This window comes from Pseudomonas sp. 21LCFQ010, from assembly GCF_024129905.1.
In the GTDB taxonomy this organism is placed as follows: Bacteria; Pseudomonadota; Gammaproteobacteria; order Pseudomonadales; family Pseudomonadaceae; genus Aquipseudomonas.
In genome coordinates, this window is the sequence record NZ_JAMYDZ010000003.1 from 112,218 (window position 1) to 319,739 (window position 207,522).

Genomic DNA, 207,522 nt, shown 5'->3' on the forward strand with positions numbered 1-207,522 from the left:
GTTCGTTACCGGTGCGCAGAAGCATCATTGAACGGTCCGTTGCCGAAGTGACGCAGACGGCGGCGTCGATCCGGCGCAGAAACAGCTTTTGAGTCGTCGTGACAGGAACCCTTGCCCGTCCCCCGCAGTCGCATATTCACATCACTCAATGACTCTCCATTTCAGATCTGCATCCACCAAGGAGCCTGCATGCCTGTTGTCCCTGCAAGACTGCTTTGGGTGCCTCTGGCTGCGGCCTTGCTGTTGGCCGGTTGCGGCGAAAAGCCGCCCGAGCAGCCCAAGCTGCCGCGGGTCTATGTTCAGCAAGTGCAGGCCGAGAATTTCGCCGCCAGCGTGGCGCTGACCGGCGATATTCAGGCACGCATTCAGACACCGCTGTCGTTCCGGGTAGGCGGCAAGATCATCGAACGTTACGTCGATGTGGGCGCGCGGGTCAGCGCCCGTCAGGTGTTGGCCCGTCTCGACCCCAAGGATTTGCAGGTCAATGTCGATTCAGCCCAGGCTGCGGTGGTGGCCGAGCAGGCGCGGGTGACCCAGGCCAAGGCTGCGTTCTGGCGTCAGCAGCAGTTGCTGCCCAAAGGCTACACCAGCCAGAGCGAGTTCGATGCTGCCCAGGCGCAATTGCGTGGCAGTGAAAGCGCACTCAAGGCCGCTCAGGCGCAACTGGCCAACGCTCGTGAGCAACTGAGCTACACGGCATTGGTGGCTGATGCGCCAGGGGTGATCACTGCGCGGCAGGCCGAAGTGGGCCAGGTGGTGTCGGCCACCCAGCCAATTTTCGAGCTGGCCGGCGATGGTGAGCGCGACGCGGTGTTCAACGTTTATGAGTCGTTGTTCGTCGAGCCACCGGGCGATCAGCCGGTGCAGGTCAGCCTGCTCGATAACCCGCAGCTCAACGTCATGGGCAAGGTGCGCGAGGTGACGCCAGCGGTCTCGGCGCAGACCGGCACGTTGCAGGTGAAAATCGCGCTGCAGCCGCTGCCTGAGGGCATGAGCCTCGGTTCGGTAGTCAGTGTTGCGCTCAGCCCGCCGGCCCGGCCGCGGGTCGAGTTGCCCTGGGCGGCATTGACCAAGAATATCGGCCAGGACATTGGCCAGCCGGCGGTGTGGGTCGTCGATGAACAGGGCAAGGCGCACCTGCGCACGGTCAAGGTGGCGCGCTACCTGACCGGCAAGGTCATGATCGATGACGGTTTGCAGCCCGGTGAAAAGGTCGTGACCGCCGGCGGGCAATTGCTGCACCCGGATATCGAGGTGGAAATCGCCGAGCACAAAACCTCAGCCGCTGGAGCGCAGCCATGAAGCGCAGTGTCTTGATCCTGACCAGCGCCGTGCTGCTGGCCGCCTGTGGCAACGATGACCCACCGCCAGAACCGGTGCGGCCGGTGGTTTGGGTAAAGGCCCAGGCCGAGTCGCAGCAGGACTTCGGGCGCTTTGCCGGCAACATTCAAGCGCGTTATCAGAGTGTGCTGGGCTTCCGGGTACCGGGGCGCATCGCCCAGCGCGCGGTGGACGTCGGCGCCGAGGTCCGCAAGGGCCAGTTGCTGGCACGCCTGGACCCCACCGATCAACAGAACACCTTGCGTAACCGCGAGAGCGATCAGGCCAGGGTCGAGGCGCAGTTCATCAATGCCCAGGCCAATGCCCGCCGTCAGCAGACGCTGTTTGATCGTGGGGTCGGCGCCCAGGCGCAACTGGATATTGCCCTGACCGACCTCAAGACCAGTCGCTCGTCGCTGGACCAGGCCCGTGCGGCGGCGCAGCAGGCCCGCGATCAATTGAGCTACAGCGAACTGCGCACTGATCATGAGGCGGTGGTGACTGAGTGGAAAGTCGAAGCCGGGCAGGTGGTCAGCGCCGGCCAGGAGGTGGTCACCCTGGCCCGGCCGGATGTCAAGGAAGCGGTGATCGACCTGCCGGCCGAACTGCTCGATCAGTTGCCAGCGGACGTGCAGTTCAATGTCGCCAGCCAGCTTGATCCGAGTGTCAGCACCACGGCCAGCCTGCGTGAAGTCGAACCACAACCGGACGCCTCGACCCGTACCCGCCGGGCGCGCCTGACCCTGGCCGAACAGCCGGCGGCGTTGCGCCTGGGCACGGCGATCAGCGTCACCCTGAGCTCGGTGGTGGTCCCGCGTGTACGCCTGCCGCTCAATGCCTTGCAAGAACAGGCGGGCCAGAGCCGGGTATGGGTGGTCGATGCCGCCAGCCAGACCGTCAACCCCAGGCCGGTCACCGTCATCAGCCGCACCGCTGAGAGCTTTTTGCTGAGCGAGGGCGTCAAGCCCGGCGAACAGGTGGTAACCGCAGGTATCAACAGCCTCAAGCCGGGGCAGAACGTCAAAATTGATAAGGACAGCCCGCGATGAAAGGCGGTTTCAATCTCTCCGAGTGGGCCATCAAACATCAGTCGTTCGTCTGGTACCTGATGTTCGTCGGCCTGCTGATGGGCGTGTTCTCCTACATGAACCTGGGGCGTGAAGAAGACCCGTCGTTCACCATCAAGACCATGGTCATCCAGACCCGCTGGCCCGGTGCAACGGTGGATGAAACGCTCAATCAGGTGACCGATCGGATCGAGAAAAAACTCGAAGAGCTGGACTCGCTGGATTATGTGAAGAGCTACACCCGGCCGGGTGAGTCGACGATCATGGTGTTCCTGCGCGACACCACCAGTGCCGCAGCGATTCCAGAGATCTGGTATCAGGTGCGCAAAAAGGTCGATGACATTCGCGGCGAGTTTCCGCAGGGCTTGCAAGGGCCGGTGTTCAATGACGAGTTCGGTGATGTCTACGGCTCGATCTACGCCTTTACCGCCGATGGGTTCAGCATGCGTCAGCTGCGCGATTACGTGGAGCAAGTGCGCGCCGAGATTCGTGAGGTCGACGGGCTGGGCAAGGTCGAGATGATCGGCCAGCAGGACGAAGTGATTTATCTGAATTTCTCGACCCGCAAGCTCGCTGCGCTGGGGCTGGATCAGCGCCAGGTGATACAGAGCCTGCAGTCACAGAACGCGGTCACCCCGGCCGGGGTAATCGAAGCCGGTCCCGAGCGGATCTCGGTGCGCACCTCCGGCCAGTTTGCCTCGGAGAAAGACCTGGCGGCGGTCAATCTGCGCCTTAACGATCGTTTCTACCGGCTCAGCGATATTGCTGATATCGAGCGCGGGTTTACCGACCCGCCTGCGCCGCTGTTTCGTTACAACGGCCAGCCGGCCATCGGCCTGGCGATTGCGATGAAAGATGGCGGCAATATCCAGCAATTTGGTCAGGCCCTGCATGCGCGGATGGATCAGGCCACCGCCAACCTGCCGGTGGGGGTCGGGGTGCATAAGGTCTCCGATCAGGCCGAGGTGGTGGACAAGGCGGTGGGCGGCTTTACCAGTGCGCTGTTCGAGGCGGTGATCATCGTCATGGTAGTCAGCTTCGTCAGCCTCGGCATTCGTGCAGGTCTGGTGGTGGCCTGCTCGATCCCGCTGGTGCTGGCCATGGTCTTCGTGTTCATGGAGTACAGCGGCATCACCATGCAGCGCATTTCGCTCGGTGCCCTGATCATCGCCCTGGGCCTGTTGGTGGACGATGCGATGATCACCGTGGAAATGATGGTCACCCGTCTGGAGCAAGGCAAAAGCAAGGAGGAGGCAGCGACCTATGCCTATACCTCGACAGCCTTTCCAATGCTCACCGGCACGCTGGTCACTGTGGCCGGATTCGTGCCGATTGGCCTGAACAACAGTTCCGCCGGCGAGTACACCTTTACCCTGTTTGCAGTCATCGCCGTGGCCATGCTGGTGTCCTGGATCGTCGCGGTGCTGTTCGCGCCGGTGATCGGTGTGCACATTCTCAGCAGCAAGGTGAAAAAGGGCAGTGAAGAGCCTGGGCGGATCGGCCGGGCGTTGAACGCCAGCATGCTGTGGTCGATGCGCCATCGCTGGCTGGCGATCGGCTTTACCATCCTGCTGTTTGCCCTGGCGCTGTTTTCCATGCGCTTTGTCCAGAACCAGTTCTTCCCGGCCTCGGACCGGCCGGAAATCCTCGTTGATCTGAACCTGCCGCAAAGTGCCTCGATCAATGAGACGCGCCAGGTGGTTGATCGCCTGGAAGCAACCCTCAAAGACGACCCGGACATCACCCGCTGGAGCACTTACATCGGCCAGGGCGCGCTGCGCTTCTATCTGCCGCTGGACCAGCAATTGCAAAACCCTTTCTATGCCCAGTTGGTGATTGTCAGCAAGGATCTGGAGGCTCGTGGTGCGTTGACCGAGCGCCTGCGTCAGCGCTTGCGTGAAGACTTCGTCGGCATCGGCTCGTTCGTCCAGCCGCTGGAAATGGGCCCGCCGGTGGGGCGGCCGTTGCAGTACCGGATCAGCGGCCCGGATATCGACAAGGTACGCCAGCATGCCATCGAGCTGGCGGCGTTGCTGGATAACAACAGTCATGTGGGTGAGGTGGTGTTCGACTGGAACGAACCGGGCAAGGTGCTGCGCATTGATATCAACCAGGACAAGGCGCGGCAGCTGGGCTTGTCGTCCGAGGACGTGGCGTCGGTGATGAACAGCGTGGTCAGCGGTTCGACCATCACGCAGGTGCGGGACGATATTTATCTGCTCAATGTGGTGGGGCGCGCCGAAGATGCCGAGCGCGGTAGCCCTGAAACTTTGCAGAACCTGCAGATCGTCACCCCGCAGGGCACCTCGATCCCGCTACTGGCCTTCGCCACGGTGGGCTATGAACTGGAGCAACCGTTGGTGTGGCGCCGCGACCGCAAACCGACCATCACGGTCAAAGGTGCCGTGCGTGACGAAATCCAGCCCACCGACCTGGTGGCCCAGTTGAAGCCCGAGATAGACAAATTCACCCAAGGCTTGCCCAGCGGCTATAAGGTCGCCACCGGCGGCACGGTTGAAGAGAGCAGCAAGGCGCAAGGGCCGATTGCTCAGGTGTTGCCGCTGATGCTGTTCCTGATGGCAACCTTCCTGATGATCCAGTTGCATAGCGTGCAGAAGATGTTTCTGGTCGCCAGCGTGGCGCCGCTGGGGCTGATTGGCGTGGTACTGGCGCTGGTCCCCACCGGCACGCCGTTGGGCTTTGTCGCGATCCTCGGGGTGCTGGCGCTAGTGGGTATCATCATCCGCAACTCGGTGATCCTGGTGACCCAGATCGATGCTTACGAACGCGCCGGCTACCTGCCCTGGGATGCCGTGGTCGAAGCGACCGAGCACCGCCGCCGTCCGATTCTACTGACGGCGGCAGCGGCCAGCCTGGGCATGATCCCGATTGCCCGTGAGGTGTTCTGGGGGCCGATGGCCTACGCCATGATCGGCGGAATCGTGGTGGCGACCCTGCTGACCCTGCTGTTTTTGCCGGCACTGTATGTAGCCTGGTACCGGATCAAGGAGCCGACTGAGGAGCAACGGCATCAGGCACCGGTGAGGGCGACTTGAGCGATGCCGTCGGCTCAGGCCGCCATGGCCGTTACCAAGCTGGCGCGAAAAGCCCCTTCCTTCAGGCGGGGGATGAAAGCGCCACCGCGAAGCGGTCATAGGGGTTAAGATCCATAAAACCGCCCCTATTCTGTGTTTCATGACTGAAATGAAAGCGACCAAAACCCTCAAGATTCGAGTGCGAGACAAGCATGCAGCGCAGCTGCGTGAAGCGTCTCGTGCTGTGAATTTTGTGTGGAACTACGTAAACGAGTTGAGCTGTCGCTCGATTCGTGAGCGTGGTCGTTTTCTGTCGGCGTTCGACATTCACAAGTACACCAACGGGGCCGGCAAAGACCTGGGACTGCACAGCCAATCGGTGCAGGCTGTTGCCGACGAATATGTCACACGGCGCAAGCAGTTCAAAAAGCGTCAGCTACGCTGGCGCTGCTCGGGCGGCGCTCGGCGCAGCCTCGGCTGGGTGCCTCTCAAGGCCGGCGCTGCTGTCTGGAAAAACGGCCAGGTCGTCTTCAACAAACAGCACTTCAAGGTCTGGGACAGCTACGGCCTGGCGGGCTTTAAATTCAGATCCGGTAGCTTCAACGAGGACAGCCGTGGACGTTGGTATTTCAACGTCGTGGTCGAGGTCGATCGCCAGTTATCGCCAGGCCAGGATGCAGTGGGGATCGACCTCGGACTGAAAACCACGGCCACCTGCAGCGACGGTGATCGCCTTGAAAGCGGCAGGTTCTACCGGGATCTGGAGAGCGCCCTGGGCACGGCCCAGAGCGCCGGCAAGAAAGCCCGTGTACGGGCGATTCACGCCAAAATTGCGAACCGCCGCAAGGACTCCCTGCATAAGTTCAGCAACGCGCTGGTCGCGCGTTGTGGCGTCATTGTGGTGGGCGATGTGAACTCACTGAAACTCGCGAAAACCAGGATGGCCAAGTCGGTGCTGGACGCCGGCTGGGGTCAATTGAAAACCATGCTGGAATACAAATGCGATCACGCAGGCACGGTTTTCAAGGTTGTTAGCGAGAGAAACACCACCCAAACCTGTTCGAGCTGCAAGCAATTGCCGGACTCGAGGCCCAGAGGTATCGCAGGGCTTGGAATAAGGGAATGGACTTGTTGTGGGTGCGGTGCCACCCACGACCGCGACGTCAACGCCGCAAAGAACATTCTCGCGCTCGGGCATGAGCGTCCAGTTGTGGGAATCCCCGCCCTTTAGGACGGGGAGGATGTCAAACAGGCTCGATCCACAGTTCAATCGCCGTAAGGTTCAGGGCCCTGCCGGGATTGAGGACTTCGTTGGAAAAGGTGATGGTCAGGTCGCCGTCCGCAGGTGAAAAACGCAGGGTGGAATCATGCTGCAGCGGGAACAGGACTTCGTTGTTGATGACGATGTCGACTTCTTCTTTGGTGCGGGCGTTTTCCACTTTCACCCTGAGGTAGGTACTGGGGGTTGGGTGGCTGGCCGAGGCCCAGAGTGCATAGTGGATGGTGAAGGGTTGGGCGGTGCCGATGACAACTGTCTGGCTGAGTGCTTCGCGGTTGTACAGTGGCAGAGAGTATTTACCGCCCTGCCAGTAAACCGGCAGCGATTGCGCATTGGTTTGCCAATACTCGGTTGAGGCCAGCCCGTCGTCGTCGGCGAAGTGGCTGTTTTTGATCAGGTTTACTTTATCGTTGGCGCACGGCGTCACCGCCTGGATGGTGGATACGGTCATTGTTTTTATCCTTGAATGATTCGGTGATGTGGCGAGTCGTAGCGGGCTTGGCTCAAGCGCTCAGGTACGTCGCCCAGAGTTTGAAGCCGGTGATATGTACCGCCGTCCTTTTGCCTTGGTCAGGCAGCGGGATCAGGTCGGAGAAAGTGATGCCCAGGTAACCGTCGTTCGAAACGATCGGCTGGACATCTTCATGACTGTACGTTTGCCACTCGGTATTGCGAACCATGGTGATATGGCTCGGGTGGTCAGACGCCGCATAGAAACCGGTGGTGATCGCCGCGCCGTCGTTACCTGAGTCGGCAATGAGTTTTGCAGTGAACTCCCACGTTACGGTGAAGGGCGCGTCTCGTCTTACCGGGATATTCTGTTGCAAGTGGTCGCCGGTTTTCAGCAGTACGCTATACAGGCGGCCTTTGTAATTTGGCAGTTCAGGTGTTTGCGGGTAATAGGTGCTAAACCAGTGTTCGAAGTTCTGGTCGATAAAATAGCCATTCTGGATAAGGTCGTTCACGATCGTTCCCTTGATCGAAGTGTGCATGGATAAAGAGAGGGTCCTTCCTCTCTCGGTGTGCCTTGTCTTCAGGCATGAATGGACGTAATAGAACTTGAGCGCTTTTGTCAAAAGGTTTGACGATCAATTACCCACGTTACATGAATCAACCACGCCGCCACACACTGGCCAGCCAGGGCTGTTGGTCCCTGGGCAGCCCGGCTGGGCGGTAGTAGTGTTCGAGTTCGATAAAACCTGCGTCAATCAGCAGTGCCTGCCAGGCCGACAAGTCGTGATAAGACCCGTAGCGCGGACCGTTCCAGCCTTCCTGGTTCTGGCCACGGGGGTTGGAACTGAACAGCACGCCACCGGGCTTGAGTGTGGCGTGCAGTTGGCGCAGTACGCGGGGCAGTTCCTGACGTGGCACGTGGAAGAGCGAGGCGTTGGCGAAGATGCCGTCGAACCGGTTGGCGGGCAGGTCCAGCGCCAGGAAGTCCTGATGCCATACCTCGCAGCCTGTATCGGTGCGGGCCATTTCAGCAAAGCGCTGGCTGCCATCGAGCCCGGTCGGATGATGACCCAGGGCGCTAAACACCTTCAGGTCCCTGCCCGGGCCGCAACCGAAGTCGAGAATCTGCAAGGGCGCTGATGCATCGAGGTGGCGCAGCAGGGCCTCGATGTTCTGGCTGACGTCATGGTCACGGGTGCCCTCGCGAAAGCTCTCGGCTGATTGGTCATAGTGAGCCAGCGTGTTGCGGGTGATCTGTTGCAGGGTGCCGGAGTCGAGCTTCATCGATGGTATCCAGTGCGGGTATTCAAATTAATACGCTGGCGAGCCGTCACTCAAGCGTCCGGCCAGCATAGGGCACCCAGATTTCCCGTACGGGTGCCCACGACGAATTGTTGCCTACCCGGTCGATGATGCAATAAGTCGCTGGAAGTGTCTGCCCGCCACCGGCCTCGGAAATCAGCGCCGACGGCACCACAAACTCTACGGCGTCGCCGACTTCGTCAGGCTGCAACGGCGGCAGGTCCATGCGCAGGTCACCCCAGCTCAAGGTGATCTCGTCGTGCGGTGCCATGTTCGGATAAGGCTCGATGATCAACGGCAGGCCGTCGTGCAGGTGGCGGCTGTTGAGGCCGCGGCGCTCCACCGAGGCCGGCAGTGCCAGTGGCGCCAGCCCCTGGTTTTCCTCCTGGTCGATGTCCATCAGCGTGCCGCCCGGTGCGTCGAGCTTGACCCACACTTTGCGGCATACCGATGACATGGGTGAACCGCCGACTTTCATGACCCGATAACTGGCCCTGGCCTTGCCGTTGTGCAGGAAGCTTTCCGGGACACGCAGCGCCACAGGCTGGTCGAGATCCTGGCAGGTGAGAATCTTCGACGCGACGTAGCAGTCATTCCAGTACAGCTCGATCAGATCACCGGTGTCCATATCTGGATAAACCGGCACCTCGATCATCAGACTCGAGGCCTGGCGAATGCCAATGCCATGGCGGCAGGTATGGGGAATGTCCGGAGCGGGGAGTTTAGGCGCAGCCTTCGTGCAGTAGGTATGGCTCATATCCAGATACTCGTGTGTTCAAGTCATAAAGCCAGACAGTGGGTAATGAACGGCAAAGGCGAAGTGCGTTATTCGCCCGCGCTGGCTAATCGATATTCATTGGTTAAGTTGTCTTGAATAAAGGATGAATCCCGGCCGTTGATAATTGGCAGCTGGGTGAAAATTAGTGATTTCAGCTAATTGGCTTTATGGCTTGCTGTCAACAGTGGCTAACTTGCTAAATGCTGTTTTTTAAAGAATCAGAAAGATCCTACAAAAGGCGCGCAGGATTATTACTGGCAGATTCATTGGGGTCTGACCTGTTCAGGTAATACTAAGAAGCTGGCACTTTAGTCTGTAGGAGCCGCTTTAGCGGCGAAATCTCCGCGGCTAAAGCCAATACTGTCCACTTAGGTACTCTATGCCCCCGGTGGGAGCAGCCGGTCGGCGTTCCGGTTGCTCGTGAAGAGGCCAGCGCATTCGCAGAAGATGCTGTGACTTTACCGGCCTCTTCGCTACCAAGGTAGCTCCCACCGGGGACATGAAGCACTTAACTGAATAGTGTGGCGGTTAAAACGCAGGTGGGGGCAGGATCAAAAACGGCTGCGTTCAAGAAACTGCCGTGTCCGCTCCTGCTGCGGGTTGGCAAACAGTGCCTTGGCTTCGCCCTGTTCGACGATCACGCCCTTGTCGATGAAGATCACCCGGTTGGCAACATCCCGGGCAAAGCTCATCTCGTGGGTGACGATGACCATGGTGCGATTTTCTTCGGCCAGGGCGCGAATGGTGCTGAGCACCTCGCCGACCAGCTCCGGATCCAGCGCCGAGGTCGGTTCATCGAACAGGATCACCTGCGGCTCCATGGCCAACGCCCGGGCAATCGCTACCCGTTGCTGCTGACCGCCGGACAGCCGCTTGGGGTAGGCGTCTTCCTTGCCGCTCAGGCCAACCTTGGCCAGCAACTGACGGGCCAGGGCAATGGCTTTTTCTTTCGCCACTTTCTTGACCACCACCGGCCCTTCAATGATGTTCTCCAGCGCCGTGCGGTGCGGGAACAGGTTGAAGTTCTGGAACACGAAACCGACCTGTTGCCGCAACTGGCGGATCAGGCCTTGCTGCTGGCTCAACGGCCGGTTGCCATCGATACGGATAGCGCCGATCTGCAAGGAACCGCCCGAAGGCTCTTCGAGCAGATTCAGACAGCGCAGCAAGGTGGTCTTGCCCGAGCCGCTGGGGCCGATGATCGCCACCACCTCACCGGCCTCGATACGCAGATCAATGCCTTTGAGTACCTCATTGCCCTTGAACTGCTTGGTGAGCCCTTTTATTTCAATCATGGCTCAAGACTCCAGATCATGGCGGTTGACCCGGGCTTCCAGGCGGTTTTGCAGGTGTGAAAGCACAGTGGCCAGCACCCAGTAGATCAGCGCGGCGGCCAGGTACATGGTGAAGATCTCAAAGGTGCGGGCGGTAATCAGTTGCGCCTGGCGGAACAGCTCCGGCACCTGGATGGTGGCGGCCAGCGCGGTGTCCTTGACCAGTGAGATGAAACTGTTGCCCAGGGGCGGCAGAGCGGTACGCGCAGCCTGGGGCAGGATCGCCCGGCGCATGGTCTGCCAGCGGGTCATGCCGATACTGGCTGCCGCTTCCCATTGCCCGCGGTCCACGGCGCCGATCGCCGCACGCAGGATCTCACAGGCGTAGGCCGCCATGTTCAGCGAGAAACCGATCAGCGCGGCCGGCAGCGGGTCCAGTTCAACACCCAGTTGCGGCAGGCCGTAATAGATCATGAACAGCTGCACCAGCAGCGGCGTGCCGCGAAAGAACGACACGTAGACGCGGGCGATCCAGCTCACCGGCTTGATGCGCGACAGACGCATCAAGGCCAGTGCAAAGCCCAGTATCAGCCCGAAGAACATACCACCCAGGCTGAGCACGATCGTGTAATACGCGCCTTTGAGCAGAAAAGGCGCGGATTCGAGCGCGAGATTAAGGCTCTCTTCAATCATTTAGTCACGTCAGCCCCGAAGTATTTCTCGGACAGCTTGGCCAGGGTGCCGTCGGCGCGCAGCTTATCCAGCGCCTTGTCGATGGCTTCATGCAGCTCGGGCTCGCCTTTGCGCAGCGCGACACCGGCTTCCTGACGCGAGAAAGGCTCACCGGCGACTGCCAGGGTGTCTTTGGTCTTGGCGATCAGCTCCAGGGCTGCCAGGCGGTCGACCAGAATGGCGTCGATGCGGCCGACACGCAGGTCCTGGTATTTGGTCGGGTCATCGTCGTAGGTCTTGACCACGGCGCCCGGTACATTGCTCTTGAGCCACTGCTCGTAGTTGGTACCCAGGCCGACGCCGATCTTCTTGCCGACCAGATCCTGGGCGGTCTTGATGCTGCCTTGGTCCTTCTTCTGGGTCAGCGCCTGGATACCGGATACGGTGTAGGGCTTGGAGAAGTCGTATTTTTTCTTGCGCTCTTCCGAGATGGTCACCTGATTGACCACTACGTCCAGACGCTTGGACTCCAGCGCCGCGAGAATGCCATCCCACTTGGTTGGCTGGATCTTGGCCTTGACGCCCAACTCTTTGGCCAGCGCCTCGGAGAGCTCGACCTCGAAGCCGCTGAGCTTGCCGTTGTTATCCACAAAACTGAACGGTGGATAAGTGCCTTCCAGGCCCACGTTCAGGGTGCCGCTGTCCTTGATTTTCTGCAGTTGTTCGCCGGCCATGGCCTGGCTGGCCAGACCTGTGCCAAGCGCCAGGCTCAGGGCCGAGAGGAGGAGGGTACGGCGGAGAGTGGAAACGTTCATGCAAGCCCCTTGTTTGAATGCGATACAAGACAGGAATCAGACGGCCTCCTGGCTGCCGAAGTGCCGGAAAACACCAGGGTTTTGCGGCACTTCGGCAGTGGAGCATGTCTGTTGGAGCGCGACTATAAGAGGTGTGCCTTATAGTTAAAAATAATTAATTATTGGTTTGATATTCTTTTTTGTTTTTCACTGCCTGCGCCGCTCTGGCGCGCGGCATTCAGCTTGCGAACTGGTCAGCATAGGCAAACAGTGCCGGTGCGCCACCGGTATGCAGGAAGATGATCGGACCATCGTCGAAGCGCTGACGACCGATACCGTCAAGCAGGCCGGCCATAGCCTTGCCAGTGTAAACCGGATCCAGCAGCAGGCCTTCCTGGCTGGCGACCAGTTTAATCGCTGCCAGCGTGCCGGCATTGGGTTCGCCGTAACGAGGAGCGTAGTACTCATCCCACAAGTTGACCTTGAAACGCTCCGGCAAAGCCACGCCAAGCAGTTCGGCGGTGCGTTCAGCCAGCCCCTGAACCTTGGGCAATTGTGCCTCTTCGCTGCGTGACACCGTGACGCCAATCACCGGCAGGTCAGGATGGCTGTCAGCCAAAGCCAGGGCCAGGCCGCTGTGGGTGCCGGCACTGCCAGAGGCGGTGACGACCGCTGCGAAGGTCTCGCCGGTCTGTTCGATCTGCTCGGCCAATTCGAACCCGGCGCGTACATAACCCAGTGCACCCACCGGGCTGGAGCCACCGATAGGCACCAGATAGGGCTTTTTGCCGCTGGCATGCAGGCGCACCGCTAACGCTTGCAGCAGCTCATCGGCGTTGTCGAGGCTCTCTACCAGTTCGACCTTGGCATCGAACAGCTCCAGCAGCAGGCGATTGCCGTTCTTCAGGTAATTGGGGTCTTCGCTGCCGATAGGGTTTTCCAGCAGTGCGACGCAGCCCAGGCCCAGGCGGGCGGCGAGGGCAGCGGTCTGGCGGACATGGTTGGACTGGATGGCGCCGGCGGTGATCAGCGTGTCAGCACCCTTGGCCAGTGCATCGGCGGCCAGGTACTCAAGCTTGCGCACCTTGTTGCCGCCCAGAGCAAGGGTGGTGGTGTCGTCGCGCTTGATATAAAGGTCGCGGCCGACCCAGGCTGACAGGCGTTCGAGCTTTTCCAGAGGTGTCGGGGCGCCGATCAGGTCCAGGCGCTTGAAACGGTCGAGCTGTTTTTTGAGCATGGGGCTATGGGTATCCCTTTGGACATTCTTGAGGGCGTTCATGGCCCGGCGGTATGGCAAGATCAGTGACTATATGCAGACGATTCCTGCACGGCAACAGGCGTGCTCTTATGCCTTGGACGCTTATTTCCTACAGAAATTGATATTTTTTCAACTCTGGCATTTGCCGTAGAGTGGAAGGCGAGGCCGCTACCCAAGGGTGGCTGTCACCCGTGATCAGCAGGAGAGTTCAGCGTGAGCGAGATTCCAAAAGGGACTGCCGAGGGCCGCGTCAGTCACTGGCAGTTGCAGCACATCGTCGGTCAGTTGCGCGCGGCGCGGGATGACTGGCGCACCCGTAACCGGCGGGTCAGCGGTGAACATGGCGGTCGTGAACTGCCGTCGCGGGCGGCCATGGGTGAAATCCTCGAAGCCTTGGCCGGTGCACTGTTCCCGATGCGCCTGGGCCCGGTGGACCTGCGTGAAGAGAGCGAAGACTTCTACGTCGGTCATACCCTGGATGTGGCGTTGAATGCCTTGCTGGCGCAAACCCGCCTTGAACTGCGTTATGTGGCCCATCAGCAGGGGCGGAGCGTCGAGGGCATCGACCAGCAGGCACTGCAACTGATTCAGGACCTGGCCCTGGCCCTGCCGGGCATTCGTCGCCTGCTGGACACCGATGTGCTGGCGGCCTATCAGGGTGACCCGGCAGCGCGCAGCGTCGATGAAGTCTTGCTCTGCTATCCGGGTATTCTGGCGATTATCCACCATCGTCTGGCGCACCATCTGTACCGCGCCGGCTTGCCGTTGCTGGCGCGTATCAGTGCTGAAATTGCCCACTCGGCCACCGGCATTGATATCCACCCTGGTGCGCAGATTGGCCCGAGTTTCTTCATCGACCACGGCACCGGTGTGGTGATCGGTGAAACCGCGATTATCGGTGAGCGAGTGCGTATTTATCAGGCAGTGACCCTCGGCGCCAAGCGCTTCCCGGCCGACGAGAACGGTAACCTGCACAAAGGCGAATGCCGCCACCCGATTGTCGAGGACGACGTGGTGATCTACGCAGGCGCGACCATTCTGGGGCGCATCACCATCGGCAAGGGCTCGACCATCGGCGGTAACGTCTGGCTGACCCGCAGCGTCCCGGCCGGCAGCAACCTGACCCAGGCCAACCTGCTGCACAACGACGACGGCACCCAAAAGTAACGGTTTTATGGGGGCACGTAGGAGCTGCCGGGCGGCGATCCGCTTTAGCAGCGAAAAGCTTCGCGGATAAATCCGCTCCTACAAGATTGTTTGTTCTGCCCCGTCGTTACGGAACGATTGGTTTATTTCTCACGTCCTACCCCTGATCCGAGCGAAGTCCTACGGCAGCGATTGGTCATTTACTGGCCAATCGTGTTTAAATTGAACGTTCAGTCAATTTAGAACGGTGGTTCGCTGCCCGCTCACATCAGGAGGCCAACCCTTGCATTACCCTCGTCTTGTCCCTGTTTTACGGACTCTGGAGGCGCATCCAGTATGAATGTCTCCCACCCCGCCGCCAGCAGCCAGGTGCGCATGAATGCGCCGGTTTTCTATTTCGCGGCAAGCTTCATTCTGGTGTTCGGCATTGTCGTCATCAGCTTTCCCGAAGCCGCCGGCCAATGGCTGCTTGCAGCGCAGAACTGGGCGGCCAATACGGTCGGCTGGTACTACATGCTGGTCATGACGCTGTATCTGGTCTTCGTGGTGGTCACCGCCTTATCCGGCTACGGCCGGATCAAACTCGGTGCCGACCACGACGAACCCGAATTCAGCTACCTGTCCTGGGCCGGCATGCTGTTCGCCGCCGGGATCAGCATCACGCTGTTTTTCTTTTGCGTTTCCGAACCGCTCACCCACATGTTGCAGCCACCGCAAGGCGAAGCCGGTACCGCTGACGCGGCGCGCCAGGGCATGCAGTTGCTGTTTTTGCACTGGGGCCTGCATGGCTGGGGCGTGTTCGCCTTTGTCGGCATGGCACTGGCGTACTTCGCTTATCGGCACAACCTGCCGCTGGCCTTGCGCTCGGCGTTGTATCCGCTGATCGGCAAGCGCATCAACGGCCCGATCGGCTACGCCGTCGACGGCTTCGGCATCATCGCCACCATCTTCGGTCTGGGCGCCGACATGGGCTTTGGCGTGCTGCATCTGAACTCCGGTCTGGATTATCTGTTTGGCGTGGCCCATACCCATTGGGTTCAGGTCATGCTGATTAGCGCAATGATGGGCGCGGCCATTCTGGTCGCGGTGTCCGGGGTAGAGAAGGGCGTGCGGGTCATGTCCGACATCAACATGCTGCTGGCCTGCGCGCTGTTGCTGTTCGTGCTGTTCGCAGGCCCCACCCAGCACTTGCTCAATACCCTGGTGCAGAACGTCGGTGATTATCTGGGCGCCTTGCCGGTCAAGAGTTTCGACGTCTATGCCTACCAGCAGGCCGATGGCTGGCTGGGCGGCTGGACCGTGTTCTACTGGGCCTGGTGGATTGCCTGGGCGCCGTTCGTGGGTCTGTTCATCGCACGGATTTCCCGCGGCCGCACCATTCGTGAATTCGTCTTCGGCGTACTGTTCATCCCGTTGGGTTTCACCCTGGCGTGGATGTCGATCTTCGGTAACAGCGCGATCCATCAAGTGCTGGAATACGGCATGACTGCGCTGGGCCAGTCGGCCATCGACGACCCGTCGATGACCCTGTACCTGCTGCTGGAAACCTACCCCTGGAGCAAAACGGTGATCGCCGTGACGGTGTTCATCAGCTTCGTGTTCTTCGTCACCTCGGCAGACTCCGGCACTGTGGTGCTCTCTACCCTGTCGGCCAAAGGCGGCAGCGCCGACGAAGACGGCCCGAAGTGGCTGCGGGTGTTCTGGGGGGCGGCTACTGCGCTGATCACCAGCGGCCTGCTGTTTTCCGGCAGCATCGATGCGCTGAAATCGGCGGTGGTGCTCACCTCGTTGCCGTTCTCGCTGATTCTGTTGCTGATGATGTGGGGGCTGCATAAGGCCTTCTACCTGGAGTCGCAGCGTCAGTTGGCCCAGCTCTACTCGCTGGCCCCGGCTTCGGGCGCGCGCCGGGGCGGCTGGCGCCAACGCTTGAGCCAGGCGGTGCATTACCCGTCACGCGACGAGGTATACCGTTTTCTCGATCAGGTGGTACGACCGGCGATTGACGAGGTTACCGCTGTTTTCGTCGAAAAAGGCCTGAGCGTGACTCAGGTGCCCGACCCGGCCAATGACCTGGTGACGCTGGAAATCGGCCATGGCGAAGAGCGGCCGTTTATCTATCAGGTGCAGATGAAGGGTTTCTTTACGCCATCGTTCGCCCGTGGCGGGATGGGCTCCAAGCAACTCAATAACCGTCGCTACTACCGCGCCGAGGTGCACCTGAGCGAGGGCAGCCAGGATTACGATCTGGTGGGTTACACCAAAGAGCAGGTCATCAACGATGTGCTCGACCAGTACGAGCGGCATATGCAGTTCCTGCATCTGGTGCGCTAGCTTTTGAGCGTCTGGCCATGCCCTTGCTCCGGGGCATGGTCATGCTCAGCCATATGGACCTGATTGCAGGCGCCAGCAAAATATTGCTTGTGAGTTTTGTCCGCTGGTGGCAAATTCCCATCGCCAAAACCTTGGCGTCATCAAGGTGGCGCTTGTGCCGTTGCCTGGTAACGGCTACCAGCCGCTCTGCAGGCAGTCAGGCTGCCGATCCGACGAGCCGCAGGAACCGGATCGACAGAACCCGGTCCTAGTTACCCTGCAAATGAAAGTTTCATCTTCGATTTGTGGAAGAGGGCCGATTTGCGGGCCTCAACGCTGGCATGCGCAGGGACTTTTCTTTATCGTGTGCGCCCCGTAAAACTTGTTCGAGTATTCAGAATGTTGGAAGCGTCTCTCAGTCAGTTGGAACAACTTGTCAGTGATCTGGTTCAGCAGAACCAGCAACTGCAAGACACCAATACCCAACTGCGTACCGAACTGGCGCAGGCCAGGGAAGAAAACGACAGCCTGCAACTGAGCCTGCTGGAGCATGAAGAGAAGCAGGGCAGCACCGCTGCACGCATCCAGGCTCTGGTTGACCGCGCCACCAGCGCCAGTGCCGTGAACGCATGAGCCAAGACAACGGCGTGACCGTGCTCTCGATCCTGGGCAATGACTACTCGGTCAAGGCCCCGGCGGGAGAGGAGCAGACTCTGCTGCAGGCCGCCGCGATGCTCAATACCTCGCTGGCCGAGACCAAGCGTTCCTATCCGACGCTGATCGGCGACCGCTTGCTGGTATTGGCAGCCCTTAACCTGTGCTCCCGGCACATCCAGCTCGAAAAGCAGCACAAGGCCGAGCTTGCGCGCTATCAGGAACAGGTCGAGGCCACTGTGCACACGATTTCCCGGACGCTCGCGCAGAGCTGATCCGGGAGCGTGGCAGCAGGCTCAAGCAGCCTGCATCACCCGGCGGATGTCCGCCGCCAGTTGGCGAACGCGATCCTGCTCGGTGTCCCACGAGCACATGAAGCGTGCGCCGCCTTTGCCGATGAAGGTATAGAAGCGCCAGCCCAGGCCGGTCAGTGCGGCAATCGCCGGCTCAGAGAGCTGCAGGAATACGCCGTTGGCCTGCACCGGAAACATCAGTTCGACCCCAGGTACATCCTTGACCAGTTCCGCCAGTAACTGCGCGCACTGGTTCGCGTGCGCGGCGTGGCGCAACCAGGCGTCGTTTTCCAGCAGCCCGACCCACGGCGCCGACAGATAGCGCATTTTCGACGCCAGTTGCCCCGCCTGCTTGCAACGGTAGTCAAAGTCTTCTGCCAGCTCGCGGTTGAAAAACAGAATCGCCTCACCGACCGCCATGCCGTTTTTGGTGCCGCCAAAACACAGCACATCCACGCCTGCTTTCCAGGTCAGCTCCGCCGGCGTGCAGCCCAGATGCGCGCAGGCGTTGGAGAAGCGTGCGCCATCCATATGCAGGTGCAGGTTGAGTTCTTTGCAGGTGGCGCTGATCGCCTTGAGCTCTTCGGGTTGATAGACCGTGCCGATTTCCGTGGCCTGGGTAATGGTCACCACGCGTGGCTTGGGGTAGTGGATATCCTGGCGCTTGAGGGCGATCTCGCGGATGGCCTCAGGGGTCAGCTTGCCCGCGGTAGTCGGGGCGACCAGCAATTTCGAGCCATTGGAGAAAAACTCCGGTGCGCCGCATTCGTCTGTTTCAACGTGGGCGGTTTCCGAACAGATCACGCTGTGGTAACTCTGGCACAGTGCCGAGAGCGCCAGGGAGTTGGCTGCGGTGCCGTTGAAGGCGAAGAACACTTCGCAGTCGGTTTCGAACAGACGGCGGAAACCATCGGCGGCGCGTGCCGTCCATTGATCGTCGCCATAAGCGCGTTGATGTCCCTGGTTCGCCTGTTCCATGGCTGCCCAGGCTTCAGGGCAGATACCGGAATAGTTGTCACTGGCGAACTGTTGGCTCTGGTCGGTCATGGCGGTTCCTTATTATGCGAAGGTGCCGTGTTGGCCTGCCTTTTGAGCGGGCCGGGCACCTGTTTTCATGGATGGTCATACAATAGGGTCTGTTGCCATTTCATCACAACCGCGCCGAGGTCTGTTTTATCGGCCTGCATAGGCATTCACCCTGTTGGAATGCGTGCGACAAAACAGCCACGGCCCTGCGGGTTGCGCCCCAAATCGCGCCATGCTTCGTCGAAGGACTTGAAAAGGGAGCGACCATTTCCTGCGTCCTTCGCCTCGCCTGACACGATTTGGCGCTGCAACGCGGCCTGCGCTGAAACAACAACAGACCCTAGAGAGAGTCATGGATCTTTCCAACCCGCCATTTCTGCCCAAACGAGACCGCGCGCTGGATTTGCTCAAATGGCTGGCGATGTTGAGCATGTTGCTCGACCATTTGCGCTACGTGGGGCTGGCGCTGGATGTGCTTTACGTACCGGGGCGGCTGGCGTTTGCCTGGTTCTGCCTGGCCATTGCGGCCAATCTGGCGCGGCGCAGCGCCGCCGAAATCGGTCCGCGGGTGCGCTGGCGTTATTTGGGCTGGATGGTTGCCTTCAGCGCACTGTCCGAACTGCCGTACCGGCTGTTCATGCCCGACGCCCAGACCCTTAACGTCATGCCGACCCTGTTGCTGGGACTGTTGGTTGCCCAGGGCTGGCGCCAGCGTATGGTTGCGACCCGCTCGATGGCTTTCGCTGCTGTACTGCTGGGGGCGTTGTTGCAGCAACACCTGATGTTCGGCTTTGCCGGGGTGATGCTGCCGCTGGTGATGCTGATGGTCTTGCAGCGGCCCAAATGGCTGGCGCTGTTTCCGGCCGTACTGTGTGTGATCGCCAACGCCTGGCAAGACATGCTTGCCGGGATCGGCTGGGGTGATCCGGTATCGATCGGTGCCTTGCTGGTGTGCCTGTTGGCGCCATTGGCGGGGCTGGCCGTGCTGGGCAGCAAGCCCGGCTTCAAGGTCTGGCCGATGCGTCGTTGGGCCTATGCCATCTACCCGGCGCACTTTGTGCTGTTGTGGGGGATACGCCAGATACTTGAGTAAGGATCACGGTTAAAAACAATACTGCTCAGATAAGCACTGCATGCCTTTGTAGGAGCGACCTTGGTCGCGAAGAGGCCGGTAAAGTCACAGCAGATGTAGTGTTTTCACTGGCCTCTTCGCGAGCAGAGCTCGCTCCCACCGGGGCATACAGTACCTAAGTGGGCAGTACTGCTTTAAAAAGTCTCCGGGCTGCCATCGCTCAGCAGAAAATTCCCCGGCCCGCTGTTATCCAGCGTCGGGACTTGGGCTTCGTCTTTCAGGTCCACCCCCGACAACTGCCGCCGGCACGCCTCGCGCATCAGGTACATCAGGCGGAAGGCGGCCATGCCGTAGCTCAGGCCTTCGAGCCGGACATTGGAGATGCAGTTGCGGTACGCGTCGTTCAGGCCGACCTTAGGCCCCCAGGTGAAGTACAGCCCCAGGCTGTCCGGTGAGCTGAGCCCCGGTCGTTCGCCGATCAGAATCACGCTCATCTTCGCGCCCAGGCGTTGGCCCACTTCGTCGGCCACTGCGACCCGGCCCTGTTGCACCAGCGTGATGGGCGCCAGCGACCAGCCTTCCTCCCGCACTGTCTCCAACAGGCGTTCAAGAAATGGCAGGCTATGGCGTTGCACCGCCAGGGACGACAGGCCGTCGGCGATCACGATCGCCAGGTCATAGCCTGTGCCTTGTTGCGCCGCATATTCGTCCAGCGCGGCAGCCGACTCTTCGTTCAGGCGCCGCCCCAGGTCCGGGCGTTGCAGGTAGGTGTGGCGGTCGGCGGCGGCGCTGTGCACCAGCAGAGTTTCGAGCTGGCGTTGTTGCAGTTCGGCGTTCAGCCCGGCGTGATCGAAAGGCAGATGCACCGCGTCACGGGCCTGGGCGTGGGCGAACTGGAAGTCCAGTTGCGCGGCAGTGGGCAGGCTGGTGCCGGCCCGGCCCAGGGCAATGCGCGCCGGGGTCAACTGGCGCAGTTGCTGCCAGGGATTGGCAGTGGCGGGGGATTTATCAGACATGGCGACCTCTCAAGCCAGTTGTGCCAGGGCCTGGCGAAACGCTGGCGGCAGTTCGTCGCCCATGCGCAATTGCCCGCCTTGCTGCTGGAAGATGCCCATGCGCGCCAGCCAGGCCTCGAACTCCGGCGCGGCGTGCAGGCCCAGCACTTTGCGTGCATACAACGCATCGTGGAACGAGGTGGTCTGGTAGTTGAGCATCACGTCATCAGAGCCTGGAATCCCCATGATGAAGTTGATGCCCGCTGCGCCCAGCAGGGTCAGCAGCACGTCCATATCGTCCTGATCGGCCTCGGCATGGTTGGTGTAGCAGATGTCACAGCCCATGGGCACGCCCAGCAGCTTGCCGCAGAAGTGGTCTTCCAGCCCGGCGCGGATGATCTGCTTGCCGTTGTACAGGTACTCCGGGCCGATGAAGCCGACCACGGTGTTGACCAGAAACGGATTGAAATGCCGCGCCACACCATAGGCGCGGGTCTCGCAGGTCTGCTGGTCGACGCCGTGGTGGGCGTTGGCCGACAACGCACTGCCCTGGCCGGTTTCGAAGTACATCAGGTTGTTGCCCAGAGTGCCGCGCTTGAGGCTCAAGCCGGCCTCGTAGCCTTCCTGGAGAATCTTCAGGCTGACCCCGAAGCTGGCGTTGGCCGCTTCGGTGCCGGCGATGGACTGGAACACCAGGTCCAGCGGCGCGCCGCGCTCGATGGCGGCGATCGAGCTGGTGACGTGGGTCAGCACGCAAGACTGGGTGGGAATCTGGTAGCGCTGGATGATTGCGTCGAGCATCTCCAGCAAGGTGCAGATCGAGCTCATGCTGTCGGTGGCCGGGTTGATGCCAATCATGGCGTCGCCGTTGCCGTACAGCAGGCCGTCGACGATGCTCGCGGCAATACCGGCCGGATCGTCGGTGGGGTGGTTGGGCTGCAAGCGGGTGGACATCCGCCCGCGCAAACCCTGGGTGTTGCGAAAGCGGGTTTCGACACGGGTTTTTTGCGCGACCAGCACCAGGTCCTGGATGCGCATGATCTTCGACACCGCAGCGGCCATTTCCGGAGTCAGGCCCGGCGCCAGGGCTTTGAGGCTGGTTTCGTTAGCCTGTTCGCTGAGCAGCCAGTCGCGCAGCCCGCCAACGGTCAGATGGCTGACCGGGGCAAAGGCCAACGCGTCGTGGCTGTCGATGATCAGCCGGGTCACTTCGTCGCGCTCGTAAGGGATCACCACTTCCTGCAAGAAGTGCTTGAGTGGCACATCGGCCAGGGCCATCTGCGCTGCGGCGCGTTCGGCGTCATTCTGCGCCGCGACTTCAGCCAGATAGTCTCCGGAACGGGCCGGGCTGGCCTTGGCCAGCAGCTCGCGCAGGCTGTCGAAGTGCCAGGTCATGTGGGCGATGGTGTGGGTAAATCCGGCCATGAATCATTTCTCCTGTGGCGGCCGCTTTTCAGCGGCCGCTGCAAGGGGTTAACGCAGTGACTGTTCGGCCGCCTGAATCGCCGCGAACTCTTCTTCCGGGGTGCCTGACACCAGATGGTGGCGGCTGTACAGGGCGAAGTAGGCAATCAACAGAGCGTAGATGACGGCCGCGCCGATCACGACCCGTGGATCGACCAGAAAACCCGCCACCAGCGCCACTGCTGCCAGCACCAGAGCCACGCCCGAAGTCAGTATGCCGCCAGGGGTACGGTACGGCCGCGGCATGTCAGGACGGCGAACGCGCAAGGTGATGTGGGCGGCCATCATCAGTACATACGACAGCGTGGCGCCGAAAACCGCGACCAGAATCAGCAGGTCGCCCTGGCCGCTCAGCGACAGGCCAAAACCGATGATGCCCGGTACGATCAGGGCCATGACCGGCGCTTTGTTGCGGTTGGTCAGCGACAGCCCGCGTGGCAGGTAGCCTGCACGAGACAAGGCAAAGATCTGCCGCGAGTAGGCATAGATGATCGAGAAGAAGCTGGCGATCAGACCGGCCAGGCCGACCAGGTTGACGAACTGGCTCATCCAGGTCGAGCCGCCATAGACCTTGACCAGCGATTCGACCAGCGGGTTGCCGGAGGCCACCAGCGCCTGGGCGCCGGCTGCGCCAGGGCCGACCAGCAGGATCAACCCGGCGAAGGCCAGCAGCACCAGCATGGCGCCGATCAGGCCGCGCGGCAGATCACGCTTGGGATCCTTGGTTTCTTCGGCGGCCAGTGGCACCCCTTCTACCGCCAGGAAGAACCAGATGGCATAGGGCAGCGCGGCCCAGATACCGATATAGCCGAACGGCAGGAAGCTGCTCGCGCCCTTGGCCTCGGTGGCCGGAATGTCGAACAGGTTGGCGAGCTGGAAGTGCGGGACCATTGCGATGATGTACACCGCCAGGGCGATGGCCGCCACGGCGGTGATGGCGAACATCAGCTTCAGGGCTTCACCGGCACCGAGAATGTGAATGCCGATGAACACCACATAGAACACCAGGTAGATCACCCAGCCGCCGATGCCGAACAGCGACTCGCAATAAGCGCCGATAAAGCAGGCAATGGCGGCCGGGGCGATGGCGTACTCGATGAGGATTGCAGTGCCGGTCAGAAACCCGCCCCAAGGGCCGAATGCCGTGCGGGTAAAACCGTAGCCGCCACCGGCGGTGGGGATCATCGAGGACAACTCGGCCAGCGAGAAGCACATGCACAGGTACATGGTCGCCATCAGCAAGGTGGCGATGAACATACCGCCCCAGCCACCCTGGGCCAGGCCGAAGTTCCAGCCGGCATAGTCGCCGGAAATCACATAGGCAACGCCCAGGCCGATCAGCAGCACCCAGCCGGCAGCACCTTGTTTGAGCTGGCGGTTGGCGAAATAGTCGGCACTGACGGCTTCGGTTTCCACACCGCCGTGCGAGGGCGGTGTGGAGAGGGTTTCTTTGGACATGTCAGAACTCCTTCACGCACCCGCCGCCCGGCGGCGGGGCGTTGTCGTGTTGGGCTTGTGGCAGATCAAAAGAACCCCAGCGGGTTGATGTCGTAGCTGATCAGCAGGTTTTTGGTCTGCTGGTAGTGGTCGAGCATCATCTTGTGGGTTTCACGCCCGACCCCGGACTTTTTATAGCCGCCAAATGCAGCATGCGCCGGGTACAGGTGATAGCAGTTGGTCCACACGCGGCCGGCCTTGATGCCTCGGCCCATGCGGTAGGCGCGATTGATATCGCGGGTCCAGACCCCGGCGCCGAGACCGAACTCGGTGTCGTTGGCAAGCGCCAGGGCTTCGGCTTCGTCCTTGAAGGTGGTCACGCCGACCACCGGGCCGAAAATCTCTTCCTGGAACACGCGCATGCTGTTGCTGCCCTTGAGCAGGGTCGGCTGGATGTAATAACCGCTGGCCAGGTCACCCTCCAGCTTCTCGACCGCGCCGCCTGCGAGCAGCTCGGCACCTTCCTGTTGGGCGATGTCCAGATAGCCAAGGATCTTGTCGTACTGTTGCTGCGAGGCCTGGGCGCCGACCATGGTGTCGGTGTCCAGCGGGTTGCCGCGCTTGATGGCTTTGATCTTCTTCAGCACCTGTTCCATGAACGGTTCGAAGATCGACTCCTGCACCAGGGCGCGGGAAGGGCAGGTACAGACTTCACCCTGATTGAAGAACGCCAGCACCAGGCCTTCGGCGGCTTTCTCGATGAACGCAGGTTCTGCATTCATGATGTCTTCGAAGAAGATGTTCGGCGACTTGCCGCCCAGCTCCACGGTGCTCGGGATGATATTGGTGGCCGCGCATTTCATGATGTGCGAGCCCACCGGAGTCGAACCGGTGAAGGCGATCTTGGCGATGCGGGTGCTGGTGGCCAGGGCTTCGCCGGCTTCCCGGCCATAGCCCTGAACGATATTCAGCACTCCGGGCGGCAGCAGGTCACCGACCAGTTCGGCGAACACGGTGATCGACAACGGGGTTTGTTCGGCCGGTTTGAGCACCACGCAATTGCCTGCGGCCAACGCCGGGGCGAGTTTCCAGGCGGCCATCAGCAGCGGGAAGTTCCACGGGATGATCTGGCCGACCACGCCCAGCGGCTCATGGAAATGGTAGGCGGCGGTGTGCTCGTTGATTTCGGCGCTGCTGCCTTCCTGGGCGCGGATGCAGCCGGCGAAGTAGCGGAAGTGGTCAGCGGCCAGCGGCACATCGGCATTGAGGGTTTCGCGCACCGCCTTGCCGTTGTCCCAGGTCTCGGCCACGGCCAGTTGTTCAAGGTTGGCCTCGATGCGGTCGGCGATCTTGAGCAGGATCAGCGAGCGGTCCTGTACCGAGGTCTTGCCCCAGGCTTGGGCTGCGGCGTGGGCGGCATCCAGCGCCTTGTTGATATCGGCGCTGTCGGAGCGAGGAAACTCACCGATCAGCGAGGCGTCTACCGGGCTGGTGTTGCTGAAGTACTGGCCGCCCAATGGCGCGGTGAATTCACCACCAATGTAATTGGCATAGCGCGGCTTGAGCGTGATAACGGCGCCTGGTGTACCGGGTTTGGCGTAGATCATGCGAATTCTCCGATGCGGCTTTTTGTTGTTGTACGAACGGGCAGTTCAGACAGGTCTGGGCCAATCATGAGTCGCTTTCATGTTCTCGACTTGACCTTGAGCTTGGCTGGCTGTCGTCCAGGGTCAAGTTTTCAGGGTATGCGTCGGCGGTGTCGTGCAGAGTCAAATCGACTGCGCGGTTCGGGTGCGGTTGTTTCCGGATGACCCGTTTTGGGGCGTTCGTTTCTGCAAGTAACCCGAGAAAATCCTGAAAACGCCGATTTAGAGCGGTTTTAGCCGCGAACAGATGGCGGCGTGGTTCTTGCTTTCTGAAATGAATTGTCACGAAGGAGGCGATGATGGGATCTATCCTCAGCCAGCCCGATCATCCGGCAGCAATGACATTGCTCAGCGGCGGGCAGGGCAACGCCGGTGTGCTGGCTGCGGCCGCCAGCGGCTTGTGCAGCTTTATCGAAAAGCACGGCGGTGACCCGGATCGGATCCTCGGTATGTCGGGTATCGACCCTGAAGCACTGAGCCATCCAACCCTGAGCCTGGCGCTGCCCAATTATTGCCAGGTGCTCGAAGAGGCATCACGCCAGTCTGGCTGCGATAACTTCGGCCTGTACTACGGCCAGCAATTCAAACCCCAGGCGCTCGGGCTGCTGGGGTATATCGGGCTGTGCTCGGCTACGGTCGAGCAGGCGCTGATCAACTTTGCCCGGGCCTTTCCGCTGCACCAGCGCAACAGCCTGATTCGCCTGGTGGACGAGGGCGAGTGCTACCGCTTCGATTATCAAGTGCGCCACGGCGCGATTCTGTGCCGCCGCCAGGACGCCGAATTGACCTTGGGCATGGCGCTGAATCTGGTTCGCCATGTAATGGGCAATCAGTGGGCGCCGCGCGCTGTGCATTTCGAGCACCCGCGCCCGGAGCACTGGCACGAGCACTGTAAGGTGTTCGATGCGCCGGTGTACTTCGAGCAGCCTTGCAACTCGCTGGTAATCCCCAAGCGCGGCCTGCAGCGGGCCATGCCTCAGGGTGATCCGGTGTTGCTGCTGGTCATGCAGGACTCGCTTAACCAGCTCAGCCGCCTGAGCCTGCGCGGCGAGCTGGAGGTTGCCGACGACGTACGCGAGCGCGTTCGCCAGCAGTTGCTGACTGGTGAGCCGGTGCTCGATGATGTCGCCGAACAGATGGGCATGACCAGTTGGTCGCTGCAAAGGCGGCTGCGCGAACAGAATCTGAGCTTCTCGAGCGTTGTCGACACACTGCGCCGTGAACTGGCCACCCATTACCTGAGCCAGCATCAGTTGCCGATCTCCGACCTGGCGCCGCTGCTCGGTTATTCAGAAACCAGCGCCTTCTCCCGTGCTTTCCGTCGCTGGTTCGGCGTCAGCCCACGCCAATGGCGCCGCGATGGCCTGTAGGAGCGGCTTCAGCCGCGAAGGCTTCCCGGCTAAAGCGGATCGCCGCCCGGCCGCGCCTGCGGGCAATAACATCAGCCATCCCGACTTGCGCTGAGCCGATCCATCGGCCAGATAGCCATCGGCTACCGTTCATCGCCAGCAGATGGCCAGTTGTCATTGCTTAATATCGTCCTAATCTCTTATCGCTGATGCTCTGTTATGCCCGGTTTGCAGGCCCTCTGCGAACCGGCGGGTTATCCCATGGTCTGAATCGCACGATGAAAAGACCGGTGGATTGATCGTGTTTATCGATTCATCAGAGCAATTTTTTGCGCTTTTTTTCGATAGATAAATCGCTAGTCTGATCACACGTCTTACAGGGTATTAGGCAATGCAGCTACGTAACTCATCTTCTCGATACGGTCTGGTCAGCCGGGTGCTGCACTGGGGTGTGGCGCTGACGGTGTTCGGCCTGTTTGGCCTGGGGCTGTGGATGATGGGGCTGGATTACTACGACAGCTGGCGCAAGGCCGGGCCTGACCTGCACAAGAGCATCGGTCTGGTCCTGTTCGCCGCCATGCTGGTTCGGGTGATCTGGCGTTTTGTCAGCCCGCCGCCGCCACCACTGACCAGCTACAGTAGGTTGACCCGCATTGGCGCGGCGTTCGGCCATCTGTTTTTGTATGTCGCGTTGTTTGCGGTAATGACCGCCGGCTACCTGATCTCCACCGCCGACGGTGTGGGCATTCCGGTATTCGGCCTGTTTGAAGTACCAGCACTGATCAGCGGACTGCCGCAGCAGGCTGAAACGGCAGGACAGATCCACTTTTACCTGGCCTGGGCCATCGTGATCTTCGCGGTGCTTCATGGCCTGGCTGCTTTGAAACACCACTTCATTGATCGTGATGTGACCCTCAAGCGTATGCTGGGTCGTAATTGATAGTTCAACCAAAAAGGGAATACAGCATGTTGAAGAAGTCTCTCGCCGCTCTGGCCCTGGGTACCGCACTGTTCACCGCTGGCCAGGCCATGGCCGCTGATTACAAGATCGACAAGGAAGGCCAGCACGCCTTCGTCAACTTCAAGATCAGCCACCTGGGCTACAGCTACATCTACGGTACGTTCAAGGACTTCGATGGCGAGTTCAGTTTTGATGCTGCCAAGCCGGAAGCGAGCAAGATCTCGGTCGATCTGAAAACCGCCAGCCTGTTCACCAACCATGCCGAGCGTGACAAGCACATCCTCAGCAAGGATTTCCTGGATGCCGGCAAATACCCGGAAGCCAAGTTCGTTTCGACCAGCGTTAAATCCACTGGCGAGAAGACTGCTGACGTGACGGGCGACCTGACTCTGCACGGCGTCACCAAGCCGATCGTGATCAAGGCAACCTTCAACGGCGAAGGCAAGGATCCATGGGGCGGCTACCGCGCAGGCTTCAACGGCACCTCGACGCTGAACCTGAACGACTTCGGCATCAAAGGCCCAGGCCCGAGCTCTCAGACTCTGGATCTGGACATCACTGTTGAAGGTGTACAGAAGAAGTAATTCGTCGCGCCGCCAACACCATGGCTGCATCACGCAGCCATGGAGCGCAGACAAAAAAACGCCGACCCTGGGGTCGGCGTTTTTGCATCCGGCGCTCAGTCTTCGCGGTTGCGAGTCAGCAGCGCGGGTTTTTCACCGCGTGGGCGGCTTGGCAACTGATCGAGCATTTCTGGCGTCGGGAAGCGATCGATCTTCGACTCCTTGTGCATGATCTTGGGTTGTGGGGGCTGACGCTCCTGGGGACGCACGGCAGGCTCTTCGCGCAGTGGGCGACGATCACGGGACTGGCCGCGTGGCGCACCACTGCGTGCTGCACCGCCGCCAGTGCGCTTGCCCTGGCCTGAACCGCCATTGGCGTTGCGTGCACCGCCATTACTGCGCGGCTGAGCCGGGCCTTGACCCTGCGGGCGAGCAGCACCGTTGCTGGCACCCTGACCGGCCGGGCGACGGCCACGACCCTGGCCAGGTTTACCCTGGTAAGGGCTGACGTAGTCGGCGCGGTTGCCAAAGTTGTCTACATCGTCATCGAGAAACTCTTCCGGATCACGGTTGGCCGGCGGACGTGGCGGTGTGCTGGCGCGTTGTGGCTGTTGCTCACGGCCACCACCGTCACGGCCAGTGCCTTCGCGAGGCTTTTTCTCGCGTGGCTTGCGGGCCGGACGCTCACCGGCCGGCGCCGCTGCGCTGTCTTTGGCCTTGTCTTTCTCGCGGCCTTTGTCCTTGCCTTTGTCACGACGGCCGCCGCTGCCCTTCTCGGACTTCTCGCCGCCTTCGCCGCGAGCATTGCGCGGGTTACGTGGCTGGCGCGGCTCGCGCACTTCCGGCTTCTCGGCCTCTACGGCGTTGATGTCGAAACCTTGCAGGTCACCGTCAGGGATCTTCTGCCGGGTCATGCGCTCGATGCTCTTGAGCAGCTTCTCTTCGTCTGGCGCCACCAGCGAGATCGCCTCACCGGTGCGGCCCGCACGGCCGGTACGGCCGATACGGTGCACGTAGTCTTCGTCGACGTTGGGCAGTTCGAAGTTGACCACATGTGGCAACTGGTCGATGTCCAGGCCGCGGGCGGCGATATCGGTGGCAACCATGATCCGTACTTCGCCGGCCTTGAAGTCGGCCAGGGCTTTGGTACGGGCGTTCTGGCTCTTGTTGCCGTGAATTGGCACAGCGCTCAGACCGTGTTTGGTCAGGTACTCGGCCAGACGGTTGGCGCCGTGCTTGGTGCGGGTGAACACCAGCACCTGCTCCCAGGCACCCTGAGTGATCAGGTGGGCCAGCAGCGCACGCTTGTGGCTCGATGGCAGGCGGAAGACGCGCTGCTCGATGCGCTCGACCGTGGTGTTCGGCGGAGTGACTTCGATGCGCTCCGGGTCGTGCAGCAACTTGCCGGCCAGCGACACGATGTCATTGGAGAAGGTCGCCGAGAACAGCAGGTTCTGGCGCTTGGCCGGCAGACGGGCCAAGACCTTCTTGACGTCATGGACGAAGCCCATGTCGAGCATGCGGTCGGCTTCGTCGAGGACCAGGATTTCAACGTGGGACAGGTCGACGCTGCCTTGGCCGGCCAGGTCGAGCAGGCGGCCCGGGCAGGCGACCAGCACGTCAACGCCCTTGGCCAGGGCCTGGACCTGCGGGTTCATGCCTACGCCGCCGAAAATGCAGGCGCTGACGAACTTCAGGTCGCGGGCATACAGCTTGAAGCTGTCATGCACCTGGGCGGCCAGTTCGCGGGTCGGGGTCAGGACCAGTACGCGCGGCTGGCGCGGGCCATGACGCTGGGATTTGTCCGGATGACCGTTGGGGAACAGCCGCTCCAGGATCGGGAGGGCGAAACCACCGGTCTTACCAGTACCTGTCTGGGCGGCGACCATCAGATCGCGGCCTTGCAACACGGCGGGAATCGCCCGCTGTTGCACGGGAGTAGGCTGGGTATAGCCCGCCGCTTCGACAGCGCGGACTAGAGCCTCGGAGAGACCGAGGGAAGCAAAGGACATGAGAAATCCTGTTCTGGTTTGGAGCTTGTGCTCTGGAATGATCATGCCTGGCGGAATGGCGTTCAGGCTGCCTGAACCTGCAGCGTATGTGTGCTGTAGATTTTCAGGAGCTTGTCGGGACGCGATCCCGTCCGGTGCTGCGGGGTCAGAAATCCATCTCGTGACTGCATCGGCGCGATCGAGATGCCTATTGCAAGACCCAGCGTCCGGGCGTAAGCCTGGCGGGAAGGCCGGAGTATATCAGAATCGGTGTTCTGCACGGCTGTCCGGCTGTATGACGGTTTTTATCAGGAGAACGGCCCCGAAGCAATGCCTCAGGGCCATCAAAGGCTGTCGACGTTCCGAACGGTCGTCGCGCAGCGCTTTCAGCGAGGCAGCTTCAGATTGTTCCAGATCGCCAGACTCGGTTCTGCCTGATTCAGCGTGTAGAAGTGCAACCCAGGTGCGCCGCCCTGCAGCAGGCGTTCGCTCATCTCGGTCACGACCTGCTCGCCAAACGCCTGGATGCTCGCCGTATCGTCACTGTAGGCTTCCAGTTGCTTGCGGACCCAGCGCGGGATTTCCGCACCGCAGGCGTCCGAGAAGCGCGCCAGCTTGCTGTAGTTGGTGATCGGCATGATGCCGGGCACTACGGGAATATCCACACCCAGCTTCTGCACGCGCTCCATGAAGTAGAAGTAGCAGTCGGCACTGAAGAAATACTGAGTGATCGCGCTGTCGGCACCGGCCTTGACCTTGGTCACGAAGTGCGCGATGTCGTCGTCGAAGTTACGCGCTTGCGGGTGCATCTCCGGGTAGGCGGCGACTTCGATATGGAAGTGGTCGCCGGTTTCTTCACGAATGAAGCTCACCAGGTCGCTGGCGTAGCGCAGCTCACCGCTGGCCATGCCCATGCCCGAAGGCAGGTCACCGCGCAGGGCAACGATGCGTTTGACGCCGGCGTTCTTGTACTGCGTCAACAGCTCACGCAGTTCGGTCTTGGTGTCGCCGACGCACGACAGGTGCGGTGCGGCAGGAACTTTGACTTCGTTTTCGAGCTGCAGCACGGTATTGAGCGTGCGGTCACGGGTCGAACCGCCCGCACCGTAGGTGCAGGAGAAAAAGTCGGGATTGTAGGCTGCCAGTTGGTGGGCAACATTCAGCAGCTTTTCATGGCCAGCATCGGTCTTGGTCGGAAAGAACTCGAAGCTGTAGCGGCGTTCTTGGCTCATCTGGCCGGTCTCATATTGATGCGGACATATCCGCGATAACGCGCAGAAACTTGATCGCTGCCCCGGTAGGAGCGACCTTGGTCGCGAAGAGGCCATGCCAGGCACAACATATGTTGCGCCTGGTCGATTGCTTTCGCGAGCAAGCTCGCTCCTACAGGATTTTCACCACAGGGCAGACGTTGATCAGTAGCGGTAAGTGTCTGGCTTGAACGGGCCTTCGACGGTCACGCCGATGTAGTCGGCCTGAGTCTTGGTCAGTTTGGTCACTACGCCGCCGAAGCCACGGACCATTTCCAGGGCCACTTCTTCGTCGAGTTTTTTCGGCAGTACTTCAACGGTCAGACGCTGGGCTTTCTGCTCGGCCGACAGGTCGGCGTACTTCTGTTCGAACAGGAAGATCTGCGCCAGCACCTGGTTGGCGAACGAACCGTCCATGATGCGGCTCGGGTGACCGGTGGCGTTGCCCAGGTTCACCAGACGGCCTTCGGCCAGCAGGATCAGGTAGTCGTCGTTATGCGGGTCAAAGCTGCCCGGGCCGGTACGGTGGATCTTGTGTACCTGTGGCTTGACCTCTTCCCACGCCCAGTTCTTGCGGGTGAAAGCCGTGTCGATTTCGTTGTCGAAGTGACCGATGTTGCACACCACAGCACGCTTTTTCAGGGCCTTGAGCATGCCGGCGTCGCAGACGTTGACGTTGCCGGTGGTGGTCACGATCAGGTCGATCTTGCCCAGCAGGGCTTTGTCGACGCTGGCTTCGGTGCCGTCGTTTTCACCGTTGATGTACGGCGAAACCACTTCGAAACCGTCCATGCATGCCTGCATGGCGCAGATCGGGTCAACTTCGGTGACCTTGACGATCATGCCTTCCTGACGCAGCGACTGGGCCGAGCCCTTGCCCACGTCACCGTAGCCGATGACCAGCGCTTGCTTGCCCGACAGCAGGTGGTCGGTGCCGCGCTTGATGGCGTCGTTGAGGCTGTGACGGCAACCGTACTTGTTGTCGTTCTTGCTCTTGGTCACCGAGTCGTTGACGTTGATGGCCGGGATCTTCAGCTCGCCTTTGGCCAGCATCTCTTGCAGGCGGTGAACGCCGGTGGTGGTTTCTTCGGTAACGCCGTGGATGCGTTCGAGCATCTGCGGGTACTTCTTGTGCAGGATTTCGGTCAGGTCGCCGCCGTCGTCCAGAATCATGTTGGCGTCCCAAGGCTGACCGTCCTTGAGGATGGTCTGCTCGATGCACCACTCGTACTCTTCTTCGGTCTCGCCTTTCCAGGCGAACACAGGAATACCGGCAGCAGCGATGGCGGCAGCGGCCTGGTCCTGGGTCGAGAAGATGTTGCACGACGACCAGCGTACTTCGGCACCCAGGGCAACCAGGGTTTCGATCAGCACGGCAGTCTGAATGGTCATGTGGATGCAGCCGATGATTTTCGCGCCCTTGAGCGGTTGCTCACCGGCGTATTTGCGGCGCAGGCCCATCAGGGCAGGCATTTCCGATTCGGCAATGATGGTTTCGCGACGGCCCCAGGCGGCCAGGGAGAAGTCGGCAACCTTGTAGTCGTTGAAATCTGCGGGCGTGTTTGCAGCGCTCATTGAAGAGACTCCATTCCATAAAGTATGAATGGGCGCCGTTGTGCGTTCAGGTTTACACCTATAAAGCCCGCAGCCGGAGGCTGGCGAGCAACGCCCCATCCGAGCCTGACAGGGTAAACCTGCTGCAGCGCCCCTCGGACAGGTGGCGGGAACGGTATCAAGTGTTGATGACCGTTTGAAAACGGGTGGCAGTATAGCCGTGCTTGCGATGGTTCCCAAGGTTTTATATGCCATGATGGGGCCATCCATCGGCAGTCACTCAGGAGAGACCATGAACTTCCATACCCGCAAGTGGGTGAAACCCGAAGACCTCAACCCTAACGGCACGCTGTTTGGCGGCAGCCTGCTGCGCTGGATCGACGAAGAGGCCGCGATCTACGCCATCGTGCAACTGGGTAACCAGCGGGTGGTGACCAAGTACATCTCGGAGATCAACTTCGTCAGCGCCTCGCGCCAGGGCGACATCATCGAACTGGGGATTACCGCTACCGAGTTTGGCCGCACCTCGATCACCCTGCGTTGCCAGGTGCGTAACAAGATCACCCGCAAGAGCATCCTGACCGTCGAGAAGATGGTCTTCGTCAACCTCGGCGAAGACGGCCAGCCCGCGCCGCATGGCCGGACTGAAATCCGCTACATCAAGGACCAGTTCGACCAGCCGGAAGACGAATAAACCAGACCATACATCGGTTATGCAGCCAATCCAGTCGGCATAGTCATTTGGTCGATCATCGGTGGGAGCGACCTTGGTCGCGAAGGCTACCTGCCAGGCGCTGGATATGTTGCGCCTGGACAGGCTCTTTCGCGAGCGGGCTCGCTCCTACAGGCGGCGCAGCCACTCCAGGCCTTCGCTGGTATCGCCTTTGGGGCGGTACTCGCAGCCGATCCAGCCGGTATAGCCCAACTGGTCGATCACCTCGAACAGGTGCGCGTAGTTCAGCTCGCCCAGGTTCGGTTCGTGACGGTCCGGCACGCCGGCGATCTGGATGTGGCCGATCCCGGCAAAGTCGCGGCGCAGTTTGGCGGTCAGGTCGCCTTCGACGATCTGGCAGTGGTAGCAATCGAACTGCACCTTCAGATTGTCTGCACCGACCTGCTGCACGATGGCTTGCGCCTGATCCTGGCGATTGAGAAAGAAACCCGGCATGTCACGGGTGTTGATCGGTTCAATCAGCACCGTGATACCCAAGGGCTTTGCCTGGGCAGCGGCATAGGCCAGATTCTCCAGATACACCGCCTGATGCCTGGCGCGCAGCTCTTCGCTGGGCAGCAGACCGGCCATCACGTGGATGCGGTCATTGCCCAGCACTTGTGCATATTCCAGCGCCTTGGCGATACCGCCCCGGAATTCTTGTTCACGGCCCGGCAGGCTGGCGATGCCACGCTCGCCCGCCGCCCAGTCGCCCGGTGGGGCGTTGAACAGCGCCTGTACCAGAGCGTTGTCGTCAAGACGCTGCTTCAACTCCTGAGGGCTGTAGTCATACGGGAACAGATACTCGACCGCCGCAAAGCCGTCGGCGGCAGCGGCAGCGAAGCGGTCCAGGAAGTCATGCTGCGGGTACAGCATGCTGAGGTTGGCGGCGAAACGAGGCATATTAACTCCGGTCTTCAAAGCGTCAGACAAAAGGCCACAGCAGCAGGGTGAATACAAACCCCAAGGTGCCCAGCAGGGTGACCAGCACAGTCCAGGTACGCAAGCCGTCGGCCACGTTCAGGCCGGCCAGTTTGGTGAACATCCAGTACCCGGCGTCGTTGATGTGCGACATCGCCAGGCCGCCACCGCCCATGGCCAGGCACAGCAACGCGAGCTGGTTGGCCGACAGGTCCAGGGTGGCAATCAGCGGGCTGAGAATGCCTGCGGTGGTGACCAGCGCCACGGTGGTCGAACCCTGTACTGCACGCAGCAGCATGGTCAGGATAAAGCCCAGCGCCAGAACCGGCAGGCCGGTGTGACGCAGCGCTTCGGAAACGACCGCACCGATACCGGTGTCGACCAGCACCTTGCCGAACACGCCGCCAGCACCGGCGATCAGGATCACCATGGCCACGCCCGGCAGCGCCGAGCCGATCACATCAGAGACCTGCGAGCGGCTCCAGCCACGGCGCGAGCCGAGCAGCCAGGCACACAGCAGGGTGTCGATCAGCAGCGCCACCAGCGGCGCGCCGAGTACGGTCAGGATGTCGCGCAGGGTCGAACCGACCGGCAGCATGGTGGTGGCCAGGGTGCCGAGCAGAATCAGCACGATCGGCAGCAGGATCAGCGCGATGATCATCCCGAAACCCGGTGCCGGTGCGGCTGGCAGGCTCTTGGCCAGGCTACTGGCGCTGGCTTCGGCGCCGAACTCTTTGTCCTGCACCACTTCACGTACAGTGGAGTAGTCGTTGCGCGCCCAGGCTTGCAGATCGGCGTTGGTCACGTGCGGGCCGTAGACCTCGGCCCGGATGTCATCGGTCATCGGGTAGGTCTTGCGGGTCATGCGCCCGGCAATGAAGTAACCCACCGCGCAAACCACCGCCACCAGCGGAATACCCAGCAGCAATACCCGACCCAGATCGGCGCCCAGTTGGCTGGCAGCGGCAACAGCACCCGGATGCGGCGGCAGGAAGGCGTGCACCGCGAGCAATGCTGCGCACATCGGCAGGGCGAAGATCAGCAGCGGTTTGCGTGCGGTACGTGCCACGCCATAGGCCAGTGGCATGAGGATGATCACCCCGACCTCAAAGAACACCGGAATGCCAACGATGAAGCCCGCGACGGTCAGGGCCAGCGGTGTGCGCCGGTTGCCGAAGCGTTCGATCAGCGTTTTGGCCAGCGCCTCGGCACCGCCTGACAACTCAATGATGCGCCCGATCATTGCGCCCAGGGCGATGATGATCGCGATATGCCCCAGGGTCTTGCCCATGCCGCCCTCAATGGTGGCAACCAGATCGGCGGGCTTAACCCCGGCTACCAGCGCGACGATGATGCTGACCAGCATCAGGGCCACGAAGGGCTGGAGTTTGTACTTGAGGACCAGAAACAGCAGCAGTGCGATACCGGCACCGGCGATTAGCATCAGCATTAATGGAGTCATGCTTTCATCCTGTTTTTATTGTTGTCCGGCAGTGCCGGGGCTGGCAGGGCGCCGCAAGGCGGCGCCGGGATGTGGAACGGGGGTTACCACTTGGCGCCGAAGACCTGATGCAGCTCTTCGAGCGCCTGCTCCGGCAGTGGAGCGGGTTTGGGATTGCTCATCAGCCACAAACGGGCGGTCTCTTCGAGTTCTTCCAGGGCGTAGCAGGCCTTGGCTACCGAGCTTTCCCAGATCACCGGGCCGAGCCGTTCGAGCATCACGCCTCGCACGCTGTTGGCCAGTTGCGCGACGCGCTCGGCGACGATCGGCGAGCCGGGGCGCTGGTAGCCGATCAGCGGAATATGGCCGACCTTCATCACCTGGTAGGGCGTCAGCGGCGGCAGAATGTCGTCTTCGTGCCACACCCCGGCCAGGGTCAACGCCACCAGATGGGTGGAGTGGGTATGCACCACGCCGCCGACCTCTGGATTGCGGTCATACACCTGGCGGTGCAGGGCCAGGGTCTTGGAAGGCTTGCTGCCGGAGACCCATTCACCGGCCAGGTTGACCTTGGCGATGTCGTCCGGCTGCATGCGGCCCAGGCAGGCATCAGTCGGGGTGATCAGCCAGCCGTCGTCGAGCCGGGCGCTGATATTGCCGGCGCTGCCGACGGTGTAGCCACGGCCATACAGCAGGCGGCCCACGTCGCAGATTTCTTCGCGCAGGGCTTTTTCATTGCTCATCAGACCGCTCCTGCCAATTGCTTGAGGGCTTTGGCGAAGAAGTCGCGGGCGCCGAAGTTGCCCGACTTGAGGGCCAGGGCCAGCGGCTGTTCACCGTCGCTGACTGTCGCCGGTACACCGGGGTCGATCTGGGCGCCGATTTTCAGCAGTTGCACGCCCAGCGCCTGAACCACCGAGCCGGAGGTCTCGCCGCCAGCGACCACAAAGCGTCGCACGCCCGCGTCGAACAGACCCTTGGCGATCTGCCCCAGCGCCTCCTCGACCATGGCACCGGCACGCTCGGCACCGAGTTTTTCCTGCACCGCTTTGACTTCGTCCGGGGTGCTGGTGGCGTAGATCAGTACGGTCTGGCCGGCGTCACGGGCAAAGGCCAGCGCCTGCTCGACCACCGGTTGACCGGCGGCCAGCGCCAGCGGGTCGATGCGCAGCGCCGGGCGACCGGCTTCCAGCCAGGCCAGCACCTGACCATTGGTGGCCAGCGAAGCGCTGCCGGCCAGTACCACTTCACCGCCTTCGATGGCGATGCTCTGGGCCGCGTCGATGTCGCGCAGCTTGCCGGCCTTGCGGAAGTTGCCCGGCAGGCCCAGCGCCAGGCCGGAACCGCCGGTCAGCAGCGGCAGGTCGGCGCAGGCTGCACCCAGGGTGTAGAGGTCGGCATCGGACACGGCATCGGCAATCGCCATGCTCACGCCCTCGGCGCGCAGCTCGGCAATGCGTGCACGCACCGCGTCGCTGCCCTTGGCCACGGTGTCATAGCGCAGCAGACCGACCTTGCCCTTGGTTTGTGCTTGCAGCACGCGCACCAGGTTGGCGTCGCCCATCGGTGTCAGCGGGTGATTCTGCATCCCCGACTCGCTGAGCAACTGGTCCTGGACAAACAGGTGGCCACGGAAAATGGTCCGGCCGTTTTCCGGAAACGCCGGGCAGGCGATGCTGAAGTCACCGCCCAGTCTGGCCAGCAGTGCTTCGCTGACCTGGCCGATGTTACCGGCGGCAGTGGAGTCGAAGGTCGAGCAGTATTTGAAGAAGATCTGCTCGCAGCCACGCTCGTGCAGCCACTCCAGCGCGGCGAGGGATTCATCCACCGCCTCGGCAGCCGGGGTGGTGCGCGACTTCAGCGCGATGACAATGGCGTCGGCATCAAGGCCGGCAGCCACTTCGGCGCTGGGGATGCCGATGCTCTGTACGGTGCGCATGCCGCCGCGTACCAGCATGTTGGCAAGGTCCGTGGCACCGGTGAAGTCATCAGCGATGCAACCGAGCAGCGGGCGGGAAGTAACCGTCATGATCATTGCTCCCCTTTGGCTTTTGGCAGTTCGATGCCCGGGAAAATTTTGATCACTGCCGAGTCGTCTTCACGGCCAAAGCCGGCACTGGAGGCCTGCATGAACATCTGGTGTGCGGTGGCCGACAGCGGCAGCGGGAATTTGCTGGTGCGGGCGGTATCCAGCACCAGGCCCAGGTCCTTGACGAAAATGTCCACCGCCGACAGCGGCGTGTAGTCAGCGTTGAGGATGTGCGGCACGCGGTTTTCGAACATCCACGAGTTGCCGGCGCTGTTGGTGATCACTTCGTACAGGGCATCGGCATCCACGCCTTCGCGCAGGCCCAGGGCCATGGCTTCGGCGCTGGCGGCGATATGCACACCGGCCAGCAACTGGTTGATGATCTTGACCTTCGAGCCCAGACCATGGACGTCACCAAGGCGGTAAACCTTGCCAGCCATGCCGGCCAGCACGGCTTCGGCCTTGGCGTAGGCGTAGGCCGGGGCGGAGGTCATCATGGTCATTTGCCCGGCAGCGGCCTTGGCGGCGCCACCGGAGATGGGCGCGTCGAGGTACAGCAGGCCCTGATCGGCCAGGCGCTGGCCCAGCTCGACGGCGAAGGTCGGGGCGACAGTGGCGCAACCGATCACCAGACTGCCGGGGCGCAGAGCAGCAACGGCACCGTTGTCACCGAACAGCACGGTTTCGGTCTGCTCGGCGTTGACCACCACGGTGATGATGATGTCGCAGGCGCCAGCCAGTGCAGCAGGCGAGGCGGCAGCGACACCTCCTTCGTTGGCAAAAGCCTGAACCACTTCACTGCGCACGTCACAGGCATGCACCTTGAAGCCATTGCGCAGCAGCGAGCGGGCAATGCCCAGACCCATGGCGCCCAGGCCGATCACACCGACATTCGATTGAGTCATTGCTGTCATCCTCGGTCGTCGCCGCTGCACATCACGAGCGCCTCTAAAAACGACCTGCGTTGCCATCGCTGCGTTGAAAACCGGCTCAAAATGCTCATTTACAATCCGTAAACTGCGCTTTCTCGCCGGTTTTCGCCTTGCGCTGGCTGCCTCGCCTACGTTTTTATAGATGCCCTCATGCCAACAGACGGCTTAATTGTTCTGAAATGTGAATCTGATAGTGGATCAGTGAGCTGATAATGTGAAGTATTTTTTCTATTTAACAAATGTTCACATTGTTGATCTGCGTCACACAGACAGCAAAAAGCCCCTGGGCAGGGGCTTTGGCATGTGAATGGTAGGAGCTGCTTTAGCAGCGAAACCCAAACCTGATTCGCCGCTAAAGCGGCTCCTACGCGGCGGGTAGGGTTACGCCGGGGTAGAGGCCAGCAGCAGCTCGATGCGCTGGTTGCGGATGCTTTCAGCGGCAGCCGGGGTCAGGGCGTCGTCTGTTATCACGCTGTCGAACTGTTCCAGCGCCGCGACTTTGTACATGCCGAAGGTGCCGTACTTGGAGCTGCTGGCGATCAGCACACTGCGCGAGGCCGACTGCATGGCGGCCTGTTTGACCTCGACCTTGAGCGCCGAAGGCGTGGTACTGCCACGCTGCAAATCCCAGGAACTGGTGGACATGAACGCGATGTCGGTCGCCAGCTGGCGCAGGGTCGCGGCGGCCAGGCCGCCGACGCTGGAGCGGTTGGGGTGGTCGAGCAGGCCGCCGGTGTGAATCACATCCACATGGTTGGCATCGGCCAGCGCATTGACGATGCCAAAGTCGTTGGTGACCACCGTCATTCCCGACAGCGCGGCAATGTGCGGGACGATTTCCAGCGTCGTGGTGCCGGCATCCAGATAAACCGTCATGTCCGGGTGCAGCAGCGCGGCGGCCAGGCGTGCCATCGCTTGCTTGTTCGGCAGTTCCACCACGGCCTTGGACTGGTGGCTGGGCTCGCTGTGCAACTGGCTGGCGATCCGCACGCCACCGGTGACCGAGTAGGCGCGGCCTTCCTGCTCCAGCAGGGCGATGTCACGGCGGATGGTCATGTGCGAGCAGTCGAACATGTCCATCAGTTGGTGCACGCTCAGCACCTGATGCTTGCGCAACTGACGCAGCATCTGCTCGCGGCGTTGATCGGGAATCATCGGTGCGCCGCCGGTCATGGCGGGTTTCTCTGGGGTGGACATCTCTGCTCCTGCAAGGCGACTTCCAGACATGCCGTCAAGTTTACGTGCAGCGCCGCGATGGGCAGAAAATTTTTTAACACAATCTGCTCATCCCGGACGCCGCCCGATCAATGGTTGGGGTGCGGCGCTGCGGCGTTTGAGTCAGCTACCTGCGGCTGACCGGTCACCGAACGCACCAGCCTGCCAATGGTCAGGCCCTGCAACAGGATCGACAGCAGCACCACGATGTAGGTGATGCTCAGCACGATGTCGCGTTCCGGCCCGAGCGGCAGCGCCAGTGCCAAGGCCACCGACACACCGCCACGCAGCCCGCCCCAGGTCAGGATGCGGATCGTGCCTTGCGGCACCTTGCGCCAGCGGCGCAGCAGCAAAATCGCCGGCGCCACGGTGATAAAGCGCGACAGCACAATAGCCACGGCCAACAGGCCGGCGGCCGCCAGGTGCAGCCAGGAGAACGGTAACAGCAACAGCTCCATGCCGATCAGCGCGAACAGCAGGGCATTGAGCATGTCGTCGAGCAACTCCCAGAAACCGTCCATATAGCGGCGGGTCATGTCGTTCATCGCCAGATTACGGCCCAGATTGCCGATGATCAGGCCGGCCACCACCATGGCAATCGGCGCCGATACGTGCAGTTCCGAAGCCAGCGCCGAACCGCCGATGACCAGTGCCAGGGTCAGCATTACCTCGATCTGGTACTGCTCGATGCTCTTGATCATCAGGTACACCGCGTAGCCAATCAGGCCGCCGTACAGCACCCCACCGATGGCCTCGTGGGCAAACAGGATGGCGGTCTCGGTCACGCTCGGGGTCTCGCCCAGTTGCGCGATGCCCAACAGCACGGTGAACACCACCACAGCGGTGCCGTCGTTGAACAGGCTTTCACCAACGATGGTGGTTTTCAGGGGTTTGGAGGCATTGGCGGTCCGTAGCACGCCGAGCACCGCGATCGGGTCGGTGGGCGAGATCAGCGCGCCGAACAACAGGCAATACAGGAAACTGACGTGCCAGCCGAACATCGCGAAAATCCACCAGGCCAGGCTGCCAATCACAAAGGTGGCGATCAGCACGCCGAAGGTCGCCAGCAGGCCGATGGGCCAGCGATAACTCTTCAGGTCTGCGAGGTTGACGTGCAAGGCGCCGGCGAACAGCAGAAACGACAGCATCCAGTTCATCAGCAGATCGCCAAAGTCGATCTGGCCGATCAACTGTTCCACGCGCTCTTCAAGGCCGGGAAAGCCCAACAGGCTCAGGCCTTGTAGCAGCAGGGAAAAGATCAGTGCCGTGACCATCACACCAATGGTGGGTGGCAGGCCGATGAAGCGGTAATTCACGTAAGTGAGCAGGGTGGTCAGGCAGATAAACGCAGCAGCAAGTTCAAGCATCCGTAGTTCCGTATTGGCAGATCCATATTCATTTCGTATCGAGGGTCTAGCGGCCCCGGCAAGTGTCGGCGCGAAGGCGATTGACCACCGGGAAGGGGTAATAGTGCACGGTTTGAGAAATTTTTTGCCACATTAGCTGCCTTGACTGTTGGCCTGTCTGTCATGCTGGGGGCTCTCTGAGCAAGGAGTAAAGCGCGTGTTGGCGACAGCTCTGGTACTGGTGGCGGCCGTGCTGCACGCGGTATGGAACACCCTCGTCAAGTTCAGTGCCGAGCGCTTGCTGGTGATCGCCAGCATGGACGGCGTGGCACTGCTGTGTGCATTACTGGCGGTCAGCTTCGTCAGCCCGCCGCCGGTGCAGGTCTGGCCCTGGCTGGTGGCTTCGGCGCTGTTCGAACTGCTGTATCGCGCGTTGCTGATCAAGGCTTACCGGGTGGGTGACCTGGGACTGGTGTATCCGCTGATGCGCGGACTCTCACCGCTGGTGGTGCTGGCCCTGACGCTGATCTCTGGTGGTGAGCAACTGAGTGTCCAGCAGATCATTGGCATTTTGCTGATTCCGTGCGGGATGGTCTGCCTGCTCTGGCAAGGTGGCGGCGGGGAGCGCTTGCCCTGGAGCTTGCTGCCGGTGGTCGGGCTGATTGGCCTGTGCATCGGCAGCTACACCTGGATCGACGGCCAGGCCCTCAAGCTGGGCGTGCCGGCGCTGGATTATCTGGTGTGGCTGACGCTGGTCAGTGCCTGGCCGTTTCCGGTGCTGGCAGCCTGTTACAAATATCAGGGGCTAATGACGTTCTGGCGCGAACAGTGGACACTCGGGCTGAGTGTCGGGCTTTGCGTGCTGCTGAGCTACGCCCTGGTGTTGTGGGCCATGCAACTGGGGTCGGTGGCGGAGGCGGCGGCCTTGCGCGAGGTCAGCGTATTGCTGGTGGTGTTGATGGGCATGCGTTACCTGAAAGAACCTTTTGGCCGGCCCCGGCTCTTAGCATGTGGTCTGGTGTTGCTCGGCATGCTGGTAATGAAGTTCAAATAAGGAATCAACTTATGACAGTCGCTTTTTGGTGTGTGTTGATCGCGATTCTCCTGCCGCTGATCTGCTCGGTTATTGCCAAGGCCAGCAGCGGCAAGTTTCGATCGGGTCATAACCGTGACCCCAGGGATTTTCTGGATCGGCTGGAAGGCTTGCCACGGCGTGCCCATGCCGCGCAACTGAACGGCTTCGAAGTGCTGCCGGGCTTTGCCGCCGCAGTGATCATTGCCCACATCGCCGGCAATGCACAGCTGGTGACCATCGATGTGCTGGCGGTGCTGTTCATCACCAGCCGCTTGCTGTTCATCATTTTCTATCTGGCCGACCTGGCGGTGCTGCGCTCGATCTCTTTCCTGGTTGGCCTGGGGCTGATCATCGGCCTGTTCGTCGCCTCGGCGGTGCCAGCGGCCTGACCGGCGGAGGCGGTGATCTGGCCCCTCTCGCGAAGAGGCCAGTAAGCTCACAGCATCTGCTGCGACTGTGCCTCCGTCTTCGTCGGCAAGCCAACTCTCATCAAACAAATTACAAATCGCTGATTTACAAGGCCCTCCCGTAGGAGCAGCTTTAGCTGCGAAGCCTTTCGCAGCTAAAGCTGCTCCTACGGGGTTGCGTGTTGGCTACGCGACAGCGCGGCGCCGAGGCGGCGGGCGATCTCCCACCGAATTTGTGTCGTGCCTAAGAAGCAGGTACGGCGCCGACTCGGTGGGAGTCGGCTCAGCCGACGAATGCGGTGGTTCATTAAGTAAACAGTGTCGGCTTCAGCCGCGAATGGACTGATATCGCCGTCTCTCAGTTCTGAGTCTGGACCTTGTCCAGTTCAGCCTGGGCATCGACCAGTTCTTTGCGTGACTCGGCCAGTTTGTCTTTGCGTTTGTTGATGCGCTCCGGGTCGCCCTTGGCCATGGCTTTGTTCAGGTCGGTCTGGCGGCGGCTGACTTCACGCTTGGCATCCAGCACCTTCTGTTCATGCTGCTTGAGCAAAGCGGTTTCGCTGCAGTTGGCGTTGACTTCGCTCAGCGCCTTTTCCAGCCCGGCCTGCTCACGTTTGTTGCCGTCAGCCTTGGCTTGCTGAATCTTGCCGTTGATTTCCTGGCTCTTGAGCAGGCAGCCCGACGCCGGTGGTGCCTGTTCCGCGGCCAGTACCGCTGGCGACCCCAAGGTGCACGCCAGCGCCAGGATCAATGGGGAAAACAGCTTCATGTGAACTCCTTGTGCAAGCCGGGCGCAGATAACAACCCGGCATCAAAATCCCGCAACACCCAAGGCGCTCAACTGACTGCGCAGCGCCTGAACCTGCGGGTCGAGAAAAAATGCCTGTAACTGTGCAGCACGTCCCGGTCCGATCCCGGCTTCGGCCTGCCATTGCTCCAGGCTACGCGCCGCCAGGGTCTGCCAGTCATCGGCCAGGCGGGCGTTACCGGTGGGCGGCAGGCCCAGTGCCTTGAGCCAGAGGCAGAACGGTTTGTCCCGGGCGCTCTGCAGATTGGCAAACAGTGTAGCGCCGCTACGCTCACCCAGGCCGGGCATCTTAACAAGCTCGGCGGCGTCAAGGGTCATCCAGTCGAGCAAACCGTCGAGCCGCCCGGCATTGAGCAGTTTGTCCCAGGTACCCGGTCCGACTCCCGGCAAGTTCAGCCCCTGCTTGCCAGACAGCCACACCAGCCGCGCCTTGAACTGGCTTTCGCAGCCGGGCGTGAGTTGCCAGCAACTGAGCGAGTGATAAGCCTGTGGGTCTGGTACATGCAGCGGCACGCGTTCGCTGTTGCGCAGCAGTACACCGTCGAAGCGCGGGATGGTCAGCCCGGCCAGGCTTAACGCCACCTGATCACCGGGGCGGATATCCAGCTTCTGCCAGCGTTGCAGCGAACCGACACTGACCGAACTTATGGTGCGGTCATCAAGGCGAATCGGCACCAGCTCCAGCATCGGCGTGATCCGCCCGCTGCGGCCGATGTTGAAGGTCACCTTGCGCACCTCGGCCAGCGCTTGCGCGTAGGGGTATTTCCACGCTGTTATCCAGTACGGCGCCTTGGCCTGCCAGCGCTCGGCCGGCGGGCGACTGCCCTGGCGCAGGACCACGCCGTCGGTGGCGAAGGGCAGCGGGTTGCGATACCAGAATTCGCGCCAGGCGCGGGCTTGTTCAATGCCTGCCAGCGGCTGGCTGTAATGGGCCATGTCGCTGAAGCCCAAGGCGGCCAGCTCATCCATGCGCGGCTGCAGTTGTTGCGGGCCGGTGGGCCAGTCCCAGACGAACAGGCCGATTTGCGCTGCCTGCTCGTCACTCAGATCATGCCGGGCCAAGGCACCGGCCACCTGGCTGCGGGCATTGAGGCTGCCGTCGGTGGCCTGCACATGGCCGTTCAGACGCCAGTACAACTCGCCTTGCAGCAGCAGGTCGCGTGGTTCGGGCAACTGACCGGGAATGGCTGCGATACGCCGCGCCTGGGTGGTCCAGTCCTGGCCTTGCTGGCCGTCGCCACGACTGATGGCCTGCACCAGACGTCCTTGCTCATAAACCAGCGTGACCGCCACGCCATCGACCTTGGGTTGAATCCACACGTCCTCGCGCCCGGCCAGCCAGCGGGCTACAGCCTTGTCATCAGCCAGCTTGCCCAGCCCGGTATGCGGCACCGGATGCAGCACCCGGCCACGTGCGGTGAGTAACGGGTCGTCGGCGGCACCGGCAGGCAGGTTGAAGCAACTGCGCAGTGTGGACAGACGTTGCCGGGCCTGGTCGTACAGCTCATCGGCAATCAGTGATACGCCTTGGCGATGGTAGCTGTCGTCCCACTGCAAGATCTGCTCCTGCAAGGCATGTACTTGCTGACGGGCCTTGGCCGGCTCCCAGTCCGGGCATTGCGCGGCCTGCAAGGTCGCACTGCCAGACAACAGCACAGCGGCAACCAGTAAACGAATTGTTGGCAACATCGAAGCCTCCTTGCTTGATAACGGTGCCCGACAGGCTAGCCAGACATCGCCATAGTCAGTGGCGCAGAGGGTCACAGGGTTTTGCCAGGCTTGAGCGGATGTATCGCGGCGGTACAGTCAACCCGGATAAAAGCCCTTGGCTGTGCCTTGAGCGGGCAGGGTGTGCATGCCAGATTGCAACTCGCTGCCCTGTCTTGCGGAGAATCCCATGGAGCTGTCCACCCTTGCCCTGTTCATCCCGGCCTGTTTCGCCCTGAACATGGCGCCCGGCCCCAACAACCTGTTGTCGGTCAGCAACGCCAGCCGCTACGGCTTCGCCCGCGCCTGCAGCGGCGGAGCAGGGCGCCTGCTGGCCTTCGCCATCATGATTGCCCTGGCGGCCGTCGGCTTGGCCGCTGTGCTGCACACCTCCGAATGGCTGTTCCACGCCATCAAAATCATCGGCGCAGGCTACCTGTTCTGGCTGGCCTTCCAGCTCTGGCGCGCCACCCCGCAAGCCGAAGGCATGGCCGCCGCCGACTCTCCGGGCCTCGCCCGGCTGGCGCGTCAGGAGTTTCTGGTCGCCATCGGCAACCCCAAAGCGATCTTGCTGTTTACCGCATTCCTGCCGCAGTTCGTCGACCAGTCCCGCGACGTGACCGCGCAATTTGCCGTGCTGGGCGCGTTGTTTCTGCTGCTCGAATGCGTGGCGATTGCCCTGTACGCCTGGATGGGCGTGCATGCGCGTCGGCTGTTTGCCAGGCCGTCGAGCAAGCAGATGTTCAATCGGGTGTGTTCGGGGTTGTTGGCCAGTGCGGCGACTGCGTTGCTGGTGGCACGGCGGGGGTGAGGTTTTCTTGGGGGAGAACAGGCCAGATCCCGTTCATCGTTTTTGGCGCTACACAATGCTTAACCCTGTCGGTACGCCTGAGGGGCACCTCTAAAAACTACCTGCGTTGCCATCGCAGCGTTAAAAACAGGCTCACAATGCTCATTTACAACTCGTAAACTCCGCTTGCTCGCCTGTTTTTGCCTTGCGCTGGCTGCCTCGCCTACGTTTTTAGAGATGCCCTACTGGCTCTCGCCAGTCAGCGCCTGGAAGGGCTGGAGCCCGATGCCTGGGTGATCCGCCAGTTGGGGTCCTTTGCCGAGGGCACGCTCGGCATCGAGGCCATTCTGGGGGAGTTCGGAGGCAAGATCGTGAATGGGCGGCTATTGCCGGGCGCTGGCAGCGAATAGAACGACACCGGCGCGGAGCCGGTGTCAGGTGAATACTGTATCTGTACTCTTGATTCAATTTTTCCCGCTGAGATTATCTCTCCACGGCGCAAGCAAGCCTTCCTGAAGAATTCGATCAATGACGCCATCCTCAATGCTACCAACATAAGTAGCATCCAATTGAAACTCAAAGGAAAGACTTGCTTTTTCAGATAAATCTCTAATAGCGTCAATCAGCTCTTCTACCTCCTCTAGATTCTTCGAGTCCACATCACTAGGAAGTATATTCGGCGGTAAAGCTGAATAAATTTCCAGCATCCCACCTACCACCTCCAAGCCATTATCGTCTATCTCATCAATCAGGCTTGGCGGTGCAATGCTCCATACCCTTGACGCGGCGAGTTTTTTCACAAGCTGCTGCACATCCGACCTAATTGATTGATCTAAATCCTGAGCCACATAGAAGATTAACTTCTGCTTCGCATGTTCTAGCGGCATGACATGCATCACTCAGCTCCTTTTTTCGGTGGGTATGCTGGAAGTGCTGATCTAGGGCCGCCTGGATTATATCTAAACCCTCCTGGCATATGCGCGTCTAAATGACGTGTATCAGGCAGCGGCACGGTAAGTGGTGAACCCTGGATATGATGCATAGGAATTCGTTCACCCTTTAGTCCTGCATCTTCCGGGAAAACCTTAATCCATGCATCGTCAACTTTCGGGGTGCGCCCTTTAGCAATAGAAGCCCGATTCTCAGCGCTTAATATTTGGCCATGCCCAAGATCGTCCCAGTTATCGCGTAACGCTCTCCAGTCAGCAGCATTTGTACGAACAACACCCGTCCGGGTCGTACCAGAAGACACAACAGGCGCGGCAGGCACGACTTCGCCTGCGCCTTTTGCCCCAACACTCCCTACTGGACTATTGGTCTTCTGCGCCTCGGCGATCTTCGCCTCTACCGCCTTCAGATTCGCTAACCTACCACCATCCTTTACCTCTAATCCACCTTCGCCTCTTACGACATGGAGGCCTTTTTCAGGGATCAGCACCTCGACGTTTCCGGTCTTGGTATTTACGAAAACCCTGGAACCCTCCGGTAAATTTGCTGGACGAGCAAGCATCGCGCCTGCTGAACTGTCCTCTTTGTACCAGGACGGAATTTCTATCTGGTCTACTGTCTTGCCTGCCGTCGTAACCGTCTCCACAAACGGCACATCCGGATCCCTGCCTGGCTTCCCGGCCTGAGCGAAGTTCTCGGTGACCTTCTCCAGCTTCACCGTGGTGGCAAGCTGTTCAAGCTTTTTGCCAGAGATGGGAATTCCGATGTCCGAAAGTGTTGCGGACTTGGTGGCTGCGCCGCCACCGCCGGTGGACACGTTACTATTGGGAACGCATGACTGTGTTGTTCATATCCTATCCGACAGAGCTACCAATACCACCGTGGCCCATAATCCACTTCGGCCTCTAAACCCAAGGCTGGAGCCGCATGAGGACATTCTGCACGTACGGATCTGTGCTGGACAGGTGAGTGCCATTCCTACTAGGACCGTTATAGTGGATACCTATCCTTCGGTTGTTTTTAGCCAGCCAATATCCACTCATTGATACCCCGCTGCCGATACTTTGGCCTACTAAACGGAACTTCAGCCAGGCGAGGCAACAATTTTACAAATATGAGCTCTTCATGCAGAACTATTCCGAAATCGCTATTTATATTACACATATCGCAGTGATAAGTTGGTTGGGTTGATCTTCCAGAGGGGCACTCCATCCAGTAATTTCAACGGCGCCATATTTTTCATCGGTATAGAACCATTCTTCCCCTTCATCAAACTCAAGATCAGAAAAAGGCAAAAGATCTGAAACAAAACTGCCTAATCCAGCGCCGGAGGGGAAAGTACCTTTGTATATTAATTTCTGTGCAGGTTCGCCCGGAAAGCTGAAGTCATAGGCTTTAATGGCATATATCTTCCAGTTTTTGAACATGACAGATAGCGCGGGAACTCCCTTTTTATTTTTGCTGACCATTTCGTCATGGAATAATGAAAAGGAGTAACCTCCATTTCCCTCTCTGTCTAAATCGTTAGAGTCCAGTCGAAGGATTGGCGACTTTTCGAATCTGTATGCGGATTCTCCGTCACCAATAGAATATTTTTCTAGAATGATGCTGAATGATTTGTAATCGGTATCTAGCTTTATTCCGGCGAGTGACTTGGAGGGCACAATTGGAGCGACCCATGATATAGAGAAATCTTCAGATAAATTCATTTCGGCATCCAGGTGTTATTGTAGGGATTAAATTTTACCACTTCCCCCCTTGGGATTTAAGTAGGTTGTATTCTTATCATGGATAGGCCGGTTTGGGCCCTCAAATGAGGGTCTGTACCCACTAGGGTCAACAGTTTTAACCTTGCTTCCGTCGGTGTACGTAATTTTTTAGTATTCACCAAGATGGTCTGATTTAGCGTTCTTGCCGATTGTTGATGGACTATGTTGAATCGTGCGTATGCCCGTTGCGCTATTTGTATCTTCAAATGTTTTAGCGTTGCCTGATGACTTCGATCTCGCGGCCACAGGTGTAACAGTAGCACCGTCCATGATAAACGACTGTTTAATATCATCTACTGATTTTCCCCAGATGCTATGAGGGCGGTCGACGATATGTATGCGGTAGTTCCGCACGTACGGATCTGTGCGGGGGATGGCAGGTGACTGCCATCCCTACCGCGACCCTAGAACTCGGCCTCGGGGATCAGTACAACGGTTTGAAGGTGTAATTGCTGAGAAGTTTACGTTGTTTTACAGAGCATGAGCTGAGACGACTCAGGAAGTAGGGAACCTCAGAGAAGGAGATGAATAACCCGGTAGCGCCGGGTTGGTTTGTGAGGTTTGGAACGCTATCTAAGAGACCAGTCGTGTATGGATATAAACTGAATGGTTTGTTCGGGGGTATGTTCTAGAGGTGCTCTGTAATCTGTGACAAAACTAATCCCAAGAATATCGTTATTGTTTCTTTTGATGAGGAATTCATCTTCGTCAGGGTTAAAGTCCAATTCAAATACTTTGGATAGGTTTAAAATGCTATCTCCTGGCTTAAGCCCAAAATAGCCCCCTCGATATCCTTTCCCTACAGCTACTCTATAAAGAGTCTTTCTGGTCTCAAAGTATAGAGAAACCAATTCATTCATGTAGCGGTAAGAGAGTACGTATTCTTCCTCGAAGCCAATTCTTCGTTCCACTAAGATCCATTCGTTATTACTAAGTAGAATATCTCGAATAGCCATGTCTGGACCATGTCGTTCTACAGGGCCGATCTTGGCCTCGATATCGGCAAGTGACTCGCCAATAGTAAACCCTGCAGCAGATATACCAGGAATCAGATCGGCGTTCAGATTAGGAATTAGCTGTTTCATGGTTTGCTCCCAAACTTTCCATTGTCCGCTCTCGTATCTTAGCCGATTTCCTTGAGTGTCGAAATACTGTTGGTGGCGCGTGATTGTTCCAGGATTAAAGTCAAGCGAAGGACTAATCACCCTAACCTCTGTGCCGTCGTTGCGTACAAGTGTGTGGTAGGTAAGAAGCATCACCATGAACGCCTCCGCATGGATGATATTCAATCTCTTTAATTGTCGGATGATCTTCAACTGTAAATACCTGAGCTTTACCTGAGCTGCCCGAGCGTGCAGGCTTCTGGCGGGCAGTCCTAATCCCCTAGCGCTGCAAGGCCACCATGGATCTCACCCAATAGCGCCTTGGCCCTTGCTGGCCTAAGAGTGGCAAGCGCACCTGTAAGATTGTCCCGGCTAAGCTGGTCATATTCAGATCCATCACGCTCTTGGCGCTATACAGCGCTCAGCCTTAGGGGCTCTCTGAAAAAGCCACCACCCCGAAATCTAACCCCAGTGAATACGAGGGTTTCAGGGCAGTAAATTCGCGAAATTAGGGCTTTTTCAAAATTTTCCTAAGTCGTTCTGTAATTGGCTCCAGCAGGGAGCTCCCTGCTGTCGATGAACATTGCGAAGTAGGATAAGGTTATTGATAGAGTCGACTGGATGTCCACTAGATTTTACTGATTGCTTCTGCATCATTGTGGTCTCCCAGTTGTTTCCTTCATGCAACGGTAATTCTATCGCCATTCAAGGACTCAAATACAGCCCCCATCACTCCTGCTGCCTCAAATCTACTTTTCACGTCTTCGCTCACTACAATTGCGCCCAAATATTTTTTAATTCTAAAAATATGGAAGGCCCCCACTTTTGACTCATCTATCGACAAGTTATAAAACGCGCGGTATTGACCTGCCATATCCGGCCGAACAGGATCGTCAACTGAAAACTTTGTGAAAGTTGAGGGCTCTTCGTCTACACAATCTAATTGTGTCTCTATGATCATTAAAAAATAATTGTTGGAAACCTGTTTTCCTTCAATTTCAACGGGCTCAAAGACTACGTTTTGATAAGGTTCATCAACTTCAGGTAAGCCTATGAGCGAGTTTTTCGCTTTCTCGCTCAGGACTGGAACACTCGCGTAGCCTGCTAGAGAGTAGTCGACTTCAATACCTTCGAATCTGATATCAAGCGTATATCTACCAGGCTCCATGAAATTTATTGGTGGATTACTAAAATTCCAATTGTCCACATGCCTCACATCGCCGAGAACCCATTTTTCGGAAATGGAAAGATTCTGGCGTAGTAAATAATATTTCATATCAATTCCTAGTAAGCCATTTGTTAATTTCACTGCCCACGATCACTGCTTCCTTCTTGATTCCATCAAGTGTTTTTGTGACAGCCATTTTATAGGCTGGTGTTCCCGGTACTAAGCCTTGAGTGGCCTGTTCCAAACTCCCATATACATACTGGTGATACTCTATGGGGTGCGGCCCTCAACGCTGTTTGTCAGATTGGTTTTCGACTTGCCGCTGATATGCGGAAAGTTTATCGAGGCACCCTCTAGGAATTGAATTTGCCTCTTTAATTTGAGGGGGAACTCGACTGAAGAATGCTGGGTTTTGTACTTTTTATTTTAATATGATTTTAGTTGGACACTAAAAGAGCCTCCTCAGTAAGAGCGCACCTCCCCCCTGTCCGCCAAAATCTAAAATATGGTCCTAGATCAACTTCAAATGTAAATAAGGGGCGCCCAATATACCATGCAAGATAATAGTCGGCAGCTAAGCCATACAGAGCTTCAAACAATGCATAGATCTCGTCTGAGTCAGAAATCATACTTGTTCTGATTGCATCCCCGGCCTCGTCAAACAACCAGTAATGGGGGATGTCTTGTTGAAGTGAATGCTCCAGATCTTGCTTGGTAACGAATAGGACTTTAGCCTCGTTGCAGATATCAAGTACTTCAGAGTTGCCAAGAGTTTTGCATATGTTTTTTTGTTCTTTGAGCCAGTCGTCACCTAGCTTGATAAGCTCATCATTAGTAGTTGTGCGTTTGGGTAGAAGATATAGAGATTCCTCTGTTGTAGCATAAGAAATAACATTCGCAGCCCTGTCGGCCAATTCCTCTGCATGTGGGAAGTAACTAAATATTTTTCGAAGCTCTTCGTTGCTGTGGTGCGCTTTTAATAGTCCTAAAAAATGGGATTTATCAAACATTGCGACACCTTCACAGAAAGCACTCCAATCCGATAATAAGTTTTTCACTCTTGTAGTCCTCTTGATTTTGGCAGAGTCGGTAATAGGTTAGGGGCTATCTTCCATCTGTCTCGAAGTGAAATGATATTTGTGTTGAAGTCGCTAAGTGATTTGCTCTTGTCAATAATTGATTTTAGTTCGTTGTGGAAAGTGCTGGAAGCATGGCTACCATGGCCTCCAGGCTTACCGTCGAGAGGACTGGTTCACTTCAGTTCAGACGTCTTGGTTCTAAAACTCTGAATTTCGTCCATAGGCACTCCCCATTTTTTGAAGTCAGGAGCCCTGCATACCATGCACCACTCATGCAATCCACCGGGTTGCCGTATCCTTGCTTCAATTGTGTTACGAGCAGCCTTGTTTTGCCACAAAACATCCAACTCTGAAGAAGTTAATTGATCAAACCAGCGATTGAACTCCCCCTCGAACACTCGGAACCTTGCCGTTAGGCAATAACTGATCCAAAGGTTGATGGTCTCAAGGCGCTGTAATGCTCCTTCTGGTCTAGCTCCCCACCCAATTACGTTCTTCCCAAATTGACTTTGTGTCATACCTTCAGGAATTGATGGCCGATCGAGTTTAGAAATTTCTGGGTTGGTTACTCCCTTGGGAGTATCACTTGAGGTCTCGGATCCTCTTGCACCACCACTCCCTGCCTCACCCCGCCCAGCCGGATCACAAGGCCCAGTGTTATGCACCCAGGTCTTCAGATCACCGACATAGAACGTATGCCCCACATCGACTGTCAGGTTATACGTCTTCCCTACCGGTGCGTAAAGCTCCAGAGACTCGACCTCGGACGAGGTGTTCTCGGTCGCGCCATCGGCCAGTGACTGCAGTCGGTCGCCAGTCTTGAGATCGCTGACCGGGATGAAATCTCGCCGAGCTGGTAAGTCGATCGGATGGCTCGGGGTAACCAGCAGGGTATCGCGCTTCTCGTTGCTGTGTTCATCCGCCTCTTTGAGGGGCAGGCGATAGATCGTCTGATCGTTACGAACGTGAGTGATGGTAATGGCGGCGGTGAACGGTTTGCCGCCTTATATATTTGGCTGTACGCAGCCGAAGATTAGGGTAAGCGCGCCCCAACCCCCATCCTGTAAAAGGTGAGGTTTGGGACGCGCTTAAGATTTTCAAATTAAGTTCAAGGTTTGCTGCAGATCAACGCTGCCAGCTCCTCTTTCAACCACTGCGCATGCTCATGAATAACATGCTCATAGTTCGAGTCAGAATGGTATTTATGCTGTGGCAAAGTCATCGTACCAGGAATCATCGACAGTGGAGCATCAGCAGGCCACTCCCAGATTGACCAAAACTCAGAAAGGTTTATTAATCCATACAGCGGTTCCGTGTCTAGGTTTGCTAGCAGTTTTTCCAATGCAGCCGCTCGCCATATTCTGCTGGCCCGCTGCATATCCACATTTTGAAAATCACATATTTTCTGCAACTGCGGGCACAGCTCAGATAAAGATAGATCACTAACGTTAGCCAAGCTAACAATCACGTCGAGCAAGGGGCTATCCCCAGCTAGCTTTTCAAGTTCAGCGTTCGCATAATTTTCTACATAAGATGTTGGCAGTTTTCCTAAAAGGCCAGGAATACTATCGACGCCCTGAAGCAAAACACCCCAGTCAGTCAAGGCATGTCTGGCAATTCGTTCAAAGACTTCTTGAATCATGGTTTCACCGGTATGCCGTTAACAGTTCCATTTGGTACAAACATTCTGTGCGTTACACCGCCCAACTTCGGGTCTACAATCCATTCAAATCTGCCCGCTACACCATTGTAGCTTCCTGATGCTTGGTAAAGCGACGCGTTGTTTTTGAGAGGGAATTTAGTCGCGCTGTTTGCATAGTTATCAACAATGTCCGGAAAACCGTGTGCTACCGGAGTCGATGGGAACTCCTGAGCGGCATAAGGACCCTTATAGGGCACCTCTAAAAACTACCTGCGTTGCCATCGCAGCGTTAAAAAACGGCTCAGAATGCTCATTTACAACCCGTAAACTCCGCTTCCTCGCCGTTTTTTGCCTTGCGCTGGCTGCCTCGCCTACGTTTTTAGAGGCACCCAACAGTATCACCCGACGCAAATTTCGTTGTCTACACGCGCAACGCCAGACGTGGCGCGGCCTGCGCGCCGGTCGGCCCAGCTGATTCGCGCTCGCTGAATAAAACCACCCCGACGTGGGTTTTCAGCCCGTCAAAATACGACCTGGACGACCTAAACCAACCAACGACAAAAGCCCCTGGCGGTTCGGTGGCGAAGCCGTCGGACAGCGGCAACAGACGGGAGGTTTTGCAGTAAGCAGATACAACAACACCGGCGCAGGGCCGGTGTTGAGGGTAAGCAGTGTTCAAGAGAACTCTATTTTGCAATCTGACAGAGGGATCGAGCGGCCATCGGAAATAACCAATTGATTACCTTTGATTTTGGCGAGTAACAGACCAAGGCCAATTGCCCCTGCCTCAATATCTTTTCTCCAACCGTCAAGATCACCATGATAGGAAATCGCGTAAAAAAGAGGCCCCGCGGGCGGGGTGACTTTGCACCCGCGATCATTTACCCCTCCACGAACAGCATTCGGAGGTTCAGAAAAGCACGTAATGTTATTAAATTGTTTTCGGAATTTGTTTTTCCCATCGTCCGAAAAATAAACAACTTGCTGCCCATCAACAGCCGTAACACCAGGTACATTTCGAGAGTTCGACTGCTCGATTTTCCCACCCAGAATTTTTTCTAACGTCTCCCGATCACTACTCATTTCACACCTCACTTTGTTATCGGGGTAATTACGAACTTAAAGTTTGTGACGCCTGCATCGGTAAACACCTTCGAATAGTAATTAGCTGGTTTTAGGCTGTTCGTATGGGTTGAGAAGTCTTGACTCACATTTAGCCTGACAACCCGAATACTTCCGTCTGGCGTTTTTACAAAATCATATGAGCCGGATGGAGTTATTCTGTTTTCGGTTTGAGTTTGTAACCAGTAGCGCCAAAAATCATCCTGTGCAAGTGTTCTTGCTGGTCGCTGTGCGATAGCAATGTCATTAGGGTGTAGGTTAACTGACGTGCCCCGCTCAGTAAGATTCGGAACACTCCCAGTTCCTTCTGCATCAACTGACTATCGACTACGGCCAATACTCAATCATATAGCCGCCCTTTAGTTCTTGTTGTAACGACTTCGCCAGTTGCATGCCTTCGGCTTTATGCCGAAGCTCTGCCTCAAGAGTGGGAAAAACAGAGTCGGGAGGGTAGTCGCTGTTGAAAGTCGCTTGGTACTCTTCGTCCCAACTCCTGATTTTCGCCATCAACTCTTGAGAGATGGGTAAATCCTCGATGTCAACGTGCCCCACTCTATCCGGATCTGGGCAAAATATTGGCCCGGCCAAATATTCACTTGTTAGTCTTAATCTAATCATAGCAATGGCTTCCAAAAACTTACCGGATTAGCTCGAACTACGAAACCGTTTGAGCCAACACCGACTGCAATATTTTGCTCAACACCATTGTGCGTAACACGATAAACATTAGCCGAACCATTGGTCCCGATAATGTCACCACGCTCAAGAGCGTTCATTACTATCGTTGGAATATCATTGCGCGAGATTCCCTTGTTGAGAAGGTCGACTTTGTGTTGTTTATAGATATGTTGCAATCCAGCAGCATCAGTACCCTTTTCCAACCAGACTGTTCGGCCATCTGGCAATCTACGGATATCAACCACATTTCCGGCGTGATCTTAGTTCCTCCAGACAAGCCCGAGATCAATTCGTCTCTCGTCAGATTCGAACCTGACACTCCTTTTTCACCAGTACCCCCTACTGAACTATCGGCCTTCTGCGCCTCGGCGATGTTCGCCTCAGCCGCCTTCAGATTAGCTAACCTACCACCATCCTTTACCTCTAATCCACCTTCGCCTGTTACACATGCAGGGTGCAACAGCAACTGAAAATACCGGCGCAAGAGTGCGCCGGATATCAGCCAAAGCAAAAACACCTGCTGATTAAGACTCTAGCAAAACCGAAAGTACTGCTTTAAAAATATGAGTTCCATCATCGACAGCTGATGATGCCTCATATATTGCTTCAGTCGCTGTCATAAGCGAATCCTCTCCACCAGCTAAGGACAGCGCCGATACAGCACGAGCTTGGCTAAACAGCTGAAGGCCTTCTCCATTTAAGTTTTGCCCTTCATCCAGATTGTCTTGCAAGTCAAAATACTTCTCATCTAACTGTGCAGCTAAAGCATCTAGCCCAGAAACCTGATCAGTCGCGAGTTTATTGCCTGATCGTAGCTGCCTAAGAGACTCGACAACAATAGGCACCTCTACTGGACAGGCCTGAAAAGCAAGTTCGCAAGCCACTTTTACAGCACTTCTTCGTCGCTCCTCACTGACTAACTTGAGCTTTTCTACAAGTTCTTTCTCAACCATTTCTAAACGCATAATCATTGTTTGGCCTTTGGCTGTGGTTTTAATGGCGTTGACACATTGGCCCCTGTCGGCTCAATTACGTTCTGACATGATGCACAGACAGGGCGTGTCGCACCGATATCAACAACTTTCAATCCGTTAGCGTTGGCATAGCTGACAATATCCGCTTCTGCGTGGCCAGTTCCAACAACTACCTTCTCGCCTTCTTGCAAACTCACTCCAGGACGGAGATAGCCCCGAGGTTCACTTGTACTGACTAGAACAGAGCGAACACCATTCGCATCCTCTACTACCGCAACACCCATAGTTATTCGGCCTTGAGAGTTCGCAGGTATTTGTGACTGAATTTCACTTACACGATTTTGGACGAGGTTTGATGGATTGTCATAGGCAAGACCTCGCTCTAAGGATGTACCTGCTTCTTTTGCCCCAACACTCCCTACTGAACTATTGGTCTTCTGCGCCTCGGCGATGTTCGCCTCTGCCGCCTTCAGATTCGCTAACCTACCACCATCCTTTACCTCTAATCCACCTTCGCCTCTTACGACATGGAGGCCTTTTTCAGGGATCAGTACCTCGACGTTTCCGGTCTTGGTATTTACGAAAACCCTGGAGCCCTCCGGTAAATTTGCTGGACGAGCAAGCATCGCGCCTGCTGAACTGTCCTCTTTGTACCAAGACGGAATTTCTATCTGGTCTACTGTCTTGCCTGCCGTCGTAACCGTCTCTATAAACGGCACGTCCGGATCCCTGCCTGGCTTCCCGGCCTGAGCGAAGTTCTCGGTGACCTTCTCCAGCTTCACCGTGGTGGCAAGCTGTTCAAGCTTTTTGCCAGAGATGAGAATTCCCATTTCCGAAAGTGTTGCGGACTTGGTGGCTGCGCCGCCACCGCCGGTGGACACGGTACTGATGACGACGGCAGTGACCTCGCCCATCATCTTGCCCAGCATCTCGGCATTTTCGTCGCCACCGTGCTCAAGGGCCTGGTCGATTTTTTCGAGTTTCTCCCTAAGTTGGGCGTGGATGTGTTGTTTCAGCCGATCCCTGACTTCCGGGGAGTCGACAAACGCGATCACGGCGTCGATATGCGCTTGCGGATCGCGCAGCATGCTCACGGCACTGTTGAGGGTGTCGACCCCTATACCGGCCATGCCATCCTTGAAGCCCTTGGCAATTCCTACCCCGGTCAGTACATCCTGATCGAGTGAGGTTTTCTCCCATTTCAGGAATACAGCTACTTTCTCCTGGGGCGTTTTAGCCTCGTTGTATTCCTTCTTGTATTGGATGACCTGTTGGGTCGCCAGCCAGTTGTTGTCCACGTTGGCGATGGCAGCGTTGGTGCTGGTAGCCGCTGCGGACGGATCAGTCATGGCCGCGATACCGGTGACCAGACTGGCGATCACATTGCGTTTGGCTTCGCGTGAGGCGTTGGACTCATCGGCACTGGTTTCGGAGAAGAAGGTCGTCAGGAAGCTGGAAGCCGCACCGCCCATCGCGCCTGCCGAGCAGCTTTGCCGGCTGGCGGCAGCGCCTGCACAGCCCAGCATGGCGTGCCAGGCGGCGTGTTCGGGACTGCCTTCTTTCAACCCCTTTTCGACCATCTTGCCGATGGCAGAAGAGCCTTCCTGCTGCACGTAGTTGACCAGCATGTTCTGCGCGAACTGGCTGGTGCCGCCCGTTACATTCGCGGAGGCCCCAGCAGTGAGCGCAACGGTGATCTGCCGATAAGTGCCGCCAGAGCCCCAGTCATTGTCGATTTGCCGAGCCTGTTCTTTCAGGCTGTTGTAATTGGCGATGTGGGTCTCTCGCTCCTTGTCGGAGAGGGTTGGGTTTTTCAGTGCTTCCAGTTCCTCGTCGGCCTGCTTGTTCTTGGCGTCGACTTCCCTGGCCCGCTCCTCCAGATAGATGCCGGTGTTTTGTATGAAGGTGCTGGTGATCGCGAAGTTGTTCTGAATTTCTTCAGCATCGAAGATCGGCTTGAGCTTGTTGCTGCCATCGCGTTCGCTGGACACATCGGTATTGATATCCGCGATGGTTGCGGCGGCGGTTTGCCCGGTTAGTGCTTGTTGGCCCGCCTCACTGGTGATGGTGACGTTGGCCCCGCTGATGCCACTGCGGGTGGTGCTGCGGGCATCACCGCTGGCAACCAGCGCTATCGGTGCGTTGGCGCTGACTCCCTCAATGTCCGCCGCTTTTCGACCGGGGGCACCGGCTTGCAAGGTGTTATCTGAGCCGCGGGCAATGACAGCGCCGGCGCCCCCGCTTAAACCGATACTGTTCGCGTCGTATTCAGCCTTGTTCTTGATATCGGTCCATGTAAGGGTTCCGGTGCTCAAACTATTGAGGTTTTGCTCCACCGCTTTATCGTTACTTGCTATAACGCCGCCAGTAAGCCCGGTATTGCCCTTGACCTCGATCTGGAAGCCACCATCGCCGGCTTTGATACCTGATTGCTCGGTAACACTGGCGTAGTCGCTCTGCATTTTCTGATGGTTGAAACCAGCACTGCCGCTGGCGGTAATGGCGTCACTGCCGGGGATGCCATAACAAAACGGTGGAATACAAATGCTGATCCCGACGCTGGCATCGGTCTGTTTGGATTTGTATTTACTGGTGTCCTGCAGGCTCTCGATATTCAGGTCACGGCCTACGTTGGCCTGAACCTGATTGGCCGTTACGACCGCGCCTTTGAGGTTGGTGTCGCGGCCACTGATCAGCGTCGCCTGGTTGCCGGCCTTGATGGAGGTGTTGGTCTGGGTGACGTCGTCGCCCTCGGATTTACCCTGGCCTTTGTTAGCGGCCAGATCCAGTGTGAAGCCGTTCTGTGTGCCGCCAACGGTAAAGCCGATGCCTACGCTCCAGCCGCTGTTGCCGTTGGAGCCATCCTGCCTGGCGGTATTCTGCGCGGAGAGCAGATTGATATCGCCATCGGCCTTCAGGTTGACGTTATTGCCGGCCTCAATGGAGCTGCCCACGACATTGATGTTGCTGTCCTGGCCTGCGCCTGTGGCACGAATATTTACGTCGCGCCCAGCGGCCAGACCGCTGGAAACGACATTCTGTCCAGACTGGCTGCTTTCGCTATGACTTTGTGTATTGCCCAGGCTGAGGCTGACCTTGAAACCGATGCCGTTTTGCGCAACATCCTGCACGGTGTCGTAAGCGCGTTTGGCGCTCATGGCGGTGTTCAGCGCTGCCAGACCCTGCATGCGAGGGTCATTGGTTGTGGTGTTGGATTCAGCGGCTTGTTGAAGATTTTTGGCAGCGTCCAGCAATGGCACGCGGATGCTGCCGCCAATCGCGGTTTTATACCAATGGCTGCACTTGCCGCTCCGGCAGTGAGGTAGGTTGGAACAGGCCGTTCTGCCCAGTGGCTAGGAGTTTTTGGGCAGGTTCGGCGACAGTTGGCTGTCGAGGCGGATGTAGAGCATCAGAGGCTGGTCGCGATCAATAATGCCACGACGATATCGCTGTTTATCGCGTTGCTGCACCAGTTCGTTGTATGCGCCCCATAAACCTCACCTTTTTATAGGGCTGTCTGTTGCTCGAGGCAGGAGTGGCGGTCTGCTTCAGCACTGCGGGTGGGCGCTGTGCTGAGCGGGATCAAAGAACCCTTTGTGCCAAAAATCAACATTGTTGGCTTGGGGCTAGTTCTTGGCCATTTACAAATACTGAAACCACACTACCTTCCCATCCATAAAAAATAATGCCTTTGTCGAAGTATTCCACTTCGAAGCTCCCATCAATTGCCCCTCCTTTACCTATGACATCAACCGAGACTCCGGGCTCAAGCCAATACTCTTCAGCCCAAGGTTCAACAATAAGTAGCATGGCTTCAGATGTCCCATTTTTGCAGTTGATTCTCATGATGTTCGTTAGTTCCAGTTGTCCAGAATTTTCTGCATTAGTTTAACGCGGTTTCTTGCAGTAAAATTATTAGCGTTCCTCGCAAACTCATTAGAATAAAAGTCTTTCCATTGGGTTGCCATCTCACGCGTCAATCCTTGCTTTTGCATTGACGCTACATCTGATGAGTTGATGGTCTCAAGGCGCTGTAATGCTCCTTCTGGTCTAGCTCCCCACCCAATTACGTTCTTCCCAAATTGACTTTGTGTCATACCTTCAGGAATTGATGGCCGATCGAGTTTAGAAATTTCTGGGTTGGTTACTCCCTTGGGAGTATCACTTGAGGTCTCGGATCCTCTTGCACCACCACTCCCTGCCTCACCCCGCCCAGCCGGATCACAAGGCCCAGTGTTATGCACCCAGGTCTTCAGATCACCGACATAGAACGTATGCCCCACATCGACTGTCAGGTTATACGTCTTCCCTACCGGTGCGTAAAGCTCCAGAGACTCGACCTCGGACGAGGTGTTCTCGGTCGCGCCATCGGCCAGTGACTGCAGTCGGTCGCCAGTCTTGAGGTCGCTGACCGGGATGAAATCTCGCTGAGCCGGAACATAGAACGGATGGCTCGGGGTGACCAGCAGGTGCTCGCGCTTCTCGTTGCCTTGTTCATCCGCGCCTTTCAGGGTCAGGCGGTAGATCGGCTGATCGTTACGAACGTGAGTGGCAGTGATGGCGGCGGCGAAGGGCTTGCCGCCTTTTTCCGGTTTGCTCCAGACGATATCGCCGATCCTGAGTGTCTCGATAGCGCGGTCGCCGTAGGGGGTCGAAACTTTGGTCCCGGCGGCGAAGCAGCAGGGGTCTCTGCGCTTTTCGTTGTTGGCAACGGTGTAGGTTCTGGAGTCGGCAGTTGAGGAAGCGTCTTTGCCTGTTTTCTTACCATTACGACCAGCGACCACGCCAGTCACGATGCCCGTCATCAACACGCCGCCGCCGATCAGAGAAAACTCGTCGGGGATGTCGTCGTGGAGTTCTTTATCTTCAATCAGATTTGCGATTTTCTTGCCCAGTAATTCGCTGGCCTGAGCCATCTCGGTCAAGATCTTTTTGCCTTCAGGCGTCTCCTCGATTGCCTTAAAGGCGATCATCTGGATCATACCTTTAGGGCCTTGGGCCAAGGTGATGGCTATCTGGACGGCTTCCAGCTCTGTAGGGTGTTCCGCCGCATAGCTGTTGATGGCCGCCATTGAGCGCAGGACATTCTGAGCTGCGGTGAGTTCTTCCTCTTCAGATGCATCTACATAGGTGCTGTCCAGCACGATCGGGGCCGAGTTTTTGAGGCTCTCGATTTCCTTCTGAAGGGCTTCGGTGGCTTTTTTGACCTCATGAAGCTCCACGCCAGCGATGAAGGCGAGCTCGCTCAATACCTTTTCCTGAAAGTCTGGGCTTTCCATGACCTTCGTTGCCTGGCTGCGACTCAAGCCCGCACGTAGCAGCGACTCAAAAGTCTGCTCGGCGAAGTCTGCCCCCTCTAGGGTGGTTGCACCTGAGTCCAACTTCCGGCCTAAGGCTTTCTCGATCCGGTTGATCGCCAGGTTTGCGTCACGAGTCGCCTGCTCGTAGTTCTGCTGAGCGGTTTCATCGTACGTTAGTAGCTGGTCGGACCAGTTTTCGACGGTGGTGAAAGGCGTTCTTGCAGCGTTGATGGACCGGCTTGAAGCGTAAACATCCGTGCGCTTTTCATCATCACGGGTGATCTCATACGCCTTATCGACATCCCGGTTCAGTCCGGTTGTGGAGTCGGCACCGGTCTGTGCATCATTGCGCACCACGATCTTGCCGCTACCCACGGTAGCGCGGACGCTTTGTTCACGGTCTCTTTCGTAGTTCCAGCCTTCGAGGTTCCAGCCGTCGGAGTCCTTGGAGCCCTTGCCTTCAACGGACGCATCCCGGGTGTCGGTGCCATAGGAACCACCCGCGTTCAGGTAAAAGCCGTGCTCTTTGTCTTTGCCGGCAATGTCGCTGAAGCCCAGAGTGCCGGTGTCGAGCTTGAGGTTGCCGTTATCGGCGGCAATCAGTGCGCCATCGAGCTGGGTATGCTTTTCGGTGCGTACATCGACGCTGTTTTTACCAGTAATCCGCGTCTGGTCTTGCACCCAGCGGGTCGAACCGTTGGTTCTGCCGTACCCCGCAGAACCACTCACTCCGGAACCAGGACCCAAGGTGACGGTGACGCTCACATCGTATTCCTTGCCTTCAGCCTTACCGGTGTCGATGGCCGATGAAACATTCAGATCGCGGCCCACGCGGCCAAGCACTTCATCACCGCGCAGGATGGCACCGTTGATGTTGGTGTCTTGGCCACTAGTGAATGACAGAAGATTGCCTGCATACAAATAGGCCGGTTGCTGGAGTTGGTTGTCTCGCTCCAGATTGCCGCGGCCAAGGTTGACGCTGGCGTAGACACCTACACCTTTCGAGCCGACGCTGAGGCCGACTTCGCCACCGCCACTTTTGCGGGTGTTCTGGCTGTCGAGATCATTACGCGCTGCACGAACATTCAGGTCATTCCCGGCGTGCAAATTGATGTTGCGATCGGCCGTAGCTTGAGTGCCAACCAGAGTCAAGTCGTTACGGGCCAGCAGGTTGATATCCCGGCCAACTTCAAGGACGGTAGCGGTTGAGCCACTTTGGCTGGCGTCGCTGCTGACCTGGCCGTTGCTGCCGCCAACGCCGAGTTTGAACCCGCCGCTGGTGCCGCCATGTACGCCACTCCAGCTCTGGCGCTCGCGGGTTTCCTGGCTGGAGCTGTTTTTCGCCACGTCCAGCATGACATCGCGACCGCTGACATTAATATCGCGACCAGCGCGCATTTGGCCGCCGAACACCTGCACATCGTTATTGGCCGACAGCGTTACGTCGTTGCCAGCGTCCAGAGTCGAACCTCGGCTGGTCTGTTCGATGCTCTGCTCGATGGTGCTCTGCGTGCTTTTGCCGAACTTGCCGTCGCCGGTCGGGCCGGACAGGAAATGGCTGACGCTGTCGATGGCGCGCAGGGTGCTGGAGGCCTTGCTGACGTTGTCTTCGCCTTGACCAGCTTTGTTCACGGCATCTTTGGTGCTTCCGAAATTATGGTTGGCCGTGGCGCTCAGACCATTGCGTTGCTGCTCGCGTTGTTGCTCGGTGAGCAGCGTTTCGGTGGCAGAATCGATACGGATGTTGCGCCCGGCCGTCAGGTCGATGTCATTGACGGCTAGCAGGTCCGAACCAACCTGATTGATGTCTTGTTTGGCGCGAATGCCCAGATCCTGACGAGCGCTGATCTGGCTGGCTGCGGCGGTCTGTTGTTCGACCCGATTTTTCTCGGCGTTGCGTTCGATACCGGCGAACAGCGTGACACCGTTGTCATCACCTGAAATGCCTATACCACTCTGGCGTTTTTTCTCCCAGTCGCTTTCGGCATGGCTGTTCTGTGCTGCCAGGATATTTACATCCCGGCCGGCATCTAGGTTCACATTTCCGCCAGCCTGGATGCGGCTGCCGACCACGTTGATGTCACGTTCAGCCTGCAAAGACGCATCACGTTCGGCAATTACCTGACTGCCAACGCTCGTGCTGCTTTTTGCCTCGCGCCCAGCCTGCTTGGCGGAGCTGATTGACAGAAAACCGCCCGAAACTGACAGGCCAGCCTTTTTCCGGTATTCCTCGCTACGGCTGTAAGCTTCGTCGTTAGCCGCAACCAGATTGATGTCGCCAGTTTTATCGACTAACCCAGATCTGAGTTCTACATCGTTATCTGCTTTGATTGCGCTGGCACGCAGACGAATATCCTTGCCTGAGGCGACGACCACGTCACCGTCGGCCCGAAGCTCACTGCCTACCTGGGTGGCGCTGGTTTGTAGTTCGCTCTTGCCACTTTTGGACAGTCCCATGAACCCGGACTTGCTCTTTTCGCTGTAAGCGCCGTGCTCTTCAACGCCCGACAACACCGCGACATCAGTGCTGGCGCCCATCATCAGATCGTTACCGGCCTTTAACTGGCTGCCGATGACTGTGACATTTTCTGCCCCGTTGATACCGATGCTGCCGTCATCGCCCTTGGTAACGTTGACCAATATGTCCTGACCGGCCTCTACGCGGGTCGCAACATTGGTGCTGGCGTAGCTTTCACGTTGTTCGCTGCTGCTGCGTCTGAACGAGCCTTTGCTTCGTTTGGAGAAAAACCGGGCTTCTTCGTCCAGAGCAGAGGTCAAAGAAATATCCTGAGCGGCATCAAGGGTGACGTTGCCTTGGGCTTTGAGCTTGCTGGCGACCACCTCAAGGTTGTTGCCTGCATCGAGTGACAGATTCCCCTCGGCTTGCAGATCGCTGGCTTGTTGCTTGATCGTGCGGTTCTCTTCCGAGACCTTCTTGCTGCGTGAAATGTATTCGTTCTGATTGGCTGCCGCCTGAACACGGATGTCCTGGCCGGCGCTCAGTGCGAGGTTGCCCTGGGTGTTCACCTGGCTGGCGGTGATATCCAGGTTGCGCTCAGCATTTATCGAGCTGTTTTTTGTAGCGCTAAGCTGCGCGCCATTTTGTGTGATGGTGCTGTTGACCTGATTGGGTCCATTGGCACGGCGAGTTTGTGTTTCAACCGCCGCGATGTTCACATCCTGCCCGGCCTCCAGGCGCACGCCGCCCTGTGCCTGCATCACCCCGCCGATGTTGTTGATGTTCTTGCCGGCCTTGGCCTGCAGGTCGCCGGCCGATTCGATGCGGGCCGGGTTGTCGGCGAAGTCTTCGCGCCATACAGAGGCGCCCATGGCGCTCTGATGACGGGTGACGCTGCGTTCGTTGCTGACGCTGCCGTCTTTGGCCAGCAGGCTGACGTCGTGGCCGCTGATCACGCCGCCGGCGTGGTTGATCAGGTTGTTATCGGCCTCCAGAGCCAGGCGTTGTTCGGTCTGGATCAGGCCGCTGTTGAGCAGGGTGTTGCCTGCCTTGGCGCTGAGGTTGTTGCGGCTGAGCAGGGTGCCGACGTTGTTGAGGTTGTTGCCGGCGATCAGTTGCAGGTCGTTGCCCTGGATCAGCGCGCCGTTGGCGGCCAGGCGGTTGTCGGCCTGGGCCAGGTACAGCACGGGCACCAGCACGCGCTGGCCTTGTACCTGCTGTTCTTCCATCCAGACGATGTCGTGGGTGAGGGCCGCGACCTGTTCGCCGGTCAGCGACACGCCAACGCTGAGCTTGAGCGCGTCGCGGCTGGCCAGGGCGTTGTCCATCAGGTATTTGAAGGTGGCTTCGTCGCTGGTCAGGCCGGCCAGGTAACGCTGGCCGGTGCGCGAGACCACGGCTTGCTGGACCAGCCGCTGCTCGTAGTAGCCGTCGCCAAGGCGTTTCCATTGGGTGTCGGGGTTGTAGCCGAGGTTGTCGAGCAGGTAGCTGGAGCTGAGGAACTGACGCATGTCGGTCAGTGCCGGGTTGGTCTCGATCAGGTACGGGTGGCTACCGGCGCCGGTGGTGTTGAGCAGGGCGCCGCCGCTGGCCTCGTCAGCCAGCTGGAACAGGCCGTTCTGGCCGCTGGGCAGGCTGAAGCCGGGCAGGGTGGTGGGGTTGATCTGCTGCTGGGCCAGGTCCGGCGACAGCTGGCTGTCGAGGCGGATGGCGGTGGCGTGGGCGGTGCCCGGCGCGTCGATGTTGGTCCGCTCGCCGCCACTGACGTAGGTGAAGCCGCGCTGCACGGCGCGGTTGTCGAAGTTGTTGCCAGTCTCGATGGAGACGTTGCCGCCGGCCTGGATCAGCGCCGCAAAGCTCTGCTGGTCAGGCGTCTGGCGGTTGATGGTGCGCAGCTCGGTGACTTCCCGTTCAGTGCTGGCGATGAAGTTGCTCATCGCCGCTTCAAGGCCGCCCAGATCGTTGGCGTTGTAACGCGCACCGCCCTGTGAATAGCGCTGGGTAAAGTCGTCAGCCAAGGCATACCAGCCGCCCGGGCTGCGGGTGCGCTCGGAGATGAAGGTACGGCTGGTGTGGGTGGTGCTGGGCACTACGCCGATGTTGCTGAAGTTGTTGCTGAAGTTGGCGGTCAGCGCACCGCTGCTGGCCAGGGTGCTGCTGCTGTTGAGGAAATCCGTACCGCGCAGGGTGATATCGCCGCCGGCAGTGATGCTGGAGGCCTCGCTGAAGGCTGTGACTTCAAGCTTTTCCAGTTGCTGGATATTCCAGACGTGGTGTTCCTTGCCGCCGCTGCAGTCCAGGTTGCCGGTGCCGGCGGTGGTGCAGGCGATTTCGTTGATTTGCGCGCTGTAGATCCCGGCGTCGTTGACGGTCAGTAGGTCGCGGATGTTCTGGATCGAGCGGGCGGCCAGCAGCATGTCGCCGTCGCTGGTCAGGGTGCCGGAGCGGTTGATGATGCTGTTGGCGTTGGCGCCTGCGGCATCGGCGCTGATCTGCAGGTCGCCCAGGCTGTAGAGGTGGCCGCGCTGGTTGGTGAAATCGTTGACCAGCAGGCGCATGTCGCCAGCGCTGGTGATGATGCCCCGGTTGAGCACGCTCGGCGCGCTGAGCTCCAGCGTGCCGAGGCTGGTCAGCCGGCCGGCCCCCGTGTAGCTGCCGCTCAGGGAGAGGGTCAGGTCGCCGTCGGCACCGATCAGGCCGTTGTTGGTCCAGTTCTGGCCCCGCCCGGTAAAGCGCTTGGCAGCAATCAGCCGGCCGCCTTCAGTCTGGGTCAGGGTGGCGATGTCCAGGTCCAGATTGGCGGCCTGCACGTTGCTGCTGTTGGTCCAGCGCTCGCCGCTCAGGCTCAGAGTGCCGTTGCTCGACACGCGACCACCGGCGTCTTGCAACAGAGGCAGCCCCAGGCCCAGGCGGCCGCTGCCGGCGTGGGCGATGACGCCCTCGTTATTGGTCAGCCGGCCGAGGCTGAAGTCCATGTGCTGATTGGCGCTTTGCAAGCGGCCGCGGCTGTTGTCCAGCGTGCCGCTGATGTTCAGTTCGGTGGTGCCGGTGCTGCCCAGTGCGCCGATCTGGCCTTGGCTATTGTCCAGGCGGGCGGCGCCCAGCGTCAGGCTGGCGCTGCTTTCGATCACGCCGTAGCTGTTGAGCAGGGCGCCGGTCAGGCCGAAGTCCAACTGGTTACCAGCGATTTCGCCGTTGCGGTTGTCCAGACCGCTGCCGCGCAGTTGCAGCCGTCCTTTGCTGAACAGGATGCCGTTCTGGTTATCGATGTTTTTCGCGTCGATCGACAGGCTGTTGGCGGTGATCACGCCCTTGTTGCGGTTATCCACCTGGGCGGCCATCAGGCTCAGCAAGCCCTGGCTGCTGAGCCGGCCATTGCGGTTGTCGATCTGGGCGTTGCCGCTGATCAGCAGGTCGCCGCCGCTGACCACCTTGGCGTTGCTGTTGGTCAGTTGCTGGAGCAGTTCCAGGTTCACACCGCCGCTACCGACCAGGGTGCCGTTGCTGTTGTCGAAACGGCCGGCCTTGACGGTCACGGTTTCGCGGGCAGACACCATGCCGCCGAGGTTGTCGAGGTTCTGCACGTGCAGGTTCAGTGCGCCGCCGCTGGTGACCTGGCCGTCGCTGCGGTTGGTCAGCCGGTCGTTCTGCACCGTCACCGACTTGATGGCGCTCAGGGTGCCATTGCCGTTGTCCAGGGCGCCGCCCTTGACGGTCAGGCTGTTGTCGCTGAGCAGCTTGCCGTCCTGGTTGTCCAGTTGCCCGGCGCTGACGTTCAGGCTGTCCTGGCTAAGCAGCTGACCTTTGCGGTTGTCGAGGCGCGCATCGACGTTGGCGGTCAGGTCGCGGCTGGCGGTGACGCTGCCCTGGTTGGTCATGTTGCGTGCGGCCACCCGCACATCGCCGGTCTTGTTGCGGCTGTTGTCGGCGTTGACCCCGGCTTCTACCCGGCCACTGTTGTTCAACTGGTCAGCCTGCAGGCTCACGACCTGCCCGGCGGCGATGCTCTTGCGGTTGGTCAGGGTCTTGTCGGCATTGAGCTGTACTTGCCCCTCGGCATACATCGGCGCGCTGACGTCGATGTCGCGAGCCTTGGCGACGATGTTGCCGCTGGCGGCAGACTGGGCCATGGTCAACTGGCCGTTGGCGTCGATCTGGATATCGCCACCACTGGCGGCCAGGTCCCCGGCCAGCTTCACGCCTACCCCGGCTTCGGTGCCGACCAGTTTTACGGCACCGGCATACATGCCGCCCAGCGCCGAGCTGTCGATGGCCAGTTCCGGTTTGCTGCTGCCGTCATCGGCCAGCGGCGTGGCCGCCAGCGTTTGTGCGTCGACGTCGTTGCGCCCGGTGATCACGTTGAGTTTGTTGGCGTGCAGCTGGGCGTTGATTCTGGCGCTGCGGGTGATGATGTCGAACTGCTCGACATTGCTGGCATTCAGGCCCGCACCTTCGATCGCCACGCTGCCGCCCTGCACATTGAAGCGCTGCAACTGGCCGTTGGCGTCGAGTACGGGTTTGCCGGTGCTCAGCGTGGCTTGCGGGGTGTTGATGAAGCCGCAGCCATTGCAGGTGATGCCGTGCGGGTTGGCGACGATGACCTTGGCTGCCTGCCCGGCGACTTCGGTGTAGCCCTTGAGCTGGCTGGGGTTGGCGCCGGTTACTTCGTTGAGAATGACCCCGGCGGCCTGGCCCTGCAGGTTCGGGTTGCCCTGGATGATGCCGCCCAGTTGGGTGGCCTGGGCGGTGTCGGTGGCGTTGTTGAGAATCAGCCCCTGAGCATCGACGTTGTACTGCTGGTACTGGTTGTGCGACAGGCCGCTGGCGTTGGGCGCGGCAATGTTGACCACCGGCACGCCGTTGCCGGCCTGGCCGACCTGGGTGTTGGGGTTGCTGGCGACCACGCCTTGGGCCTGGACCAGGATCGGTTGCCAGAACAGGGCATTGGCCAGCACCAGCGCCAGGGCGCGTTGCAGGGCGCTGTGACGACGCTCGGTGTTTTGCTGGGCAATAGAAGGCTTGTCCGCCAGGCGGGCCGGAGCATTGACATCCATGTGGATACCTCGTTGAAGCGTCGTCGTTTAAAGGAAAAAATCGATCCGGAAATACACCGGGCTTTCGCGCTCAATCACCGAGGGGCGTTCCAGCGAGTGGGCGAAAGTCACCGAGGTCGCCACGTTGCGGCCGCGGGCAAAGAGCTCGAACGAGTGGCCGGACAACCGCCCGTGCTGCGCGCCGTTGTAGCGGTCATTGCTGATCACGCCCTGGTCGTAGCCGATGGCCGCGCCATATTCACTGAACGCCGGGCGCAGCCAGTCGAGGCCGACCGGGCGGGTCAGGCGCAGCTCGTTGCGCCAGTAGCCGCCGCTGTCGCCTGACAGGTATTGGTCCTTGAAACCGCGCACCGAAGACACCCCGCCCAGGCTCAAACGCTGCGGGCTGTACAGTGCATCCTCGCTGTGTTGGCCGGTGGCCAGGCTGCTGAAGGTCAGCCGCTCGCCCCATAGCTGGAAGGGGTACAGGTAACTGACGGTACCGGTGTACTTGCGGTAGCGGGCGGTGGGGATGCCGGGGCCTGGACGATTGCCGTTCGGGTCATGGTTACCTTGTGCATCCAGGGCGCCGATGCCCTGTTGCATGCCCAGGTCGAGGTTGACGAACGAGCCGCCGACCCGCCGGCCATGGGTGATGCCGAACTGGGCCTCGGTGATGCGATTGCTGCTGGTGCCGAGCTTTTCATCGTTGACGTAGTTGTTGGTGCGCAGGTGCGACAGGCCGGTATTGATCGAGGTCTTGCTCAGCGCATCGCGGTGGATCACCCGCTCGGCGCGCAACTGGTGGCTCTGGCTGTCGCCGCTTTGCTTGAAGTCAAAGGTGCTGGCTTGCCCCAGCGCCCGGTAGTCGCTTTCGCTGTAGTAGTAACTGAAGTTCCACCAGCCCCACGGCACCTCGTAGCCCAGCAGGAAGTTCTTCGAGGTTTTGCGATGGTCGCTCAGCGCGTCATGGCCGCCGCGCAGGCGCAACTGGTCGGCCAGCCCCAGCGGGCTGTCCCACTCAAGACCGGTGCTCCATTGCTGTTCGCCGGTGCTGCGCTGGCCGTCGTTATGCCGCGACAGGCTGGCGCGCCAGGGTTTGTCTGGCGTGTTGTCGACCAGCACGTTACTGCCGCCAATGGCCTGGCCGGGTGTCAGGCGGGTTTGCACCCGCCGCGACGGCAGGCGGTTGAACTGGTCGACCATCTGCTCGATGTCGCGCAGGTTAAGCACCTCGCCGGGCTTGCCGGGGAAAGTCATGGCCAGTTCACGTTCGGAGACTTTGCCCGGCCCCTCGCTGCCAAGGCTCTCCAGCTTGCCCTCGACCACCAGCACGTGCAGTACGCCCTGAGATAGGTCCTGTTGCGGCAGGTAGGCGCGGGTGGTGACCATGCCCTTGTTCAGGTAGTGGTCGGTGATGGCCTTGAGCACTTCGTTGAGCTGCGGCACGCCCAGGCATTTGCCGACCCAGGGGCTGACCAGTTTTTTGCGCTCGGCTTCGGACAGTGACTCTGCGCCCTTTAGCTCGATGCGCTGGATATCGAAGCAACGTTGTTCGGTCGCGGCCGATGGCGCGCTCGGCTCGGCCTGTTGGCCGGGCAGGGTCTTGAGTTCTTCGAGGCGACGGCGCTGTTCTTCCAGCAGGCGGTCCTGGCGGTCGCGAATCAGGTCCTGCTCACCGGGTGTCGGCAGGCCCGCAGCGTGGGCGGGTAATTGGGAGGCGAGGCCAAACACCAGGGTGCACGAGGCCATCCATGTCCGGGAGAAGACTGGCATAAGCGTTCCATCGTTGATGCCGGGGTCTGGTCTGGGCGACCCCGAGGGAAGGGCGGTACGCCCTGAGGATGTCGATCAGTGTTACGAATGTTTCATGGTGTGTATCGACGCCCATACAGACAGGCTACAACTCAGAAAATTCCCACAGGTGCGCCGATTTTGTGACGCAGGTCACTCGATTTTTTTCAGGCGCCGGTTTTATGACGGGCGCAAAAAAGCCCCGGACACCGAGGGTGCCGGGGCTTTGGCTAATACCGGTCGGTATTACAGGCCGGCAGCGGCGCGCAGGGCGGCGGCGCGGTCGGTTTTTTCCCAGGTGAAGGCGGTGAAGGTGTCTTCGCCGACCGTCATTTCGAACGGGTTGCGACCGAAGTGGCCGTAGGCTGCGGTCTGCTTGTACATCGGGTGCAGCAGGTCGAGCATGGTAGTGATCGCGTATGGACGCAGGTCGAAGTGCTCGCGCACCAGCTGGATGATCTTGTCGTCCGACAGCTTGCCGGTGCCGAAGGTGTTCAGCGAGATCGAGGTTGGCTGGGCCACGCCGATGGCGTAGGAAACCTGGATTTCGCAGCGGTCGGCAAGGCCCGCAGCCACGATGTTCTTGGCCACGTAACGACCGGCGTAGGCCGCCGAGCGGTCAACCTTCGATGGGTCCTTGCCGGAGAATGCGCCACCGCCGTGACGGGCCATGCCGCCATAGCTGTCGACGATGATCTTGCGGCCGGTCAGGCCGCAGTCGCCCACCGGGCCACCGATGATGAAGTTGCCGGTCGGGTTGATATGGAACTGGGTGTCTTTGTGCAGCAGGTGCGCCGGGATGGCGTGCTTGACGATCAGCTCCATCACGCCTTCACGCAGGTCTTTGTACGACACTTCCGGGTTGTGCTGGGTCGACAGCACGATAGCGTCGACGCCGACCACTTTGCCGTCTTCGTAGCGGCAGGTGACCTGCGACTTGGCGTCCGGACGCAGCCATGGCAGCAGGCCGGATTTACGCGCTTCGGCCTGGCGCTGGACCAGTTGGTGGGAGAAGGTGATCGGTGCTGGCATCAGCACGTCGGTTTCGTTGCTGGCGTAGCCGAACATCAGGCCCTGATCGCCCGCACCCTGGTCTTCAGGCTTGCTGCGGTCAACGCCCTGGGCGATGTCTACCGACTGCTTGCCGATGATGTTCATCACGCCGCAGGTAGCGCCGTCGAAGCCGACGTCGGAGCTGTTGTAGCCGATGTCGAGAATCACGTTACGGACGATGTCTTCCAGGTCGACCCAGGCCGAGGTGGTGACTTCGCCGGCGATGATTGCCACGCCGGTCTTGACCAGGGTTTCGACCGCGACACGGGCGAATTTGTCTTCCGCGATGATGGCATCCAGAACCGCATCGGAAATCTGGTCGGCGATCTTGTCCGGATGTCCTTCGGAGACGGACTCGGAGGTGAAAATTGAGTATTCGCTCATGTCTACGGGTTTCCTGAAGTAAATCGAGGGTAAGTGTCACCAGCCGGCCGCTGAAATTGGCGTACCTGGATCTGGAAACCATTGCGTAAGCCCACGTAGAGGCTCTGTTCGGGGACTAGCCCGGCAGCGACGGCCCAGCGGGCCAGGTCATCCTGTTCAAAGCCCAGCCAGAGATCGCCACAGGCCTCCCTGGCCCAGCTCTGGTCGTGGCTGCATAAATCCGTCACCAGCAGGCTACCGCCGGGTTGCAAGTGCTCTGCCAGTTGCCCAAGAGCATCGGCAGGCGCTGCGAAATGATGAAGCACCATGTTCAGAACGACGCAATCGACCTGTACTTTAGCGTCGTTCAGTGCATCGGCCAGGCGCAATTCCACGTTGTCCAGGCCCTGGCGCTCACACAGTTTGCGGGCCAGTTCGAGCATGGCCGGGCTGTTGTCCATGGCCGTGACATGGGCAAAACGCTGGGCCAGGTCGGGCAGAAAACTGCCATCACCGGGGCCGACCTCAAGCACCTTGGCCTGCGGCGCGAACACCAGTTTGTCGAGCAACGCCAGCAGGCTGTCGCGGTACTGCGCAAGACCTGCGATCAGGTCTTGCTGGGCATTGAACTTGTCGGCAACCCGGGCAAAAAAGTCCTGGCTGGCTGCGGCGCGTTGCTGGTGCACCGCGTCGATTCGCGCCTTGACCTCGACCGGCAACGCCAGGGCATCGACTTCATCGAGCAGCGCCGCATGCAGGCGTCCGCCGGTCAGCCCGCTATGGGGCAGGGCGCGGCGGTAGAAAATGGCGTTGCCTTCGCGGCGCGTGGCAACCAGACCGGCCTGGGCCAGCACCTTGAGGTGGTGGCTCATGCCGGACTGACCGGTGGCGAAGATCTGCGCCAGTTCCAGCACCCCGAACGAGTCGTTGGCCAGGGCACGCAGCACATTAAGCCGCAACGGGTCGCCGCCAGCCTTGCACAAGGCAGACAGTTCGTCGCAATCATCATGGCGTACTGCTGGCGCGGGTAGATTCATAGGTTCGCAGTCTAGTCACGCTCTGAATAAGCTGCAAGATCAATATCAAAAAGTTTTGATATTGCCCGCGATGTCAGTAAACCGGCGTCGCCAACCCGCCGCTGCGGTCTATCCTTGAGCCGGTTAAAGGCCAACAAAGCCTGCATGGCAGGAAAAAAGCGCTCAGGTGACTATCTTTCATTGCCCCCAGCCAGAGGCTGAGGGAAAATGGACGCCTTTTTCTGCTCCCAATTCTTTACTTCCCAGGAGATCAGCGATGCCTAGCCGTCGTGAGCGTGCCAATGCCATTCGTGCCCTGAGCATGGATGCCGTGCAAAAAGCCAACAGCGGCCACCCAGGTGCCCCCATGGGTATGGCGGATATCGCCGAAGTCCTTTGGCGCGATTATCTGAAGCACAACCCGGCCAACCCGTCGTTCGCCGACCGCGACCGCTTCGTGCTGTCCAACGGCCATGGTTCGATGCTGATCTACTCGCTGCTGCACCTGACCGGCTACGACCTGTCCATCGACGACCTGAAGAACTTCCGCCAACTGCACAGCCGCACCCCGGGTCACCCCGAGTATGGCTACACCCCTGGCGTCGAGACCACCACTGGCCCGCTGGGTCAGGGTTTCGCCAACGCAGTGGGCTTCGCAATCGCGGAAAAAACCCTGGCGGCGCAGTTCAACCGCCCAGGTCATGAAATCGTCAACCACAACACCTATGTGTTCATGGGCGATGGCTGCATGATGGAAGGCATTTCCCACGAAGTCGCTTCCCTGGCCGGCACCCTGGGCCTGGGCAAGCTGATCGCCTTCTATGACGACAACGGCATCTCCATCGACGGTGAAGTCGAAGGCTGGTTCACCGATGACACGCCAAAGCGCTTCGAGTCCTACAACTGGCAGGTGATCCGCAATGTCGACGGGCATGACGCCGACGAGATCAAAACCGCCATCGACACCGCGCGCAAGAGCCCGCTGCCGACCCTGATCTGCTGCAAGACCACTATCGGCTTCGGTTCGCCGAACAAGGCCGGCAAGGAAGAATCCCACGGCGCGCCACTGGGCGCCGACGAGATCGCCCTGACCCGCGCTGCGCTGAAGTGGAACCACGGTCCGTTCGAAGTGCCGGCCGACATCTACAGCGAGTGGAACGCCAAGGAAAAAGGCCTGGCCGCCGAGGCCGAGTGGGACCAGCGCTTTGCTGCTTACTCCGCTGCCTTCCCTGAGCTGGCCAACGAGTTCGTACGCCGGGTCAGCGGTCAACTGCCAGCCGACTTCGCCGAAAAATCCGCAGCGTACGTGGCTGAAGTCAACGCCAAGGGCGAAACCATCGCCAGCCGTAAAGCCAGCCAGAACGCGCTGGGCGCTTTCGGTCCGCTGCTGCCTGAGTTCCTTGGCGGTTCGGCTGACCTGGCCGGTTCCAACCTGACCATCTGGAAAGGCTGCAAGAGCATCAGCGGTGAAGACGCCAACGGCAACTACCTGCACTACGGTGTGCGTGAGTTCGGCCAGGCGGCCATCATGAACGGTATCGCCCTGCATGGCGGCTTCGTGCCTTACGGTGCGACCTTCCTGATCTTCATGGAATACGCTCGTAACGCCGTGCGCATGGCGGCGCTGATGAAGAAGCGGGTCATTCATGTCTTCACCCACGACTCCATCGGCCTGGGCGAAGACGGCCCGACTCACCAGCCGGTCGAGCAACTGACCAGCCTGCGTACCACGCCAAACCTCGACACCTGGCGCCCGGCCGATGCCGTGGAATCGGCAGTGGCCTGGAAGTACGCCATCGAGCGCAACGACGGCCCATCGGCGCTGGTGTTCTCGCGCCAGAACCTGCCACACCAGAGCCGTGATGCCGAGCAACTGGCCAATATCGCCCGTGGCGGTTACGTGCTGCGCGACAGCGTTGGCGAACCCGAGCTGATCCTGATCGCCACCGGTTCCGAAGTCGGTCTGGCCGTGCAGGCGTTTGATGCGCTGAGCGCCAAAGGTCGCAAGGTGCGTGTGGTCTCGCTGCCAAGCACCAACGTGTTCGATGCCCAGGACGCGGCTTACAAGCAGTCGGTACTGCCGGTTCAGGTCGGCGCGCGAATCGCTATCGAAGCTGCCCATGCAGACTTCTGGTACAAGTACGTCGGCCTGGAAGGCCGTGTGATCGGTATGACCACCTTCGGTGAGTCGGCCCCGGCCGCAGCGTTGTTCGAAGAGTTCGGCTTCACCTTGGAGAACATCCTGGGCACCGCCGAAGAACTGCTCGAAGACTGATAGCCCTGCAATGTGGGAGCGAGCGGGCGGCGATCCGTCTTGCTCACGAATCCGGCTTGCCAGGCGATAAACATGTATCGCCTGGCCCGGCCCTTTCGCGACCAGGGTCGCTCCTACCGAAATGTGAGCCACCATGCCTCAACCCCGTGTGTACAAGGTTGCCCTGAACGGCTATGGCCGTATCGGTCGCTGCGTTTTGCGTGCGCTCTGCGAGCGTGGCGCCAGCGCCGGGTTCGAGGTGGTGGCGATCAACGATCTGGCCGACATGGCCAGTCTCGAATACCTGACCCGCTTCGACTCTACCCATGGCCGCTTCCCCGGCCATGTGCGGGTCGAGGGGGACTATCTGCATATCGATGATCACCGCATCCGCGTGCTGCGCAGCCCGACGCCCGAAGGCATCGACTGGGCCAGCCTGGGCGCGGACCTGGTGCTCGAATGCTCGGGTGTCTACAACACTCGCGAAGATGGCCAGCGCTTTCTGGCGGCCGGTGCGCCGTCGGTGCTGTTCTCGCAGCCGATGGCCAGTGAGGCCGACGTCGATGCCACGATTGTCTATGGCATCAATCAGCAGACGCTGACGGGCCGCGAGTTGCTGGTCTCGGCGGCATCGTGTACCACCAACTGCAGCGTGCCTTTGCTGCGCCTGCTCGATCAAGCGCTGGGGCTGGAATACATCACCATCACCACCATCCATTCGGCGATGAACGACCAGCCGGTGATCGACGCCTATCACCACGAGGATTTGCGTCGTACGCGCTCGGCATTTCAGTCGATCATTCCGGTGTCGACGGGCCTTGCGCGAGGCATTGAACGCCTGCTTCCGGAACTTGCGGGCCGAATTCAGGCCAAAGCAGTTCGCGTACCGACGGTCAATGTCTCGTGCCTGGACATCACCTTGCAGGTGGCACGCGACACCGATGCCGCCGAAATCAATCGCATCCTGCGCGAGGCTGCCAGCAGCGGCCCGCTCAAAGGCTTGCTGGCGTATACCGAATTGCCGCATGCCAGCTGCGATTTCAATCATGACCCCCATTCGGCGATTGTCGATGCGAGTCAGACCCGCGTGTCCGGCCCCCGGCTGGTCAACCTGCTGGCCTGGTTCGATAACGAATGGGGCTTTGCCAACCGTATGCTCGACGTCGCAGGTCATTTGCTGCGCGTTGCAGACCCACAACAGTAAAGACAGGAACGCCTCATGACCGTGCTGAAGATGACCGACCTTGACCTGCAAGGTAAGCGTGTACTGATTCGCGAAGACCTCAACGTGCCGATCAAGGACGGTGCCGTCAGCAGCGACGCACGCATTCTGGCGTCCCTGCCGACCATTCGTCTGGCGCTGGAAAAAGGCGCAGCGGTCATGGTTTGCTCGCACCTGGGCCGTCCGGTCGAAGGTGAGTTCTCGGCTGAAAACAGCCTCAAGCCGGTGGCCGACTACCTGAGCAAGGCGCTGGGCCGCGAAGTCGCGCTGGTGGCCGACTACCTCGACGGTGTTGAAGTCAAAGCCGGTGACGTGGTGCTGTTCGAAAACGTGCGCTTCAACAAGGGCGAGAAAAAGAACGCTGACGAGCTGGCGCAGAAATACGCCGCGCTGTGCGATGTGTTCGTAATGGACGCGTTCGGTACTGCGCACCGCGCCGAGGGCTCGACCCACGGCGTGGCCAAGTTCGCCAAGGTTGCGGCGGCGGGCCCGTTGCTGGCGGCCGAGCTGGAAGCACTGGGCAAGGCGCTGGGTGCGCCGGCCAAGCCGATGGCAGCCATTGTCGCTGGCTCCAAGGTGTCGACCAAGCTCGACGTGCTCAACAGCCTGAGCGGCATCTGCGACCAGTTGATCGTCGGTGGCGGCATCGCCAACACCTTCCTCGCGGCGGCCGGTCATAAGGTCGGCAAGTCGCTGTACGAGCCGGACCTGCTCGACACCGCCCGTGCCATCGCCGCCAAGGTCAGCGTCCCGCTGCCGGTCGACGTGGTCGTCGCCAAGGCCTTTGCCGAAGACGCAGAAGCCACTGTCAAGCTGATCGCTGACGTTGCCGATGACGACATGATTCTGGACATCGGCCCGCAAACAGCCGAGCAGTTCGCCCAATTGTTGAAATCTTCCCGGACTATCCTGTGGAACGGCCCGGTGGGCGTGTTCGAGTTCGACCAGTTCGGCAATGGCACCAAAGTGCTGGCCAAGGCGATTGCCGAGAGCCCGGCGTTTTCCATCGCAGGCGGCGGTGACACGCTGGCGGCGATCGACAAATACGCAGTGGGCGAGCAGATTTCCTATATTTCCACCGGCGGTGGCGCGTTCCTGGAGTTCGTCGAAGGCAAAGTCTTGCCTGCGGTCGAAGTGCTGGAGCAGCGCGCCAAGGCGCAATAAGCCGAGCGGCTTGAGGATGTGGCAAATGGTCAGGGCGATGCCGGTGTTGCTGATCGTGGGGGTGCTGGCCGGGTGTGCCGGCAGCCCTGCGGCTGAGGATGCCAGGGAAGAGCAGCAAGCGGCGTTGCAGTTGAGCTGCTATCAGACTGCCTGGCAGGCCGAGACCATCCAGGTCGTCTACAAACGTGGCGGCCAGGAGGTGTGGGACCGGTATGACCCCACGCCGCAGGTCGGCAACGTCGCCTGTCGCTGATTGAGCAAGGCGCTTTCTGGCAACATCCCTGCGATATGGCGGTCATTTACAGGGTGGATCTTTCCAGAAAGGAGTTTCGCCATGAAGATCGTTGCTGTGATGTTGCTCAGTTGCATGATGCTTGCCGGTTGTAGCGGCTCCGGTAGCCGCTCCAAGGCCTGCGAGGTGTTCAGCCCCGCTTCTGTGGAGGTTCCGACCACAGAAAACAGCCAGCGGGTCGAAGCACGGGTCACCGGTGAGCCGGCTGACGATGGTAAACACGAACAACACTGCCCTTGACCTTATACGCGCCAGGGCAGTCCAGGAGAATTGATGAAAGGCCTGATTGCCCTTGCGGCGCTGGCGGTATTGAGCGGTTGCTCCAGCTTCAAGTCTGCCGCACCGGCAGACCCTTGGACCCGTTGGGTCTGTGACAGCAAGGCCGAGGTCACCTGGCGCTACGCTGACGCTGCCCGCAAGGCGGTGGATGTGCGCCTGAACCAGAGCGAGCAGGTGTTTCATCTGCAGGCCGAGCCCGGTGCCGCCGGTGAACTGTTTGGCAACGGCGTACTGTCGTTTGCCAGAAACGGTGATGAAGGCCTGGTGTACTGGTCTGCCACCAACGATTTGATCGGTCGCGGCTGCAAGGCCCGATGAGCGGTAGATAGCCCGCAGCCGATGTACCACGCGCAGTTGGGCACCTCTAAAAACGTAGGCGAGGCAGCCAGCGCAAGGCGAAAACCGGCGAGAAAGCGCAGTTTACGAGTTGTAAATGAGCATTTTGAGCCGGTTTTCAACGCAGCGATGGCAACGCAGGTAGTTTTTAGAGCTGTCCAGATTGCGCATTACTTGAACAGCAGCCGCCACTGGGGCAGGCTTGCACGATTAACGACCCGACCGGGAGAGAAACAGACAATGGCACTTATCAGCATGCGCCAGATGTTGGACCACGCCGCCGAATTCGGCTATGGCGTCCCAGCTTTCAACGTAAACAACCTGGAACAGATGCGCGCCATTATGGAAGCGGCCGACAAGACCGACTCCCCAGTGATCGTTCAGGCCTCGGCCGGTGCCCGCAAATACGCCGGTGCCCCGTTCCTGCGTCACCTGATCCTCGCGGCGATCGAAGAATTCCCGCACATCCCGGTGGTCATGCACCAGGACCACGGCACCAGCCCTGACATCTGCCAGCGCTCGATCCAGCTGGGCTTCAGCTCGGTGATGATGGACGGCTCGCTGATGGAAGACGGCAAGACCCCGGCCAGCTATGACTACAACGTTGAAGTGACCCGTCGCGTCGTCGCCTTCGCCCACGCCTGCGGCGTGTCGGTAGAGGGTGAGCTGGGCGTGCTGGGCTCGCTGGAAACCGGCATGGCCGGCGAAGAAGACGGCGTTGGCGCTGAAGGCGTGCTGGACCACAGCCAGATGCTGACCGACCCGGAAGAAGCGGCTGACTTCGTCAAGCGCACCAACGTCGACGCCCTGGCCATTGCCATCGGCACCAGCCACGGCGCCTACAAGTTTACCAAGCCGCCTACCGGCGACATCCTGGCCATCGAGCAGATCAAGGCTATCCACAAGCGCATCCCCAACACCCACCTGGTGATGCACGGTTCGTCGTCTGTTCCGCAAGAATGGCTGAAAATCATCAACGAGTACGGCGGCGACATCAAAGAGACCTACGGCGTACCGGTTGAAGAAATCGTCGAAGGCATCAAGCACGGCGTACGCAAGGTCAACATCGACACCGACCTGCGTCTGGCCTCCACCGGTGCCATCCGCGAATTCATGGCCAAGAACCCGGCCGAGTTCGACCCACGCAAATACCTGGCCAAGACCGTTGTGGCCATGCGTGATGTCTGTATCGCCCGTTACGAAGCGTTCGGCACTGCCGGCAACGCCTCGAAGATCAAGCCGGTCTCCCTGGACCGCATGTTCGAGCGCTACGCCAAAGGCGAGCTGGACGCCCGGATCAACTGAGTGTTGATTCGCTGAACAGAAAACCCGCAGCGATGCGGGTTTTTTTGTGGTCGGTCAGTAGGAATAATACCTATCACTCAAGACCGGCTTAGTCCTGTGGGAGGCAGCTCTGCTGGCGAATACAGAGGTACATCTACAACAGATGTGCCGGTTTTACTGGCCCTTTCGGGGTGGTCCGGCACCCCGGCTAGCCCCCTCCCACCGGGACCGAGTTGAGCCGGATAATCGCTTGACTGATCAGCATTACCCCTACAGGTGGTGGGTGATCCGTCAGGCCTTCTTCAACAGCGCCGCACAGGCTGTTTTGTAAGCCTCGTGCTGGTATTTGTTGAGGCTGCCCGGCAGTTCAATGGCGTGTTTCTTGTGTTGGGCGGTGATGGTCTGCGGTGACAGCAGGGTCACCTCGCAGTCGGCCAGCAACTGCAATACCGTCTCGATCTTGAAGGTGGTCGGGCCACCGGCGAATTCGCCCTTTTTGCTGCGTTTCTTGATGGCAATATGGCTGATGCCGTTTTCCCGTACGAAAGCGGCAATCCGGGTAGCGAAGTCTTTGACGTTGAGCGACTCGTCGTCATCTTCCAGCGCCAGCTTGCGTGTCGCCAATGGCAGGTGGCTGAGGGTCGCGTTCTGACCGGTGGCCAGGGCGAAGATGGCTTCGCTGCCCTTGATTTCTACACCGCAAATGATCATGAAATTCCCTGTGCCCTGCATGACAAATACACAGGGTAGCGCATTGGTCACCTCTAACCACCACCCGGGTTGCCAGCACTCACGTTTTCAGACGCAGCCACTGGCCGGCTTATTCCTGCACCAGTGACTCGATGTATTCCGAACGTTCGTCGCTCATCCGCGCAATACAGTCGTTTTCGCTGATTTTGTACGCCTTGCTGCCCGCCGCCGACGGGAACACTTCCACGGCGCAATCGGCATCACGCAGTTTTTCCCAGGCCTGCTGGGCGCTTTTGAGCTTGTTGGTGAAGTCGTTGTACTGGGTTTTGTTGGCGACAAATTGCGACTGCACCCGGTTGAGCAGGTTCTGGAAGTTTTCCTTGAGCAGCTCCTCGGCAGTGGTGCGGCTGTAGATGGAGCATTCCAGGGTCTGGTTGTCGCTGTCGACCCCGTCGCACGGGGTCGAATCGGAATCTTGTGCAGCATAGGCATTACCGGCTATGGCGGCTGTCAGGGCCAGCCCCAGGAAAAAGGTTTTCATCGATTCACTCCGAGCCATTAATGCTCAGGATTCTGGCTCAAGCGCATGACAAAGAACAGGTTTGGCTGGCGCCTCTGCGCAGATGAGGGACGCTTTGTCGCAGCTTGACGCTTTCGGCAATTCCCCTGTCGTTTTTACATCCGGCTCCCCTGAGCCTCAGGCATATGCTGGCCCCATAACGCGCCGACAACCGATTCGGTGCGCAAGAGTCTTATAAAGGGGACCGCCTGATGAGCCCAGCAGAACTTCACGCCGACAGCATCGTTATTGACGGTCTGATCATCGCCAAGTGGAATCGCGAGCTGTTTGAAGACATGCGCAAAGGCGGTCTGACCATGGCCAACTGTACCGTGTCGGTGTGGGAAGGCTTTCAGGCGACTGTCAACAGCATCACCTCCAGCATGAAACTGATGCGCGAAAACAGCGATCTGGTCATGCCGGTCAACACCACCGCCGACATCTACAAGGCCAAGGAGCTGGGCAAAACCGGCATCCTGTTCGGCTTTCAGAACGCCCATGCCTATGAAGACCAGATCGGCTATGTCGAGATCTTCAAAAAGCTCGGGGTTGGCATCGTGCAGATGTGCTACAACACCCAGAACCTGGTGGGCACCGGTTGTTATGAGCGCGACGGCGGCCTGTCGGGCTTCGGTCGCGAGATCGTTGCCGAGATGAACCGTGTCGGCGTCATGTGCGACCTGTCCCACGTGGGCTCCAAGACCAGCGAGGAAGTCATCCTCGAATCCAAGAAGCCGGTCTGCTATTCCCACTGCCTGCCTTCAGGCCTGAAAGAGCACCCGCGCAACAAGTCCGATGAAGAACTCAAATTCATCGCCGATCACGGCGGTTTCGTGGGCGTCACCATGTTTGCGCCGTTCCTGGCCAAAGGCATCGACTCGACCATCGACGATTACGCCGAAGCCATCGAATACACCATGAACATCGTTGGCGAAGACGCCATCGGCATCGGCACCGACTTCACCCAGGGCCATGGCAAGGAATTCTTCGAATACCTGACCCATGACAAGGGCTACGCCCGTCGCTTGACCAACTTCGGCAAGATCATCAACCCGCTGGGCATCCGCACCGTGGGCGAGTTCCCGAACCTGACCGAGACGCTGCTCAAGCGCGGCCATTCCGAGCAGGTGGTACGCAAGATCATGGGCGAGAACTGGGTGCGCGTCCTCAAGGATGTCTGGGGCGAGTAACGCCGCTAGCCACACCCCGCTCAATTCCGGCAAGCCTGAAGGCTTGCCCAATCACAAGAATTTTTCTGGAGTTAAGTTTCCATGGCCAAAATCGCCCCGCAATTGCCAATCGAAGTCGACAGCGAAACCGGCGTCTGGACGTCCGACGCCCTGCCGATGCTGTACGTACCTCGTCATTTCTTCGTCAACAACCACATCGGCATCGAAGAAGTGCTGGGCGCCGAAGCTTATGCCGAAGTGCTCTACAAGGCCGGCTACAAGTCTGCCTGGCACTGGTGCGAGAAAGAAGCCGAGTGCCATGGTCTGGAAGGCGTTGCGGTCTACGAGCACTACATGAAGCGTCTGTCGCAGCGTGGCTGGGGCCTGTTCAAGATTCAGGACATCGACCTGGACAAAGGCACCGCCAGTATCACGCTTGAGCACTCGGCGTTCGTGTACGTGTACGGCAAGGTCGGTCGCAAGGTCGACTACATGTTCACCGGCTGGTTCGCTGGCGCCATGGATCAGATCCTGGCTGCCCGTGGCAGCTCGATCCGCACCGTGGCCGAGCAGGTCTACGGAGGCTCCGAAGAGGGCCACGATGACGGTCTGTTTGTCGTCAAACCACTTTAAATAGCGCCGTCAGAAAACAGCGCGAGTGAAGCTCTGGCAAGGCGTGGCCGGCAAGTCTGGCTACGCAACAAGCGACCGAGCGCAGCAGCCTGTTTTCGCCTTGAGGAGTTTTGGAAATGGCTTTTGAAGCGATGTTCCAGCCGATTCAGATCGGCAAACTGACCATCCGTAACCGTGTTCTGAGTACTGCACACGCAGAGGTGTATGCCACCGACGGCGGTATGACCACTGAGCGTTACGTGAAGTATTACGAAGAGAAAGCCAAGGGCGGTATCGGCCTGGCGATCTGTGGCGGTTCGTCTGTGGTGGCTATTGATAGCCCGCAGAGCTGGTGGAAGTCGGTCAACCTGGCGACTGACCGGATCATTCCGCATTTCCAGAACCTCGCTGACGCCATGCACAAGCATGGCGCCAAGATCATGATCCAGATTACCCACATGGGTCGTCGTTCCCGTTGGGACGGTGATCACTGGCCGACCCTGATGTCGCCGTCGGGTATCCGCGAGCCGGTGCACCGTGCGACCTGCAAGACCATCGAGCCGGAAGAAATCTGGCGGATCATCGGTAACTACGCCCAGGCTGCGCGCCGGGCCAAAGAAGGCGGCCTCGATGGCGTCGAACTGTCGGCGGTGCACCAGCACATGATCGACCAGTTCTGGAGCCCGCGGGTCAACAAGCGTACTGACGAGTGGGGCGGCAGCTTCGAAAACCGCATGCGCTTCGGCATGGAAGTGCTTAAAGCCGTACGTGCCGAAGTCGGCCGTGACTTCTGCGTGGGCATGCGTATCTGTGGTGATGAATTCCACCCCGATGGCCTGTCGCATGACGACATGAAGCAGATCGCCAAGTATTACGACGATACCGGCCTGCTGGACTTCTTCGGCGTGATCGGCTCGGGTTGTGACACTCACAACACCCTGGCCAACGTCATTCCGAACATGAGTTATCCACCGGAGCCGTTCCTGCACCTGGCCGCCGGCATCAAGGAAGTGGTCAAGGCGCCGGTGCTGCACGCGCAAAACATCAAGGACCCGAACCAGGCCACGCGCATTCTGGAAGGCGGTTACGTCGACATGGTCGGCATGACCCGTGCACACATCGCCGACCCGCACCTGATCGCCAAGATCAAGATGGGCCAGGTCGACCAGATCAAGCAGTGCGTTGGTGCCAACTACTGCATCGACCGTCAGTATCAGGGCCTGGATGTACTGTGCATCCAGAACGCCGCGACGTCCCGTGAGTACATGGGCGTGCCGCACATCATCGAGAAGTCCGCCGGGCCGAAACGCAAGGTGGTCATCGTCGGCGCCGGCCCGGCCGGTATGGAAGCGGCGCGGGTGTCTGCCGAGCGCGGCCACGACGTGACCCTGTTCGAGAAAAAAGACGCGATTGGCGGCCAGATCACCACGGCCTCCAAGGCGCCGCAACGTGACCAGATCGCCGGTATCACCCGTTGGTATCAGCTGGAGCTGGCGCGTCTGAAAGTTGACCTGCGGCTGGGCACTGCGGCCGATGCCGCGACCATCATGGACCTGCGCCCGGACATCGTGGTGCTGGCCGTCGGCGGCCATCCATTCATGGAGCAGAACGAACACTGGGGCGCGGCTGAGGGCCTGGTGGTCAGCAGCTGGGATGTGCTGGACGGCAAGGTTGCACCGGGCAAGAACGTGCTGGTCTACGACACCATCTGTGAATTCACCGGTATGTCGGTGGCCGACTTCCTGGCCGACAAGGGCTCGCAGGTCGAGATTGTCACCGACGATATCAAGCCGGGCGTCGCGATGGGCGGTACGACCTTCCCGACCTACTACCGCAGCATGTATCCGAAAGAAGTCATCATGACTGGCGACATGATGCTGGAGAAAGTCTACCGCGAAGGCGACAAGCTGATTGCCGTGCTGGAGAACGAGTACACCGGTGCCAAGGAAGAGCGGGTCGTCGACCAGGTGGTGGTGGAAAACGGCGTGCGTCCTGACGAAGAGATCTACTACGCGCTGAAGGAAGGATCGCGCAACAAGGGCCAGATCGACATCGAAGCCCTGTTCGCCATCGCTCCCCAGCCAGAGTTGAGCCAGCCGGGCGACGGTTACCTGCTGTACCGGATCGGCGACTGCGTGGCGCAGCGTAACACCCATGCGGCGATCTACGACGGTCTTCGACTCTGCAAAGACTTCTGACAGCCATGGTGTAGGAGCGGCTTCAGCCGCGAATGCGGGCGCTGCATTGGTGACGCCTGGCAAATTTTCGCGGCTCAAGCCGCTCCTACGCACTTCGCTGCGTTTCGATGAGTTCGCCAGGAGCCATCATGCTGAATACTATTCTCCCCATCCTGCTGTTTGCCGCCCTGGGCCTTGCGGTCCTGGGCGCCTTGCGGCGGGTCAAAATGTGGCGTAACGGCCGGGCCTCGAAAGTCGATCTGGTCGGCGGCCTGTTCGCCATGCCCAAACGCTACATGGTCGACTTGCACCATGTGGTCGCCCGCGACAAATACATCGCCAACACTCACGTTGCCACTGCCGGTGGTGCAGTGGCTTCGATCGTGCTGGCGATTCTGGTGCATGGTTTTGGCCTGCATAACAAGATTCTCGGTTACGCGCTGCTACTGATGACGGCGGTGATGTTCGTCGGCGCAATCTTCGTCTTCCGTCGTCGCCTGAACCCGCCTTCACGCCTCTCCAAAGGCCCGTGGATGCGCCTGCCCAAGAGCCTGCTGGCGTTCTCGGCGAGCTTCTTCCTGCTCACCCTGCCGGTGGCAGGCATCCTGCCGGCCGACTTTGGTGGCTGGCTGCTGGCCGGGGTTCTGGCCCTGGGCGTGCTGTGGGGTGTGAGTGAGCTGTTCTTCGGCATGACCTGGGGCGGGCCGATGAAGCACGCCTTCGCCGGTGCTCTGCACTTGGCTTGGCACCGCCGCGCCGAGCGTTTCGGTGGCGGTCGCTCCACAGGTTTGAAACCGCTGGATCTGGAAGACCCGCAAGCGCCACTGGGCGTCGAAAAGCCCAAAGACTTCACCTGGAACCAACTGCTGGGTTTCGATGCCTGCGTGCAGTGCGGCAAGTGCGAGGCGATGTGCCCTGCATTTGCTGCCGGCCAGCCACTGAACCCCAAGAAACTGATCCAGGACATGGTCGTCGGCCTGGCCGGCGGCAGCGATGCCAAATTTGCCGGTAGCCCTTACCCTGGCAAACCGGTCGGTGAGCACAGCGGTAATCCGCACCAGCCGATCGTCAATGGTCTGGTGGACGCCGAAACGCTGTGGTCGTGCACCACCTGCCGTGCGTGCGTCGAAGAATGCCCGATGATGATCGAGCACGTCGACGCCATCGTCGACATGCGTCGTCACCTGACGCTGGAAAAGGGCGCGACCCCGAACAAGGGCGCCGAGGTACTCGACAACCTGATCGCGACCGATAACCCGGGTGGTTTCAACCCTGGTGGTCGTCTGAACTGGGCGGCGGACCTCAACCTCAACCTGCTCAGCGACAAGAAGTCGGCCGATGTGCTGTTCTGGGTCGGTGACGGTGCCTTCGACATGCGTAACCAGCGCACCCTGCGGGCCTTCGTCAAGGTCCTCAAGGCTGCTGGCGTGGACTTCGCGGTGCTGGGGCTGGAAGAGCGTGACAGCGGTGACGTGGCCCGTCGTCTGGGGGATGAAGCAACGTTCCAGAGCCTGGCCAAACGCAATATCCAGACCCTGTCGCGCTACAAGTTTGCCCGTATCGTGACCTGCGACCCGCACAGCTTCCATGTGTTGAAAAACGAATACGGCGCCTTTGGTGGCGAGTATCAGGTCCAGCATCACAGCACCTTCATTGCCGAACTGGTCCAGGCCGGCGCGCTGAACCTCGACCAGCACAAAGGTGGCAGCGTGACGTATCACGACCCTTGCTACCTGGGCCGCTACAACGGCGAGTACCAGGCACCGCGTGATGTACTGCGGGCGCTGGGCATCGAGGTCAAGGAAATGGAACGCTCGGGCTTCCGTTCACGTTGCTGCGGCGGTGGCGGCGGTGCGCCGATCACTGACATCCCGGGCAAGCAGCGGATTCCTGACATGCGCATGCAAGACATCCGCGAGACGGGCGCTGAAGTGGTGGCGGTGGGCTGCCCACAATGTACCGCGATGCTCGAAGGCGTGGTCGAGCCACGGCCGTTGATCAAGGACATTGCCGAGCTGGTGGCTGACGCGCTGCTCGAAAACGACGCTGCTGCCCCGGCCCGTCAGGCAGCCCCGGCCAAACGTGAACCTGCGGAGGTGCACTGATGAGCGACATTATCCGCCGCGACCCGCGCGCCGAGTGGATCGCCCGTAACCGCCTGCACCCGCTGCACGCGGCCATGCAGCCGGTCCAGGATCGCTGGATGGGCCCCCACGGGCTGATCCGCAAGAACGTGCACGGCATCGGCTTCATCGGCCCCAACGGCATCAAACGGATTGACCGCACCGGTGCCCAGCAGGGCGGTTCGGCCAAGCGCAGCGCTGCCGTGGAAGTCCAACTGCCGTTGCATGTCGTTGCCGCGCCAGCGTTCTACATCACCGTGGTGCCGGACATGGTCGGTGGCCGCCTGAGCAGCCACGACCGTGACCTGCTGGGGCTGGCTCGCCAGTTGGCCGGTCAGGACGGTGCGGTACTGGCCGTGGTGTTTGGTGAGCACAAGGAAAGCGCATTCGACACCGCTGGCGTGGACCGCCTGCTGGTCATCGAAGGCGACGCTTTTGCAGGGTACTCGCCAGAGCAACGGGTCCAGGGCCTGCGGGCTGTGGATAACCAGTTCGACCCACGTCACTGGCTGCTGCCTGACAGCCGCACCGGTGGTGGTGAACTGGGCCGGCGCTTTGCTGCAAGCCTGGGCGAGCGCCCGGCCACGCGGGTCTGGCAGATCAAGGACGGGCAGTGCAGCGGGCGCGCCGGTGCTGGCCGCGAAGATCTGGTGCGGCCACTGGCGCGGCTGATTCTGGCTGCCGCCGAATGTGCCGACCCGGTCAGCGAAACCCGTCACGAAGCGACCCCGGTGCAGTTGTCCACAGAGGTGGTACGCAGCCTGGCACGTATCGAAGACCTGGGTTCGGTGGCGGTCGACCCCGGCGCCATTCCGATGGCCGAGTCGGAGTTCATCTTCTCCGGCGGCAACGGGGTACAGGACTGGGAGCTGTTCCACAAAACTGCCGCTGTGCTGGGCGCCACCGAAGGCGCGTCGCGGGTGGCTGTGGATAACGGCTTCATGGCCCGCGACCGTCAGGTCGGTGCAACCGGTACCTGGGTCACTGCACGGGTCTACGTGGCGGTGGGTATCTCCGGAGCGATCCAGCATTTGCAGGGTATTGGCGCTTGCGACAAGGTCGTGGCGATCAACATGGACCCTGGCTGCGACATGATCAAGCGTGCCGACCTGTCGGTAATTGGCGACAGCACCGAAGTGTTCAAAGCCCTCATCGAGGCCGTCGAAGCCTGGCGCAACGGAGGTAAACGCGATGCAGCCTAAGCCTGTGAATAACCCGGTGCTGCAGGTGCTGAGCCTGGTCTCGGTGGGTTCGCACCCGACTTCCGGGCGCGCCCGACGTGCCGAGCAAGACGCCCGGGCAGTCGAGCTGGGCCTCAAGCTGGTTGGGGATAACTTGCAGTTGCTGCACGCCGGTAACCCCGAAGAACCTGCGCTGCGTGCCTATCTGGGCATGGGCCTGGATGAAATACAGATTCTTGAACAACCGGCCGGCGCCGATGCGCTGCCGGCCCTGACGGAATATATCCGCGACTGCAATGTACAGATCGTGCTGACCGGCACGCAGGCTGAAACCGGCGAAGGGTCGGGCATGCTGCCGTTCCTGTTGGCCGAACGGCTGGGCTGGCCGCTGGTGGTGGGCCTGGCTGAGGTCGAGTCACTGGACAACGGCGTGGCCATCGTCCTGCAAGCCCTGCCACGTGGTCAGCGGCGGCGCCTGAAAGTGCGCCTGCCGTTTCTCGCCACTGTGGATAACGCCGGCCCCACGCCACGCCAGACGGCCTTCGGGCCGGCGCGTCGCGGTGTACTGGGTGTGGAGCAGGTTGAGGTGGTCAGCGATGAGGTACTCGGCAGCGACAGCCTGCAACCGGCCAAACCACGGCCCAAGCGCTTGAAAGTGATCAAGGCCAAGAGCGGCGCCGACCGCATGAAGGCGGCGACCGCCAAGGCCAGCGGTGGCGGCGGTAAAGTACTCAAAGGCGTCAGCGCCCAGGAAGGCGCCGAGGCGATTCTCAAGCTTCTGGTGGAGGAGGGGGTGCTGCGTTAAGCCCCGTTTTATCCACCGCACAGGTTGTCCTCTTTCGCGGCTAAAGCTGTTCTTGCACAGGACCGGAGATCCAGGTGCAAGGAGGGCTTTAGCCGCGAATCTTTTTATCCCCAGGCAGTATAAATATCCTGACCTGAGCGGCCCTGTAGGAGCAGCTTTAGCTGCGAAGACCACACTCCAGCTGCGAAGACCGCATTCCGGGCGCTGCCCCCCCGCTTACGCACAATCTCTGTGCGCGGGCCTGTGAATAAGTTGTTCGCTACTGCCTGAGATGCCCGGTTTTAAAGGTGTGTAGAGTTTTGTTCGATTTTTGAACAGTGGAGGCTTTGATTCTTCAGATGTCCCAGTGTGGATAAAACCCAAGGAGAGGCCAGCTTGCCTACAGTTGCCCACAATCTCTGTTAGCGCCTCTGTGGACAAGTTGTTTGCTCAACCTTGAAGGCCATGTAAATAAAGGGTTGCGGGCAGTTGTTCAGTAAATGATCAGGTGCTTTGGGGCAGGCTTGCGAAATACTGCCACCCCATGGATAGCGGGTGCCGGTGGGTTTTCCACAGCTGAGGCATATCAAAACCGATAGTTGCCCCCAAAGTCTGTTGGTCTCTCTGTGGATAAGATGTTCGAGAACCTTCAGGTGCCTTATGTGGCGGGCCTTGTGGCAAGTAGATCAAAAAATGATCACTTCGTTTCGGGAGCCTGCCCAATGGCTAAGCTACGGATTTCTGTCTGGTTTTGCCGCTCGATCTCAGGCTTGTCCACTTTTACTGTGGGTTGTGCGGTGGATAAGTTGTTTGTGGATAGTCAGGGCTGCCGTAGCTACGGGCTGCAGTAGAGGTTGGTCATTTTTTGAGCATGCGTGCCACGCTTGCAATGGGGGGGCGTTCTATCCACAACCCACAAAAAAGCCCGCCTCCGGTTACAGAGGCGGGCTTGTCAGGCCAGGCGCTGGTCAGTTGCTCTGGATCTTCACTTCTTTCAGGTAAGGCGCAGGCTCGGCACCCAGGTTGGCCAGCATGCGGGCGCTGTACCAGTCGATGAAGTTGACCACGCCGAACTCGTAGGTTTTGGAGTACGGGCCTGGCTGGTAGGCGATAGAGTTGATGCCGCGCTGGTTCTCTTCGGCCAGGCGACGGTCCTGGTCGTTGGTGGCGTCCCAGACTTCGCGCAGGCGTGCCACGTCGTAGTCGACACCTTCCACAGCGTCCTTGTGCACCAGCCACTTGGTGGTGACCATGGTTTCCTGAGCGCTGATCGGCCACACGGTGAAGACGATGATGTGATCGCCCATGCAGTGGTTCCAGGAGTGCGGCAGGTGCAGGATGCGCATCGAGCCCAGGTCAGGGTTCTGGATGCGGCCCATCAGCTTCTTGCTGCCTTGCTTGCCGTCCATGGTCATGGACACGGTGCCCTTGAGCAGCGGCATGCGCACGATACGGTTACGCAGGCCGAAACCGGCGTGCAGGTAAGGGATCTTCTCGGCTTCCCACTTGGCAGCGGACTCTGCCACGTGGTCCTTGAATTCCTGGCTGGCGCGCGGGTCGTTGGTGTCATCCCATTCCAGCAGGGTGTTGAGCAGTTCAGGGTGCGAGCCGCTGCAGTGGTAGCACTCGCGGTTATTTTCCAGAACCAGCTTCCAGTTGGCTTTTTCCATCAAGGTGGTCTGCACCGCCACCTTGGTGTTTTCCATGTCGTACGGTTCCATGTAGTGGTGCAGTGTGGCCAGGAACTCGTCGATGGCTGGCGGGTTTTCTGCCAGGCTGATGAAGATGTAGCCGCCGGCGGTTTTGACCTTGATCGGCTTGAGGCTGAATTTCTTCATGTCGAAGTCATCGCCCATCTCGCTGCCAGCGTACAGCAGGCGACCGTCCAGCTCGTAGGTCCACTGGTGGTAAGGGCAGACCAGCTTGGCGACCTTGCCTTTTTCACCGGTGCACAGGCGCGAGCCACGGTGACGGCAGACGTTGAAGAACGCATTGATGGTGTCGTCAGGACCGCGCACGACCAGCACCGGGTTTTTACCGACCTGCAGGGTCAGGTAGTTGCCCTTTTTCGGAATCTCGCAGGTCATGCCGGCGATCAGCCATTCCTTCTGGAAGATCTCCTGCATGTCGATTTCGAACAGGCGCTCATCGTTGTAGAACGGTTGCGGCAGAGAATAGGTGCGTTCGCGGGTCTGCAGCATCTCGGCAGTTGCCTTGCGTGCGGCTTCAAGCGGGTCGCCCAGGCTCAGGTTTGCAGTGACGTCCATCGTGTGGTTCCTCATGACCGCCTCGGGCGGCCGCGAAAATAATGTGGCTAATACGGTTCTTGTTGGCACGCAGGGCGGGTTTTTCAGGCGCCCGTTTTGGTTCGTTTTGGCTTACGAGCATCGCGTAACGATTTAGCGGCGAGTGTGGAGATACACGAGGCTTGATCCTTATCCATGCACGACATGGCCGAATCCGTTCCCGACTGGCAACTCCATGCCCTATGGGGCTGGTCGCGGTAAGTACGTCAATGTCGCTGATAGGTAAATGGCCGGACGGGGGCTTGAGCAGAATCCGTTCCATAAGAAGGCCGACAGTCGGCCGTGGAGATCGAGCATGTCCCAAAACTTCCTTAACCCGGTCAACACCCAGACATGGGCCAACGGTCGTCACCTTGTGCGCGTCGTCAAGGTCATTCAGGAAACCTGGGATGTCCGTACGTTCTGCTTCATGGCCGACCAGCCGATCATGTTCTTTTTCAAGCCGGGGCAGTTCGTCACGCTTGAGCTGGAGATCGAAGGCCAGCCGGTGATGCGCTCGTACACCATCTCCAGTGCCCCCTCAGTGCCTTACAGCTTCTCGATTACCGTCAAGCGCGTGCCTGGCGGCAAGGTCTCCAACTTCCTGCATGACACACTGCATGAAGGCCAGGAATTGGCGGTGCATGGCCCGGTCGGGCTGTTCAACGCCATCGATTTCCCGAACCCCAAGATTCTTTACCTCAGCGGCGGTGTAGGGATCACCCCGGTCATGTCCATGGCGCGCTGGTACTACGACACCAACGCCAACGTCGACATGGTGTTCGTGCACAGCGCCCGCTCGCCGAAAGACATTATCTATCACCGTGAGCTGGAACACATGGCGGCGCGGATCGAGAACTTCGACCTGCACCTGATCTGTGAAAAATATGGCCTGGGCGAGCCATGGGCCGGCTATCGCGGCTACCTGAACATCAAAATGCTGGAAATGATGGCGCCGGACTTCCGCGACCGCGAGGTGTTCTGCTGCGGCCCGACGCCGTACATGAGTGCGGTCAAGCGCATGCTGCAGGACAATGGCTTCAACATGGCCCAGTACCATGAGGAGTCGTTTGGTGCGACGCCGCCCGAAGCCAAGGCCGACGCGGTCGAAAACGCCGAGCACGCGGCTGAAGCGGCTGATGTGGACACCGCTGACCTGCATCAGGTGGAGTTCACCGACACCGGCAAGAGCATTCGTATTGCACCGGGCGAAACCGTGCACGCGGCGGCTTCCAAGCTGGGCCTGATGATCCCCAAAGCCTGCGGCATGGGCATCTGCGGAACCTGCAAGGTCATGAAGCTTAGCGGCGAAGTGGAGATGGAGCACAACGGCGGCATCACCGAAGATGACGAAGCCGAAGGTTACATCCTGTCGTGCTGCAGCATTCCGAAAACCGACGTGCGCATCGAATACTGATTGCGCCTTGCGCGCAGGCCGACGTAGGAGCGGCTTCAGCCGCGAAAGCCGCGATGCTCTTCGCGGCTAAAGCCAATACTGTAATGAGATGGTCAGCCCAATTCTGAGCCCCCCGAAATCTACACTCTCGGGGGGGCTCACTTTAATTGTGGAGATTGATCATGGATACCGTTGTGGCCTTGCTAGGCATCGATATTGGTAAGCGAAATTTCCATCTTGTGGGCCAAAATGCGTCTGGGCACCAAGTGCTACGCAAGCAGTTCAATCGCACCAGATTGCTGCAGTTTGTGGCCAAGCTCGCCCCTTGCACAGTGGCGATGGAGTCCTGCGGCGGCTCACATTGGCTAGCTCGGAAGATCGCTTTGTTGGGGCATCAGGTGAAGTTGATCGCGCCACAACATGTGAAGCCCTACGTCACTGGCAACAAGAATGACTTTATTGATGCCGAGGCAATTTGTGAGTCCGCTTCAAGGCCCCGGACGCACTACGTTTCAGTCAAGACAGTCGAACAGCAGATTCTTTCAGTGCGTCATCGTCTACGGGAGGCGCTGGTAGGCCAGCGCACCGAGACTACCAACCGGATTCACGCCTTTCTGTTGGAGTTCGGGATCGCTCTACCGGCCACCAAGGCGGCACTCACCACTCTGCCTGAGCTGCTTGACGACTCCAGCCATGATTTGCCTCTACAGTTCCGACGCATGATGGAGCAGTTGCTGGCAGAAATCCGTCGGCTGAACACCGAGATCAAGGCGATTGATCTGGAGATCAAGCAAGAGCTGGCGCGAGATGACGCTGGCACTCGACTGCAAACCATTCCGGGTATTGGCCCTGTTATCGCCAGCGCGGTACTGGCCGAGGTCGGCGACGCCTCTGGTTTCAAGAGTTCTCGGGACTTTGCAGCGTCGCTGGGCCTGGTTCCGAGACAGTTTTCCACTGGTGGGAAAACCGTACTGTTGAATATCAGCAAGCGCGGCAACAAGTATCTACGCACGCTGCTGGTACAAGGCTCGCGATCGGTACTCATGAGGATCAACCAGCGAGATGATGAGTTGGGGAGCTGGGCAAGAGAGCTGCTTACGCGAAAACACCCCAACAAGGTGGTGTGCGCGCTGGCGAATAAGCTGGCACGCATCGTATGGGCCGTGCTTGCACGAGGCGCAAGCTACAACGCTGTACTGAATTAACTGAAATAGACCGGCTTTTGCGACGCTATCGATGATGACGATAAACAGCTCATGGCCTGACCGAGAACCTGGTAAGTGAACAAGTCATCAAGACTGATACTGTTTTAAGGACGGTTGGGTGGCGACTACTCATCAAGGGCCGGACAGTCTGACTGTCCAGAATGAGCCCGGATACATTGGCGCAAGCATGTTTTACCGTTAATCGATTGTGGTTGCAGGAGATGGGCTGACCATACATTCACTTAAGTGCTTGATGCCCCAGTGGGAGCGACCTTGGTCTGGGCGGCACTCCGACGAAGAGGCCAGTAAACACACTACATCTGCTGTGAATGTGCTGCCGTCTTCGCTAGCAAGCTAGCTCCCACAAAGGTATGCAGCGCCTAATTGAACAGCACTGCGGCTAAAGCCGCTCTCATCAAACAAATTACAAATCGCTGATTTACAAGGCCCTCCCGTAGGAGCAGCTTTAGCTGCGAAGCCTTTCGCAGCTAAAGCTGCTCCTACGGGGTTGCGTGTTCGCCACCCGGCAGCACGGCTCAGGCCAAGCCACCATTGGCGCGCAATACCTGCCCATTGACCCATCCCGAGTCCGGCCCGGCCAGAAAGGCCACCACACTGGCGATATCCTCTGGCTGGCCGAGCCGTTGCAGCGGCGGCAGGCTGGCGAAATGCTGAATCTGTTCCTCTGTCTTGCCGGCCAGAAACAGCTCGGTAGCCACCGGGCCGGGAGCGACGCTGTTGACCGTAATGTTGCGTCCGCGCAGCTCCTTGGCAAACACTGGCGTCATGGCTTCCACGGCAGCCTTGCTGGCGTTGTAGATGGCGTAACCCGGCAGGTTCAGGGCCAGAGCGGTGGTCGAGAAATTGATGATCCGTCCACCGTCGTTCAGGCGCTTGCTGGCTTCACGCAGGGTGTTGAACACGCCACGGGTATTGATGGCGAAGGTCTGTTCAAACAGTTCGTCACTGGTTTCGGCCAAGGCCATCGTCTTGAGGATACCGGCATTGTTGATCAGCACATCGACCTTGCCCAAATGGTGTTCAGTGGCGTCGAACAACCGCCGCACATCGCTGACGCTGGACACATCGGCCTTGATCGCGATGGCGTCACGGCCTTCGCCGATCAGTTGTTCCACCAGGGTATCGGCTTCATCGGCGCTGCTGGCGTAGTTGATCACCACGGCAAAGCCATCGGCCGCCAGGCGCCGGGCGATTTCGGCGCCGATGCCGCGTGATGCACCGGTGATGATCGCGACTTTTCGAGAGCGGGTCATGGGGCAGGTCTCCTTTGGCAAACTAAGAAACATCAACCCATCTTAGGCGGTTTAAGTGCTCTCTCGTTCTATCAGTTGGCAATCGAGCAGGTTCAACCGCTGGATATCCCCGCTCACCGGCAACACCCCCAGGCTTTGTAAAACCCGTTGCGCGGCCAGTACGCCGATCTCCAGCGCCGGGGGCTTGATGGTGCTCAGGCTGGGCAGCAGCATCTCGGCGAACGCATAGTCGCCAAAGCCCATCACCGCGCAGTCTTGTGGAATTCTCAGGCCGGCCCGTTGCCCGGCCAGCAGCCCGCCGGCGGCCAGGTTGTCGTTGGCAAACACGATCGCATCAGGGCGGGTGGGGCTGTTCATCAGTGCGTGCATGGCCTGTTTGCCGGCTTCGAACGGGGTCAGCCCCGCTTGCGGGGTGAACACCCAGGGCTCCAGGCCCAGGGCCTGTAACGTTGCGGCGTAACCGTCGCGGCGCTCCAGTGCGCTGAAGTCGCCGGCCATGCTGTTGAGCACGAAGGCGATGCGCCGGTAGCCCTTGGCGTGCAGATGGCGGGTAGCGCTGACGCCCACTTGGTAATGGGAAAATCCGATCTGGATCGGGCCGCGCTCCGGGCGGTAGTCCCAGGTCTCGATCACCGGCATGTCGGCCTGCTCGATCATCTTCTCGGTGGTCGGGGTATGGAAATGACTGGTCAATACCAATGCTGCCGGTGACCAGCCGAGAAACGCGCGCACGGCGCTTTCTTCCTGCTCGGCAGAGAAGTAACTGGACGCCAACAGCAGTTGAAAACCGTGCTGGCTCAGGGTGTCGCTGAAGCCCTGAATGGTATTGGCAAAGATCGGCCCGGAGATATTGGGGATAACCATCGCGACCACTTTACTGCGCGCCGAGGCCAGGCCGCCGGCGACCAGATTGGGTACATAGCCCAGTTCGTTGACCACGGCGGCGATGCGCTCGCGCAGGTCTGGCGAGACTTGCTCGGGCTGGTTGAAGTAGCGCGAGATGGTGATCGCTGAAACCCCGACCTGTTTGGCCACCGTACTCAGGGTCACCCGGCCGGCGTTACGGCGCTTGCGTGTTGCGCTGGATTTTTCCGTCATGCTCGAAGGCTTATAAAACTTAACGATATATAAAAGTAATTTTTCAGTATTGGACGCTCTATGTGCCAATTTCTGATACTTGTGATGTTAGCGCTAACGTCATGGTTTGTCTGCTACTCGCTGCCGCGAATGCCGAATCAAGTTAGCAGACAATCAGCGGTCGATGCGTGGGGCATTGGCGAGGTTCGGCACATTTAAAGCAGGCACACAGATGCAGACAACACTTGGGGGCGGTACGCAACACACTCTTCTGGCGCAGGCCATTCATCATGCTGGCGCTCAGCCGAATAGCCGACGTGCAGGCCGTTGCGCCTGGTTGCTGCTGGGCCTGGCGAGCCTGCCACTGGCGCCCGGTGCGGCCCTGGCCGAGACTGGCCAGAATGCCAGCGATGCACCGGTGCTCAACGCCGTGACGGTCACCGCCACGCGCCGTGAAGAGTCGCTACAGAAAGTCCCGGTGGCGGTCTCGGTGGTCGAGGGCGAGCAACTGGAGCGCGACAACCGCAATGGTGTGGCCAGCCTGGTGCAACAGGTGCCGACCCTGAATTTCCGCACCGGTGCTTCGAACAAGGACACCTCGTTGTTCATTCGTGGCGTGGGCACCATCTCCACCTCGCCGGGTGTCGAGCCGACCGTGGCCACGGTGATCGACGGTGTGGTGCTTGGGCGTCCGGGCCAGGCGACCCTGGACCTGCTCGACCTGGAGCGCATCGAAGTGCTGCGCGGCCCGCAGGGTACGCTGTTTGGCAAGAACGCTTCGGCCGGTGTACTGAACGTGGTGAGCAAGGCGCCGAGCGCCGAGACCCATGGCTACATCGACCAGTCGTGGTACACCGGCAATGAAAGCCGGACCCGCTTCGGGATTGGCGGCAGCCTGATTCCCGACACCCTCAAAGGCTCGCTGACCACCCTGTTCGGCAGCTATGACGGCAATGTGGATAACAAACTCAACGGCCAGGAAGTCAACGGCTACAACCGTAAAGGCATTCGCGGCAAGCTGGAGTTCACCCCTAACGACGACATCACGTTCACCCTGATCGGTGATTACCAGCAGGCCCATGACGACGCGCCCAACGGGGTGGTCAGCAAAGCGCTGACCCCGGCGTTTGGCGCGGCGCTGGCGCCGGTACGTGCCGACAGCGACAACCGTGATGTGCTCAGCGATTACCGCAGCCATGTCGATGATGTGAACAAGGGTTTGTCTGGCCAGCTGGACTGGCAACTGGGCGACTTCACCCTGACATCGATCACCGCCTGGCGCGGCTGGGATAACACCCAGTACCAGGACGGCGACCGCCTCGGGGCGATCACCAGCGCCTTTGCCGGCACTGAAGACAAAGGTCAGCTCGACTACAACCAGTACTCTCAGGAGCTGCGTCTTGCTTCGCCCAAAGGCGAGTTCGTCGAATACGTCGGCGGTCTGTTCTACATGTACGGCAAGAGTGACGAAACCTACCAGCGCACACTGATCACCCCGACCAGCCGCGACCGTGGTATCGCCGACTACAGCACCACCAACCAGAGTTATTCGGTGTTCGGTGAAAGCACCTTCAATCTGACCCCGGATCTGCGCGCCATTGCCGGCCTGCGCTGGACCCACGACAAGCTCGAATACGATCACCGGCGGGTTTCGACCTCGGCGGTCACGGTCAGCGGTATCCAGCCGGCCACCAGCAGTTCGGGTAGCGTGGACGAAGACGGCAAATCTGGCCGCCTGGGCCTGCAGTACGACCTGAGCGATACGGTGACCAGCTACGTGACCTACTCGCGTGGCTACAAAGGCCCGGCGTACAACGTGTTCTTCAACATGCAGCCACGTGACACTGACGCGCTCAAGCCGGAGACCTCCAACACCTGGGAAGTGGGCATCAAGGCCAGCGCCTGGAATAACCGCCTGACCACCAACCTGGCGGTGTTCCACAGCGACTACGACAACTATCAGGCGAACTTCTTCGACAGCGTCGCCGGCCAGGTGGTGACCCGGCTGATCAACGCCGGTAGCGTGAAGACTGAGGGCGTCGAACTCGACTATGCGCTGCAGGTGACCTCGCAGTTCAAACTCTCCGGTGCCCTGGCCTACACCAAGGCGCGCATCGACACCTTTGCCTGCCCGGCCGGCGCCGCCGCCTCGTGCAACGTCGATGGCAAGACCCTGCCGTACAGCCCGGACTGGAAAAGCTATGTCCGTGCCGACTACAGCATCCCGCTGGACAACGGTCTGGATATCGAGCTGAGCACCGATTACGCCTGGCAGAGCGAAGTGCAGTACGACATCAGCCAGAACATCGACACCAAGCAGGGCGCCTACGGCATCTGGAACGCCAGCGTGGCCCTGGCCGACTACAACGCTGGCTGGCGCGTAGCGCTGCTGGGCAAAAACCTGGCCGACAAGTCGTATTCGCCGATGCTGGCCACCGGCGGCAACTACATCTACCGCGCCGTTCCGCGTGACGATGAGCGCTACTTTGGCGTGCAACTGCGTAAAGACTTCTGACAGTGCTGCACGGTTTTCTGTAGGAGCCGCTTTAGCGGCGAAGACTCGAGGCTAAAGCTTCGCGGCTGAAGCCGCTCCTACGGGCCTTGTGTTCGCAGCCTGTGTTTACCTCTACAACCCTATTGCGTGCGACAACCCTCAACACCAAGGAGTCGTATAGATGAACAAGCCTGCCCGCCAACTGAAACTGGGCGCTTTCCTGATGGCCACCGGGCACCACGTTGCGGCCTGGCGTCACCCGGATGTCCCCGCCAACGCGGGGCTGGATATCAAGCACTACCGGCATCTGGCCCAGGTGGCCGAGGCGGCACGTTTCGATGCGCTGTTCGTGGCCGACAGCGTGGCAGCAGCGACCGGCGATATCGCCAGCCGCATGGCACGCTCGGATCACTTCGAGCCGCTGACCCTGCTGTCGGCGCTCAGCGCGGTGACCGAGCATATCGGCCTGATCGCCACGGCGACCACCACCTATAACGAGCCGTACCACGTGGCGCGCAAGTTTGCCTCGCTCGATCACCTGTCCGGCGGGCGTGCCGGCTGGAATCTGGTGACCTCCGACGCGGCGGCCGAAGCGCAGAACTTCGGTCTGGATGAGCATGTCGGTCACGCCGACCGCTACAGCCGGGCACAGGAGTTTCACCAGGTGGTGACCGGCTTGTGGGACAGTTGGGGCGATGATGCTTTTACTCGTGACAAGGCCAGCGGTGAGTACTACGACCCGGCCAGGCTGCATGTGCTGGATCACCAGGGCGAGCACTTTCGGGTCAAGGGGCCGCTGAACGTGGCGCGTTCACCACAGGGGCAGCCGGTGGTGGTACAGGCCGGCTCTTCGGAAGTGGGCCGTGACCTGGCGGCGCGCACCGCTGAAGTGGTGTTCACCGCGCAAACTTCGCTGGCCAGTGCTCAAGCCTTCTATGCCGACCTCAAGGGGCGGCTGGCAGCGTATGGGCGCAGTCAGGATTCGCTGAAGATCATGCCCGGTGTGCTGATTGTAGTGGCCGAGACTGAGCAAGCCGCCAAGGCAAAGTTCGAGTCGTTTCAGGAACTGGTCGAGCCGCAGGTGGGCGTGGCGTTATTGGGCCGCATGCTGGGTAATTTCGATCTGTCCGGTTATCCACTGGACGGGCCACTGCCGGAACTGCCGCTGACCGACAGCGGTCAGCGCAGCCGCCAGCAATTGCTGACTGAGCTGGCTGCCCGGGAAAACCTGAACCTGGCGCAACTGGGGCGACGGATTGCCGGTGGTCGTGGGCATTACAGCCTGATCGGCACACCTGAACAGATTGCCGATGAGCTGCAGAACTGGTTTGAAAACGGTGCGGCCGATGGCTTCAACGTGCTGGTGCCGCATCTGCCCGGCGGGCTGGAAGATGTTGCCCGGCTGCTGGTGCCGGAGCTGCAACGCCGTGGCCTGTTCCGCACCGAATATGAAGGCACCACCCTGCGCGAAAATCTGGGGCTGCAACGGCCCGCCAACCGATTTGAATGAGGTCTATTACCGATGAAACCACTGGCATTGCTCAGCGCCGCTCTGGCCTTTTGCGGCTTGATCAATATGGCCGTTGCCGCTGACCCGGAGACGTTGCGGATCGGCTTTCAGAAAGGCTCGATTCCGCTGGTCCTGGCCAAAGAGCATCAATTGCTGGAGAAGCGCTTTGCCAAGACGCAGATCAAGTGGGTCGAGTTTCCGGCCGGGCCGCAGATGCTTGAAGCGTTGAATGTCGGCAGCCTGGACATCGCCTCCACGGGTGATATTCCGCCGATCTTCGCCCAGGTCGCCGGGGCGGATCTGGTGTATGTCGGCGCCGAGCCGGCCAAGCCACAAGCCGAGGTGATTCTGGTGCGCAAGGACAGCGCCTTGCAGAAAATCGAGGACCTCAAGGGCCGCAAGGTCGCCTTGCAGAAAGGCTCCAGCGCCAACAATCTGGTGCTGCGCGCCTTGCTCAAGGCCGGATTGACGTTCAAGGATATCCAGCCGATCTATCTGAGCCCGGCCGATGCCCGGGCGGCCTTTGAAAATGGCAGCGTCGATGCCTGGGCGATCTGGGACCCGTACTACTCCATCGCGCTGGTTGAAGGGCATAGCCGGCTATTGGCCGACGGTACGGGGCTGGGCTTGTCCGGTCCGGTCTACACTGCCCGACGCGGGTTTGCTCAGCAGCATCCGGCGTTTGTCCAGCAGGTGCTGGATGAGCTGACGGCTGCCGATGACCTGACCCGCAGCCAGCGCGAGCAGAGCATCGAGATCCTGACCCGCAGCATGGGCCTGCCGGCCGAGGTGATCGCTCTGTACATCGACCACCGTCCGGTCTCGCCGAGCCTGCCGATTACCCCTGAGATCATCAAGGCGCAGCAGGTGACTGCGGACCTGTTCTACGATAACCGTCTGCTGCCCAGGAAAATCGATGTCAGCAAGGCGGTCTGGCACAGCCATTGATCCCGTAGGAGCTGCTTTAGCAGCGAAGGCTTCCCGGCTAAAGCGGGCCACCGCCCGGCCGGGCTTACGGCGACGAAAACACCGAATTATTCAAGGAAATCCGCATGACCTATATCGCTGCCGAAAACCGCTACAACGACATGCTCTATCGTCGCACCGGGCGCAGTGGCTTGTTGCTGCCGGCGCTGTCGCTGGGGCTGTGGCACAACTTCGGTGACGCCACGCCGATCGATACCCAGCGCGCCATGCTACGCACTGCCTTCGACCTGGGCATTACCCACTTCGACCTGGCCAATAATTACGGCCCGCCCTATGGCAGCGCCGAGGTCAATTTCGGCCGTTTGCTGCGTGAAGACTTCAAGGCTTATCGCGACGAGCTGATCATCTCCACCAAGGCCGGTTGGGACATGTGGCCAGGTCCTTATGGTCAGGGCGGCGGGTCGCGCAAGTACGTGCTGGCCAGCCTCGATCAAAGCCTGCAACGGCTGGGTGTCGATTATGTCGACATCTTCTATTCGCACCGCTTCGACCCCGACACGCCGCTGGAAGAAACCGCTGGCGCACTGGCCACCGCCGTGCAGCAAGGCAAGGCGCTGTACATCGGCATCTCGTCTTACTCGGGCAGTAAAACCCGGGAAATCGCCGCGCTGCTCAAACAGTGGAATGTGCCGCTGCTGATTCATCAGCCGGCTTATAACCTGCTCAATCGCTGGGTGGAGAAAGACCTGCTTGATGCCACCGATGAGCTGGGCGCGGGCGTGATTGTCTTTACTGCGCTGGCCCAGGGCCTGCTGTCGGACAAGTACCTCAATGGCGTGCCGCAAGATGCCCGGGTCAATCGTCCCGGCGGTGGTTCATTGAAGGCCGAGCATCTGTCGGAGCAGAACCTTGAGCATGTACGCAAACTCAACGCGATCGCCCGGCAGCGTGGTCAGAGCCTGGCACAGATGGCGCTGGCCTGGACCCTGCGTGACCCACGGGTGACCTCGGCGTTGATCGGCGCCAGCCGGCCCGAGCAGATCGTCGAAAACGTTGCCGCCTTGAACAACCTGGCGTTCAGTGCCGAGGAACTGGCCGAGATTGATCGCTTTGCCGTGGAGGGCGGTATCAATTTGTGGGCCAGGCCTTCTTTGGCGCAGTAACGTTGGCGAGCCTCAGTGAGCCGATCCGCAGCGGCGGGGCGCTGTCATGGTAGTGCGGATAGCACGCCTGAAAGTCCAGGGCCGTCTGGATAAGCCTGGCGTCCGACAGGTGCGGGCCGCAGAACGCTGCATTGATGCTGGCACCGCTGCTGCTCTGGCCGATGGGGAACGTGACCATCGGCCAGCCCGGCACATGGGGTAGCCTGTCAGGCCCGGACGATGCTGAGGACATCACCAGCATGAAGTCCAGGCGTTGATCGCGCAGGTTGCTTTCCCAGCCTTGCGGCGGGCATGGCGGTGCATCGGGAAGTTCGATCAATCGCGCTCCCAGGCGCGCCAGTTGCTCGCGAAACCGCTCCAGAACCTGCCAGCTTTGCGGCGCGTCCGCTGCCCTCGGCGGCGTTACGCCAATGCGGGTACTGAGCAGCGGTCTGTAGCCTGACCGGGCTGTCACCGGCCATCGCACGGGCGCGGTTTGCGCTGCACCGGTTTCGCTGAGCGCTGCCAGCACCAGCGCTGCATCGCGCACGCTGCGTGCGACAGTGCCGGGCACGTCCCAGCCCATGGCCAGACCCAGCGACGGTTTGATGCCGCTGGCCGCATGAGCGGCACTGGGCATCATGAAGGCGTCATCGGCGGTTTGCGCCAGCGCCGCAGCGCACAGCCTGGCGACCGGGGCGATGGCGCTCAACCCGCTCTGCGTGCCACCTGGGCATATCGAGCCGCGCAGCGGGCCGAGTAAAATCGCGCCCTGGTCATACAGCCGGGCAACCAGCGGCGAGTCTTCAAGTTTCCAGGGCCGGCCATTACGCGCCACGGCCACCAGTGACTCGCTGATGCCCAGCACGATGCCGCACAGCAGTGGCGCAGGGCCGCGAGGGTCATCGGCGTTGCTCAGCCATTGATCGGCCAGGCGCGCGCGGGTCAGCGCCTGCTGCGCATCGATATGCACCGAAAGGCTGTTGTCGCCATAGCCTTTGAGCGATTCTTCGAACCGGTAAAGGCGTGCCAGGCTGGCAATGGTCAACTGTTCGGCAGTCAGTTCGCCGCTGCGCAGCAGCACCGCCATTTCAGCGAGCTGATAGTCGACGATGCGGTTAGGGCAGCCAATGGATGACCGTGACGGCAGGCCGCACAGCGGCGGGCGGTTGCCAGTAAGAGGGCGTGGGTCCATCGCGATAAGCTCCTTCTGGCCTTGCCATGCAAGGCCGTTTTCCGGAGCTAATCAGCGAACGGCAGGGGCGTAAACTGATAGAAATGACAGCAGGCCGTGCAGCCCTTGGCGGGCGGGCCTGCCCTTTCGTCAGTTGTCTTCGGCCTCGTCTTCGTCGCCGCCATCGACCTTCATGCCCAGTTCCTTGATCTTGCGCGTCAGGGTATTGCGACCCCAACCGAGCAGCACGGCGGCATCACGACGACGACCGGCGGTGTGCTTGAGGGCGGTTTCGATCATGATCCGTTCAAAGGATGGCACCGCGCTGTCGAGCAGGCTCGACTGGCCACGTGACAACGCCTGATCGGCCCACTGGCGCAGCGCCTGTTCCCAGTTGGTGATCGGGCCTGCATCCTGCGGCACGCTAAGCAGTTCAGGCGGCAGGTCGCTGATGTGCACCTCACGGCCAGACGCCATGACGGTGATCCAGCGGCAGGTATTCTCCAGTTGCCGCACGTTACCCTGCCACGGCAGATGCTTGAGGTATTCCTCGGTCTCGGCCTTGAGCAGCTTGGGCTCTACCGCCAGCTCCTGGGCGGCGCGGCTGAGGAAATGGCGGGCCAGGGTCGGGATGTCTTCGCGACGGTCCGACAGCCGTGGGATGTGAATGCGGATCACGTTCAGGCGGTGGAACAAGTCTTCGCGGAACTTGCCGGCATGCACCAGACCTTCAAGGTTCTGGTGGGTCGCGGCGATGATCCGTACATCGACCTTGACCGGGGTGTGGCCACCGACCCGGTAGAACTCGCCGTCGGCCAGTACGCGCAACAGGCGTGTCTGGGTGTCGGCCGGCATGTCGCCGATCTCGTCGAGAAACAAGGTACCGCCATCGGCTTGTTCGAAGCGTCCGCGGCGCAGGTTGGCGGCGCCGGTAAACGCGCCTTTTTCATGGCCGAACAGCTCCGATTCCATCAAGTCCTTGGGGATCGCCGCCATGTTCAGCGCAATGAACGGCGCGACGGCACGTGGGCTGTGACGATGCAGGGCATGCGCGACCAGCTCTTTACCGGTACCGGACTCACCGTTGATCAACACGGTGATATTGGAGTGGCTCAGACGACCGATGGCGCGAAACACCTCTTGCATCGCCGGCGCTTCGCCGATGATTTCCGGGGTGCGGGCCATGACCGGCGGAGCTTCCAGGCCTTGCTGTTCCTGGGCGTGCTGGTTGGCACGCTTGACCAGTGATACGGCTTCATCGACATCGAACGGCTTGGGCAAGTATTCGAAGGCGCCGCCCTGATAGGACGCCACGGCGCTGTCGAGGTCCGAATGCGCGGTCATGATGATCACTGGCAGGCGTGGATTCTGCTCGCGAATCCGCGCCAGCAGGTCCAGGCCACTGGTACCGGGCATGCGGATATCGGAAATGATCACATCCGGCTGCTGGCGGGCCAGGCGGCTGATCACGCCATCGGCGCTGTCGAAGCTCTGCGTGGTCATGCCTTCCTGTTGCAGGGCCTTTTCCAGTACCCAGCGGATGGAACGATCGTCATCTACGATCCAGACAGTTTCGCTACGGCTCACGAGGCGGCTCCTTGTTCCAGCGGCAGAAAGATCGAGAAGGTGGTATGGCCGGGATGGCTTTCACACTCGATCAGGCCCTGGTGCTGGCTAATGATGGTCTGGGTAATGGCCAGGCCCAGCCCGGTACCGTCGGGGCGGCCACTGACCATTGGATAGAAAATGGTTTCCTGGAGTTCGGCCGGAATGCCCGGACCGTTGTCGGTGATCTCGACCTTGCTCACCAGGCGGTGACGCACATGGCCGATGGTGAACTGGCGGATGGTCCGGCTGCGCAAGGTGATACGCCCAAGGCGCAGCTCGTTCTGGCTGCCAATTGCCTGCATGGCGTTACGCACGATATTGAGCACTGCCTGGATCATCTGCTCGCGATCGATCAATACATCGGGAATGCTCGGGTCATAGTCACGCACCAAAGTGATGCGCCCCTGACTTTCGGCTTCGACCAGGCTGCAGACACGCTCCAGCACTTCATGGATATTGGTCGAGGCCAGCGCCGGCAACTTGTTGGAACCGAGCATGCGGTCGACCAGATTACGCAGCCGGTCGGCCTCTTCGATGATGACGTTGGTGTAGTCCTTGAGGCTTTCTTCAGGCAGTTCGCGGGCCAGCAACTGCGCCGCACCGCGTATGCCGCCCAACGGATTCTTGATCTCGTGAGCCAGGCCGCGCACCAGCATTTTGGTGGTTTCCTGCTTGGACAACTGGGCTTCTTCCTTGGTGATGCGCAGTAGCCGGTCGCGAGGGTGAACCTCCAGCAACAGCAGGGTCTGGCCGTTGTTGAGGATCGGCGTCACGGCATAGTCGACGGTCAGGGTCTGGCCGGTCAGTGCGGTGAGCATGGCTTCGCGTTTGGTGAACGGGTGCGCCTGTTCCACCGCCTGGCGCAGCGAGCTCAGGGCCTCGGCCGATTCGGTGAACAGCTCGCTGATGAACTGCCCATGGTTGCGCTGGCCGCTGATCGCCAACAGCATTTCTGCGGCGGGGTTCATGTACTCAAGGCGCAGTTCGGCGTTGAGCAGGATGGTCGCAGTGGTCAGATTGTCCAGTAACAATCGGTGCAGCGCGTCGCTGATAGTCATGAATCCTGATGACCTCTTTTGCCACTTTGCATTCGCGGGCCATGGCGCCGGGATAATTGGCCAGTGCGTGCCCGACGATGGGACACGGCTGACCGTGTGCTATGCCGGCTAAGGTTGCAAGAACCAAACCAAGGCTCCGAAAAGAAGCGTCAGCCCCCTTAAAACCGGGCATTTATTGTGCTTTGGTTGTCGGGCAGCGACATGTCAGACGCAAAGTTGACCCGAATCGGGGCTTTAGGGCGCTGATGCAAGTCTTTACTGCACCAGTTTAGTGCATGGCGGGAGGTTTTAAAGGAAAGGAATCCAACTGGATTTTTGCTGAGGCTTGTCTTTGAGGGGGCACTCCGGGCGTACACCGTAATCGGCACTCTGGCAGGGCTTGGCCAGGCGTTTCTGGTTCAGGGAAATGCGCTGTACATGAAAGGGCTGGTTGGCGGTCTTTTCCACGAGCCGGCCCAATTCGTCATAGATTTCCACGGACAGCTGATGAGTGCCGCGATCGATATTGCTCAAGGCAAACACCGGGCTGCGCCCTGGCGCTGCGACGGGCTGGTTGTCGAGCAGCAGCACGTAGCGATGCCCCTCTTGCAGCGCCGGCTCGTTGGTCACCGTAACGATCAGATTGCCTTCCATGCTGCGCAGCGCTGCGTCGGGTTCTGGGGCGAGGATGCGCAGCAACTGGTAGCGGAACATCGCCTTGGGCTTGGGCTGGACAGGGCTGGCTTTGATGTCGCGGGTGCGGGGTGTGCTGTTCATGTTGTTGGTGGGGGTGATATCGACCCGCTTGGCGTTCTTGTGCGGCTGATCGGTGAACACCCGATTGCCTTCGGCATCGACATAGGTATAGATCTGCGCCTGGGCAAGCGTTGCCATGCCAAACACAATGCCGCACAGCAGGGTGCGCAACGAGGTCATCTCAAGGCCTGCCCGCAGCAGCGCGCAATACGGTGAGGGTCACTGTCGGGCTCTGCTGGATGATGCGCCTGGCGTCGTGCACCAGCACGGCGAAGCTGTGCTCGCCGCGATCAATATTGACGACCTGCAGGCGCGGTACGTTGGTGGGTTGACCGTACGGTTTGCCATCGACCAGCAGTTGCAAGCGATGGTCCGGCTGCAGCCTGGGCTTGATCCGTACGCCAATGTAAAAGGTGCCGTCGTTGGCACGCAGCGCCGCGTCGTCGGGCAGGTCGCTCAGTTCCAGTTGCTCGTAGGCAAAGGGGGCTGGTGTGGCCTGAGTGCTGGCGGCGGGGCTGGCGGGCGCTGCCGCAGGACGCGGCTCGATGCTGTTGAGCGGCTTGAGCTCGACCGGCTCGGCGCGTGCACCGTCAGGCGGCTGATTGCTGTAGGCCGTATTGCCATTGGCGTCGGTGTACTTGTAGATCTGTGCCATGGCGGGCAGGCAGACCAACAACAGCAGGCAGACAAGACTGTGACGCATGGCATTCTCGACAGCAACGGGAGCGATGAGGGCTCAGCATAATGCAGATTCGTGTGATGTGCGTGGCTGGCCAGCATTAGTCCTGCAAGCATGGCCGAGGCCTGCATAAACAAAAAAGGCCACCCGAAGGTGGCCTCTCGATACGCCGGCGAGGCCGGCGTACAAGGAATCAGCAGCTGTAGTACAGCTCGTATTCCAGAGGGTGTACGAAGGTACGGACTTTGACTTCTTCAGCCGATTTCAGCTCGATGTAGGCATCGATGAAGTCGTCGGAGAACACGCCGCCTTTGGTCAGGAACGCACGGCCTTTGTCCAGTTCTTCCAGGGCCTCTTTCAGGCTGCCGCACACTTGCGGGATTTCCTTGGCTTCTTCTGGTGGCAGGTCGTACAGGTTCTTGTCGGCTGCATCGCCTGGGTGGATCTTGTTCTGGATACCGTCCAGACCGGCCATCAGCAGGGCAGCGAAGGCCAGGTACGGGTTGGCAGCCGGATCCGGGAAGCGGGCTTCGATACGACGTGCGCGTGGGCTGGAAACGTAAGGAATACGGATCGAAGCCGAACGGTTACGCGCCGAGTAGGCCAGCATTACCGGCGCTTCAAAGCCTGGGACCAGACGCTTGTAGGAGTTGGTCGACGGGTTGGTGAAGCCGTTCAGGGCCTTACCGTGCTTGATGATACCGCCGATGAAGTACAGAGCGGTGTCGGACAGACCGGCATAGCCTTCGCCGGCGAAGGTGTTCTTGCCGTCTTTGGCGATGGACATGTGGACGTGCATGCCCGAGCCGTTGTCGCCGTACAGCGGCTTCGGCATGAAGGTCGCGGTGCGGCCGTAGGCGTCGGCAACGTTGTGGACAACGTACTTCAGGGTCTGAACTTCGTCAGCCTTCTTCACCAGGGTGTTGAACTGCACGCCGATTTCGTTCTGGCCGGCAGTTGCCACTTCGTGGTGGTGAACTTCGACGACCTGACCCATTTCTTCCAGTGCGTTGCACATGGCAGTACGGATTTCGTGGTCGTGGTCGACCGGTGGAACCGGGAAGTAGCCGCCTTTGATGCCTGGACGGTGGCCTTTGTTGCCGCCTTCGACGTCCTGGTCAGTCATCCACGAGCCTTGCTCGGAGAAGATTTTGAACATCGAGCCGGAGATGTCGGACTTGTATTTGACCGAGTCAAAGATGAAGAACTCAGGCTCTGGACCGACGAACACGGTGTCACCGATACCGGTGGATTTCAGGTATTCCTCGGCGCGGTGCGCGATGGCGCGCGGGTCGCGGTCGTAGCCTTGCATGGTCGACGGCTCGATGATGTCGCAGACCAGGATCAGGGTAGGCTCTTCGGTGAACGGGTCCAGCACGGCGGAGTCGTCGTCCGGCAGCAGGATCATGTCGGAGGCTTCGATACCTTTCCAGCCTTCGATGGAGGAACCGTCGAACATCTTGCCGACTTCGAAGAACTCTTCGTCCAGCGCGTCGCGTGCCGGCATGGTGACGTGTTGCTGCTTGCCTTTGGTGTCAGTGAAGCGCAGATCAATCCATTTAACGTCATGATCTTTGATGAGTTGAACCGACTTCGACATGGTGTCCTCCGGGTGGGTTGGGACCGTTGCTATTGTTTGGCCCCTGAATTTGGGTAGTGCCGGCGCAGAATACTCTGCCAAGGCAACCTGCCTCACAAGGGAGCAAATTGCATGCCAGTGCCCCGAGTTGGGCGCGATGCCCGATTCTGCGCATGTTGCTGAGGTCAATGTCGTTTTTTTGTACATTTCATGCACTGTTATGTTGCCGAACTGATCGATTGTGATCCTTTTTGGTGCGTCGACATTCGGGTGTACGATAGTTGGTTAAACCTTGAGCAATTTCCGCTATAATCCGCGCCCCTCTTTTTTCAGCCGGATCCTTACGTAGCGTTTTCATGAAGCTCATCGTCAAAGTTTTCCCAGAAATCACCATCAAAAGCCCACCGGTGCGCAAGAAGTTCATTCGCCAGCTGGGCAAGAACATCCGTACCGTGCTGCGCGAGCTGGACGAAAATATCGTCGTGGGTGGTGTATGGGACAACCTTGAGGTCGAGACCCGGCTGACCGATCCGAAGATCCTTCAGGGCATCACTGAGCGGCTGTGCTGCATGCCAGGTATCGCCAATTTCCTGCAGGTGGCTGAATACCCGCTGGGCGATATGGACGACATCGTCGCCAAGTGCAGAGAGCACTACGCCGATCTGTTGCCGGGCAAGGTCTTTGCGGTGCGTTGCAAGCGCGCCGGCAAGCATGCATTCAGCTCGATGGACGTCGAACGTTATGTCGGCAGCCAGTTGCGCCAGCAATGTGGCGCCGCCGGCATCGACCTGAAAAACCCCGAACTGCTGGTGCGCATGGAGATTCGCGACGAACGGTTGTTCGTCATCCACAGCCAGCACCAGGGCCTTGGCGGTTATCCGCTGGGCGCACTGGAGCAGACCCTGGTGTTGATGTCCGGTGGTTTCGACTCTACCGTGGCCGCCTACCAGATGATGCGCCGCGGCCTGGTCACCCATTTCTGCTTCTTCAACCTGGGCGGGCGTGCCCACGAACTGGGCGTGATGGAAGTTGCGCACTACATCTGGAAGAAATTCGGCAGCTCGCAACGCGTACTGTTCATCAGCGTACCGTTCGAGGAAGTGCTGGGCGAAATCCTGCAGAAAGTCGACGACGGTCATATGGGTGTAGTGTTGAAGCGTATGATGTTACGCGCAGCATCGGCCATGGCTGACCGCCTGGACATCGACGTGCTGGTGACCGGCGAGGCGATTTCCCAGGTGTCGAGCCAGACCTTGCCGAACCTGTCGATCATCGACTCGGCCACCGACAAGCTGGTGTTGCGCCCGCTGGTGGCGACCGACAAACAGGACATCGTCAACCTGGCGACCAAAATCGGCACCGCCGAGTTCGCCCGGCACATGCCTGAATATTGCGGGGTGATTTCGGTCAACCCGAAAACCAATGCCAAGCGTTATCGCGTCGAACACGAAGAAACCCGTTTCGACATGGCAGCTCTCGATCGCGCGCTTGAGCGCGCCCGGCTGGTGACCATCGATCAGGTGATCGATGACCTGGGCCAGGATGTCGAGGTAGAAGAAGTCAGCCAGGCCCTGGCCGGCCAGGTCATCATCGACATCCGTCATCCGGATGCCCAGGAAGACCAGCCGCTGGAAGTGCCTGGCGTGGAAGTACAAGCCGTGCCGTTCTATGCATTGAACAGCCGCTTCAAGGAACTGGATTACACCCGCCAGTACCTGCTGTATTGCGACAAAGGCGTCATGAGCCGCCTGCATGCTCATCACCTGCTCAGTGAGGGGCATGCCAATGTGCGCGTATATCGACCGAGCTAAACGCCCGGGGCTGTTTGCCTGTGGCTTGCGTCACCGGCCCCCCGACGCCTTTATGGCCTCGGCCGACGTCTAACGCTTCAAACGCTAATCGCTGCTCCAGTGGCAGCAAACCGAATCCTCTGATCGAGATACACAAGTGATCGAAAATCTACGTAACATCGCCATCATCGCGCACGTTGACCACGGTAAAACCACCCTGGTAGACAAACTGCTGCGTCAGTCCGGCACTCTGGAGCGCAATGAGCTCAACGACGAGCGCGTGATGGACTCCAACGACCAGGAAAAAGAGCGCGGCATTACCATCCTGGCGAAGAACACCGCCATTCGCTGGAACGACTACCGCATCAACATCGTCGACACCCCGGGCCACGCCGACTTCGGTGGCGAAGTAGAGCGTGTGATGTCGATGGTTGACTCGGTACTGCTGCTGGTCGACGCCCAGGACGGCCCTATGCCGCAAACCCGCTTCGTGACCAAGAAGGCGTTCGAAGCCGGTCTGAAGCCAATCGTGGTGATCAACAAGGTTGACCGTCCGGGCGCGCGTCCTGACTGGGTTCTGGACCAGATCTTCGACCTGTTCGACAACCTCGGCGCCACCGAAGACCAGCTGGACTTCCAGGTCGTCTACGCCTCGGCCCTGAACGGCATCGCCGGTCTGGACCACACTGCCATGGGCGAAGACATGACCGCGCTGTACCAGGCCATCGTCGACCACGTCCCGGCGCCAAGCGTTGACGTTGACGGTCCGTTCCAGATGCAAATCTCGGCGCTGGACTACAACAGCTTCCTGGGCATCATCGGTGTGGGCCGTATCGCCCGTGGCCGCGTCAAGCCAAACACCCCGGTTGTCGCTATCGACACCGAAGGCAAGAAGCGTAACGGTCGTATCCTCAAGCTGATGGGTCACCACGGTCTGCACCGTGTAGACGTCGAAGAAGCCACCGCGGGCGACATCGTCTGCATCAGCGGCTTCGAAGAGCTGTTCATCTCCGACACCCTGTGCGACATGAACAACGTCGAGGCCATGAAGCCGCTGACCGTTGACGAGCCAACCGTTTCGATGACCTTCCAGGTCAACGACTCGCCGTTCTGCGGTAAAGAAGGCAAGTTCGTCACCAGCCGTAACATCAAAGAGCGTCTGGACAAAGAGCTGCTGTACAACGTTGCCCTGCGCGTTGAAGAAGGCGACTCGGCTGACAAGTTCAAGGTTTCCGGCCGTGGTGAGCTGCACCTGTCGGTACTGATCGAAACCATGCGTCGCGAAGGCTTCGAAATGGCCGTAGGCCGTCCGGAAGTCATCATCCGTGAAGTCGACGGCGTGAAGCAGGAACCGTTCGAAAACGTCACCATCGACATCCCTGAAGAATCCCAGGGCAAGGTGATGGAAGAGATGGGTCTGCGTAAGGGCGACCTGACCAACATGGTGCCGGATGGCAAAGGCCGTGTGCGTCTGGAATACAACGTCCCGGCGCGTGGTCTGATCGGTTTCCGTAACCAGTTCCTGACCCTGACCAACGGTGCAGGCATCCTGACCTCGATCTTCGATCGTTACGACACCATGAAGCCAGGTCAGATGTCCGGCCGCCTGAACGGCGTACTGGTTTCGGTCGAAACCGGCAAGGCACTGACCTACTCGCTGGAAACCCTGCAGGCTCGCGGCAAGCTGTTCATCGAGCACGGCCAGGACATCTACAACGGTCAGATCATCGGTCTGAACAGCCGTGACAACGACCTGGGCGTGAACCCGACCAAAGGCAAGAAGCTCGACAACATGCGTGCTTCGGGCAAGGACGAAGTCATCGCCCTGGTTCCGCCGGTTCGCCACACGCTGGAACAGGCTCTGGAATTCATCCAGGACGACGAGCTGTGCGAAGTGACTCCGAAGTCGATCCGTCTGCGCAAGAAGATCCTCGACGAAGGCGAGCGTACCCGCGCTGCCAAGAAAGCCAAGAACTGAGTAATCGGTTAACCGGCTGAAAACAAAAAGCCCCCGGTCGCAAGACCGGGGGCTTTTTGTTTGCTTTGTGAAAGTTTGCCCGGCAAACCCTGAACTCTGGAGCTGCTTTAGCTGCGAAGTATTGCGGCTAAAGCCAATATTGTTCACTCAAGTTCTTTATGCCCCGGTGGGAGCGACCTTGGTCGCGAAGAGGCCAGTAAAAACACTACATCTGCTGTGGACGTGCCGCCGTCTTCGCGACCAGGGTCGCTCCTACAGTAGCTGGCGGCGCTTGAGTGAACGGGATTGCGGCTGACGCGGATTGCTGGGTCGGTTTGCTTAGAAGTCCAGCGAAAACCGTGTTGGCGGCTGAGGCGCCGTGCTGCGTGGCTGTTTCTCGGCAGGCTTGGGCTTGTAGGCGCAATAACCGGGGCGCGGGCCGACTTTCGGGTGGTTGCGGCAGGTGTCCGGACGCTTGTCGTAGATCGTGCACAACCGGCTCTTGCGATCCAGATACAGGCAATCGTTATTGCTCATGCGCTGTATCGTGAAAATCCCCGATTTCTGGTTGAAGCGCTCGATGATGCCTTCCTTGAGCAAGCGCTTGGCAATGTTCTTCGGCGGCTCGCCCTGTTCGAAGGCATCCACCACACCGATGCGGATCAGGTCCTTGATCTTTACTTCCACAGGGAGTGTGCAGCAGCTGGACATACAGCCTCCGCACATGTGGCTGGAATATTTGGCCCAGGTTTCCAGGCGGTCGATTTCAGCGGCGGCAATCAGGGTGGGTTTCATTATATTTTCTGGGTGGTGGTCATCACGGGCGCGCGATGATACCGGTCTGCCAGACTTTGCGGTAGGAGCGTGTTTGTTCGCGAGCTGCAAGGCGACAAGAGGTGGCAATCCTTTGCGCCGGCAAGCGTTCGCGGCTGACGCGGATCGCCGCCCGGCCGCTCCTACACCGCCAGCAGCCGTTGCGCCAATTCTTCCCTGATTTCCAGGCGTTCTGCCTGGTTTGGCTTTGCCTGTGGATTCAGCGTTGACCACTGCGGATGTGCCCTGGCCTTGCGCAGCGGGGCGGGCAGTTTGCCTTCGCGCCACTGCGTGTCTTGCGGGGCGCTGAGTTCGATGCTTTGCATCGCTGCGTGGCCCCGGCTGCCGAGTGCTTGCAGCAGTTGCCGTTGTCGCAAGGCCAGCAGGCGCAGCACGGCATCGTCCACGGTCAGCTCGCGTTGGCCCTTGAGTTTGCCGAACAGGCGATTGCCGTAACTGCGAGCCGTCAGCAGCGCGCCCCCGGCAATGGCACCTGCCAGTGCGGCAGCGCCCAGGGTGATGCCGCCCACCAGCAAATCCACACCGGCCCCGGCGGCGGCTCCGGCCGCGACGCCGCCACCGACTCGCACGCCCAGCAGGCGCAGGGTTTCCGGGTTGAACAGGTCATCCCCCCAGCGGCCGTCGAGCAACGGCAGATCGGCGGCTGAAGCATCCTGCGGACGAAACGCATAGAGCTTGAGCAAGGCTTCGACGCATTGCTGTTCGCGTTGCCGGATGGCCTGGTGCAAGGCTTCGATGGCCTCACGTTCCGGATCGGCACTGGCCTGGACACTGCGTCGGCAGGCAGCGCAGTCAATCAACAACTCGGCAATCAGTAATGCGGCACTGTGACGGCGGGCAACGCGCTGCGTCTCGATATCGTCAATCAGCCGCTCAAGGCGCGGTCGCGCGGTTTCCAGCAATAACGCGAGGCTCTCGTACAGGCGCCGCTCACCGTCTTCTGGTGGCGCAACGCTGTCGAAGCGTACCAGCGCATGCAGGCCCAATCGCGATAACGCTTCGCGCCAGTCGCCTTCACGGGCTTGCGCGCTGCTGACGAAATTGAGCACCGGCAACAAGGGTTTGCCGCAACTGGCCAGTACCGCCAACTCGTCACGGTACTTGGCCAGTACTGGTTCGCGGGCATCAATCACGTACAAGCCGGCATCGCAGCTCAATAACTGGCGCAACACCTTGGCTTCCTGCTCGAAGCGCTGGCGGGCTTCGCTACCATCGAGAAAACGCGCCAGACGTGCCGGGCCATCGAGACGTTCGCCGCTGGCCAGTCGCTCCAGATAGTCGAGCAGGTCGATGGCATCTTCCAGGCCGGGCGTGTCGTACAGCTCCAGCAGCGGCTTGCCGTCTACCGAAAGCCGGGCACCTTCCACGTGCCGGGTGCTGCTGGGCCGATGCGAGACTTCACCGAAGCTGACATCGCGGGTCAGGGTGCGTAACAGCGAGGTCTTGCCAACATTGGTGTGGCCGACCACAGCCAGTTTCAATACATGAGTGGTTTCAGTCATGGCCGGACTCCAGCCAGGTCATGGCGGGTTGCTCAGTGTAAGGCAGTTGCAGCGCATTCAGCGCCTCGTGCCAGTCGCCAAGCCGCTCGGGATCAAGGCTTTGCCCTGCGGGTGCCGGCAGCAGCCACAGGCGGGTTTGGCCGGCATTGCGCGCCAGCTCGGCGAGCAGCGCCAGGCTGCCGCGATCCGGTGAGCGGCGTGGATCACAGGCAATCAGCAAGCGTGCCGGTGGCGTACCGGTCAGTTGCTCCAGCAGGCGATGGCGGGATTCGCGGCTGTCGAGAATGCCTGCGTCGAGTACGTGCGGTGCGTGCCGGGGCGGCCAGTCGTGCTGGTTGTCCAGTTCGAGGGCGACCAGCACCGCGCCGTCGCTACTGAGTGCAGCACCAGGTGTGCCCACCTCATGCAGCCGCTCGGGGGCCGCATCGTTGATGCCGAGCCGCTCGCTGCTCGGCATCAGTCGCTCGCGCAGCGGTTGCCAGGCCGGATCGTCGAGGTTCAGGGCCAGTGCGTCACGACCGCGCCGCCAGCGCCACAGGCACAGCAGGGTCAACAGCAGACGTGGCAGGATGCCGTAGATCAGCAACACCCCGATCAGCCAGGCCGCCCAGGTTTGCCGGGCCTGTTCCAGCCCGTTGATGCTGTTGCCACTGGCGCGGATGGTCTCGGCATCCGGTACGCTGAAGCCGAGCAGGGCTGGCAGGCGGCCCAGCGCCTGGGTGAGGCTGACGAAGGTGTCGCTGCCCAGAATGGTGGTTTCCCAGACAAACCCGTAACGCCGGGTGGCGAGCATTGCCAGCAGAGTGATCAACGCACTCAACAGCGCCACCAGCCACAGCGCATTGCTTAACAAACCCAGCACCCAGCGCTCCAGGCGCTGGCGTTGCAGCATCACCAGCAAGGCGGGCGCCAGTTGCACGGCTTGCGCATCGCGGGCCAGCCGGTTGCTCAGCCACAGCCACAATTGGCCCAGGCCGGCGCCGGTATGCCGGCTCAGTAGCATGCCCAGCGCCCAGCCCAGCAACAGCAGCAGGTTGAGCCCCAGCAAGCTGCCCAGTGCCCGGAATACGTTGATCGAGCCGGGTGTATCCCCGAGCGCGGCGAACGCCAGCCCGGCGCCGCTGATGACCGCGACCAGCAGCAACGCCAGTAATGCCAGGCGGGCGCCCTGCTTCCAGCGCCGCAATGCAGCCGTCATGCCGTCGCGTTCAGCCAGCCACAGGGCGCGCTGTTGAATACGGGCCTGCAGGTCGCCACCGGCGCTGCGCGCCTGGCGGTTGGCCTGCTGGTCATCAAGCAGGCCGGCCTGGGCTTCGCGCAGGCGTACGGCTTCAGTCAGCCAGAGGGTGTCTAGAGGAGTCGGGGCAGTCACACAACATCTCTTGAAAGATTACAGATAGCGAGCATAACCGCTGGGAGAGCTATTGAGGGCTAACAGTTCCCTGTATTCTTGGGCGTATGAAAAAGCATCTTCCTCTCAGCCTGATCGCCGCCATGGCCGAAAACCGGGTGATCGGCATCGACAACTCCATGCCCTGGCATCTGCCGGGGGACTTCAAATACTTCAAGGCCACGACCCTGGGCAAGCCAGTCATCATGGGGCGCAAGACCTGGGATTCGCTGGGGCGACCCTTGCCTGGCCGGTTAAACCTGGTGGTCAGCCGCCAGCGCGACCTGCACCTCGATGGTGCCGAGGTGTTCAGCTCGCTGGAGGCCGCAGTGGAGCGTGCCGAGCAATGGGCGCAAGAGCAGGGCGTGACCGAGGTGATGCTCATCGGCGGCCAGCAGTTATATGCGCAGGGCTTGCCCCACGCAGACCGTCTGTATCTGACCCGCATTGAACTCAGCATTGAGGGCGATGCCTGGTTCCCGGAGTTCGACACCGCACAATGGCAGGTGGTATCGACCCAGCCCAACGCAGCCGAGGGTGACAAGCCGGCTTACCACTTCGATGTCTGGGAACGCCAGGGCGCCTAAGTCATCTTTATGTCATAAAAGTGTCGCTTTCGTGGTCGGTTGTCGCGCATGGCAAAGAGTCTGGCGTGATCGGAATCGAAGCGGTCGCAGCGATGCGCTAGCTGCAATGCAATTTTGTTACGGTCGGCCTCATCTACCACGAAGGGGCACCACGATGAACTTTGCACCACGACTGTTAGCGGCCGCACTTTGCATGGGGTTGGGCCTGGGGCTGAGCCTGCAGGCATCGGCCACGGAACTCAAGCACTGGCCAGAACCCGCCGCCAAGGCGCTGGACGCGATGATTGCGGCCAACGCCAACAAAGGCAATTACGCGGTGTTCGACATGGACAACACCAGCTATCGCTTCGACCTCGAAGAGTCACTGCTGCCGTACATGGAAAGCAAAGGCCTGATCACCCGTGACAAGCTCGACCCCTCGCTGAAACTCATCCCCTTCAAAGACACCGCCGAACATAAAGAAAGCCTGTTCAGTTACTACTACCGCCTGTGCGAACTGGACGATATGGTCTGCTACCCGTGGGTGGCCCAGGTGTTCTCAGGCTTTACCCTCAAGGAACTCAAAGGCTATGTCGATGAGCTGATGGCCCTCGACAAGCCGATCCCGGCCACTTACTACGATGGCGACACGGTCAAGACCCTCGAAGTCCAGCGGCCGAAAATCTTTACCGGGCAGACCGAGCTGTACAACAAGCTGATGGAGAACGGCATCGAGGTCTATGTGATGACCGCCGCTTCCGAAGAACTGGTGCGCATGGTCGCCTCCGATCCGAAGTACGGCTACAACGTCAAACCGGAAAACGTCATCGGCGTGACCATGATGCTCAAGGATCGCAAAACCCAGCAACTGACCACCGCGCGCAAACAGATCACCGACAAGCAATATGACCCCAAAGCCAACCTGGATCTGGAACTGACCCCCTACCTGTGGACCCCGGCCACCTGGATGGCGGGCAAACAGGCGGCGATCCTGACCTATATCGACCAGTGGAAAAAACCGGTACTGGTGGCTGGCGATACACCGACCAGCGACGGCTACATGCTGTTTCACGGGGTAGACGTCAACAAGGGCGGCGTACACCTGTGGATCAACCGCAAAGACAAGTACATGACCCAGCTTAACGGCATGATCAAGGCCAATGCCGAAGCTCAGGCCAAAGAAGGGCTGCCGGTAACGGCGGACAAGAACTGGGTGATCGTCAAGCCGGAGGAGATTCAGTAAAAGATTACCCGCTGCCTCGGCGCCGCGCTGCCGCACAGCAAACACGGAGCCTCGTAGGAGCCGCTTTAGCGGCGAAGATTTCGCGGCTGAAGCCGCTCCTACCCTCGGCAGCATAAAAAAACCGGCGCAATGCGCCGGTTTTTTATTTACCGCACCAACTCAGAGACCGTCGAGCAGCGCCTTGTTACGCACCGCACCCTTGTCGGCGCTGGTGGCCAGCAGGGCGTAGGCTTTCAGGGCGGTGGTCACCTTGCGTGGGCGGACTTCGACCGGCTTCCAGCCTTTCTTGTCTTGCTCGACGCGGCGGGCGGCCAGTTCTTCGTCGCTGACCAGCAGGTTGATCGAACGGTTCGGGATGTCGATCAGGACCTTGTCGCCGTCACGCACCAGGCCGATGGCACCGCCGGATGCTGCTTCAGGCGAAGCGTGGCCGATCGACAGGCCCGAAGTACCGCCCGAGAAGCGGCCGTCGGTGAGCAGGGCGCAGGCTTTGCCCAGGCCTTTGGATTTCAGGTAGGAGGTCGGGTAGAGCATTTCTTGCATGCCCGGGCCGCCTTTCGGACCTTCGTAGCGAATGATCACGATATCGCCGGCTTTCACTTCGTCAGCGAGGATGCCGCGCACCGCGCTGTCCTGGCTTTCGAAGATCTTGGCGTTGCCTTCGAAGACATGGATCGACTCGTCCACGCCGGCGGTTTTCACCACGCAGCCGTCCAGGGCGATGTTGCCGTACAGCACGGCCAGGCCGCCTTCTTTGGAGTAGGCGTGCTCGAAGCTGCGGATGCAGCCGTTCTCACGGTCGTCGTCCAGGCTTTCCCAGCGGGTCGACTGGCTGAACGCGGTCTGGGTCGGGATGCCGGCCGGGCCTGCCTTGAAGAAGGTGTGCACGGCTTCATCGTCAGTCTGGGTGATGTCCCATTTGGCGATGGCTTCTTCCATGGAGCGGCTGTGCACCGTCGGCAGGTCGGTGTGCAGCAAGCCACCACGGGCCAGCGAACCGAGGATGCTGAAGATGCCGCCGGCGCGGTGCACGTCTTCCATGTGGTACTTCTGGATGTTCGGTGCCACCTTGCACAGCTGCGGCACCACGCGCGACAGGCGATCAATGTCGCGCAGGTCGAAGGCGATCTCGGCTTCCTGAGCCGCTGCCAGCAGGTGCAGGATGGTGTTGGTCGAACCGCCCATGGCGATGTCGAGCATCATCGCGTTCTCGAACGCCTTGAAGTTGGCGATGTTGCGCGGCAACACCGACTCGTCGTTCTCGCCGTAGTAGCGCTTGCACAGCTCGACGATGGTGCGCCCGGCCTGCAGGAACAGCTGCTCGCGGTCGCTGTGGGTCGCCAGGGTCGAACCGTTGCCCGGCAGGGCCAGGCCCAGGGCTTCGGTCAGGCAGTTCATCGAGTTGGCGGTGAACATGCCGGAGCACGAACCGCAGGTCGGACAGGCGCTGCGCTCGTACTCGGCGACTTTTTCGTCACTGGCGGTCGAGTCGGCGGCGATGACCATGGCATCGACCAGGTCCAGACCGTGGCTGGCCAGTTTGGTCTTGCCGGCTTCCATCGGGCCGCCGGAAACGAAGATCACCGGGATGTTCAGGCGCAGGGCGGCCATCAGCATGCCGGGGGTGATCTTGTCGCAGTTGGAAATGCACACGATGGCGTCGGCGCAGTGCGCGTTGACCATGTACTCGACGGCGTCGGCGATGATCTCGCGGCTCGGCAGCGAGTACAGCATGCCGTCGTGGCCCATGGCGATCCCGTCGTCCACGGCGATGGTGTTGAACTCTTTGGCCACGCCACCGGCGCGTTCGATTTCACGGGCGACCAGTTGGCCCAGGTCCTTGAGGTGCACATGGCCCGGTACGAACTGGGTGAAGGAGTTGGCGATGGCGATGATCGGCTTTTTGAAGTCGTCATCTTTCATGCCGGTGGCACGCCACAGGGCACGGGCACCGGCCATGTTACGGCCATGGGTGGAAGTCTTGGAACGATAATCAGGCATTGGGGGACTCCGGCAAATCAGGCTAATCAGTCGGACACCTCTAAAAACGGCCTGCGTTGTCATTGCTGCGTTGAAACCGGACTCGGAATGCTCATGTGCTTCAGCACACTGCGCTTCCTTGCCTGTTTCGCCTTGCGCTGACTGCCTCGCCTACGTTTTCAGAGGTGCCCATCAAGGGGAGTGAGCTTCTAGTGATCCACATGCAAGACGGCATTGATCGCATGCAGGGAAATAACCGAAAGCTACGGGATCACCGTGCACTCGGCCTGAGCTCATAAACCCGCCGGGGGATGACTGGCGATGAATAGCGCCGATTCTACACCGCTCGGGCGTGCTTGGCATGGCGTCTGATCGTCGTGCGGTAAATCATCCTGCGACAAAGCAGTTTTGTTTGTAGGGATTTTCTGAAGTTGCTGTCGAGGGTTTTTCCCTCGTTTATCGTCCCGATAGGATGCCCGCACTGAATGGATCTCGCTGGCGTCGGTCGGCTCAAGTGATGAGGTGAAGAGGTGGGCAGCAAGTTTGTCGCTGTGGTGGGGCTCAAGGTGACGTGTGGCGAATGTCAGAAGCAATTTGTACCTGGCTATAAACAGCAAATCAGGATTTTTGCTCTGGAGCCTATTGCGTGTCCTTCCTGCTGTGCTGAGCAGGTTGCCACTGAAGCGCAGTGCGATGCGATTCGTGCACTGGGAAATCCGATAAGTTCTTTCAGGCCTGTCTTGGCCATTATGGGCATTCTTGGTGGGGGCTTCTTCGCCATGGTGCTTTATCGCCTTTCTACGGACGATCCCATACCGGATGGCGTGGTGATGCTAGGGTTTGTCATTGCGTTGGGTGTTCAGCTGGCTGTCGGTGCGTCCTTCAGGAAAGCTACGGAGGGTTTGAGCATGGACCTGCAGGGCGTAGCGGCTATGGAGTCAAGCGGGGAGCATGCCCCGGATCCTGAAAAAGACCCGGGTAACTGAAGCTGCTTTGTGTATCAGCTGTTAGGCAGCAACCGGCAGGTGATGCTCTTGATGTAGCGCGTTTCGTGAATCGCCGGGTGCACCGGGTGGTCCGGGCCCTGGCCGCCGCGCTCAAGGATTTGCATGTTGCGGTCCAGATGGCGGGCGCTGGTCAGCAGGATGTTGTGCAGGTCATCTTCAGGCAGGTGCATCGAGCACGAGGCGCTGACCAGGATGCCGTCCTTGCTGAGCAGGCGCATGGCCTGTTCATTCAGGCGACGGTAGGCGCCTTCGCCGTTCTTCAGGTCTTTCTTGCGCTTGATGAAGGCTGGCGGGTCGGCGACGATCACGTCGAAACGCTCTTCGGCGGCCTTGAGTTCTTTCAAGGCTTCGAACACGTCACCTTCGATGCAGGTGACCTTTTCCGCGAAGCCGTTCAGCGCCGCATTACGCTCTACGCCGTCCAGGGCAAAGGCCGAGGCGTCGACGCAGAATACTTCGCTGGCGCCGAACGCACCGGCCTGGATGCCCCAGCCACCGATGTAGCTGTACAGGTCCAGTACCCGCTTGCCTTTGACGTAGGGTGCCAGGCGTGCGCGGTTCATGCGGTGGTCGTAGAACCAGCCGGTCTTCTGGCCGTCAAGCACCGGTGCTTCGAACTTCACGCCGTTTTCTTCCAGCGCGACCCATTCAGGTACGGCGCCGTAGACGGTTTCGACGTAGCGGTTCAGGCCTTCGGCGTCGCGGGCGCTGGAATCGTTCTTGAACAGAATGCCGCTGGGTTTGAGCACCTGGACCAGCGCGGCGATCACATCGTCCTTGTGCTGTTCCATGGTGGCGGAGGCCAGTTGCACGACCAGAATGTGATCGAAGCGGTCTACCACCAGGCCTGGCAGCAAGTCCGAGTCGCCATAGACCAGACGGTAGAAGGGTTTGTCGAACAGCCGTTCACGCAGCGACAGGGCAACGTTGAGGCGGTGCACCAGCAGCGACTTGTCCAGCGGCAGCTTGGTGTCGCGCGACAGCAGGCGGGCGCAGATCAGGTTGTTCGGGCTCATGGCCACGATGCCCAGCGGCTTGCCGCTGGCGGCTTCCAGGACGGCCTGGTCACCTGCCGAAAACCTGTTCAGGGGCGTGGCGGCAACGTCGATCTCGTTGCTGTAGACCCACAGGTGACCGGCCCGCAGGCGGCGGTCGGCGTTGGCTTTGAGGCGCAGGCTGGGCAGAGACATCACGTCGCTCCGGAAAAAAGAGCGGGATTATAGCGCGTCACCCCGGTTACCGGCCGGGATGACGTGAATTAATCGACGATCAGGACAATGCTTTGAGCAACGCTTCGTTGAAGGCCGGGATGTCATTGGGGGCGCGGCTGCTGATCAGGTTGCCATCGATGACCACCGCTTCATCGACCCAGTCGGCACCGGCATTGTCCAGATCATCCTTGAGTGTCTTGTAGCTGGTCAGTTTCTTGCCGCGCACCAGGTCAGCGCTGATCAGCAGCCAGCTGCCGTGGCAGATCACGGCCAGTGGTCTGTTCTGGCCGTTGATCAGGCGTACGATGTGCTGAGCGTCGGGGTCAATGCGGATGGTATCGGAGTTCTGCACCCCGCCCGGCAACACGACGGCGTCGTAGCTTTGTTCGGCGGCCTGTTGGAAGGTGCGGTCGACCTTGAAATCATCGGCTGGCTGGTCATGGTTCCAGCCTTTGACCTGGCCTGACTGGCTGGACAGGATCTCGGTGGCCGCGCCAGCGGCTTCGAGAGCCTGTTGCGGGCCGGTCAGCTCGACCTGTTCGAAACCATCGGTTACCAAAAATGCGACGCGTTTACCCTGCAAGGATGTGGACATAAGGCTCTCCTGAATCGGTGTGCAGACTTGGGTCAGGCCTTGTCAGACGGGCGGTCGAGGCCGCTCGCTGGCTGCCGGTGTCTTTAGTTCCGAAGCATGGCTGGCGGCAAAGTTCAGAATAAATCACCCGTTTTGGTGATGGACCGTTATTGATTAAGGGGGCAAAATCCGGTCATGGCCCCGAGTAAGTACCTATGCCCCAAGAGCTGACCCCCGAACTGACCCCCGAGCAGATTCAGCAAGCCCTGCAAGGTATCAGCGTGCCTGCGCAGCCGCAGATCCTTGTCGATTTGCAGATGGAGCAGTACATGCCCGACCCTGATCTGGGCACCATCGCCAAACTGATTTCCCATGACCCGGGGCTTTCCGGGGCTTTGCTCAAAATCGTCAATTCGGCGCATTTCGGGCTGACCAACAAAATTGCGTCCATCGACCGTGCGGTCAACCTGCTCGGCAGTCGTACGGTGATCAACCTCATCAACGCCCAGTCGATCAAGGGCGAGATGAGCGACGAGACCATCGTGACCCTCAACCGCTTCTGGGACACAGCCCAGGACGTGGCGATGACCAGCCTGACCCTGTCCAAGCGCATCGGTTCGCAGACGGTCGACGAGTCCTATGCCCTGGGGCTGTTTCACGATTGCGGCGTGCCGCTGATGCTCAAGCGTTTCCCCGACTACATGCAAGTGCTGGAAAACGCCTACGCCAACGCCAACGAGAGCCACCGGGTGGTGGACACCGAAAACGCCGCGTTCGATACCAACCATGCGGTGGTCGGTTATTACACGGCCCGATCATGGCGGTTGCCCGAACACCTGTGTGCGGCCATCGCCAACCACCACAATGCCCTGGCGATCTTCCAGGACGAATCGAGCCGCAATGCCCCGCTGAAAAACCTGCTGGGGCCGCTGAAGATGGCCGAGCACATCTGCCAGTCCTTCCAGGTGCTGGGCAATCAGGAGGCCGACCATGAGTGGGAAGTGGTCGGCCCGCTGGTCCTCGATTATGTCGGCTTGTCCGAATACGATTTCGAGTACCTCAAAGAAAGCATCCGCGAACTGAGCGGCCACTGATGCCTGAATTGCCAGAGGTCGAAACCACCCGCCGCGGTATCGCGCCACATCTGCAAGGTCAACGTGTCAGCCGGGTGATCGTGCGCGATCACCGCCTGCGCTGGCCGGTGCCGGAAGACCTGGATGTGCGGCTCTCGGGGCAACGCATTGTCGAGGTTGGGCGACGCGCCAAATACCTGTTGATCCAGGCCGAGGTCGGTACGCTGATCAGCCATCTGGGCATGTCCGGTAACCTGCGCCTGGTCGAGGCGGGTCTGCCGGCGCTCAAGCACGAACATGTGGATATCGAGCTGGAGTCGGGGCTGGCGCTGCGCTATACCGACCCAAGGCGCTTTGGCGCCATGCTCTGGAGCCAGGACCCGCACAATCACGAGTTGCTGGTGCGCCTGGGGCCGGAGCCGCTGACCGATCTGTTCGATGGCCTGCGCCTGTACGAGAAGTCGCGGGGCAAGTCCATCGCGGTCAAGCCGTTCATCATGGACAACGCGGTGGTGGTCGGGGTCGGCAATATCTACGCCACCGAGGCTTTGTTCGCTGCCGGTATCGACCCGCGCCGTGAGGCGGGCAGCATTTCCAGAGCGCGTTATGTAAAGCTGGCCGTCGAAATCAAGCGCATCCTGGCCTATGCCATCGAGCGTGGCGGCACCACCTTGCGTGATTTCATCGGTGGTGACGGCAAGCCCGGCTATTTCCAGCAGGAGCTGTTCGCCTATGGCCGGGGCGGGCTACCGTGCAAGGTGTGCGGCAGCCTGTTGCGGGAAATCAAACTGGGTCAGCGCGCCACGGTCTTTTGTCCGAAGTGTCAGCGCTGAGCCTGATCTGTTACCGGCCGGAGATTTGTTGCATGACCTTGGGCCTTGCGTAACCGCAGTCGCTGTTTATAGTTAGGCGCATTGCACTTACCCAGCCCAAGGATCCAGCATGAGCCCGTTTCGCATTCTCGCTGCCACTCTGGCCTTGTCCATCGGCCTGCAGGCCATGCCGGCCATGGCCGCGTTTGATCGCCCGGATGCCAGTGGCGATCCGGTCTATGAAATCCAGAACCCGCCGGCTTTTGCCATGATCGGTGACCTGCTGATCGCTCGGCCGCTACTGATTGCCGCCACCGTGGCCGGTGCCGGTCTGTTTGTCATCTCGCTGCCATTCACCGCCACCGGTGGCGGCATCGGTCGTGCAGGCAAGGCGTTGGTGGTCGATCCGGGCAAGGCGGCCTTCGTGCGCTGCCTGGGCTGCACCGGAGATGGTTACAACAGGCAGGAATGACGCCTGTCGAAACCGGTAGGAGCGGCTTCAGCCGCGAAGGCGTCCCGGCTGCTCCACAAGGCCCGTCTTTGCTGCAAGACAGCGTGAAGATCAATCAAAGACCCTCGCAGCCCCGACGCCACGTGGGTCACTGGCCGCCTCAACGCTGCGTTTTTGCTTGTCCCACAACAGCACCTGCTGATTGCCGAAGGTGTCGGCGGTCTGCTTGAGGCTGTAGCCGCGGCTCTTTAACTGTGCCTGGATCTGCGCGCTCAGCGCTCCCGGTTCGAACTCCACCACGTCCGGCAGATATTGGTGGTGATAGCGGGGCAGTGCTGGCCAGGCCGGCACTGGCTGGCCGTCCAGGTACTGCAGCATGGCCAGCAGCACCATGCTCGGAATACGGCTGCCACCCGGTGTGCCGAACGCAGTGAAGGCCTGGGGGCTTTCGATGAAGCTGGGGCTCATGCTCGACAATGGTCGCTTGCCCGCCGCAATCGAATTGGCCTGGCTGCCCGCCAGCCCGTAAGCATTGCTGCCTTGCGGGTCGGCGGCAAAGTCATCCATCTCGTCGTTGAGCACCACACCGGTGCCGGGCACGCTAAAGGCTGCGCCGAACGGCAGATTGATCGACAGGGTCGCCGACACCGCATTACCGGCGCGGTCGAGCACGGCGAAATGGGTGGTGTGATCGCCTTCGCGCCAGGCGGGCGAGGGCGGCAAGTCGGCACTTGGGGTCGCACGCTGAGGATCGATGCTGGCGGCCAGGGTTTTCAGGTACTGACGGTCCAGCAACTGCGGGATCGGATTGCTGACGAAATCCGGGTCGCCCAACTGGCCGCGGTCACGGTAGGCGCGGCGCAGCACCTCCAGCACGTAATGGATGCGCTGGCTGCCCTGGGCTTCACGCCACGGCAGGTGTTCAAGCATGGTCAGGCTCTGGGCCAGCGCCACGCCGCCGGCGGAGGGTGGCGGGGCGCTGATCAACTCGCGTTGTTGTGCCAGTGGCCAGCGCAGCGGCTGGCGAGTGGCGACCTGGTATTGCTGCAAGTCCTGATGGGTCCAGATACCGCCTGCAGCCTGGACACCGGCGATCAACTGGTGCGCGGTCTCACCGCCATAAAAACCTTCGCGGCCATCGCGACCCAGGCGCTCCAGGGTCACGGCCAGTTCCGGTTGGCGGATCAGGGTGCCGATACTGGGGATATCACCGTTGTCGAGAAACAGCCGTGCGCTTTCCGGGTCGTCGCGCAAGGCTGACAGGCGTATGCGGGCGCGCTTCTGATAGATGGGGTCTACTGCAAAACCGCTGTTGGCCAAGGCGATGGCCGGTGCCAATGAGGTCTTGAGCGGCAACTGGCCATAGTGCTCGGCCAGTTCCACCAGTGCAGCGGGCAACCCCGGAATCGCAGCGGCCAGTGCACCGTTGAGCGACAGCTGGGCCTGCACCTTGCCGTCGCGCTGATACAGATCGTAAGTGGCTTTGAGTGGCGCTTTTTCCCGTGCATCGATAAACCGATACTGCGGCTGATCACCGCCCTCGCGCAGCAGGAAGAAGCCGCCGCCGCCAAGACCGGAGCCATACGGCTCGACGACCGCCAGGGCGGCACTGACTGCCACGGCGGCATCGAAGGCATTGCCGCCTGCGGCCAGAATGCGCTCGCCGGCCTCGGTCGCCTGGGCGTGAGGGCTGGCGATGGCCGCCTGGTCTGGCAGCGGCGTGGCCTGAGCCAGTGGCGCAAGCAGAACGCAAAACGCGAGCAGAGCGCCGAACAGGCCGGAACGTCTTCGATCAGGATTCAACAACAGGCATTCCTTGCCAGGCGATGATGGTCAGGCTTTACCGGTGATGAGCCGGTATTTGGTCATCAGCTCGTCTTTACTCTCGACCCGGTTTTCATCCAGCGGGATGCAATCGACCGGGCAGACTTGCTGGCATTGCGGCTCGTCGTAGTGGCCCACGCACTCGGTGCACAGGTTGGGGTCGATCACGTAGATTTCTTCGCCCTGGGAAATCGCTTCGTTCGGGCACTCTGGTTCGCAGACGTCGCAGTTGATGCAATCGTCAGTGATGATAAGGGACATGAAACACTCCTGCCGCGGGTCGCATCCGGGCATATGAAAGCCAATGCGGCGAATTGTGCCGCATTAGGCTTCAGGATGCACCTTGAGGTTTCTAGGGTTATTACCTGAAAGTGCTGCAGCAGGCTGTCGCTTTCAGTTGCTCTTGAACCGCTCGGTCAGCGCATTGGCCACGGCCGGGTGGACGAACTTGGTGATATCGCCACCCAACGCCGCGATTTCCCGGACCAGGGTCGAAGAGATGAACGAGTAACGCTCCGACGGGGTCAGGAACAGGCTTTCCACGTCCGGGGCCAGTTGCCGGTTCATGTTGGCCAGCTGGAACTCGTACTCGAAGTCTGACACCGCACGCAGGCCGCGCAGCAGAATATTGGCATTCTGCTCCTTGGCCAGTTGCGCCAGCAGGGTCGAGAAGCCGATGACTTCGACGTTGGGCAGATGGGCGGTCACTTCCCGGGCCAGCTCGACCCGTTGCTCGAGCGGGAACAAGGGGTTCTTCTTGGGGCTGGCCGCTACGGCAATGATCACATGATCGAACAGGCGCGAGGCGCGTTCGACCAGATCGCCGTGGCCCTTGGTAATCGGGTCGAAGGTGCCTGGATACAACACTCGGTTCATCGCGTCGTCCTGTCAGGAGTCCGTTGAGGGACTGGGATGGTATCGCAGCCGCGCCCATCGGGCCAAGTCGGCAGCCTTGCGACATCAGTCGTAAAGGGCCGATTATCGGACATTGGCGCCGATCGGCCAACGTTGCGCTGTCAGCGAATAAACAGCCACTGGATCAGCCGCTGCAGGGTTTTGCCGTACGGCGGGTAAATGAGCCGTGCGGTGTTCAGGCGCGGCTTGATCAGCACGCTCTTGGCTTTGCTGAAGGTCAGAAAGCCTTCGCGGCCATGGTAATGGCCCATCCCCGAAGGGCCGATGCCGCCGAACGGCAGGTCGTCCACCGCAACATGTTGCAAGGTGTCGTTGATGCACACCCCGCCTGAGTGGGTGCGCTCCAGCACCTGACGCTGCTCGTGTTTGTCGTAACCGAAGAAATACAGCGCCAGTGGCCGTGGGCGCTGGTTGATCCAGCCCAGCGCCTGTTCCAGGGTGTCGTAAGGCAAAACCGGCAACAGCGGCCCGAAGATCTCTTCCTGCATCACCTGCATGCTGTCGTCGACATCCAGCAACAGTGTCAACGGCATCTGGCCGTCCTGACCCTGCGGTTGCAGGACGATTGACCGGGCGCCTTTGCCGATGGCGTCATCCACATAATGCTGCAGGCGACGGCGCTGGTGTTGATTGATGATGTGCGTGCTGTCGCGGTTGCGGGTCGGCTCCGGGTAGAAGCCTTGGACTGTGTGGCGCAAGGCTTCGACCAGACCGTCGAGGCGCTCCCGGGGCACCAGCACGTAATCCGGGGCCACACAGGTTTGCCCGGCATTGAGGGTCTTGCCGAAGGCCAGCCGTTGCGCGGCATCCGCTAGCGGCACGTCACGAGCCACAATGGCTGGCGACTTGCCGCCCAGTTCCAGGGTCACCGGGGTCAGGTGCTCGGCAGCGGCACGCATCACCTGCTTGCCTACGCCGGTTGCGCCGGTGAACAGCAAGTGGTCGAACGGCAGCCGGGAAAACGCCATGCCGACCTCGACTTCACCCAGCACCACGCACACCAGGTCTTGCGGGAAAATCTGCGCCAGCATCTGCTTGAGCAACTGACCGGTGGCAGGGGTCGACTCGCTGAGTTTGAGCATCACCCGGTTGCCGGCTGCCAGCGCACCGGTCAGCGGGCCGATAGCCAGAAACAACGGGTAGTTCCACGGCACAATGATGCCAACCACCCCCAGCGGCTGGTACATGACCTTCGCCGATGCCGGCTGGAAGGCCAGCCCGACGTGGCGTCGCGAGGGTTTCATCCAGCCCTTCAGGCGCCGCCTTGCATCGCGGATGCCCATCAGGCTGGGCAGCAGTTCGGCCAGCAGGGTTTCATCGGCACTGCGATGGCCGAAATCCGTACTGATTGCCGTCACCAGTGCCTGGCGCTGCGCCTTGAGCTGCTGCGCCAACTCACGCAGCCACGCCTGGCGCTGCGCAACTGATGGCATCGGGTTGGCCGCAAAGGCCTGGCGCTGGAGAGAAAAGGCGGCGTCCAGCCGTTGCTGCGTGTCGCTCATGGCAGATCCTTGGGGTATGAACCGGGGCCACTCTACAATGCCTGCCGATCAACTGCATAAGCGGCATGTCTACCAAAGGCCAGTCGACGGCGTGCCTGCTCACGGCCTATGCTCGACAAATAGATGTCGCCTGATTATTCGATTGTCTGTCTGCAGGAGTTCGTTTTATGCCTCTCGCGCAACTGATCAGCCCCCGGGAACTGGCCGCCAGGCTGGAGGAGCCAGGGCTGGTGATTCTCGATTGCCGTTTTGCTCTGGAAGATGCCGACTACGGGCAGCGCAGCTATGCCCAGGGCCATATCGAGCGCTCTTGGTTTGCCGATCTGGAGCGCGACCTCAGTGGCCCGGTGAGCAAGGGCAAGACCGGCCGTCATCCACTGCCCGAGCCCCGCGCACTGGTCGAGCGGTTGCGCAGCTGGGGCATCAACAACGACAGCACCGTGGTGCTTTACGATGACGGCCCCGGCGCTTTTGCGGCCCGCGCCTGGTGGCTGCTGGCCTGGCTGGGCAAGCGCGACGGCGTGTATTTGCTCGATGGTGGCCTCAAGGCCTGGCATGCAGCGGGCCTGCCACTGAGCCTTGATCCGGCCGGTAACGAGCCAGGCCATTTCAATGGCGAACCGGACAACTCACTGGTGTTGAGCGCCGAACGCCTGCAAAAGCGTCTCGGGCGGCCAACCCTGAGCCTGATCGATGCACGTGCCGAACCGCGCTTTCGTGGTGAAGTCGAGCCGATTGATCCGGTGGCAGGGCACATCCCCGGCGCGCAATGCCTGGCATTTACCGAGAACCTTGGTGCCGATGGCCGCTTTTTGCCGGCCGAAAAGCTGCGCGAGCGCTTTGCCGCCGCCCTGCAGGACCGCCCTCCCAGTGAACTGGTGGCCTACTGCGGCTCAGGCGTGACGGCCTGTCATAACCTGTTTGCCATGGCGCTGGCCGGTTACCCGTTGGGCGCCCTGTATGCCGGCTCGTGGAGTGAGTGGATTACCGACCCCAAGCGCGAAATCGCCACCGGCGGCTGAGGCCGGGTCAGGCGTTGTCAGGTCGCGGGATAGGGATTGTCCCGCTCGTGGGCAATGCCCAGCCACAGCGGGATACGCCGCTCCAGGTAGTATTCGGGGCGGCGCAACGAACCTTCGACAAAGCCCACATGGCCGCCCTTGGCCTGTAGCTCGAATTCGATGCACGAGGCCAGTTCATCCGGCGCAGGCAGGCTGTGGGCGAACACGAACGGGTCATCGATGGACTGGATGATCAGCGTCGGGGTGCGCACCTGGCCAAGAAAATAGCGGCTTGAAGCCCGCCGGTAATAGTCCTCGGCGTCGGTAAAACCGTGCAGCGGCGCGGTGACCCGGCCGTCGAAATCCCAGAAGGTGCGCATGTTTTCCAGCGAGCCGAGCGCGGCCAGTTCGGCCAGCCCTTCGCTGAGCCCCTCGTGTTGAAAGCGGCGCTGTTTGTCACGGATGTAGCCGAGCATTTCGCGCATGAAGTGGCGTTGATAGATACGCGAAAACCCCTGGCCGATACGGTTGGCGCATTGATCCAGACGAAACGGCACCGAGACGGCCACCGCACCGAGCAACTGGCTGTGTTCGCCGGACTCGCCCAGGTACTTGAGCAGTACATTACCGCCCAGCGAGTACCCCACCGCATACAACGGCGCCAGTGGCCGCAAGGCGCGCAAGTGGGCGACCACTGCGGCCAGGTCCTCACTGGCCCCGGAATGATAGCTGCGTGAGCGCAGGTTCGGCTCACCGGAGCAGCCGCGCCAGTTCAGCGCCACGCTGGCCCAGCCCTGCGCTTGCATGGCCCGTTGCAGGCCCACCACATAAGGCGAGTTCGACGAGCCGGTCAGGCCGTGCAGGACCAGCACCAGCGGCGCATCCGGGCAATGCGGGCCGTTCCAGTCCAGGTCGAGAAAATCACCGTCATCCAGCCACATGCGCTCGCGCTTTCGCTCAATCGGCAAGCCGCGCCGCAACAGCGGCCCCCAGAGGGTTTGCAGATGTGGGTTACCCAGCCCGATGGCCGGGGCAAAGGGGCTGACATGGGCAGGATGAAACGAAGGTGCAGGCATGGCGGCAGTCATCGTTAAGCTGGCGGGTCAGCGCCTACGTTGCCACTAAGTGGTGCGCGATGTAAGGGGGCAGGGCCAGCGGCCCGCCCCGCGATACCGGCGTAGCAGCCTGTTAACCGCGTTGCCAGAGCGCGTAATAGACCTGACCTGCCTTTTTCTCGCGGTGCAGACGCCAATTGCCTGGCAGCCCGGTGGTCGAAGGCGGTGTCTCGCTTTCGGTGTAGATCCACGCCCGTTCGCTCAGCCAGGCGTTGTTTTCCAGCAGGGTGCAGGCGTTGGCCAGCAGCTCCTGATGAAACGGCGGGTCGAGAAACACCACATCGAAGGTTTCTGCGGGGCAGGTCTCCAGGTGGCGCAGGGCATCACTTTGCTGAACCTGGCCGTTCTCGCATTTGAGCAGCGTCAGGTTCTGCCGCAGGCTGGCGATGGCCGCCGGGTTGGTGTCCAGCGCCAGCCCTGCCTTGGCACCGCGCGACAGCGCCTCGAAGTACAGCGCGCCGCTGCCACTGAACAGGTCCAGCACCCGCGCGCCGATGATGTATGGCGCCAGCCAGTTGAACAGCGTTTCACGCACCCGGTCAGGGGTCGGGCGCAGGCCGGGACCGTCGGGGAAGCTCAGTTTGCGGCTGCCCCATTCGCCACCGATGATGCGCAGTTGACCCTGGCCGTTATGCGCTTTTGCTCGTGGATTGGCCATCAATGCTCCGGAACGCCGACAGGTTGCCGGGCAGGTTTGTCAGTGGGGGGTGGCAGCGGTTTTTGCTCCACGGTCGGGCCGACGGTAACGATGACCATCTGGTCGGCGCTGAGGTGTTTGTTCATCGCGGCCTTGACCTGCTCGACCGTCACCGCCTGGGCTTCGGTCAGGTAGTCTTCCAGGAAGGTCAGCGGCAAATCATAGAAGCCAATCGCGCCCAGCTGCGCGGCAATCGATGAGTTGCTGGCCGCCGACAGCGGGAAGCTGCCCGACAGTTCGCGTTTCACGTCGTCGATTTCTTTCTGGGTCGGGCCTTTGTCGAGGAACTCGCGCACCTGATCCTGGACCAGCTTGAGCGTGTTTTCGCTCAGTTCGGCGCGGGTTTGCAGGCCAATGGTGAACGGGCCGGGCACGCGCATGCCGGTGAAACCGGACGACACACCGTAAGTCAGGCCGCGCTTTTCGCGCACTTCGGTCATCAGGCGGCTGCCGAAGCCACCGCCGCCCAGTACCGAGTTGCCGACCATCAGTGCGGCGTAGTCCGGGTCGTTGCGGCTGATGCCCAGTTGCGCCAGCAGCAGGTGGGTCTGGTTGGACGGGAACTCGATATGCGTCACGCCGGCCTTGGGTTCGGCAGGCTCTGGCATTTTCGCCAGGGCCGGGCCTTTGGGCAGCGAGGCGGAGACTTGCGCGGCGATGGCCTGGGCCTCGTCGCGCGACAGGTCGCCAACCAGCGCGATGACCGCATTGCCGGAGGCATAGGCCTTGGCGTGGAAAGCCTTGAGCTGGGCCTGGGTCAGGGCGCCGATGCTTTTCGGGTTGCCGTCGCTGGGGTGAGCGTACGGATGGTTGCCGTAGAGTTTCTCGAACAGCGCCTTGCTGCCGATCACTCCGGGGTTCTGCTTCTGGTATTCGAAGCTTGCCAGCATCTGGTTCTTGATCCGCGCCAGCGAGTCGGCCGGGAAGGTCGGCTTGCCAATCACCTCGTTGAACAGCTTCAAGGCGGGCTCGCGTTTGTCTTGGCCACTGAGGCTGCGCAGCGAGACCATGGCCATGTCGCGGTAGGAACCGTTGCCAAAATCGGCGCCCAGGCCCTCGAAGCCTTGCGCGATGGCGGTGACGTCCTTGCCTTTGACGCCTTCGTTGAGCATGGCGTTGGTCATCAGCGCCAGGCCTGGAGCGTTCTGCGGGTCCTGGCTGCTGCCGGCGGCAAAGATCAGGCGCAGGTCGAACATCGGCAGTTCGCGCGATTCGACGAACAGCACCTTGGCGCCTTCGGCGGTGGTCCAGCTCTGGATGTTCATTTCCCGGCGTGCCGGGGCTTTGCCGTCCAGCTCTTTGAGCGATTGCAGGTTTTGCCCCAGTGGCGCGTCGCCACGCGGCGCATCAGGGGCTACGGCATTATTGGCAGCAGCGGGCAGGGCGACCAGCGCACTGAGCGAGGCGGCCAGTAACAGGCCGGGCAGCGAATGTTTGCGCATGATCATTTGGCCTTCTTCTCCTCAGGCAGCACGTGCGCAACGCTGAGGCGCTCACGGGTGAAATAGGTCTTGGCGGCGTTCTGGATGTCGGCCGGGGTCACGCCTTGCAGCGCGGCCAGCTCTTCGTCGATCAACTTCCAGGACAGGCCGACGGTTTCCAGTTGGCCGATAGTCGTGGCCTGGCTGGTGATCGAGTCGCGCTCATAGACCAGGCCGGCGATGACCTGGGCCCGGACCCGCTCCAGTTCTTCGCTGGACGGCGCCTTGGTCTTGAGTTCGTCGAGCAGGCGCCAGATACCGGCTTCGGTGTCGGCCAGGGTTTTCTTCTTCTGCACGTTGGGCGTGGCGCTGATCAGGAACAGGCTGTCACCGCGTGCAAAGGCGTCGTATTGCGACGATGCGCCGGCTACCAGCTCTTCACCACGCTCCAGGCGGGTCGGAATACGCGCGCTGTAGCCGCCGTCGAGCAAGGCGGCGATCAGGCGCAGGGCATGCACCGAACGCGGGTCTTCGGCGGTCGACAGGCTCGGCACATTGAAGCCGTAGATCAGGCTCGGCAACTGGGTCTTCACATGCAGGGTGATCTGCCGCTGGCCAGGCTCGGCCAGTTCCAGCGGTTTCTTGGCGGGCGGCACGTCGCGGCGCGGGATCGAGCCGAAGAAGCGCTCGGCCAGGGCTTTCACTTCATCGGGCTTGACGTCGCCGACCACCACCAGCGTGGCGTTGTTAGGGGTGTACCACTGTTGATACCAGTGGCGCAGGTCCTCGACCGTCATGCGATTGAGGTCGGCCATCCAGCCGATGGTCGGCGTGTGGTAGCCACTGGCCGGGTAGGCCATGGCCTTGAAGCGCTCATAGGCCTTGCTGACCGGTTTGTCGTCGGTACGCAGGCGGCGTTCTTCCTTGATGACCTCGATCTCGCGGCTGAATTCGTCGGCCGGAATTTTCAGCGTCGCCATGCGATCGGCTTCCAGCTCCAGCGCTACGCTCAGGCGGTCGCGGGCCAGCACCTGGTAATAAGCGGTGTAGTCGTCGCTGGTGAAGGCGTTCTCTTCGGCGCCCAGATCGCGCAGGATCAGCGAAGCTTCGCCGGGACCGGTCTTGCTGCTGCCCTTGAACATCATGTGTTCAAGAGCGTGAGACAGCCCGGTGTGGCCGGGGGTCTCGTAGCTGGAGCCGACCTTGTACCAGACCTGGGAGACCACCACCGGTGCGCGGTGGTCTTCACGCACGATGACTTTCAGGCCGTTGTCGAGGGTGAATTCATGAGTCGGTTGCGGATCGGCTGCCAAGGCAGCCAGCGGCAGGCAGAGAGTGCTGAGCAACAGGCCTGCGGCGCGGCGGGCTAAAGCGATCATTGGTCATTTGAACCTGTAAGACGGGCCGCCAGGACTTAGCGTCTGCGGGCACGGGGGTGTTAGGATACTGATCCGTTTGCGGCGCGAACAACCCTCAAGGGCCCGCGGCCCATGAAACTTGTTTCAGGCAAGGGTGAATCGGGTGCCGCTTAACGAGGGGGTGTTTACAAAATAGGCGAGCGAAGGCAAGACAAGGCGAGATTGGCCGAAAAAGCGCAGTGTACATTTTGTACATGAGCATTTTGAGGTCAATTTCAACGCAGTATTGCCGAGCGCAGCCATTTTGTAGACGCACTCTGAACAAGCGGCCCCGATCGCAGTCTGTTGGCATGTCGCCTTTTTTCCGGAACGCCTGTGGGCGTTTCGCTACTTTGAGATAGCCGTCCTCCATGTTTGGTTCCAACGACGACAAGAAGACCCCAGCCGAGGCTGGAGAAAAGAAAGGCCTGTTCGGATGGTTTCGCAAGAAAGCCCCGGAGCCTGCTCCGGCGCCCCAGCAAACACCCGCAGCCCAGCCTGACGCGCAACCCGAGCCAGCCCCGGCTGCTGAAGTGCAGCATGTGGCTGCGGCTGCCTTTGCCCCTGTTGAGCCTGTGGTTGTACCGCCAGCCGTCGAGCCTGCGGCCCCGGCCCCGGTTGTGCCGGTGCAGGCCGAGCCGACACCCGCGCCGGCAGCGCCTGTAGAGCCCGTGGTTGTCGCTCCTGTCAGTACGCCTGCGCCGGTTGTTGTCGCGCCTGAACCGGCTCCGCCTGCTCCTGCTCCTGCTCCTGCACCGGTCGTTGAGCCGGTTGTTGTGCCAGCCCCTGTTGTTGTCGCCCCGGAGCCTGTGATTCCTGCGCCAGCACCGGTGATTGAGCCAGCACCGGTTGCCGAGACCGCCCTGCTGCCTGCTGCCCCAGCGCCTGCCGCAGAGCCTGCGAAAACCGGCTTCTTTGCCCGTCTCAAGCAAGGCCTGTCGAAGACCAGCGCCAGCATTGGCGAAGGGATGGCCAGTCTGTTTCTGGGCCGCAAGGCGATTGACGATGACTTGCTCGAAGAGATCGAAACCCGTCTGCTGACCGCCGACGTGGGTGTCGAGGCAACCTCGGTGATCATCCAGAACCTGACCCAGAAGGTTGCCCGCAAGCAACTGACCGACGCCGAAGCCCTGTACCAGTCGCTGCAGGCCGAGCTGGCTGCCATGCTCAAACCGGTCGAGCAGCCGCTGCTGATCGACACCACGCACAAGCCTTATGTGATTCTGGTGGTGGGCGTGAACGGTGCCGGCAAGACCACCACGATCGGCAAACTGGCCAAGAAGCTCCAGCTTGAAGGCAAGAAGGTCATGCTGGCCGCTGGCGACACCTTCCGTGCCGCTGCCGTTGAACAGCTGCAGGTCTGGGGCGAACGTAACCAGATCCCGGTGATCGCCCAGCACACTGGCGCCGACTCGGCGTCGGTGATCTTCGATGCCGTGCAGGCGGCCAAGGCCCGTGGTGTCGATGTGCTGATCGCCGATACGGCCGGGCGTCTGCACACCAAAGACAATCTGATGGAAGAGCTCAAGAAGGTTCGCCGGGTGATCGGCAAGCTCGATGAGCACGCGCCTCATGAGGTCTTGCTGGTGCTCGACGCCGGTACTGGCCAGAACGCCATCAACCAGGCCAGGCAATTCAACCAGACCGTGTCGTTGACCGGCCTGGCCCTGACCAAACTCGACGGTACGGCCAAAGGCGGGGTGATTTTCGCCCTGGCCAAGCAGTTTGGCCTGCCGATTCGTTACATCGGCGTAGGCGAGGGCATCGACGACCTGCGCACTTTCGAGGCCGAACCTTTCGTTCAGGCCCTGTTCGCGGAGCGGGAGCGCACATGATTCGATTCGAGCAGGTCGGTAAGCGTTATCCGAACGGTCACGTCGGGTTGCATGAGCTGAGCTTTCGAGTGCGTCGCGGTGAGTTTCTGTTTGTCACCGGCCACTCCGGGGCCGGTAAAAGTACCCTGTTGCGCCTGTTGCTGGCCATGGAACGCCCGACCTCGGGCAAGCTGCTGCTGGCCGGTCAGGACCTGGGGCAGATCAGTACCGCGCAGATTCCATTCCTGCGCCGCCAGATCGGTGTAGTGTTCCAGAACCACCAGTTGCTGTTCGACCGTACGGTGTTCAACAACGTCGCCCTGCCATTGCAGATTCTCGGGCTGTCCAAGCCCGAGATCGCCAAGCGTGTCGACTCGGCGCTGGAGCGTGTTGCGCTGGCCGACAAGGCCACGCTGTATCCGGGCGACCTGTCCACCGGCCAGCAGCAGCGGGTCGGTATCGCACGCGCCATCGTCCATCGCCCGGCACTGTTGCTGGCCGATGAGCCGACCGGCAACCTCGATCCCCGGCTGGCGGCGGAAATCATGGGTGTATTTGAAGATATCAACCGGCTTGGCACCAGTGTGCTGATTGCCAGCCACGACCTGGCACTGATTGCGCGCATGCGCCATCGCATGTTGACCTTGCAGCGTGGGCGTCTGATCGGTGACGGGGAGGCCGGCGTATGAGCAACTCGTCACGCAGCAATGCAAAAATTTCCGACCGCGCCGCGGCCCGTGCGGCAGACCAGGAACCGCCCAAGAAAAAACGTGGCGCGCACGATGATGACGGGCCGGATTTTTCCACCTTGCTGGCCGCCTGGGTCGAGAGCCATCGCAGCAGCCTGCTCGACAGCCTGCGGCGGCTGGGCAAGCAGCCGATCGGCAGTTTTTTTACCTGTCTGGTGATGGCAGTGGCCTTGAGCCTGCCGATGGGCTTGTCGCTGTTGTTGAGTAACGTCGAGCGTCTGGGTGGGTCCTGGCAGCGTGCGGCGCAGATCTCGGTGTATCTGAATATCGACGCCGGTCAGGCTGACGGCAATCGCCTGCGCGAACAGATCAAGGCCATGCCCGGTGTGGCTGAGGCCGAATATGTCAGCAGCGAACAGGCACTCAAGGAGTTCCAGAAGGACTCCGGTCTGGGCGAGGCGCTCAAGGAGCTGCCCAGCAACCCGTTGCCGGGCGTCGTGGTGGTGACTCCCGAAGAGGTCGACAAACCGGCGCTGGAAGCCTTGCGCACCCGTTTGTCTGAATTGCCCAAGGTGCAACAGGCGCAGCTGGACCTGGTATGGGTTGAGCGGCTGGCAGCGATTCTCAAGCTCGGTGACCGCTTTGTCTTCGGCCTGACCGTGCTGCTGGTGGCGGCGCTGTTGCTGGTGATCGGCAACACCATTCGTCTGCATATCGAAAACCGGCGTACCGAGATTGAGGTCATCAAGCTGGTGGGCGGTACCGACAGCTATGTGCGCAGGCCGTTCCTGTACATGGGGGCGCTGTATGGCATTGGTGCCGGGCTGCTGTCATGGGGGGTGCTGGCATTTGGCCTGGACTGGCTGAACGAGTCGGTCATCGACCTTGCCGGGCTCTATGGCAGTGACTTTGCCTTGGCCGGTGTTCCTGTTGCAGATGGTTTCTCGCTCTTGCTTGGAGCAGTGTTCTTGGGTTATATCGGTGCATGGATCGCGGTGGCTCGTCATTTGAGTGAGCTCGCCCCCCGGTAAATCAGCATCGGGGTTGATCGTTTTTTAATCAATTGACTTCTTGTTCAGGGAACTTGTCTAGCGGTTCCCGGTCAATTTCGCAGTGCTGAACTGCACGAGTCATGTGAGTCGGAGGTTTCTTTCGTATGACCAATTCCTTGCAACCTGCCTATGCTCTGGTCCCGGGTGCCAACCTGGAGGCCTACGTGCATGCGGTCAACAGCATCCCGATGCTGACGCCCGAGCAGGAGCGCGAACTGGCAGACAGTCTCTACTACGAGCAAAATCTGGAATCCGCCCGCCAGATGGTTCTGGCGCACCTGCGCTTCGTGGTGCATATCGCGCGCAGCTATTCCGGTTATGGTCTGGCCCAGTCCGACCTGATCCAGGAAGGCAACGTCGGCTTGATGAAGGCAGTAAAACGCTTCAACCCGGAAATGGGCGTGCGTCTGGTGTCGTTCGCCGTGCACTGGATCAAGGCTGAAATTCACGAGTTCATCCTGCGCAACTGGCGGATCGTCAAAGTGGCGACCACCAAGGCGCAGCGCAAGCTGTTCTTCAACCTGCGCAGCCAGAAAAAGCGTCTGGCCTGGCTGAACAACGACGAAGTGCATCGTGTGGCCGAGAGCCTGGGTGTCGAGCCGCGTGAAGTGCGCGAGATGGAAAGCCGTCTGAGCGGCCAGGACATGGCCTTCGACCCGGCCTCCGAGGCTGACGACGACAGCGCGTTCCAGTCGCCGGCCAACTACCTCGAAGACCACCGTTACGACCCGGCTCGCCAGTTGGAAGACGCCGACTGGAGCGACAACTCGACCGCCAACCTGCATCAGGCGCTGGAAGTGCTCGACGAGCGCAGCCGGGACATCCTCTACCAGCGCTGGCTGGCCGAAGAAAAGGCCACGCTGCATGACCTGGCCGAGAAATACAACGTCTCTGCCGAGCGTATTCGCCAGCTGGAAAAGAACGCGATGAACAAGCTCAAGACGTCCATAGCGGCCTGATCTGAGCGATGTGCAAAACGCCCCGACTTGTCGGGGCGTTTTTGTTTAGGGCCAAGGCCCATACCATGTGTTTGAAGGCCCGAATCCCGTTGGGAGCTTGCTTGCTGGCGAAAGCGTCGGCACATTCGCAACAGATGCTGTGACTTTACTGGCCTCTTCGTCGGAATGCCGCCCAGACCAAGGTCGCTCCCACCGAGGGCATACAGTACCTAAGTGAATGTGGCTCTAGCCGCGAAAGGCTTCGCAGCTAAAGCTGCTCCTGCGGCGCTCCGTGTTCGCCGCCCGGCCGTTATGGTTTTCCCTCCAGCGCTGTCAGGTAGCTGTCGCCGCCCAGCTGGCGCATCTGCTGGCGAATCCAGCCGGCGCGGCGTGCAATGTAGCTGCCGGGGCTGCTGGCGCTCCAGCGGCGCGGGTTGGGCAGCACTGCGGCCAGGTAGCTGGCCTGCTGGGTGCTCAGGTTCGCGGCGGTGGTGTTGAAGTGATGCCGGGCAGCCGCTTGGGCGCCGAACACGCCATCGTCCCATTCCACGCTGTTCAGATACACCTCAAGAATGCGCTGTTTGGACCACAGCAACTCGATCAATGCGGTGAACCAGGCCTCCAGCCCTTTGCGCAGGTAGCTGCGACCCGACCACAGAAACAGGTTCTTGGCCACTTGCTGGGAGAGGGTACTGGCGCCGCGAAGCGAGCCGCCGCGTTCGTTATGGGCAATTGCCGCCTGTATGGCTGCCACGTCAAAGCCCCAGTGTTCAGCGAACTTCTGGTCTTCACCGGCGACCACTGCGACTTTCAGGGGCGAGGCGATTTGCTCCCAGGCCACCCAATCGCGCTGCAGATCAATGGGCTCGCCATCAATCCATGATTCAATCTTGCGCTCGACCATCAATGCCGTAGCCGGTGGCGGCACCCAGCGCAGTACGAGTACCAGCACGAAGCTGCCTGCAGCAAACCACAGCAGCGCTTTTGCTAGACGACGGAAAAGGATACGCAGCATAGAGATCGCTTGGCCGAACCGATTGAGCGGGCCATTATACAGACCACAGATGATTGAACGATTTTTGCCTGGAGCTGCAGATGTTTCGTGGTTTTTTGATGATGGCGGCGTTTTTCGGCTTCACCGGTGTAGCGCTTGGCGCGTTTGCCGCGCACGGCCTCAAGGGGCGCCTGAGTGCCGAGTATCTGGCGATTTTCCAGACTGGGGTGCTGTATCAGTTGGTCCATGCTCTGGCGCTGTTCGGGGTCGCTCTGTTGGCGATGCATATGCCGGGCCGTCTGGTGAACTGGGCCGGCTACTCCTTCGCCGCCGGCATCGTGCTGTTCTCCGGCAGCCTGTATCTGTTGACCCTGAGCAGTATCGGCAAGCTGGGTATCATCACCCCCTTCGGCGGCTTGTGCTTCCTGTTCGGCTGGTCGATCCTCGGGGTGCTGGCCTGGCGGGTGGGCAGCGCCTGAGACGAATGGTGCGGCTGCAGCTTGGTCAGACCGGCTGGCCGGGCTAGAATGCTGGCCCCCTAACAATGATGGCTGCTGTCGCGCATGCACATTCAGTTGAACGGTGAAACCTTTGAATTGCCTGACGGCGAGACCGTCGCCGCATTGCTGGCCCGTCTGGACCTTGCCGGGCGGCGCGTCGCTGTTGAATTGAACCTGGACATCGTGCCGCGTAGCCAGCATGACACCACTGCCCTGCGCGAAGGCGATCAGGTTGAAGTGGTTCATGCCATCGGCGGCGGCTGAGTCAGATGCCGTTACGTTCTCAGAGCGTCTGAGTAACGGTCAAAACGTATCTCTAGAGGAATCACGATGAGCAATATTCGCAGCGACAAGCCGTTCGTCCTGGCGGGTCGCACTTTCGAGTCGCGCCTGTTGGTCGGCACCGGCAAGTACGTGGATATGAACCAGACCCGCGAGGCCATCGAGGCTTCGGGTGCCGAGATCGTCACGGTTGCCGTGCGCCGCACCAATCTGGGCCAGAACCCGGGTGAGCCAAACCTGCTCGACGTGCTGCCGCCGGATCGCTACACCATTTTGCCCAATACCGCCGGCTGCTTCGATGCCGCCGAAGCGGTGCGCACTTGCCGCCTGGCCCGTGAGCTGCTCGACGGGCGCAACCTGGTCAAGCTTGAAGTGCTGGCCGACCAGAAGACCCTGTTTCCCAATGTCATCGAGACCCTCAAGGCCGCCGAAGTGCTGGTCAAGGATGGCTTTGACGTCATGGTCTACACCAGCGATGACCCTATCGTCGCCCGTCAGCTGGCGGAAATCGGCTGTATTGCGATCATGCCGCTGGCCGGGCTGATCGGCAGTGGCCTGGGGATCTGCAACCCGTACAACCTGCAGATCATCCTGGAAGAAACCAAAGTACCGGTGCTGGTCGATGCCGGTGTCGGTACGGCTTCGGATGCCACCATCGCCATGGAGCTGGGGTGCGAAGCGGTACTGATGAACTCGGCTATCGCTCACGCCCAGCATCCGGTGCAGATGGCTGAAGCCATGAAACACGCGGTGATCGCTGGCCGCCTGGCCTATCTGGCCGGCCGCATGCCCCGCAAACTCTACGCCAGCGCGTCTTCGCCGCTGGATGGCCTGATCAAGTAAGAGCCCGTTGATGACTGATCCACACGTTCCACATCCAGAGTCGCCTGCTGACGAAGCCGCTGATGCGCGTCCGCACCGCCGTATCAAAAGCTTCGTGATGCGCGCCGGGCGCATGACCGAAGGCCAGCAGCGCGGCCTGGACCAGGGCTTGCCTCAATTCGGTCTGCAACTGAGCGATGCGCCGGTGGACTTCGACCAGGTGTTCGGTCGCGCTGCGCCGCGCACGCTGGAGATCGGTTTTGGCATGGGTCATTCGCTGCTGGAGATGGCCGCTGCCGCGCCAGAGCATGACTTCATTGGTGTCGAGGTGCATTCACCGGGTGTGGGTGCGCTGCTCAACGGTGTGCTGACCCAGGGGTTGAGTAACGTGCGGGTCTACGATTGCGATGCGATCGAAGTGCTCAACCGCTGCGTGGCCGATAACAGCCTTGATCGGCTGATGCTGTTTTTCCCGGACCCCTGGCACAAGAGCCGCCATCACAAGCGGCGTATCGTGCAGCCCGAGTTTGCTGAGCTGGTGCGCAGCAAGCTCAAGCCAGGTGGTGTGTTCCATATGGCCACCGACTGGGAACCGTATGCCGAGTACATGCTTGAGGTGATGAGTGTGGCGCCGGGTTATCGTAACCAGGCTGCCGATGGCCAGTATGTACCGCGCCCTGAAGAGCGCCCGATCACCAAGTTCGAGCGTCGCGGTGAGCGCCTTGGCCACGGTGTGTGGGATCTGAAGTTCGAAAAGATCGCCTGAAGCTGCTCGATCCGTCTTACTGGTTGCGGGCGGCCTTCAGGTCCGCCTCGCGCCAGATCAGCCGGCTGGTGTCGTAGCCTTGCTGGCGAGCCTTGCCGAGCATTTCCTGTTTGACCCATTCCGGTACGTTGGGCGTGCGAGACAGCAACCACAGGTACTTGCGATTGGGGTTGCCGACCACTGCGGTCTTGTAGTGGTCGTCGACGTACAGGACCCAGTAATCGCCCTTGCCAACCCATGGCAGCAGGCGCGAGAGCCAATTATCGAATACCACCCACAGCTTGTCGGTCTTGCCTTCAACCTGCGGCGAAGCCGTGCCTTTGGCTTCTTGCCATTCGCCGTCATGGTTCTGGCAGCGATTGGTGACCGCGACGTTGCCGTCATCCTTGAGCAGATAGCGTGCCTCTGAGCGGGCGCAGTCACGCTGAAAGTGCATGGGCAGGCGCGCCAGTTCATACCAGGTGCCCTGGTAGCGTTTAAGGTCGATATTGCCGGCCGTTTTAGGGTCCAGGTTCTCTGCCGAGTGGGCAAAGCCAATGGCCAGAAAACCGGCCAGAACGACGAGGGCAAAGCGCAGCAGTCGGATCGCCATAACTCAATTCAGGCCCTGGCCAGAGAACATCAGCACCTTGTCACCGGCGTACTGCACGCTGATAAAGGTTTTCTCGTTACCCCAGGTGCAGCTGGACATGCCCAGTGCGCCAGAGCATTCGGTCGGCTTGCCAAGCAGGTCTTCGACCTGGGCTTTTTGCATGCCTGACGACAGTTTCGAGTAGTTTTCCTGATTGATCTTGTTGCACGCGCCAAGAAAGACCAGCGATGCCAGCAAGGCAATGTAACGCAGAGGCATGAACGAGAGCTCCTGAAAGATGTGGGCCGGTATTCGAGCGATACCGTGCCACGAACTTTGATGAGCGAAATGCTCTCAGGTTCCCGACTGATGAAACGATTTGTGACGTGGGTTTACATTTGGAAATGACAGAAGGGTACACAGAACCCCGTAGGAGGGGCCGGGCAGCGATCCGCTTTAGCCACAATACTATTGGGATAAGCGCTATCTGCCTTTGTGGGAGCGACCTTGGTCGCGAAAGGGCCGGTAAGAGCACAGCATTTGCTGCGAATGTGCTGGCCTATTCGTCGGCAAGCCGACTCCCACCGAGTATGCGGTGCTTATCCGAACAGTATTGGCTTTAGCCACCAACACCGAGACACAGGTGTGTTTCGGTGTTGGTGCAGCAAGCGTTATTCCTGGTGGTAACCGGTAACGCGAGCGACTTCCTCTTTGGAGCCGAGGAATACCGCAACGCGCTCGTGCAGGCCTTCGGGCTGAATGTCGAGGATCCGTTGCTTGCCGTTGGTCGAAGCGCCGCCGGCCTGCTCAATGAGGAACGACATCGGGTTGGCTTCGTACATCAGGCGCAATTTGCCGGGCTTGGATGGCTCGCGCGAATCACGCGGGTACATGAACAGGCCGCCACGGGTCAGGATGCGGTGTACATCGGCGACCATCGCCGCGACCCAGCGCATGTTGTAGTTCTTTTGCAGTGGGCCTTCTTCGCCAGCCAGCAGCTCGTCCACGTAGCGTTTTACCGGGGCTTCCCAGTGGCGCTGGTTGGACATGTTGATGGCAAATTCCTGGGTGGACTCAGGGATGCTGATGTCTTCGTGAGTCAGCACGAAGCTGCCCATCTCGCGGTCCAGCGTGAAGCCCTTGACGCCGTCGCCCAAGGTCAGGACCAGCATGGTCTGTGGGCCGTAGATCGCGTAACCGGCGGCAACCTGCTGCGAACCTGGCTGCAGGAAGGCTTTTTCGTTCAGCGCTTCGTTCTGGCTCAGGTACTCGTTAGGGCAGCGCAGAACCGAGAAAATGGTGCCGACCGGGGCATTGATGTCGATGTTCGACGAGCCGTCCAGCGGGTCGAAAACCAGCAGGTAGGCGCCTTTGGGGTATTTGCCGGGGATCTGGTAGGCGTTGTCCATTTCTTCGGAGGCCATGCCGGCCAGGTGACCGCCCCACTCGTTGGCTTCAAGCAGGATCTCGTTGGAGATCACGTCGAGCTTCTTCTGGACCTCGCCTTGCACGTTTTCGGTGCCTTCACTGCCCAGCACGCCGCCCAGGGCGCCTTTGGACACCGCGTGGCTGATCTCTTTGCACGCACGCGCCACCACTTCGATCAGGAAACGCAGATCGGCAGGAGTGTTGTTGCTGCGGGTCTGCTCAATCAGATAGCGACTCAGGGTAACGCGGGACATGGATAGCTCCGAAACAGGGGGGAGTAAAAAACCCGCGCAGTTTAGCGCGAGTCGCAAGGTAATACTGCCCTGTCAGACCGGATCTGCAGGGGCTGGTTCATGTGTGGGCAAAGCGTAGCCGCAAAAACGGCTGCCAGAGGCGCCGCATATCAGGGTCTGGAGCGCATGGCGCGCAGCGTGCTCCAGGCCATCCAGGCGAGGATGAGCGCACCGAGCAGCAGAACGCCCCACAGGCCCAGACGTTTGTAGTCAGGGCCGGGCGCTGCTACCGGCAGCGGTGCGCTCAGGTCGGGCACCTTGGCGGCCACCGGCGCGGCCTTGCCCAGAGTGGCCAGGGTCTGCGGGTTGAGCTCGGGAATCAGTGTGGTCAGCGGCAGGTTGGCCGCGGTGGCGGTCGGGTTGCCGATGGCCAGGGTGAACGGGCCTTTGTCGCGGGCCAGAAACACCACTTGGGTCGCCTGCATTGCAAAGCGCAGTTTCGGCACCTGATCACCCAGGCCACCGCCGCGCTCGTCCACGTCCAGTTTCAGTTGCCGCACCGTCTGGCCGTCGAGCTGGATTTCGTTTTGCACGACGTCCTGGCCGTTCTGGGTCAGGCGATACAGCAGGCTGCTGCCGAGCAGTTGCCAAGGCTGGCTGGCATCCAGGCGGCCGTACAAGGTCCCCGGCGCCAGGCTGTTGGGCTGCTCGATGTCGATGCTGACCCGCTGCAACGGCAGGCTGACCGGTAATTGCCAGAGGTATTGGCCCGGCTGGGCCAGGCTGCCGCCAACCGGTGGCGACCAGCTCAGCGGCAGTGCCGGGCTTTCCGGGCGGGCGCTGACCACATGGGCAGCGGTCAGGGTCGGGGCGTTCTGGGCCGATGACCAGAGCAGGCGCAAATAGCGGGCATTCAGGCCGGGCAAGCCGACCTCGCGTTGCTCGACCACCTCATCTGCAAACGACAGGCGTGCCACCCGGCCTTCGCCCCACGGCTGCCAGCTTTGCAGGTCGTCACTGGCCTCAATGCTGAATTGCTGAAAACCTTCGCGCTCGGTACTCCAGTCAATGATCAACTGCTCCAGCGGTGCCTGGACGGTGCTGGTATCGAGCAACCAGCCACGCAGCACCTCTTCGCCCGCTTCAATAGCGCCCAGCGGCTGGACTTCGATCAGGGCGCCGGTGCTGGAGCGTTCGATGCGAATCCCCGGTGCGCTGTCGCTGGCTTCTGCGGTGCTGTACAGCGGAAACCATTTCACTGCAATCGGCTCTGCTTCAGTTTCGATAACCGCAGCGTCGCGAGTGAAGGCATAGGCCATGGCCTGGCCTTGAGCGTTGAATACCCGCAGATCGCCCAGATTGGCCTGACGGGCATTGAGCTGTACGGCCAGTGGCAATTGCAGCTTGTACCACGGGCCTTCGCCGCTGACGGTCAGCGGCGTCTGGCTGGCGAAATCGGCCAGTTTGTCCTGGGCGTGGGCGTTGATCGCCGCGCACCAGACCATGCCCAGTGCGGCGATTTTCATCATCAGCGGACGGCTCAAGCAGTGTTCCTCACGGTTTTGCCGGGTCTTGCAGGGGGGGATGCCCGGGCTCGTCGCCGATTTTTATGACAGGAGATTTCGGCGGTAGTGGTGCGAAATATCCCACTACCAATAGCAATATGCCAACACCTATGAACGAAACAATCCGCTCCAGCGAGCCGCGATCGCTCAGTTCGACAAAGAATAGCTTGATCACCACCAGGCCAATCAGCGCTGCGCCGGCCAGCCATACCTCGCGGCGTGCCTTGAGGTGTCCGCCGATCATCAAGGCCAGGGCCATCAGGGTCCAGACGATCGACAGGCCTGCCTGCACGCGCATGGAGTCCAGCAAGGCAGCGCTATCCCAGGCCACATCGCTCCAGTGGTGGCCGGTGCGCATCACCATCGCCGTGAGCAGGGCGAATAACGAGCTGCCAGCGACCAGTGCTGCCAATTGGCTCGCCCTGGCCGGGGCGATGCCAAACGCTGGCAGGTGTCTGTGCAGCCACAGCACGATGCCGCCGCAGGCCAGTAACAGACCGATCTCCAGCGGGTTGAGTAGCGGCATGTATGGCAGGGGGGCGGCGCTGCCATCACTGAGCGCATTGGCCAGCCAGAACCACAGCAGCATCAGCGCTGCCAATGGCGCGGTAGCCCATTGACGGTAGGCGCGCGGCCGCTCGGCCACCGGCCACGGCCAGTTGCGCTGCGCCGCCATGGCCCAGAGATACAGGCTCGGCAACAGCGCCCAGCCCAGCCAACGCCAGGCATTGAGTTGCTCGGCCAGTTGCAGCAGCAGGTAGCGCAGTTCCATGGCCAATACGCCCAATATCACCCAACAGCCCAAGGCATGGGCGCCATCCTGTACCCAGCCGGGCAACTGCTCGGCCAGACGACGCAGGCTCAGCAGGTGCACGGCAATGACCGCGAGCCAGGCGAACCAGCCACCATGGGCGGCCGGATGGTAGTCATTGGCCAGCGCGCCGAGCAGCAGCAAGGCGCTGACCGGCATCAAGGCGCAGCACAGCAAGGCCAGCCCCGGCCAGCGCAGACGGGCAGACACTAGCGTCCAGAGCAGCACGCTGACGGCTGCGGCCAGCAGCAGCCAGGTCAGTTGCCAGGCCTGAGGGGCAAAACGCAGTACCGCCGTGCCCAGTGAGCACGCCCACCAGGCGCCGCTCCAGACCAGCAATACAATGCCCAGGGTCAGCGGGTCGATCCGCAACGCAGTGCGCAGATGCCAGGCGCACCAGGCACTGCTCAAACCGGCCAGGGCGAGCAGCATCGGGGTCCAGAAATCCAGGCTGGCCGCCGCTTGCAGCAGGTAGCTGTCATTGAGTTGGGCGCTGAACACCAGGCCGGCGGCCAGTTGCAGCAACAAACCAAAGCCGCGGGCCAGCAACCGCTGCTGGCGCAGGCCCAGCCAGAATACTGCCGCGCCTTCGATCGCCCAGGCGGCGGTCGTCCATTGCGCATCCAGGCCCAGCGGGATCGCCAGCGTGGCAAACACCACGCCCAGGGCCAGGCAGGCTTCCAGCAACAACCGGGTTTGCCCGGTGGCGCGACTGGCCAGCAGGCGGGCGATGCCCATGTACACCAGACCCAGCACCAGCGCGCTGAAGGCTGCGCCGAACTGCAGGTGTTCAACGATTGCGTATTGCAGGCCAAAGCCGACCAGCGGTGTGCCGAACAGCAGGCTGCCATCGACGTAGTCACTTTGCCGGGCAGCCCAGCGCAGCTGTGCTGCGGGGCTGTCATGCGCAGTTGGCTGCGGCGCTTGCAGCAGCTTGCGTCGGGCAAATAGCAAGCCGATGGCCAGGTACATGAAGAAGAACAGCACCAGGAACGGCTCGGTGCTCCAGAACAGGGCAGGGGTGTATGTGTTGAGCCCCCAGGCAAATCCGATGCCGAAGGTGCCGACGAAGCCGATCAGGTTCAGCAGTCGCCAGGCCTTGAACCAGGCAATGGCAAAAATACCGGTATTGAGCAGGGCAAAGTAACTGAACAGCGCCACATGGCTGCCTTGCCCGGTCGATGCCAGCAAGGGCGCGGCAAAACCGCCGAGGGTTGCGGCGCAGGCCAGCGCCAGCGAGTCCTGGGCCACCGCCAGAATCGCCGAGCAGGCCATGATGATTACCAGCAGGGCGAACCCCAGGGTCGGGTCCAGCAGCGGATGCAGTTTCATTGCCGCGAACACCGTCAGGTACAACACGGCGACCCCGGTGCCTTGCAGCATCAGGGCAAATCCCGGATTGCGGCCGCGCAGCCACCAGCCCAGGCCCAGCAAGGCCAGGGCGCTGGCCGCGACCCCGGCATAGCGCGCCTCGATCGGCACCACCATGCCTTCGGTGGCATAGCGCAACAGAAACGCCAGGCCAAGAAACAACAGCACCACCCCGACCCGCAACACGGTATTGCCGCCAAGCAGCCAGTCGCGCGCTGCGCCCAAAGCCCGTTCGAACAGGTTTGGAGCATGCTGGCCAGGCTGCCAGGCATCGGCTTGCGGGGTGGTTTGCGCCGCCATGGGCGGCAGCTCCCAGACCAGTTCGGGTTCTGGATGGAGTTCGGCTTGTGGCGGCGGGCTCGGAACAGAGGCGGCAGCAGCCTGGCCGCTAAGGCCGGCAGGCGCGGTCTGCTCCAGCCGCTGCTGCAGCGTTTGCAGGTCCTTTTGCACCGTATTGAGCTGCTGGGCCTGGGCATCGGTCTGCCGGCCCAGTTCACGCAAGCGCAAACCTTGCCAGACCAGCCAGCCAAGCAGTGCACCGAAGGCCGTGCCGGCTTCAGAGTCTGGATAACTGAGGAAGTAGCCCAGCGCCGCTGCGCCGAAGACCAGAACGAACCATGGCACGTGATGACATCCTTTTCGGCCGGTTTAATAGCAACAAGGGTAAGTATATTGGCCGGTTGGACACATCAAGAAAGGAAAAATTTCGGGGGCGCTGCAAGTGGCCGTGGGGGCGGGCGCCCCCACGGCAAACGGTCAGTCCAGTGCCTTCCAGATCTCGGTGGCGTATTCACGAATGGTCCGGTCCGAAGAGAACCAGCCCATGCGCGCGGTGTTGAGCACCGCCGAGCGCCACCACTTCTTCGAGTCGTGCCAGGTTTCTTCGACCTTGAGCTGGGCATTCCAGTAAGAGTCGAAGTCGGCGCAGACCAGGAAGCGGTCATAGGCCAGCAGTTGATCGACCAGGCCGACGTAGCGGTTCGGGTCATCGGGTGAGAAGACTCCGCCGCGAATCGCTTGCAGCACGTCACCCAGGCGTGGCGAGGCTGTCACGTCAGGATGGGCACTGAAGTCGCCGCTGCGCTTGCGAGATTCAACCTGCTGCGAACTCATGCCGAAGATGAACATGTGCTCCAGACCGACCTGTTCGCTCATCTCCACGTTGGCGCCGTCCAGGGTGCCGATGGTCAGTGCGCCGTTGAGGCCGAATTTCATGTTGCTGGTGCCCGAAGCTTCCAGGCCGGCGGTGGAGATTTGCTCCGACAGGTCGGCCGCCGGGATGATGCTTTCGGCCAGGCTGACGTTGTAGTTGGGCAGGAACACCACCTTGAGCAGACCGCGCACGGTCGGGTCGTTGTTCACCGTACGGGCGATGTCGTTGGTCAGCTTGATGATCAGCTTGGCCGAGTGATAGCTGGCCGCTGCCTTGCCGGCGAAGATCTTTACCCGCGGTACCCAGTCAGTGCCGGGTTCGGCGCGGATTGCCTGGTACAGCGCCACGGTGTGGAACAGGTTGAGCAATTGGCGCTTGTACTCGTGGATCCGTTTGACCTGAACGTCGAACATCGCCGCCGGGTTGACGGCAATGCCCAGCCGATCCTGGATGATCGCCGCCAGGGCGCGTTTGTTATGCAGCCGCTGGTCAGCGAACTGCTTGCGCAGCGAGCTTTTCTCGGCAAACGGCTCAAGGTCGATCAGCCGGGTTTCAGCGTTGTCCAGCACGTCCTCGCCCAGGGTCTCGACCAGAATCCGGGTCAGGCGTGGGTTGGACTGGAACAGCCAGCGGCGGAAGGTGATGCCGTTGGTTTTGTTGTTGATGCGCTCGGGGTACAGCTTGTGCAAGTCAGCGAACACGGTCTTGCGCATCAATTGGGTGTGCAACGCCGAAACGCCGTTGATGCTGTGCGAACCGAGGAACGCCAGGTTGCCCATGCGCACCCGGCGGCCGTTGTCTTCTTCGATCAGCGAGACGGCGCGCAGCACGTCGAAATCATGAATGCCCTTGGCGCGCAGGTCGTCGATGTGCTGGGCGTTGATCAGGTAGATGATCTGCATGTGGCGCGGCAGCATGCGTTCCATCAGGCCTACTGACCAGGTTTCCAGTGCTTCAGGCAGCAAGGTGTGGTTGGTGTAGGACAGGGTGTTGACGGTGATCTTCCAGGCCTGGTCCCAGGCGATGCCGTGGGTGTCGATCAACTGGCGCATCAGCTCGGCCACCGCGATGGACGGGTGGGTGTCGTTCATCTGGATCGACGCATGATCGGCCAGGTCGGTCAGCGTGGCGTGCATGTTCAGGTGGCGGCGCAGCAGGTCTTGCAGCGACGCCGAAACGAAGAAGTACTCCTGACGCAGGCGCAATTCCTGGCCCGCTTCAGTGGCATCGTTCGGGTACAGCACGCGGGAAATACTCTCGGCACGCACCACCTCGGCTACCGCGCCAAAGTGATCGCCGGCATTGAAGCGCTCCAGGTGCAGGTCTTCCATGGCCCGGGCCCGCCACAGGCGCAAGGTATTGACGCTGGCGCCGCGCCAGCCGACCACCGGGGTGTCGTAGGCAATCGCCCGCACGGTTTCACCCGGCCGCCAGACCTGATGGGTTTCACCATCCTCGCCCGGTACGGTTTCGACGTAGCCGCCGAAGCCGACAGGGTAGACCACTTCAGGGCGCTCGAACTCCCAGGGGTTACCGAAGTCCAGCCAGTTTTCGGTCTGCTCCTGTTGCCAGCCATCGACCACGGCCTGACGGAACAGGCCGTGTTCGTAGCGGATGCCGTAGCCATGCCCGGCAATGCCGAGGGTCGACATGCTCTCCATGAAGCAGGCGGCCAGACGGCCCAGGCCGCCATTGCCCAGCGCGGCATCCGGTTCGAGCAGACGAATACGTTCGATGTCCACACCCAGCTCGGTCAGCGCCTCGCGGGCCACCTCCAGCAGGCCCAGGTTGCTCAGGCTGTCGTAAAGCAGGCGGCCGATCAGGAACTCCAGCGACAGGTAATACACCCGCTTCTGAACCTTGCGGTAGATCTGCCGGGTATGGTCCATCCAGTGTTCGACCATATGGTCGCGGGCAGCCAGGGCTACCGCTTCGAACCAGTCATGCTCAAACGCATGGTCAGGGTCCTTGCCCACTGCATAGGTGAGTTTGGCGAGAACAGCGGCGCGGAATGCGGCCACTTCAGCGTCGCGAACAAGTGGTTCCTGAGACATCGTTACGACCTCAAGCTATCAGACGAGTGAAGGTTCAACGGCCCCGCTAAAAACGGCCTGCGTTGCCATCGCTGCGTTAAAAACAGGCTCACACTGCTCATTTACACCCCGTAAACTCCGCTTGCTCGCCTGTTTTGCCTTGCGCTGGCTGTCTCGCTCACGTCTTTAGAGGCGCCCTCAAGTTATTTGACTGTAGGCGTGTCGCCGGTTATTTCCTGAAAAAATCGCAATCAATAAAAAACCGCATGGGGTCTCTGACCGGAGCGGCGCGCTCTGGTTCGCACCCTTGGCGTTCAGAAACGGACGATCATCAACGTGCAGCATGCTGATGACTCGTTTCGGGTTTATGATGGCCTCGGCAGTATTGATGACGCCCTCGAACCGGAACATGGAGCCGCTATGCAGACTTTGTACCCACAGATCAAACCTTACGCCCGGCACGATCTGGCCGTGGAAGATCCGCATGTGCTCTATGTCGATGAAAGTGGTTCGCCCGAGGGTCTGCCGGTGGTGTTCATTCATGGCGGGCCGGGGGCAGGCTGCGATGCGGCAAGCCGCTGTTATTTCGACCCGACCCTGTACCGCATCATTACTTTTGACCAGCGCGGCTGTGGCCGCTCGACGCCGCACGCGAGCCTGGAAAACAACACCACCGCGCATCTGATCGAAGACCTGGAGCGCATTCGCCTGCATCTGGGCATCGAAAAATGGGTGCTGTTCGGCGGCTCATGGGGCTCTACCCTGGCCCTGGCCTATGCCCAGGCGCACCCCGAAAGCGTGCACGCACTGATCCTGCGTGGCATATTTTTGTGCCGCCCGCAGGAGATTCAGTGGTTTTACCAGTCCGGTGCCAGCCGGCTGTTCCCCGACTACTGGCAGGATTACCTGGCCCCGATCCCGGCCGAAGAGCGGCACGACCTGTTGGGCGCCTATTACAAACGCCTGACCGGCAGCGACCAGATCGCCCAGATGCACGCGGCCAAGGCCTGGTCTGGCTGGGAAGGCCGCACCGCCACCTTGCGGCCCAATCCGCAGGTGGTCGAGCGCTTCTGCGAACCGCAGCGGGCGCTGTCGATTGCCCGCATCGAGTCGCACTATTTCGTCAACAATGCGTTTCTGGACGACAACCAGTTGCTGCGCGACATGCACAAGATTGCCCATCTGCCGGGGATCATCATTCATGGCCGCTACGATGTGATTTGCCCGCTGGACAACGCCTGGGACCTGCATCAGGCCTGGCCGGGCAGTGAACTGCAGATCATCCGCGAGGCCGGCCACGCCGCCGCCGAGCCGGGTATCACTGATGCACTGGTACGGGCCGCGGCGCAGATCGCCCGGCAGTTGCTGGATCTGGCGCCTGAAGAGGCCTGATCTGTCTGGCCGGCCCGGTGTCTGCGGTGCGGCCATCCTCTCTCTGTGTTAAGGATGCTTGATGAAAGGCTTGCTACAGCGCGTGCGTGGCGCGCGTGTTGAAGTAGAGGGTGAAGTGGTCGGGGCTATCGACCAGGGCCTGCTGGTTCTGGTGGGGGTAGAGCCGCAAGACACGCCGGCCAGTGCCGACAAGATGCTCCACAAGCTGCTGAACTACCGGGTATTCAGCGATGCCGACGGCAAGATGAACCTGTCTCTGCGCGACGTGCAGGGCGGTCTGTTGCTGGTTTCCCAGTTCACTCTGGCGGCTGATACCCGCAGCGGTTTGCGTCCGGGTTTCTCCAAAGCAGCGCCGCCGGCCCTCGGGGCCGAACTTTTCGACTATCTTCTGCAACAGGCAAAAACGGTTCATCCAAGAGTCGAGTCCGGGCGTTTCGGAGCTGACATGCAAGTTCACCTGACCAACGACGGTCCTGTGACTTTCCTGTTCGAGACCTGAAAAAAGCGCTCAAACGCTGCGTCCTGTATCGATTGGGTAACCAGGCAATAAAAACTTTGTCACACCTGATGCGTTGTGGCGCGCGCTACAGGATAATCGCGCGCTAAATGGCCATCATTGGTGGCCTGTCGGACGGTCGGGCAAATAAACCTTCGGCAGCGATTTGGGGAATCATTGGCCCCTTTCGCAGTCGGAACAATGCTCGCCAACCGGCACTGGATAGCTGGCCGTTGGTTTTTTCATCTGTTTTCGGCGAGGGTTGCTCGTGATCGTTAGTCCCTGTAATGCTCCAAAAAAACCTGTAACGCGGCTGCGTGGCGCGTTGATGGCTGGCACTGCCATGCTTTGCCTGCTTGGCTCAGGCCAGCTATGGGCATTCAATCTTGATGATGTGGCGGTAAAGGCCAAGGAATTGGCCGGGCAGAAGTTCGAAGCTCCGAAGAGCAACCTGCCGGGCGAGTTCCGTGAGATGAAATTCGCGGACTACCAGAAAATCCGTTTCCGCGAAGACAAGGCCGAGTGGGCGGGCGAAAAGATTCCGTTCAAGCTGTCGTTCTATCATCAGGGCATGCATTTCGACACGCCGGTGAAGATCAACGAAGTCACAGCTACCACGGTCGAGGAGATCAAGTACGATCCTTCGCGGTTTGATTTCGGTGAACTGAAATTCGACCCCAAGGCGACCGAGAAACTCGGCTACGCCGGTTTTCGCGTGCTGTATCCGATCAACAAGGATGACAAGCTCGACGAAATCATGACCATGCTGGGCGCCAGCTACTTCCGCGTGATCGGCAAGGACCAGGTCTATGGCCTGTCGGCCCGTGGTCTGGCCATCGATACTGCCGTATCGTCCGGCGAAGAATTCCCACGCTTCAAGGAATACTGGATCGAAAAACCCGGTGCAGACGACAACCACCTGGTGATCTACGCGCTGCTCGACTCGCCGCGTGCCACCGGTGCTTATCAGTTTATCCTGCGTCCTGGCAGCGGCAGCCGCGTCGACGTACGCTCGCGGGTGTTCCTGCGCGACAAGGTCACCAAGCTTGGTGTTGCGCCGTTGACCAGCATGTTCCTGTTCGGCACCCATCAGCCGCCGCGCATGTCCAACTACCGTCGTGAACTGCACGACTCCAGCGGTCTGTCGATCCAGGCAGCCAATGGTGAGTGGGTATGGCGTCCGCTGAATAACCCCAAACACCTCGCTGTGAGCAGCTTCTCGGTGGAAAACCCGCGTGGTTTCGGCCTGCTGCAACGCGGTCGTGACTTCAGTCAGTACGAAGACCTCGACGATCGCTACGACAAGCGTCCAAGTGCCTGGATCGAGCCGCGTGGCGACTGGGGCAAGGGCGTGGTCGAGCTGATCGAGATCCCGACTGCCGACGAGACCAACGACAACATTGTGGCGTTCTGGAAGCCTGACACTTTGCCGGCTCCGGGTGAGCCGATGGAGTTCAACTACCGGATCCACTGGACCAAGGATGAAAACGCCATCCACTCGCCAGATCTGGGCTGGGTCAAGCAGACCCTGCGTTCTCTGGGGGATGTGCGTCAGGCCAACCTGATTCGCCAGCCTGACGGCAGCATCGCCTTCCAGGTCGACTTTGTCGGTCCTGTATTGGCTGCGCAGCCAGAAGACAAGACCATTCGCAGCCAGGTGACCACCGATGAAAACACCGAGCTGGTCGAAAACACCCTGCGTTACAACCCGGTCACCAAAGGCTATCGCCTGAGCCTGCGGATCAAGGTCAAGGACGCCAGCCGTCCGGTCGAGATGCGTGCCTACCTGCTGCGTGAAGTTCCGGCAGAGCCAGGCAAGGAGCCAGCGGTGCTGGTGGCCAATGAAGAGAAGAAGGCTGCTGCCAAGTCGCCTGCCAAAGACACGGTCAAAGACGAGAAAGCGGTGGTCAAGGCTGAAGCGGTAAAGGCTGCCGAAGTCGCCAAGGCCGATGCTGGCAAACCTGAAGCGGCCAAGCCTGAAGCTGGCAAGGCCGAGGCCGCCAAGCCTGAGGCTGGCAAGCCTGAAGTGGCCAAGGCCGAAGCAGGTAAAGATGCCGATGCCACCAAGAAAGACGCCCAGCAGCCTGCTGCCGAGGCTGCGCCCACCCTTCCAGAACCGGCCAAGACTCTGCAAGTCCTGACCGAGACCTGGAGCTACCAGTTGCCTAGCGATGAGTAATTCCGTTCCAGTGCCAGAGTCGCTCAACGAGTACCTGGCACACCTGCCAATGAGCGACGAGCAGCGCGCCGAACTGGCCGGCTGCACGTCTTTCTCCGAACTGCACCGGCGCCTGTCGGCGCAGCCTGGCAGTGCATCCGACGAGGCCGCCCAGGCCTCGGTGGGCACCCGCCTGGCGTTGTCGACTGCTGACGAACTGCGCGAAGCCGAACTGCTCGATGTCGACGCCAACGGCCGGATCCGCCTCAAGGTGGCGCCGCCGATCAAGCGTACCCGGGTCGTGCCGGAGCCATGGCGCACCAATATCCTGGTGCGTGGCTGGCGGCGGCTGACTGGCAAGACCAATCCGCCCAAGCCGGACTACAGCGATCTGCCGCGAGACTTGCCCAAGTCGCGCTGGCGTACCGTAGGCTCGATTCGCCGCTACATCCTGCTGCTGCTGATGCTCGGCCAGACTGCCGTGGCGGGCTGGTACATGAAGGGCATCCTGCCGTACCAGGGCTGGTCACTGGTGTCGCTGGACGAGATCACCCGCCAGACCTTCGTGCAGACCGCCATGCAGGTGCTGCCGTATGCCTTGCAGACCACCATCCTGCTGATGTTCGGCATTCTGTTCTGCTGGGTGTCGGCCGGTTTCTGGACTGCTCTGATGGGCTTTCTGGAACTGCTGACCGGGCGCGACAAGTACCGGATCTCCGGAGCCAGTGCGGGTAACGAGCCGATTGAGCCCGGTGCCCGCACCGCGCTGGTGATGCCGATCTGTAACGAAGACGTACCACGGGTGTTTGCCGGCCTGCGTGCGACCTTCGAGTCGGTGGCCGCCACCGGCGACCTGGATCGCTTCGATTTCTTCGTCCTCAGCGATACCAACGACACCGACATCGCCGTGGCCGAACAACAGGCCTGGCTTGACGTGTGCCGCGAAACCAATGGCTTCGGCAAGATCTTCTATCGCCGTCGCCGTCGCCGCGTGAAACGCAAGAGCGGTAACCTGGACGACTTCTGCCGCCGTTGGGGCAGTGACTACCGCTACATGGTAGTGCTCGATGCCGACAGCGTGATGAGCGGCGAGTGTCTGACCAGCCTGGTGCGCCTGATGGAAGCCACGCCGGACGCCGGGATTATCCAGACCGCGCCGAAGGCGTCGGGCATGGACACGCTGTACGCGCGTCTGCAACAGTTCGCCACCCGCGTCTACGGTCCGCTGTTCACCGCCGGCCTGCACTTCTGGCAACTGGGTGAATCCCATTACTGGGGGCACAACGCGATCATCCGCATGAAGCCGTTCATCGAGCATTGCGCCCTGGCGCCATTGCCCGGTAAAGGGGCGTTCGCCGGTGCGATCCTGTCCCATGACTTCGTCGAAGCAGCGCTGATGCGCCGTGCCGGCTGGGGCGTGTGGATTGCCTATGACCTGCCGGGCAGCTACGAAGAATTGCCGCCCAACCTGCTCGACGAGCTCAAGCGTGATCGACGCTGGTGTCACGGCAACCTGATGAACTTCCGCCTGTTTCTGGTCAAGGGGATGCACCCGGTCCACCGTGCGGTGTTCCTCACCGGGGTGATGTCGTACCTGTCAGCGCCGTTGTGGTTCCTGTTTTTGGTGCTGTCCACCGCGCTGCTGGCTGTCAACACCCTGATGGAACCGACCTACTTCCTGGAGCCGCGCCAGCTGTACCCGTTGTGGCCACAGTGGCACCCGGAAAAAGCCATCGCCCTGTTCTCGACCACCGTCGTGCTGTTGTTCCTGCCCAAGCTGCTCAGCGTGATCCTGATCTGGGCTCAGGGCGCCAAGTCGTTCGGTGGCAAGTTCAAGGTCACCGTGTCGATGTTCGTCGAAATGCTGTTCTCGATGCTGCTGGCACCGGTGCGCATGCTGTTTCACACCCGTTTCGTTCTGGCCGCGTTCCTCGGCTGGGCAGCGACCTGGAACTCACCGCAGCGTGACGACGACTCCACGCCGTGGTCCGAGGCCATCAAGCGTCACGGTCCGCAGACCCTGTTGGGGGTGTTGTGGACCGCTCTGGTGGCCTGGCTGAACCCGAGCTTCCTGTGGTGGCTGGCGCCTATCGTGGTGTCGCTGATGCTGTCGATTCCGGTCTCGGTGATTTCCAGCCGTACCGGCCTGGGCCTGAAGGCGCGTGACGAGAAGCTGTTCCTGATTCCTGAGGAATACGACACGCCACAGGAACTGATCTCCACTGATCAGTACACCCACGAGAACCGCTGGCATGCCCTTAATGACGGCTTCGTTCGGGCCGTGGTCGATCCGCAGCAGAACGCCCTGGCCTGTGCCATGGCCACCTCACGACACCGTGAGGCTGCGCCTATCGAGGCTTTGCGCGTCGAACGGGTGGCGCAGGCGTTGCAGGCCGGGCCAGAGAAGCTTGGTAATCATGAGCGGTTGATGCTGCTCAGTGACCCGGTCGCTCTGTCGCGCCTGCACGAGCAAGTGTGGAACCAGCGTCATCCTGAGTGGCTGGCGGCCTGGCACGCCTCCATCGACGCCGACCCGCATGCGCCGTTGTTGCCGTTGCAACCGGTCAGGCCTGAACCGGTCCCGGTGCCGGCCTGATGCGTGAGGCGGCACATTTGCTGTGAATGTAATGCCGCCTTCACGAGCAAGCTCGTTCCCACTGTATTTCAGGTCAGGATCGGGTGGGAGCGACCTTGGTCGCGAAGGCGGCGGTAAAGTCGCAGCAGATGCTGTGACTTTACCGGCCTCTTCGCGGGCAGAGCCCCCTCCCACCGGGTCTCCCTTCCCGGTCAATGGTTTGTGATCTTGTTTGCCAAGGGCGTCAGTCGTCTGCCGGCCTGCCTCGCATAATCAAACCTTGAAACGGCTCACCAGTTCCTTGAGCCGGGTGCCCAGCCGCGCCAGTTCAATGCTCGAGGAGGCCGTCTGTTCGCTGGCCGTGGCGGTCTGCTCCGAGATCTCGCGCACATTAACCACGCTGCGGTTGATCTGTTCGGCCACTGCACTCTGCTGCTCACTGGCGGTGGCGATCTGGCGGTTCATGTCCTGGATGCCGGTGACGGTGCGGGTGATTTGCTCAAGCGCAGCGCCCGCCCGGCGGCTCAGTTCGACGCTTTGCTCGGTCAGGCTGCGGCTGTTGTCCAGGGTGCTGACCACCTGCTGCGTGCCGCTTTGCAGGGCGGCGATCAACTCTTCGATTTCTTCGGTGGACTGTTGGGTGCGTTGCGCCAGGCTTCGAACTTCGTCGGCCACCACAGCAAACCCGCGTCCTGCTTCGCCGGCACGAGCGGCCTCGATAGCGGCGTTGAGGGCGAGCAGGTTGGTCTGCTGTGACACCGACTTGATCACATCCAGAACGCCAGCAATCTTGTCACTCTCCTGGCGCAGGCGATTCATTGCCTGGGTGGAGTTGAGCATTTCCTGGGACAGCTGCTCTATCTGGCCGATGGCTTCGCCCACCACCCGATCGCCATCGCGGGCTTGCTGGTCAGCCTGAACCGCCGCGTTCGAGGCCTGTTGGGCGCTGCTGGCCACTTCCAGCACGGTGGCGGCCATCTGGTTGATGGCGGTGGCGACCTGATCGGTTTCGGTCTTCTGGCTGTTGACCCCGGCGCTGGTCTGCTCAGTGACTGCCGACAGTTGCTCGGCGGCGCTGGACAGCTGGTTGACGCCATCGCCGATGCCGCTGAGCAGCCCGCGCAGGTTCTCGGTCATGTCTTGCATGCTGCGTTGCAACTGGCCCAGCTCATCATTGCGCTCAACGATCAGGTTGCGGCTCAGGTCTCCTTGGGCGATACGCCCGGCGGCCGCCAGGGTCTGGCGCAACGGCACGATGATCTGCCGGGTCATCACCCAGGCTGCCAGCAACCCCATGCCCATTGCCAGCACCGCGACCCCGGTAAGCGCGGTGCGCGAGCGGCTGGCCTGATCATCGCGCTGTGTGCCCTGCAGGCTGATGAGCTGGGCGACCGATTCGAGCATCTGGTCGCCGAGGCTTTCCATGGCCTCCTGGCTTTGCTCGACTCCCGACTGCGCATCGCGAAAGCGCCCCAGTTGTTCCTTGTACTCTTGCAGCGCTTCTGCAGCTGGTTTGAGCGCTTGCAGATTGTCGTCGGCTTGCTCGCGAGCAATCTCCTGGACTTCCTTGAGCGCTTCGTCGATGGCCATTACGGCGGCATGTTCATCTTCCTGTTTGGCGCTGAAGGTGTAGGCCTGGACCTGAAAGCGGGCCAGCTGGATCTGCTGCTTGAGCTGCGCCAGGTTGGTGAACTCTTCCAGACGCTCGGCGTTGTCCTGTTCCTGGCTCAGAGACTTGAGCACCTCGGTTTCCACCTGGCCAACAGCGGCGACGGCCTGCGCCGACTGCTGCACCAGCTTCTGGCTGGTCTGGTCGCGCATCTGACGTTGCAGGCTCAGTTCGGCGAAGGTCTTCTCCAGGCTGGCGATGATCCGGCTTTGTGCCGTCAGCAGGTCAAGACTCTGCGGGCTTTCGACCTCCTTGCGCAGCACGCCCAGATGGCTTTCCAGTTCGTTGAGGCGGTTTTCAACGCGGGCGGCGCTCTGTGGGGTGCTTTCTTCACGGAAGATGATCCGCTCGGCACGCAGGTCCTTGGTCAGGTTGCTGAGCTGGCCGATGGACGAGATCGCCTCGGACCGTTCGATCATGTTGTCCAGGCCGTGCCAGCCGGTGAGGGTGATGGCCAGGGTCAAGGCCAGGACCAGGCCGAAACCCAGGGTGAGTTTGACTCTGACGCTCAGGTTGTCGAGCGTGCGGTTGATCAATGCAAACATCGGGAAGCTCCTGCGCTATTGAATGCGTCATGAGCGCATCGGCAGGAGTCGGGGAGAGTCGACCTGAACCGGTCGTAGGACATTTCTGAACGGTTGCAGAGGGTGATGCAGTTATCACAAGCGCGGCCAGCCGCGCTTGTGATACGGGGCACGTCAGACGATAAAGCGGCTGACCAGAGTCTGCAGATGGTTGCCCAGACGGGCCAGTTCGACGCTGGAAGCGGCGGTTTCTTCGCTGGCGGCCGAGGTCTGCTGGGAAATATCGCTGACGTTGATCACGCTGCGATTGATCTCATCGGCGGTGGCGCTCTGCTGTTCTGCGGCGGCGGCGATCTGCTGGTTCATCGACTGGATGGCCGAGACCGTACGGGTGATGCTTTCCAGCGAAACCCCTGCGCGGCGGGTCAGCTCCACGCTGCTGCCGGTCAGGCTCAGACCGCTGTCGATGATGCTCGACACCTGCGCAGTACCGTTTTGCAGGCTGGCAATCAGCGCTTCAATTTCTTCGGTGGACTTCTGGGTGCGTTGCGCCAGGCTGCGCACCTCATCGGCCACCACGGCAAAGCCGCGCCCGGCCTCGCCCGCCCGCGCCGCTTCAATGGCGGCGTTGAGGGCCAGCAGGTTGGTTTGTTCGGCCACCGACTTGATCACGTCCAGCACGCTGCCGATCTTGTCGCTTTCCTGCTTGAGGTCACTCATCGCCTGAGTCGAGTTGCCCATGGCCGAGGCCAGGCGTTCGATTTGTTGAATCGCCTCGTTGACCACCTTGTCGCCTTCGCGTGCCTGCAGGTCGGCGGCCTTGGCCGCTTCGGAGGCTTCTTCGGCGTTGCGTGCCACTTCCTGTACCGTCGCGGTCATCTCGTGCATGGCCGTTGCCACCTGGTCGGTTTCGACCTTCTGGCTGTTGACCCCGGCGCTGGTCTGCTCGGTCACTGCGGACAGCTCTTCGGCGGCGCTGGCAATCTGGGTCACACCGTCACGAATACCGCCGACCAGATCACGCAGGTTGAGGGTCATGCGCTGGATACTGGCTTGCAGTTTGCCGAGTTCGTCGCCACGATCGATTTTCAGGTCATGGCTCAGATCGCCGGAGGCGACACGCTCGACCACCTTGAGAGTGTCCTCAAGTGGTTTGGTGATTTGCCGGGTGATGATCCAGGCGGCCAGAATGCTGAGCAGCACCGCCACCAGCGTCGCCAGGCTGATCGTCACCAGCGCCTTTTGACTTTCCGCATCGCGGCTGGCTTTCTGGTTCTGAATCAGTTCATCACTGGTTTTGACCAGCGTCTCGCCCAGTGGCGCCATCCGCTCAAGCGCTGCGTTGGCTGCGCCATGTGCATCGCGGTACTGACCGACAGCGGCGCGGTAGCCTTTGAGGCCTTCCTGTGCCGCTTGCAGGGTGGGCAGGAACGCTGCAGGAATGTCGCCCGCCAGGCTGTTGATGCCGACCATGGCCTCATCAATGGCTGCGTTGGCGTTCTTTTCGAACTCGGCCCTGCCGCTATAGGTATAACCGCGTACCTGGAAACGCGCCTGCTGAAGCAGTTTGCTGACCCCGACGATATTGTTGAAGGCCAGAATATCGTCGCCCTTGAGCAGCTCGGCTTCGAGTTTGCCAATTTCGGCCACGGCTTTATCGGCACTGTCGCCCATCAAACTACGCGTACCTTCACGGGTCGTAATGGCACGGCTCATGTCTGTGAACGCCTGGCGATAATCACTGGCGGCCTTGATCTGGGTCTCCAGACGGCGGTGATTTTCTGGCGTCCTGACCAGGTTCTTGGCGGCCAACAATCCTGCATCGAGTCGGTCCAGGCCATCGCTGACATTTTTCGCCGCTTCAGGACTGACCCTGGCTTCATATTGCTGACGCAGGATGCGCAGTTCGAGGGTCTGCTGGTTGATGTCATTGATTGCGGCAACCCGATCGCTGCGGGCGATCAGGGACTGGATGCTGCTCCAGGCGACGCTACTGATTGCCAGTGCCATCAATACAACCAGACCAAACCCTATAGTCAGCTTCAGGCGAACACTGGCGTTAGCGAGACTTTCAGTAAACCAGCGAGGCATGGTGGCTCCTTGTAGGATGTATCAACGCGAAACGTCCTACTGCATCGGCCTGTATTGTTAAAACTGAAGCGTTCAGTCAGCAAAATGACAGTTGGCAGCGTCTTAAAACAGGCGCGCCAGCAACGCCGTCACGGCGGTCTCGACGCGCAGGATGCGCTCGCCCAGTTGCACCGGTTGCAGGCCGGCCTTGCCCAGCAGTTCGACTTCGTAAGGAATCCAGCCGCCTTCGGGGCCGATAGCCAGTGTGACCGGCCCGCTCACAGCCCGCGGGCAGGCGGGGAAGTCGCCGGGGTGACCGGTCAGGCCCAGGGTGTCTTGCGCAATCGCGGGCAGGCGGTCTTCGACAAACGGCTTGAAGCGCTTTTCGATCAACACCTCAGGCAGAACGCTGTCGCGGGCCTGTTCCAGACCGAGAATCAGATTCTCGCGGATGCTCGCCGGTTGCAGGAACGGTGTCTGCCAGAAACTCTTCTCTACCCGGTAGCTGTTGACCAGAATCAGCCGTGGCACACCCATGGTGGCCACGGTCTGGAACACCCGACGGAGCATTTTCGGTCGTGGCACGGCCAGTATCAGGGTCAGCGGCAGCTTGGCCGGTGGTGCGCTGTGCAGGCTCACCTGCAGCTCGGCTTCACGCGGCTCCAGACGCAGCACCTCGGCCTGACCCAGCAGGCCGTCAATGCGGCCGACCCGCAGGGTGTCGCCGACCTCGACGCGCTGCACCTCCTGCATATGCCGCAGGCGGCGATCACGCAGGATCACCCGGTCGGCCGCGATAAAGTCGGCCTCCTCAAGCAACAGCAGGTTCACAACAGCGGTGCTGGCGGCTGATCGGGCTTGGGATCCTCAGGGTGTTCGCCGCGCTTGCTGATCATGCCGCTGCACAGCACGCCGAGCTCGAACAGCAGCCACATCGGCACGGCCAGCAAGGTCTGGGAGAAGATGTCCGGTGGGGTCAGGATCATACCGACCACGAAGCAGCCGATGATCACGTACGGGCGAATCTTCTTCAGGTACGCCACATCGACCACGCCAATCCACACCAGCAGCACTACGGCCACCGGAATCTCGAAGGCCACGCCGAAGGCGAAGAACAGGGTCATGACAAAATCCAGATAACTGGCGATGTCAGTCATCATCGACACGCCTTCAGGTGTCACGCTGGCGAAGAAGTGGAAAATCAGCGGGAACACCAGGAAGTAGGCGAACGCCATGCCGGCATAGAACAGGATAATGCTGGAAACCAGCAGCGGAACCGCAATGCGCTTTTCATGCTTGTACAGGCCCGGCGCAATGAAGCCCCACACCTGATGCAGGATGATCGGCATCGAGGCGAACAGGGCAACCATCATGGTCAGCTTGAACGGCGTCAGGAACGGCGAGGCCACATCAGTGGCGATCATCGTCGCGCCTTCGGGCAAGTAGGCGCGCAGCGGGGCCGAAACCAGGGTGTAGATCTTCTGGGCGAAATAGAACAGGCAGGCGAACACCAGAAACACGGCCGCCACGCAACGCAGCAGGCGGGTCCGCAGTTCGGTCAGGTGCGAGACCAGCGGCATCGGCTGGTCGTTTTCCGGGATTTCAGCGCTCATGGGGCTCGCGGCGGCAATGACGAATCAGAAGGGCTGGCCGGTTGGGCGACGGGCGCGGCAGTGACCAGCGGTTTTGGCTGTTTTTCCAGGCTCAGACGCGGCTTTTCCGGGGCGTTGGCCACGGCCGGCTGCGGTTCTGGTTCAGGTTGCAGCTCGATGGGCTGCGGGTCCGGTTCGGCGGCCGAGGCATCACGGTTCAGAACCTCTTCCTGCAATGGCGAGAAGATCTTGCGGGCCTCTTCTTCCAGCGACAGGATGTGCTCGTTATGCAGTTGTCGACGGATTTCGTCGGCACCGATCTCGCGCTCCACTTCCTGCTTGATGGCGTTGAAGCTGCGCCGCAGGCGCCCGATCCACAGGCCGGCGGTACGTGCGGCACCTGGCAGACGCTCGGGGCCGAGCACCAGCAGGGCAACCAGGCCGACCAGCAGCAGTTCGGAAAAGCTGATACCGAACATGAATCAGACCTGGTCCTTGCGCTGCGGCTCTGGAACCCTCTGGGCCTGGGCATCGATGGTGTGCGGCTGGGTTGGCTGGGCCGGTTGTGGCGCGGCCTGAGACTGCTGCGGCTGGGCCGTTGCATCGGGTGCAGCCTGTTTTTCGTCGTCGTTCATGGCTTTGCGAAAGCCCTTGATCGATTCGCCGACGTCAGTGCCGAGGTTTTTCAGCTTCTTGGTGCCGAACACCAGGACGACGACGATCAGAATGACGAGCCAGTGTTTCCAGTCAAAAATACCCATTACAGCAATCCTCTTGAAGTTTCAGGCGTGCGCCCAGGCCTTAACCTTGCGTGCGCGCAGCTTTTTCCGCGTGGCCGGACAGCCCGAAACGGCGATCCAGTTCGTCAAGCACGGCCTGCGGATGCTGACCCAGGGCCGCCAGCATGACCATGCTGTGGAACCACAGATCGGCGGTTTCATAAATGACATCGCTGCAGTCACCGCTGACAGCGGCGTCCTTGGCAGCGATGATGGTTTCGACCGACTCTTCGCCAACTTTCTCCAGGATCTTGTTCAGACCCTTGTGATACAGGCTGGCGACATAGGAGCTGTCAGCAGCCGCGCCTTTGCGCGACTCCAGTACTTCGGCCAGACGGGCCAGGGTGTCGGTCATGTTCAGTGTCCTGAGTGGTAGATGGCGTCCGGGTCCTTGAGGACCGGATCGACGGTCTTCCAGTCGCCGTTTTCGAACACGCGGTAGAAGCAGCTTTGCCGACCCGTGTGGCAGGCAATGCCGCCCAGTTGCTCGACCATCAGGATAATGACGTCGGCATCGCAGTCCAGACGCAGCTCGTGCAACTTCTGCACATGGCCCGATTCCTCGCCCTTGCGCCACAGTTTGCCACGCGAACGTGACCAGTATATGGCACGGTTTTCGGCGGCCGTCAGCGCCAGCGATTCGCGGTTCATCCAGGCCATCATCAATACCCGACCGGTCTTGTGGTCCTGAGCGATTGCAGGCACCAGACCGTCGCTGTTCCAGTGAATCTCGTCCAGCCAGTCTTTCATAACTTCTCCGCTGCCGGGGGTCGCTGCCCGGCGGATTGAACAGTGTGCCAGCGCCACGCGCTGCTGGCTATCGACGAACGATCAGATACAGTCCTGCGGCCAGCATGATGCCTGCCGGTATGCCGGTCAGCCCCGGCAGCGCAGTGCCGGCGGCAGTCAGCGCCCAACTCTGGATCGCACCGCCGGTCAGCAGTGCCGCGCCGAGCAGGCGCAGGGCACGGCTGTCGCCGCGCTCACGGCCCGGTGGCGGTGGATCGTTGGCATGCGGCCTGGACAGGCGCTCCAGCAGGTCGCGGGTCATGCCGGCGATGTGTGGCAACTGCTCGACCTGCGATTGCAGGTTGCCCAACAGGGTCTTGGGGCTGACCCGCTCGCGCATCCAGCGCTCAAGGAACGGCTGGGCAGTGCTCCACAGGTCCAGGTCCGGGTACAGCTGGCGGCCCAGGCCTTCGATGTTCAACAGGGTTTTCTGCAGCAGCACCAGTTGCGGCTGCACTTCCATGTTGAAGCGCCGTGCGGTCTGGAACAGACGCATCAGCACCTGACCGAACGAGATGTCCTTGAGCGGTTTTTCGAAGATCGGTTCGCAAACGGTGCGGATCGCGGCCTCGAATTCATTGAGTTTGGTCTCTGCCGGTACCCAGCCTGAATCGATGTGCAGTTGTGCGACGCGGCGATAGTCGCGCTTGAAGAAGGCGAACAGGTTGCGCGCCAGATAGTCCTGGTCTTCCGGGGTCAGGCTGCCGACGATGCCGCAGTCGATGGCGATGTATTGCGGGCTCCAGGGGGTGACGGTGCTGACGAAGATATTGCCGGGGTGCATGTCGGCATGGAAGAAACTGTCGCGGAACACCTGAGTGAAGAAGATCTCCACGCCGCGTTCGGCGAGCATCTTCATGTCGGTGCGCTGATCGGCCAGGGTCGCCAGGTCGGTGACCTGAATGCCGTAGATGCGCTCCATCACCAGTACTTTCGGGCGGCACCAGTCCCAGTACACCTGCGGCACATAAAGCAGTTGCGAACCTTCGAAGTTGCGCCGCAACTGGCTGGCGTTGGCCGCTTCGCGCAGCAGGTCGAGTTCGTCGTAAATGGTTTTTTCGTAATCGTTGACCACTTGCACCGGGTGCAGCAGGCGCGCGTCGGCCGACACCCGTTCGGCAACACGGGCGAGCAGGAACAGCCAGGCCATGTCCTGGGTGATGACCGGCTTCAGGCCCGGGCGCACAACCTTGACCACCACTTCTTCGCCGCTTTTCAGGCGCGCAGCATGCACCTGGGCGACCGAGGCCGAGGCCAGCGGCTCGACATCGAAGCGGCTGAACACTTCGCTGATCCGCGCGCCGAGTTGCTCTTCGATGAGCTGGACCGACAGCTTCGGGTCGAACGGCGGGACCCGGTCCTGAAGCAGCATCAGTTCGTCGGCAATGTCTTCGGGCAGCAGGTCGCGGCGGGTCGAGAGCAACTGGCCGAACTTGATGAAAATCGGCCCGAGATCCTGCAGGGCAAGGCGCAGACGTTCGCCCCGGCTCAAGGGCGAGGGTTTGCGCGGCAACCAGCGCCACGGCAGGACGAAGCGTACTGCCAGCAGCCACCAGGGCAGCGGCAGGCCAAACAACAGGTCATCGAGGCGGTAGCGGATTACGACACGCTGGATGCGCAACAGGCGGCGGACGGCAAGCAACTTCATGCGTTATCGCTATCGCTGGGGGTCAAGGATTGAGAGAGACGGGCTACCCGTACTTCAAGCCGTTCCAGATCAAGTTTGATCCGGTCCAGTTCATTGAAGTGCGCTTCGGCTTCATGCTTGCCGACCAGGGTACGTGATTCTTCACTCAGGTAATCGGCCAGATTCTGGCCCAGGCTTGCCAGACTACTGCGGGTCCAGCGGGCGCGGCTGCGCAGGTGGCTGCCCAGCACCTGGCTGGCGACCGGGCCGAGCCAGCGTGACAGCTCGTACTCCCAGTCCAGTTCCAGGTCCTGAAGAATGCCGGCCAGCTCCAGCAGGATGCCGCTGTCGCCATCAAGCTCGACATTCGGGCCATGCAGCACGGCGCTCTTGTCCTGGCTCAAGGCCAGGCGCAACAGGCTCGCGGCCGGGGCGCGCAAGGTGCAGTCGGCGGGCGCCGCCCATTGCGAGGCCAGCAGCAAGCCTTGGTCGCTTGGCAGCATGAACAGTTGCAGCGCCGGGTCGCGGCAGTCCACGGCAATCACCGTGCCGCTCAGCGCACCCAGGCGTGGCAACGCGGTGCTGTCCATGCGCAGCACCCGGTTGATGCCGTGTTCGGCACTGGCCAGCAAGCCTCGCAGCAGCATCAGGGCTTGATGCCCCGGTGCAGGGCAACGACGCCGGAAGTCATGTTGTGATAGGTCACGCGGTCGAAACCGGCGTCGACCATCATCGACTTGAGGGTTTCCTGATCGGGGTGCATGCGGATCGACTCGGCCAGATAGCGGTAGCTTTCCGAATCATTGGTCACCAGCTTGCCCATCACCGGCATGAACGCGAAAGAGTAGGCGTCGTAGGCCTTGGACATCAGCTTGTTGGTCGGTTTGGAGAACTCCAGGACCAACAGGCGGCCGCCAGGTTTGAGCACGCGCAGCATTGAACGCAGTGCATCTTCCTTGCGGGTCACGTTGCGCAGGCCGAAGGCAATGGTCACGCAATCGAAGTGATTATCCGGAAACGGCAGCTTCTCGGCGTCAGCCTGGACGAACTCGATATTGCCCGATATGCCTTTGTCCAGCAGGCGATCACGGCCTACCTTGAGCATCGAGGCATTGATGTCGGCCAGCACCACCTGACCGGTGGGGCCGACCAGCTGCGAGAACTTGCGCGCCAGATCGCCGGTGCCGCCGGCGATATCCAGCACCCGGTTGCCCGGACGCACACCGGACAGCTCGATGGTGAAGCGCTTCCACAGCCTGTGCATGCCGCCGGACAGCAGGTCGTTCATCAGGTCGTACTTGGCGGCCACCGAGTGGAAAACCTCAGCGACTTTTTCAGCCTTCTGGCTTTGCGGCACGTTCTGGTAGCCGAAATGGGTGGTGGGTTCGGCATCGCTGTCTTTGCGCTGATCGGTCATATCGCTGTCACCGGAATAGAATGCGCTCCATTCTAATCATCACGACTGACTTTGTCTTGACGGGGCGCATGGCCGACATGCTGCGCTGCTATAGTGGCGCGACAACTGGCCCCGCAAACAAGGAACATTGGTATGTCGAAGATTCTTGTCGAACGCTCCCACGCCCTGGGCCTGGAACAGGCCCGCACCAAGGCCGAGCACCTGGTGCAAAAAATCAGCAGCAAGTACGGCCTGGAGCACAAATGGGACGGCGACAGCGTGGCCCTGAACGGCAAGGGTGCCAAAGGCCGCCTCGACGTCGGTGAAGAACTGGTGCGCATTGTCATTGAGCTGAGCTTTTTCCTGTCGCCGATGAGCGGTGCGATCCAGAGCGAGATCGAACGCATCCTCGACCGCGAACTCGCCGCTTGAGAACAGCCCGTAGGAGCAGCTTGTAGCTGCTTCTAGGGTGTGCTTTCTAATTTTTCTGCCTACCTTGAACCTCATATTTGCGAAGGATGTTCTCTTCAACCATTCGAGCGTGAGGTGAACCATGGTCAAGGCCACTCTGAAAAAGAAAGTCGAAATCGAAACCGAGCAGGACAGCACGCTTGCCGAAGTGCGGCGCTACGCCCGCAAGATCTGGCTGGCGGGCCTGGGGGCCTATACCAAGGCCAACCAGGAAGGCTCCGAGTACGTCAAGGAGCTGATCCGCACCGGTGAGCGTGCCGAAAAGGACGCCAAGAAGGTGGTCGACGAGAAAATCGACGCCGCCAACAGCGAGATCGATTCGCTCAAAGGCGAGGTTTCTGGCGTCAAAGGCCGCGTCGAGGCGCAACTGGACAAGATCGAAAGTGCGTTCGATCGTCGCGTCGCCAGAGGCCTGAATCGTATCGGCATCCCCTCCCGGCATGACGTCGAGACACTGTCTGCTAAGCTCGATGAACTGACGGCATTGCTGGAACGTGTCGGGCCCAAAAAGCTTGAGCGCCATGAGCCTAAACAGCTGGAGCGTATCGAGTCGGATCACTGAAGGAGAGCGGGATGGCTGGCAAGAAAAAAACCGAGAAACAAAGCAGCTCCTGGATCGGCGAGATCGAGAAGTACTCACGCCAGATCTGGCTGGCTGGTTTGGGGGCTTACTCCAAGGTCAGCAATGACGGCAGTAAGCTTTTCGAAACATTGGTCAAAGATGGCGAGAAGGCCGAGCAAGAGAGCAAGGTCGACGCCGACAAGAAGCTTGAAGAGGTTAAAAGCGGGGTCAGGGCCGGAAAATCCCGTGTCGGGGATGTGAAGGACCTGGCGCTGGGCAAGTGGAGTGAACTGGAGGGCGCATTCGACAAGCGCCTCAACAGTGCCATTTCACGCCTGGGCGTACCGAGCCGGTTGGAGGTGCAGACCTTGCACGACAAGGTCGATCAGCTGACCCGCCAGATTGAGCAACTGACCGGTGACAAGGTCAAGGCGATCTCTGCCGCCAAGCCTGCCCCGCGTAGCACGGCCAAGCCATTGGTCAAGGCGGCGGCCAGCACTGTAGCCAAGGCGGCAGACAAGGTCGCCAGCAAGGCCACTGCCGCCAAACCCGCGGTGAAAAAGGCCGCGGCCAAGCCGGTCGAGGCGGCCAGCAAAGCCGCTTCGAGCACCGCCAGCAAAGCCAGGTCGGTTGCCGAGTCAGCGGATAAGCCGGCTGACAAGAAACCGTCAGCCGCCAAGCCTGCGGCAGCCAAGAAGCCTGCGGCAGCGAAAAAACCGGCCGCCCGCAAGCCGGCAGCCAAGGCCGCTGACAAACCTGCCGCGCAACCAGAGAGCGGCTCCGGTGGCGCAGCAGCAGCGCCTCAGGCTTCGGGGGCTGCGGCGCCCAACGCCCCGGCACCGGCCAATCCGTCTTCCTGACGGTCACGGCCTGGTGCTGAGATTTGTGGGAGCGAGCTTGCTCGCTCCCACAGGGTAGCGGCAAGGCAGTGAAACATACCCGCCTTGCCTTGCCTGTCCTGCCTTGACGGTGCGGCATTACGGCCATGGCCCGATTTGCCGTGACAGATCGGGCACGCCTGGCTCAGCGCTCCAGATAATGCAGCGCCAGTTGTTCGACGCTTTGCCGTGATACCGGTACCAGGTGCGGTGCGACCAGCATCATGATCTGGTAGACCACGACCCGGACTTCGCCGTCGCGTCCGAGAATGCGTTGGTAATCCAGTGAAAACAGCAGTGTCAGGGTGATCTGTTCCACCAGGTTACCCAGTGCCCGGGTTTCGCTGACCAACTGTCCCTCTGACTTGAGGCGGGCCAGCAACGATGCCAGGGTGCGTTTGAGTGCGTTGAGCAGATGGCGGATACCACGCCCCAGCTTGGGCAGCCGGCCTGCCAGGTTGGACAGGTCCTGGAACAGAAAGCGGTAATGCGCCAGACGCTCAACGATCAAGTGCAGAAACAGCCAGTAGTCTTCGGCGCCCAGCCTTGCCTCGGCGGGCGGATCGAGCAGCGGGGCAAGTTCGCCCTGGAATCGCTCGAACAGGCCAAGCACCAGCGGCTCCTTGCCATGAAAGTGGTAATACAGATTGCCAGGGCTGATCCCCAGCTCATTGGCGATTTCCAGCGTCGAGACATTGGGTTCGCCTTGTTGGTTGAACAGCTCCAGAGCACATTCGAGGATTCGGTCGCGGGTTTTCATCCGGTCTTCTTGAAGGTTTGGGCGAGGTAGTGTTCAGCGCACATGGACGTAGGTTCCCGGTGCAGCTTCCATCGGTGGGTAGTTCTCGTTGCCCAGCGTCATACGGGTTTCACGCTGGGTGCCTGCGCGTTCCTGGATCCAGGCCAGCCAGGTCGGCCACCAACTGCCATCCTGCTGTCTGGCGTCGTAATACCAGGCACGCGGGTCGCTGCTGAGTTCGCCGCTCTCGACGAAGCTGGATTTCGGATTGCCCGGCGGGTTGAGAATGCTCTGCACATGACCGCTGCTGGACAGTACGAAGCGCCGCTCGCCGCCGAGCAGCAGGGTCGAGCGATAGACCGAGTCCCAAGGCGTGATGTGATCGTTGATGCCGGCCACGCTGAAGCTGTCTACCGTGACCTTCTGCAGGTCGATGGGCGTGCCGCAGACCTCCAGCCCGCCGGGATGATTGAGCGGGTTGTGTTTGAAAAAATCCAGCAGGTCGCCGTGCAGGGCGGCGGGCAAGCGGGTGGTGTCGTTGTTCCAGTAAAGGATGTCGAACGGTGGCGGAGCCTTGCCCAGCAGGTAGTTATTGATCCAGTAATGCCAGATCAGGTCATTGGGGCGCATCCAGGCGAACACCCGGTTGATCTCGCGGCCCTCAAGCACGCCGCGCTGATAAGAGCGCCGCTTGGCCGCTTCGAGGGTTTCTTCGTCGATAAACAGGGTGGCCGGGCTTTCGATCTGGCTGTCGAGCAGGCTGACCATATAAGTGGCGCTGGCGACCCGCCGCATCTGGCGCTTGGCCTGCAAATGACCCTGTAGCGCGGCGATGGTCAGACCACCGGCGCAGGCACCGACCAGATTGACCTCACGGGCACCGGTGATGGCGCGGCAGACATTCATCGCCTGTTCGGCGGCCTCGACATAGCTGGACAACCCCCATTCACGATGGCGCACATCAGGATTGCGCCAACTGATGATGAAGGTTTGCAGGCCGTTCTTGAGGGCGTACTGCACAAAGCTGTTGGCCGGGCTCAGGTCGAAGACATAGAACTTGTTGATTTGCGGCGGCACGATGAGCAGCGGCCGGGTGTATTGCTTTTCGCTCATCGGCTTGTACTGGATCAGCTCCAGCAGCTCATTACGATAAACCACCGAGCCTGCCGTGGTGGCCAGGGTGCGGCCAATTTCGAAGGCGTCCTTGGTGGTCTGGCTGGGCAGCCCGTTGTTGTGTAGCAGGTCGTTGGCCATATGGCTCAGGCCCTTGACCAGGCTGTTGCCACCGGAGTTGAACAGCTCTTTGATCGCCAGCGGGTTGAGCAGCGTATTGGAGGGAGACAGGGCGTCGTTGATCAGGCTGAACATGAAATGCGCCCTGGCGCGGTCGTCGCCGGCGAGGTCGCTTTCGTCGATCCAGTGTCTGACCTGATGCTGCCAGCTCAAGTAAGCCTGCAAGCCGCGCCGGTACAGCGGATTGAGGCTCCAGGTCGGATCAGCGAAGCGGCTGTCACGCGGGTTGAGCTGGTGCGGCGTTTCACCCAGCAAGACCCGGCCGAGCTGATTGCCCAGCGCCAGGGCATGCCGGGCGGTGCGAAATGGATGGCGCCAGCCTTGGGCGGCGACACTGCGCAGGGTGGACATCAGGTCCCGGCCGCGCATGCCCATGATCGCGCTTTGGGCGTTGATGAAGGTCGCCGGGGTGGTCTCGGCGCTCTTCGCTGGTTTTTCTCGCATGAGGGCAACACTCCTTCGTCAAGCCATCAATGAATGTCAGGGCGCAGGCAGGGCTGCGCCGTTCTGCGCGGTTCGACGGTCCTGTCAGGTCGCGCGGGTACAACGGATCAGCGATGAGGGCAGCGCTAAAACCAACTGCTGGTCGGCGCCTGCTGCGCTGACGGCCTCGCCTGCTTTCTTAGAGCCGCCCTTGATCGTGCAGGGCGGCTGCAGGCCAGGTTCAATGCGCATTGGGTGTGGGATGCGGGTGCATGACCGCACGCTGACGTTCCTGCTGCAGAAAACTCATGATGATGGGCGCTACGGCTTCGGCCCGGGTGATCAGGAACAAATGACCGTCATCAATTATGTGTAGCTGGGCATTGGGTATCCGCCAGGCCAACAGGCGCATATTTATCAGTGGGATCAGCGGGTCATCATCGCCAGCCAGCACCAGAGTTGGCTGACGGATCTTGTGCAGCCAATGGATGCTGGTCCAGCCCATGCCGGCGAACAGTTGCCAGTAGTAACCCAGCTTGCCTGACGAACGGACCTTGGCTGCATGATTGGCTGCCAGATGCGGGTCACGGCGGAACGCACCACCGTAGATTTCCGGGGCAATGCGGATCACGTGGGATGGCTGGATGTAGCGGCGCGGGCTGGCCATCAGCATCAGCACCCGCGGCTTGCCTGGCACCATCGCCATACCGGCCGCTGTGGCTGCCAGCACCAGCTTTTTGCAGCGTTCGGGGTAGTCATGGGCAAACTGCTGGGCCAGCGCGCCGCCCCAGGACACGCCGATGGCGTTGACCTGACCGTAATCAAGGTAGTCGAGCATGCGCGCCGCCAGCTTCGCCAGGCCCGGAAAGCGGTACGGGCGGTTGGGCGTCGAAGAGCCGCCGACCCCCGGCACATCGAAGGCAATCACCTCCATGTCCGGGTCCAGCGCTTCGACAAACGGAAACACCAGTTCCAGGTTGGCCCCGATGCCATTGAAGATCAGCAGCGGAGCCATATGGCTCTTGCCGGATCTGACGGCCGTCCGGATGGTGTGGCCGTCCAGGTCGATGGAGCGAAATACAAACGGTTGCGGCATGCCGGAGCCCTGTTGGTTAATACTCTGGAAAGATGTCCTGCGCCTTTCCCAGACCGACCGAGGCGTGGCCTCTGGCGTGCGACTGATCATTTATTGCGCAATGGCAGCTACCGGCCAGTATCGCTGGTTCCGGTAGTCTTGCCTTTACCAAGTCTAGCGCTCGTGAACATAAGTGCCCGGCGAGGCTTCTGCGGCCGGATAAGCCTTGTTGCCCAGGCTGGCGGGTGACTTTTTCAGCTCGCCGGAGCGCTCGGTCAGCCAGCTCTGCCAGTGCAGCCACCACGAATCGGTATGCTTGGTGCCGTTTTCCTGCCAGGCGACCGGGTCGAGCGGCAGTTCTTCGTTGGTCATGTAGCGGGCCTTGGGGTTGCCCGGCGGGTTGAGGATGCTCTGGATGTGGCCGCTGCTCGACAGCACGAACTCGGTCTTTCCGCCGAACAGCCGCGCCGAGCGGTAGCACGCCTGCCACGGGGTGATGTGGTCGTTGGTGCCTGCCAGGCAGAAGATGTCGTTGGTCACCTGCTTGAGGTCGATTGCCGTGCCGCACACTTCCAGTGCATTGGGGCGGGTGAACGGGTTGTTCTTGAACATCTCGATCAGGTCGCCATGGAACGCCGCAGGCAGCCGCGTGGTGTCGTTGTTCCAGAACAGGATGTCGAAGGCCGGTGGCTCGTTGCCCAGCAGGTAGTTGTTGACCCAGTAGTTCCAGATCAGGTCATTGGGGCGCATCCAGGCGAAGACCTTGGCCATGTCGCGGCCTTCCAGTACCCCGGACTGATACGAATGGCGCTTGGCCGCTTCCAGGGTCTGCTCGTCGACGAACAGCGCCACTTCGTTCTCCAGGGTGGTGTCGAGCACGCTGACCATCAGGGTCATGGCGTTGATCTTGCGCTCGTTCAGCGCTGCATAGTGGCCCAGCAGCGCGGTGCAGGTGATGCCGCCCGAGCAGGCGCCAAGCACGTTGACGTCCGGGCTGCCGGTGATTGCCGAGACCACGTCGATGGCTTCTTTGAGCGCTTCGATATAGGTCGAAAGCCCCCACTCGCGCTGAGCCTTGGTCGGGTTGCGCCAGCTGATGATGAAGGTCTGCACCTTGCTGCCCAGGCAGAAGCGCGCCAGGCTTTTTTCCGGGCTCAGGTCGAAGACGTAGAACTTGTTGATCTGTGGCGGGATTACCAGCAGCGGGCGTTCATGGGTCTGCTCGGTGGCCGGCTTGTACTGGATCAGTTCCAGCACGTCATTGCGAAATACCACTGCGCCTTCGCTGGTGCCCAGGTTCTTGCCGACCTCAAAGGCGTCCATGTTGACCTGGCTGGGCATGCCGCCGTTATGCACCATGTCCTTGGCCAGATGCGACAGGCCATCAAGCAGGCTCTTGCCGCCGGTTTCGAAGAAACGCTTGACCGCTGCCGGGTTGGCCGCCGTATTGGTCGGCGCCATGGCTTCGGTCATCAGGTTGATGACGAAATGCCCGCGGCTGATGTCCTGCGGGGTCAGGCTGCTGCCGTCGAGCCAATCATGCAGCTCTTTGCGCCAGGCCAGATACACCTGCAAATAGCGGCGATACAGCGGGTTCTGACTCCAGGCCGGGTCCTGAAACCGACGATCGTCAGCGGCCGGTTGCAGGCCCGAGCGGCCAATGACGACGTTTTTAAGCTCCAGCCCCAGATGTGCGACATGTTTGAGGCTGTGGATCGGTTGCCTGAGCGCCAGGCGCATGACCATGCGCGCGGTGGTCAGTAAGTCCTTGCGGCGCAAGCCCACAACCGGGTTCAGGCCCAGTGTGTGTTCAGAAGCCTGGCGCGGCAGGTCATCGTTGTTCTTGCTACTCATCTACGACGCTCCGTTGTCCTGAGGCGAGTACCGGTTTTCCTTTGAGCAGTGGCTCTGGAAGAGTCGGTACTACTGCTCGTGTGACCGATGATGGCTGTTCGGGCACCGCTAAAAACGACCTGCGTTGTCATCGCTGCGTTAAAAACAGGCTAAGCATGCTCATTTACAACCCGTAAAGTCGTGCGCTTTGCCTGTTTTTACCTTGCGCTGACTGCCTCGCCTACGTTTTTAGAGGCGCCCTGGTATGCCGATTCCCGATGGGCATGCCGAATGACAGGCAGGGCGTCTGAACTGCGGCGCTGCGTGTCACTACGTCCTGGCTCCCCATTGGGCGCCTCTAAAAACTGCCCGCGTTTTTAGAAGCACCCATTTCCCGCTGCGTCGAAACGATGCAGTGAATGTGCCGTAATCATTGGTTACGCGAGATTGCACATAGTCGCAAGCAGCACCATGTATAGGCCGCTGCGCGGCACATTCAAGCAAAACAGATTAGAAACCGCTTACTAAAACGGCAAACGGTGCAGGGAGCATAGACGCTGATTGTGAAATTGCGCGGTCAGCGAAGCGATCAGAGCATCAGACGCACGACTTGTTCGTGCGGGTCGCGGCTTTTGCCGGCTTTTTTCAGCTCTTGCAGGTAGTCATCCCACAGCGCGTTCTGGCGCTGGCCCAGCTCGAAGAGATAATCCCAGGTGAACAGGCCGCTGTCGTGGCCATCGTCGAAGGTCAGCTTGAGGGCGTACTGGCCGGCCGGCTCGACCTTGGTCAGGCCCACGCCGAGTTTGCCGAACTGCAGGATCGGCTTGCCGTGGCCCTGAACCTCGGCAGAAGGGGAGTGCACACGCAGAAACTCGGCAGGCAGATCGTACTGCTCGCCGGACGCGTATTTGAGCGTCAGGGTTTTCGACGCCTTGTGCAATTGAATGGCAGTGGGGATTTTGTTCATGGCGCCAGCTTAAGCGTGGCCGGCGGCAAGCCACAAGCGTAGGAGCGGCTTCAGCCGCGAAAAATTCGCGGTTGAAGCTTTCGCGGTTGATGCTTCGCAGCTAAAGCTGCTCCTACAGGCTTTTACAGGATGTAGCGCGACAGGTCTTCGTCGTTGGCCAGTTCGCCCAGGTGGCTGTTGACGTAGTCGGCGTTGATCTCGATCGGCTCGGCATCCGGGCTGCTGGCCAGGTCGCCGGCGCTGAACGACAGTTCTTCGAGCAGGCGTTCGAGCAGGGTGTGCAGGCGGCGCGCACCGATGTTCTCGGTCTTCTCGTTGACCTGCCAGGCGATTTCCGCCAGGCGCTTGATGCCGTCTGGCTTGAATTCGATGTTCAGGCCTTCGGTCTTGAGCAGTTCGCGATACTGTTCGGTCAGCGAGGCGTGCGGTTCGCTGAGGATACGTTCGAAGTCTTGAGGCGACAGCGCCTTGAGTTCGACACGAATCGGCAGACGGCCTTGCAGCTCGGGCACCAGATCGCTTGGCTTGCTCAGGTGGAACGCGCCGGAGGCGATGAACAGGATATGGTCGGTTTTGACCATGCCCAGCTTGGTGTTGACCGTGCAGCCTTCGATCAATGGCAGCAGGTCGCGCTGCACGCCTTCACGAGACACGTCGGCGCCGCCGACATTGCCGCGCTTGGCAACCTTGTCGATCTCGTCGATGAACACGATGCCGTGCTGCTCGACGGCTTCAAGGGCTTTGGCCTTGAGTTCGTCGTCATTGACCAGACGGCCGGCTTCTTCTTCGCGGACCATCTTCAGCGCTTCTTTGACCTTGAGCTTGCGGGTCTTGCGGCGGCCCTTGCCCATGTTGGCAAACAGGCTCTGCAATTGGTTGGTCATCTCTTCCATGCCTGGCGGGGCAGAGATGTCCACGCCCACCGACTCGCTGACTTCGATCTCGATTTCCTTGTCGTCCAGCTGACCTTCACGCAGGCGCTTGCGGAACAACTGGCGGGTATTGGAATCGCTGGTCGAGACCGGCTCTTCGTTGAAACCGCTACGTGCCGGTGGCAGCAAAGCATCAAGGATGCGGTCTTCGGCAGCGTCTTCAGCACGATGCCGAACCTTGATGATCTCCTGCTCGCGCAGCAGCTTCATCGCGGCATCGGCCAGGTCGCGGATGATCGACTCGACGTCACGGCCGACGTAGCCGACTTCCGTGAACTTGGTGGCTTCGACCTTGATGAACGGTGCATTGGCCAGCTTGGCCAGGCGACGGGCGATTTCGGTCTTGCCGACGCCGGTCGGGCCGATCATCAGAATGTTCTTGGGGGTGACTTCGACACGCAGTTCTTCAGGCAATTGCATGCGCCGCCAACGGTTGCGCAGGGCAATGGCGACGGCGCGCTTGGCGTCATCCTGGCCAATGATGTGGCGGTTCAGTTCGTGGACAATTTCGCGGGGAGTCATGGACATGGTGGTAATGGTCCTCAAGCGCAGGCAGGCCGTCAGGCTTGCTCGGCGAGGTCCTGCTCCTCAATGGTGATGTTGTGGTTGGTGAATACGCAAATATCGCCAGCGATGTGCAATGCGGTTTCAGCGATCTCGCGGGCCGGCAGCTCGGTTTTCTGCAGCAGCGCACGGGCAGCGGCCTGGGCGAAGGCGCCACCGGAACCCATGGCGATCAGGCCATCTTCGGGTTCGACCACGTCACCGTTGCCGGTGATGATCAGCGAGGCATCTTTGTTGGCGACGGCCAGCATCGCTTCCAGGCGGCTGAGCGAGCGATCGGTACGCCAGTCCTTGGCCAGTTCTACGGCAGCACGGATCAGGTGGCCCTGATGCTTTTCGAGCTGGGCTTCAAAACGCTCGAACAGGGTAAAGGCGTCGGCGGTGGCACCGGCGAAACCGGCGATGACCTGGCCGTGGTACAGGCGGCGCACCTTCTTGGCGTTGCCTTTCATCACGGTGTTGCCCAAGGAAACCTGGCCGTCACCGGCCATGACGACTTTGCCGTGGCGGCGGACTGAAACGATGGTGGTCAAGGGGAGAGTCTCCACGCAGCGGGGCGAAAATGCCCTGATGGAAACTGATATGGGGATGGCGAAGCCTATTTCAACCTGTCAATGCGCGTAGGACCGGCTTTAGCCGGGAACCGGTATTGTTCCCGGCTAAAGCCGGTCCTACAGCCGGTCCGGCATTTGCAGTTATTAGCTGCCGGTTCAGCGGCTCTGGCGCTGTTGTAACAGCAGGTTGCTGAAGCCGCCGCCAGCCAGTTGCTTCTGGGCGGTGGTCAACTGGTCGCGGTTGCTGAACGGGCCGACCAGTACGCGGTACCAGGTTTCTTCCTTGACCGTACCGGACTCTACGGTCGCGGTCTGGCCCAGCAGGATGATCTGCGCACGGACTTTCTCGGCATCGGCCTGCTTGCGGAACGAGCCAGCCTGCAGGAAGAAGCGGGTGACCGGTGCCGGTTTGGTTTCGGTGGTCGCCACCGGTGGCGCGGGTGGCGGCGTCAGGCCGCTCAGGGCCGCCTGGGCGCGGGCGGTGTCGATCTTCGCGGCCTGCTCCGGGGTCACTGGCGCGACTGGCGTGACCGCAGGCGCGGGCGGGGTTTTCTCCGGCACCGCCTCTTTGGGCACGATGACTTCCGACTCGGGCAGCAGAGTATAGAAGTCGTACTTGGGCTTGACCGCTGCCGGGCTCGGCGGGGTCTTGTTGGCCTCGGCGATCTTGGCTGCCGCCTTGGCCTCGGCTTTTTCGCGCTTGACCTCACTGCCACCGGGCTCAAGCTTCATCAGAAAGACAATGAAGGCGCCGACCGTCAGGCCGACAGCCAACCATACCCATCCTGGGATCGGCTTCTTCGCGGGGGCCTCGTAACGGCTGGCTCCCCGCTTGGGAGCTGCTTTCTTCTTCGCAACGGCCAACTTACATGCGCTCCAGAGTTTCCAGGCCCAGCAGTTCCAGGCCTTGCTTGAGAGTGCGTCCGGTCAGGGCGGCCAGGCGCAGGCGGCTTTGTTGTTGTTCCGGGGTTTGTGCACCCAGGATCGGGCAGTTTTCATAGAAGCTTGAGAACAGGCCCGCGAGGTCATAAACATAGGCGCAAAGCACATGCGGGGTGCCTTTTTCTGCGACGTTGTTCAGTACTTCGCCGAACTGCGCCAGGCGCGCGGCCAGTTCCTGCTCTTGCTCGGCCTCCAGGACGATCTGCCCCTGGCTGGCATCGAACGGCGCGCCGAGCTTGCGGAACACCCCGGCGATACGGGTGTAGGCGTACAGCAGGTACGGTGCAGTGTTGCCCTCGAAGCTGATCATCAGATCGAAGTTGAAGCTGTAGTCGCTGGTGCGGTGCTTGGACAGGTCGGCGTACTTCACCGAGCTGATGCCCACGGCCTTGGCGATGCTGCGCAGTTCGGCCTCGTCCAGTTCCGGGTTCTTTTCCTTGACCAGGGCATAGGCGCGCACTTCGGCTTCGTCGAGCAGGTCGATCAGTTTTACCGTGCCGCCATCGCGGGTTTTGAACGGCCGGCCGTCAGCGCCATTCATGGTGCCGAAGCCCATGTGTTCCAGTTGCATGCCCGGATGGGTGAAGCCGGCGCGGCGCGCCACTTCAAAGACTTGCTGGAAGTGCAGGGCCTGGCGCTGGTCGACGAAATACAGCACGCGGTCGGCCTGCAGTACCTTGCTGCGGTAGCGCATGGCCGCGAGGTCAGTGGTGGCGTACAGGTAACCGCCACCTGCCTTCTGCACGATCACCGGCAGTGGCGTGTCGTCAGCGGTGCGGAATTCTTCGAGGAACACGCACTGCGCGCCTTCACTTTCGACCAGCAGGCCGGCGCTTTTCAGGTCGCTGACCACATTGGCCAGGTCGTCGTTGTAGGCGCTTTCACCTTTGACGTCGGCCGGGGTGAGGTTGACGTTCAGGCGGTCGTAGGTCTTCTGGCAGTGCGACAGCGAGATGTCGTTGAAGCGCTGCCACAGCGCCAGGCAGTCGGCGTCGCCGGCCTGCAGCTTGACCACCAGCGAGCGGGCGCGGTCGGCGAACTCTTCAGACTCGTCGAAGCGCTGCTTGGCGGCGCGGTAGAAGTTTTCCAGGTCCGACAGTTCGTCGCTGGTGGTGGGCTTTTCCTGCAGGTAGGCCAGCAACATGCCGAACTGGGTGCCCCAGTCGCCGACGTGGTTCTGGCGAATCACGGTGTCGCCCAGGTAGCCCAGCACATTGGCTACTGCATCGCCGATGATGGTCGAGCGCAGGTGGCCGACGTGCATCTCTTTGGCGAGGTTAGGGGCGGACATGTCGACCACCACACGTTGCGCTGCACCCGCCTTGCGCACCGACAACCGTTCGTCGGAGAGTGCGGCGTCGAGGCGGCTGGCCAGTGCCTGGGTGTTCTGGAAGAAGTTCAAAAAGCCGGGGCCGGCGATCTCGACCTTGCTGATCTGCTCGTCGGCAGGCAGGGCGGCAATCAGTTTTTCGGCCAGCTCACGCGGCTTCATGGCGGCCGGCTTGGCGAGCATCATGGCAATGTTGCTGGCAAAGTCGCCGTGGGTCTTGTCCCGGGCGTTTTCAACCTGGATCGCCGGCGTCAGCCCTTGTGGCAAGACGCCCTCGGTTTCGAGTCGGGTCAGGGCTTGTTGGATCAGCTGGCGAATGGTGTCTTTCATGAGGTTCTCTTCAACAACCGCAAGCGCGGTAGCGCCTGGATGCGCGGGTGGAAAAACTGCACATTATCCGTGGCCGGGGCGGGCTTGCCAACCTTGACGCATGCCCGTGTCGGTTTCGTTTCAATACAGGTCGACCGGGTCGACGTCCAGCGACCAGCGCACCTGGCGGCCACTGGGCATCTGTTCGAGGATCTGCAGCCAGCTACTGAGCAGCCGATGCAACGGTGCGCGGGCATTGGCCTGAACCAACAGTTGTGCCCGATAGCGTCCGGCGCGGCGTTCCATCGGAGCCGGAACCGGGCCAAGAAGTTCGATGCCGCCGGGATCGATTTGCTCCAGCAGTTGCTCGGCCTCGGCGCAGGCTTGATCCAGAAACAGCTCGGCCTGCCCGGGTTTGTGGGCTTCGGCGCGCAGCAGTGCCAGGTGCGAGAAGGGCGGCAGCCCGGCGCCGCGGCGCTCGCTCAGGGCCTGTTCGGCAAAGGCGAAGTAGCCTTGTTCGGTCAATTGAACGAGTAGCGGATGGTCGGCCAGATGGGTCTGGATAATCACCTTGCCCGGCTCTTCGGCACGCCCTGCGCGCCCGGCCACCTGAACGATCAATTGCGCCATGCGCTCGCTGGCGCGGAAATCGCCGGAGAACAGCCCGCCATCGGCATCCAGGATCGCCACCAGCGTGACCCGTGGAAAGTGATGACCCTTGGCAAGCATCTGGGTGCCGACCAGGATGCACGGCTGACCGCGCTGGATGGTGGCAAACAGCTGGTTCATCGCGTCTTTGCGCGAGGTGCTGTCGCGGTCGACCCGTAACACCGGGTAATCGGGGAACAGAATTGCCAGGCGTTCCTCGGCACGTTCGGTGCCGGCGCCGATGGGGCGCAGATCGACCTTGCCGCACGACGGGCACTGGCGTGGTACCCGTTCGGCGTACCCACAGTGGTGGCAGCGCAGTTCGCCAGAGCGCTGGTGGACGGTCATGCGCGCATCGCAGCGCGGGCAACCTGACAGCCAGCCGCAGTCATGGCACAGCAGGGTCGGGGCAAAGCCGCGGCGGTTGAGGAACACCAGCACTTGCTGACCTGCGCTCAAGGTCTGGCCGATGGCCTGTTGCATCGGCCCGGAAATACCGCTGTCCAGTGGCCGGCTCTTGACGTCCAGGCGCAGGAAGCGGGGCTGTTTGGCGCCCCCGGCGCGCTGGTTGAGACGCAGCAGGCCATAGCGACCGGTGTAGGCGTTGTGCAGGCTTTCCAGTGACGGTGTGGCCGAGCCGAGCACAATGGGGATATTTTCCTGGCGGGCGCGGACGATGGCCAGGTCGCGGGCGTGGTAGCGCAAGCCCTCCTGCTGTTTATAGGAACCGTCGTGTTCTTCATCGATGATGATCAGCCCCGGATTTTTCATCGGCGTGAACAGCGCCGAGCGGGTGCCGATAATGATGTCGGCGTCACCATCGCGGGCCGCCAGCCAGTGGTCGAGGCGCTCACGGTCATTGACCGCCGAATGCAGCAGTGCGATACGGGCATTGAAGCGCTGCTCGAAGCGCGCCAGGGTCTGGGGGCCGAGGTTGATCTCCGGGATCAGTACCAGCGCCTGCTTGCCAGCCATCAGGGTCTGGTGGATCAGTTGTAGATACACCTCGGTCTTGCCGCTGCCGGTGACGCCTGCCAGCAGGCAGGCATGAAAACTGCCAAAGCCAGCCTGAATCGCCTCGCAGGCGGCGCGCTGTTCGTCGTTGAGGGGCAGTTCGGGCTGGGCCAGCCAGTGTTCGTGACGCGGCGCAGGCGCCTGGCTGCGTACCTGGACCTCGACCAGCCCTTTGGCCAGCAGCAGGTTGAGGCTGTTTTTGTTCAGCATCAGCTTGTCGAGTAGCTGATGAGCCACGCCATGCGGGTGCTGCGCCAGGGTGGCCAGGGCTTTGCGTTGTGCCGGGGCGTTGCTGATGCGTGGATCCTGTGGGTCGGCACCGGCCGTCACCTGCCAGAAGCGTTCCTGACGGCTCTCGGCCGGTTCGCCCTGGCGCAGCAGCACCGGCAGCGCCCAGCTCAGGGTGTCGCCCAGGCTGTGCTGATAATACTGCGCGGTCCACAGGCACAGCTTGAACAGCGCCGGCGGCAATGGTGAATGGCTGTCGAGCAGGGCAATGGCCGGTTTGAGCTTGTCGGCGGGCACTTCGCTGTGGTCGCTGATTTCTACCAATACACCGATCATTTCCCGGCGCCCGAACGGTACGCGCAGGCGCATGCCCGGTTGCAGTGCGTTGCGCGGCGTACCGGCCGGGGCGCGGTAGTCGAACAGGCGACGCAGCGGCGAAGGCAGGGCAAGGCGCAGGATGACGTCGGGCACGCGAGCAATTCCGTATGGCAATCGGGGGCGGATGGGCGATGGTAACAGACGACAGTCGGCTTTAAGGTTCGTTTGCGTAATGGCAATTGTCTGGTAATATTTGCCGCCTATTTTGCGTGCGGTATCCGACAATAGTGTCGGGTGGCGGCCCGCCATTCGAGGAAGTCCCCATGAAAGCCGATATCCATCCAGTTTACGAAGCGATCGACGCCACCTGCAGCTGCGGTAACGTCATCAAGACCCGTTCCACCCTGGCCAAGCCTCTGAGCCTGGACGTGTGCAACGAGTGCCACCCGTTCTACACCGGCAAGCAGAAGACTCTGGACATTGGTGGTCGTGTTGACCGCTTCAAGTCCCGCTTCGGTGCTTTCGGCGCTGCCAAAGCACAGTAATCGCGGTTTCCGGACGGCCCTTCGGGCTGGTCCTGGCAACTCGAAAAGGCGCCCCTTGCGGGCGCCTTTTTCATGTCTGTCGTTTGCTCGATTGGGCATTCAGGCGCTGCGTCACTTCGACGCAGCCAGGTTCGGGCAGGGCAAATGCAACTCTGGCAAACGGCTGTGCCAGAGTGGTCTAGAGTCATGGCAAGCGTGTTGGCGGGTGACAATCCAACCCCCGCAGAGGCTTGAAACACCGAATTGATAGCAGGATTCGGTCAGATTTTGCATTAGTGCGACATTATCTATTCCAGAAATGCAATCCCGACATTCGCCCTCTTGACAGCAGTGACTGACCAGTCTTGTGAGGATTATGCATCTTGCGTATCCTCGACGGTTCGTCTGTCCCACCGTAATAAAGCGGAAATCCTATAACATGTCCGATCTGAAAACCGCTGCGCTTGAATATCACGCCAATCCCCGTCCGGGAAAACTGAGCGTGGAACTGACCAAGCCAACTGCAACTGCCCGTGACCTGTCGCTGGCTTACAGCCCTGGCGTTGCCGAACCTGTACGTGAAATTGCCCGTGATCCTGAACTGGCTTACAAGTACACCGGCAAGGGTAACCTGGTAGCAGTCATTTCCGACGGCACCGCCATTCTGGGCCTGGGCGATCTGGGGCCACTGGCTTCCAAGCCGGTCATGGAAGGCAAAGGGGTTCTGTTCAAGCGTTTCGCTGGCATCGACGTGTTCGATATCGAAGTCGATTCTGAAAGCCCGCAAGCCTTCATCGATACCGTAAAGCGCATCTCCATCACGTTCGGCGGCATCAACCTGGAAGACATCAAGGCACCTGAGTGCTTCGAGATCGAAAAGGCCCTGATCGAACAGTGCGACATCCCGGTATTCCACGACGACCAGCACGGTACTGCCATCGTGACGGCAGCCGGCATGATCAACGCGCTGGAAATCGTCGGCAAGAGCCTCGACACCGCCAAGATCGTCTGCCTGGGTGCCGGCGCTGCGGCTATCTCCTGCATGAAGTTGCTGGTGAGCATGGGCGCCAAGATTGAAAACATCTTCATGATCGACCGCTCCGGCGTCGTTCATTCCGGCCGTACCGATCTGAACCAGTACAAGGCAGCCTTTGCCCACGCAACCGAAAAGCGCACTCTGAGCGACGCTCTTGACGGTGCTGACGTGTTCGTTGGCCTGTCTGGTCCGAACCTGCTGAGCGCTGAAGACCTCAAGCGCATGGCCCGTGACCCGATCGTGTTCGCCTGCTCGAACCCGGACCCGGAAATCAAGCCGGAGCTGGCTCACGAGACCCGTAGCGACGTGATCATGGCCACCGGTCGTTCGGACTACCCGAACCAGGTCAACAACGTTCTGGGCTTCCCGTTCATTTTCCGTGGTGCCCTGGACGTACGCGCCAAGCGCATCAACGAAGAAATGAAAATCGCCGCAGCCAAGGCACTGAGCGAACTGGCCAAACTGCCGGTGCCTCAGGAAGTCAGCGATGCCTACGGCGGCGTGAAGCTGGAATACGGTCGTGAGTACATCATTCCCAAGCCGCTGGATGTGCGCCTGCTGAGTGTGATTTCCGACGCGGTGGCAAAAGCGGCCATCGAAAGCGGTGTAGCGACCCTGCCGTATCCGAAGCACTACCCGCTGACCAGCGTTGACGACGTGTTCAACGGCTGACAGCAACCCCCATAAAAAAACCGGCCTGATGGCCGGTTTTTTTATGGGCGTAGGAGCGGCTTTAGCCGCGAAGGCTTCCCGGCTAAAGCCGGTCCTACGAGGTCGATCAGAAGAGGTCTATGGGTGCCGCCTCATCCGCCGGCAGCGGGCTGCCCGGTACACTGCCGCCCAGTTCGTTGACGCTCGGGGGCGTGTCTTCACTCTTGAACAGCTCGAAGAACGCATTGGGCGTGCTTGGTGTGGCGGCGCGGCCGCTGATCGGGTCGACCCGCAGGCTGAGGATGCCATCGGGCTCGGCTTGCTGGTGCGGCGGTTTGTCCTTGAGCGCAGCACTCATGTAGTCCATCCAGATCGGCAGCGAGACGGTCCCGCCAAACTCATGCCGGCCCAGGCTTTCCGGCTGGTCGAAGCCGGTCCAGACGGTGGTCACGTAGTCGGCGTTGTAGCCGGAGAACCAGGCGTCCTTTGACTCGTTGGTGGTGCCGGTTTTGCCGGCGATGTCCGGGCGGTTCATCGACAGTGCCCGACGTGCGGTGCCGCGTTTGATGACGTCCTGCAGGATGCTGTTGAGGATGTAGGTGGTCCGGCTGTCGACCACCCGCTCGGCGACCACCGGGGCCGGATTGTCAGTGGCTGATGCAGGGGTCAGGGTTTCGATCGGCGGCGTGTCGTGTACGGCGAAGGTCGAGGTGTCCGGTGCGGTCTTGACCTCGGTGGCCGGTACGGTCGCCGGGTTGGCGGCGAACAGAACCTGGCCGTCGCGGTTTTCGATGGTCTGGATCAGGTACGGGCTGACCTTGTAGCCGCCGTTGGCGAACACGCCCCAGCCTGTAGCGATCTCCATCGGCGTCAGGGTTGCGGTGCCCAGCGACAGCGAGAGGTTGGGCGGCAGGTCTTGCTTGGCGAAACCGAAACGGGTGATGTAGTCGATGGTCGGCTGCACGCCCAGTTGTTGCAGCAGGCGGATCGAGACCAGGTTGCGCGACTTGTACAGTGCTTCACGCAGGCGGATCGGGCCAAGGAAGGTGCCGTTGTCGTTCTTCGGGCGCCAGACCTTGTCGACAGCTTCATCGACGAACACGATCGGCGCGTCGTTGACCAGGCTGGAAGCGGTATAGCCATTGTCCAGCGCTGCGCTATAGATGAACGGTTTGAAGCTCGAGCCCGGCTGCCGTTTGGCCTGCATGGCGCGGTTGTAGTTGCTTTGCTCGAACGAGAAGCCGCCTACCAAGGCGCGGATCGCACCGTTGCGCGGGTCCAGCGATACCAGGGCGCTCTGTGCAGCCGGGATCTGGGTGAACTTGAGCGTGCCGTCTTGCTGGCGCAGGACCCGGATCAGGTCGCCCACCTGGGCCACGTCAGCCGCCTGGCGAGGGTTGGCGCCCATGCTGTTGGTGTTCAGGTAGGGGCGGGCCCATTTCATGCTGGCCCAATCGACGTGTTCTTCTTTCTCGCCGTTGCGGGTCAACACGCGCAGGCCGGTCTTGTCGACCTGGGTGACGATGGCGGGCTCAAGCCCGTTGACCGGACGCTGTTTCTCCAGTTCCTGGACCCATGCCGCGCGAGTCAGGCCAGGGAAGCGGCTTTCCGGGCCACGATAGCCGTGACGCTGGTCATACTCGATCAGGCCCTGGCGTACAGCATTGTTGGCGTGTTCCTGCAGATCGCTGGGCACCGTAGTGGTAACGCGGAAGCCTTCGGTATAGGCCTCGCTGCCATAACGGCCGACCATTTCGGCGCGGGCCATTTCTGCAATATAAGGGGCGTACACTTCCGGCGTCGGAACGTGATAGCTGGCGTTCATCGGCTCGCTCAGTGCGGCCTGATAGGCGCTTTGCGAGATTTTGCCGAGGTGGTACATGCGCCCCAGAATCCAGTCGCGGCGCTCTTTGGCGCGGGCCGGGTTGGCCAGTGGGTTGAAGCGTGAAGGTGCCTTGGGCAGACCTGCGATGGTTGCCATTTGCGCCAGGCTGACGTCGCGGATCGATTTGCCGTAATAGACCTGTGCAGCCGCTTCAATACCGTAGGCGCGGTTGCCCAGGTAGATCTTGTTCACGTACAGCTCAAGGATCTCGTCCTTGGTCAGCTGGCGTTCGATTTGCAGGGCAAGCAGGATTTCAGTGGTTTTGCGCGAAAAACTGCGCTCACTGGTCAGGAAGAAGTTCTTCGCGACCTGCATGGTGATGGTGCTGCCGCCCGACTGGATATGGCCGCTCTTGACCAGCTCACTGGCTGCACGTGCCAGGCTGGAAGGGTCCACGCCGTAGTGGTTGGCGAAGTTGTCATCTTCGGCCGCCAGCAGGGCATTGATGAAGTTCGGTGGAATGTCCGCGAAACGCACTGGGGCGCGGCGCATTTCGCCGAATTCGGAGATCAGCTTGCCATCGCTGCTGTAGACCCGTAGCGGGATCTGCAACTGGATGCTGCGCAGGGCTTCAACCGAGGGCAGGTTCGGGCTCAGGTAGAGAAAGGCTCCGCTCAGGCCCAGCAACAGTGAGCAGAACACTGCAACGAGGGACCACCAGAAAAACTTCAGCAGGCGTATCAAGGCTTTTGGATTTCCAGAAAAGAAGATGAGAGGGGCGCGGGCATCAACAAATCAATACAGTCGCAAGCGTTTGGTGAACAAAAAGCGCCCGGCATTATAAGCATTTTTCGTCTCCGGGCGTGATTTGCGCTAATGTCATGCCTGTCTATGGCGCTGTCGTGCCCAAAACGTTCCGTAAGTGACGGAAAACGCATAGGAATCAGGTCGTGTTCGAACTCTTCAGCAAGAAGGCCCACACCCTTCTAGGGATCGATATTAGCTCCACTGCGGTAAAACTCCTCGAACTGAGTCGTTCCGGCAGCCGTTACAAAGTCGAGTCCTATGCGGTCGAACCATTGCCGGCCAATGCTGTGGTTGAGAAAAACATTGCCGAGCTCGAAGGCGTCGGAAGCGCGTTGGGGCGCGTCGTGGTCAAGGCCCGTACCAACGTCAAGAATGCGGCGGTGGCGGTGGCGGGTTCTGCCGTGATCACCAAGGTGGTCGAGATGGATGCCGGGTTGTCGGATGATGACATGGAGAACCAGCTCAAGCTCGAAGCCGACCAGTACATCCCCTACCCGCTGGAAGAGGTCGCCATCGATTTCGAGGTGCAGGGGTATTCGGTGCGCAACCCCGAGCGCGTCGAGGTCTTGCTGGCCGCGTGTCGCAAGGAGAACGTCGAGGTCCGCGAAGCCGCCCTGGCGCTGGCCGGCCTGACCGCCCGGGTCGTCGACGTCGAGGCTTATGCGCTGGAGCGCTCGTTCAGCCTGTTGTCGGCCCAACTGGGCAAAGGCCATGAAATGCTCACCGTTGCGGTCGTCGATATCGGCGCGACCATGACCACGCTGAGTGTGCTCCACCAGGGACGCATCATCTACACCCGTGAGCAGTTGTTCGGTGGCAAGCAACTGACCGAGGAAATCCAGCGCCGTTATGGTCTGTCGATGGGCGAGGCAGGGCTGGCCAAGAAGCAGGGCGGGCTGCCGGATGACTACGGCAGCGAGGTGCTGGAGCCCTTCAAGGACGCCATGGTGCAGCAGGTTTCGCGCTCTTTGCAGTTCTTCTTTGCGGCCGGCCAGCACAACTCGGTGGACTACATCATGCTGGCCGGCGGTTCGGCTTCGATTGCCGGTCTTGAGCACCTGATTCAGAAGCGCCTCGGCGTGCCGACCATGGTCGCCAACCCGTTTGCCGATATGGCGCTGAGTTCCAAGGTCAATGCCGGGGCCCTGGCCAGCGATGCTCCAGCGTTGATGCTTGCCTGTGGTCTGGCCATGAGGAGTTTTGACTGATGGCACGGATCAACCTTCTTCCTTGGCGCGAGCAACAGCGCGAGGAGCGCAAGAAGCGTTTTGTCACCGCGCTGGTGGGGGCGTTGGTGGTCGCGGTGGCAATCGTGTTGTTCATCGACCAGGGCCTGAGTCACGCCATTGATCAGCAGGACGCACGCAACACCTTCCTGCAGGGTGAGCTGGCCCAGCTCGACGTGCGCATCAAGGAAATCAGCGAATTGAAAGCGCGCCGCAAGCAGTTGCTCGAACGGATGAAAATCATTCAGGACCTGCAAGGCAACCGGCCGGTGATTGGTCGCGTCTTCGATCAGTTGGTGCGGACCTTGCCTGACGATGTGTATTTTTCCGACGTCAAAATGACCGGCAACCTGATTGCCATCAACGGCGTTGCGCAATCGAACAACCGCGTTTCCGATCTGATGCGTAATCTTGATGCGTCTGACTGGTTCGAAAGCCCCGTACTTATCGAGGTCAAGGCCAACGCTACGGACCAGACCAATGTCTTCCAGTTGACGGTGCGCCAGACCCAGCCCGCCGAGGCAGAAGGAGCCACGCCGTGAATTTCTCCGAATGGCTGGACGGCCTGCGCAAGATCGACCTCAACGACCTGGACATGAGCAATCTGGGGTCGTGGCCGGCGGCCGTGAAAGTGGCAGCCTGTGGGCTGCTAATGATGCTGGTGCTGGCGCTGGGCTATTTCTTTTATATTCAGGATCTGGAAAACCGCCTCGAAGGCGCGCGCACCAACGAAGGCGTACTCAGGGAACAATACACTGCCAAGGCCTTCCAGGCGGCAAACCTGGAGCCTTACAAGAAGCAGATGGTCGAGATGGAAAATACCTTTGGTGCACTGCTGCGGCAGTTGCCCAGTGATACCGAGGTGCCGGGGCTGCTTGAAGACATCACCCGCACCGGGTTGGGGAGCGGCCTGGAGTTCGAAGAGATCAAGCTGTTGCCTGAGGCGGCCCAACAGTTTTATATCGAACTGCCGATCCAGATTACGGTGGTGGGCGGGTATCACGACCTGGCCACCTTTGTCAGCGGCGTGGCGAGTCTGCCGCGGATCGTCACCCTGCATGACTTCGAGATCAAGCCGGTCGACCCCAAGAGCAACAGCAAATTGCGTATGAATATCCTCGCCAAGACGTATCGTTACAACGATGAAGGGCTGAAAAAATGAAGGCGGCGCGTCTATGGTGCGTCAGCCTGGCGGTGTTGGGGCTGGCAGGTTGTGGCGGTAGCGATGATCACTCTGACCTGACCGTGTTCGTCGAGGATGCCAGGGCGCGGCCGACCGGCACCATCGAGGTACTGCCCAAATTCAGGCCCTATGAAGCCTTTACCTATAACGCTTCAAGCTTGCGCAGCCCCTTTCAGCCGCCAGTCAAAATTGATGCGCTGAACCGCCAGCGCGGCTCGCGCCTGGTCAAACCGGACGAGACGCGGGTCAAGCAGTTTCTTGAAGGCTTCAATATCGAGACCTTTGAAATGGTCGGAACGATAGGTAATGAATCGGGTACATTCGCGCTGCTGAGCGGGGCCGGCGGTGTGCATCGGGTCAAAGTGGGTGACTATCTGGGGCGTAGCAATGGCCGTATTGTGTCGGTCAGTGACGCGCAGGTCGAAGTCGTTGAAATCGTTCCTGACGGGGAAGGGGGCTGGCTGGAAAGGCCGCGCAGTATCCCTCTCAAAGAGCGCTCATGAAGTGGGCAAGGCCAAGCATGCATAACACCGCACAACGGAAATTGAACATGACCAGGATTCTCTCGATTATCGGCGTGTCGCTATGGATTGCGATGGTCGCTCCGATAGTCCAGGCTGCCACGCTCAAGACGCTCGATGTCGCCACGCTGCCCGGAGACCGTATCGAACTGAAACTGGCGTTCGACGCTCCGGTGGCTGCGCCTCGCGGTTACACCACCGAGCAGCCGGCGCGCATTGCACTCGACCTGCCCGGGGTCAACACCCAGCTGACCAACCGCAGCCGCGACCTGGGGACCGGTAATGCCCGTAGCGTTGTCGTGGTGCAGGCCAACGACCGTACCCGAATCATCATCAACCTGACCACCCTGTCGCCCTACAGCACCCGGGTTGAGGGCAATAACCTGTTCGTTGTCATCGGTCAGGGCGCCACCGCGGCGCAAGCCTCCCAGCCGGGCACGGCGCAAGCTGCAGCACGCGGCGCTACGCCCGCTGCGAGTGGCGCCGCCAGGCCTGCCGCAGTCGCCTCGGGGGTGGCCATCGCGCCAGGGGCCAGGGCCGTACGCAATCTGGATTTTCAGCGTGGTGAGCTGGGTGAGGGCAATGTTCTCATCGACCTGAGCAGCGCTGGCATCGCTCCGGATATTCAGGAGCGCAACGGTAAAATCTTTGTCGACTTCGCCAAGACCCAGCTCCCTGACCCTTTGCGTGTACGGCTGGATGTCAAGGATTTCGCCACCCCTGTGCAGTTCGTCACGGCAACCACCTCGGGTGACAAGACCAGTATCAGCATCGAGCCGTCCGGGGCCTATGACTATTCCGCCTATCAGACCCAAAACCGCCTGACCATCAGCGTCCGCCCTCTGACCAATCAGGATCTGGAGCGCCGTGCGGCGGACAAACCTGTGTATACCGGCGAGAAGCTGTCACTCAACTTCCAGGACATTGATGTGCGGTCGGTGCTGCAATTGATTGCCGACTTCACCAACCTCAACCTGGTCGCCAGCGACACCGTACAGGGCGGCATTACCCTGCGTCTGCAGAATGTGCCCTGGGACCAGGCGCTGGATCTGGTGCTCAAGACCAAGGGCCTGGACAAGCGCAAGATCGGTAATGTGTTGCTGGTGGCGCCGGCCGACGAGATCGCCGCCCGTGAGCGCCAGGAACTGGAGTCGCAAAAGCAGATCGCCGAGCTGGCACCGCTGCGTCGTGAGCTGTTGCAGGTCAACTACGCCAAGGCTGCGGATATTGCCAAGCTGTTTCAGTCAGTGACCAGTGCCGAGGCTCAGGTCGAGGAACGTGGCTCGATCACCGTCGATGAGCGCACCAACAACATCATTGCCTATCAGACCCAGGAGCGTCTTGATGAGCTGCGGCGCATCGTTGCCCAGCTGGACATTCCGGTGCGTCAGGTGATGATCGAAGCGCGCATCGTCGAGGCCAACGTCGATTACGACAAGGCGCTGGGCGTTCGCTGGGGCGGCAGCCGGACCAGTGGTAGTGGCAAATGGATCGGCTACGGTCTGGATGACAACCTCACCTCCGCGAGCACCTCGGGTGGCAGCAACGCCACTACCGATGTGGGCACCTCGGGTACGAGCACGGCTGCCTCGAACCGCAACATCCCGTTCGTCGATCTCGGCGCGCCGGATGCCACGGCGGGCTTCGGCATCGGCTTCATGACCAGCAACACCCTGATCGACCTCGAACTCAGTGCCATGGAAAAGAGCGGTAACGGCGAGATCGTCTCCCAGCCCAAGGTTGTCACCTCTGACAAGGAAACCGCCAAGATCCTCAAAGGCACCGAAATTCCCTATCAGGAGTCCAGCTCCAGTGGCGCGACCACGGTGAGCTTCAAGGAGGCTTCGCTGTCACTGGAGGTCACCCCGCAGATCACCCCGGACAACCGCATCATCATGGAGGTCAAGGTCACCAAGGACGAGCCGGATTACCTCAATGCCGTGCTGGGTGTGCCGCCGATCAGGAAAAACGAGGTCAACGCCAAGGTGCTGATTTCCGATGGCGAGACTATTGTTATTGGCGGCGTGTTTTCCAACACTCAAAGTAAAGTTGTAGAAAAAGTGCCATTCCTTGGCGATGTGCCGTATGTTGGCCGCCTTTTCCGGCGTGACGTGGTGTCTGATTCAAAATCCGAGCTTCTGGTATTTCTGACACCACGCATCATGAACAACCAGGCGATTGCTGTGGGTCGTTGATTCTGTGCGAAATCTAATACTTGTAGGGCCGATGGGGGCAGGCAAAAGCACCATCGGTCGTTTGCTGGCCAAAGAACTGCGACTTCCGTTCAAGGATTCGGACAAGGAAATCGAGCTGCGTACCGGTGCCAACATCCCGTGGATCTTTGATCGGGAGGGCGAGGCCGGCTTTCGTGAGCGTGAGCAGGCGGTGATTGGTGAACTCTGTGCTGCCGATGGGCTGGTACTGGCAACCGGCGGCGGGGCGGTGATGTGCGAAGCAAACCGCAAGGCACTGCATGCCGGCGGCCGCGTGGTCTATCTGCATGCTTCGGTCGAACAGCAGGTCAGTCGTACGGCCCGTGACCGCAATCGTCCGCTGTTGCGCACTGCCAATCCGGCTCAGGTGCTGGCTGATCTGCTGGCCCTGCGTGATCCGCTGTACCGGGAGATTGCCGATGTGGTGATCGAAACCGACGAGCGGCCGCCGCGAATGGTGGTGCTGGAGATCCTGGGCCGTCTGGCCGAGCTCGCTCCCCGTTAAAGCGCGGCCGAAAATGCGCTATTCTCGGCGACCATTAAAACGAAAGCAGCAGGCGGCAGGCGCCGCCTTTTGCTCTGGTGCGCGAAAAGCGCCCAATCGCTAATCAATGTGGGGAAACATGCAGACTCTGACGGTCGATCTTGGTGAGCGTAGCTACCCGATTCATATTGGCGAAGGTCTGCTGGACCAGCCTGAGCTTCTGACACCGCATATCGTTGGTCGTCAGGTGGCTATCGTGACCAACACCACGGTTGCGCCGCTGTATCTGGAACGTCTGACCAAGACTCTGGCCGGCTATACGGTTCTGCCGGTGGTGCTGCCTGACGGTGAGGCCTTCAAGAACTGGGAAACCCTGCAACTGATCTTCGACGGCCTGCTTGGCGCCCGGCATGATCGCCGTACCACCGTCATCGCCCTGGGCGGTGGTGTGATCGGTGACATGGCGGGTTTTGCCGCAGCCTGCTATCAGCGTGGGGTGAACTTCATTCAGATCCCCACCACCCTGTTGTCCCAGGTCGACTCTTCGGTCGGTGGCAAGACCGGCATCAATCACCCGCTGGGCAAGAACATGATCGGTGCGTTCTACCAGCCATCGGTGGTGCTGATCGATACCCGCTCGCTGAACACCCTGCCCGAGCGCGAACTGTCAGCGGGTCTGGCCGAAGTCATCAAGTATGGCCTGATCTGCGACGAACCGTTCCTGAGCTGGCTGGAAGACAATATCGATGCGTTGCGCGGCCTGGACCAGGTGGCGCTGACAGCGGCCATCGAGCGTTCATGTGCGGCCAAGGCGCGGGTGGTAGGTGCCGATGAGCGTGAGTCGGGAATTCGCGCGACCCTGAACCTGGGTCACACCTTTGGCCACGCCATCGAAACCGAGATGGGGTATGGTGTGTGGCTGCATGGCGAGGCGGTTTCGGCTGGCACCGTCATGGCTCTGGAAATGTCCGCGCGGCTGGGCTGGATCACCACTCAGGAGCGCGATCGTGGTATTGCTCTGCTGTTGCGCGCCGGATTGCCGGTTGTGCCGCCGCAGGAAATGACTGAGGCGCAATTCATGGCGCACATGGCGGTCGACAAGAAAGTGATCGATGGCCGCATGCGCCTGGTATTGCTGCGACAGCTGGGTGAGGCGGTGGTCACTGACGACTACCCGCAAGACGTACTCAAGGCCACTCTGGTGACGGATTACCGCGCCCTGGTGGATCAGCTTAGAGGTTAATGGAAAGACCGATGACTAGTTTGCACGCCGACGAGGCCTTTCTCGGCCACTATCAGTTGAGTCACGACCCCTTTGCGGCGCGGGTGCCTGGCTTCAAGTTTTTCCCTGCCCAGCGTAAGCCGGTGCTGGGCCAGTTGCATCACCTGGCGCGTTACAGCCAGTTGCTGCTGGCTGTAACCGGCCCCCAGGGCAGCGGCAAGACCCTGCTGCGCCAGGCACTGGTCGCCAGCACCAACAAGCAGTCCGTGCAGAGTGTAGTGATATCGGCACGTGCGGCCGGTGATGCTGCCGGGGTATTGCAGCAGGTCGCCGAATCGCTGGGAATTTCCAGCGCCGAGATGAAGCCGATCCTTGCCCAGGTCGTGCAACTGGCCCTGACGGGACAGGAAGTCTACATTCTGCTCGACGATGCGGAACAACTCGGTGATTCGGCACTCGAAGCCCTGCTGGGGCTGGCTGAGGGCGCGCCGGAAGGGCGTCCGCATGTATTTCTGTTCGGTGAGGCATCGCTGATCGATCGTCTCGACCAGATATGTGCCGGCATGCACGGTGACACTGAAGGCGAGCGCTTTCACGTTATCGAGCTGCAGCCCTACAACGAAGAAGAAACTCGTGAGTATCTGGCACAACGCCTGGACGGTGCGGGACAGGGTATTGCCTTGCTGAGCGCCGATCAGATCGCCGATATCCACGAGCAGTCCGATGGCTGGCCCGGGATCATCAACCAGGTGGCCCGCGATTCAATGATCGAGGCGATGATCGCGAGTCGCTCCGCGGTCAAGCGCCCTAGCGTAGGGTTCAACATGCCGAAGAAACACATACTGGCCCTGGGGGCTGTGGTCGTGGCCGCCGTGGCCGCCGCAGTGCTGATCCCGGGCGGCGACAAGAGCAATACGGCCAATCCGCCGACCAATGCCCAGGCCCAATTGCCGTTGGGGCAAGGTACCCAGCCTGCTCAGCAGTCCAATAATGGTGGTCCGGCCATCGAGTTTGCCGGCAACTCGCAACCGATGCCATTGCCGCTGGCCGGCAATTCGCAACCGGTCATGCGCGGTCCACTGGCCGAGGCGACCGGTTCCGGTCCGAGTGACGAAGACGCAGTGCCTAGCACCTCGCCTGCCAGCCCGCCTACCGTGACCACCAGCGCCCCGCCAGCCGGCCACCAGGCCGCTGAAGTGCCGCGCTCGTCGATTCCTGCGCCAGCGGCACCTGCGCCGGCACCGGCGCCTGCTGCAAAGCCGGCTCCGGCTCCTGCTCCACAGACCCAGGTGGCGACCGCCAAGCCGGCACCTGCCCCGGCGCCAGCACCAGCACCAGCGGCCAAGCCGGCCGAGAAGCCCGTGGCAGCCGCACCCGCCAAACCGGCGACAGGCGGTAGCTGGTACAGCGGCCAGGCTCCTGGTCGCTATGTGGTGCAGATCCTGGGGACCAGTTCCGAGTCCACTGCCCAGGCTTACATCGCCGAGCAGGGCGGGGAGTACCGCTACTTCAAGAAAACCCTGCAGGGCAAACCCCTGTATGTGATCACCTACGGTAACTTTGCTGATCGCAATGCTGCCCTGGCTGCGATCAAAAACTTGCCAGCCAAGGTCCAGGCTGGTAAACCTTGGCCTCGTACTGTGGCCAGCATCCAGCAAGAACTCGGCGCTTCTCGCTAAGCGTGCGGATTGAAGCGGCCCGCCAAGGGCCGCTTACCTCGATATCCCGCTGTTTATCCCCAGGACGCACCCTTCTGCCAAGGGTGTGATTCTGGCGGTGTCCGCGCTACAAACTCCCCTGCCAACCCCCTTTGGTCGTCAAAAATAGATTTGACTAACACAGGGTGTCACTTTAAAACCTTCATAAATGCGACACGCTTTTTCAGTAAATAGTCATTAAATTTGTGGGCTCATGCCCTGCTGTGTACAATGCCCTCCGTTTTGCTTCTCCAAAGCCGGCGTACGTTCGGCGTGATGAAGCGGTTGATTGAGCCGAAGAATTTGCCTCTAACCCAGGCAGCCTGGTGAGAAAGTGTCTATGAAAACAGGTCTGTACCATCCGGATGTACACAAGGCTAACTGTGGATTTGGCCTGATCGCCCACATGCAGGGTGAAGCCAGCCATCACCTCTTGCAGACGGCTATGGCGGCCCTGACCTGCATGACCCACCGTGGCGGTATCAACGCTGACGGCAAGACCGGTGACGGTTGCGGTCTGTTGATCCAGAAGCCCGACCTGTTCCTGCGTGCCGTGGCCAAAGAGCAGTTCGGTGTCGAGCTGCCTCGCCAGTATGCGGTGGGCATGGTGTTCTTCAACCAGAATGACGAAAAGGCCGAGGCTGCCCGCGAGCACATGAACCGCGAGATCCTGGCCGCAGGTCTCAATCTGGTTGGCTGGCGCCAGGTGCCGATCGACACCAGCGTGCTCGGGCGTCTGGCCCTGGAGCGCCTGCCACGCATCGAGCAGGTGTTCATCGGCGGTGAAGGCCTGAGCGATCAGGAGTTCGCGGTCAAGCTGTTCAGCGCCCGCCGCCGTTCGTCGGTGGCCAACGCCGAGGATGCCGAGCACTACATCTGCAGCTTTTCGCACAAGACCATCATCTATAAGGGCCTGATGATGCCTGCCGACCTGGCAGCCTTCTATCCGGACCTGGGCGACGAGCGCCTGCAGACCGCGATCTGCGTATTCCACCAGCGCTTCTCGACCAACACCATGCCGAAGTGGCCGCTGGCCCAGCCGTTCCGCTTCCTGGCACACAATGGTGAAATCAACACCATCACCGGTAACCGTAACTGGGCCCAGGCTCGCCGCACCAAGTTCACCAACGACCTGATGGAGCTTGAAGAGCTCGGTCCGCTGGTCAACCGTGTCGGTTCCGACTCCTCAAGCATGGACAACATGCTGGAGCTGATGGTCACTGGTGGTATCGACCTGTTCCGTGGCGTGCGAATGATCATTCCGCCAGCCTGGCAGAACGTCGAGACCATGGACTCGGACCTGCGCGCGTTCTACGAATACAACTCCATGCACATGGAGCCGTGGGACGGCCCGGCCGGCGTGGTGATGACCGAAGGCCGCCACGCGGTCTGCCTGCTCGACCGCAACGGCCTGCGCCCGGCGCGCTGGGTCATGACCAAGAACGGCTACATCACCCTGGCGTCGGAAATCGGCGTCTGGGACTACACCCCTGAAGACGTGATCGCCAAAGGCCGTGTGGGGCCGGGCCAGATCTTTGCCGTGGACACCGAGACCGGCCAGATCCTCGACACTGACGCCATCGACAACCGCCTCAAATCGCGTCATCCGTACAAGCAGTGGCTGCGCAAGAACGCCTTGCGCATCCAGGCGACCATGGAAGACAACGACCACGGTTCGGCCTTCTACAACCAGGACCAGCTCAAGCAGTACATGAAGATGTACCAGGTCACCTTTGAAGAGCGTGACCAGGTGTTGCGCCCGCTGGGTGAGCAGGGCCAGGAAGCCGTGGGGTCGATGGGTGATGACACACCGATGGCCGTGCTGTCGCGTCGGGTCCGCTCGCCTTACGATTACTTCCGCCAGCAGTTCGCGCAGGTTACCAACCCGCCGATCGACCCGCTGCGCGAAGCCATCGTCATGTCCCTGGAAATCTGCCTGGGTGCCGAGCGCAACATCTTCCAGGAGTCGCCTGAGCACGCCTCGCGGGTGATCCTCAGCTCGCCGGTGATTTCCCCGGCCAAATGGCGCAGCCTGATGACCCTGGAGCGTCCAGGCTTCGAGCGCTGCATCATCGACCTGAACTACGACCAAAGCGTTGGTCTGGAAGCTGCCGTCCGCAATATTGCCGATCAGGCTGAAGAAGCCGTACGTTCAGGGCATACCCTGATCGTTCTCAGTGACCGGCATATCGCGCCGGGCAAGCTGCCGGTGCATGCTTCGCTGGCCACCGGTGCGGTACACCACCGCCTGACCGAGCAGGGCCTGCGCTGCGACAGTAACATCCTGGTCGAGACCGCGACCGCCCGTGACCCGCACCACTTCGCGGTGTTGCTCGGTTTCGGTGCTTCGGCGGTCTATCCGTTCCTGGCTTACGAAGTGCTGGGCGACCTGATCCGCACCGGTGAAGTGCTGGGCGACCTCTACGAAGTGTTCAAGAACTACCGTAAAGGCATCACCAAAGGCTTGCTCAAAATCCTGTCGAAGATGGGTATCTCGACCGTGGCCTCCTACCGTGGCGCCCAGCTGTTCGAAGCCATCGGTCTGTCCGAAGAGGTCTGCAACCTCAGCTTCCGTGGCGTGCCAAGCCGCCTGAAGGGTGCACGTTTCGTTGACCTGGAGTCCGACCAGAAGCTGCTGGCCGCTGAGGCCTGGAGTGCGCGCAAACCGATCCAGCAGGGTGGTCTGCTGAAGTTTGTCTACGGTGGCGAATACCACGCCTACAACCCGGACGTGGTCAACACCCTGCAAGCGGCCGTGCAGCAGGGCAACTACGAGAAATTCAAGGAATACACCGCGCTGGTGGACAACCGCCCGGTGTCGATGCTGCGTGACCTGTTCAAGGTCAAGACCCTTGAGCAGCCGCTGAGCCTCGATGAAATCGAGCCGCTGCCGGCGATCCTCAAGCGCTTCGACTCGGCCGGTATCTCGCTGGGCGCACTGTCGCCGGAAGCTCACGAAGCCCTGGCCGAGGCGATGAACCGCCTGGGCGCGCGCTCCAACTCCGGTGAGGGCGGTGAAGATCCGTCGCGCTACGGCACCATCCGCAGCTCCAAGATCAAGCAGATCGCCACCGGCCGTTTCGGCGTCACTCCTGAGTACCTGGTCAACGCCGAAGTGCTGCAGATCAAGGTCGCACAGGGTGCCAAGCCCGGTGAGGGCGGCCAGTTGCCCGGTGGCAAGGTCAACGGCCTGATCGCCAAACTGCGCTATGCGGTGCCTGGCGTGACTCTGATTTCACCACCGCCGCACCACGACATCTACTCGATTGAAGACCTGTCGCAGCTGATTTTCGACCTTAAGCAGGTCAATCCGCAGGCACTGGTTTCGGTCAAGCTGGTGGCAGAAGCCGGCGTGGGCACCATCGCGGCCGGTGTCGCCAAAGCTTATGCCGACCTGATTACCATCTCCGGTTACGACGGCGGCACCGGCGCTTCGCCACTGACCTCCATCAAGTACGCCGGCTCGCCGTGGGAGCTGGGCCTGGCCGAGACTCACCAGACCCTGCGCGGCAACGACTTGCGCGGCAAGGTCAAGGTGCAGACTGACGGCGGCCTGAAAACCGGCCTGGACGTGATCAAGGCGGCGATCCTGGGGGCCGAGAGCTTCGGTTTCGGTACTGCGCCGATGATCGCCCTGGGCTGCAAATACCTGCGTATCTGCCATCTGAACAACTGCGCGACCGGCGTGGCGACCCAGAACGACAAGCTGCGCAAGGATCACTACATCGGCACCGTCGACATGGTGATCAACTTCTTCACCTACATTGCCGAAGAAACCCGTGAGTGGCTGGCCAAGCTGGGCGTGCGCTCGCTGGAAGAGCTGATCGGCCGTACCGACCTGCTGGAAATCCTGCCGGGCGACACCGAGCGTCAACAGCATCTGGACATGACCCCGTTGCTGGGCAGCGATTACATCCCGGCCGACAAGCCGCAGTTCAGCCTGGTCGACCGTAACCCGCCGTTCGACAAAGGCCTGCTGGCCGAGAAGATGGTCGAAATGGCCAAATCGGCCATCGAGTCGATGAGCGGTGGCGAGTTCGAGCTGGACGTGTGCAACTGCGACCGTTCCATCGGTGCGCGCATCTCCGGCGAAATCGCCAAACTGCACGGCAACCAGGGCATGAACAAGGCGCCGATCACCTTCCGCCTCAAGGGCACTGCCGGGCAGAGCTTCGGTGTATGGAACGCCGGTGGCCTGAACATGTACCTCGAAGGCGACGCCAACGACTACGTGGGTAAAGGCATGACGGCCGGCAAGCTGGTCATCGTTCCGCCCAAGGGCAGCCCGTTCAAGACCCAGGAAAGTGCCATTGTCGGTAACACCTGCCTGTACGGCGCAACCGGCGGCAAGCTGTTCGCCGCAGGTACGGCCGGTGAGCGTTTCGCCGTGCGTAACTCCGGTGCCCACACCATCGTCGAAGGCACCGGCGATCACTGCTGCGAATACATGACCGGCGGCTTCGTCTGCGTACTGGGCAAGACCGGCTACAACTTCGGTTCCGGCATGACCGGTGGTTTCGCCTACGTGCTGGACCTGGACAACACCTTCGTTGACCGGGTCAACCACGAACTGGTCGAGATCCAGCGGATCAGCGGCGAAGCGATGGAAGCCTACCGTACCCATCTGCAGAGCGTGCTCGATGAGTACGTGGCCGAGACCGACAGCGAGTGGGGCCGCAACGTGGCAGAGAACCTGGACGACTTCCTGCGCCGCTTCTGGCTGGTCAAGCCAAAGGCTGCAAGCCTCAAGTCGCTGCTCTCCAGCACCCGTGCCAACCCACAATAAGGCAGCCGAGCGCTGCAAGCCTGACGTGACAGGCTTGCAGCCCCTGCGTCGATTAGAACGTGATTCCTGCAGCTTGAAGCTCGAAGCTTGAAGCTGCCCGTGATGAGGCAACAACCATGGCTGAACGTCTGAGTAACGACTTCCAGTTCCTTGATGTCGGACGTAAAGATCCGAAAAAGAAGCTGCTGCGCCAGCGCAAGAAAGAGTTCGTTGAAATCTACGAACCCTTCAAGCCCCAGCAGTCCGTCGACCAGGCCCACCGTTGCCTGGGTTGCGGCAACCCGTATTGCGAGTGGAAGTGCCCGGTGCACAACTTCATTCCCAACTGGCTGAAACTGGTCGCCGAAGGCAACATCCTGGCGGCCGCCGAACTGTCGCACCAGACCAACACCCTGCCGGAAGTCTGCGGCCGCGTCTGCCCGCAAGACCGCCTGTGTGAAGGGGCCTGTACCCTCAATGACGGGTTTGGCGCGGTCACCATCGGCTCGGTCGAGAAGTACATCACCGACACCGCCTTCGCCATGGGCTGGCGCCCGGACATGTCGCGCGTCGTGCCGACCGGCAAACGTGTGGCAATCATCGGTGCAGGACCTGCGGGCCTGGGCTGTGCCGACGTCCTGGTGCGCAGCGGTGTGACGCCGGTGGTGTTCGACAAGAACCCGGAAATCGGCGGCCTGCTGACCTTCGGCATTCCCGAGTTCAAGCTCGAAAAGAGCGTGCTCAGCCATCGCCGTGAAGTCTTCACCGGGATGGGCATCGAGTTCCGTCTGAACGTCGAAGTCGGTAAAGACGTGACCATGGAGCAGTTGCTCGCAGAATACGACGCCGTGTTCATGGGCATGGGCACCTACACCTACATGAAGGGCGGCTTTGCCGGTGAGGACCTGCCAGGCGTCTACGACGCACTGGACTTCCTGATTGCCAACGTCAACCGCAACCTGGGCTTCGAGAAGGCGCCGGAAGACTTCATCGACATGAAGGGCAAGAAGGTCGTGGTGCTTGGTGGTGGTGACACCGCGATGGACTGTAACCGTACCTCGATCCGCCAGGGCGCCAAGGCTGTTACCTGTGCTTACCGCCGCGACGAAGAAAACATGCCCGGCTCGCGCAAGGAAGTGAAGAACGCCAAGGAAGAAGGCGTGAAGTTCCTCTACAACCGTCAGCCGATCGCGATTGTCGGCGAAGACAAGGTCGAAGGCGTCAAAGTCGTCGAGACCCGTCTCGGTGAGCCGGATGCCCGTGGCCGTCGCAGTCCTGAGCCGATCCCCGGTTCCGAAGAGATCATCCCGGCCGATGCTGTGGTCATCGCCTTCGGTTTCCGCCCAAGCCCGGCCCCCTGGTTCGAGCAGTTCGATATCCAGACCGACAGCCAGGGCCGCGTCGTGGCTCCGGAGCAAGGCCAGTTCAAGCACCAGACCAGCAACCCGAAGATCTTCGCCGGTGGTGACATGGTGCGTGGTTCCGACCTGGTCGTGACCGCGATCTTCGAAGGCCGCAACGCTGCCGAAGGTATCCTCGACTACCTCGGTGTTTGATATCGAGGCATCGTAGGAGCGGCTTCAGCCGCGAAGCAGGCGCCGCAATTTCGCTGCTAAAGCAGCTCCTACGCGTGACGCAAGTCAACATGAAAGGGCCTTCGGGCCCTTTGTGCTTATGTCGACAAGCGTGTTGCTTGTAACTGTTCTTGCCGGTCTGAGAAAATGCCCGCCTATTTTTTGCGGAAACCGACATGACTGCCTTGAAGAACGACCGTTTCCTTCGTGCCCTGCTCAAGCAGCCTGTGGATATCACTCCGGTCTGGATGATGCGTCAGGCCGGTCGCTACCTGCCGGAGTATCGTGCCAGCCGTGCCAAGGCCGGCGACTTCATGAGCCTGTGCATGAACCCGGCATTCGCCTGTGAAGTGACCCTGCAGCCGCTGGAGCGCTACCCGCTCGACGCCGCGATCCTGTTTTCCGACATCCTCACCATTCCTGACGCCATGGGCCAGGGTCTGTACTTCGAGACCGGCGAAGGCCCGCGTTTCAAGAAAACCGTCAGCACCCTGGCCGATATCGAAGCCCTGCCGATCCCTGATCCGCACAAAGACCTCGGTTATGTCATGGATGCGGTCAGTACCATCCGTCGGGAACTCAACGGCCGGGTGCCGCTGATCGGCTTCTCCGGCAGCCCATGGACGCTGGCCACCTACATGGTCGAAGGCGGCTCGTCCAAGGACTTCCGCAAATCCAAGGCCATGCTCTACGACAACCCGCAAGCCATGCACCTGCTGCTCGACAAGCTGGCGCAGTCGGTCACCGCCTACCTCAATGGCCAGATTCGCGCTGGCGCCCAGGCGGTGCAGATCTTCGACAGCTGGGGCGGCAGCCTCTCGGCAGCGGCCTACCAGGAGTTCTCCCTGGCTTATATGCGCAAGATTGTCTCTGGCCTGATCCGTGAGCATGAAGGCCGTCAGGTGCCGGTGATCCTGTTCACCAAGGGTGGTGGCCTGTGGCTGGAAAGCATCGCTGACGTCGGTGCTGAAGCGCTGGGTCTGGACTGGACCTGCGACCTCGGCCAGGCCCGCGCCCGGGTCGGCGACAAGGTCGCGCTGCAAGGCAACATGGACCCGAGCGTGCTCTACGCCCGCCCCGAAGCCATCCGTCAGGAAGTGGCGCGTATCCTGGCCAGCTATGGCCACGGCAGCGGCCACGTCTTCAACCTCGGCCACGGCATCACCCCGGAAGTCGACCCGGCCAACGCTGGTGCGTTTATCGAAGCGGTGCACGAGCTGTCGGCGCAGTATCACGGCTGATTAGCGACGTTTCCTACAAAACGCCCGGCTTTTGTCGGGCGTTTTTGTATGTGCAGATCGGTCAGGATCAAGGCTCAAAATTGACCATCGAGGCGCGACAAGCCCCGCCGTTCAGGGCGGGGACGGATAGCGCGGACGGCGTAGCCGTCCCTGGTTGCAGTGGGGTGTCTGCTGCTGTTCGGTGTACTCACCGCCACAGGATGATTCGCAGTAACATGGCGACACAGATGCCCCTCTACGGCGGTATTTCGTTACAAAGACCCCATGGGCATGCATCTTGAAAACACCGTGCCGTCCGCGCCTAATGGCGTCTTCATTGCTCATGGCTCAAGAGCAGCATGCAACGACTTCAAGCCTTCAAGTACGAACTCATGCCAGACGGCCAGCAGGAGCGGCAAATGCGCCGCTTTGCGGGCTCCTGTCGCTTCGTCTTCAACAAGGCGCTGGCGTTGCAGAAGCAGCGCCACGAGCAAGGCGAGAAGAAGCTCGGCTATGCGGACCTGTGCAAGTTGCTTACCGGGTGGCGCCATAGCCCGCAAACCGCATGGCTGGCCGATGCGCCGGTTCACCCATTGCAATAGAGCCTCAAGGATCTGGAACGGGCCTACGCCAACTTCTTCGCCAAGCGAGCCGACTTTCCCCGGTTCAAGAAGAAGGGGCAGCGCGACAGTTTCCGCTATCCCGACCCGAAACAGATCAAGCTCGACCAGACCAACAGCCGCCTGTTTCTGCCCAAGCTGGGCTGGCTGCGCTACCGCAACAGCCGCGAGGTGCCTGGCACGGTGAAGAACATCACCGTGAGCCAGTCGTGTGGCAAGTGGTTCGTGAGCATCCAGACCGAACGAGAGATCGATGAGCAGCCCACGGCACAGGGGGCGGCAGTTGGCATCGACATGGGCATTGCCCGGTTCGCCACGCTTTCGGATGGTTCGTTCTACGCACCCCTGAACAGCTTCAAACGCCATGAAACCGCGCTGTGCAAAGCGCAGCAGGCGATGAGCCGCAAGGTCAAATTCAGCCGCAACTG

Annotated in this window: 171 protein-coding genes, 1 pseudogene and 1 riboswitch (1 of these 173 cut by a window edge); of the genes and pseudogenes, 75 read left to right on the plus strand and 97 right to left on the minus strand. The window is 60.5% G+C overall.

Translation table 11 applies throughout. The features are described from left to right. The 5 genes from NJC38_RS05660 to NJC38_RS05680 form a co-directional block, all read left to right on the plus strand. A protein-coding gene (locus NJC38_RS05660) for an RHS repeat-associated core domain-containing protein (protein ID WP_253112025.1) crosses the window boundary here: on the plus strand, positions 1–92 show its 3' portion. It extends 634 nt beyond the left edge of the window; only the last 92 of its 726 coding nucleotides appear in the window; its start codon lies off the left edge, out of view; its stop codon occupies positions 90–92. Positions 93–189: 97 nt separating this feature from the next. Continuing rightward, positions 190–1,302, plus strand: coding sequence for an efflux RND transporter periplasmic adaptor subunit (locus NJC38_RS05665; RefSeq protein ID WP_253112027.1), 1,113 nt, complete (start codon positions 190–192; stop codon positions 1,300–1,302). Further along, positions 1,299–2,369 carry an efflux RND transporter periplasmic adaptor subunit gene (locus NJC38_RS05670; RefSeq protein WP_253112029.1) on the plus strand — a complete coding sequence of 357 codons (1,071 nt, stop codon included), beginning with the start codon at positions 1,299–1,301 and terminating at the stop codon, positions 2,367–2,369. Before NJC38_RS05665 ends, NJC38_RS05670 begins: the two co-directional genes overlap by 4 nt. Next, the gene (locus tag NJC38_RS05675) at positions 2,366–5,443 is read left to right on the plus strand and encodes an efflux RND transporter permease subunit (RefSeq protein WP_253112031.1); all 3,078 of its coding nucleotides are present in this window, start codon (positions 2,366–2,368) and stop codon (positions 5,441–5,443) included. The genes NJC38_RS05670 and NJC38_RS05675 overlap by 4 nt, the downstream gene beginning before the upstream one ends. A gap of 148 nt (positions 5,444–5,591) precedes the next feature. Further along, a complete protein-coding gene (locus NJC38_RS05680; RefSeq protein ID WP_253112033.1) occupies positions 5,592–6,653 on the plus strand; it encodes a transposase in 1,062 nt (353 codons plus the stop codon). Between the two features lie 13 nt (positions 6,654–6,666). Here the strand turns inward: NJC38_RS05680 and NJC38_RS05685 are convergent, their stop codons facing one another. The 8 genes from NJC38_RS05685 to NJC38_RS05720 form a co-directional block, all read right to left on the minus strand. Next, positions 6,667–7,152 (minus strand): hypothetical protein, encoded by a 486-nt coding sequence (locus NJC38_RS05685; protein ID WP_253112035.1) that lies wholly within the window; start codon positions 7,150–7,152, stop codon positions 6,667–6,669. Between the two features lie 52 nt (positions 7,153–7,204). Then, the gene (locus tag NJC38_RS05690) at positions 7,205–7,693 is read right to left on the minus strand and encodes a hypothetical protein (protein ID WP_253112037.1); all 489 of its coding nucleotides are present in this window, start codon (positions 7,691–7,693) and stop codon (positions 7,205–7,207) included. Between the two features lie 118 nt (positions 7,694–7,811). Continuing rightward, positions 7,812–8,438, minus strand: a complete 627-nt coding sequence (locus tag NJC38_RS05695) for a class I SAM-dependent methyltransferase (protein ID WP_253112039.1) — start codon at positions 8,436–8,438, stop codon at positions 7,812–7,814. A gap of 46 nt (positions 8,439–8,484) precedes the next feature. Then, a complete protein-coding gene (locus NJC38_RS05700; protein ID WP_045486149.1) occupies positions 8,485–9,213 on the minus strand; it encodes a hypothetical protein in 729 nt (242 codons plus the stop codon). 572 nt (positions 9,214–9,785) lie between these two features. Further along, entirely contained in the window at positions 9,786–10,529 is a 744-nt protein-coding gene (gene tcyN / locus NJC38_RS05705; RefSeq protein ID WP_253112041.1) for an L-cystine ABC transporter ATP-binding protein TcyN, read from the minus strand. A gap of 3 nt (positions 10,530–10,532) precedes the next feature. Then, positions 10,533–11,201 (minus strand): cystine ABC transporter permease, encoded by a 669-nt coding sequence (gene tcyL / locus NJC38_RS05710; RefSeq protein ID WP_253112043.1) that lies wholly within the window; start codon positions 11,199–11,201, stop codon positions 10,533–10,535. After that, a complete protein-coding gene (gene tcyJ, locus NJC38_RS05715; protein ID WP_253112047.1) occupies positions 11,198–11,995 on the minus strand; it encodes a cystine ABC transporter substrate-binding protein in 798 nt (265 codons plus the stop codon). Before tcyJ ends, tcyL begins: the two co-directional genes overlap by 4 nt. Positions 11,996–12,212: 217 nt before the next feature. After that, positions 12,213–13,211, minus strand: coding sequence for a D-cysteine desulfhydrase (locus NJC38_RS05720; protein WP_045486160.1), 999 nt, complete (start codon positions 13,209–13,211; stop codon positions 12,213–12,215). Between the two features lie 234 nt (positions 13,212–13,445). On the opposite strand from NJC38_RS05720, the gene epsC reads away from it, so the two are divergent. From epsC to NJC38_RS05740, 4 genes are all read left to right on the plus strand, one after another. Then, the gene (epsC, locus tag NJC38_RS05725; RefSeq protein ID WP_253112049.1) at positions 13,446–14,399 is read left to right on the plus strand and encodes a serine O-acetyltransferase EpsC; all 954 of its coding nucleotides are present in this window, start codon (positions 13,446–13,448) and stop codon (positions 14,397–14,399) included. A gap of 315 nt (positions 14,400–14,714) precedes the next feature. Then, on the plus strand, positions 14,715–16,709 hold the full coding sequence (betT, locus tag NJC38_RS05730) for a choline transporter BetT (RefSeq protein WP_045486166.1): 1,995 nt from the start codon (positions 14,715–14,717) through the stop codon (positions 16,707–16,709). 378 nt (positions 16,710–17,087) lie between these two features. After that, entirely contained in the window at positions 17,088–17,321 is a 234-nt protein-coding gene (locus NJC38_RS05735; RefSeq protein WP_045486169.1) for a hypothetical protein, read from the plus strand. After that, positions 17,318–17,617: a cell division protein ZapA gene (locus tag NJC38_RS05740; RefSeq protein ID WP_045486171.1), complete on the plus strand. Its 300-nt coding sequence runs from the start codon at positions 17,318–17,320 to the stop codon at positions 17,615–17,617. Before NJC38_RS05735 ends, NJC38_RS05740 begins: the two co-directional genes overlap by 4 nt. 21 nt (positions 17,618–17,638) lie before the next feature. Here NJC38_RS05740 and NJC38_RS05745 read toward each other — a convergent pair whose 3' ends face one another. Beyond that, positions 17,639–18,682, minus strand: coding sequence for a low specificity L-threonine aldolase (locus NJC38_RS05745; protein WP_045486173.1), 1,044 nt, complete (start codon positions 18,680–18,682; stop codon positions 17,639–17,641). A 331-nt stretch (positions 18,683–19,013) separates the two neighbouring features. Here NJC38_RS05745 and NJC38_RS05750 point away from each other — a divergent pair, with 331 nt between their 5' ends. Further along, positions 19,014–19,754 (plus strand): TraX family protein, encoded by a 741-nt coding sequence (locus NJC38_RS05750; protein WP_253112052.1) that lies wholly within the window; start codon positions 19,014–19,016, stop codon positions 19,752–19,754. Between the two features lie 173 nt (positions 19,755–19,927). Here the strand turns inward: NJC38_RS05750 and eutC are convergent, their stop codons facing one another. From eutC to NJC38_RS05770, 4 genes are all read right to left on the minus strand, one after another. Further along, the gene (eutC, locus tag NJC38_RS05755; RefSeq protein WP_253112054.1) at positions 19,928–20,749 is read right to left on the minus strand and encodes an ethanolamine ammonia-lyase subunit EutC; all 822 of its coding nucleotides are present in this window, start codon (positions 20,747–20,749) and stop codon (positions 19,928–19,930) included. 9 nt (positions 20,750–20,758) lie between these two features. Further along, a complete protein-coding gene (locus NJC38_RS05760; RefSeq protein WP_045486179.1) occupies positions 20,759–22,153 on the minus strand; it encodes an ethanolamine ammonia-lyase subunit EutB in 1,395 nt (464 codons plus the stop codon). Between the two features lie 48 nt (positions 22,154–22,201). After that, complete coding sequence (gene eat, locus NJC38_RS05765) at positions 22,202–23,650, minus strand: ethanolamine permease (RefSeq protein ID WP_045486181.1); 1,449 nt, start codon at positions 23,648–23,650, stop codon at positions 22,202–22,204. 65 nt (positions 23,651–23,715) lie between these two features. Continuing rightward, entirely contained in the window at positions 23,716–25,236 is a 1,521-nt protein-coding gene (locus tag NJC38_RS05770; RefSeq protein WP_253112056.1) for an aldehyde dehydrogenase family protein, read from the minus strand. Positions 25,237–25,574: 338 nt separating this feature from the next. On the opposite strand from NJC38_RS05770, the gene NJC38_RS05775 reads away from it, so the two are divergent. The 3 genes from NJC38_RS05775 (at position 25,575) to NJC38_RS05785 (ending at position 28,169) form a co-directional block, all read left to right on the plus strand. Then, a complete protein-coding gene (locus NJC38_RS05775) occupies positions 25,575–26,645 on the plus strand; it encodes an AraC family transcriptional regulator (RefSeq protein WP_253112059.1) in 1,071 nt (356 codons plus the stop codon). 370 nt (positions 26,646–27,015) lie between these two features. Further along, on the plus strand, positions 27,016–27,564 hold the full coding sequence (locus tag NJC38_RS05780; protein ID WP_045486187.1) for a cytochrome b: 549 nt from the start codon (positions 27,016–27,018) through the stop codon (positions 27,562–27,564). 26 nt (positions 27,565–27,590) lie between these two features. Then, on the plus strand, positions 27,591–28,169 hold the full coding sequence (locus tag NJC38_RS05785; protein ID WP_045486189.1) for a YceI family protein: 579 nt from the start codon (positions 27,591–27,593) through the stop codon (positions 28,167–28,169). 95 nt (positions 28,170–28,264) lie between these two features. Here the strand turns inward: NJC38_RS05785 and NJC38_RS05790 are convergent, their stop codons facing one another. From NJC38_RS05790 to ahcY, 3 genes are all read right to left on the minus strand, one after another. Then, positions 28,265–30,160 carry a DEAD/DEAH box helicase gene (locus NJC38_RS05790; RefSeq protein WP_253112069.1) on the minus strand — a complete coding sequence of 632 codons (1,896 nt, stop codon included), beginning with the start codon at positions 30,158–30,160 and terminating at the stop codon, positions 28,265–28,267. A gap of 365 nt (positions 30,161–30,525) precedes the next feature. Further along, positions 30,526–31,371 (minus strand): methylenetetrahydrofolate reductase [NAD(P)H], encoded by an 846-nt coding sequence (gene metF / locus NJC38_RS05795; protein WP_045486193.1) that lies wholly within the window; start codon positions 31,369–31,371, stop codon positions 30,526–30,528. A 183-nt stretch (positions 31,372–31,554) separates the two neighbouring features. Continuing rightward, on the minus strand, positions 31,555–32,964 hold the full coding sequence (gene ahcY / locus NJC38_RS05800; RefSeq protein ID WP_045486196.1) for an adenosylhomocysteinase: 1,410 nt from the start codon (positions 32,962–32,964) through the stop codon (positions 31,555–31,557). Between the two features lie 23 nt (positions 32,965–32,987). Continuing rightward, positions 32,988–33,106: riboswitch (S-adenosyl-L-homocysteine riboswitch) on the minus strand. Positions 33,107–33,235: 129 nt separating this feature from the next. Between ahcY and NJC38_RS05805 the strand changes: the two genes are divergently transcribed. Continuing rightward, entirely contained in the window at positions 33,236–33,637 is a 402-nt protein-coding gene (locus NJC38_RS05805) for a hotdog domain-containing protein (protein ID WP_045486199.1), read from the plus strand. Between the two features lie 147 nt (positions 33,638–33,784). On the opposite strand, the gene otnI is transcribed toward NJC38_RS05805, so the two are convergent. The 7 genes from otnI to NJC38_RS05840 form a co-directional block, all read right to left on the minus strand. After that, the gene (gene otnI / locus NJC38_RS05810; RefSeq protein ID WP_253112071.1) at positions 33,785–34,558 is read right to left on the minus strand and encodes a 2-oxo-tetronate isomerase; all 774 of its coding nucleotides are present in this window, start codon (positions 34,556–34,558) and stop codon (positions 33,785–33,787) included. A gap of 22 nt (positions 34,559–34,580) precedes the next feature. Then, positions 34,581–36,038 (minus strand): SLC13 family permease, encoded by a 1,458-nt coding sequence (locus tag NJC38_RS05815; protein ID WP_045486204.1) that lies wholly within the window; start codon positions 36,036–36,038, stop codon positions 34,581–34,583. A gap of 83 nt (positions 36,039–36,121) precedes the next feature. After that, positions 36,122–36,760 carry an aldolase gene (locus NJC38_RS05820; RefSeq protein WP_045486206.1) on the minus strand — a complete coding sequence of 213 codons (639 nt, stop codon included), beginning with the start codon at positions 36,758–36,760 and terminating at the stop codon, positions 36,122–36,124. After that, positions 36,760–38,046 carry a 3-oxo-tetronate kinase gene (otnK, locus tag NJC38_RS05825; RefSeq protein WP_253112073.1) on the minus strand — a complete coding sequence of 429 codons (1,287 nt, stop codon included), beginning with the start codon at positions 38,044–38,046 and terminating at the stop codon, positions 36,760–36,762. The genes NJC38_RS05820 and otnK overlap by 1 nt, the downstream gene beginning before the upstream one ends. A 2-nt stretch (positions 38,047–38,048) precedes the next feature. Then, positions 38,049–39,017, minus strand: coding sequence for an L-threonate dehydrogenase (gene ltnD / locus NJC38_RS05830; protein ID WP_290447145.1), 969 nt, complete (start codon positions 39,015–39,017; stop codon positions 38,049–38,051). Between the two features lie 342 nt (positions 39,018–39,359). Further along, positions 39,360–40,175, minus strand: coding sequence for a DeoR/GlpR family DNA-binding transcription regulator (locus NJC38_RS05835; RefSeq protein WP_045486211.1), 816 nt, complete (start codon positions 40,173–40,175; stop codon positions 39,360–39,362). Between the two features lie 107 nt (positions 40,176–40,282). Continuing rightward, a complete protein-coding gene (locus NJC38_RS05840; RefSeq protein ID WP_253112077.1) occupies positions 40,283–41,560 on the minus strand; it encodes a sodium:proton antiporter in 1,278 nt (425 codons plus the stop codon). A 196-nt stretch (positions 41,561–41,756) separates the two neighbouring features. Between NJC38_RS05840 and NJC38_RS05845 the strand changes: the two genes are divergently transcribed. Together NJC38_RS05845 and NJC38_RS05850 are read left to right on the plus strand one after the other, a co-directional pair. Further along, positions 41,757–42,593 (plus strand): DMT family transporter, encoded by an 837-nt coding sequence (locus NJC38_RS05845; RefSeq protein WP_045486218.1) that lies wholly within the window; start codon positions 41,757–41,759, stop codon positions 42,591–42,593. Between the two features lie 11 nt (positions 42,594–42,604). Beyond that, the gene (locus NJC38_RS05850; RefSeq protein ID WP_045486221.1) at positions 42,605–43,003 is read left to right on the plus strand and encodes an MAPEG family protein; all 399 of its coding nucleotides are present in this window, start codon (positions 42,605–42,607) and stop codon (positions 43,001–43,003) included. A gap of 376 nt (positions 43,004–43,379) precedes the next feature. Here NJC38_RS05850 and NJC38_RS05855 read toward each other — a convergent pair whose 3' ends face one another. Next, entirely contained in the window at positions 43,380–43,790 is a 411-nt protein-coding gene (locus NJC38_RS05855) for a DUF1090 domain-containing protein (RefSeq protein WP_253112079.1), read from the minus strand. Positions 43,791–43,832: 42 nt separating this feature from the next. Further along, positions 43,833–45,518 carry an NAD-dependent DNA ligase LigB gene (gene ligB, locus NJC38_RS05860; protein WP_253112081.1) on the minus strand — a complete coding sequence of 562 codons (1,686 nt, stop codon included), beginning with the start codon at positions 45,516–45,518 and terminating at the stop codon, positions 43,833–43,835. Positions 45,519–45,726: 208 nt separating this feature from the next. Between ligB and NJC38_RS05865 the strand changes: the two genes are divergently transcribed. Next, positions 45,727–46,347, plus strand: a complete 621-nt coding sequence (locus NJC38_RS05865) for a LysE family translocator (protein WP_045486228.1) — start codon at positions 45,727–45,729, stop codon at positions 46,345–46,347. A gap of 443 nt (positions 46,348–46,790) precedes the next feature. On the opposite strand, the gene NJC38_RS05870 is transcribed toward NJC38_RS05865, so the two are convergent. The 17 genes from NJC38_RS05870 to NJC38_RS05945 all read right to left on the minus strand — a co-directional run bounded on the left by NJC38_RS05870 (position 46,791) and on the right by NJC38_RS05945 (position 73,847). Further along, a complete protein-coding gene (locus NJC38_RS05870) occupies positions 46,791–47,222 on the minus strand; it encodes a hypothetical protein (RefSeq protein WP_253112083.1) in 432 nt (143 codons plus the stop codon). Beyond that, positions 47,222–48,091 (minus strand): hypothetical protein, encoded by an 870-nt coding sequence (locus NJC38_RS05875; RefSeq protein ID WP_253112085.1) that lies wholly within the window; start codon positions 48,089–48,091, stop codon positions 47,222–47,224. The genes NJC38_RS05870 and NJC38_RS05875 overlap by 1 nt, the downstream gene beginning before the upstream one ends. Positions 48,092–48,425: 334 nt before the next feature. Beyond that, a complete protein-coding gene (locus NJC38_RS05880; protein WP_253112087.1) occupies positions 48,426–48,983 on the minus strand; it encodes a hypothetical protein in 558 nt (185 codons plus the stop codon). Between the two features lie 629 nt (positions 48,984–49,612). Next, positions 49,613–50,305 carry a hypothetical protein gene (locus NJC38_RS05885; protein WP_253112089.1) on the minus strand — a complete coding sequence of 231 codons (693 nt, stop codon included), beginning with the start codon at positions 50,303–50,305 and terminating at the stop codon, positions 49,613–49,615. A gap of 520 nt (positions 50,306–50,825) precedes the next feature. Continuing rightward, positions 50,826–51,422, minus strand: coding sequence for a DUF1629 domain-containing protein (locus tag NJC38_RS05890; protein WP_253112091.1), 597 nt, complete (start codon positions 51,420–51,422; stop codon positions 50,826–50,828). A gap of 329 nt (positions 51,423–51,751) precedes the next feature. Then, positions 51,752–52,324: a hypothetical protein gene (locus tag NJC38_RS05895; protein ID WP_045486236.1), complete on the minus strand. Its 573-nt coding sequence runs from the start codon at positions 52,322–52,324 to the stop codon at positions 51,752–51,754. A 242-nt stretch (positions 52,325–52,566) separates the two neighbouring features. Further along, a complete protein-coding gene (locus NJC38_RS29150) occupies positions 52,567–53,097 on the minus strand; it encodes a DUF4951 domain-containing protein (protein ID WP_366855536.1) in 531 nt (176 codons plus the stop codon). 404 nt (positions 53,098–53,501) lie between these two features. After that, positions 53,502–54,035, minus strand: a complete 534-nt coding sequence (locus tag NJC38_RS05900; protein WP_253112093.1) for a DUF2247 family protein — start codon at positions 54,033–54,035, stop codon at positions 53,502–53,504. A gap of 675 nt (positions 54,036–54,710) precedes the next feature. Further along, entirely contained in the window at positions 54,711–55,118 is a 408-nt protein-coding gene (locus tag NJC38_RS05905) for a hypothetical protein (RefSeq protein ID WP_253112095.1), read from the minus strand. A gap of 653 nt (positions 55,119–55,771) precedes the next feature. Then, a complete protein-coding gene (locus NJC38_RS05910) occupies positions 55,772–56,038 on the minus strand; it encodes a hypothetical protein (protein ID WP_253112097.1) in 267 nt (88 codons plus the stop codon). A 321-nt stretch (positions 56,039–56,359) separates the two neighbouring features. Next, complete coding sequence (locus tag NJC38_RS05915) at positions 56,360–56,806, minus strand: hypothetical protein (RefSeq protein WP_253112099.1); 447 nt, start codon at positions 56,804–56,806, stop codon at positions 56,360–56,362. Further along, on the minus strand, positions 56,803–60,069 hold the full coding sequence (locus NJC38_RS05920; RefSeq protein WP_253112102.1) for a hemagglutinin repeat-containing protein: 3,267 nt from the start codon (positions 60,067–60,069) through the stop codon (positions 56,803–56,805). The genes NJC38_RS05915 and NJC38_RS05920 overlap by 4 nt, the downstream gene beginning before the upstream one ends. A 346-nt stretch (positions 60,070–60,415) precedes the next feature. Further along, entirely contained in the window at positions 60,416–60,655 is a 240-nt protein-coding gene (locus NJC38_RS05925) for a hypothetical protein (RefSeq protein WP_253112104.1), read from the minus strand. 8 nt (positions 60,656–60,663) lie between these two features. Further along, positions 60,664–69,621 (minus strand): DUF4951 domain-containing protein, encoded by an 8,958-nt coding sequence (locus NJC38_RS05930; protein WP_253112106.1) that lies wholly within the window; start codon positions 69,619–69,621, stop codon positions 60,664–60,666. 27 nt (positions 69,622–69,648) lie between these two features. Beyond that, a complete protein-coding gene (locus tag NJC38_RS05935; protein WP_253112253.1) occupies positions 69,649–71,352 on the minus strand; it encodes a ShlB/FhaC/HecB family hemolysin secretion/activation protein in 1,704 nt (567 codons plus the stop codon). A gap of 288 nt (positions 71,353–71,640) precedes the next feature. Then, positions 71,641–72,831 carry a methionine adenosyltransferase gene (gene metK, locus NJC38_RS05940; RefSeq protein WP_045486244.1) on the minus strand — a complete coding sequence of 397 codons (1,191 nt, stop codon included), beginning with the start codon at positions 72,829–72,831 and terminating at the stop codon, positions 71,641–71,643. A gap of 2 nt (positions 72,832–72,833) precedes the next feature. Further along, positions 72,834–73,847, minus strand: a complete 1,014-nt coding sequence (locus NJC38_RS05945) for a metalloregulator ArsR/SmtB family transcription factor (RefSeq protein ID WP_045486247.1) — start codon at positions 73,845–73,847, stop codon at positions 72,834–72,836. Between the two features lie 256 nt (positions 73,848–74,103). Here NJC38_RS05945 and tkt point away from each other — a divergent pair, with 256 nt between their 5' ends. The 7 genes from tkt (at position 74,104) to fba (ending at position 80,678) form a co-directional block, all read left to right on the plus strand. Continuing rightward, on the plus strand, positions 74,104–76,101 hold the full coding sequence (gene tkt / locus NJC38_RS05950) for a transketolase (RefSeq protein ID WP_045486250.1): 1,998 nt from the start codon (positions 74,104–74,106) through the stop codon (positions 76,099–76,101). A 133-nt stretch (positions 76,102–76,234) separates the two neighbouring features. Continuing rightward, positions 76,235–77,284, plus strand: a complete 1,050-nt coding sequence (gene epd, locus NJC38_RS05955) for an erythrose-4-phosphate dehydrogenase (protein ID WP_045486253.1) — start codon at positions 76,235–76,237, stop codon at positions 77,282–77,284. A 15-nt stretch (positions 77,285–77,299) separates the two neighbouring features. After that, complete coding sequence (locus tag NJC38_RS05960; protein ID WP_045486255.1) at positions 77,300–78,466, plus strand: phosphoglycerate kinase; 1,167 nt, start codon at positions 77,300–77,302, stop codon at positions 78,464–78,466. 25 nt (positions 78,467–78,491) lie between these two features. Beyond that, complete coding sequence (locus tag NJC38_RS05965; RefSeq protein WP_045486257.1) at positions 78,492–78,719, plus strand: lipoprotein; 228 nt, start codon at positions 78,492–78,494, stop codon at positions 78,717–78,719. Positions 78,720–78,800: 81 nt separating this feature from the next. Continuing rightward, positions 78,801–78,998: a hypothetical protein gene (locus NJC38_RS05970; RefSeq protein ID WP_253112108.1), complete on the plus strand. Its 198-nt coding sequence runs from the start codon at positions 78,801–78,803 to the stop codon at positions 78,996–78,998. A 33-nt stretch (positions 78,999–79,031) separates the two neighbouring features. Then, positions 79,032–79,355, plus strand: a complete 324-nt coding sequence (locus tag NJC38_RS05975; protein WP_045486262.1) for an MliC family protein — start codon at positions 79,032–79,034, stop codon at positions 79,353–79,355. 258 nt (positions 79,356–79,613) lie between these two features. Beyond that, entirely contained in the window at positions 79,614–80,678 is a 1,065-nt protein-coding gene (gene fba, locus NJC38_RS05980; protein WP_045486265.1) for a class II fructose-bisphosphate aldolase, read from the plus strand. A gap of 270 nt (positions 80,679–80,948) precedes the next feature. Here the strand turns inward: fba and NJC38_RS05985 are convergent, their stop codons facing one another. Together NJC38_RS05985 and NJC38_RS05990 are read right to left on the minus strand one after the other, a co-directional pair. Next, complete coding sequence (locus NJC38_RS05985) at positions 80,949–81,368, minus strand: DUF3010 family protein (protein ID WP_253112110.1); 420 nt, start codon at positions 81,366–81,368, stop codon at positions 80,949–80,951. 109 nt (positions 81,369–81,477) lie between these two features. After that, entirely contained in the window at positions 81,478–81,888 is a 411-nt protein-coding gene (locus tag NJC38_RS05990) for a lysozyme inhibitor LprI family protein (RefSeq protein WP_253112112.1), read from the minus strand. 230 nt (positions 81,889–82,118) lie between these two features. Here NJC38_RS05990 and NJC38_RS05995 point away from each other — a divergent pair, with 230 nt between their 5' ends. From NJC38_RS05995 to NJC38_RS06020, 6 genes are all read left to right on the plus strand, one after another. After that, positions 82,119–83,096, plus strand: coding sequence for a dipeptidase (locus NJC38_RS05995; protein WP_045486274.1), 978 nt, complete (start codon positions 82,119–82,121; stop codon positions 83,094–83,096). Between the two features lie 81 nt (positions 83,097–83,177). After that, complete coding sequence (locus NJC38_RS06000; protein WP_045486277.1) at positions 83,178–83,708, plus strand: 4-vinyl reductase; 531 nt, start codon at positions 83,178–83,180, stop codon at positions 83,706–83,708. A 116-nt stretch (positions 83,709–83,824) separates the two neighbouring features. Then, positions 83,825–85,885 (plus strand): dimethylglycine demethylation protein DgcA, encoded by a 2,061-nt coding sequence (dgcA, locus tag NJC38_RS06005; protein ID WP_253112114.1) that lies wholly within the window; start codon positions 83,825–83,827, stop codon positions 85,883–85,885. Positions 85,886–86,013: 128 nt separating this feature from the next. Next, a complete protein-coding gene (gene dgcB, locus NJC38_RS06010) occupies positions 86,014–87,969 on the plus strand; it encodes a dimethylglycine demethylation protein DgcB (RefSeq protein ID WP_253112115.1) in 1,956 nt (651 codons plus the stop codon). After that, positions 87,969–89,189: an electron transfer flavoprotein subunit alpha/FixB family protein gene (locus NJC38_RS06015; protein ID WP_253112117.1), complete on the plus strand. Its 1,221-nt coding sequence runs from the start codon at positions 87,969–87,971 to the stop codon at positions 89,187–89,189. Before dgcB ends, NJC38_RS06015 begins: the two co-directional genes overlap by 1 nt. After that, complete coding sequence (locus NJC38_RS06020; RefSeq protein ID WP_253112119.1) at positions 89,179–89,973, plus strand: electron transfer flavoprotein subunit beta; 795 nt, start codon at positions 89,179–89,181, stop codon at positions 89,971–89,973. The genes NJC38_RS06015 and NJC38_RS06020 overlap by 11 nt, the downstream gene beginning before the upstream one ends. Positions 89,974–90,920: 947 nt before the next feature. Here NJC38_RS06020 and gbcA read toward each other — a convergent pair. Next, on the minus strand, positions 90,921–92,219 hold the full coding sequence (gene gbcA, locus NJC38_RS06025; RefSeq protein WP_045486291.1) for a glycine-betaine demethylase subunit GbcA: 1,299 nt from the start codon (positions 92,217–92,219) through the stop codon (positions 90,921–90,923). 334 nt (positions 92,220–92,553) lie between these two features. Here gbcA and gbcB point away from each other — a divergent pair, with 334 nt between their 5' ends. Both gbcB and NJC38_RS06035 read left to right on the plus strand, forming a co-directional pair. Beyond that, a complete protein-coding gene (gene gbcB / locus NJC38_RS06030) occupies positions 92,554–93,654 on the plus strand; it encodes a glycine-betaine demethylase subunit GbcB (RefSeq protein ID WP_045486294.1) in 1,101 nt (366 codons plus the stop codon). Between the two features lie 161 nt (positions 93,655–93,815). Continuing rightward, entirely contained in the window at positions 93,816–94,838 is a 1,023-nt protein-coding gene (locus NJC38_RS06035) for an IS110 family transposase (protein WP_253112121.1), read from the plus strand. Between the two features lie 536 nt (positions 94,839–95,374). On the opposite strand, the gene NJC38_RS06040 is transcribed toward NJC38_RS06035, so the two are convergent. Both NJC38_RS06040 and NJC38_RS06045 read right to left on the minus strand, forming a co-directional pair. Next, a complete protein-coding gene (locus NJC38_RS06040; protein ID WP_253112123.1) occupies positions 95,375–96,112 on the minus strand; it encodes an SDR family oxidoreductase in 738 nt (245 codons plus the stop codon). 51 nt (positions 96,113–96,163) lie between these two features. Further along, positions 96,164–97,210: a LacI family DNA-binding transcriptional regulator gene (locus tag NJC38_RS06045; protein ID WP_253112125.1), complete on the minus strand. Its 1,047-nt coding sequence runs from the start codon at positions 97,208–97,210 to the stop codon at positions 96,164–96,166. 163 nt (positions 97,211–97,373) lie between these two features. Between NJC38_RS06045 and NJC38_RS06050 the strand changes: the two genes are divergently transcribed. From NJC38_RS06050 to mgrA, 4 genes are all read left to right on the plus strand, one after another. Further along, entirely contained in the window at positions 97,374–99,704 is a 2,331-nt protein-coding gene (locus NJC38_RS06050; protein WP_253112127.1) for a TonB-dependent receptor, read from the plus strand. Between the two features lie 160 nt (positions 99,705–99,864). Then, positions 99,865–101,193: an LLM class flavin-dependent oxidoreductase gene (locus NJC38_RS06055; protein WP_253112128.1), complete on the plus strand. Its 1,329-nt coding sequence runs from the start codon at positions 99,865–99,867 to the stop codon at positions 101,191–101,193. Positions 101,194–101,205: 12 nt separating this feature from the next. Beyond that, entirely contained in the window at positions 101,206–102,141 is a 936-nt protein-coding gene (locus tag NJC38_RS06060; RefSeq protein ID WP_253112130.1) for a sulfonate ABC transporter substrate-binding protein, read from the plus strand. 104 nt (positions 102,142–102,245) lie between these two features. After that, entirely contained in the window at positions 102,246–103,283 is a 1,038-nt protein-coding gene (mgrA, locus tag NJC38_RS06065; RefSeq protein ID WP_045486311.1) for an L-glyceraldehyde 3-phosphate reductase, read from the plus strand. Here the strand turns inward: mgrA and NJC38_RS06070 are convergent. The 6 genes from NJC38_RS06070 to glnA form a co-directional block, all read right to left on the minus strand. Continuing rightward, a complete protein-coding gene (locus tag NJC38_RS06070; protein WP_253112132.1) occupies positions 103,249–104,457 on the minus strand; it encodes a hypothetical protein in 1,209 nt (402 codons plus the stop codon). The two genes, mgrA and NJC38_RS06070, sit on opposite strands and share 35 nt — an antisense overlap. Positions 104,458–104,586: 129 nt before the next feature. Next, positions 104,587–106,023: a nitrogen regulation protein NR(I) gene (gene ntrC / locus NJC38_RS06075; protein WP_045486313.1), complete on the minus strand. Its 1,437-nt coding sequence runs from the start codon at positions 106,021–106,023 to the stop codon at positions 104,587–104,589. Further along, positions 106,020–107,102, minus strand: coding sequence for a nitrogen regulation protein NR(II) (glnL, locus tag NJC38_RS06080; RefSeq protein WP_045486316.1), 1,083 nt, complete (start codon positions 107,100–107,102; stop codon positions 106,020–106,022). Before glnL ends, ntrC begins: the two co-directional genes overlap by 4 nt. Before the next feature lie 288 nt (positions 107,103–107,390). Beyond that, complete coding sequence (locus NJC38_RS06085) at positions 107,391–108,017, minus strand: DUF4124 domain-containing protein (RefSeq protein WP_253112140.1); 627 nt, start codon at positions 108,015–108,017, stop codon at positions 107,391–107,393. A gap of 1 nt (position 108,018) precedes the next feature. Then, on the minus strand, positions 108,019–108,540 hold the full coding sequence (locus NJC38_RS06090) for a DUF4124 domain-containing protein (RefSeq protein WP_253112142.1): 522 nt from the start codon (positions 108,538–108,540) through the stop codon (positions 108,019–108,021). A gap of 169 nt (positions 108,541–108,709) precedes the next feature. Continuing rightward, positions 108,710–110,116, minus strand: coding sequence for a glutamate--ammonia ligase (gene glnA / locus NJC38_RS06095; protein ID WP_045486325.1), 1,407 nt, complete (start codon positions 110,114–110,116; stop codon positions 108,710–108,712). A gap of 335 nt (positions 110,117–110,451) precedes the next feature. Here glnA and thiI point away from each other — a divergent pair, with 335 nt between their 5' ends. Continuing rightward, a complete protein-coding gene (thiI, locus tag NJC38_RS06100; protein ID WP_045486328.1) occupies positions 110,452–111,906 on the plus strand; it encodes a tRNA uracil 4-sulfurtransferase ThiI in 1,455 nt (484 codons plus the stop codon). Positions 111,907–112,042: 136 nt separating this feature from the next. Continuing rightward, a complete protein-coding gene (typA, locus tag NJC38_RS06105; protein WP_045486331.1) occupies positions 112,043–113,863 on the plus strand; it encodes a translational GTPase TypA in 1,821 nt (606 codons plus the stop codon). A 318-nt stretch (positions 113,864–114,181) separates the two neighbouring features. Here typA and NJC38_RS06110 read toward each other — a convergent pair whose 3' ends face one another. From NJC38_RS06110 to NJC38_RS06120, 3 genes are all read right to left on the minus strand, one after another. Beyond that, the gene (locus NJC38_RS06110; RefSeq protein ID WP_045486333.1) at positions 114,182–114,637 is read right to left on the minus strand and encodes a YkgJ family cysteine cluster protein; all 456 of its coding nucleotides are present in this window, start codon (positions 114,635–114,637) and stop codon (positions 114,182–114,184) included. A 161-nt stretch (positions 114,638–114,798) separates the two neighbouring features. Then, the gene (locus NJC38_RS06115) at positions 114,799–116,178 is read right to left on the minus strand and encodes a GTPase/DUF3482 domain-containing protein (protein WP_253112144.1); all 1,380 of its coding nucleotides are present in this window, start codon (positions 116,176–116,178) and stop codon (positions 114,799–114,801) included. Beyond that, positions 116,171–117,550 (minus strand): DUF2868 domain-containing protein, encoded by a 1,380-nt coding sequence (locus NJC38_RS06120; protein ID WP_253112146.1) that lies wholly within the window; start codon positions 117,548–117,550, stop codon positions 116,171–116,173. The genes NJC38_RS06115 and NJC38_RS06120 overlap by 8 nt, the downstream gene beginning before the upstream one ends. 86 nt (positions 117,551–117,636) lie before the next feature. Here NJC38_RS06120 and NJC38_RS06125 point away from each other — a divergent pair, with 86 nt between their 5' ends. Both NJC38_RS06125 and NJC38_RS06130 read left to right on the plus strand, forming a co-directional pair. Next, positions 117,637–118,155: a dihydrofolate reductase gene (locus tag NJC38_RS06125; protein ID WP_253112149.1), complete on the plus strand. Its 519-nt coding sequence runs from the start codon at positions 117,637–117,639 to the stop codon at positions 118,153–118,155. Positions 118,156–118,309: 154 nt separating this feature from the next. Then, a complete protein-coding gene (locus NJC38_RS06130) occupies positions 118,310–119,377 on the plus strand; it encodes a phosphorylcholine phosphatase (RefSeq protein WP_045486345.1) in 1,068 nt (355 codons plus the stop codon). A gap of 159 nt (positions 119,378–119,536) precedes the next feature. Here NJC38_RS06130 and ilvD read toward each other — a convergent pair whose 3' ends face one another. Next, a complete protein-coding gene (gene ilvD / locus NJC38_RS06135) occupies positions 119,537–121,378 on the minus strand; it encodes a dihydroxy-acid dehydratase (RefSeq protein WP_253112151.1) in 1,842 nt (613 codons plus the stop codon). Between the two features lie 509 nt (positions 121,379–121,887). Between ilvD and NJC38_RS06140 the strand changes: the two genes are divergently transcribed. Continuing rightward, the gene (locus tag NJC38_RS06140; RefSeq protein WP_253112153.1) at positions 121,888–122,343 is read left to right on the plus strand and encodes a hypothetical protein; all 456 of its coding nucleotides are present in this window, start codon (positions 121,888–121,890) and stop codon (positions 122,341–122,343) included. Positions 122,344–122,357: 14 nt separating this feature from the next. On the opposite strand, the gene NJC38_RS06145 is transcribed toward NJC38_RS06140, so the two are convergent. Together NJC38_RS06145 and NJC38_RS06150 are read right to left on the minus strand one after the other, a co-directional pair. After that, positions 122,358–123,554: a class I SAM-dependent rRNA methyltransferase gene (locus tag NJC38_RS06145; protein ID WP_253112162.1), complete on the minus strand. Its 1,197-nt coding sequence runs from the start codon at positions 123,552–123,554 to the stop codon at positions 122,358–122,360. Between the two features lie 79 nt (positions 123,555–123,633). Further along, positions 123,634–124,170: a type 1 glutamine amidotransferase domain-containing protein gene (locus NJC38_RS06150; RefSeq protein WP_253112164.1), complete on the minus strand. Its 537-nt coding sequence runs from the start codon at positions 124,168–124,170 to the stop codon at positions 123,634–123,636. A 260-nt stretch (positions 124,171–124,430) separates the two neighbouring features. On the opposite strand from NJC38_RS06150, the gene NJC38_RS06155 reads away from it, so the two are divergent. The 3 genes from NJC38_RS06155 to NJC38_RS06165 all read left to right on the plus strand — a co-directional run bounded on the left by NJC38_RS06155 (position 124,431) and on the right by NJC38_RS06165 (position 126,506). Further along, positions 124,431–125,243 (plus strand): HDOD domain-containing protein, encoded by an 813-nt coding sequence (locus NJC38_RS06155; protein ID WP_253112255.1) that lies wholly within the window; start codon positions 124,431–124,433, stop codon positions 125,241–125,243. Next, a complete protein-coding gene (gene mutM / locus NJC38_RS06160; protein WP_045486357.1) occupies positions 125,243–126,055 on the plus strand; it encodes a bifunctional DNA-formamidopyrimidine glycosylase/DNA-(apurinic or apyrimidinic site) lyase in 813 nt (270 codons plus the stop codon). The genes NJC38_RS06155 and mutM overlap by 1 nt, the downstream gene beginning before the upstream one ends. A gap of 109 nt (positions 126,056–126,164) precedes the next feature. Next, positions 126,165–126,506, plus strand: a complete 342-nt coding sequence (locus NJC38_RS06165; protein ID WP_045486360.1) for a hypothetical protein — start codon at positions 126,165–126,167, stop codon at positions 126,504–126,506. A 90-nt stretch (positions 126,507–126,596) separates the two neighbouring features. Here NJC38_RS06165 and ggt read toward each other — a convergent pair whose 3' ends face one another. The 4 genes from ggt to NJC38_RS06185 all read right to left on the minus strand — a co-directional run bounded on the left by ggt (position 126,597) and on the right by NJC38_RS06185 (position 130,726). Beyond that, positions 126,597–128,249, minus strand: coding sequence for a gamma-glutamyltransferase (gene ggt / locus NJC38_RS06170; protein WP_253112257.1), 1,653 nt, complete (start codon positions 128,247–128,249; stop codon positions 126,597–126,599). A 69-nt stretch (positions 128,250–128,318) separates the two neighbouring features. Then, the gene (locus tag NJC38_RS06175; protein ID WP_045486363.1) at positions 128,319–128,570 is read right to left on the minus strand and encodes a YfhL family 4Fe-4S dicluster ferredoxin; all 252 of its coding nucleotides are present in this window, start codon (positions 128,568–128,570) and stop codon (positions 128,319–128,321) included. 132 nt (positions 128,571–128,702) lie between these two features. Further along, positions 128,703–129,185 (minus strand): pantetheine-phosphate adenylyltransferase, encoded by a 483-nt coding sequence (gene coaD, locus NJC38_RS06180; RefSeq protein WP_045486366.1) that lies wholly within the window; start codon positions 129,183–129,185, stop codon positions 128,703–128,705. A 140-nt stretch (positions 129,186–129,325) separates the two neighbouring features. Further along, positions 129,326–130,726 (minus strand): coniferyl aldehyde dehydrogenase, encoded by a 1,401-nt coding sequence (locus NJC38_RS06185; RefSeq protein WP_253112166.1) that lies wholly within the window; start codon positions 130,724–130,726, stop codon positions 129,326–129,328. 167 nt (positions 130,727–130,893) lie between these two features. Between NJC38_RS06185 and NJC38_RS06190 the strand changes: the two genes are divergently transcribed. Next, complete coding sequence (locus NJC38_RS06190; protein WP_253112168.1) at positions 130,894–131,748, plus strand: sulfurtransferase; 855 nt, start codon at positions 130,894–130,896, stop codon at positions 131,746–131,748. A gap of 17 nt (positions 131,749–131,765) precedes the next feature. Here NJC38_RS06190 and NJC38_RS06195 read toward each other — a convergent pair whose 3' ends face one another. The 4 genes from NJC38_RS06195 to NJC38_RS06210 all read right to left on the minus strand — a co-directional run bounded on the left by NJC38_RS06195 (position 131,766) and on the right by NJC38_RS06210 (position 136,339). Next, positions 131,766–132,803 carry a hydrolase gene (locus NJC38_RS06195; RefSeq protein WP_253112170.1) on the minus strand — a complete coding sequence of 346 codons (1,038 nt, stop codon included), beginning with the start codon at positions 132,801–132,803 and terminating at the stop codon, positions 131,766–131,768. Between the two features lie 112 nt (positions 132,804–132,915). Then, positions 132,916–133,500 carry a 16S rRNA (guanine(966)-N(2))-methyltransferase RsmD gene (gene rsmD, locus NJC38_RS06200; RefSeq protein WP_253112172.1) on the minus strand — a complete coding sequence of 195 codons (585 nt, stop codon included), beginning with the start codon at positions 133,498–133,500 and terminating at the stop codon, positions 132,916–132,918. Beyond that, a complete protein-coding gene (locus NJC38_RS06205) occupies positions 133,500–134,987 on the minus strand; it encodes a pitrilysin family protein (protein WP_253112174.1) in 1,488 nt (495 codons plus the stop codon). Before NJC38_RS06205 ends, rsmD begins: the two co-directional genes overlap by 1 nt. Then, a complete protein-coding gene (locus NJC38_RS06210) occupies positions 134,984–136,339 on the minus strand; it encodes a pitrilysin family protein (protein WP_253112176.1) in 1,356 nt (451 codons plus the stop codon). Before NJC38_RS06210 ends, NJC38_RS06205 begins: the two co-directional genes overlap by 4 nt. Positions 136,340–136,728: 389 nt before the next feature. On the opposite strand from NJC38_RS06210, the gene ftsY reads away from it, so the two are divergent. From ftsY to rpoH, 4 genes are all read left to right on the plus strand, one after another. After that, positions 136,729–138,192 (plus strand): signal recognition particle-docking protein FtsY, encoded by a 1,464-nt coding sequence (gene ftsY / locus NJC38_RS06215; RefSeq protein ID WP_253112178.1) that lies wholly within the window; start codon positions 136,729–136,731, stop codon positions 138,190–138,192. After that, entirely contained in the window at positions 138,189–138,860 is a 672-nt protein-coding gene (ftsE, locus tag NJC38_RS06220) for a cell division ATP-binding protein FtsE (protein ID WP_045486392.1), read from the plus strand. The genes ftsY and ftsE overlap by 4 nt, the downstream gene beginning before the upstream one ends. Continuing rightward, complete coding sequence (ftsX, locus tag NJC38_RS06225; protein ID WP_045486396.1) at positions 138,857–139,891, plus strand: permease-like cell division protein FtsX; 1,035 nt, start codon at positions 138,857–138,859, stop codon at positions 139,889–139,891. Before ftsE ends, ftsX begins: the two co-directional genes overlap by 4 nt. Positions 139,892–140,016: 125 nt before the next feature. Continuing rightward, positions 140,017–140,871 (plus strand): RNA polymerase sigma factor RpoH, encoded by an 855-nt coding sequence (gene rpoH / locus NJC38_RS06230; protein ID WP_045486399.1) that lies wholly within the window; start codon positions 140,017–140,019, stop codon positions 140,869–140,871. Positions 140,872–141,160: 289 nt separating this feature from the next. Here rpoH and mtgA read toward each other — a convergent pair whose 3' ends face one another. Further along, positions 141,161–141,865 carry a monofunctional biosynthetic peptidoglycan transglycosylase gene (gene mtgA / locus NJC38_RS06235; RefSeq protein WP_253112180.1) on the minus strand — a complete coding sequence of 235 codons (705 nt, stop codon included), beginning with the start codon at positions 141,863–141,865 and terminating at the stop codon, positions 141,161–141,163. 80 nt (positions 141,866–141,945) lie between these two features. On the opposite strand from mtgA, the gene NJC38_RS06240 reads away from it, so the two are divergent. The 4 genes from NJC38_RS06240 to trmB all read left to right on the plus strand — a co-directional run bounded on the left by NJC38_RS06240 (position 141,946) and on the right by trmB (position 144,214). Further along, positions 141,946–142,323 (plus strand): DUF423 domain-containing protein, encoded by a 378-nt coding sequence (locus NJC38_RS06240; RefSeq protein ID WP_253112182.1) that lies wholly within the window; start codon positions 141,946–141,948, stop codon positions 142,321–142,323. Positions 142,324–142,407: 84 nt separating this feature from the next. Next, entirely contained in the window at positions 142,408–142,608 is a 201-nt protein-coding gene (gene thiS / locus NJC38_RS06245; RefSeq protein ID WP_045486405.1) for a sulfur carrier protein ThiS, read from the plus strand. A 66-nt stretch (positions 142,609–142,674) separates the two neighbouring features. Then, positions 142,675–143,469 (plus strand): thiazole synthase, encoded by a 795-nt coding sequence (locus NJC38_RS06250; RefSeq protein ID WP_253112184.1) that lies wholly within the window; start codon positions 142,675–142,677, stop codon positions 143,467–143,469. A gap of 97 nt (positions 143,470–143,566) precedes the next feature. Next, on the plus strand, positions 143,567–144,214 hold the full coding sequence (gene trmB, locus NJC38_RS06255; protein WP_231906578.1) for a tRNA (guanosine(46)-N7)-methyltransferase TrmB: 648 nt from the start codon (positions 143,567–143,569) through the stop codon (positions 144,212–144,214). Between the two features lie 16 nt (positions 144,215–144,230). On the opposite strand, the gene NJC38_RS06260 is transcribed toward trmB, so the two are convergent. The 6 genes from NJC38_RS06260 to NJC38_RS06285 all read right to left on the minus strand — a co-directional run bounded on the left by NJC38_RS06260 (position 144,231) and on the right by NJC38_RS06285 (position 153,400). Beyond that, positions 144,231–144,806, minus strand: a complete 576-nt coding sequence (locus NJC38_RS06260) for a lipocalin family protein (RefSeq protein ID WP_253112186.1) — start codon at positions 144,804–144,806, stop codon at positions 144,231–144,233. Positions 144,807–144,809: 3 nt separating this feature from the next. Then, positions 144,810–145,064, minus strand: coding sequence for an outer membrane protein assembly factor BamE (gene bamE / locus NJC38_RS06265; RefSeq protein ID WP_045486415.1), 255 nt, complete (start codon positions 145,062–145,064; stop codon positions 144,810–144,812). Between the two features lie 392 nt (positions 145,065–145,456). Continuing rightward, entirely contained in the window at positions 145,457–146,467 is a 1,011-nt protein-coding gene (locus tag NJC38_RS06270) for a class 1 fructose-bisphosphatase (protein WP_253112188.1), read from the minus strand. Positions 146,468–146,616: 149 nt separating this feature from the next. Beyond that, positions 146,617–147,972 carry a DUF3999 domain-containing protein gene (locus NJC38_RS06275; protein ID WP_045494135.1) on the minus strand — a complete coding sequence of 452 codons (1,356 nt, stop codon included), beginning with the start codon at positions 147,970–147,972 and terminating at the stop codon, positions 146,617–146,619. 28 nt (positions 147,973–148,000) lie between these two features. After that, on the minus strand, positions 148,001–150,817 hold the full coding sequence (locus NJC38_RS06280; RefSeq protein WP_253112190.1) for a DUF2339 domain-containing protein: 2,817 nt from the start codon (positions 150,815–150,817) through the stop codon (positions 148,001–148,003). Between the two features lie 132 nt (positions 150,818–150,949). After that, positions 150,950–153,400 (minus strand): glycogen/starch/alpha-glucan phosphorylase, encoded by a 2,451-nt coding sequence (locus tag NJC38_RS06285; RefSeq protein ID WP_045486423.1) that lies wholly within the window; start codon positions 153,398–153,400, stop codon positions 150,950–150,952. A 399-nt stretch (positions 153,401–153,799) separates the two neighbouring features. Here NJC38_RS06285 and pip point away from each other — a divergent pair, with 399 nt between their 5' ends. The 4 genes from pip to mdoH all read left to right on the plus strand — a co-directional run bounded on the left by pip (position 153,800) and on the right by mdoH (position 160,021). Next, positions 153,800–154,771, plus strand: coding sequence for a prolyl aminopeptidase (pip, locus tag NJC38_RS06290; RefSeq protein WP_253112192.1), 972 nt, complete (start codon positions 153,800–153,802; stop codon positions 154,769–154,771). 61 nt (positions 154,772–154,832) lie between these two features. Continuing rightward, complete coding sequence (dtd, locus tag NJC38_RS06295) at positions 154,833–155,270, plus strand: D-aminoacyl-tRNA deacylase (RefSeq protein WP_045486432.1); 438 nt, start codon at positions 154,833–154,835, stop codon at positions 155,268–155,270. A gap of 265 nt (positions 155,271–155,535) precedes the next feature. Then, positions 155,536–157,446, plus strand: coding sequence for a glucan biosynthesis protein G (locus NJC38_RS06300; protein WP_366855554.1), 1,911 nt, complete (start codon positions 155,536–155,538; stop codon positions 157,444–157,446). After that, positions 157,439–160,021 carry a glucans biosynthesis glucosyltransferase MdoH gene (gene mdoH / locus NJC38_RS06305; protein WP_253112196.1) on the plus strand — a complete coding sequence of 861 codons (2,583 nt, stop codon included), beginning with the start codon at positions 157,439–157,441 and terminating at the stop codon, positions 160,019–160,021. The genes NJC38_RS06300 and mdoH overlap by 8 nt, the downstream gene beginning before the upstream one ends. Before the next feature lie 252 nt (positions 160,022–160,273). On the opposite strand, the gene NJC38_RS06310 is transcribed toward mdoH, so the two are convergent. From NJC38_RS06310 to ubiE, 11 genes are all read right to left on the minus strand, one after another. Then, the gene (locus tag NJC38_RS06310; RefSeq protein ID WP_253112198.1) at positions 160,274–162,214 is read right to left on the minus strand and encodes a methyl-accepting chemotaxis protein; all 1,941 of its coding nucleotides are present in this window, start codon (positions 162,212–162,214) and stop codon (positions 160,274–160,276) included. Positions 162,215–162,367: 153 nt separating this feature from the next. After that, entirely contained in the window at positions 162,368–164,284 is a 1,917-nt protein-coding gene (locus tag NJC38_RS06315; RefSeq protein ID WP_253112200.1) for a methyl-accepting chemotaxis protein, read from the minus strand. A gap of 102 nt (positions 164,285–164,386) precedes the next feature. Then, on the minus strand, positions 164,387–165,094 hold the full coding sequence (locus NJC38_RS06320; protein ID WP_045486442.1) for a 16S rRNA (uracil(1498)-N(3))-methyltransferase: 708 nt from the start codon (positions 165,092–165,094) through the stop codon (positions 164,387–164,389). Next, positions 165,091–165,876, minus strand: coding sequence for a twin-arginine translocase subunit TatC (gene tatC / locus NJC38_RS06325; RefSeq protein ID WP_253112202.1), 786 nt, complete (start codon positions 165,874–165,876; stop codon positions 165,091–165,093). Before tatC ends, NJC38_RS06320 begins: the two co-directional genes overlap by 4 nt. Further along, positions 165,873–166,334: a Sec-independent protein translocase protein TatB gene (gene tatB, locus NJC38_RS06330; RefSeq protein ID WP_253112204.1), complete on the minus strand. Its 462-nt coding sequence runs from the start codon at positions 166,332–166,334 to the stop codon at positions 165,873–165,875. Before tatB ends, tatC begins: the two co-directional genes overlap by 4 nt. A gap of 3 nt (positions 166,335–166,337) precedes the next feature. Then, complete coding sequence (locus tag NJC38_RS06335) at positions 166,338–166,616, minus strand: twin-arginine translocase TatA/TatE family subunit (RefSeq protein ID WP_045486450.1); 279 nt, start codon at positions 166,614–166,616, stop codon at positions 166,338–166,340. A gap of 40 nt (positions 166,617–166,656) precedes the next feature. Further along, entirely contained in the window at positions 166,657–166,989 is a 333-nt protein-coding gene (locus tag NJC38_RS06340) for a phosphoribosyl-ATP diphosphatase (RefSeq protein ID WP_045486453.1), read from the minus strand. Between the two features lie 2 nt (positions 166,990–166,991). Beyond that, positions 166,992–167,384: a phosphoribosyl-AMP cyclohydrolase gene (gene hisI / locus NJC38_RS06345; RefSeq protein WP_045486456.1), complete on the minus strand. Its 393-nt coding sequence runs from the start codon at positions 167,382–167,384 to the stop codon at positions 166,992–166,994. Between the two features lie 67 nt (positions 167,385–167,451). Further along, positions 167,452–169,071: a ubiquinone biosynthesis regulatory protein kinase UbiB gene (gene ubiB, locus NJC38_RS06350; RefSeq protein WP_045486459.1), complete on the minus strand. Its 1,620-nt coding sequence runs from the start codon at positions 169,069–169,071 to the stop codon at positions 167,452–167,454. Beyond that, a complete protein-coding gene (locus NJC38_RS06355; RefSeq protein ID WP_253112206.1) occupies positions 169,068–169,697 on the minus strand; it encodes an SCP2 sterol-binding domain-containing protein in 630 nt (209 codons plus the stop codon). Before NJC38_RS06355 ends, ubiB begins: the two co-directional genes overlap by 4 nt. Continuing rightward, on the minus strand, positions 169,697–170,467 hold the full coding sequence (gene ubiE, locus NJC38_RS06360; protein WP_253112208.1) for a bifunctional demethylmenaquinone methyltransferase/2-methoxy-6-polyprenyl-1,4-benzoquinol methylase UbiE: 771 nt from the start codon (positions 170,465–170,467) through the stop codon (positions 169,697–169,699). Before ubiE ends, NJC38_RS06355 begins: the two co-directional genes overlap by 1 nt. 132 nt (positions 170,468–170,599) lie before the next feature. Between ubiE and NJC38_RS06365 the strand changes: the two genes are divergently transcribed. From NJC38_RS06365 to NJC38_RS06375, 3 genes are all read left to right on the plus strand, one after another. Further along, positions 170,600–170,878: a polyhydroxyalkanoic acid system family protein gene (locus NJC38_RS06365; RefSeq protein ID WP_253112210.1), complete on the plus strand. Its 279-nt coding sequence runs from the start codon at positions 170,600–170,602 to the stop codon at positions 170,876–170,878. 121 nt (positions 170,879–170,999) lie between these two features. After that, on the plus strand, positions 171,000–171,479 hold the full coding sequence (locus tag NJC38_RS06370; protein ID WP_253112212.1) for a phasin family protein: 480 nt from the start codon (positions 171,000–171,002) through the stop codon (positions 171,477–171,479). Between the two features lie 11 nt (positions 171,480–171,490). After that, positions 171,491–172,339, plus strand: a complete 849-nt coding sequence (locus NJC38_RS06375) for a phasin family protein (RefSeq protein WP_253112214.1) — start codon at positions 171,491–171,493, stop codon at positions 172,337–172,339. Between the two features lie 163 nt (positions 172,340–172,502). On the opposite strand, the gene NJC38_RS06380 is transcribed toward NJC38_RS06375, so the two are convergent. The 10 genes from NJC38_RS06380 to NJC38_RS06425 all read right to left on the minus strand — a co-directional run bounded on the left by NJC38_RS06380 (position 172,503) and on the right by NJC38_RS06425 (position 185,679). Next, positions 172,503–173,117, minus strand: coding sequence for a TetR/AcrR family transcriptional regulator (locus NJC38_RS06380; protein ID WP_253112216.1), 615 nt, complete (start codon positions 173,115–173,117; stop codon positions 172,503–172,505). A 33-nt stretch (positions 173,118–173,150) separates the two neighbouring features. After that, positions 173,151–174,833, minus strand: a complete 1,683-nt coding sequence (phaC, locus tag NJC38_RS06385; protein WP_253112219.1) for a class II poly(R)-hydroxyalkanoic acid synthase — start codon at positions 174,831–174,833, stop codon at positions 173,151–173,153. 220 nt (positions 174,834–175,053) lie between these two features. After that, positions 175,054–175,908 carry a poly(3-hydroxyalkanoate) depolymerase gene (gene phaZ, locus NJC38_RS06390; protein WP_253112221.1) on the minus strand — a complete coding sequence of 285 codons (855 nt, stop codon included), beginning with the start codon at positions 175,906–175,908 and terminating at the stop codon, positions 175,054–175,056. Positions 175,909–176,061: 153 nt separating this feature from the next. After that, positions 176,062–177,741, minus strand: a complete 1,680-nt coding sequence (gene phaC, locus NJC38_RS06395; protein WP_253112223.1) for a class II poly(R)-hydroxyalkanoic acid synthase — start codon at positions 177,739–177,741, stop codon at positions 176,062–176,064. A 568-nt stretch (positions 177,742–178,309) separates the two neighbouring features. Beyond that, positions 178,310–178,687: a DUF971 domain-containing protein gene (locus NJC38_RS06400; RefSeq protein ID WP_253112225.1), complete on the minus strand. Its 378-nt coding sequence runs from the start codon at positions 178,685–178,687 to the stop codon at positions 178,310–178,312. Positions 178,688–178,809: 122 nt separating this feature from the next. Continuing rightward, positions 178,810–180,147, minus strand: coding sequence for an HslU--HslV peptidase ATPase subunit (gene hslU, locus NJC38_RS06405; RefSeq protein WP_045486488.1), 1,338 nt, complete (start codon positions 180,145–180,147; stop codon positions 178,810–178,812). 32 nt (positions 180,148–180,179) lie between these two features. After that, the gene (gene hslV, locus NJC38_RS06410) at positions 180,180–180,716 is read right to left on the minus strand and encodes an ATP-dependent protease subunit HslV (RefSeq protein ID WP_045486491.1); all 537 of its coding nucleotides are present in this window, start codon (positions 180,714–180,716) and stop codon (positions 180,180–180,182) included. Between the two features lie 177 nt (positions 180,717–180,893). Next, positions 180,894–181,601, minus strand: coding sequence for an SPOR domain-containing protein (locus tag NJC38_RS06415; RefSeq protein ID WP_045486494.1), 708 nt, complete (start codon positions 181,599–181,601; stop codon positions 180,894–180,896). Position 181,602: 1 nt separating this feature from the next. Further along, positions 181,603–183,339 carry an arginine--tRNA ligase gene (argS, locus tag NJC38_RS06420; protein WP_253112226.1) on the minus strand — a complete coding sequence of 579 codons (1,737 nt, stop codon included), beginning with the start codon at positions 183,337–183,339 and terminating at the stop codon, positions 181,603–181,605. 120 nt (positions 183,340–183,459) lie between these two features. Further along, positions 183,460–185,679, minus strand: a complete 2,220-nt coding sequence (locus NJC38_RS06425) for a primosomal protein N' (protein ID WP_253112227.1) — start codon at positions 185,677–185,679, stop codon at positions 183,460–183,462. A 170-nt stretch (positions 185,680–185,849) separates the two neighbouring features. Here NJC38_RS06425 and rpmE point away from each other — a divergent pair, with 170 nt between their 5' ends. Next, the gene (gene rpmE, locus NJC38_RS06430; RefSeq protein WP_045486504.1) at positions 185,850–186,071 is read left to right on the plus strand and encodes a 50S ribosomal protein L31; all 222 of its coding nucleotides are present in this window, start codon (positions 185,850–185,852) and stop codon (positions 186,069–186,071) included. Between the two features lie 418 nt (positions 186,072–186,489). Continuing rightward, positions 186,490–187,758 (plus strand): malic enzyme-like NAD(P)-binding protein, encoded by a 1,269-nt coding sequence (locus tag NJC38_RS06435; protein ID WP_045486508.1) that lies wholly within the window; start codon positions 186,490–186,492, stop codon positions 187,756–187,758. Positions 187,759–187,864: 106 nt separating this feature from the next. Here the strand turns inward: NJC38_RS06435 and NJC38_RS06440 are convergent, their stop codons facing one another. Further along, the gene (locus NJC38_RS06440; RefSeq protein WP_253112229.1) at positions 187,865–190,306 is read right to left on the minus strand and encodes a penicillin-binding protein 1A; all 2,442 of its coding nucleotides are present in this window, start codon (positions 190,304–190,306) and stop codon (positions 187,865–187,867) included. 206 nt (positions 190,307–190,512) lie between these two features. On the opposite strand from NJC38_RS06440, the gene NJC38_RS06445 reads away from it, so the two are divergent. The 11 genes from NJC38_RS06445 to hemE all read left to right on the plus strand — a co-directional run bounded on the left by NJC38_RS06445 (position 190,513) and on the right by hemE (position 206,495). Next, positions 190,513–191,577 carry a pilus assembly protein PilM gene (locus NJC38_RS06445; RefSeq protein WP_045486514.1) on the plus strand — a complete coding sequence of 355 codons (1,065 nt, stop codon included), beginning with the start codon at positions 190,513–190,515 and terminating at the stop codon, positions 191,575–191,577. Further along, on the plus strand, positions 191,577–192,137 hold the full coding sequence (locus tag NJC38_RS06450) for a PilN domain-containing protein (RefSeq protein WP_045486517.1): 561 nt from the start codon (positions 191,577–191,579) through the stop codon (positions 192,135–192,137). Before NJC38_RS06445 ends, NJC38_RS06450 begins: the two co-directional genes overlap by 1 nt. Next, positions 192,134–192,757: a type 4a pilus biogenesis protein PilO gene (gene pilO / locus NJC38_RS06455; protein ID WP_253112231.1), complete on the plus strand. Its 624-nt coding sequence runs from the start codon at positions 192,134–192,136 to the stop codon at positions 192,755–192,757. The genes NJC38_RS06450 and pilO overlap by 4 nt, the downstream gene beginning before the upstream one ends. Then, positions 192,754–193,281, plus strand: a complete 528-nt coding sequence (locus NJC38_RS06460) for a pilus assembly protein PilP (RefSeq protein ID WP_253112233.1) — start codon at positions 192,754–192,756, stop codon at positions 193,279–193,281. The genes pilO and NJC38_RS06460 overlap by 4 nt, the downstream gene beginning before the upstream one ends. Before the next feature lie 47 nt (positions 193,282–193,328). After that, the gene (gene pilQ / locus NJC38_RS06465; RefSeq protein ID WP_253112235.1) at positions 193,329–195,494 is read left to right on the plus strand and encodes a type IV pilus secretin PilQ; all 2,166 of its coding nucleotides are present in this window, start codon (positions 193,329–193,331) and stop codon (positions 195,492–195,494) included. Positions 195,495–195,498: 4 nt separating this feature from the next. Next, positions 195,499–196,017, plus strand: a complete 519-nt coding sequence (gene aroK / locus NJC38_RS06470) for a shikimate kinase AroK (RefSeq protein WP_253112237.1) — start codon at positions 195,499–195,501, stop codon at positions 196,015–196,017. A 118-nt stretch (positions 196,018–196,135) separates the two neighbouring features. After that, positions 196,136–197,239, plus strand: a complete 1,104-nt coding sequence (gene aroB, locus NJC38_RS06475) for a 3-dehydroquinate synthase (protein WP_253112240.1) — start codon at positions 196,136–196,138, stop codon at positions 197,237–197,239. A gap of 11 nt (positions 197,240–197,250) precedes the next feature. Then, positions 197,251–198,897: an AAA family ATPase gene (locus NJC38_RS06480; RefSeq protein ID WP_253112242.1), complete on the plus strand. Its 1,647-nt coding sequence runs from the start codon at positions 197,251–197,253 to the stop codon at positions 198,895–198,897. Positions 198,898–199,255: 358 nt separating this feature from the next. Continuing rightward, entirely contained in the window at positions 199,256–203,701 is a 4,446-nt protein-coding gene (gltB, locus tag NJC38_RS06485) for a glutamate synthase large subunit (protein WP_045486534.1), read from the plus strand. 116 nt (positions 203,702–203,817) lie between these two features. Continuing rightward, the gene (locus NJC38_RS06490; RefSeq protein ID WP_253112244.1) at positions 203,818–205,236 is read left to right on the plus strand and encodes an FAD-dependent oxidoreductase; all 1,419 of its coding nucleotides are present in this window, start codon (positions 203,818–203,820) and stop codon (positions 205,234–205,236) included. Positions 205,237–205,430: 194 nt separating this feature from the next. Continuing rightward, positions 205,431–206,495 carry a uroporphyrinogen decarboxylase gene (gene hemE / locus NJC38_RS06495; RefSeq protein ID WP_253112245.1) on the plus strand — a complete coding sequence of 355 codons (1,065 nt, stop codon included), beginning with the start codon at positions 205,431–205,433 and terminating at the stop codon, positions 206,493–206,495. Positions 206,496–206,729: 234 nt separating this feature from the next. Here the strand turns inward: hemE and NJC38_RS06500 are convergent. After that, positions 206,730–206,819: pseudogene (locus NJC38_RS06500) on the minus strand (IS200/IS605 family transposase); the annotation flags it as partial. Positions 206,820–206,833: 14 nt separating this feature from the next. Between NJC38_RS06500 and NJC38_RS06505 the strand changes: the two are divergent. Then, on the plus strand, positions 206,834–207,076 hold the full coding sequence (locus tag NJC38_RS06505) for a helix-turn-helix domain-containing protein (protein ID WP_253112248.1): 243 nt from the start codon (positions 206,834–206,836) through the stop codon (positions 207,074–207,076). Positions 207,077–207,088: 12 nt separating this feature from the next. Continuing rightward, on the plus strand, positions 207,089–207,522 hold a 434-nt coding region (locus NJC38_RS06510; protein ID WP_253112260.1), incomplete at its 3' end, for an RNA-guided endonuclease TnpB family protein.

Bases quoted from the DNA above. Each gene is read 5' to 3' on its own strand.
- NJC38_RS06335 (WP_045486450.1), bottom strand. From the start codon at position 166,616: ATGGGTATTTTTGACTGGAAACACTGGCTCGTCATTCTGATCGTCGTC.
- NJC38_RS05925 (WP_253112104.1), bottom strand. From the start codon at position 60,655: ATGAGAATCAACTGCAAAAATGGGACATCTGAAGCCATGCTACTTATT.
- NJC38_RS05855 (WP_253112079.1), bottom strand. From the start codon at position 43,790: ATGAAGCTGTTTTCCCCATTGATCCTGGCGCTGGCGTGCACCTTGGGG.
- NJC38_RS06205 (WP_253112174.1), bottom strand. From the start codon at position 134,987: ATGATCATGCGCAAACATTCGCTGCCCGGCCTGTTACTGGCCGCCTCG.
- NJC38_RS06450 (WP_045486517.1), top strand. From the start codon at position 191,577: ATGGCACGGATCAACCTTCTTCCTTGGCGCGAGCAACAGCGCGAGGAG.
- NJC38_RS05995 (WP_045486274.1), top strand. From the start codon at position 82,119: ATGAGCCCAGCAGAACTTCACGCCGACAGCATCGTTATTGACGGTCTG.
- otnK (WP_253112073.1), bottom strand. From the start codon at position 38,046: ATGACGGTTACTTCCCGCCCGCTGCTCGGTTGCATCGCTGATGACTTC.
- mtgA (WP_253112180.1), bottom strand. From the start codon at position 141,865: ATGCTGCGTATCCTTTTCCGTCGTCTAGCAAAAGCGCTGCTGTGGTTT.
- NJC38_RS05665 (WP_253112027.1), top strand. From the start codon at position 190: ATGCCTGTTGTCCCTGCAAGACTGCTTTGGGTGCCTCTGGCTGCGGCC.
- NJC38_RS05835 (WP_045486211.1), bottom strand. From the start codon at position 40,175: ATGTCCACCCCAGAGAAACCCGCCATGACCGGCGGCGCACCGATGATT.
- NJC38_RS06035 (WP_253112121.1), top strand. From the start codon at position 93,816: ATGGATACCGTTGTGGCCTTGCTAGGCATCGATATTGGTAAGCGAAAT.
- NJC38_RS05780 (WP_045486187.1), top strand. From the start codon at position 27,016: ATGCAGCTACGTAACTCATCTTCTCGATACGGTCTGGTCAGCCGGGTG.
- metK (WP_045486244.1), bottom strand. From the start codon at position 72,831: ATGAGCGAATACTCAATTTTCACCTCCGAGTCCGTCTCCGAAGGACAT.
- NJC38_RS06110 (WP_045486333.1), bottom strand. From the start codon at position 114,637: ATGAAACCCACCCTGATTGCCGCCGCTGAAATCGACCGCCTGGAAACC.
- NJC38_RS05895 (WP_045486236.1), bottom strand. From the start codon at position 52,324: ATGTTTGATAAATCCCATTTTTTAGGACTATTAAAAGCGCACCACAGC.
- NJC38_RS05695 (WP_253112039.1), bottom strand. From the start codon at position 8,438: ATGAAGCTCGACTCCGGCACCCTGCAACAGATCACCCGCAACACGCTG.
- NJC38_RS06340 (WP_045486453.1), bottom strand. From the start codon at position 166,989: ATGACCGACACCCTGGCCCGTCTGGCCGAAGTACTGGAGTCGCGCAAA.
- tcyJ (WP_253112047.1), bottom strand. From the start codon at position 11,995: ATGAACGTTTCCACTCTCCGCCGTACCCTCCTCCTCTCGGCCCTGAGC.
- aroB (WP_253112240.1), top strand. From the start codon at position 196,136: ATGCAGACTCTGACGGTCGATCTTGGTGAGCGTAGCTACCCGATTCAT.
- NJC38_RS06165 (WP_045486360.1), top strand. From the start codon at position 126,165: ATGAGCCCGTTTCGCATTCTCGCTGCCACTCTGGCCTTGTCCATCGGC.
- NJC38_RS06020 (WP_253112119.1), top strand. From the start codon at position 89,179: ATGCAGCCTAAGCCTGTGAATAACCCGGTGCTGCAGGTGCTGAGCCTG.
- eutC (WP_253112054.1), bottom strand. From the start codon at position 20,749: ATGTCTGATAAATCCCCCGCCACTGCCAATCCCTGGCAGCAACTGCGC.
- NJC38_RS06145 (WP_253112162.1), bottom strand. From the start codon at position 123,554: ATGTCTCTGCCCAGCCTGCGCCTCAAAGCCAACGCCGACCGCCGCCTG.
- glnL (WP_045486316.1), bottom strand. From the start codon at position 107,102: ATGACTATCAGCGACGCGCTGCACCGATTGTTACTGGACAATCTGACC.
- NJC38_RS06480 (WP_253112242.1), top strand. From the start codon at position 197,251: ATGACTAGTTTGCACGCCGACGAGGCCTTTCTCGGCCACTATCAGTTG.
- NJC38_RS06375 (WP_253112214.1), top strand. From the start codon at position 171,491: ATGGCTGGCAAGAAAAAAACCGAGAAACAAAGCAGCTCCTGGATCGGC.
- fba (WP_045486265.1), top strand. From the start codon at position 79,614: ATGGCACTTATCAGCATGCGCCAGATGTTGGACCACGCCGCCGAATTC.
- trmB (WP_231906578.1), top strand. From the start codon at position 143,567: ATGCGCGCCGGGCGCATGACCGAAGGCCAGCAGCGCGGCCTGGACCAG.
- NJC38_RS06460 (WP_253112233.1), top strand. From the start codon at position 192,754: ATGAAGGCGGCGCGTCTATGGTGCGTCAGCCTGGCGGTGTTGGGGCTG.
- tcyL (WP_253112043.1), bottom strand. From the start codon at position 11,201: ATGATTGAAGAGAGCCTTAATCTCGCGCTCGAATCCGCGCCTTTTCTG.
- NJC38_RS06210 (WP_253112176.1), bottom strand. From the start codon at position 136,339: ATGATCGCTTTAGCCCGCCGCGCCGCAGGCCTGTTGCTCAGCACTCTC.
- coaD (WP_045486366.1), bottom strand. From the start codon at position 129,185: ATGAACCGAGTGTTGTATCCAGGCACCTTCGACCCGATTACCAAGGGC.
- NJC38_RS05905 (WP_253112095.1), bottom strand. From the start codon at position 55,118: ATGAGTAGTGATCGGGAGACGTTAGAAAAAATTCTGGGTGGGAAAATC.
- rpoH (WP_045486399.1), top strand. From the start codon at position 140,017: ATGACCAATTCCTTGCAACCTGCCTATGCTCTGGTCCCGGGTGCCAAC.
- NJC38_RS06285 (WP_045486423.1), bottom strand. From the start codon at position 153,400: ATGTCTCAGGAACCACTTGTTCGCGACGCTGAAGTGGCCGCATTCCGC.
- tatB (WP_253112204.1), bottom strand. From the start codon at position 166,334: ATGTTCGGTATCAGCTTTTCCGAACTGCTGCTGGTCGGCCTGGTTGCC.
- NJC38_RS05885 (WP_253112089.1), bottom strand. From the start codon at position 50,305: ATGGTGATGCTTCTTACCTACCACACACTTGTACGCAACGACGGCACA.
- NJC38_RS05735 (WP_045486169.1), top strand. From the start codon at position 17,088: ATGTTGGAAGCGTCTCTCAGTCAGTTGGAACAACTTGTCAGTGATCTG.
- mutM (WP_045486357.1), top strand. From the start codon at position 125,243: ATGCCTGAATTGCCAGAGGTCGAAACCACCCGCCGCGGTATCGCGCCA.
- ahcY (WP_045486196.1), bottom strand. From the start codon at position 32,964: ATGAGCGCTGCAAACACGCCCGCAGATTTCAACGACTACAAGGTTGCC.
- NJC38_RS06060 (WP_253112130.1), top strand. From the start codon at position 101,206: ATGAAACCACTGGCATTGCTCAGCGCCGCTCTGGCCTTTTGCGGCTTG.
- NJC38_RS05690 (WP_253112037.1), bottom strand. From the start codon at position 7,693: ATGCACACTTCGATCAAGGGAACGATCGTGAACGACCTTATCCAGAAT.
- epd (WP_045486253.1), top strand. From the start codon at position 76,235: ATGCCTCAACCCCGTGTGTACAAGGTTGCCCTGAACGGCTATGGCCGT.
- NJC38_RS05815 (WP_045486204.1), bottom strand. From the start codon at position 36,038: ATGACTCCATTAATGCTGATGCTAATCGCCGGTGCCGGTATCGCACTG.
- hisI (WP_045486456.1), bottom strand. From the start codon at position 167,384: ATGAAAGACTGGCTGGACGAGATTCACTGGAACAGCGACGGTCTGGTG.
- NJC38_RS05850 (WP_045486221.1), top strand. From the start codon at position 42,605: ATGACAGTCGCTTTTTGGTGTGTGTTGATCGCGATTCTCCTGCCGCTG.
- pip (WP_253112192.1), top strand. From the start codon at position 153,800: ATGCAGACTTTGTACCCACAGATCAAACCTTACGCCCGGCACGATCTG.
- NJC38_RS06240 (WP_253112182.1), top strand. From the start codon at position 141,946: ATGTTTCGTGGTTTTTTGATGATGGCGGCGTTTTTCGGCTTCACCGGT.
- tatC (WP_253112202.1), bottom strand. From the start codon at position 165,876: ATGAGCGCTGAAATCCCGGAAAACGACCAGCCGATGCCGCTGGTCTCG.
- NJC38_RS06050 (WP_253112127.1), top strand. From the start codon at position 97,374: ATGCGTGGGGCATTGGCGAGGTTCGGCACATTTAAAGCAGGCACACAG.
- NJC38_RS06270 (WP_253112188.1), bottom strand. From the start codon at position 146,467: ATGTCCCGCGTTACCCTGAGTCGCTATCTGATTGAGCAGACCCGCAGC.
- ligB (WP_253112081.1), bottom strand. From the start codon at position 45,518: ATGTTGCCAACAATTCGTTTACTGGTTGCCGCTGTGCTGTTGTCTGGC.
- betT (WP_045486166.1), top strand. From the start codon at position 14,715: ATGAATGTCTCCCACCCCGCCGCCAGCAGCCAGGTGCGCATGAATGCG.
- NJC38_RS05770 (WP_253112056.1), bottom strand. From the start codon at position 25,236: ATGATCTACGCCAAACCCGGTACACCAGGCGCCGTTATCACGCTCAAG.
- ilvD (WP_253112151.1), bottom strand. From the start codon at position 121,378: ATGCCTGATTATCGTTCCAAGACTTCCACCCATGGCCGTAACATGGCC.
- NJC38_RS05760 (WP_045486179.1), bottom strand. From the start codon at position 22,153: ATGGCCGGATTTACCCACACCATCGCCCACATGACCTGGCACTTCGAC.
- NJC38_RS05840 (WP_253112077.1), bottom strand. From the start codon at position 41,560: ATGCTTGAACTTGCTGCTGCGTTTATCTGCCTGACCACCCTGCTCACT.
- NJC38_RS05880 (WP_253112087.1), bottom strand. From the start codon at position 48,983: ATGAATTTATCTGAAGATTTCTCTATATCATGGGTCGCTCCAATTGTG.
- NJC38_RS05785 (WP_045486189.1), top strand. From the start codon at position 27,591: ATGTTGAAGAAGTCTCTCGCCGCTCTGGCCCTGGGTACCGCACTGTTC.
- NJC38_RS05820 (WP_045486206.1), bottom strand. From the start codon at position 36,760: ATGAGCAATGAAAAAGCCCTGCGCGAAGAAATCTGCGACGTGGGCCGC.
- NJC38_RS05900 (WP_253112093.1), bottom strand. From the start codon at position 54,035: ATGATTCAAGAAGTCTTTGAACGAATTGCCAGACATGCCTTGACTGAC.
- ltnD (WP_290447145.1), bottom strand. From the start codon at position 39,017: ATGGCAACGCAGGTCGTTTTTAGAGGCGCTCGTGATGTGCAGCGGCGA.
- NJC38_RS05790 (WP_253112069.1), bottom strand. From the start codon at position 30,160: ATGTCCTTTGCTTCCCTCGGTCTCTCCGAGGCTCTAGTCCGCGCTGTC.
- NJC38_RS06015 (WP_253112117.1), top strand. From the start codon at position 87,969: ATGAGCGACATTATCCGCCGCGACCCGCGCGCCGAGTGGATCGCCCGT.
- NJC38_RS06355 (WP_253112206.1), bottom strand. From the start codon at position 169,697: ATGCTGCTGCGAGGCTTGCTGGCCAGTGCCGAACACGGCATCAACCGG.
- ftsY (WP_253112178.1), top strand. From the start codon at position 136,729: ATGTTTGGTTCCAACGACGACAAGAAGACCCCAGCCGAGGCTGGAGAA.
- NJC38_RS05930 (WP_253112106.1), bottom strand. From the start codon at position 69,621: ATGGATGTCAATGCTCCGGCCCGCCTGGCGGACAAGCCTTCTATTGCC.
- NJC38_RS06190 (WP_253112168.1), top strand. From the start codon at position 130,894: ATGCCTCTCGCGCAACTGATCAGCCCCCGGGAACTGGCCGCCAGGCTG.
- NJC38_RS05775 (WP_253112059.1), top strand. From the start codon at position 25,575: ATGGGATCTATCCTCAGCCAGCCCGATCATCCGGCAGCAATGACATTG.
- NJC38_RS05985 (WP_253112110.1), bottom strand. From the start codon at position 81,368: ATGATCATTTGCGGTGTAGAAATCAAGGGCAGCGAAGCCATCTTCGCC.
- NJC38_RS06000 (WP_045486277.1), top strand. From the start codon at position 83,178: ATGGCCAAAATCGCCCCGCAATTGCCAATCGAAGTCGACAGCGAAACC.
- NJC38_RS06045 (WP_253112125.1), bottom strand. From the start codon at position 97,210: ATGACGGAAAAATCCAGCGCAACACGCAAGCGCCGTAACGCCGGCCGG.
- NJC38_RS06085 (WP_253112140.1), bottom strand. From the start codon at position 108,017: ATGACCTCGTTGCGCACCCTGCTGTGCGGCATTGTGTTTGGCATGGCA.
- tkt (WP_045486250.1), top strand. From the start codon at position 74,104: ATGCCTAGCCGTCGTGAGCGTGCCAATGCCATTCGTGCCCTGAGCATG.
- NJC38_RS05685 (WP_253112035.1), bottom strand. From the start codon at position 7,152: ATGACCGTATCCACCATCCAGGCGGTGACGCCGTGCGCCAACGATAAA.
- NJC38_RS06115 (WP_253112144.1), bottom strand. From the start codon at position 116,178: ATGACTGAAACCACTCATGTATTGAAACTGGCTGTGGTCGGCCACACC.
- NJC38_RS05975 (WP_045486262.1), top strand. From the start codon at position 79,032: ATGAAAGGCCTGATTGCCCTTGCGGCGCTGGCGGTATTGAGCGGTTGC.
- NJC38_RS05675 (WP_253112031.1), top strand. From the start codon at position 2,366: ATGAAAGGCGGTTTCAATCTCTCCGAGTGGGCCATCAAACATCAGTCG.
- NJC38_RS06040 (WP_253112123.1), bottom strand. From the start codon at position 96,112: ATGACCCGCTCTCGAAAAGTCGCGATCATCACCGGTGCATCACGCGGC.
- NJC38_RS06130 (WP_045486345.1), top strand. From the start codon at position 118,310: ATGAACTTTGCACCACGACTGTTAGCGGCCGCACTTTGCATGGGGTTG.
- NJC38_RS06150 (WP_253112164.1), bottom strand. From the start codon at position 124,170: ATGTCCACATCCTTGCAGGGTAAACGCGTCGCATTTTTGGTAACCGAT.
- phaZ (WP_253112221.1), bottom strand. From the start codon at position 175,908: ATGCCGCAACCGTTTGTATTTCGCTCCATCGACCTGGACGGCCACACC.
- argS (WP_253112226.1), bottom strand. From the start codon at position 183,339: ATGAAAGACACCATTCGCCAGCTGATCCAACAAGCCCTGACCCGACTC.
- NJC38_RS05720 (WP_045486160.1), bottom strand. From the start codon at position 13,211: ATGCTCAAAAAACAGCTCGACCGTTTCAAGCGCCTGGACCTGATCGGC.
- ftsE (WP_045486392.1), top strand. From the start codon at position 138,189: ATGATTCGATTCGAGCAGGTCGGTAAGCGTTATCCGAACGGTCACGTC.
- hemE (WP_253112245.1), top strand. From the start codon at position 205,431: ATGACTGCCTTGAAGAACGACCGTTTCCTTCGTGCCCTGCTCAAGCAG.
- NJC38_RS06275 (WP_045494135.1), bottom strand. From the start codon at position 147,972: ATGAAAATCGCCGCACTGGGCATGGTCTGGTGCGCGGCGATCAACGCC.
- NJC38_RS05890 (WP_253112091.1), bottom strand. From the start codon at position 51,422: ATGAAATATTATTTACTACGCCAGAATCTTTCCATTTCCGAAAAATGG.
- NJC38_RS05680 (WP_253112033.1), top strand. From the start codon at position 5,592: ATGAAAGCGACCAAAACCCTCAAGATTCGAGTGCGAGACAAGCATGCA.
- NJC38_RS06310 (WP_253112198.1), bottom strand. From the start codon at position 162,214: ATGTTTGCATTGATCAACCGCACGCTCGACAACCTGAGCGTCAGAGTC.
- mgrA (WP_045486311.1), top strand. From the start codon at position 102,246: ATGACCTATATCGCTGCCGAAAACCGCTACAACGACATGCTCTATCGT.
- phaC (WP_253112219.1), bottom strand. From the start codon at position 174,833: ATGCGAGAAAAACCAGCGAAGAGCGCCGAGACCACCCCGGCGACCTTC.
- NJC38_RS05740 (WP_045486171.1), top strand. From the start codon at position 17,318: ATGAGCCAAGACAACGGCGTGACCGTGCTCTCGATCCTGGGCAATGAC.
- NJC38_RS06400 (WP_253112225.1), bottom strand. From the start codon at position 178,687: ATGAACAAAATCCCCACTGCCATTCAATTGCACAAGGCGTCGAAAACC.
- NJC38_RS06250 (WP_253112184.1), top strand. From the start codon at position 142,675: ATGAGCAATATTCGCAGCGACAAGCCGTTCGTCCTGGCGGGTCGCACT.
- NJC38_RS06365 (WP_253112210.1), top strand. From the start codon at position 170,600: ATGTCGAAGATTCTTGTCGAACGCTCCCACGCCCTGGGCCTGGAACAG.
- thiI (WP_045486328.1), top strand. From the start codon at position 110,452: ATGAAGCTCATCGTCAAAGTTTTCCCAGAAATCACCATCAAAAGCCCA.
- NJC38_RS05935 (WP_253112253.1), bottom strand. From the start codon at position 71,352: ATGGCCTCGTGCACCCTGGTGTTTGGCCTCGCCTCCCAATTACCCGCC.
- NJC38_RS06070 (WP_253112132.1), bottom strand. From the start codon at position 104,457: ATGGACCCACGCCCTCTTACTGGCAACCGCCCGCCGCTGTGCGGCCTG.
- NJC38_RS06090 (WP_253112142.1), bottom strand. From the start codon at position 108,540: ATGCGTCACAGTCTTGTCTGCCTGCTGTTGTTGGTCTGCCTGCCCGCC.
- NJC38_RS06370 (WP_253112212.1), top strand. From the start codon at position 171,000: ATGGTCAAGGCCACTCTGAAAAAGAAAGTCGAAATCGAAACCGAGCAG.
- mdoH (WP_253112196.1), top strand. From the start codon at position 157,439: ATGAGTAATTCCGTTCCAGTGCCAGAGTCGCTCAACGAGTACCTGGCA.
- hslU (WP_045486488.1), bottom strand. From the start codon at position 180,147: ATGTCCATGACTCCCCGCGAAATTGTCCACGAACTGAACCGCCACATC.
- dtd (WP_045486432.1), top strand. From the start codon at position 154,833: ATGAAAGGCTTGCTACAGCGCGTGCGTGGCGCGCGTGTTGAAGTAGAG.
- NJC38_RS05870 (WP_253112083.1), bottom strand. From the start codon at position 47,222: ATGCATGTCATGCCGCTAGAACATGCGAAGCAGAAGTTAATCTTCTAT.
- ubiE (WP_253112208.1), bottom strand. From the start codon at position 170,467: ATGACCGATCAGCGCAAAGACAGCGATGCCGAACCCACCACCCATTTC.
- bamE (WP_045486415.1), bottom strand. From the start codon at position 145,064: ATGCCTCTGCGTTACATTGCCTTGCTGGCATCGCTGGTCTTTCTTGGC.
- tcyN (WP_253112041.1), bottom strand. From the start codon at position 10,529: ATGATTGAAATAAAAGGGCTCACCAAGCAGTTCAAGGGCAATGAGGTA.
- NJC38_RS05945 (WP_045486247.1), bottom strand. From the start codon at position 73,847: ATGAATCTACCCGCGCCAGCAGTACGCCATGATGATTGCGACGAACTG.
- NJC38_RS06315 (WP_253112200.1), bottom strand. From the start codon at position 164,284: ATGCCTCGCTGGTTTACTGAAAGTCTCGCTAACGCCAGTGTTCGCCTG.
- NJC38_RS05865 (WP_045486228.1), top strand. From the start codon at position 45,727: ATGGAGCTGTCCACCCTTGCCCTGTTCATCCCGGCCTGTTTCGCCCTG.
- NJC38_RS06380 (WP_253112216.1), bottom strand. From the start codon at position 173,117: ATGAAAACCCGCGACCGAATCCTCGAATGTGCTCTGGAGCTGTTCAAC.
- NJC38_RS06125 (WP_253112149.1), top strand. From the start codon at position 117,637: ATGAAAAAGCATCTTCCTCTCAGCCTGATCGCCGCCATGGCCGAAAAC.
- dgcA (WP_253112114.1), top strand. From the start codon at position 83,825: ATGGCTTTTGAAGCGATGTTCCAGCCGATTCAGATCGGCAAACTGACC.
- NJC38_RS06175 (WP_045486363.1), bottom strand. From the start codon at position 128,570: ATGTCCCTTATCATCACTGACGATTGCATCAACTGCGACGTCTGCGAA.
- NJC38_RS06195 (WP_253112170.1), bottom strand. From the start codon at position 132,803: ATGCCTGCACCTTCGTTTCATCCTGCCCATGTCAGCCCCTTTGCCCCG.
- NJC38_RS05700 (WP_045486149.1), bottom strand. From the start codon at position 9,213: ATGAGCCATACCTACTGCACGAAGGCTGCGCCTAAACTCCCCGCTCCG.
- rpmE (WP_045486504.1), top strand. From the start codon at position 185,850: ATGAAAGCCGATATCCATCCAGTTTACGAAGCGATCGACGCCACCTGC.
- ftsX (WP_045486396.1), top strand. From the start codon at position 138,857: ATGAGCAACTCGTCACGCAGCAATGCAAAAATTTCCGACCGCGCCGCG.
- NJC38_RS06490 (WP_253112244.1), top strand. From the start codon at position 203,818: ATGGCTGAACGTCTGAGTAACGACTTCCAGTTCCTTGATGTCGGACGT.
- NJC38_RS05960 (WP_045486255.1), top strand. From the start codon at position 77,300: ATGACCGTGCTGAAGATGACCGACCTTGACCTGCAAGGTAAGCGTGTA.
- NJC38_RS06185 (WP_253112166.1), bottom strand. From the start codon at position 130,726: ATGAGCGACACGCAGCAACGGCTGGACGCCGCCTTTTCTCTCCAGCGC.
- gbcB (WP_045486294.1), top strand. From the start codon at position 92,554: ATGTCCCAAAACTTCCTTAACCCGGTCAACACCCAGACATGGGCCAAC.
- NJC38_RS05805 (WP_045486199.1), top strand. From the start codon at position 33,236: ATGAACTTCCATACCCGCAAGTGGGTGAAACCCGAAGACCTCAACCCT.
- NJC38_RS05750 (WP_253112052.1), top strand. From the start codon at position 19,014: ATGGATCTTTCCAACCCGCCATTTCTGCCCAAACGAGACCGCGCGCTG.
- NJC38_RS06260 (WP_253112186.1), bottom strand. From the start codon at position 144,806: ATGGCGATCCGACTGCTGCGCTTTGCCCTCGTCGTTCTGGCCGGTTTT.
- NJC38_RS05670 (WP_253112029.1), top strand. From the start codon at position 1,299: ATGAAGCGCAGTGTCTTGATCCTGACCAGCGCCGTGCTGCTGGCCGCC.
- thiS (WP_045486405.1), top strand. From the start codon at position 142,408: ATGCACATTCAGTTGAACGGTGAAACCTTTGAATTGCCTGACGGCGAG.
- gltB (WP_045486534.1), top strand. From the start codon at position 199,256: ATGAAAACAGGTCTGTACCATCCGGATGTACACAAGGCTAACTGTGGA.
- eat (WP_045486181.1), bottom strand. From the start codon at position 23,650: ATGTCCAAAGAAACCCTCTCCACACCGCCCTCGCACGGCGGTGTGGAA.
- gbcA (WP_045486291.1), bottom strand. From the start codon at position 92,219: ATGGACGTCACTGCAAACCTGAGCCTGGGCGACCCGCTTGAAGCCGCA.
- NJC38_RS05915 (WP_253112099.1), bottom strand. From the start codon at position 56,806: ATGATTATGCGTTTAGAAATGGTTGAGAAAGAACTTGTAGAAAAGCTC.
- NJC38_RS05990 (WP_253112112.1), bottom strand. From the start codon at position 81,888: ATGAAAACCTTTTTCCTGGGGCTGGCCCTGACAGCCGCCATAGCCGGT.
- glnA (WP_045486325.1), bottom strand. From the start codon at position 110,116: ATGTCGAAGTCGGTTCAACTCATCAAAGATCATGACGTTAAATGGATT.
- otnI (WP_253112071.1), bottom strand. From the start codon at position 34,558: ATGCCTCGTTTCGCCGCCAACCTCAGCATGCTGTACCCGCAGCATGAC.
- NJC38_RS05745 (WP_045486173.1), bottom strand. From the start codon at position 18,682: ATGACCGACCAGAGCCAACAGTTCGCCAGTGACAACTATTCCGGTATC.
- dgcB (WP_253112115.1), top strand. From the start codon at position 86,014: ATGCTGAATACTATTCTCCCCATCCTGCTGTTTGCCGCCCTGGGCCTT.
- NJC38_RS05965 (WP_045486257.1), top strand. From the start codon at position 78,492: ATGGTCAGGGCGATGCCGGTGTTGCTGATCGTGGGGGTGCTGGCCGGG.
- NJC38_RS06055 (WP_253112128.1), top strand. From the start codon at position 99,865: ATGAACAAGCCTGCCCGCCAACTGAAACTGGGCGCTTTCCTGATGGCC.
- rsmD (WP_253112172.1), bottom strand. From the start codon at position 133,500: ATGGCCAATCCACGAGCAAAAGCGCATAACGGCCAGGGTCAACTGCGC.
- NJC38_RS06505 (WP_253112248.1), top strand. From the start codon at position 206,834: ATGCAACGACTTCAAGCCTTCAAGTACGAACTCATGCCAGACGGCCAG.
- NJC38_RS06435 (WP_045486508.1), top strand. From the start codon at position 186,490: ATGTCCGATCTGAAAACCGCTGCGCTTGAATATCACGCCAATCCCCGT.
- phaC (WP_253112223.1), bottom strand. From the start codon at position 177,741: ATGAGTAGCAAGAACAACGATGACCTGCCGCGCCAGGCTTCTGAACAC.
- ubiB (WP_045486459.1), bottom strand. From the start codon at position 169,071: ATGAAGTTGCTTGCCGTCCGCCGCCTGTTGCGCATCCAGCGTGTCGTA.
- pilQ (WP_253112235.1), top strand. From the start codon at position 193,329: ATGACCAGGATTCTCTCGATTATCGGCGTGTCGCTATGGATTGCGATG.
- metF (WP_045486193.1), bottom strand. From the start codon at position 31,371: ATGAGCCAAGAACGCCGCTACAGCTTCGAGTTCTTTCCGACCAAGACC.
- NJC38_RS05970 (WP_253112108.1), top strand. From the start codon at position 78,801: ATGAAGATCGTTGCTGTGATGTTGCTCAGTTGCATGATGCTTGCCGGT.